A 230,686-nucleotide genomic window follows, 5' to 3' on the forward strand; every position below is an offset into this window, starting at 1 on the left:
CACAGCTTGTAATCAGCCGTATCAGCATTACCTACTGGCTGTACGCCAACAGCAATCAGATCTTCGGCAAATGTCCATTCCAGTACAACGACACGTTTAGCCGGTTGATCCAGCTTCACTTCACCATGATCATCCGTAACGGTAACCGGTCCAGCCGTATTTTCCGTTGTTGCAGTTGTCGGCTGATTCTCTTGTGCCGAATTGCCTGCTGTTCCACAACCCGCTAGCACCAGCGTAAACGCCAGTGGCAGCATGAAATAACCCCATTTTTTATTCATCGTGTTCTCCCCTGTATGTAACTTTATTAAGATAATGATAATCATTATCAATAATGGATTATGAAGTGAATAAGGTACTTTGTCAATGCAAATCGCTAAAATCATCTGCATAGTTCGTTGCACAATCTTCTCTACCAGGTAATCTGCTCTACTACTATAATCTCTTACATATAAAATAAAACGACGCTATGAAGTCAGCGTCGTCCTTTTCCGCCTTTACCTGTACGCAGCAATGCCTGTAACGGTTCTGACTGCTGCTCTTCCTGTTCCCAAGGTGATGTAAGAAAATCAGCTTCGCTCTCGATCAGATCCATCGCTTCATCGTAGCGTCCTGCTTTGAAGCAGCGAATGACGAACAACAGATCATCCCGTCCTAGCAGTTTCACTTCATTCACGCCTGCCAATGTCTGACACGAACTGGTAAATCGCTCAGCGGACGTCAGCACCAACGAGCGCTCCGCCTGATAATAGCGCATCGATCCATACACTTCCTGCACTGCATCCAGCCCAATCGCCTGACTTGCCTGATAACGCTTTGCCTGTAACACATTGCGCACACCAAGCCGATCGGTAAATACAAGGTCTGCGCCGTAATCGCTACTATCCTTTGTTTTGTACGCATCGTCATATCCCAATTCGCTAAATAACCGGTGCAAATAACGTTCAAATTCCCAGCCTTCCATCTCATCAATATCAGCAATCGTAATCCGGCGTGGGTCCAGCCGCAGACGACGCAACCGCGCCACATGACGACGAATCGCACGTATGATCCAGACGATCATTAGTAGCAATACAACAACCGCCGCTACTATGATCCAGATCGGTTGTTCCTTCCATAAATGCGCTGCCTGCTCCATCATATATGTATTCCTTTCTTCGGACTGCTCTTGTAGTCGGAGTCTGACTGTTCTCATGATCGGAGTAACTATACCAGATAACGGCGAAACCGCACAGCCTGTCCTTGCTCCTGAACCTGCGATCGTTTCAGACAAAAGCGTCCGGTTCCCACCGTCCAAATGCGACAGCCTACCGAACGCCTTTGCTCTATGTTCCGAATCTATGTGTGGAGCAAGCTGAATAAACGGATGACTAGCGCGTTCCAGATGAGATACTACCCAACACGCCGTGCTCCTGCCAGTATTCTACAGCAAACTCTGCGGCATACTCTGGCAGCTCTCCCGCTAGTAAACGATCATTGTACCGCCGCAATGCCCGCATCGCACGCTGGAACAATGGCACCGCATAATGCAGCGCAGCTTCACCAGTATAATTTAGCGGCAATCGGCGTCCATGATCTTCATCCGCTTTGTAGCCGATCTGCACACTTTGCGAGCCGTCCGCCTGATTGCAGATCGTATAGAAGTAATTCTCATGATGCTTCATGCCGTACTCATCTTCATACTGACGACCGATTCGTAACAACGGCGTTTGCGGTTCACCGTTAAACAATGCCCCCGGCTGCCGAAACGCGATAAATAGCGGACCTAGCCACAATCCATGCCGCTGCTCATCATAGAAATCATCATACGGCTCTGCCAGCGGTAGAGCCAGCAATTCGCGGATCTGTTCTGGCTGAATGAGATTACGCGCAAACTCATAATTGGATACCGATTGCAGCAGTGTCATCCATCCCTCGTCTGCAAGTCGGTGGAACACGCTTGGCGCTCCCTGATTCAGCGTATGCCAATCCGTATCTGCCCCGTCCAGATAGCGGAATTTACGCGATACTTGCCACAGATAAGCGGAATTGCCAGACAACAATCCCGGTAAAATATTCCGCTGCTGCTCCACTGGCTCACTACGAAGCAAGACAGCCTGTCGTCCGCGATTCTGAATATAGATACTTTGGAAGCACCCTTCCATCCCTTCGTCTCCATACGCGACCCCGCGTACGAACAACTCATCCGTCCAGAATTCATAACAAGGTGCCGTATCTTCAGGATGACGCATACCGAGCAGCGAAGCATCTGTAACGCGCCGCATATTGACAGGATTCACATCCGTATTTTCAAATAATAACGGAATAACGGGGATGACTGGCAATCGAACTCGCTCCAATTGCAATACCGATTCCCCTTGTAATAGCAAAGTCATGATCCGAGCACGATCCAGATGGGGCTGATCGCCATCCTGATCCTGCACACAAGTGACGTCAAACGCGGACAGCCGATTGACACCGTCCCAAGGCGTAACAGGCTCTAGATCGCGCCAACAGGCGCTACACTGCACATTGCCACGGACATTCATTGTATAGTTATCCGTATGCAGCAGCAGACCGGTAGACAGTTCCCCATCAACGGTCAGGCTGCCTTGACCATCACCCCAGAACCATTGCTCCGCCATCATATTTCCGGTTACATACACTTCCTGACCGCCAATTAGCATATACGGCGTATATAGATTACCAAGCACAATCAATCCACCCGCTCGCTGTGTATGCTCATTGGCAATCAGACGCTGAACGGTCAAATCTCCATCTACGAATAATACAGGTGGATGATGCGCTGCTCCTGCTAGGTGCTCGTCTATCGGATCATCGGACAACCAACCGGCGGTATGCGGATCATCCAGATTGAGTACATCCAGTTCCAGATGACCGTCATAATATAAAATCGTCTGCTCATCAACAGCTTCAGGTTGTCTGTTATTCCACCAGACAATCTGACGTTCAGCCGGTAGCTTGTGCTTAATATCCGCAAATGTCAGCTTTGCATAGGATCCGGTCTTCATTGAAATGTCCTCCTCTATATACATAGGCTGTATGGAGTTCTGGCTGTATGCCGGTAAGATGACGATCATGTCTAAACAACAGTTCTATCTGTCATATTGCAATCGTTATACAGTACTCTTACCCTGAATGATACCTTTTGTTCTCATTGTAAAATAGCATTTTTATAATCTCAACAATGAACTGACAGCGGAAGTCAATAGTTGCACCGACAAATGCTAAGTAGCTAATTTCCAATTTCTATTCATTTTTCCGATTTACGTCCGATATAGGTGAAGTCGATATGATGCAATGGAAGCAACGTACATAGTCATCACCGTACAGACCGCTTTTCCACCAAGCTATACCTGTAGCTATATCAGAATGAGTAAGTAGAGAAGGGAAGATTATTCATGATCAATCGCAATACCGAAATCATCTGGCAGCGGAACAAGCTGATCAGCTATATGCTGTGGGCAATTACTGTTATCAGCGCCGCCATCACTCTCCTGATCCCTGCCCTGTGGATATCCACGCTGGTCTCCATCGTTGTAACCGGCATCATCACCGGTATGAATGTTGCCAAAAAAGGCATTCATATCATTCCTTGGGTTGTGACTATCGCCATCATTGCAAGCGGAATTTATGTCAATATCGAATCGATCAGCACGATGCAAGGATTGCTCATCGTGTCTCCTTTGCTGCTGTATCCAACCAGCCGCTACTACAACATTGCATTCACTACATTACTTGCATACTTTATCCTGCATATTGTGATTGCACCTGCTGCCAGCACACCACTACTACTGACTGACATCATTAATATCAGTATGTTCATCGTAACTGGCATTATTTTCATTACTGTATCTCGCGTCAATCGTAATCTGTTTCAAGCTAGCGAAGATCGTTTGGTTGAGATCGCTCAATCCCAAACTCGTATGGAGCAGATCATGCAGCAAGTACGCCAATCGGTACATGGTCTGGCACGCTTCACCGAACAATTGAAGCAAAAAGTTAACGAAACTGGCACCATCACGTCCGAAGTGACCGCAGGCTTCAATCAAGTCGCTCGCAGTGTAGAATTACAAGCAAACAATGTGTATGAAATTTCCGAATCGTTATCTGTATCCGATCGTCATATTCAGGATGTAGCTGCGTATTCGTATCAAATGAAAGAATTGTCCGACACGATGACATCCAGCACCGAATCTGGCAGTCAACGGATGGAGCAATTGAATGGTCAAATGGGACAGCTGCACGACATGATGAACGAAGCAACAACCGATATGCAGAAATTCAACGAAGAAAGTCAATCGATGAGCGCGATGCTAAGCAGCATCTCCGATATCGCTCGCCAGACCAATCTGCTGGCATTGAATGCTGCTATTGAATCTGCGCGCGCTGGCGAACATGGTAAAGGCTTCGCTGTCGTTGCAGATGAAGTGCGTAAGCTCGCCGAAAGTTCCGGTCAATCCGCTACCGATATCGCCGCCATCCTGACTCGTTTGCAAGCACGTACACGCGATCTGAATGAGCGTTTTGACGGTATTCAGGCGTCGTTACAAGAAGGGCGTGCATCCGTTCAATCGGCTGCTGACGTATTCCGTAACGTGAACAATAGCTCCCAGCAAGTGTTGAGCCAAGCGTCCGACATTGAGAGTAGTTCTACAACGATGAAGGATTCCTCTGCGCGCGTCGTACACGAAGTGACTGAGATCTCTAGCATGACCCAACAATCCAGCGCTGCTGCCGAAGAGATTCTGGCGAGTATGGAGCAACAGCAGCAGTTGACCCAGCATATGGTGAATAGCTTTGCCGAATTGGAAGTGTTGTTCCAAGGGTTAAATGAGCTGGTATTGGATGATGAATTATCGTCAGCGGAGAATATCGCAGATTCTACAAACGTAGCTACAAATGGTACCCATGCACCTGCTAACATTACACCAAGCAATGCCAACGTTTCTTTGCAAAAGAAAGATACCAGCGTAGACCAACAAGCAAGCTAATGCTATTAAGCTACAATCCGTAGATCAGAGTATGCAATATGCAAGCTGCAAGCTGACTGCTTGAATGGATGGATGGAACATGATTTCGATAGTGGCAGTGCTTGTATTTTCATAAAGCGATCTACGTCTGTGTTCCCAAATTATTCGCAATTACAATACGCAGCATACTATATCGAAGCAATGCAAAAGGAGCGCATATCCCATTAAGGGGTATCCGCTCCTTTTCTCATATATACATACTCATACCGTTAACTGCTAACTGCTAACTGCTAACTGCTAACTGCTAACTGCTAACTGCTAACTGCTAACTGCTAACTGCTAACTGCTAACTGCTAACTGCTAACTGCTAACTGCTAACTGCTAACTGCTAACTGCTAAACTATGGTAATGCTTATAGTCATTTGGAATCAATAGAACGATGCACCTGCGCCAAAAATTTATCTACATATCCATAAAACAACTCCGGCTCACTCAAATGCACATTATGGTCGCTAGTCGTCATCTCATACGTCAGTGCATGAGGAACCAAAGTCGTCATCTTCTCCCACTCCTCATCCGGCAACGATTCACTGTCTTTCGCGCGAATGAGCAGAGTCGGACAATCCAACTGCGATAGAATATGATACCAGCTCACATTGTGAAGAATATTTGCTGCCATCGCTTGCCGACTGAACAAAAAGGTTACACCTTCCTCCGTCTCCACCAGACTTTTCATAAAATACTGACAGCTAATTTCCGTATCCTGCGTCGCCCGCAAATACTGCTCTGCTTCCGTCCGACTGGCAAAAGGCAAAGGCCAATCCGCCGTCACCGGATCGACGTCCGGCAACTGCTCTAGTGAAATCTCCACCCGCACATCCGGTCCAAACGCCGCTTTGTCCAGAATTCCCAGCGCCAGCACTTGCTCTGGATATGTCGTCGTCAAATAAGCCGCCACCTGTCCGCCCAACGAATGCCCGATGACGATTGCAGCCGAGATATGTAGCGCCAGCAGCAATTGATGCGCATCTTCCGCCAGTTCCTCCGCTGTGTACCGTCCCAGCGGCTTATCACTCAGCCCATGCCCCCGATGATCCTGCGCAATGATGCGGTAATCTTCGCCATAACGCTGCATAAACTCCGTCCATGTCTCCGCTCTGCCGTATCGTCCATGCAAACACAGAATGACTGGCTTCCCTTCTGTATGTGTGTCCAGATAAAATAACTTCACCTGCTGTAGCTGTATTGTATGTCTCTGTACGCGAACCATATGTATCCTCCTTGAATTGCATATATCTTCAAACAAAAATGCCAGACAGACACACGCCTGCTGACACACATTTGCTGTCTGCTCAACTAGTATATCATGCCCGTGCAAAAGCAATAAAATCTAACGTCCTAACTTGAATTATCTACCACATTTCCACCCTACATGATTCATCCATATTACACAGTTCATCTGCCGCAACCCTTTCTGCTATAATATGGGCTAGATCTAACAAACGAATGTATTGACTATGAACCACCATCTGAAAGGAGCCACTTCCATGTCTAATACCGTATCCATCAAATGGCTGCTCGCCCGCCTGTACGAACCCGATCTCGTCGTCGCCGATTGCCGCTTCTGGCTAAACGACGCACAGGCTGGTCGCCAAAAATATAACGAAGAACATATCCCGCGCGCCATTTATTTCGATCTGAAAGAAGACCTTTCTTCCCCAATTAGCACTCACGGTGGAAGCCATCCCATGCCAGAAGCGGAACACATCGCCAAAACATTAGGACGCGCCGGGCTGAGCCAAGACGACCGTATCGTGATTTATGATGATAACAATGGGATGTATGCTGCCCGTTTGTGGTGGACGCTGACCTATCTCGGTCATACACAGGTTTACATATTGGAGCAGGACTTTAGCGCTTGGAAAAAAGCAGGTTTCCCAGTTACAGATGAACAACCGATCGTCGTACCCAAAACCTTTGAAGCTCGTCCGCAAGAGGGTTTGCTGGTAGATATTGACTACGTCCGTCCGTTATCGCAAAGATTATCTGGTCAAACGCAAGGGAAGGATACGAATACTGAACATGCTGGGAATACGCAAATTGGCAATGCTGATACAGCTGCTTCCACCGTATTGATCGACTCCCGCGCACGCAACCGCTACTTGGGATTGGAAGAGACGATGTACAGCAAAGCCGGACATATTCCGGGTGCTGTGAATTTCTTCTGGCAGGATGTACTGACGGAAACGGGTAGTTTGAAATCGAAGGAACAGCTGGAAGAGCATTTTGCTGGGCTGGATAAAAAAGCGGAGATTATTGTATATTGTGGGTCTGGGGTATCGGCTTGCCCGAATATACTGGCGCTGAAGCAGGTTGGGTTTGAGAATGTGAAGTTGTATACAGGTAGTTGGAGCGATTGGATTAGTTATGAAGAGAATCCGATTGCGACTGGGGAAGAAAGTATAGGTTAGTTTAGAGCTGGAAAGCCCGCGTCTATCGCGGGCTTCTTGGTTTCAAGGTGATTTGGGAGAATATGAAGTATAGAAGATAAGTTTGGCTACCGTCCAACGTTTCAATATCCATGAAGTTAATAAGAGATCAATACAAAACTGAAGTTTTTCAAAAAATAAATATAAAATATCACTATAGTAAACAGTGTAAGGGTGGCATCTTAAAGTTTTATTTAACCTTTCTGAAACGAAGATGTACTATTTTCTCATTTGTCTTTTCTAATCTTAATTCTTCTCTTAGACTATCTCTCAGGTTTGTTATTAAGGGTTGAATATCTGTTACGCCATTATCTTGTAATTGTTTTGAGATTTCTTTTGCCATTTTAATTTGTTGATTATTTCCAATAACTGCCACGATTACTGTAATAGAATTTCTAAGTATTTCAATTAATAAATCCATAAAACACTCTTCCTATTTTAAAGCTATTTTAACTAAAGTTCCTTTATTTACAATACAGCACATATTAGATTCCTAATAAAAATAAGACCTCAGATGAATGTAGGTAATATAAAAATCATTTCACATGACGGTATTACCTGCTTATATACTACATAAATAGAAACACATTTTCTTTAATTTCTACCTTGATTACAATAAGGTATCCCTTCTCCCATGATCAATTTCCGTAATCCATTTTCATAATAAGGCATTAACTCTTCTGCTTGCTCAATGTCTAACCAAGCAATTTCCGCAATCTCATCTGCTCTAACTAGTTCTTCATTGCCTCCAACAACCTTACCTTTAAATGTAATAAATAATGCGTGTTCTTGCTTTTCCAGAAATACACGTTCTTGAATTGCTACGATTCCATCTACTTTAATATCCAATCCTGTTTCTTCTTTTGCTTCTCGGATAGCTGCCTGATCCAGAGATTCATTCTTCTCAACCGCTCCGCCTGGCAATGACCAGCGATTACCGGCTGGATCGATATTGCAAACAGCTAATACTTTAGATTGTGTAGAATTGGTAATTAGGGAATAGACGACATTGACTCTGATCATTTAGTTTCGACTCCTTTGATTTCTAGTAATTATAGTACGAAGAATTCAGGCTTTTTTATAACTGCATGAGTAGTTCTGTGTTCTACAATCATACGCTAAAATAAACTACGTCTACTACATAAGAATATACCTACACACAATAATTTACACTCAATCACCTCGCTCCCCATCCTCACAGTTTCAACCGCCTATTACCGGGTAAGGAACATCTAACCGTATCTTCTCACTATCTACTACGTGTTAGATGCGGTTTTCTGATATTATCCATTCTCATTCATTCCAACCTATATATAATAAAAAGTTTATATACCGAGAGGAGTCAATTCATGAACGTTCAACGGGCACTTATTTCAGGTGCGAGTATTGCCGGGCTTAGTACTGCATTTTGGCTAAGTAAAGTAGGCTGGGAGATTACGATTATTGAACGGGCGCGTACGTTTCGTGACGGTGGGCAGAATGTGGATGTACGTGGGATTGCACGCGATGTTTTGAAGCAAATGGGGTTGGAAGAGCAGGTTCGGAAGCAAACAACTACCGAGAAAGGTACCGCCTTTGTAAACGAAAAAGGTCAGGTTGTCGGTGCTTTTCCGGTAGAGGATTCGGATGGTATGACAGCAGAGCTAGAGATTCTGCGGGGCGATCTGGCGCGTATCGTACTGGAAGCTCTTCCGCCGAGTGTGGATATTCGTTATGGCGACTGGATTGAGCATGTGATCCATCATGACGAGCAGGTTGAGGTTCAGCTGCATTCGGGGCAAACGGAACGCTACGACTTGCTCATTATTGCGGAAGGTGTTCGTTCCAAAACCCGGGATATGTTATTCGGAGACGTTATCTCTCGACGCGAACTTGGGCTGAATATTGCGTACGGGACGATTGAACGGACAAACGAAGACGATCATTGGTGGCGCTGGTATACGTCTACAGGCGGTCGCCAGATTTCCCTTCGCCCGGATAATCGGGGAACGATTCGTGCGATGCTGGCGTTCAAAGATCGCGGCAACAATCTTGCCGCCATGTCTTCTGAAGAAGCTCGCGCTGCATTGCGAGATATTTTTGCCGGAGCAGGCTGGCAGGATGAGCGAGTGATCCACGGATTCGCCACATCGCAGGATGTTTATTTTGATTATTTAACTCAGATTATGATGTCGTCTTGGTCAAAAGGCAGAGTGTGCGTTACCGGCGACGCTGCATGGTGCGTAACTCCGATCGGTGGCGGCGGTTCTTCGCTAGCATTGATTGGCGGATATGTTCTGGCAGCGTTCTTATCACAGGGTACATCTGGCGAATCCACAGACATTCAAGATTGTCTCAACAAGTATGAACAATGGATGCGTCCAATTATTGATAAAGCGCAGCATTTGCCGCCAGGAGCACCGGATTTCTTTTACCCGCAGACCAAGCTGGGAGTTGGGACGATGCAGACGTTTATCCGAATCGCCAGCTTCGGTCCGTTTCGTAAGCTTGCTTCGCGCATCGGTCATGTCGCGCGTACCAAGCAGCAACTTCCCGAGATACGCATCGTTCAACATACACCGTGAATCAATACGCGTACTTGGTTAGCATGTAGCAATGTCAGATGGACAGGTTCAGCTGAGGGCATAAGTAGTGACTATGCATTCAACGTAACACACCTCTGATTAAATGATATTTGACCGATCTCAAAAAACAATCTCCCCGGTATGAGAAAGGAATGACATTGGTCTTCCATTTTCGTATCGGGGAGATTGTTTGTGTTGTTGGGACATTAGATTATGGTACGTTTGCTTGTGTACCAAGATGCTCACGATGCTTATATCGCCGTCCTTACCATTTCAACAGAGAGATTATTATACAAATCTCTTATTATTGAACAGATGGCATAGACTTGTACTCTCTTTGCCATCCTTTTCCTAATCAAGACTTCGTATCGTCTTCGTGCATATCCTTCATCACCTGATCTCGATACTGCTGCCATTTTTGGAAGCCTTTTTCTGGATGATCGGCAAAATCGATAATTCCTTCGCCGTCATCAATTAGCGTCCATCCTGTTTCCTCGTTGATGATCCTTAGTACTTCGATAGCATCATCGTCACCTCTAATATGCAGCATGATACTATCAATCTCTTCCTCCGATCCGATGTTAAATTCAATAAAATAATGCTCACGCTCCAACGTTCCCCAGGCAGAATCTCTAAAATCTCCATCTGGAAATAGCGATCGGAGTCTGTCGATCACGGTATGCTTGCTTCCCAAAGGTATCACTTGATCTTCCGTGATCTCTTCAATGTCCGTAATTTCTCCAGTGATATGTAAAATCATGACGTCCCAACTCATAACGTTGTCATCCTTTCTATATGATTCCTGCGCATCAGATATTGTCTAATACAACCGAAATGGATATGACCGTCAGCTCATATGTAGAGTAGATCCATCATTACAGATCAACTTCCACATTCCCCTATCTTCAACCCGCCAGCAATACAGCTGCGATAAAAATCAACTGAATGATCGTTCTCACCAGTAAACCTGTAACTGGCTTACCACCGATTGTCAGTTTCTTTTTCGCTGCAAACACATTGGCAGGGAACATGGCAATCAACAGCACAGCCAAGCCGATCGAAGCTGCTCTGGAAGTAGCATCGAACAGAATGCCAATCGCTCCGGCAATTTCGAGCACACCCGTAATCGTTATGATCCAATCCGGTCTCGGAAATGCAGGCGGAACCATACGAATCATATCGGAACGCTTGCTGCCCCAATGTGTAGACGCCCCCAACAAAAACATGACGGCAACGGCTGCCTGAAGCGAATGTTGCCATTCCTGAAAATGAGAAATACCAACTATGCCTAGACCTTCGAATACGATGAATGATACGATTAACGCGTAAAAGGCAATCATATATATCTCCTTTCGTTTGTGTAGTAGGGATGAGTCTATATTTTTGTTGTTCGTTATGATGAGAATAATGTACATAGTCCATTTTAAAGGGGGTCATTCATCAACAGACTTCGACGTATTGGAAATAAAAGTGGTTATGTTATGTGCAAGTCCATTGCTTATTCAATATACATATTTACTTGTTAACCCCCAATAATCGTAATCATATTTGTCAGGATGAAGTAAAAGCTCTTTGGATCGTATGACCCAATCTTTCAATTGTCTCGATTTCGCTCGACTTTCTAATTTATTCAATGAATCAGAAAGCCTGCTCATTTGCTCAACATCTCCAGAACTTACTATATCTCCAGTAAAAACATAAAGGCAGCTAAGAAAAAATTGAATATGCTTACAATCCGGATCATCTACAAAGCCACAAATCATCGGTATGTTCTCAAACTCATTCACTGCCAGTTCCCAATCCTGATCTGGGATTTTCTCTTTGCTATATGCCCATCTTCTAATATCTTCAGGAGTCGGATTCCAGATATGATTCGAATCTCTAAACACAATCTCATCTCCTTACAGCTCAATGATTATTAATGCAATTACATATTCTACAATAATATACTACTAGCAATTGATCTTAAAATGCTGGATCAGGATCGCTGCTGCCTCGCGCGCGTGCACAGCAGACTGTGGATCAGATTGCAGCATATACGTCGTAATTGCTCCTTCTACTAACAAATACAATGCACTTGCTAGCGCTTCTGGTTGCTTGTAATCCGATTGCTCCACTAGCTGCTCGATATACTCACGTAAAATTATTTTATACCGCCGGGTCGCCTCAAAATACGGATGACTGCGATCCAGATATTCCGATGCCGTCTTAATAAACGCACACCCAGTAAAGCCCGGCGCCGCAAACCATTCACCCAGCACATCATACACCGCGAGCAAACGCTCCTGCGGCGTATTGCCCTTTTGCTCTACTGAAGACTGAAACCAATCTCTCCACTGCTCATCCTGTCGTTCCAGATACGCCAACACCAGCTTATCCTTGGACGAAAAGTGGTTGTATAACGTCATCTTCGCAACTTGCGATTCCGTAACCACCTGATCGACCCCAGTCGCACGAATACCCTGTTTATTAAAAAGATCTGACGCCACGCGCAAAATCTGTTCTTTTTTGCTTTTATTAACCATCTAACAATCTCCATTCCATGTGCACTTGCATTAATTTATTTTCAACATATACAGACCTGTATACTTATACTAAAGCTGTACGACTAGAATTGCAAATAAAGCACCAAATAAAAACACTTGAAACTATACAGACCTGTATGTATAATTCAAAACGAACAGAATCCTGCAGGTTCTATTTCATATCCTACGATGAGGTGATTGATATGAACGTCCAACACAAGATTGCTGTTGTGCAAGGGTTGAACTTATTTTACCGAGAAGCAGGCAACCGGAATAACCCAACTATTTTACTGCTTCATGGGTTTCCGTCCTCTTCTCATATGTATCGCAATCTAATACTGCAACTGGAAGATGATTACCATATAATCGCTCCTGACTATCCGGGCTTTGGCAATAGCGACCAACCGTCCATGACGGAATTTGATTATACATTTGAAGGGATTGCTGAGTTGGTCAATGCTTTTGTGGAGCAATTGAATCTGAAGCAATATAGCCTCTATGTGCATGACTATGGCGCTCCAGTCGGCTACCGATTAGCGGTTATGCATCCCGAACGTGTACAAGCCATCATCACCCAAAATGGGAATGCGTACGAGATTGGATTAGAGTCGGCATGGGCGCCGATTCAGGCATTTTGGCAAAACCCGGACGATGCTGCTGTTCGTCAAGGTGTAGTGGACCTGTTATCGATTGCGATAACGAAGCTGCAATACGTCAATGGCACACGCAATCCGCAGAGCATCAGCCCGGACAATTGGAACAACGACCAGATTCATCTGGATCGCGAAGGCAATCAGGAGATTCAGCTTGCGCTCTATTATGATTATCAGAACAACCTCAAGCAGTATCCGACATGGCATGAATATTTCCGTGAGTATCAGCCGCCTGTATTAGTCGCATGGGGCAAAAATGATATGTTTTTTGGTGTCAAAGGGGCGCTTGCGTATATGGATGATCTGGAAGACGTGGATGTGCATCTGTTGAATACCGGGCATTTTCCGTTGGAAGAAGATTTGGATATCAGCGTGTCGTTGATTCGTGATTTTCTGAAGCGGCGGTTGTGGACAGTGTGATTTTATAATATTCAGACAGATTTATTTGAAATAACGTTGTCTGCACTGGCTTTGTTTATACAGTGTTGATTTTTTACTTTGAGCCTTTATTCATAGCTGTGATTTTACTCGGTTCCCTATACATGCATAAATAAAAGCAAGCAGCGCTAAGCATATCGGCAGTGCTGCTTACTCTTATTTCCTATGCAATACTCCAAACTCAACGCCTTTAATCTGGTGACTCCAGCGAAATTGGTTGTGGATTTAGTGATACCCATTCTACAGCCAGTTGGCATAATCTCGCTGGTCCCTCCGTGCTGTCTCCATCATGAAGTTGTTTTGCCAAAGCTTCTGCCTCTTTCAGTAAGGCATCGCTTAATGGTGTTTCCAGACTAAAATTGCGCAGCATTTTGCGGAATTGGTTATCCCAATTCACTTCGCCATTATCCAAAATCTCATGCGAGACTTTGCCGATAATTCGGATCACTTCGCTTGAACCGTAGACGCGGAACCAGAAGATGAAATAAGTACATTCCATAGCTCATCACGCTGCGCCTGCCAACCGTGTGTAGATATCAGGATCTGCGATACACTATCATGTATCTTACGCTGTTGAATCGGTACAAGCTCGAATAGCTTATAGAGATGTGCAAGCCCTTCATCCGTTTCTTGGATATATTCTTTGTTAAATCGTTCTCGATGAAATTCAAAATGAGTACCGATATATTTAATATCGTCTTTCGTGTTCGGCGTTTTTGCAGCTCCTACTTCCAGCAATAGATCAGCAATCTTCGCCGTCTCTGCAATATCGATATTGGAGCATGTTGCCAAAGCCTTTTCCAGCGGAGTCTGATGCTGATTGTTTTGCGCATGGATATTGACGCCTTTGGCAATCCAATCAATGCATGAACAGCAGCAGACTTATGTGAACCAACAGCAGTGAATAACGGAGTCTCGTTCTGATAATCCACTGCTTCCATATCTGCACCCTACTCCACCAACCAACGAATCAATTCTTCCAGCACATTGTAAAAACTCAGTGCAGTTATTTTACTGTAGCCACCTCGCGCATCATATTCACATATGGTAAACACTTCTTTCAATGCGAACAGATCGCGACCATATTAGTGCTGTGTTGCTCTATTTTATAGAATGGAAGTATATTCATAGATCAGCAGTTTATGACTACGCTCTTCGTCGATGTAAATATATTTAATAAGATTGCAGTGGATTTTATTCCTAATAATCAAATGCAATCAAAGTATTAAAATATGCACTATAGCAGATTATTTCTATAGTTCATAACCTATATTTAGTATTGATAAATTAAATCATTCGTTATTTTCTTTCTTAAACTTTTCTACGTCAGAAACTAATTCTTTAAATAATCGATCTATTGCGATATATAAAATGACTGCTGAACTAATGAATATATATTCAAACGTAATTTTTCCAGATCCGTCTAGATATTGATTAAATTTTTCATATACTTCAAAAAAAACATAAAAAATAATAAGAGAATAAATTATAAATCTTCTCATGAAAATATTCTCGTATTTATTGAAAGTAATTTCTAAAATAATATTTTTTCCATACAAGTTTTACATACACCCAAATATTAGAATAAATAGGTAAAAATAAAAGCGTAATGAAGTAAAATTTATCTTCCCAATGAAAAATAGAAATTAAATATAAAGAGAGATATAAAGGAACTAGTAACAAAAATATGTGTGCTAACTGTTCAAGAAATAATATGAACCTTTTTGCAAGATAGCTTTTCCAAATTTGCCTGTGGGTTATCCAACCAATAATCCCTACAGTAACTGGTACACTATGTCTCCTTCTAAATTCATGATAAGCACTCGTTTCAATAATGATTAATATTATAAAAACAAAAAAGTATATTAGTAATGTTGAAGATATTTCGCCAGAAAAAGCACCTAAGTTGATACTTAAAACCAAAAACGAAATCATCAAAACAAAGAAAAATAGTTCAAGAATATACAACCAGTAAGTAGACTTTAATCTTTTTGCGATAGATACACCTAATGATTCACATATTGGTAAAACAATTTTCATAAATATATATGTAAATAATATACTTAATATCGAAATTGCACCTATAATTATTCCAATAACAATTAAATTTTTAGTCATATCGCTATCTTCCCATTCATATCAATTTTATTTTTATAAAACTTAAACTTTATCTGTGAGATATATTTTTGTTTTAAGGAAATTGCTGCATCATATTTGGTATCTCAAATATCCGGGTGTTTTATTCGTACTTGGTCAGTAAAGTATTGTTCTATCCTTGCAAGTTCCCGATGTACTTCCAATCGATTCAATTTTTGTTCGCCGCCCTCTTTTACATTCAAGTATCGAACCCAGAGATCGCTGTCGATATATACATCAACAATCTCTTCATAGCTGTATACAAACTCACTATCTTCCTTTCTTATTAGTAATCCTGAGTACAGTTGCAGCAATTTGTTCAAATGTGCATCCATGGTTTTAAATAGTGTATACATTTCTATAAAAGGTACTCTTCTCATGTTGGAAATATCCCTCACACCTACATATTCATATGCACTGACTTTGTCCAACAGCTCATGCTTATATTCCCCAAAATTAGACTGTGCTTGACGAAGAGAAAGATGGTTAGCTCCCCCTTCAAAATCTGCATCATAATACTGTAAATCATCATCTTCCCAATAACAAATATTACAAATAAAAAAGGACCCCGGCGGTTCTTCGTCAAGGGTTCTATATCCATAACAGGGACAGATATACATCATGTTAAACCAACTCCTTATTCAAAAACTTGCCGCAATTCAACCTGACCTTCGCCATTCCCCTGCGGATCTGGCATTTTCTTCGCCCATTGAATGGCTTCATCTTTGGATGATACATCGATAAGAATGAAGCCAGCTACGGTATTGTAAGGATCAGTAAAGGGGCCTTCGCTAATCACGGGGTTGCCACCTGTTTCAGGATAAGACAAACGAATGGCGTTAGAGCTGGGATGAAGTCCTTTTGCCATTACACGTACACCTGCATCCTTCAATTCCTGATTATACCGGTTCATGGCTTCCATCAGCTCTGGACTTGGGAGATGTCCGGCTTCTGAATTTGCCGAAGCTTTAACGATGATCATAAACAACATCTTGATTCCTCCTTTATGTTTAAGTTCGCTTTTTGTGAGAGCGTCTATTTATGATTTAACCTCGATATTAGATGTTGATTACACTAAGGCTTTTGACTCCAAGGTGTTAATGTGCCAACCAGATGATAATTAGAGTCTCCCATGATTCCTTCCATCACTCCACTGGCAATTTCGGTATTGGTCAACCAGCGCGAGCCCGTAGGTTCGATCACGAAGCCAAGCTGAATTTGATAATATGCGTAGTTCTCCGTCTGGTTGATACTCTGCACGTACTTCTCCACATTCGCGCCACTACCCAGCACATGAAATAGCTTCCACTTCTTACTACTCCTTTGCTTTATTTCGCTATCCAACATATGAATGATTGGTTGCCCATTGCCATGAATCCATGCCACTACCAGATCATAGCTACCGTTTGCAGTTATGGATTGCTTTATTGCGTTTCTAAATTCGATTTCGTTGCTGTAGTCGACTGGAATGGAAGTGATATTGGGCTTCAAGTCGGACAACTGCTTCAGCTTCGTTACATTTCTGCCAATGATCGATACAAAATAATCTTGATCCGCAAGCCATAATGAGGTTTGCGCCAGCATTCCTGATCCGCCGATAACGAGTGCGTGCTTCATCACTGTTCTCCTTTCATCCATTACAAGTAATGTTTCAAATCCATCAAATCATAAATGATCCCGTCATGCTCAAAATCAGCTTTATCATAACGATTACACTTCCAAATCCCTTTCATTCCTACACGTCTACTCGCCATCACATCGTTAACAGGGTGATCGCCAACATATATTGCTTCACAAGCCTCTATCTCCAAACGTTCAAGCGCCCTTTTAAAAATAGAAACATCTGGCTTTCTGATTCCTTCAAGTTCAGATACCATAATAAATTCAAAATAATGACGAATACCAAGGGATTCTACATTGCCCAGTTGAAAATCACTAAATCCATTCGTAATCATGCCAAGCTTGATTTTTTGGGAAATAATATGCTCTAACAACTCTGTAAGATGAGGAAATGGGATGCAATGATTTTTAAAGTTTTCTATGTAATCGGCTAATAGTTCGTCTGCGCTAATGTTCCAGATCTGATATTCCTCAATAAGAGAAGCGTACACGATATCTTTCCACATATAACCCTTGTTGTCCAGCTGAATAAAGCGAGCAACATATTCGTCTTTATCAATGAAATGGAGTACGTCTAGTCGATCATACTGATCTCTAATAAAGCTCTCCAAAGAAAGATCGCGATCCAACAGTGTTCCATCTAAATCAAAAATAACTGCTTTGATCAACGCGCCACTCCTTTGTTCATGTGATTAACGTTTATTGTAAATGTTTCGTAGAAGCAAACTGGTCAATCGAGAATGTATTGCCATCATAACTTAACTTCGTAATAGAACATTCGGATACGAGCTGGCTCTGCTGCAAAATAAAATCAGATCTGAGTTTATTCAATATAGACTCGGGAAAAAAGTTAGTAAGATAATCGGTAATTAGCCCCCCATGCGTAATCATCACAATATTACTACTCTTGGGATATTGATCAATTAATGCCATCAACAATAAAAACAGCCGTTCTCCAGCCTCATGAGCGGAATCACCTATCGGCGGTATATAATGAGGTTCCATCGTGCATCGATCCCACATCTCAACAAATTCTTGAAACGTCTGTTCCGGCAAATCTCCCCAATTCACACGCTCTCGCAGACGCTGGTCTACTTGAACTGCCACACCAGTTACCTGTGATATATAGGAAGCTGTAGAAATAGCTCTTTGTAGAGGACTTGAGATAAGCGCCGTTATCGGCACATGATCAAAATATTGCGCTGTCTTCTGTGCCTGACTAATACCTTCTATTGTAATATCCACATTCCCTACAGCCTTTTCCTTTACGGCATGACGAACTAGAAAGAATTGCATAGTCATCATTCTTCTCCTTTGACTATATGAGAATTAAATACTTAAAATATGTACGGTATATTTATACTAGGTGTTTTACGATGTACTGTGTTTCAAATAGCCAAATCTTCACTTTCTTTGATACTTAAATACTCAATATCAGTACAATAAAAATGTATAGCTGCATCCTCATAATCTTCGATCTCATATTTCATTGGATGATAACCATATTTTGTTACATCCTTAATATTAAAACCACTTATGTATGTCAGAATTGCTCTAGACTCAAAATTCAAAGATTCTACACCCGAAAATCGTATACATAACTCATAAGTTATTTCATTTTCTTTAAGCAAAAATGTCACATCAAGTGTAGAAATCGGCTCGAAATATTTGTTGTGAATAATGCGCAAATGAAAATCTGAAATCCATTTTAGTCTATGAATTGCAAAATGACCGATAATAGATTGTATTTCTTCGATCTTCTTGATCATTTTTAAATACTCTCCCTAAAAAACAAATTTTATATATATGATCATTTGCTATTGAGCACTGGCATGTCACAGTGATTGAATATCTAATACACTTCAACCATTTTTTATTATTGCTAGCTCAGTCTATTATTGCATTGGTAATATGTCTAAGTTCAGCAAGATCTTGTCTGAGACTTTCAGCCACCTCGGTCATGTGATGGCGAGTAAAAACGAATGTACTCTGCGTTTTCAGTTGAGGATCTTCAAAAGGAATTTGCTCTGTACGCCAAGTGATATTTTGTCCTTCATGAATGACTTCAACATAATATCCGCCGCAACCAAAAATGCCGCATGAGCATGTGAACAATGGATAGATGCCCGGACGAAGCAACGTATTGAAAAATTCCTCCACAACCAGTATTTCGTCATGAGCTAATTTATTGCCATTTATGTATACAAGTAACTTCCAATCAACAACGGAAACCATCTTCCCTTTTACTTTACTTATGTTTCTGTAGACCCTTTTTTTCTCTACTTGCAGCTCAATAGATAATGTATCGTAGTGTAAATGGTCATTTTGCTTTTCAGGGAATGGATCTCGTTTACAATATTTAAAGTCCATTATTAAATCTCCATTCTTTGTTTACTGTCATGATAGCGTAGCGTGTTTGATCTTTTTCGCCATACGTTTCCATCATATTGTCCAGCAAGGATTGTTTAAACTCAGCAATCAAATAAGGTACTTTTTCGGTAACTTCAATGTTCACCCTTCCTATCATTGCTTGTTCTTACAGAAGATTCAAAAAAGAGATTGGCTGACTTATTGAACAGCATACATACAGTTATGAAAAGATACAGGATTCTTGGAATGACGTAATCTGCATATATAACGATAGCCGACACACACCATCCAACAACAAGCAGACGACCGATGTTCTTTCCTTTCCATACCAACATGCCTCCAATCAGCAAAGCCAAGCTTCCGGCATACATAATAACGAAGTTGACCCATCTGGGCAGTTCATAAAACATAGTTGCTGTAATAGCAAGACCGTTACGTAAAACAATAGAATACGACACAAGATTGGCAAAGCCGATAAGAATAAGCAAAACAGAAATGATATTTACTGATAAAGGTCTTTTGGTCAAAGATTACACATCCTATACTAGTTTGAACTATTGACGCGCAAATGATGGATTATGTTGCTAAACTGCTTATTTCATGCCTGAACATGAAACCTTTTCTATTCAAGATAGTCATATGGTAAAGTATACCGAGTAGAGGCCGATATATAGGATGGGCAGTAAGTTCGTGTTACGAAGCTCATTTTATAACGAAAAAGGATGTGCATATTTTTATGAATTTGCAAAAATGGATGTTATCAGCAGCTTTTATCGTAGTATTATCCGGCTGTGGAAATAGTAAGGAAGTAGACAGCAACCAGCAAGATACATATTCCTCTTCTGCACCAACCGTGCAAAGTAGTACCGATGCAGCTTCAACAGAAACGGATGATGTAGCAGCCAACAGTGGCAACGCTTCTGAATTATCCACTAAGGAAAAAGAAGATATTCGACTGTATTTGCAACAATACTATGCAGGCATCAACTATATAGGACAAGAAATGAGTAAAGCAGGGGATGTCGAAAACTTGCCCTCGGATGCGACCAATGAAGAGATTATAGCTTATTTTCAGACACATAATAACAATATAAATGATCAATTGCAAAAGCTTCAATCTATGAAATTTCCGCAAATCAATAACGAAGATATACGTACGGAAGTAGAAAGTATTCGCGATCGTGGTTGGTATTTTGCTAGTACAGGTAGAGATGTAGTGTCAAAAAGTATCGAATATATGCAATCAGATGACGAATCTCTTTATGAGCAGACTCAGGAACTCGTTAACGAAATGGCTACCACTTTGGCTCTGCTTCAAAAACAAATGGAACAATTGAATCTCAAACTTCAATAATACGAATACGACTCTGATTATATGTTCTGGATTGTAGAAGTGAACCAACGTCTTTTTCACTTTAAAACTTGATTATTAGCATATGAGAAGCCCGTACAAAACGGGCTTTTTATCATTGTATCTTACTGGGACTGATTTACATGGCTCTGTTCAATGACATGTTTAACATTACACTCTCATTCCTCTTCTAATTTCAATCCAGCTTATACGTATACGTATGAGTCGAATGATCCGAAGCAAATGTGTAGCGGAATGACAACGTACCGTTATCGTTTTTTACGAATGTAATGATACTGTCTTCGCTTGGATATGCGAATCGGTCGGCGGCGGCTTGGATGAGGAACTGTTTTTCTTTTGCTGGTAGATTCAGTACTTCGTGCAGATAGACGGGTTTGTTCGTTTCTCGGTTATACACAATCAGATGCTGGGTTTCGTATTCGCGGACGATTAGGAATGGAGCTTCGGCGTGTTCGACCAGATAGTTATATGCTGGATTTAATGGAGCAGCCCAATGGTAGGATGCCGTCTGTTGACCTGTTGGTGTGACAAAGTCGGTTTGTTTGCCATTGGTCAGTACATAGTCACCATTGCTCGTATCGATACTGGTGTCCTTGAAGTCGCCGACAATAGATAAAACGCTTTGTTTTACGATCATGTTCTTGGCTGCGATGAAGCGTTCTGTTGTACGGATGCGGTTGTTGACGCCGACAGCTTCTATGGCTTTGATATACGCGGATGACTCTGACAGCTTCTTCACTTCAAAGTCGGTGGAATAGTACAGATCGATGTTCACTTTACCGATGAGGTTGCCACGCTTCTGACCAATCGCTTGGTATACATGCTTGGTATCGCGGTTGATCCAGTAGGTGAGATTGTGATCCATGCCCATCACATACAAGGAAGGCAGAGTAATGATTCGATTAGGCGAATCCCAAGATACAGTCTGCTTTAAGGCGCTGGCGATGAATTTTAGTGGGAGATAGGTAGCTCCATTGATGATCTGAGCGGGTACGTCAAGACGGACTATTTTGCCATCTACCGCAGCGGTTTGGCTGCCGATGGTCAGTTGAATGGTATGTTCGGCTCCATATAGCGAAACGGTTTGGTTGGTAGCATTCCAGAAAGTACGCAGACTGGCATGTTGACTAAGTTCACGAATCGGTAGCAGTACTCTTCCGTCTTTGATATAAACAGGATTGGTGAGTGTAACACGGTAACGATCGCCGCCGGAATCGATACTTGCTTCTTTTATACTGACTGTACTACTTGCTTGGGCAGAAGATGGTAGTGTACTGCAAGTCAGGCATAGGCTTGTCACGATCGTCAAAGCTGTAATCCATTTACGCATATTGGGCAACCTCCTAATTTATGTATGTATAATTGATGACGGTTATATGTTTGAAAAGGTTTCATTGTAAGCAAAATATGAAAAAATGCTCCCACAGTTTTGCGAGAGCATCGGTGGATATAGGCAGTACATCATTGACGATTCATTTCATGTAATTACGAGATGGTCTAGCACAATCTGGGCCGATTCTTGCGTACTATATCGCATACTATCTCTATGCTCGTATCCGATTATTTCTGTTCCACTACAGGAGAAGATTGCAAAATATACCGTATATAATCGGCTGCACTCTGCTCCACCTGCTCATCTGTTGCCTGAAACGAAGCTCCGAAAAATGCGAAATACGGCAGTTCAATAGCTCCGACATGATGCAGACTTGCTTTGAACGGAGCGATAAGCTGCTCTACTGTAAACGAAACGGAACCATCTGGTAGGTAGCTAGTCTGTGTATTTCCAATGGACATGGACAGCCCGAATGATTTGCCTTGTAAACGATCGCCTGTCGATCCATATGCCCAGCCGTAGGCGAACACGTCGTCCATCCATTTTTTCAGTAACGGTGGATAGCTGTACCAGTATAATGGAAATTGTAAAATCACCGTATCGTATTGCTCCAGCAAGCGCTGTTCTCGTTCTACATCGATCTGCCAATCCGGATATTCAGTATATAATTCGTGCACCGTTATCTCTTGTGGATGCTGTAACAATTCTTGCTGCCAGCGGCGATTGACACGCGATACCTCCAGATTCGGATGTGCGAGAATTACTAATGTTTGTGTCATATCCTGTACTCCTTTCCTATCTCTCTATAGGATTTATAGTGTATGCATCTTCCTGTACTTCGGAATATCCCTATTATGCTACTGTCCATTCAAGATGAAAATACACACAATGAAGTAAGATACTTACCTGAAAGTGTGTACTGGACGGTAGCTATCTGCTATGCCAGAATAAAGGTTTACGATGATATCATTCTTTGCAATGAATAGAAGTTCATCCGTCCATTCCTAAAGTGAAATCTATCTGTTCCATGCATCCATACAAGCATATATTGGCAAATTACAATGAAGAGGAATGAGATCATGAAACAATATAATCTAGGCATTGAAGCCACATTGGAAATCATCGGTGGTAAATGGAAAGCGCTGATTATCTGCCTGCTCATCACTGGTGTTAAACGTACTGGACAACTGGAACGCAGCATCACTGGCATTTCACAAAAAGTACTGATCCAGCAACTACGCGAACTGGAACGCGATGGTCTGGTAGAACGCAAGGTGTATGACCAAATGCCGCCACGCGTTGAATACAGTCTGACTCCATATGGTGTCACTGCCAATCGTATTGTGGAAGTGATGTGCGCGTGGGGAACGGAAAATATCCATATGCGCCAGCAAGCAGGTGAAGAGATTGAATTATTGGAAAACGAGCCAGAGGCATCCTATGCGCCAGTGTCCAAGTAGTACAATCGGTCGTTTGTAGAAGTGCCCTATTCTCCCATGATTGACACTCTGCCTGTCCGGGTAAATGCAGTACGAGCAGGATTGAGAATGATCAACGAACAGGAGGATAACGACATGCTAGGGAAAAAGACCATTTTCATCACAGGTGCAGGAACCGGACTCGGAAAAGGCGCTGCCATCGGGCTTGCACAAAAAGGACACCGCGTTATTGCTACCGTTGAAACGATCTCTCAGGTTCCACCATTGCAAGACTATGCCAAGGAACAAGGTTTAACGATCGATGTATTCAAGCTGGATGTGAATAATCCGCTGGATCGCGCTCAGGTGGATAAATACGATATCGACGTATTTGTTGCCAATGCTGCGATTGGACAGGGCGGACCGCTAGCTGAATTGCCAGTAGAGAATCTACGCCAGATTTTTGAAACAAATGTATTCAGTTCGTTGGAGCTGGTACAGCTCGTTGCCAAGCAGATGGTTGCGAAGAAAAAAGGCAAAATTATCTTTATCAGCTCCATTGCAGGTCTGAGTGTAACGCCTTATCTCGGTCCCTATTGCGCATCCAAGCATGCGGTGGAAGCAATTGCACAGGCGCTCAAGGACGAATTGGCTGAATTTAATGTGCAGGTGGCTACGATCAATCCGGGTCCTTTCAAAACTGGATTCAACGATATGATGTTTGCCGAAAAAGAAAAATGGTACGACGAAAAGACCAATTTTACCAAACGTGCCGATCTGCTCAAGGGCGAGAAGTTGCTTGCCCAGCAATTTGATCCACAAGATATGATTGAGAAAATGGTCGAAATCATTGATGCCAAGCACCATCCATTCCGCAATGTGTACCCAGAAGCTTCCGAGCAGCAGGTGAAGGAATATCAAGCCAAGCTGTGGGAAGAACAGGTGTAATGAGCGAAGACGGATGTTTGTAAGTAAATCGAACGGATTGTAAATAAGTAGTGCCTTTTCGCATATTTCCTTGAACTAAAGGAACTGGCGAAAAGGCACTGTTTTGTTTTATGGCGTCAGTATAGATGATTAGATATTCAATTCATCCCAGCTGTAAATGACATAGCCTAATTGCAGTACAAATAACAATAAGTAAAGTCCGTTTATGATAAAACAATATTTTAGATTTTTGGATGTTAATAGATACTTTTCTGTGGATATTGTTTTGTCATGCTTTCTCTCCTCCAACTCTTCTTTCATTCTCAAAAAGATACGAAGTTCCAATATACCAAGTACAATCCATAGTAATGTGTATAGCATACATAATGCATTGGCTCCCGATAATAGTATGCCTATTCCTACATCTGTCGTGCGAGACAACTTAAAACACAAATGAACAACAACCGTCATTGAAAATAATCCTATCCCAATCCATCCTAATATGGGTTTGTTGTAGTAAACCATGAGTTGCTCTCCTATTCACTTAAACATCAACATATAGAGCCACATTAGCTTATGATGTCCAATTAACTTTTTGGGGATATCTTGCATATTATGAATAGTAAATCCGTAAAAATATAAATTTTCTCTATCGTACAACTGATATGTACCGTCCATCGGAATTTCGTTTCTAAATTTATACAATGCTACGACGTACTCTTCTTCCTGATTGTAGCCGTCATACTGAAGATACGATCTGTCTAAATTGCCGATATGTTGAATAGCTTGAACTGCTTCTTTTGCTTGTTGAACGACCGATATACCTGAGTCTTGCGGATACATCTTAATCGTAATCGCCGTTGTAATAATAATAGTCAAAGTAACTTTGGTAATCACGAACCACCTTTTCCGATACGTGATTAACATTGCTAGTCCAACAATAAAAATATTTATTAAAAATGTAAATGGAACCGTTACAATTCTTCCCAAGCCCGTATACGGGAAAAATTTGATCAATAACATCGTTGTTAAGATCGTTGGCATCAATAGAAACAAAAATCGTAAAAATCGGCGAAACTCTTTTAACTCGTCCATTCTATTCCCTCCCTAATTTTTTCTGTTGACATGAACCATGGTTTAAGTCCTATCATGAAGCTATCGATATCGAAAGTATACTGCAACCACCTGGAGGCCTTCAGATGAACTATGTATCCATTGGCGAAGCGGCGGCTCATTTTGATTTGCCAGAATCGACGCTGCGCTTTTATGAGAAAAAGGGATTGCTGCCGCTTGTAGAGCGCGATGCAGCCGGACGTCGCTTGTATTCGGAGCATCAAATGATGCTGCTCAAGATTATCATTTATCTCAAACATACGCATATGCCGATTCGTACTATTCGACAGTATGTAGATTGGGTCATTGAGGGTAATCATACTATACCGCAACGTTTGGACATGATGCAGCAACACAAGCAGGCGGTATTGGACGAAATCTCGTTTATGCACGAAGCGCTAGACGCGATGGACTCCAAAATCACACGTTATCAAAAACAACTGCAATCCCAAACAGAATCCCCAACGACGATGTAAATCAAACACAGAAAAGAGGTATTCTTTTATGAAGCTGAGTGGAAATACGATTGTGATCACAGGTGGAAGCGCCGGTATTGGACTGGCTTTTGCGGAACGATTTTTGCGTGCGGGTAATACGGTTATTATTTGTGGACGGCGCGAGCAAGCACTTGCGGAAGCCAAAGAACGGTTTCCTGAGCTAATTACCCGTGTGAGCGATCTGGATGTGGAAGCCGAGCGCATCGCGCTATTTGACTGGGTGACAACTACCTATCCTGATGTGAATGTGCTGGTGAACAATGCTGGAATTCAGCAACGGTTCCATGTACTTCGCTCCGATGCCAAGACGAACTGGAGCGAATTCAATCGCGAGATTACGACGAATATCGAAGCGCCGTTTCATCTGGCGATGCTGTTTGCACCTTATTTTGCCAAACAATCGTCGGCTGCGATTCTGAATGTGACGTCCGGGCTGGCATTTACGCCGTTCGCTATCGCTCCTATCTATTCCGCTACCAAAGCAGCGCTGCATTCGTTCACGATGAGTCTGCGCCATCAATTGAGCGATACGTCGGTCGAGGTGATCGAGATCGCCCCACCTGCGGTCAATACCGATCTCGGTGGCGCTGGTTTGCATACACATGGCGAGCCGCTTAACGATTTTGCAGATGGCATCTTTGAAGGGTTGGAAGCGGGACAGCTGGAAGTTGGCTACGGTACATCGGTGAGTCGTATGCGCATGTCGCGGGATGATATTGACCGATACACCGATGAGATGTATCAGTCGACCAAGCATATGTTTGAACAATAATACGGGTACGTTGGCTATTCTGTTTCGCTTTTGTTCCTTTTATGTGTGGATCTATACGTGTGAGTCTAACATAGCAGTACTACAAACACTCGTCAGCATGCTGGCGAGTGTTTGTCATTGCTAACGCAATACACATAGCGGCAATTAGACGATAACAGATGATGTAGACAGCTGCTTCAGAAATGTATGCAATTGCTGCGAATTACGGATCGTGATGATCTGCTTGTCCCCTTCAACTTTGCGTAATCTTTCCAATGTTTGTAGGCGACTTCGTTTGCGATAATTCCATATCCATTTGATAAATGCCCAATCGATCTTTTCATTACAGCCTGCGTTCATATCAGGACGGCTTTTGCCATGATATTGAATACGGCGTTTGATAACTCGGTACAGACAAAGCCAGCGCGGCATATCCAGATAGATAATCGTGTCTGCATGCTGGATACGAATATCCATCGTACGACCATAATTGCCATCGATAATCCAACAATCTGCCTGTGCGAATGCTTCCACCTGTCTGTCCCACTCCTCATCCTCGGTCGCCTGCCAGTTCGCTTGCCAGAAATGCGCATCCATATGGATAACTGGAATGTGCAACGTCTCATGAAGTTTTCTCGATAATGTTGATTTGCCAGCACCGGAACAGCCGATGATCATAATTTTCTGCATGGTAGATGAGCTTTGCATTGATATTCCTCCTCTATATCGTATGTAATACATCTTCTTCTGCCTGCACACAACATATTGCCAGGATGCCCAGTAAATGAGTGAAAAATTCTCTAACACAACTTTTTTGCTAAATTATTCTTGACTCTCCCCTTATGTGGAGGGTTTATCATACTCACATTACCAAGTAAACTCATCAGAATTAACAGATAAGTTGTTTCATTGTATTCATTCGCTGGCGTCATGTCAGCATACAGGGGGAACCAAGATGAATGTTATTTCTAAACGTCTCAGTCTGGGCATCACCGGCGCACTGTCATTATTACTAGTACTGAGTGGGTGCTCATCATCAACAACAGCATCCGGGGAGAGCGCAAGTAGCGGGCAATTAGAGAAAACGACCGTCATTCTCGATTGGACACCGAATACGAATCATACCGGATTATATGTCGCACTCGACCAAGGCTATTACAAAGAAGCGGGCTTGGATGTGGATATTATTCAACCTTCTGACGGTACAACAGCCACTCTGGTTGCAGCGGGACAGGGAGATTTTGGAGTCAGTTATCAGGAAGATGTGACTTACGCGCTGACGAACGACGATCCATTGCCGATCAAGGCGGTGGCAGCGCTCATTCAGCACAATACCTCTGGCTTTGCTTCACCAGCAGACAAAGGTATTAAAACCGTCAAAGACTTTGAAGGCAAATTGTATGGCGGCTGGGGTACACCGTCTGAAGAAGCAGTAATCAAAGCGGTGATGAGCAAGAACGGCGCCGATTTTAGCAAGGTCAAGCTGGTCAATCTTGGGGATGACGACTTCTTCGCCGCCACGCAGAACAATGTAGATTTCGCCTGGATCTTCGAAGGCTGGACAGGTATTCAAGCCAAATTGAAGCATATCGAGCTGAATTACATCCCAGTTCGTGATCTTGATCCGGCGCTCGATTATTATACACCACTATTGATCTCCGGCACGAAGACGATTCAGGCCAACCCGGAAAAAGTACGTAAATTCCTGCAAGCTACAGCTCGCGGCTATCAATATGCGATTGAGCATCCAGAGGAAAGCGCCAATATTTTGCTAAAATATGCACCGGAAATTGATAAAAACTTGGCGATCGACAGTCAGAAATATCTGGCAGACAAATACATCGACGATGCACCACGCTGGGGCGAGATGAAGGATGAAGTCTGGAACCGTTATACGAATTTCTTGAAATCAAATGGCTTGATTACAAAAGACTTGCCTGCTGATCAGGCGTATACGAACGAATTTTTGCCACAAACTTAACGTTGACGAAGCAGATGAACTTCTATATCTATCGCCAAAAGTTACGAATTTCCCGCTTTCTCTTTTCTATTATTTTGATTCATAAGGAGTCTATCGCTATGACGAAACGTATCCGGGTTATTTTGGAATATTTTTATCCGTGGACAAATTCTGCTGGATTTTATTACGCCCGCGAACAGGGCTGGTATGCAGATGCCGGGCTGGATGTGGAGCTCATTTCTGCCGATCCAGGGCGTGGTGATACGCTCTCCTATCTGGATCGCGGTGAAGCGGATTATGGCATCTTTCCAGGCAATCGCCTGCTGGTACTGCGAGAACGACAGCCTTCCGTCCAAGCGATTGCAGCGATCAATCATCGGGCAATGGAAACGATCCAAACGGTCAAACAAACCGGCATTGTACGTCCGCGTGATCTGAGCGGTCGCCGGGTTGCACTCAATCCGACACCACGCGGGCTGGCAATGGTTCGTCATCTGGTGACAGCCGACGGCGGCGACCCCGATCAGATTGAATGGGTGAACAGCGGCGTACGGGAATGGACAGCTGAAGATATTGCTGCGGGTGAAGCGGATGCGACGTTTGGCAGCTACTGGGCGTGGGAGATTCAGATGGATTCGCTCATTCCGGCAGAGCAACGGTTGATCTGGCCCGTCGATGAAATCGGTGCTCCTTCGTATCATAGCTATCAGCTCGGTACAACATCGGCTAAAGTTGCGGCTGATCCGGATGAGATTCGTACCTTTCTGTCCGTAACTGCGCGAGGGTTTCAGGCAGTTGCTGCGGATCCATCGCTGGCGGTAGGCATTTATGAGCAGATTTTGCCTTACTTTCCTGCGAAACTAATTCATCGTTCCTTGCCGCTCATTGCGGCTACGTGGCTGCATGATGGGCAATGGGGATACCAGCGCGCGCAATGGATCAAGTCATATTCGCACTGGCTGGCGAGTCATGGCATTTTGCAGCATCCTGAGCGCTGGCGCGACTCCTATACGAATGAATTTCTGACACAGGGGGAATCGTCATGAGCAATGAGCTGGATACTGGCTTTGCCCACGGAATGGGCGTAGAACCGGCGCTTCGTGACTGGCAGACTATTACGCTGACGGAAGCGGAACAGTTAATCGATCGCTATCCACAGCTCGGCAAGCTGCACAAGCTATCTTGGCATAGCCCGCGCCCCTTTTCCAGTGCAGCGATTGCTGTGACAGATGACGGGTCGGTATTTATAAAACGGCATCATGTATCGGTACGAGATGTACGGGGGATGCTGGAGGAGCATCATTTGATTCAGCATCTTCATGCTCATGGTGCGGCGGTACACCCGGTATGGGCAGATGTAAATGGGCAAACTGCGCATGCAATTGGGCAATGGACGTATGAACTGCAACCACTCGCGGTCGGTGAAGACTGGTATCGGGATGATGTATCGTGGACGCCGTTTCACCATGTGTCTCATGCGTTTGAAGCTGGACGCGCGCTTGCTTCGCTGCATCTGGCGGCAGAAGGGTATGATGCACCTGCGCGTCAGCCGCGTCCGCTCATTTCCAGCTTTGGTATCTTTGCCTCGATTGATCCGGCGGCGCGATTGGATCGCTATATTGCCCAGCGTCCAGCGTTGGCACGTTATCTGAATGGTCGCAGCTGGCAGCAAGATATTTTGCTTCCTTTATTTCCTTTTCACCGTCAGCTATATCCGCTGCTATCTTCGCTTCCACCGCTGTGGACGCACAATGATCTGCATGGCTCCAATATGCTATGGAGCGGGTCAGGCAGCGATGTGCGCGTAACTGCCATACTGGACTTTGGATTGGCAGATCGCACGAATGCGATGTATGATCTCGCAACGACAATAGAGCGCAATACGATTGAATGGTTACGGATGGATCATCCAGGGGACAACGGCATTGTCCATTATCAGCAGCTAGATGCGTTGTTGCAGGGATATCATGAAGTGCGTCCGCTTAGTGAGGCTGAGCGCAAAGCATTGCCACTAATGCTACCGCTCGTGCATGCAGAATATGCGTTATCGGAGATTGATTATTTTGAAGGGATTGTTCATTCACAACAGAATGCTGATCTCGCGTATGAGGAATTCCTGCTGGGACATGCGCACTGGTTTCATCATCAGGATGGTCGGGATGTGCTGGATTATATTCACGCTTCGCTTCAGAAGCTACCAATTTCACATTGACGTCAGTAAGCAAGTTTGCTATCTTGATTCTAATTCATATTAAATTCATCAGAATAGTATATTTATAAATCAAAGGCGTGATCATATGCTTCAATCATCGTTACGGCGTACAGACCGGATCTATCCGCTGGCTGCTGTTATTGTTCTTATTGGTCTATGGCAGGCGATTGTATCGCTCGCACATATTCCGGCTTATGTGTTGCCTTCCCCGCTAGATGTAGTACGAGCGTTAGGTTCCGATTTGGGTCTGATTGCTGATCACACCAAAGTAACATTGCTCGAAGCGGTGATTGGATTCTCGCTGTCGATTGTGCTGGCATTTCTACTCAGCATTGTTATGGATAGCTTTGCACCTGTACAAAAATCATTGTATCCGATTCTGATCATCTCGCAGACAGTTCCCATTATCGCGCTCACACCGCTCATGATCGTCTGGTTCGGCTTTGGTATATTGAGCAAAGTATTGGTCATTATTCTGGTGTGCTTTTTCCCGATTGCGGTCAGTTTGGCAGACGGCTTTCGCAAAGTGGATCAGGATTATCTGAATCTGTTCCGTTCGCTTGGCGCATCGCGAATACAGGTATTTCTGCATTTAAAATTACCTGCGGCGGCAGTGAACTTTTTTTCCGGCTTAAAAATTGCTGCTACGTACACGATCATGGCAGCAGTGATCGCCGAATGGCAAGGCGGCATGCAGGGCATCGGTGTCTATATGGTTCGCGCCAAAAAGGCATATGCGCTGGATAAAGTATTCGCCTCAATCGTCGTTATCGTCATCGTTAGCATGCTGATCATCTATCTGATTGAATATATTTCGAAAAAAGTTACGCATTGGAAATAAACCATCCAAGTAAGCTACACATAACTAGCACTAGGCATCAAAGGAGCTGATCTTCATGTCCACCATCCTCTCCCCATCTTCCACGTTAGACACGGATACATTGATTCAGCTCAGTGGAACGGGCAAGCGATACGGCAATACCGAGATTATCCGCGACATCGATCTGTACGTTCGTCGCGGCGAGCTGGTCACTGTACTGGGACCAAGCGGTTGCGGGAAAAGTACGATTTTCAACCTGATTGCTGGACTGATTCAACCAGACGCCGGGCAAGTTCAGGTGCAAAGTCAAATCGGCTATATGCAGCAAAAAGACCTGCTGCTACCATGGAAAACGGTCATCGACAACATCGCATTACCTCTGCGATTAAGCGGCGTCTCCAAAAAGGACAGTCGCCAGCGGGCAGCAGAATATATCGATCTAATGGGGCTGCGCGGATACGAGTCCCAGTATCCGTATCGATTGTCTGGTGGGATGAAGCAGCGGGCTAGCTTTTTGCGTACGTTTCTGACGTCACAGGACATGATGCTGTTGGATGAGCCATTTGGTGCGCTTGATTCTATCACTCGTAGTAAGCTACAACGCTGGCTATTAGAGATGAAAGACAATCTGAATCTATCGATTCTGCTCATTACGCACGACATTGACGAAGCGCTGCTGCTGTCTGATCGGCTGTATGTGATGTCCTCACGTCCGGGGCGAATTGTAGAAGAACTGGGCTTGCCCATGCTGCGAGAAGATAAGGCACAGCGGTTGGTCTCAGGCGAATTGTTGGAGATCAAGGAGCACATTTTGTCCTTGCTTTAGGTTGTTTTCGGTTTCACTTTGCGTTGATGTTCGGTGAAACTCGGTGGTAACTCGAACTCTATAGTTTCCATACAACAGATGTACCGGAAAGGAGCGACCGGCATGGAATTGGAATTTTTGACGATTGGAGAAGTGTCCAAGCTATGCAATATTCCCGTAAAAACACTGCGTTATTACGATGAAATTGGTCTGCTGCGACCGGATCGGATTTCGAATGAAAGTCATTACCGTTATTACTCCAAACAAAGCGCGCTCAAAATCCCATTGATCAAGTACTACAAGCAGCTTGGCTTCAAGCTCGATGATATTAAGGAGCTGATCCAAGAGCTGGATATCGGCATTTTGAGCAACTTTTTCCAAAAAGAACTGACTTCGGTCGAGGAACAAATGGATGCGCTACGCAAAAAGCATTTTGCGATTACGGAATGGAGAAAGCTGCTACAGGATGGTGAAGCGTATCTGACGCAACCGGGTGCAACCGGACGAATCGATCTGCGCACCATTCCGGTATACAAGACCGTGCATTTTCGCTATCGCTTGGAAGATGGGCAAAAGCATGAGGAAATGCTGTACAGCAACTCCTTTGTAGAACTGTGCCAGCGTAGTGATGTGTTCGCGTATGGACCATTTATGCTGCATTTTGACCATTTGCAGGAGCGGATGGATGGTAACTTCCGCGAGGTGGATTGTTATACGTCGGTGATTGAGGATGATCAACCAGGCGTGCATACGCAGGTGATTGGCGGCTTTCAGGCAATTACGACGGTGCACAAAGGTGGATATGGTCAGATCGGTGAAACGTATGGACGACTGCTAGACTGGGCGGAACGGCATAACTTTGCATTGCGTGGATCGGCGTATGAGCGTAATATTATCGATCCGTGGAGCACGCGTGTGCCAGAGCATTATGTAACCGAGCTGATCGTACCGATTCGGTCGCTGGGAGCTTGAAGGATTGCTGGAAAGGAGCATGATTTCGTATGTCTTATTTAATTTCAGTGCAAGAAGCGCTACAGCAATGGGAACTTCAACAAGCTGTGTTTCTGGATGCGCGGTTTATATTTGGCGATATCGAAGCAGGTAAAGCTGCGTATGCACATAGTCATATTCCGGGCGCAATGTATTTTGACCTGAATGACGATCTGTCTGGTCCTATTCTGGAGCATGGTGGTCGACATCCGCTGCCAGATGAACAGGTATTTGCACACAAACTGGGACAGGCAGGAATTGATGCTTCCACACCAGTCATTGTGTACGATGATCAGCATGGCGCTGTAGCGGCACGGCTCTGGTGGATGCTGCATTATTACGGGCATGATCAGGTGAAGCTGCTAGACGCGGGATTTGCCGGGTGGGTTCAGGCTGGCGGAACAGTTACAAGTGAGCCTTCTGTTGCGATTGCGCGTTCATTTCTACCACAACTTCGTCGTGAACTGGTCATCGATGTATATGAAATTTCCAGTCGTCTAGGTGAAGATGGATTGCTGCTCATAGACTCGCGGACACACGGAAGTTACACAGCCGAGACGCCAACCAAATACGCAAGAAATGGTCATATTCCCGGAGCTGTGAATTATTTCTGGGAGCACGGTGTGACGGAACATGGAGTCTTCGGTGATGCAACGCTACAACGGGATCGATTGGTTGATTTGCCAGTGGATCGCGAATATGCCGTGTATTGCAACGCTGGTGTGACGGCGTGTCCAAATGTGCTGGCTTTGCTGGAAGCAGGGTATAAGCATGTTCGACTATATGTAGGCAGCTGGGGCGATTGGATTAGCTATGAAGATGCGCCAGTTGCAACAGGCACGAGTTAATCATCGGACAATATTGAATAGAAATCAGCATCAAATATAGCGTCCGATTCCCGTACTGGTTGAATCGGACGCTATTTTGCTTGTTGTTCTTAAAGAAACAACGTGATGATGTACTTAACGATCTGCGTAGTCCTATTTCTGAGACTGGTAATCAACCCAACCATCCACATGCTTTTTATAAAAGATTTTCTTACCAGACGCCGTTTGCATATAAGGCAGGAACTGATACGTGTCATAGATACCACCGCCCATTTGCTGCTTGGTCATTTTGTCCTTTTGCAAAACTGCTTCCACATCGGTCACATCTATGCCCAGATAAGCAGCAACCTCCTGCTCATTCATCACGTCTTTTTGCACATTCGATTGTGTCGTTTCCGTCTGCTCACTCTCACTCACCGTTCCCATACTGGCAGACTTACTCAACATGTAAAAGCCGCTGATGATCGATAAGCCTATAATGATCGAGCAGATTATCGCGATGACTGCTGCGTATTGCTTATTCATCTCAAAACCTCCTTGGCACAAAACAATCTACATACCCACCTTACTCCAAGCTTCCGTTATATTTCGCACAAGCAAGCTCCCATTCTTCCAGAGACAGCTTATCCGTCACCTGCTTCATCTGTTCTGGCACCTCTACAAAGCACATAAATTCCAGACTATTGCCGTCCGGGTCTTCAAAATAAACAGAAGCATTCCCCTGATCCGGTCTGACAAAAGGATCGATCGTACTTCGATCACGAAAAGGAACGGGTTGAATATCCAATGCTCTCAACCACTGTACACTTTCTTTTAGCTGATCATAACTGACGCGAAAAGCGATATGTCGTAGCGATGGATGATACGGTGTAGCATACTCCCCGCCTTCCCATAATCCGAGCCAACTCTTTTCTTTTTCAATCCAGAAAAATATAGTATCTTCACTTTCCCAAGCCAGCTCCAAACCGAGTTTGGCATAAAATTCAATCGATTGCGCCAGATTACTAACCGGCAAATGAGCTTCATATAGTCCCAAAATCATCTGTTCTGTACTCTCCTTTTCCTCTCATTTCTCCAGCCAATGCCTTCCTACACTTGTATCATTTTACCAATTCTTACCGATATCGTCATCCTTGCTATCTAAATCGTCGCAATTCCCTTCTTCTGTCAAGGATTTGACAAAATTTCAAACCATAACGTGATACTGTATGGTACAGATGTGTTTATGTTATACTTGTAAGCACTACTTTATGGAAGGAGGCAACAGACTTGGGAAGGCGTTAGCGATTTCTACTGATTTCTCCGTTCCTGTATATTGTCTCCTTCATACGGACTTTTTACGTAATAGGCGATTATGTACTAGAATAACTGCACCGTCGGATGTGCGTACTTTTGTAATCGCACAGGGCTAACATTAATATTGGCATCACAATCTACAATATCAGCACAGTATCGATTTTCATCTTGTTATGCTACTGCTTTACTATTTCTATTGTGGAGGTGAATCCCTCGCACGAGGGAAATCATTGGACCTAACAACGATAATCAATTTGTTTATTCTGGTTGTCCTATTGGCATTAACCGCGTTCTTTGTCGCTTCGGAGTTTGCTGTCGTCAAGGTACGGGCATCCCGGCTTGACCAGTTGATTCAAGAAGGCAATAAAAAAGCAATCATCGCCAAAAAAGTTGCCCATGATCTGGATTACTATCTGTCTGCCTGTCAGCTCGGTATTACGGTGACCGCACTCGGACTCGGTGCCATCGGTAAACCAGCGGTAGAGATGCTGCTGTATCCGGTATTCGACTTTTTCAACATTTCGGCTGCCGCAGCCTCTGTCGCTTCGTATGCGATTGCCTTTTTCCTCGTTACGTTCTTGCACGTCGTTGTCGGCGAAATGGCACCGAAGACGCTGGCAATTCAGTTTGCGGAGAAAATGACATTACTGCTTGCGAGTCCGCTTTACTGGTTCGGACGGATTATGTATCCGCTCATCTGGGCATTGAACGGAACATCGCGCGTATTGCTGCGTGCCTTTGGCGTGAAGCCTGCTGGACATGAACAGGTATATTCAGAAGACGAATTGAAGATTATTATGACGCAAAGTTACGAAGGCGGCGAGATTAACGAAACCAAGCTGTCGTATATGGAAAATGTCTTTTCCTTTGACGAGCGTGTAGCGCGTGATATTATGATTCCGCGTACCCAGATGGTCACCTTGGATCGCGATCTGGATTACAGCGAGATTGTCAGCATTCTGGACGAGCATTATTACACCCGTTATCCAGTCACATCGGATGAGAACAAAGACCAGATTATCGGGATGATCAATGCGAAGAAGATGCTACCGCATATTATTAACGGCACAACTGCCAAGCTGGATCAATTTATTCGTCCGATTCCATTCATTTCGGAATCAATGCCAATTCAGCAAGCGATGCTACGCATGCAGCAGAAACGGGTTCATATGGCGCTCGTTGTCGATGAATACGGCGGTACTGCCGGTTTGCTGACGATGGAGGATGTGCTAGAGGAATTGGTCGGTGAGATTCGCGACGAATTTGATGCTGATGAGGTGAACGATATTCGGCAGACTGGCGAAGGGCAGTATCTGATCAACGGACGCGTGCTGTTGGATGATCTGGAACGCCGCTTTGGTATTGCTTTTGACGATCGGTACGATACCGATACAATTGGTGGCTGGATTTTGCATCATAAAGGGACGGATATTGGCGAAGGCGAGCGTCTGGAACAGGCAGAGCGTGTCTGGACAGTCGCGGAAAAAGACGATATGCAGATCAAATGGGTATCGTTGAATTACAGTGAAGTACCACTTGAAACCTAAGATGCACGTTGCTCATACAACATCATTCATATGGAGGTGAATCCCTCACACGAGGGAAATCATTGGACGGAACTATTGGCTTAAATCTATTTCTGGTCGCGGTATTTATCGGTCTTACTGCCTTTTTCGTCGGAGCGGAATTTGCGATTTTGAAAGTACGGATGTCCCGTCTGGATCAATTGATCGCAGATGGCAACAAAAAAGCAGTCATGGCAAAAAAAGTCGCCACTGACCTTGATTATTATCTCTCTGCCTGTCAGCTCGGTATTACGATTACTGCGCTCGTACTCGGTGCGCTCGGTGAACCAACGGTAGAACGGATGCTGCATCCGGTATTTGAACGATTTGCAGTACCAGAAGCGATCTCGACTGTATTGTCGTACGGTATCGCACTAGCAGTGATTACGTTCCTGCACGTTGTACTTGGTGAGCTGGCACCGAAGACACTGGCGATTCAATTTGCTGAGAAAATGACCTTGTTGCTCGCCCCTTCTCTGTATCGCTTTGGTCGTCTGATGGCGCCGATTATCCGCTTGTTGAACGGCTCGGCTACTTTGCTGCTACGTTTGTTCGGCGTCAAGCCTGCTGGTCATGATACCGTTCACTCAGAGGAAGAATTGAAATGGTTGGTTGAGCAAAGCTTTGAGAGTGGTGAGATCAACCAGACGGAACAGACGTATTTGCAAAATATTTTTGCATTTGACGACCGCACCTTGAGCGAGATTATGATTCCTGCGGATCAGATGATCACCATTGCAGAACAGCTGCCACAAGCCGATCTAATCGCTCGGCTCAGTCAGTACGAATATACGCGTTATCCCGTCACCGCTGCCGCAGATGATACCCGGCTGATCGGCTTTATCCATAGCAAGGAAGTGCTGACCGCGATTGCAGCCGGACGTTCTGGCGAATTGTCTGGATTCATGCACGCCCTTCCTACCTTTGCCGAGACTGCTTCGCTGAGGGAAGTACTGCTGAGCATGCAGCAAAACCGCGTGCATATGGCTGCTATTACCGGCACCGGCGGACAGACGGTCGGACTGGTCACCATGGAAGATATTCTGGAAGAGATCGTCGGCGATATTCGCGATGAAGCAGATGATATCAAAGCTCCGCTCGCTTCTATGTAAAACAACTAAATACACAACGACACCGGATTCGTCCCTACGGCGGATTCGGTGTTTTTTGTTGCCTATACATAATCAGAAGATAATAAAGTATCATTTCGGCAAACAAATTGTTACTTTTCCCATCTTCTTCTGGATCACGATTATGTCTACAATAGTAAGGATATGGAAATAAATTTCATACACAAAGGTGGAATCATGATGGCTTCCAACAACAAATTATCGTATACATGCGGTGCATTACTGGCAGCCAGCCTGCTTGGTGCCGGATGTATCGCTCCAGGATCTGCACATGCAGCGACGACCAATTCATCCGTTTCTTCGGTTGCGAGTACAAGTTCTACATCTTCCTCTTCATCCAATACAGCAAGCACAACGACAAACAGCTCACCCGCAAATGCAGTAGCAACGACTGCTACGTCTGCAACTGCGTCCAGCAATGGATTACAGCCGCAAAAAGCGTGGGCTTCCGACAATCTACTGACCACATCGGCACTAGTCGCAGATGCATCGCAATCCGTAATGGCAGACACGTATGTCGTACCTGCCAAGAAGCTGGTCTATGTACATATCTCACAGCTCATTCAGAATACGGGCGCTGCCAAGACGCAATATAGCTGGGTTGTGGATAGCCTCAAGGCGTTGGATCAGAATACAGGTAAAGTAAAATGGACGTACACATTCCACGAATCCGCAGGTCCCTACACTCTCTACAGTCTGGCAAAATTCACTGCTTCCGGTACGGCGTACGTGTTTCAATCCTTTTCCGATAATACGTACCGTCTCTACTCTATCAACAGTTCTGGCGAGCTAAACTGGATTCGTTCTCTACCACGTCAGGGTGATGGTGATATCGTCGATTTTGAAGTCATGCAGGATGGTTCTATCGTGGCGGCGGTTCAGCATGATTACAATAGCAAAGGCATCTACACGACCGACTTGCTCCGTTTTCAAGCAGGCGGCAAGCTGCTGAATCGTACGTCTGTACAAGGGCAAGTACTGGGTATCCAGCAAAATCGTATCCTGTTCAATGCCAGTCCACTCGTGAAGGACAAATCAGGAATCTGGGGCAATCCATACAGTCCACAAATCGCTGTGTATGATCTCAGTCTCAAAAAGACGTTTGCTTATAAACTACCGAAAAATGCCTATGTGTTCAGTGAATCGAATGCCGGTCAACTGGTGATGCCAGACGGCTCTGTCGTCATTCGCGCGGAAGCGACCAGCACTCAGGATAAATTGTATGGCTTCTCTCCAACTGGCACATTGCTATGGGGACGATTGATTCCGGTAGACGCATTTGTACAGCCTGCCGGTTCGGGTTACGCCACATATAGTCCATCTACGATGACTCTTGATCTATATTCATTCAAAGGCAAAATCGCCACTCACAGCTTCAACGAACTGGCAGATGAGACAACCGATCTAACGACCAATGTAAATGGTAATCTGATGCTCAATCTGGCACAACGTACGTATGTAATAAATCCACAAACACTCAATGTCGCACTCTCATTCGCTACAGATCGCGATTGGATCGATCCTTTTGTAAAAAGCTATGCTGATCGCGCCGTATACACAACGCTCAACGATGGCAAAGTGTATCGCTGGAACTTGAAATAATGTGAATAGAATATAACAAAGACCAGCATTCCCGGTCTGCATAAGCAGATGAAGAATGCTGGTTTTTCTCATCTAGTCGAGATCATGCGTTCCAGTAATTCTAACACTAGCGGAAACTCGGTAAATCCATCATGATCCAGAAAATGCCCGCCATGCTCCAATTCATGTAATTCCGCCTGCGCATGCTCAGCAAAGTGACGACTGAACACCACAGGCACGATGTCATCATCTGCGGCGGCAACTACAACACGCTGCGGAATAGCGGCAATTAACGGCTCATACTGAACGGGAATCTGCACAAATTCATCCAATTGCGGCAAAGTGTACAGCGACTCGTCAAACCCGGAAACAAGCAGCACTCCACCCAGTTGTACTGGTGCAATCGCCAATTGCTCCTGCATATAGAGTAGTGTAGTGATGCAGCCCAGACTGTGACCAACAATATAAGTGTGGCGATCCGGTGTGCCAATGCGTGCATATACCTGCTCTAACCAATCGGCGGCTATCGGTTGATTCGGATCAGGCATCTCAATCACTTCTACCGCAATACCTTTAGCCGATAACTGCTCTTTGAGCCATGGAAACCAATTGTCATGAACGGAAGCGGTATACCCGTGGATAATATACACTCTATTCTCGGACAAGATATTATCTTGATTGGAAGAAGCTACAGTCATAGTTTTCGTCTCCTTTGATGTTATTTTTTAATGATGTTACCATATAAAATAAACTTTATAAAGTATACTTATTAATTATTTTATACATGTTAATAAACGATATACAGGTTCCATTTTTATCATTTCGTATTGACTATTGCATTATTGATTGTTGACTGTGCACATGCAAAGCACGTTATACCTTACATGGCATGTTCAAAATTTAACTGTGCAAATTATAAATTATTTTTATGAGCGTTGATGAAATAAACGATTGGCACATTCAAAGTACGCTATCTATAATGATGTAAAGCTAACTTGAAGCTTACATGAATCCATACAAAAAGGAGTACGAGAAGCATGAGTAAACTGATACAAGACCATACATCAACGACAGAAACATACATACAATCCATTTATGATACCGTGATCAAACGTAATCCGGGCGAGCAGGAATTTCATCAGGCAGTGAACGAATTTCTGGAAAGTATGGCGCCGGTAATCGAGCAGCACCCTGAATATCGCCAGCATGCCGTGCTGGAGCGACTGCTAGAACCAGAGCGATTGGTGTCCTTCCGTGTACCTTGGGTGGACGATCATGGGCAAGTGCAGGTCAATCGAGGATTCCGAGTCCAGTTTAACAGTACACTCGGTCCTTACAAAGGCGGACTTCGTTTTCACGAGACGGTCAACAGCAGCATTATCAAATTTCTCGGCTTTGAGCAGATTTTCAAAAATGCCTTAACCGGGCAGCCGATCGGCGGTGGCAAAGGCGGCTCTGACTTTGATCCGAAAGGCAAATCAGATATGGAAATTATGCGGTTCTGCCAAAGCTTCATGACGGAACTATACAAATATATCGGCTCCGACGTCGATGTACCTGCCGGGGATATCGGGGTTGGCGGACGTGAGATCGGATATTTGTTCGGTCAGTACAAACGGATTCGCGGCGGCAATGAACCGGGCATTTTAACTGGAAAAGGTATTGGTTATGGCGGTAGTCTGGCACGTACAGAAGCGACAGGATACGGCTGTATTTACTTCCTACAGGAACTACTCTCTTCGCGCGGATTACATCTGCAAGGACGCCGTACCGTTGTATCAGGCAGCGGCAATGTATCGATTTTTGCTATGGAAAAGGCGCAAGAACTGGGCGCTATTGTAGTCGCATGTAGCGATTCTGGCGGTTACATCGTCGATCCTAATGGCATCAAGCTAGATACGGTGAAACAGATCAAACTGGTTGAAGGTGGACGTATCCGCGATTATGTAACACACCATCCTGAAGCTTCGTATCACTACGGCAGTACAGACATCTGGAGCGTGCCATGCGAGATTGCCCTTCCCTGTGCTACGCAAAATGAACTGGATGCTGCCGCCGCTCGTCGTCTGATCGGCAACGGTCTGATCGCAATCGCAGAAGGTGCCAATATGCCAAGCACGCTCGATGCGGTACATCTGCTGCTGGATAACGATATTTTATTCGGTCCTGCCAAAGCTGCCAATGCGGGCGGTGTTGCCGTATCCGCACTGGAAATGGCGCAAAATAGCATGCGTCTGTCTTGGAGCTTTGACGAAGTGGATGACAAGTTAAAACAGATCATGCAGCATATTTACCGCGATAGCGTCCAAGCAGCGAAAACATATGGCTTTGAGGGCAATCTGGTTGCTGGCGCAAATATCGCTGGTTTCCGCCGAGTAGCAGAAGCTATGCTACAGCAGGGAATCATTTAACGTACATTCCATTGGTATTCACTATTTCACTATTCGCTACGCAGATATCGATGAGCAGATAGACTGGATTCACGGACGATCAGGCGCGGTTCAAACTCAACACGTTCATAGGGCAAGGCTTCGGTGGACTGGATTCGCTTGAGCAGCAATTCAGCCGCCAACCGCCCGACTTCGGCACCCATAATCGACACTGAGCTAATCTGTGGCGTCGTAATTGTCGTCCATAGATTGTTATCAATACCGACAATTGCAACATCCTCTGGCACATTGACACCTAGCTCCTTGAAGCGATTTACAATGCCAATCGCTACCATATCGTTGACGGCATAGATCGCATCCGGCATATGCTTGAGGTTATAAAAGTAATCTGCTGCCTGACGACCGGTATCAAAGTTGAAATCTTCACCAAAATATACTAACGATGTATCAACCTGCGGCAGTGCCTGCTCATATGCTAAATATCGTTCTTCAATCTTATCCTTTGGCGCTCCAGCATAAGCGATTCGTGTACGTCCGATTTGCAGCAGATGTTCCATGACGAGTCGTCCTTCCGGGCGCGCCATGCCTACAATGTCTGCTTTCAGATCAGGGCTGAGCTTTTTGCTGTAATTGATCACCGAGATCGGCAGACTCGATTGATTTATCAGCTGCTCCAGCGTTTTCGGATATGCGAGCGGCATCATGACGAGCCCGTCCACATGCAGCTTTTTCACCTCGCGCAGCGTTTCCAGCTCCAATCTTGCGTTACCTAGCATATTAATCTGTACAACCCGATATCCGTGTTGCTTGGCGGCTTGTTCGACCGACCAAGCGATATCGGGAATAATCGCATTGCGAATATCTGGTACAGCCAGTGCAATCTGACGCGTTTGACGAATTTTCAGACTTTGCGCAGATGTATTGGGGACAAAGCCCATCTCTTCCACGATGTGTAGAATGCGTTGCCTTGTTTTGGCGCTAATGCCTTCGCTATTGTTGAGTGCGCGCGATACGGTAGCAATACCAACGCCAGCCTGTTTTGCAACATCCTCAATCGTTACCTTTTTCCTGTCAGCCATATGAATGCCCCTTCATAATCGGAAATGTTTCCAATCTAAATTCAAATATTCATGTTTTGCATCCATTATATCATATTCCAAATGTACCCAGCTGCATTGGTAATCAGCTAGCTTGTATTCCTTACATTATACTTGTATCCATTTCCATTTGAAAATTCAACTTGTAAATATACGAAAATGTGCGAAAAAGCTTTCTATCAACCTTTTCATTATATTTTAACTATTTAGTTACTAAACTGATAGGTGGTGTATTTCTTAAAATAATATGAAGATGTTGGTATATCGTTTTTGCGTTTCTATCTTAATCCTTACTATCTATTACCGAGATCGGTTTGACATTATGACGGAATTATGACATTATTTATTTCGGAAACGTTTCCTATAAAACTTTAAAATTGTAGTTGTTGATAGCATCTTCAGCGATGATTTGGCGCTGTCCCAACCAAACTCCAAGCATATAGCAACAGAACACATACTTTTATGAACACGCCTGAACAAGCGTTTGAACCTGCTATTTCAACAGTGCACACATTCCAATGACAGACTTACAGGGAGATGACTTTAATGCAAGCTTTAAGATGGCATGGTGTAAAAGATTTACGTGTAGAACAGATCGAAGAACCCGCATCCCAAAAAGGGAAAGTGAAAATCAAAATCCAATGGTGCGGTATTTGCGGTAGTGACCTGCATGAGTACGCGGCAGGCCCTATCTTTATCCCGCAAGGTGCTAAGCATCCACTCACTCAGGAAGAAGCACCCGTTGTAATGGGTCACGAATTTTCCGGTGAAGTAGTTGAAGTTGGCGAAGGTGTTACTCGTATTCAGGCTGGCGACCGTGTCGTAGTCGAGCCTATTTTTGCATGCGGTGAATGTGCTGCCTGTCGTCAGGGCAAATACAATCTGTGCGAAAAAATGGGTTTCCTCGGTCTTGCTGGCGGCGGTGGCGGATTCTCCGAATATGTTGTTGCGGATGAGCATATGGTTCACAAAATTCCAGACAGCGTATCGTATGAGCAAGGCGCACTGGTTGAGCCTTCCGCAGTTGCACTGTATGCAGTTCGCCAAAGCCAATTCAAAGTCGGCGACCGTGCCGTTGTGTTCGGTGCTGGCCCGATCGGACTGCTCGTGATCGAAGCGCTAAAAGCTTCCGGCGCTGCCGAAATCTACGCAGTCGAATTGTCCGAAGAACGTCGCAAAACAGCAGAATCGCTCGGCGCGATCGGTCTGAACCCGGCGGACGGCGATGTCGTGCAAGAAATCCACCGTCTGACGGAAGGTGGCGCAGATGTTGCGTATGAAGTTACCGGTGTACCCGTTGTACTGACACAAGCGATTGAATCGACCAAACTGAGCGGTCAGATTATGATCGTCAGCATTTTTGAAAAAGAAGCACCGATTCATCCGAACCGTATCGTAATGCAAGAGCGCAATATCGCCGGTATTATCGGATACCGCGACGTATTCCCAGCTGTTATCAGCCTGATGAGCCAGGGCTACTTCGCTCCTGATAAACTCGTTACGAAACGTATTGCACTTGGCGACATTATGGAACAAGGCTTTGAGGCACTGCTGAAAGAGAAAAATCAGGTGAAAATCCTCGTTTCGCCAAATCTGTAAATATATTTGCGCTTTACAAAAAGAATGATTATGATACATTGTACTGAAGTCCGTTTCATGCGGGCTTCTTTTTTTATATGTATATGCGTCCATAATAAAATGCAAAAGAAAGTCGGGATGATGGACATGAGTATCAAAGTTAAAAATGTAAGAAATACAGCTACAAAAATATCATTACTTCATGCTTTTATCCAGTTAATGAATGAGAAGCCATTCGAGAAAATTTCAATCTATGATATTACTTCCTTGGCACAAGTGAACCGTTCAACATTTTATGCCCATTTTGATGATAAATACGAACTTTTTGAATATATGATCGGAGATAGTGCTACCTCTGTAATAGAGCATCATACCAACAATCTCGCTAACCTTGATCATGAATGCATATATCAACTTGTTGTTGCGGTTTGTGAATATTATATTCAACCACAAGAACAATGCAAACGAGATCATCTGATTTTTAACGCCATGCTACAGCAACATATGCTGGATGCTTTGCAGTCGTTTTTACAACAAAAACTTACAGATGTTTATTCATTGGATGAACAACAATTTTATGTGCCTTTATATGCCAGTATGATTCATGAAGCAGCATATTTAGCCGTAAACGGTCAAATCCAATATGATCATCAAAATATTGCAGATCGCCTTACGCGCTTGATTCTACCTCATGTATCAGAATCTATCGAACACGAAGCAAGGTGATTTTCTTTATAGCAACAGTTCAGCAATATTGATGGTTGTTACACAAGGATAGTGAACTTTATACTTTATGCTAACATATGTTGCTTTAACAAAATGTTTGTAATTACAAACGTCCTAACATCCATGTTGCATCAGAGGAGTGAAGTCGCAATGGAACCATTATCCAAACAAATAACCAATGCTGAAATACAAAATACAGACGTACTGGTGATCGGAAGCGGTCTTGCAGGAATGGGAGCTGCTATCGAAGCTGTTAAGCATAATGCAAAAGTCATCTTACTAGAAAAACTTGATCATCCTGGTGGAACATCTGCCCTTTCCGCTGGTAGTTTTTATGCAGCTGACACTGCAATCCAACAAAAACATCAAATTACTGATAATTCCGAACAATTTTTTGATGATTGGATGAAATTGGCTACTCAAGCAAATGACGAATATGTAGACGCCGAGCTTGTACGTTATATTACCGAGCATTCTGCTGAAAATTTGCAATGGCTTATTGAACATGGAGTCCATATCACTGATAAAATCAAACCTTCTGGCAAGTATGAAGGTAGAACGACGCCACGCATCCATTATGCCAAGAGTGGTAAAGAGATGATGAGCAGTATATTTGATTCACTATCTGCATTGAATATACCAGTCTATTTCAATACACGTGTCACAACATTAATTCAAAACAATCAGTCTATTATAGGTGTGAAGGCAATCCATACTAGCGGAGAAGAGATACAGATTCATGCCTCATCGGTTATTATCGCCTCGGGAGGTTTTTCAGGTAATCCAGAGATGATGGCTCAGTATTACCCTCAATATAAACGATATGAGAATGCTTCCGTCAACGTTGGAGATTCGATCAAAATGGCAGAAGCTGTACAAGCAGATATTATTGTCAAAAATGCTGCTCAAATTTTCCATACATTGCCTACCGATTTTGGGATTGGCTTTTCAGCACCGGAAGGAGTGTATATTACTCCTGATGGACAGCGTTATGTCGATGAGAACGAATATTTCTTCACACGTACTCGTAAATTAAATGATACAGGTTTTGGTGACACACATCTGCTCGTCCCTGCTCCACTTTATGCTAGACACAGCAAAGGGATTGATCAAGCCATTGCTGAAGGAATGGCTTTTCGTACTGATACTATAGAAGAATTAGCGATTCAACTTGATGTGCAACCCAACGTATTACAGTCAACGATAGAGCAGTACAATGCTTATGCACGGGCAGGATATGATAGCGATTTTCATAAACCGTCGGAATATCTTTATGCACTGGAAGCTCCTTATATTGGACTTATGATGACTGGTTTTATTAACGATACTTTTACCAGCATACGTATTAATAAGCATGCACAAGTTATTGATCAAAGTGGTCATGTCATGAAAGGGCTATATGCAGCTGGCGGGGCTGCCTCTTCACAAACGCTTAATCAGGAATATATTGGTAGTGGCGCTTCTCTATTGAATGGACTAACTTTTGGAAGAGTAGCAGGTCGACATGCGGCTATAAGCATCATTCAGTCTTCGATATAATGAAGCGGCATTTTGTTTGTCGATTATATAAGAACATTTAACATTCAAATAGCCTGTAGATGTCGATCCTAGAGCAATCTCGGCATATACAGGCTATTGTATTTATTGTTGTTTGATTAGAGTAGCAAATTGTCCAAAGTGATCGGCAACTTTACGTACATTGCCTTCTAACAGCTGCTGTGCTTCCTCCGGGCTGTCCGCCTCGGCTTCCGCATCTTCACGTACCATCGCTTCTTCATGCTCAAGCAGCAATACTGCCGGTTCTGCCGGATTGTAGCGGTAATCGAGCAAATAATTGTTCCCACTGCTCATACTCCATGCAATCGGAATGATCCGCTGGGGATCGGGATTCACATCGTTTACCATTGCCTGGTTATTTGCAATAAACTGACCATCCAACGCTGAAAAGTGAATTTCCCAATCCGTCTGTCCACCTTCCTCGGTAAACTGGTACGCTTGATCGCCGCTTTGACGAACAAACGCCAAATAATCCAAAGGAAAACAGATACTATAATGCTGCTCAATCTCATCGATATGATGTTCGGTTTCACTCACTTCACTACTGCTAACTGTATTGCTGTTAATGATGTCTGTCTGCCGTTTCTGCTGTGCCTGTTCATCCTGATATTGCTCTAGCACGAGTTCCCATGCTTCGCGAATCGATATCGGTGATTTGTAGCTATTCTGGCCCCCACCCTCTTTCGTCCAGAGCGGCGGATAGTAAGACAATACACGATCCGCACCCAGTTGAGACGATTCACTTTGCCAGCCTTCCCAACGGAACGTATCGTAAAATTGCTGCAAATCGCCTACGGCTAACCAGTTGATAAATCCGGAATATGCCAGCTCGGTCGATTCCCATTCCAACGTATCCGGTGCAAAATAATAAATATGCCCGGTCTGCCCAAAACGCCCGGTATCCAGCGCAAAAAAGCCACCTGCCGCATCATATGCCACAGTTAGCATACCCGGAATCTCCGTAATTACCGGCTGCTCATGCAGTCCATTCCATGAACGCAAGCTACCATAAATCCCCGGCGCACCTGATCCAAGAAGCTTGATCCAACCATGATCGACTAGCACACCACCTGTTTCATATGCGATGGCTCCTAGATACGAACGGGTGCTAATCTGTAGACGCTCCAATGTCTGTCTGCTTTCTCCGCGATCAACAGGTAAAATCATATATGTATGGCGACCGCCTGTGAACAGTTGCATCAGTTCATCCCAGGCATGATTCTCATGGTCAATCAATTGATCCGCAGATAATGAGTGCATAGGTCTAACCCCTTTATGATTGATTTAATTAGGAACTGATGATGCCATAGGATACGACAAAATGTATAGAGATACTTGTGCTTACAGTATAACAGATGGGTAGAAGCCAGAGCCAATCGAACATAGATAGGCAAACTTGCTTTCATTTACTGCTTCTAACAGAGAGGTTCCTTTTTGATCATCCTTTGTTTGAACCGCTGAGGTGGAATGCTACAATATATGAAGAAGGATATGAGATCGCATTTCCAAATAGTGAAATGGTGATGTGTACATCTTGTAGCGACTACCTATACATACAGAGAGGAATGAATATGATGGAACAGCATTGGACATTGGAGCAAGCGACTGCTGCATTTGTACGTCAGCATCAGGATTATAACGCATTGTATGGATTATTTGCCGGAAATGGCTTCGTCGAAGCAGGGAAGACGCTGGATATTGCAGTGGATGAACGGATTCCGCTGTCGCCGGAGCTGCAATATGTATACTCGCATTATGAGATTATGGACCCGTCAGCAGAAGGTTCGCTCAAGCTAAAAAATGCAGCGGTATTGATCGGCGATGGCATTTTGCTCTGTTTCGCCGCACCAGATTATCTGGATCGGTTGCAGTTGGGACATCGCTGGATTGGTGATGTGAATGCGCCGCAGGAATCGGAGCAATGGGCACCGCAGCATGTAGTGATTGCTACCTACAACGATGATCCGATTATTGCAGATACGTCAGCAGAAGGCACACCTGTTTATGTATCATTTGAAGGTGGCGATGCAGAACTGGCAGCGAAGTCTCTGGCAGATTTTTTCGCGGCATTGACGTTGCTGATTGAAGCCGCAACCATGCTGGGCGGCGAGATTCAGGATGAAGAAACCTATGAGGTCAAAGATATCTATCTCAAGCTAGTAGAGCCAAAGTTGAATGAATTACTAGGCGAAGAAGCGACGAATCACCTGCTGGTCTACTTGTCGCTGCGCTGGTAACAACAACAGAATCAATACAGAATCTATGCTGGTGCACGTTCATGTCGATTCTTTTGAGGAAAAGAGGGCTTGTTCATGATCTATGTCGCTTTGTTACGTGGTATTAATGTAGGCGGAAACAACAAGATCAACATGAAGCAGTTACAAGTTGCTTTTGAAGATGCTGGTATGACTCAGGTGACAACGTATATCAATTCCGGCAATATTATTTTTGCCAGTGAACAACTGCCTCATACCGAGTTGGCGGTACGATTGGAGCGAGCGATTCAAACGGATTTTGGATTGAAGATTCCAGTAATGGTGCGCAGTCTGCCAGAGATGACTGCTGTGATCGACGCATTACCAGAGACATGGACGAACGACGACAGTATGAAAAGTGATGTGCTGTTTCTCTGGGACGAGATTGATGATCGTTCGATATTGGAGCAATTGCCCCTCAAACCGGATATGGGCACGGTACATTATATTTCCGGCGCTGTTCTCGTGTCCGTTCCACGCGAAAACGTAGTGCGCAGCGGCATGAACAAGCTGGTAGGTTCGAGATTGTACCGCTACATGACGGTGCGCAATGTGAATACGACGCGGCAGATTTTCCGTTTGATGCAGGCCGCTGATGAGCACAAGCTGTAACAGTAATCGTTTGCCAACAAGCAGCATCGCAGACATGTGTGATCTTGAACAAAACGAACGGCTCCTAGACCAGCGACGCAATTCAAAAAGCGATACCACTTGCTCAAATGGTATCGCTTTTTAGCAAAGACAATCTATTATACATACAATCATTCCTCAATCCAGTTCATCACCCCGACTGCATAGTTCCCATAGCGAGTCTGCGACATGCTGCGCATCGCTATAATCCAGATTTCCTGAATCTGCTAACAAAATTGGGTATTCTCCATTCACCAGATCACTACGCATATCAAATAGATAATGCCTGCCGCCGCCATTCATCCCAAACGACAGCGCACCCGGCATATAATGCAGTACTTCGTACACCAGATTCATCTCCCGCAATTCGTCCATTCTGAAAAACTGAAACATACGTTCACCTGTCTGATACTCGCCACCATTCGCCCATCCCAGCAAGTTGAGATAATTGTCTGGTAGTGGCTTTTGCGGAAATGTCCATTGCGCTGCATCGAGCGGTTTATACTGACTGTATAGCGGAGAATGCGTCGGAAATGGATTGCGTTGCTGATCCTTTACCAGCTGTATTTCTTCATCACGCAACGCTATATTCCAATGACGGGCAAAGGTGTGCAATTGCTCATCATCCGCTCCCGGATTAACAGATACTATTTGATCAAATACAGTATTCCAGTCCATACAGCTCTCTCCGATCTTTTACATTCTGTGTTCTGTGTTCTGTGTTCTGTGTTCTGTGTTCTGTGTTCTGTGTTCTGTGTTCTGTGTTCTGTGTTCTGTGTTCTGTGTTCTGTGTTCTGTGTTGCAATGATGTTCCTTATTCGATTACCATGCAAATTTACTATATTAGTCATCATAAATTATTACATTCCATGCGCTTTTAAAAAACGACAGAGTTCACCGCTGTTCTGGAACTTTGCAGCAGAGCTTCGTACAGTTCGCCGGAATATCGTTCGTATTCGGCTTCTTTGCCATGCGCATATGCCATCCCCGGCGTGCTATCGTTCCACGATCCCATGCCACCGAACACCCAGCTCTTGTATACAGCATTCAGCAAGCGCCATGCTTCGGCACTGTATACAGGTGGCAATTCAAACGCATATTTGGCAGTTTCCTGACTGCTACCATCCAACAATTGCAATGCAGGATCAAAAAAGTTTTGTTTCCAAAATGCTTCTCCGATCTGTTCAGCTAGTGTACCTACCTGTTCTAATACCGTTCGTAATTGCAACGTCACATCCGCAAGCGGCACAAACGCATGACCAGCCTGCTGACTGCCGCTGTACGGATATGCACAGTAGGTCACTTGCCAGCTAGAACGAGTCGGATGTCGATCCAGCTTCCATTCCGGTATCCAGATCATATGCCCAGTAGTTGCTAGCGTAGCGATGCCATGCCTTGCACCGCCGCCTGCAAATCCACTGCTTTGCCATGACGAAGTCGAGGGATTGTCCGCTGTATGAACAAGCATTAGCCGCTGATACTTCTGATTACGAAGCTGCTCCAGCCATGCACTCCAGGTCAGTAGCTGATCTTCACTACAAAAACGTACGATCAATCTGTCCGTTTGCTCCAATTCTTTACTGGCAGCATCGTTGGCATTGATCAGGTACCCATTTCCAAGTGCGGTAATGAGCAGCATCTGATGCAGTTCCCCATTCATCTCTTCAACCCCCGATATCCAAAATAATGTGCCACGGTCTGTTGATCATACCCATCCTGCCCCTGCCAAATTGCCATCGACATAAAATCATTATCATGACCGCGACCGATACGCGGCAGATCTGTCGTCTGCAATATACCGGCATAACCGAGTATTTCCATTACCTTATCACGTTCACCCTTGTTGGAAGGCAGAAGATCTTTCCAGCGCTTTTCCAATTTACGCGCACTTTCTCCTGGCTCGCATTGATTCACAGCATCTAGCATTTTCCGAAATAAATCCACATCCTGCTCTGTCGCTTCCACTGGTTGCTCTCGGCTAAACAACTCCAGATCCATCCAGCAATATAATAACCAGTCTAACCGGACACCACCCCATTTAATCCGTTCAAAATTCAGTACATTCAGATCTTCGTTCACCAATTCTTCGCTAGACATTAATCCCTGATGATTGCAATCCCCGCAACTGCTCGTAAGAGGATGTACACTTTTACGTTGTTCATACGTATGCAGCGGCAGATTCACCGTCAATGCCCAACTGGATAACGCACTGCGCAGATGCGTTTTCCGCGTTGATAAACTATGTAAAAAAGCTTCGCTAACTTGTTGCTGTGTGATCTGCTGGTGCAGTTTATGCAATCGCTGGATCAGCTCGTCATGTGTGATTGTGATGGGATCGAACATAACACCCTGACTGCGCGCATATTCAAAATCCGGTCCGGCAAATACTCGCACGCCTGGCTTCCAGCCAGCGGAGCTCCAAAAGGTTTTCATCAGAATCTGTTTGGCTTTTTTGTCCATGCTATTCCTGCCTTTCTGATCGATTGGATCATTATGATGCTGTGTTTGCTGCTCGTCTCGCTTCTGTTCATTCAACGATAGTTACTCCCTATACAGTTTACACCATTCTTTTCATCAATGAAAAAAGCCTTCCCGTTTAGCACTGCTTGCTATACGCCGATGCGTAGCAAAAGACAGCAACTGTACAGAAAGGCTTCGTTCATACTTAGTAGCAGATAGTCAGGATAAAAATCGCATTCCCAATTCCACCGTGATTACTTCACCGTAATAATAACACGCTGATAATGCTTGAGCGTATGTGCGCCATCATCCTGCACTTCGGCGATCATGTGGATCGTATCACCGGATTTGGCATCCTTCGGCACTTGGAATTTGACGGTAGCGGTATTGCTATTTTTCAGACCGATTGTATTACGTTTCTCGCCTTCCACCACTGGGCGATGGATGCCGAGCAGCAGATCGCCAGCCATTTGTTTCTCCTCTGCGGCAGGCGCTACGCTAGAATCGTTATACGTATCCGCTTCAAAATAACGCCACCATTTGTACGTCAGTTTGTCGCCATCCGGGTCTTTGCCTACGGCATGCAGGGTAATATATTGTCCCGGTTTCGCAGTCAGATTCAGACCTTCTTTGACCGTCAATGTTGGATTATGGTTAGCATCTTTGTAGCTGGTTGCGATTGCCCAATCTGCACGAGCAGCAAAGTCACTCTGGATATCGTCAAACCAGCGCATCAGCGAATATTCGGCTTCATAGCGGTTAGTGTACACATCGTAATCGAGTACATTGTTGCGATACAGCTTGTCATTCACTTTGCCAAAGCGTCCGCCCCAACCGCCATAGCTTGGGTCTTCATTGCTACGCAGACCGTTGTTGATCAGGTAGAAGAAGGATGGGGAATCTCCTTCAGAAATGAAATCGTACTGATCGTATTGCGGATTGTTTTTCAAATAATCGGCACTGCCGCGTTGTTCTTCTGCCAGCTCGCCGTCGATCATTTTGCCATCACCCATGAGCGCATACAGTGCCAATAATGGACCATGATCATGCTGAATGTTATCGTAATTCCACATGCCGTGCAGCTTGCTGTTCACCGCTTCAGTATGATATTTCCATGCGTAGGCAAAATGCCAGAAGTTCGACTGGTCATTGATAATGCGGATATTCGGCCAGCTCTTGGCGATATAATCATTGTAGCTGTCATCCTGATCAAGAATGATGTACAGTACAAGTTTGTCGTTGATTTTCTTCTGGATGGCTGCCCATTGATCGGTGCCTTTGTATTGCTCTTCAATCGATTTTAACGCACGAGCTGTCGTATTGGTGCCGCCCCATGTTTGCACATACAGATCGCGTTTATCATTGTCGAGGAACAGCTTTTTGAGGAATTCCGAGCCTTCGGTTACTTTGTCCATCTCACCTTTGTAGGAGATGTTACCGATCTTGGTCACGCTGCGAATATAGTCTGGTGTTGGATAACCGTCGGCTTGTTTGCTCAGGTTCGGATATGCTTTTGCATACGCATCGGTCATGTTGCTCAGCCACTCCGTACCTGTCCAGCGATACGGCTCAATGCCTTTATCTGGATCGCCAGCATAATGATACACCGAGCTGGTCAGCACGATACCTGCCAGATCCATTTCGTTGGAATACAGTAGAAAACGCAGCATCGAGTTCATATCATCCACTTCACCATCGTTTGTAATGACGGTTCTGGCTTTACTTTCCTGCTGCTTGTTCTGCGCGGCGGTGGAAGCTTTGACATTGCTGGCGGTTTTGCTGTCTGCTGCCATTGCCTGTCCACCCATACCGCCAATCAGCAGCACGCACAGATTAACAGATAACAGCGCTCTGATCCATTTGCTTTTTCCCATTTGAATCTACCCCTTTTCCCTGTGATCAATTCCAACCGGATGATGAGCATGTCCCTATGCAAACCGCCTGTTCGCTTCGTCTCCATCCCCTGAGACGAAAAAAACCTGGCTACAGCCATATCCCGAGCACGGAATATCGCTATAACCAGGTTTTGCCTGCATGACCAGTCACAATCCTGATGAATACGGTATCATAGTTTTTTTACAATGTAAACGCTTAATAAATGTTGGAGAAGGGAAATAAATCTAGTAATGCTTCTATTTTCTAATTTCTATCCTATTCACTCCATCCTAAACAAGCAGACTTGAGCTATATGAATGATGTCATCCTATGAAGTTCATTCCTTTTATAGCAAGCGTTAAGCAAAAATTGACCTGCACTTAACGTGCCGTTAACACTACAGGGCTATGCTGAAATGGATATCTTCTTAACATGCTACTGCATACACATCAAGCAGATATAGTTATCATTTCACATCAATTTATGCAATCAAAGGATGGTTAGTCATATGGGAATTCATGCTTACTTTCGCTCGCTGGATGATCTGGAACGGATTATTCGCTGTCCTGGCAAATTCAAATTTGAGCAGCACAGTGTATCCGCTCACTCATGGAAAGTCGTTCAATACGCCAAAACGCTTGCCGATATCGAAGAAACACACGGTGTCGTGATCGATTGGAAAAAGTTATACGAAATTACTAGCAGCCATGACTATGGCGAAATTTTTATCGGCGATATCAAAACTCCGGTTAAGCACTCCTCACTAGAACTGCGTTCTCTGCTGCAAAAGGTGGAAGAAGGCATGATTGAGCATTTTATCGATGAGAATATTCCAGAAGACTTCAAAAGCATCTTCCGCCGCCAACTACACGAAGGCAAAGATCATTCCACCGAAGGACTCATTCTCGAGGTTGCTGATAAAATGGATCAGGTGTACGAAGCCTTTTCCGAATTGCAGCGCGGCAATACCGAGAAAGAATTTATTACGATGTACCGCAGTGCGCTGGTAAAAATCAAAAATATCAAGCTGCATTGTGTCGATTATTTTCTCGATAACATCTTGCCGGATATGGTTCACGAAGGCACATTCTCGACAATCGATATCAAACGCATCACCGAGGAAGCGCTGGCCCAGTAATGGGAACCAGCCTTTTATGATGTAAATCGCGATGAATCATCATGTAAAATAATGTAATTCTCTTCATTTATAAACTGCTTCTGTCGATAGTAAGTATACATGACATATTTAGAGAGCAAGCGGTATACGGAATCATTAAGCAGCTTGTATAGTATTGTTAGAGTTGATCCGTATTCCTATTGCCTCTCATTTCCACAATCGCAGCTTATCCGGTATGCGTGTTCCTGCCTACCGATACATACAGAACTAAGTCTGCTACTCGGGAGGTCGCCATGATGCTCAATCGCCGAAAGTCCCCATTCCGCTATGTATTAAAAGAGCCCGTTTCCTTTGAAATGCAAATCATGCATATTAACGGGCAGATTGTTGATACCAAACCAGTACAGGCACTATTGCTGGATCTCAGCCGTTCCGGTTGCCGTATCTCATTACCGCTGGAAATTCCTGCTCAAAATAATGACGTGCATGTCCGCATCCGTATGTTACTACACGAAGATCCGCTACTGCTGGAAGGTCGATTACAATGGAATCGCACCGATGGCGGACGATATCACTATGGTATTCATTTGGATATGACCTCCTATAATCGCGACCATTTACTGCGCGAATTGCGACTGCTGGCGAGCAAAAACCTGATTGTCATCACCTGATACTCCCTTCCGCACAACCTACCGATGGTTGCTGCGGAATTTTTGTATTCCCATTTGTAATTTTTCAGTAACCGTACCATAATGGGTACGATACATCATAACGTACGAAGGAGAGAACCATATGACTGACAAAACAAAGAAAGTCGCTATTATCACCGGAGGTGGCAGCGGACTTGGATTATACACTGCGCTCAAGCTAGCTGACGCAGGTGTGAATATTACGATTGTAGATATTTCCGAAGCGGCTGGCGCTGCGGCTGTGCAGCAATTGGAAGCGAAAGGCGTCAAAGCTCTGTTCGTGCAAGCCGATGTCAGCCAGCCACAAGACGTCAAACACTATGTAGATCAAACGGTCAGTACCTTCGGTACGATTGATATGTTCTTCAACAACGCTGGTATTTCTGGTCCCGGCACTCGTTTTGCCGATAATACGATTGAACAAATCGAACAGGTCGTCGGCATCAATCTATTGGGCGGATTGTACGGATTAAAATATGTACTGGAAGTAATGCTGCAAAATGGCGGCGGTTCCATCGTCAATACCTCCTCTACCGCAGGTCTGGTCGGTCAAGCAACCGTTGGTTCATACTCCGCTACCAAACATGGCATCATCGGCATCACCAAAACGATTGCTGTGGAATATGCGGCAGAAGGCATCAATGTGAATGCCATTGCGCCCGGTACGACCGAGACGCCAATGGTTAAACAATACCGTCAGGACAATCCAGAAACATTCCAAGCAGTCGAAGCCGCTATTCCACAACGTCGTCTCGGTCAACCAGAGGAAATCGCTGCACTGGTTGCGTTTCTATTGAGTGATGAAGCAAAGTATATTAACGGTGTAGTTGTACCGATTGATGGTGGATTTACAGCGCAGTAAAGGTGTTAGCAGATGAGTAACCAGTAACTGAACAATCTGCGCATCCACCTGATACATCTGATAGTATTTTTTTACTAATAGCAGGCAATAGCAGAAGATTCGAACTGCATTGCATATATCCACAAAAAAGCAGCCCATGGGAATTCCATATCCCATAGGTTGCTTTTTCAACGATCTATACCAATCATGTAAAGACGGATGTATTTATATGGTGGATACAACATACTTATCTAATCCGTACCTGCTGCTTCAACTGCTCATTTTCCCGAAATGCAAGCATAAACCGCGATGGATCATGACGAATCGTATAGGAAAATACCCCTTTACTTGTATGCAGGTAAAACAGTCCCTCACCTGCACCCAATCGGCGGTAAGACATATCAAATACATCCTTTAACGAAAATTCGCGGCGATGCGTGATCAAGCGATCCTCGTACAGCACCATCTCGCGCTCATCAGTCAAATAATGTTGTCCTGTACTGTTCAATTCACGCTCAATTTTGTAATAAGGCTGTACCGCAATCTGCTTCATCCCAATCCCCGCCTCTCGCAAAAATGGAAAAAGGTGCTCCGTACCGGCTATTCGCCGGGCACCATCCTGCCGTTCTACCCTTTTTATCGGCATTCCTACAAGAATGTTAAGGTCTTATTACCCAAAATCGAAGCAATTGGTTCAGCAATCACGGGAGAAATCCACAATTTTACAACGTTACCTACATATTTTCAATGATTAAAGCTCAGCAATCACCATATCCAAATCGATCGCTCTCGCATTGCCAATTCAAGTCGTTTCGCGTGCAATTAGCTCATATTCGAGCCGCTTCGGTTCGATCAACTCACGACCGAGTACTTCCCATAATCGGTAAAAAGCATGCACTGCCTGATCGGCAATTGGGTTGCGAATCGTCGTAATGCCTAGTGTTCGTGCCAGCTCACTATCGTCAAAACCGATAATCGCCAGCTGCCTTGGCACATCAATTCCTTGTCGACGCGCTTCTGCCTGCATGCCCATCGCCACATAATCGTTGGCACATAGCACCGCTTGTGGCATCTCTGGCGCAGCGGCAAGGCGGCGCACCATGTCCTCACCATTGGACACATTGAATACCGAATAATGATACCAATCACGCAGAACCGGCAATCTCTGACTGCTCATAAAATCTTCATACGCTTCGCGCCGACTGCGCGTATTCAAGCTGTCAACGCGTCCAAACATATTGGCAATACGCGTATATCCGCGCGACACAAGATGCTCCAACGCCAGTCGATACCCTTCGCCCTGATCCATCGCAATCGATGGAATCTCATCGTTCCCCATTCGCTGCCATGACACGATAGGACCGTATTCGCAGTATGTTTTCAGCATTTTCGGATCGTTCACACAGGTGATGATCACCAATCCGTCCACCCGCTTGCTGCGCAAATCCTCAAATGCACGCAGTTCACTTTCCTTATCGTCACGGGTTGTATAAATAATCGTCTGGAAGCCATAATCCATCGCAATATCGATAAATCGCTCCAGAAAAGATAGTATAATCTCACTCGTACTCGCCATCACCATACCGATCTGATTTGTTTGTCCGGTGGACAGTGAAACGGCATTGCGATTCGGCACATAATTAAGCTGACGCATAATATCTGTAATTTTCGCTCTAGCTTCATCGCTCACATGGGGCGAATGATTGATTACCCGCGAGATGGTCGCACGCGAATAACCGGATAATTTGATAATCTCATCGAACTTGGACATGTCTGTTCTCCTCTTGCACATGAATAACATCGCATGGCTGGTCTGTCTCTACCCTATATCTTTACAGCACTGGATCGGTTGGAAGTGAGTCTTTTTTCATTTCCAATAACTTACATCAAAATCACGCTTGACATGTAACCCGTTCCAACGATTACGCTTGATAGGCAGTGCTGCTAACAGTGTAGCACAAAAAACAGACAGAAATGGAGTGCTGAACATGAGTAACTCTCAAAATAACGTACCGAATTTCCCGGACGGCTTTCTATGGGGCGGCGCGATTGCAGCCAACCAGGCGGAAGGCGCATTTGATCAGTATGGTAAAGGCTGGTCCACGCAGGACGTAGCACCCAAAGGCGTCATGGGTCCGATTACTGAAACACCAACCGAAGATAATATGAAACTGGTCGGCATCGACTTTTACCATCGTTACAAAGAAGATGTGAAGCTATTCGCCGAAATGGGCTTCAAAGTGTTCCGTACGTCAATCGCGTGGTCGCGTATTTTCCCAAAAGGCGATGAAACCGAGCCGAACGAAGAAGGTCTGCAATTTTATGACGATCTGTTCGATGAATGTCTGAAATATGGCATCCAACCACTGGTTACCCTATCTCACTACGAAACACCGCTGCATCTGTCCAAAGAATACGATGGCTGGGTCAACCGCAAACTTGTTGGTTTCTACGAGCGTTATGCCGAAACTGTATTCCGTCGATACAAAGATAAAGTGAAATACTGGCTGACCTTTAACGAGATCAATTCCATTTTGGAAGCTCCGTTTATGAGCGGCGGTATTTATACTCCGAAGGAAGAGCTGAGCAAGCAAGATCTGTATCAGGCGATTCACCATGAGCTTGTTGCTAGCGCATCCGCAGTCAAATTGTGCCATGAGATCATTCCAGATGCACAAATCGGCTGTATGATTCTCAGCATGCCGACGTATCCACTGACTCCGAACCCGGACGATGTAATCGCAGCGATGGAATCGGAGCACAAAAACTATTTCTTCGGCGATGTTCATGTACGCGGACGCTATCCGGGCTATATGAAACGCTATTTCCGTGAAAAAGGCATTGAGATCAAAATGGAAGCTGGAGACGAAGAAACGCTGCTGCACACCGTTGATTTCGTTTCATTCAGCTACTATGTCAGCATCTGTGAAACTGCCGATCCAGAACAAAAAACTTCGGGACAAGGCAACCTGTTCAGTGGCGTTCCTAACCCGTATTTGCAAGCAAGCGAATGGGGCTGGCAGATCGATCCACAAGGTCTGCGTTATGTACTGAATATGTTCTATGATCGCTACCAGAAACCATTGTTTATCGTAGAAAATGGTCTTGGTGCTGTTGATGAACTGATCACCAATGCAGATGGCGAGAAAACAGTTGAAGATGACTATCGTATTCAATATTTGAATGACCATCTACTGCAAGTGGCTGAAGCTGTTGAGGATGGCGTTGACGTGATGGGCTTTACCTCATGGGGCTGTATCGACGTTGTCAGCGCTTCGTCCGCGCAACTGAAAAAACGCTACGGTTACATTTATGTAGACCGCAATGACGATGGTTCTGGTACGCTGGAACGCTATCGCAAAAAATCATTCCACTGGTACAAAGACGTTATTGCTACTAACGGCAAAAGTCTAAAACGTTAATCCAGCAATATCCAGCAACCGTGTACCAGATATCTAATGATTCAGTAGCCCTATTGTGATACTGACTTGTATATTGCCAAAACACATACGCACGAACCTTCTGTGAATAGCAACGGATGCAGGTTGAAATGATATATATCTGCATCCACGCATAGCGGAACACCCTAACTCTGCTTGCACTTGCCAACTTACGGTTTACGCGTATGCTGCACGGCACATATACTTCGGTTTCCATTTCATATAACATATCGATACAACACAAAAGACGACGCTCCTCATATAAACTGACGGGCGTCGTCTTTGCTGTACTCCTCAAGTCATTTGGGGAGCATTATATTTCGTTTGCGTCACATGTATTTTGAGGAGCATCGTCTTTCGTTTGCTCCTCATGTACTTTGAGGAGCGTCATCTTTCGTTTGCGTCTCATATACTTTGATGAGCATCGTTTTTCGTTTGCTCCTCATGTACTTTGATGAGCATCGTTTTTCGTTTGCTCCTCAAGTAATTTGAGGAGTGTCATCTTTAAATTAGGCATAGTCTAAGTCATTGTAGTATGAATCGGGCTTAGTTTGTAAAAATATGCTGTCCCAGCGTAATGACTGCTGGACGCTTCATACTCCACTCGGATGTAGCGATTCGTGGATTGTAGTAATATAGCGATCCATTCGTTGGATCAACACCACGTAGTGCCTGCTTAGCAGCATTATATGCTGTCTTACTAGGCGTCAGATAATATTGTCCATCCGCCACTGCTGTGAATTGACCGGGCTGCATAACAACGCCCCAGATGGTGCTTGGGAATTCGCCAGATTGCACACGATTTAATACAACTGCGCCTACTGCCACCTGACCTTCAAACGATTCCCCACGCGCTTCACCGTAAATGACATGTGCCAAAATATCCAGTGAATCCTGATCCATTTTGTAACTGCCGCTACGATTAGACGTAGATGTAACTGGCGCACTTGCCGTTACGATACCAGTGCTTTTCACACCCAATTTGGAAAATGTCGCCGGTCCAGCGACACCGTCTGCGCTCAAACCATGAGCACGCTGAAATTGCTTCACTGCATTGGATGTGATGCTTCCGTAATATCCTGTTGTATTTGCATGGAAATATCCTTCTTTGGCGAGCTGACGTTGCAGATCGACTACATTCTGACCGCGCATTCCTTGTTTCAACAGCGAGGCATCAGCAGATTTTGCCATCATGGTTACGCCCATCACGCAGGCGCAGGATACTACAAAAGCGGGTAATTTTCTCATCGTTTGGTACTACCTCCATATTTCAATAATAAAGTTTAGTCATGAATTGATGTCGTAAAATGAAAGGCATATGGAATTCCAAGTTAGCGGAACTGGCTTGTACTCAGATCATACCTGCACAAACATTGTGTAAATAATTACAATCCTATTGAAAGTAATACCGGTGCATATCCGGTTTACGTGGTCTACATTTGTATTATTAATATCGGCAAATCTATTCTCTTTTAACACCATTTGCTTGCTGTGTAACATGCTTCGCACGATATATACGTGCTGTTATGTGCCGCTGTATGGCATTCAACTTCCTACAGCCGTGGTTCTGGATTACGTATGACAATTTTGTAACCAGATAAGTATGCAAATGATGTGCTTATACGTAGCAGTATAGCATAGCCATTTTTATGTCTGCGCCCTGCCATAGACCTAACATTTGCTTGAAAATCAAGCATTTTTTAGCAAATTACACATATTCAGCAATGAAACTGAGACCGTGGCTCCAAATTTAAAGGACTTTTGGTAAGTAACTACTCAGCCCATAAGTTTCATTTTTGTCATTATTCTCAAGCAGTATAGCAGATTTTCGACGAAATGCAAAATTGGCTTACATATTGTCTATGATTCATAGTCTCTGCATAACAAGTTCATCTTACACGATACATGTCTGCATGAAGCACCATTAGCTATTCTAACCTGCTCTACATACATTCGAGATTCATTCTTACAACCAACGTAATTTTTACTGTAAATCCAAGGCACAACATAATAACTTTTAGTACAACAACAATAATCAAAACAACGTACGTATCAGAACTTCCAGTTCATACTGCGTTCAAACTTGCGGTACAACTCCTCTGTGCTGATGGGCATATGATTTTGCAACCACCATTGCAGTACACCAAGCGCACTGCCAATATACGCCTCAATTGCAATCTCCATATCCATTGCATCCATCTCGTTCCATCCCTGAATTTGCTCATCTGCATATCGGATCATGCCTATCTTCATCTCGCTTCGTAGTATGTTACGTAGCGAATCAGGCTCTTCCAGCAACAATTGAGAAAAAAGTTCGTGGTATTGTGTAGCCACCTCACACACTTTCTGAAAATTGCGAGCCGGGTCCAGCTGTCCTGCTTGATTCAACTCTTCATCAGCAATTTGTCGCAGCATTTGAGTAAGAAGATCAAATTTATCCAGAAAATGAACGTAAAATGTCGTGCGGTGAACCATCGCCAGATCGCAAATTTGCTTGACAGTAATCGTTTCAAATGACTCTTTTTTGATCAAATCCATCAATGCCTGATATAGCAATTTACGTGTTCGTTTGACTCGCAGGTCTTCTTTTTCGGATTTATTCACGACACATTCTCCTTTGTGTATAGTTACTCGTCAAATTTGAAATATTATCGGTTGAAGCAACTTATTATACACCATACTATTTAGCTTACAAACATCATTTAACTATACAGGTGTATAAAAAGGAGCGAACCATTATGACTTTGATGAGTAACGATACAAAACTTAACTATACCGAAAAACAACTGCTACAAAATGCCACCGATCTGATTCCATTTCTACAGAGCTATGCCCGTCAGATTGATCAAGAACGTCATATTCCTGATGAAGTGATCACTAAGCTGTCAGACGCCGGGCTATTCAAATTAGGTACACGTAAAATATATGGCGGTCATGAAGTGAGTATTCGCGCTATGGTTGAAATCATCTCCGAAGTTGCCAAAGGAAATGGTTCGGTTGGCTGGGTCGTACAGATCATTAATGGCAACAATTATAATGCTACCTTGTCACTATCTGAGCCTATTTTGGACTCCATCTTTGGTCAACATGAAGAAGTGCGCTTCTGCTCAGTATTACAACCACGCAAAGCGAAGATTCAACAAACCGATGATGGTTACCTGATTGAAGAAGGTTTGTGGGGCTTTGCTTCCGGTTCCAAGCATGCTACTCATGCGCTACTGAACATTAATGATCTGAACAGTCGTACTGATCAGCAGCAGCCGGGTATGATTCTGGCAGTTATACCGATGAATCAGATTGAAATTGTGGATGATTGGTATACGATCAGTCTGAAAGGCTCTGCCAGCAATAGTCTGAAGCTTCATGATGTATTCGTGCCGAATGAATATATTGCCAATACTACGCTAAGCGGTATCGAGATGTCCCAGCAGCCAACAGATAGCATGAATCGATACAGACCTTATGCTCAAGTCATCACTACCATTACGACAGGAATCAGTGCTATTCTCGGTCTGGCAAGAGCTGCGGTTGATTGTTTTGTTCAAAAAGCTCCAACACGCGGGATTACGATGACTGTTCACCCTTCGCAAGCAGCTGTCGGTCATATTCAATATCATGTCGGATTGGCAGCAATGAAGGTAGAATCGGCGCATCTTCATATCAATCGCACGATCGACAATCTGGAAGATCACGTACAGACTCATCGTCCATTCACCGTACAGGAATTTGCCCAGATTCAAACTGATATCGCGTATGCTTCTAAATTGTGCTGGGAAGCAGTCGATCTGCTAGTAGCCGAAAGCGGCGGTAGCTTTATCGCTGAATCGAATCGACTCTCCGAAATTTTCCGCGATATTCGTGGTGGTGCCAATCATGCACTGACTACAGCATCTACTGGTCTGGAGCTGTATGGGCGAATACTGATGGGACAAGCTCCACAACAGATTATGACTTTGGGTATAGCTGCACAGCTTCATGAATTGGTGCCCGCCGGAAATCATAATGAGTAAAATAACAATTATATCTGGCAGCCCCAACACGCATTCACGCTTAAATGGTCTTATCCGCTACGCTCAAGTTCATTTGGAGCAGCAGCAGTGTGAGGTAGATATCATTCATGTAGCTTCTCTGCCTGCTGAACATCTAGTTCACGCACAATTTGATAGTCCAGCCATTATGGGTGCGCATGAACGTGTTGCCCAAGCAGACGGAATCATCATTGCCAGTCCAGTGTACAAAGCAAGTTGTACAGGCGTGTTGAAAAGCTATCTTGATTTGCTGCCACAAAAAGCATTTCGTGACAAAACAATCGCTATCTATTTTGTTGGAGGATCTTCGGCTGCACAATTATCCATCGATTATGCAATGAAGCCCATATTGTCATCAATGGGTGCAAAGCATTTTGCTGCAAACGTGTTTGCATGTGAACATACAATTGAACGTATGGAAAACGATGCTCAACATCAACCAATTGGATTTCGGCTTACACCAGAAATTGAAGAACGATTACATTTGTCCCTACACGATTTATTACATTCTTGCTCATCATTAAAAATTCCATATTAAATATGTCAAAAATACAGCCGAGAATTCTATGATTCTCGGCTGTGTGCTTATTCAAAATCACACTTGTGAGAAACAGAGACCACTCCGTTTTCATGCTACTACCTATAGTTGATTATGTCAGACTGTTTACTTTGGATTCGGCAGTTTGAATATGACGACTGATCTGCTTTTCCCAATCATAAATGTTCTGCCGGGATTTCTGCACGATGGTCATTTGCCGATAAACGACTGTCAGCTGCGCGGCACCTATAATTGCATCGCCCCTTTTCACTGCTGAACGATAGCCTTTGCGTGCAGACGTACGCAGCTTATGCGCAGCGGATATTACTTTGTTTTCAGCTGTAATTTGCTTTTTTAGAACTTGTACTGGCTCTAGCAGATTGCGTACCGTTTGCTTACGCGCTGCTGTCTGTTTGCGGGCGGACGATAGTTCGCACTTTTTGGCACTGATCTCGGTTCTGGCGGTCTGCACCTGTGCCTTCATACGATTGCGTTGAGTAGTTAATAATTCAGCTGTTTTGGTATGTTTGACTTTGCGAGCAGCGGTAATCTGTTGTCCCAGCTCCTTGTACTGTTTAAGCAATGGCGCATGCTTCGACTCTAGCTGCTGGACAGCGGTTTGTAATGACTGGATACGGCTGGTATCAATTGTTTGGATACGTTGTTTGACACTTTTCAGGGATGCATTATTTTGCTTGCGTAGAGCGATAATCTGATCGCTTTGCAGCTCCAATACTTTCTCCAGCGCAGTTACACTATCGTATAACGTATCCATGCCACTTAATGCGCTGGACCATTGGTCTGCCGATGCCGTTTGTGGAACAGCTATCCAGACGCTTAATAGCAGAATAATCAATGCTATCATTGCTGCTTGTTTGTACAGGATTTTGCCGCTATGTATTATACCGTCTCGACTGCTACTTGCACATTTGTACTGGTGTCCATCTGGATATGTATGACTGTTGTTCTGACTATTCCTCTGCTTCAACATTGCTATTCGCTCATAGTTACTGTTTCCACTTGTTTGATTCATCATCCTTGACTCCTTTTATGTATATTGGCATTGCCGTTTCAACTGGACAGACTGCAATCTACTGAAGTTATGCACACAAAAAAGCACCTCCAGAACAGAAATTACTCTGTCCTGCGAGGTGCTTCGCTCGCACAATAATTGAATTGCTTTTACTATAAACGCTCTACTTCCTCTCTGTCAACCAAAAAAGATCATACGTTCGCAATCATACAGTAATTGGATCTCCATACTGTAAAGCCAACTGATAAAGTATAATCTTTTCACCAATTGCACATGAATGCTTTCTGGCAAACATGATACACTGAAAAAGATTATCGTGCATCATTCGTTGCGATATACACTTACTTTTGCCGTTATGAAGGAGAATATACATCAATGAAGCTTGTTTCTTGGAATGTAAACGGTCTGCGTGCCGCTGTCAAAAAAGGATTTAACGAATATTTTACTACTGTAGATGCAGACATTTTCTGTATTCAGGAAACCAAACTGCAAGCAGGACAGATTGAACTAGATCATGGGGATCAATATCGTCAGTATTGGAATTATGCAGTAAAAAAAGGCTATTCCGGCACCGCCGTTTTTACACGAATTGCCCCACTTTCGGTACGCTATGGGATGGAAGAAGATTACGAGGAAGAAGGTCGCATGCTGACGCTGGAATTTGATCATTTTTATCTGATCAATGTGTATACGCCCAATGCGCGCCGCGATCTGCTGCGTCTGCCGTACCGATTGGAATGGGAAGACCGCTTCCGTGCGTATGTGACTCAGCTGGATCTGATCAAGCCAGTCATCATCTGCGGTGATCTGAATGTGGCACATGAGGAAATTGATCTCAAAAATGCTCGCTCCAATATCGGCAATTCCGGATTTACGTACGAAGAACGCGGCAAACTAACGAGCCTGCTACAATCCGGCTTTGTTGATACGTTCCGTTATTTCCACCCAGATCGTACCGACGTGTATAGCTGGTGGTCGTATATGGCAAAGGTGCGTGAGCGCAATATCGGTTGGCGAATCGACTATTTTCTAGCGTCTCAGCGCCTCACTCCGGCACTACGCGATGCGCACATTGATCATCTGATTCTCGGCAGTGATCATTGCCCGATACTGTTAGAGCTGGATGAGCAGCAGTTGGCGAATCCTACAGCAATGGCGAATCTATAAAAGAAGTTACCATCTATACAGATCTATTCAAGCAAATCCAGTCAAGCGAATTTAAGTTTTATGAATAGTACGATCTGTATTATTGAAGTACCTACAGATTACGTTTTGCTAAGAACAACGATAATGAGTAAGCTACGCTATACTATGACCAAAATTTATGATCAAAAAGAACGTCCTATTTCTTGTACAGCTATGCCAAAATGAGTGTGCTTACTGTCCACCGCTCATCTTGCGCAAGCTGTACATCTACATAATCAGGAGGAATCATGCATAACAAAATCATGCTCTCCATTGCGCTCGGATTAAGTGGTATTGCCGTACTTGGCATCATCGGTTTCGTTGGCAGTCTTCTCATCATGATGAGGATGGAACAGCCACTATTCTATATATTCTGCTTTGTTGCTATGCTGATGTTGATCGAAATTTATGTCGTCTTATCTGTCTTCCACACCATCACTACCCATCCATTATTCAAACGTCTACTACTCGGCGGCTTTGCCCTCTGCTTGTTCACAGCTGGTGCTTACAAAATATATTCAATCTATGATGACAGCTTGATTGCTGTAAATACGCAGGATGTCGATCTGAGTGCCTATACTCCATTTACCGAAAACAATCGGCTAGCCACACTCTCGCAACCATCCACCTATCAGTTACAATCGAATGATCTCCTGCCTCAATTGGATGGAGCTACTGCATTGTATCCAGTATATGCTGCTTTTGCACAGGCAGTGTATCCGCAGAAATTGTATGATGCCCACAGTGGCGAAGTGATTAGTCGCGGTACAGGTTCTGCCTATCAACATCTGATTGATGGCGACGTCGATATGATCTTTGCGGCTGCGCCTTCTACGGGTCAGTTACAAGCGGCAGAGAATAGCAGTATCCAGCTCTATTTAACCCCGATCGGACAGGAGGCATTTGTTTTTTTCGTAAATACCGATAACCCGGTGAACAATCTAACTTCTGAACAGGTCAAGCAAATATACAGTGGACAGATTACCAATTGGAAGCAAGTTGGAGGCAACGATGAGACGATCGCTGCCTTTCAACGTCCAGAGGACAGTGGCAGTCAGGCTATGCTTCGCCGCTGGATGGGCGATCAACAGATAATGGAACCGATTCAGCAAAGGATTGCAACCGGAATGGGTGGCATGATGGAACGTGTCGATGACTATCACAATTATAAGAATGCGATTGGCTATTCGTTTCATTATTTTGCTACGGTGATGAATCCAGAGTCGCATATTAAGCTGCTGGCAATTGATAGCGTATACCCGGATGAACAACAGATTGCTAGTGGAAACTATCCACTGATCGCTCCATTTTACGCGGTAACTGCCAGTTACAAATATACCGGACAATTAGAAAATGAACGCGCACACGCCGCAAAGTCGGAAATAACATCTGATCAACCATCTGATGAAATCATATCTGTCGATCCATCTGACATCAATTCATCTTCTGATGAAGCGTTACAATTGCCTCCATTTCCGAAGCTTCGCTCCTCTAATCCGCATCTGGAGCCATTGCTACGCTGGATATTGTCATCACAGGGACAGGAGTTGGTTCGGCAAACAGGCTATTTTCCACTACATAACCAGATTCAGTCCGTACATTGAATTTATCATGTGATAATCATTATCACTTATCTTCATAATCGTGTATACTATTCTTAATGGTCCATGTTCGGAGCGTGCGTCGGTATACATATGGGCTAAACTTATATCATCTGGAGGAATCACATCATGCAACGTCGTACCAAAACAACCGTAGCGGGAACGCTAATCCTGTCTATGGCTCTGCTGACAAGCGCCTGCTCCTCGGCTGCTACAACCGGCAGCAATACCAATGAGTCATCTTCGACTCCGGCTGCAACCCAGACGGAAACTGCGTCTGAGCGTACACTCAAGGATAGTATGGGTCATGAAGTGAAGATTCCTGCTAATCCACAGCGTATTATCGCTTCGTATCTCGAAGACCCACTGGTCGCGCTGGGCGTAACGCCAGCAGCACAATGGTCAATCAAGGGCGGTAGTGTCCAAGATTATTTGCAGGATAAACTAGCAAATGTGCCAACGATCTCTTCTGATCTGCCATTTGAAGCAGTAGCTAGCTTTACACCTGATCTGCTGCTGATGGACAGCGCGGAAATGGTCGAAGGCGATAAATACAACCAATATTCCGCTATTGCCCCAACATATGTCGTCGGTAATGCCGAAAATAACGACTGGCGTGAAGAATTGAAAACGGTCGGCGAAGTGCTGAACAAAAGCACCGAAGCTGACAAAGTGCTGTCCGATTACGATGCAAAAGTAGCCGATGCCAAAACTCAAATCCAGCAAAAAGTCGGCACCAAATCCGCAGCAGCCATCTGGATTAGTGGCAAAAGTGTATTCGTCGTGAATCCGAAGCTATCCAGTGGTGATGTGATGTACAACGATCTAGGCTTCACTGTACCAGATGTAGTCACCCAAGCGTCTGAAGGCAAAACCGCTAACTGGAGTTCTCTCGCACTGGAAAGTCTGTCTACTCTGGATGCAGACTACCTGTTCGTCATTATTCAAGACGGTGCCAAACCAGATGATGGTATCAGCTCCTCCGTTTGGAACAGCATTCCCGCTGTCAAAGCAGGTCATGCCTACACGCTCAGCATGAAGTCCAGCTGGCTGTACACCGGCGCTGTTGCCAACTCCATGATCATTGACGATATTTTGAAAAACGTCGTATCGAAATAAACTCATCACTGTTCCGATAAGGTACAGCAAAATACAGACATACAATATATTCATGATGCAATATGTTGTATACCTGATGCGTCATGCGGTTCAGATAATTACGATCCAATCGCAACAAAAGCTGCCGTTCCCACAACCGATTACACATATGATCTTGATCCAAGATCATATGCTGCACAGGAGTATCAAACTCTCCTATCATTCGGTACGGAAAAGGCAGCTTTTTTGTCATTTCAGCTTTTTATTAGTTCAGCTTTGTTCTGTTTCGGAGTTGTTCATTTCGACTTTGCAACTGATCAATTTACGCGTTCAAAGATCCATTGCTGCACCGTATTGTTCAGATCTGCCCACTGCCGTACATCCGCACCATCAGCGGTGCCGCCATTGGTCACGTCCAGCAGTTTGCCGCTATTGCGGTTCAAAATTTCAAAAAACTGATTGCCGACCAGATTGAATTTCCATTGCTGGCTGGTCGATCCGCTGGAAGTAAACTGAGCGACATTGGCACCATCGTCCTTGCTCGCTCCGGTTACACCTGCTAATCTGCCGCTATGACTCGCACGCAATTGGAAATATCCATCGCTTGTCGGATCAAGCGCCCAGCGTTGATCGCCTGTTCCGTTATATGTCCACTGAATAATATCCGCGCCATCCGCAGTTGAAGCATTCAGCACAGCCAATACTTTGCCACTGTTATTGTTACGAATACGGTAGTAAATGTCCGCCGTTCCTTCACCAGATGGACGAGTAATTGCAGTTCCCGGTGTTACAGGCGAACCGAAGACTGGTGTATCGCCATTCCAATTGATTTTCTGAATACGAGTAGTACGTTGCTCAGCACAGCCTTGACCAGTGCCATCATTGGCATGATAGACGATCCAATCTTCCGTACCATCCGGCGATTTTACAAAGCTGTTATGACCCGGACCGAAGACAGTTGATGTTTTCTGGAATACTGGATTGGCTCCTTTGCTCCAGCTGCTTGCCAGCGACAGATCGGCGCTGGAGCTGGCGCTGAGCATACCTAGCTTATAATCATCCGTCCAGCACCCACTGGCAGAATAGGTAAGATACACACGCGAACCATGCGTCAAAAAGGCTGGCGCTTCATTCACATCACCGCCGACCTTTTCCCAGCTGATCGTCGGACTGGAAATGATCGTCGCTTTGCCTACTAGTGCTGTTGGGCTGCTCATTTTGGCAATAGCGATTTCCTGCGGTTTGCCCGGTGCAATTTGCGACCATGCCATATACAGCTGTCCATTGATGCTCGTTACTGTCTGATCGATCGACCAGTAATCGTTACTGTCATTGACTTTGATCGGTGCAGACCAGCTTCCTTGCAGCGGATTGGCGCTCGTATTGCGAATCGCCCAGATTCGCTGATTGGCATTGTTGCCATCGTTGCTACCTGCTGAGAAATACAAATACCAAGCGCCATTAATATAATTCAGCTCCGGTGCCCAGATATTGTTGGAGTAACAGCTACCACCTGAACAGGTAGCAGTCGGCTTGGTGAAGACGGTTTTGCTTTCCCCGTTGCCGATGCCAGTCAACGTCTTGGAACGGCTAATATCGATTTTGTCCCAGTTACGTGACGTATGCACAAAATAGTAATATCCATCCGTATGCTTCATTACAAACGGATCAGCAGACGAATAAGGAGCAACTGGATTGATAAACGTCGTAGACGCCGCTTGCGCCTGCTGTGGCACGAGTGAGATCAGCATCATAACTGTTAGTAGTAATGCACAACACATGCGCGCCGATACCGGCATACGCTCCAACATGTTTAGCATTGTACGGGAATGACGAGTCTTCTGTGTTTGCTTGATCAATCGAGTTTTTCGCTCATGACCCTGCTTCTTCTTTACCTTCTCATTGTTGTCTGTACCTTGTTGTCCGAATACTATCCAATTCATTATCCTCAACCCCTTTACAAGAATGTTTACGTATTCATGTTTTTGTAACCGTTTTCTTTATTGTAAAAATATTATGCATTTTACACAATATAAGAATAAAGTCGAAACTTTAATAAAAAGGAACTGCAAATGCTTAATCATTTCATATCGTAATACCGAATATTATTGTAGTATAGATATACTGGACTGATTTAAAGCACTACTACTGTATTCGTATTGAGGAGGATTTTAGTTTGAAAGCAACCCCTGAAGCATCATTGCAAAAAAGGCTGCTGCCACGTCATATTACATTTATGGCAATGGGCGGCGTCATCGGAACAGGTATCTTCAAAGGTAGTTCCGAAACGATTGGTCTGGCAGGACCCGGCGTTATCTTCACGTATATTTTTGCCGGTTTGCTGCTGCTCGTCGTAATGGGTGCAATTGCTGAAATGGCAACCGTGTATCCGAACCGTAATATGAAAGATTTTATCTCGCTTGCCTTTGGTCAACGGCTTGCTTTTATCGTCGGCTGGTTGTACTGCTTTATGTGGCTAGCGGTTTGTGTCATTGAAGTTATCGCTGCGGGCAGCTTTCTGCAATTCTGGTTTGCTGATACACCGTTATGGGTGCTCAGTCTCGCGAGTGCCGCCTTTGTGCTGCTTGTTAATACGATGAGCGTAGGCAGATTGGGCGAACTGGAATTCTGGCTCGCCGGTATCAAGATCGCGATGATTATTATCTTTATCATACTCGGTGCTTGTCTGCTGTTTGGTATTATTCCAAGTAGTAACACGCCGTATTTGAGCAACTTTACATCCCATGGTGGATTTTTGCCGAATGGTTGGATGGCTGTCGTGTCTGCGCTCTTGGTCGTCATGTTCTCGTATGGCGGTTCCGAGCTGATCGGTCTGACGCTAACCGAGACACCGGATGCGGACAAAGTACTGCCAAAGATCGTAAAAAGCTTCATCCTGCGTATTATTCTGTTCTATACGTTGCCAATTCTGATCATCTGTGGTCTGATTCCGTGGAATCAACTGAGCGGTCAGGACAGTCCCTTTGTACAGGTACTGACTGCAACTGGGTTGCAGGGAGCAGCGCATATCATTAACTTTATTCTGGTGACAGCAGTGTTGTCAGCGGCGAACTCTGGTATTTATGGAGCGACACGGATGTTACATTCGATGGCGATTAATAACGAAGCACCTGCGTTGCTATCCAAAACATCACGGCGCGGTGTACCTGTGAACAGTTTGATTTTGTGTGCTGTTATTTTGCTGATTGGCGCATGGTTTGCTTATGTTGCACAGGATCAAGTATTTGGTATTCTGATCGCTGTACCGGGATTTGTCGTATTGCTCGTATGGATTAGCATCTGTCTGTCCCAGCTCAAGCTACGCAAGCAGTATCCGGTGGAACCGAAATTCCGCATCTGGGGTTACCCATATATTTCTGGTTTGACTGCTCTGTGTCTGCTTGTTATTGCGGTGCTGTTCTTATTTGATGCTAACAATCGCATTAGTATCGGAGCTTGTATCCTGTTCTTGATCGTGCTGCTGATCAGTTCGTTCTTCAAGTTCCGCGGGAAATCGCAAGCGTAACAACTAGATTCTCATCATAAAATAAAAGCTGTCTGTTTTGCCCTCTGGCATCATAGGCAGCTTTTATTTTGTATAAAAACTTTGAAATACACGCGTTGCCTGCCTGTGCATTCTAGTCCTGATTGTCATGCTGATAAACTGGTATTTATAATAAATTGCTGTACAATGATAGGAATGATACAACATTACCGGAATCGGAATATTGCTATGTCCATTCGGTAATATGAGATTCAGTAAATGATCAATTTCACTTATAGCTGTGGCAGGTGTAACGATAATGGTGGACGCTTATTTTCAACCAATTCTGTATGCTTTTATCGCTTTTCCGCTGGCAGCAGCTTTATTTACGCTGCCTTTTTTGATGTATCAATATCGTCGATATGGCTATATTCATGTCGTACGCGCGATTACGCTATATAGCTGCTTGCTGTATTTGATGAATGCTTACTTTCTGGTGATCCTGCCTTTTCCATCGTCCCGGCACAATGCTGCACTGGCAGGTGGGGATATGCAGCTGGTGCCTTTTCAGTTTGTGAGTGACTTTTTAAAAGAAACCTCTGTCTCGCTGGAGCACCCGACGACCTATATGCACATATTTCGCGAGCGTGCCTTCTGGCAGGTAATGTTTAATATTGTGCTGACTGTGCCATTCGGGATGTTGCTACGCTATTATTTCCATCGCGGCTGGTTGGGTGCAATGTGCTGGTCGTTTCTATTGTCGCTATCGTTTGAAATTACGCAATTGACAGGAATTTATGGCATTTATGATCATGCGTACCGGATCTTTGACGTGGATGATCTGATCTGTAATACCTTTGGCGGCATGATCGGCTTCTTGATTGCTGCATGGATCTCGGAGCATCTGCCCAATGTGCGGCAACTGGATGCGCGTGTTGATCGTTCCAAACGACGGGTAACGTATACAAGGCGCGGGATTGCTTTTCTCATCGACAATATGCTCTGCTCTATGCTGCTATCGATCCTGTCGGCATTGGACATTCCACTTTCGTTCTGGGTAGCGACAGGGTTGTATTTTATGCTGTTAACGTATGCGATGAATGGACTAACACCTGGCAAATGGATCGTACGCATTCGGCTCGTCAGCGATCGTACCAATGAACAGGAGACCAAACGCCGCTTGCCACTACATGCTCTCATCGTGCGCTACGGTTTGCTGTACTGGGGATTTTTCGGATTGGAGCGAGTGCTGAATTTGCCATTTGCACAGAGCTATCCGTCTCGACTAGAAGCGATTGTCTATCTAATCATTCTGTTTGTATTGAATGCTGGCTTCTTCCTCCATCTAGTGACACGCTTTTTCCGTAAAGGTTCCCTGATGTTTTACGAACAATGGAGTCGTACATCGCATCAGATCATGTGGCCAGATACGCTATCAACCGACCCTGAATCTCATGACTAGCGGCTATATTGCTATGCTGAGACTCTTATTCTACGTTCATCTGAAATTATACCGGAAGGCGGTTTTTGCTTGTTATATGTAGTTAAATTTCTGTACAGTTTCATTCTGCCACCGGGTTTGTTTGTCATTTTGCTACTGCTCATGTCGATCTGGCTATGGAAAATTCATGCGACCGCAGCTGGTGTATTGCTCGGTCTGAATGTACTGCTATATCTGTCGATGATTCCACTGATTGCCGATATGCTGATTGGCAGTCTGGAGCACAAATATCCGCAACCACAACAGGCAACCGTACAAACAAGCGGCGATGTCATCGTCGTGCTGGGCGGCGGCGCGACAAGTGGTACGCCGGATATGAACGGTACTGGCAATCTATCTGGTGCGGCGGGAAATCGGCTCATCACAGCAGTACGCCTGTATCGCGAAACGGGATTGCCGATTATTTTCTCCGGTGGTCAAGTATTCTCAGATAGCGGCAATGAAGCGGATATTGCACGTCGCCAACTTATAGCGATGGGCGTACCACAGCAGGATATCATCGCTGAGAATCAATCGCTCAATACCGAACAGAATGCAGCCAATACATCCAAGCTGCTCAAACAGAATCAATGGAGCAAGCCGGTACTCGTTACTTCCGCCATGCATATGGAGCGTTCAGTTATCGAATTTGAACGTGCTGGCTGGAATGTACTGCCGTATCCGACAGATTATTGGACGAGCACACCACGGGCGCTATATGCTAGTAAATTTGCACCATCTGGCAGCTCTATGAATGCATTTAGCTCTGCTTGTAAAGAATATCTCGGTATTCTGGTCGCGAAGTTCAGAATGTAATCGCCGTATATCTCATTATAATTGCCACATATCAATGAAAAAAAGAGAATGTGAACGACATATTCCGCTTCCCGATCCATGCTTCTCAGCGATGGAAAGGAAAATGGAACAGTCGATCCACATTCTCTTTTTGATTGTAGAAGAATCTTATTTGAAGTCAACAATCATATCGAGTGGCAGACGCATCGAAGGATAGCCCTCATTGGCTGCTTTACCCATAGATACGAGCATTACTGGTACATAACGCTCTTTGTCCATACCGTACATTGCAGCGACTTGCTCTTTGTCGTAACCACCGATTGGGTTCGTGTCATAGCCATGTGCACGAGCAACCATCATCAGCTGCATCGCTACCAGACCGCTGTCGATCAGAGCGATATCTTTGCGCGCTTCACGGGAAAGCTGTTCGTAATGACCGAGTGCGAATGGCAGTTGGCGCTCTTTCACTTCAGCTGGCATATAACCCAGTTCCACTGCTTTGTTGAAAATATACTCTGCATTTTGCTCGTGTTGCAGATCGGCAAAGATCGCTACAACCGCTGCGGCAGTTTCCACTTGATGAGCGTTGAATTTTGCGAATGGCAGTAATTGTGCTTTGGCTTCTTCACTTTGAATGACAACGAAGCGCCAAGGTTGCAGGTTGATGGAAGAAGGCGCGCGAGTAGCCTCTGTCAGGATCTCGTTCATTTCCTCGCTGCTGATTTTCACTTCTGGGTCATAACTTTTGATGGAACGACGTTCCAGAGCGATTTTGGCAAAGTCATTGCTTGGTGTTACTGCGTTTGTTGCGTTGTTAGTAGTTGTCATTTGGTTTCTCTCCTTTGATTCTCTATATGGTTTGGTTACGTGTAACTTACATACTTCCGATATTGACGTTGATGCGTTGCAGCATACTGGAGAGTTGCTGTTGTTCGTGTTCATCAAAACCGCTCAGCATCTGCTCTACATATTGCTGACGCTCCTGACGAAACGATATAATCTTCTCCCGTCCTATATCGGTCAACTGTACAAGCGTAATACGATTGTCCTGCGGATTGTTGCGCCGGATGACGATCTGCTCTACCTCTAGTTGCTTCAGATGGCGTGTAATCGCTGCATGATCGATTCCGACCAACTTTTGCAGCGAACTCTGACTAATCTCTTCTGACTGGTAGAGATGACAGAGCAGTTGCAACCGCGAAGCACTAATCCCAGCACACTTTTCAAACGTACAGGATAGCTGGCGTTGAAGTCCCTGTATCTGATAAAATATATCCTCTGACGATGACTGCGACACAAGTCTTCTCCCCTTTCTGTCTGTACGTTGGTGATACGGAATGACGGAAGGATTATTGAAATAATCTGTGACCCATCAATCATTGATGCATCAAATAATATCATAGATTAGATAGGTTTGCAATTAGTGTTGTAAAAATTTAATTGTTAGAAATGTAATTTGAGTTCTAATCCTCACTTGTCGCTTAGACCAATATCAAACGTTTCTTCTGACAATAATGCTTTCCCTGATTGCGCAGCCAAGGTGACAGGATGACCGGCTTGCTGCAATTGATCCTTAAATTGTTGTAAGCTACTATAGTGCGTCCTATCATAAAAGTAGACCGTGAATGAGGCTTGCGTAACCCCATTTTGTTTTAGCATTTCAATCAAATGTTCCACTTTGTGTATGTACTTCATCTTTTCGTTTGGTTGAATAATATAAACCATATTGACATGAGTGTATGATAAATCAACAAGCCCTGTTGTACCTTGTTCAGGACGATCACGATCAAAATCAATAAATGCCCAGCCCGGTGGGTGTACAGATTTTTTTAAAATAGGTTCAATTATTTCTTCCGATTGCTGAGTTGGCTTAATGCTTAGATAATTGTCGATATAATCTTCGGGTTTACTGGCATTTCTACGTACAGAGAATTCTTCAGTCGGATAACGATCCGAAACAGCCGTTATATTATAAAGTGTGTACATCCTGAATTCTTCTTCTAAACCTGTAATCGTAAACGGTTCGTGATACTTAGCCGTCAAATAATCGTCGGTTTCTCGTTTTACTAACTCCAGATCGTAATGCTTGATTACGGGATACATGAATATACTAAAGGCGATGCCTATAAAAATCCATTGCAGCAGTTTTATGTTTTGTATTCTTTTGAAGATTTGCTGAATCCTTCGTTTCATTTCCATTCTCTTCCTCTCACTCTGTAGATTAGTAAGAATGATATTTTATAAATGTTGACTCATACTTTCGATAGCATGAACTTTATTCAAATGAATGTCCATATCATTTATCTGATATTCGCGATATTCATCTATTACAGTTTGCATATCATATGTCTTCATGATGTTTTGAAAAGCTTGATAATTGTTGATATGCCAACGTCAAACATATGTAGCCTAATGTGCACATTTTAGATCTTTTTAGCTTAACATTAAACGTATCGTAGCATGCACCTTATACCATGTAAACTACAAATGATACTAAAAAGTAATATTTTATATTTTCAATTCTATCTACATATTCGATACAGTTTCCCAGTCCTATGTAAGTTTTTGGCAACACTTTATTTACATTAACATATCCATTCAAACGATCGTTACCTCACTTCAAAATTGCTCATTACTTTTATTGATCCTCTTTCCCGTTTACAATAACAATAGACCAAAATCTTATATTGACTCTACACTCAACCCTCATCTACTTCATAGACAAGATTGGGGTAATCCATTATAGTATAAATCCACTATTCAAGCCGGAATGTCAGGAAGGAATCTATTGAAATTATGAAATTGGCAATTGGTATGCGTAATATTAAAACCGCGCTGGCGGTGTTGATCTGCTTGTTGATCTCGAAAGTATTCAATTTGGAGTATCCGTTTTATGCAGTCATCGCGACGATTATTGCGATGGAAAATTCGGTCACGAACTCGTACACAGTCGGCAAAAATCGCGTCATGGGTACGATTGTCGGCGCTGTATTCGGAATGGGGTTTGCACTTATCGATCCGCATAGTGCCATATTCTCGGCGGTCGGAATTGTGGTCGTCATTTATATTTGTAATCTGCTCAAATGGAACAAATCGGTCTCCATTGCCAGTATCGTATTTCTGGCGATTATGCTCAATCTGCGACCGGGTGAGAATCCTTGGTTTTACGGGATGAATCGGGTGCTGGATACACTAATCGGCATTGGGGTAGCGGTGATCATCAACTATCTCGTCTTTCCGCCTAACCATGAGCGCAATATGGAGCAGCGGCGCAAAATTCTGCGTCAGCGGCTGACGGTGCTGTCGCATGAATTGCTCGCTGAAGGCGGTGGTGTACATATCAGTTCGCTAAAAAAGGATATGTCCGAACTGGAAAAGGTGTATGAGATCTATACTTCGGAATTTCATCTGAACAAAAAGAAACGAACAATTATGGATCATCTGGAAGAGGAAATCGATATTTATCACAATACGTATTCCCATATGCGAATGCTGCGACTGCTAACTGATGAACCGCCACAAGCGGTGGAATCGAAGCCACAGGTGGATTTTAAATTTAGTTCCCCTCCTGCTCGCCCTATGACGGTGCATGGTGAGGATTTGCTAATGATTTACCGCTATCATGTACGCTGCATTTTGCAGGATTTAACTCAGCTTGGGTTGATGCTACCTACGAAAATTGCACCGCCGCTGAATTTACGCAAAGAATTGTCTGGCGAGCACAAAAATGTCAATCGAATCAACGATTGAATCATTTTACTAATGTAGGATGAATCATTACAATAGTTCACAGCAGTTTTGGATGGAAGGCACGTTACTGTAGATTTTTTGGAATATTGGAATCTTGTAAGAAGGCAGAGTGATACGGCATTACACTGGCTTCAAAGATAGCACAACAAAAAGCACAATCGTATTCGCAGCGACTTATGCTACGGACGATTGTGCTTTTTCCTATCCAGATACACTTCTCTTCACTCTAACGACTGTCACTGTTACTGTCACTGTCACTGTCACTGTCACTGTCACTGTCACTGTCACTGTCACGAAAAAGTGTATGCTCTACAATTAATTACGGATATCGGCTGCTTTCACCCGTAAAATTTGACCAGCGGACGCTGCTAGTGGCTCGGTATCCGTACCCAGACCAAAGTAGAAATCACCGTTCAACTCTTCCAGTGACTTAGCATACGTGCCTTTTTCAAATTGCAGCAGTTGCGACCAGTTTTTCAAATTACGGGTTTTGTAGACGCGGTTGATATAACTACCGTCACTCTGCTTCGTATACGTTAACACATACAGCACATTGTTGCGCACGATCATATCGGTCGGCAGTGCTTTGGTATCCGGCAACGTAATGCGGCGCGCATCGTCGATGTCTTTGGCGGCGATCAGCGCTTCTGGCATCGTTTGCGCATCGTTATACAGTTCACCAGCAATATACACTAGCTGGTTATTAACGACTACCGTTTTGCTAATGCGATTGTATGGCGTTTTGCCGGGTTCCTGTACGAATTTCATGCCGGGCAGGATATTTTTGCCGTTGATTTTTTGCTGAGTGACTTTCAGGTTTTTGTCAATGGACAGTACATGGGTTTCGTCGCCCCAGATTTGATTGTCTGGCATGATGATGGCGGCGGCGTACAGCTTGCCTTTGAATTGGAAAAACTTGTATGCGCGACTGCCGTAGCCGTCGATTGCTGCCAGTTTGTCCCATGTTTTGCCGTTATCGCTGGAGACCATGACGACAGGCGTCTGTTCAGTACCGACAGCTGCGAACATTTTACCTTGATAATAAGTCAGATCGTAGACGTGCAGCGCATCGGGAATGTTCTGATACTCTGTCCACGATTCACCGTTCAGCTCATAAAAGTTGCCGTATTTCCAGCCCGGAACGATGGAATCGTTACCCGGTATGTAGAGCTTGCCCTTCATAATTTTAAACGTATCAATCTGTTCGTCATCCGTCACTTCGCGTGTCGTTTCTTTACCCGTTTTGGCATCGGTGGAGATGACTTTTTGAGTAACAAATTTGTTAGAGGATGGATCGTAATAAATGACCGGAATCGGACCTGCATTGGGCGAAGGACCGGAGTTACTGCTATTGCCGCTACCTAGATAGATTTTACCGTCAAATACTTGCATATCCCATACGTTACGCGCATATGGTTCGCTTTTAAATGGTTGCCCCAGATTTTCTAGTTTGGACGTGACATCCGACTTGGCTGTTGTTGCTGCTGCGGCTGTCGGTGTGCCGGTATATCCAGATAATGAAGCGCTACCAGCAAGCAGCGCAGCAGATAAACTTATCGTTAATACAGGTTTCATCCAGTTCTTTTGCATATTCATAAACTCATTCCTTCCGTTTGTCGGTGTTATAGCAGACCTGAATTAGTTAATTAAGTATTCCTCCGTTCATCTATTCATATTGACTGTAAAAGGACGCGATAGATCGGCATTTTACTAGTTCACCATCGCCGGTATAGGCGCGGTTTCTACATGCACTATATCATATCTGCTAGTAGGAAGCTAAAATATTCCTACCCTTCCAGCAGAAAAATGACTCGGCGATAGCGTCTAATTTCTGTTTGCTGAATTTTATATATTTATCTACATACACATAAATATATGAAAAAGCCTGCCCTTGAACCCAGGACAGGCTTGCTCTGTCTTGCACTATATGGAAGTAAGCAGAAAGTAAGACGCTCCAACTACTCGCGATGTAGCAATTCTTCCCCGGCAATGCCCGGTTCCGTCATTTGATATGGATCAAGGATGATATTCAGCTCTTCCTCAGTCAATACATTATACAGCAAACACAGTTCGCGTACCGATTTGCCCGTTTGGATCGCTTCGCGGGCAATCCGCGATACGACTTCATAACCAAGATGCGGATTCAGCGCGGTAATGATACCTACACTGCGCTCCACGTACTCGCGGCAACGGTCGACATTCGCCTGAATACCGTCTACACAATGCAAACGGAACACAGTAAAGCCCTGCTTCATGATCTCCAGTGATTGCAGCAGGTTATATACCAGCACTGGCTCCATAACGTTCAGCTCCATTTGACCTGCTTCGGAAGCAAGACAGATCGTATGATCATTCCCAATAACCTGAAATGCAATCTGGTTGACAACTTCGCACATCACAGGATTGACTTTACCCGGCATAATCGATGAACCCGGCTGGCGAGCAGGCAAGCTTAGCTCGTTCAGACCAGCATACGGTCCAGATGCCATAAGACGAATATCATTTGCCACTTTGGACATATTCATCATACAGATCTTCAGTGCGGCGGATACTTCGGTATAGGCATCGGTATTCTGGGTAGCATCAACGAGATGATCTGATGCCGCCAGCGAAAAACCGCTAATATCAGCAAGAATCTCCGCGACCCGCGTAATATAACGACGGTCAGCGTTTAGACCAGTACCGACGGCGGTTGCACCCATATTAATGTGCAACAGATTTTCACGCGTATTTTCCACACGAACGATGTCGCGACCAAGTACACGAGCGTACGACTGGAATTCTTGACCAAGACGAATCGGCACGGCATCTTGTAGATGCGTACGGCCCATTTTGATAACGGTATCGAATTCGTCGGCTTTCACCTGAAATGATTGTTGCAGCTCGCGCATCGCTACGAGCAGCTTCTCGATCATCGACAGGGTAGCAATATGAATGGCAGTTGGAAACGCATCGTTAGTCGACTGCGCCATATTCACATGATTATTCGGGCTGATATTGACATAATCGCCCTTGGAATTGCCCATAATTTCCAATGCACGGTTGGCAATGACTTCGTTGGTATTCATATTAATCGACGTTCCGGCTCCACCTTGAATCGGGTCCACGATAAACTGGTCCATCCAGCGACCTTCCAGAATCTCGTCAGCAGCCTGTACAATCGCTTCCCCTTTTGGTCCGTACAGACGGGACAGTTCCATGTTAGCAAGAGCTGCGCCTTTTTTGACCATTGCCATCGCCCGAATCAGCTCCGGGTGCAGCTTTTGACCGGTGATCGGAAAGTTTTCCACTGCCCGCAGCGTCTGGATGCCATAGTATGCTTCATCAGGAACTTCTTTGGTGCCCAGAAAATCTTTTTCTACTCTCACAACGCATTCCTCCGGCTGTATGGGAGTAGCGAATTTGCAAGCAGTGCGCGTAGGCACGACTGCAAATTTGCTGAATCCCGATTTCGTTTCACAACAACAGTCCTATTATACGACCAGCCTCGCTCCGGTTCCAGTCAAAAGCAAAATTATTCCTATCAGATGACGTCACTTATTACGGCTGTCGCAGCCACATCCCTAGCGACGCAGGCGCTGTATACTCAAATCCGAACTGCGCGTACAACCGATCTGCCGGTACATCGGCGAATAGCGTAGCAATCGCAAGCGGTGGCATATGTTGCTTCAAATACTGTGTAATTTCACCCATGATGGCTTTGCCATATCCTCTGCCCTGATGATCCGGGTGTACCGCAATATCGGTCACCTGAAAGAACAGCCCGCCATCGCCTACCACACGTCCCATACCGATCGCTTTCCCCTGTTCCTCCAGCACTACTGCAAACAGACTGAGTGGTAATCCCTTTTCTGCTCCTTCACGGCTCATCTCGCTCAAGCCCGAAATACTACGCAAATGCAAATACTCATCCATTGAAGGAATACGATGCTGAATGTCCACTGCAATGACCACCTTTTCGGAATAAGATTATGATGTTTTCTATTGCTTGCTCAGTGCTTGAATAGCGCTATTGACGAGATTTTTTTCCTTTTTTGTAACTGCTTTGTCTAGCTCGCCTTCTAGCAATGCCAGTGTATGCCGCAGTTGATCTTGCTCTGGAAAAATAGCCTGTACATCCTCTGCCGTTGACAGCGCGCTAATGACCACCTGACGTTGAACGGTACTGCCGCCAAGCCATTGCCAGATATCCTCAGCCTCCGGTGCAGAGCAGGCAAAAAGGCGATCCCAGCCGTCATACGGATAGCTGACACGTTTGCCCTGCCACATCCACTGCAACACCTCGCGACTATAAAATGGCTTGAGCCAGCTATTGGCGCCATATCCATTCAGACGATTAGATTGCTGAAGCTGCTCCAATGCAGCATATACACGCTGTAACCCTTCCTGCTCAGGCAAACAACAAGCCGTCACATACGCCAGCACTGCCGAATTGATGCGCTGATCTGACGGTGCATTCCACAGCTCACGCACCCAATCCGCCGCCGCAGAACGACAGATGGATGCTGCACACTCCATCAGACTATGGCGCAGATGAACGTCACGCTCCTGCTCAATCCGATTGAGCCATGCCGTCAACACGTCCTGCTCTGAAAATGCTGCAAATGCTTGTTGTAGCGCTGCATCATCGCTATCGTGCATTTCCGCATATCGAATTAAGACGTCCAATTGCGTACGTGCCTGCTCCAGCGTCAAATGCACATAATCGTGCATCCATTGCTGCCAGCGCTGCGCCTGAGGATGATGGATATTCAATCCGCCATGATCGATAAAATGCTCATATTGCCAATGCTCCGCTCCAATGCCATACAACGCCGTAATCCGCTCTAGAAAGGCGGTCAGTGAGCCCGCCAATAGTCGGAATTCACCCGTTTCGTGATCCCAGCTTAATACGGCTGGGCGCTCTACATCACTTAGATCCAGCACCAGACGATCACCATTCCCAGCATGATAAAAGGTCAAGTACCGCCGTTGTTCCGGTGACTCTGCATCTTCTGACCACATTTCCACGAAATCCAGTGCCTCCAGCGACCAACCTACATCGCCAGTCAAGCCAAACGGCACCATCTGTTCAGACGGAACATACCAGATTACCGATACTTCGCTCGCACCAGTCAATAGCAATTCTCTCAATTCTGTCGGTAGTGTTATATCCAGCTGCTGTTCCACCTGTTCCACTTGCTGCAAATCAGCGACTGGTGCGAAGGTTGCCGCCGTATCTACTCCACGCTGCTGCAATTGATCCAGCAAAGTCTGCCATTGTTCACGCCATGTTATAAACGATTGTTGCAATGTCATCATGATCCCTCCATCTTACACATCGACATGAATGATATTGCGTATTACATGCCGTATCTATCCAACATTATTATGTACCAAGCCTTGTCAGTCTATTAATTATACTATGCCCTATCCCGCGACCCAACGTCAAAAAAGCCGCAGTCCAATGACTACGGCTTCCTCTGCTGCCTACCAACAATGATGATCCTACATGATACCGATAATCTTTTACACTTACAGCTTATACTTGCAGTGCGTAGAACGATTCCAGCTGACGAACGACTTCGTCTTGATCATGGTCAATCACCGTTTGATGTTGCGGCATATTGAACAATGCTTGAATCGGCTCTGGGAATTCCTGTTTGATCTGACAGAGCACAATCGCTTCGTCAAATTTGGCAGGATGCGCAGTTGCCAGTGTTACGCACACTTCGTCTTCGCCGTTATGCTGCTCATAAGCGGCAATCCCACAAGCAGTATGCGGATCCAGCAAATAATCATGCTCTGCATGATACTTGCTGATTTCTTCCAGACATTCCTCATTGGAAGCACCATGCGCAGCAAAGTCGCGCTGCACCTGCTCCAGATCGGCACCAGACAGGACGATTTTGCCATCGGTTTGCAGCTGCTGCATGTATGCCGACACTTTGGCTGCATCCTCGTTCAGGAAATAGTACAGATAACGTTCAAAGTTACTCGCCACCTGAATATCCATCGATGGGCTATGCGTACTACGAAAGTCGCCCGGCTTGTACTCGCCTGTTTTTACGAAGCGCTCCAAAATGTTGTTTTCGTTCGTCGCGATGATGAGACGGTTGATCGGCAGTCCCATTTGCTTCGCCAGATAACCGGAGAAAATATTACCAAAGTTACCGGATGGCACACAGATGTTGATCTTACGTCCATTCGCGCCCTCTTGCGCACGGAAGTATGCATAGAAGTAATACACTGTTTGCGCCAAAATGCGTACAAAGTTGATCGAGTTGATGGCCCGCAGATGATGCTGCTTTTTGAATGGCAGGTCGCCGAACAGGTCTTTGATCACTTTTTGACAATCATCAAAGTTACCTTTGACTGACAGATTCAGCACATTGCTATCGTCTACGGTCGTCATTTGCAGCTCTTGCACCTTGCTGACCCGATTGTGCGGATGCAGAATACAGATTTTGATGCCTTCTTTGCCACGTACGCCCTGAATCGCTGCCGCTCCCGTATCACCGGAGGTTGCGCCCAGAATGTGAATTACTTCGCCGTACTTTTGTGACATATAGGAATAGAGTTCACCCATGAATTGCAGCGCTACATCTTTGAACGCAAAGGTAGGGCCATGGAATAGCTCCATAATATACAGGGAATCATCAATGCGACGAACCGGGGCTACTTCTGGATGACGGAAATTCGCATAGCTACGCTCAGCCAATTCACGCAGATCGGCAGCAGGAATCTCATCATTTACATACAGGGCGAATACATTCAGAAACAGATCAACATAGTTCAGCTTGCTCCATTGTTTCAGCGTCTCCGCGGATACAACAGGCACTTGTTCCGGTATCATCAGACCGCCGTCATCGGCAAGCCCCATCAATACGGTATCGATAAATCCTTTTGGCTCCACTTGTCCTCTAGTGCTGATATACTTCATAGTTTTCCCCCAGTTATCTGTAATGTTCATCACTTTCATTCAATATGAAAAATTATTAATTTCTATCATACCCTGTCATGGAGTTGCTTCCAAGCATTAATTTGCTAAAGTTTTATCATTTTCGCATATTTTATCATCATTTGTCGGTTAACTAACTAAATTGAAATGCCGATAATAACCTATGAATAATATTTGAATTCAGAGAGGAAATCGCCAATGTACAAACATCATCATTGGAAAAAAGCAAGTTTTCTTATTCTGTTGGCTGCGATGCTGCTATTAAGCGCATGCTCTTCAGCCACAACCAGCTCTACCGCGCAGGCTGCGAACAGCAGACTGAAAGTAGGTATCGTGTTGTCCGACATCGGGCTGGGCGACCAATCCTTTAGCGATGGCGCATTCAATGGATTGATTCAAGCACGAGACGAAGGCAAAATTAAGTTCGATTACCGCGAAATCTCGGACACAAAAACATACGATGAAGCATTCAAACAGCTAATCGATGGGCACAACGATGTTATCATCGGACTCGGTTATGCGGTGAAGGATAGTTTGGAAACAGCAGCCAAGAGCAATCCGAAGCAGCAGTTTCTGCTGATCGATGAAAAGTCCGATCTCGCGAATGTCGCTTCTATTACTTTTAAAGAGGATGAAGGTAGCTTCCTCGCAGGAGCACTGGCAGCGATGGCAAGCAAAACCGGCGAGCTTGGCTTTATCGGTGGTATGGAAAGCCCACTGCTCCACAAATTCCAGAGCGGATTTGAACAAGGCGCACGAGCGATCAATCCGAATGCGCAGTTTACAATCAATTATACAGGCGACTTCGGTAAACCGGAACTCGGCACTGCCGCTGCCAAAGATATGATCGACAACCATAATACGGATGTGATCTACACGGTAGCTGGTCTGACTGGCGTAGGCGGATTACAGGAAGCGCAGAAGCAAGGCATCTACTCCATCGGTGTAGATAGCGATCAATTCTTCCTCGCCGAAAAATCGGTCATCACATCCATGATCAAAAATATCGATGTTGCCCTGTACAATGCCACTCAAACCTATATCGACAATAACCGTACATTCCCTGAAAAGGATATGGTATTCGGATTGCAGGATGGCGGTGTTGGACTGGCACCGATCCATGTATTTGAATTAACTGATGCACAACAGAAAAAGCTGGATGAATTGAAACAACAGCTCATCTCCGGCGATATCAAAATTCAACTGGATGCATCCTGATTCGACTGATTTCCATTTTCCCAATTACAGGAGGAACCTATGAAATTACAAGGCAAACTGGTACTCAATGCGATCATCTCGTTGGTCGCCTCGCTCGTACTGGTCGGATATATCATTTTCCAACTGCTGAACATCAATTCGCAAAATAGCGACCTTGTTCCGATTATGATGAATGTACAGCAACTGGACAGCGATCTTGTTCAAACCGGGCAAGCACTCAACAACTATTCATTCTCCATTTCCGAAAGTAATAAAGCAATTGTAGAGAAACAGCTGCAAAGTACACAAGCTACCCTAACTGCACTGACATCCGCAGACATCCCGACCGCGGAAGAACAACAATTGCTACAACGGGTTCAGACCAAATTCACTCAACTGACTGATGCCGCTACCAAAGCGATGCAAGCGCAGGACAATGCAGAAGCAAAACGTGAAAGCATCCGTGTAGAAGGTATGCAAAATGACGTGTATGAGCTAAAACTGCTCAGCAAAGCCAACTATGAGAACTATACTTCGGATCTGACATCCAGCATCTCGACGACCGTACAGGTAGCACTGTTTGGTGCCATCATTCTGCTGATTGCAGTTGGTATTTTTAATACCTACACTGCTAGACAGCTTGCTCGCCGTACACAGGTACTCACATCAGCTGCCCAGCGCATTGCTGCTGGTGATCTTACCGTGAAGCTGCCTGTTGCCAAAGGCAAAGATGAACTTGCCGATCTCAATCGTTCCTTCCATCAGATGGTGTCCAATTTGCGCAGTATCGTTGGTTCCATTGGTGAAGCAGGTAACCGTGTAGATGAGCGCGCACGCGATATTGATAGCAGTAATGACCGGATGCAGGATGTCGTTCGTCAAGTCGCGCAATCGGTAGAAGAGCTGGCGATCGGTAGCCAGAAGATCGCTGAAGATCTCGGCGTAACGGTTGAAGTCGTTGACCAGATGCAGAACACCTTCCAGACCAATCTGCAAACGACAGCCGAATCCGCCGCCTATGGCAATGAAGTACTGCAATCGATTCAGCAAGGCAATGAACGGATGCAAGAGCAATTGAAGCTCGTATCTAGCAACCGTGCTGCGATGACTGAATTGCAACAAACCGTTAGCTCCCTAGAGCAAAATGCCGATCAGATTGCCAATATGACAAGACTGGTATCAGATATCGCATCACAAACCAATCTGCTATCCTTAAATGCTTCCATCGAAGCAGCCCGTGCAGGCGAAGCAGGGAAAGGCTTTGCCGTCGTTGCCGGTGAAGTGAAAAAGCTGGCGGATCAATCCGTACAGGCAGCGCGTCAGATCTTCACCGCTGTGGAATCGATCACGTCGGCAGTCGGACATGTGCATACTTCGGTTACTCGCAGCGTCGAATTGTTTGAGCAGCAAGAACAGGCAACTGCTTCTACCAGTGCTTCATTTGCCGAAACTAGCGGTCAGATTCAGCAAATTACCGCTCATATTCACCGTCTGGCAGATGACATGCAAGCATCGCACAAATTAAGCAATCAAGTACAGCAGGCAATCGAGAATATTAGCGCCATCACCGAACAATCCGCAGCAGGCAGCCAAGAGATCACCGCTTCCACTGTCGAACAACGTCACGCCTTCCAGCAATCCAGTGAACAGGTGAAACAATTGCGCCAGATTCGCGAAGAAATGCAGCAAGAATTGGATCGTTTCCAGTTGGACGATACCGCTTCAGCTTCGGAGTTGGATTCAGCCATCGGCGGTAATAACTCAAGCAAAGTGGCTACTCGCAAAACGGCATCAGATACGCTGCATGCAGCCAGCGATGTAGATCAGACCTCTAAGCCAGCTTAATCTCACCACTTTTGGCAAAAGCTCAACCACAAACGCTTGGAAATAATACGCTCTAAACCAAAACCCCGTTTACCAGTCATGTGTGCATGATTGGTAAACGGGGTTTTGATGTACAAAAAATCCAGAATAGGATCGCTGCTCTACCAGCAGTCGGATTCCATTCTGGATCATTTGTAGGTACATAATATTAGTGTTTGATAGCGCGTGTGCCACCGACAGCAGCTTCATTGACAGCGCGTGGCGGGCTTGGAACCGCAGAAGATGCCTGTGAAATATCGCCTTGTGTCTGTGTTGGTACATCGTCCATCGTATGACGATAAGCGAGGAAATAAGCGAGTCCTACAAATACAGAACCGCCCACTACATTGCCCAAAAATACTGGTACAAAGTTCTCCAGATATTGCATCCACGTAATATCTGCTCCGCCAAAGATCGCTGCCGGAATCACAAACATATTGGCTACAACGTGCTGGAATCCGATCGCAACAAACGCCATAATCGGGAACCAAATACCGGCAAATTTGCCGAACGAATCTTTACTGCCATAAGCGAGCCAGACAGCCAGACAAACGAGCCAGTTACAACCGATTGCCGAAATAAATGCTTCGCCGAAGCCTTCACTTACTTTAGCGTGAGCAATCGCTACCGTTTTGGCAAGAAAGTCACCTTCTGTTAATCCAACGACATGTCCAAAAAAGTAAGCAATAGCAATCGCGCCGACAAAGTTAGAGATCAGCACCAGTACCCAATTTTTTACCAATTGTCCAAATCCGATTTTTTTGGAAAATAAAGCGGCTGCCATCGTCATCATATTACCGGTCAACAATTCAGCACCGGCAAGCAACGTTAGCATCAGACCAACCGGGAACACTGCTGCCCCAAAAAAGCCTGCAATGGAACCTAGCTCTTTGGGAGCTGTTCCGATGACACGAATATCTGCGAGAAATCCGAGTGAGATAAAAGCGCCTCCAAGAAATCCCAGAATAAGCACTGTCCATACTGGCATTTTCGACTTTTTCAAGCCAACCTCAGCGGACATTTTCATAATTTCCTGTGGTGTGTAGTAAGACATTGTAAATCCTCCATCCATGTCGTCTTCGTTGTAGTCAAGCGTATGATGTGCAGACATAGACTCGATGTTGTAATTACAGTTCTGGCGCCAGATTGCAATGCAGACAGCGAATCATTACAGCACAAAAAACCTCATGACAAGCCCTCATTATGCTGACATTCTGTTATGAGCCAAACGTACCGAGAGAAAAGGTTCAATTGTCGATTCATTCTCTTACAGTTTTCCTATAAGCGAATCAATCTACGTAGTCAAAATTCCATGCTTAATATCCAAACAATCCCTGAATGAATACCAAACCGGCCTCAGCCGCTTTCTAAGGTTAATTCAGGCTCTATTTTTTGTCAATATTGTGACAGAAAAATAGGAGGCATACGCCTCCTATTTCCTATCCGCCAATATGGGACATTTCTACTTTGCTACCTTTTTCCTTATTAACTGGCTGATTATTCCCACGATCTACTGAATATTGATCATGACGTCCCGTCCAGATTCGGCTTACCTGATCAGCCAGTTGCTCATCTGTCATATCAGAGCGTAGCAGCTGACGCAGATCATGCCCTTTGGTTGCAAACAGACAGGTGTAGAGCTTGCCTTCTGCTGACAATCTAGCACGCGTACAAGAAGAACAAAATGCTTCCGTAACCGAGGAGATGAAGCCTACCTCGCCTTTACCATCTTTGAACCGATAACGAGTAGCCACTTCACCGTCGTAATTCGGTGCCAGCGGTTCTAACGGCCAATGCTGTCCGATGCGATCAAGCAATTCCTGCTTGCTGACCACATGCTGACGATTCCAGCCATTCGTATTTCCAACATCCATATATTCAACCATACGTAAAATATGACCGCGTTCACGGAAATATTCCACCATCGGTACGACAGCATCTTCATTGAATCCTTTTTGCACGACCATATTGACCTTCACCTGCAAACCAGCGTCTGCGGCGGCATCAATACCGTCCAATACCGGCTTAACCCGACTGCGTCCACCATTCATCCGCAGAAACATATCATCTTCCAGACTGTCCAGACTGACCGTAATCCGGTGTAAGCCTGCCGCCTTCAAATCTTTAGCTTTGCGTGCTAACAGACTGCCATTGGTCGTTAACGACAGATCGTCAGCATCTAGTGCAGACAATCGTTCAATAATACTGGGCAAATCTTTGCGCAATAGCGGTTCTCCGCCAGTAATGCGCAGTTTGCGTGTACCAAGCGAGACGAAGATAGCTGCGATTCGTCCAATCTCCTGTTCACTCAATACGCTGTCACTAGGCAGAAATTCATAATCTTTGCCAAAGATTTCTTCCGGCATGCAATACCGGCAACGGAAATTGCAGCGATCGGTAACGGAGATCCGTAAGTCACGCAGTATACGGTTATGCTGATCATAGGTAGTCATCGTCTCTCCTCCAATCTTCGCTTGATGGCGATACTTTATGCTTTTACAACTTTATATAAAAAATAACTATACATAGGCGATAGATAACGGTTTCCCTTTAGAATAGCACAGAGCTTTGATCTCTGTCCGCATATTCCTGTAATCGTTGCGGATGTGTATATACATTGCAGCTACCATTTCGAATAAAACCAACCGTCGTAATGCCCAGATGATCTGCCAGATCCAATGCCAGCTCGGTCGGTGCCGATTTGGACAGAATGATCTCGCAGCCAATTTTGGAAACTTTGGTCAGAATCTCCGAAGAAATACGCCCGCTAAATGCAATGATTTTCCCTTGCAAATTCACCTCGTTGCGCAGGCACCAGCCGTAGATTTTGTCCAGTGCATTGTGGCGACCAATATCGCTGCGCGCCAGCAAAATGCCGTCTGGATCGCATAACGCTGCTGTATGCACACCACCGGTCTGCTGAAACAGATCAGCACTATGCTGCACTTGCTCCATCAGCGCAAAACACTGATCAAATGAGAGCCTGACGTGCACCTCATCCATCCTTTTGGCGGTACGCATATCGTTTACAAATACAAAACCCTGCCGACTTGTTCCGCAGCAGGACGTAATATAACGCTTGGTGAACAGTTGACGATGCTGAGGCTTCCAGCGATCGGTACGCACATGTACATACCCTTCTTCTTCTTGTATCCATAGTTCCTGAATATCGCTATGGCGCCGGATGACACCCTCAGATGTTAAAAAGCCTACAGTCATATCCTCTATATGCTCGGGCGTACAGACAAGCGTAACAAATTCCTCGCCGTTGACCTTGATCGTTACCGGCTGTTCAGAGACAACGATGTCTTGCCGTTCCTCCAGTTGTCCGCGTTCATAGCGGATTACGCTGCGTTGCCGCTGTAATTCCGGCTTCATGCTCATCATCCCTGTTCAATATTTTTTTCAAAGACAAATACCGAAATGGCAAAGTCATCCTCCACTTTAATATCGGTAAACAGATGCTCTAGCTTTGAACCGCACAGTTCTTCCAGTCCATCCGGGATATGCTGTTCGTATAGCCGCTGAACCATCTGCGTGCGTGCACGATGCACCATTTCCTTGCCTTCCTCTGTACTCGCAATAAACTTTTCGGTTGGCGTAAAATTGCCCCACATCTTCGTGATCGCCATATTATCAACAAACGTCGTATGAATGCGTTCTGGTCCTTTGCCAAATGTATCCTTGCGTACTTTGCGTACGATATCGTTAAACGCGGATTCTCTTTTCATGCTTGTTCCCCCTTGATTCTCTGTTACTGATCATACACTTGATCTTCCGAATTTCAAGCCCCCGAATATGCTGAACATATACTCTACAGCGTTCTTTGCTTATTATCGGCTAGTAATGTCATGTTTGAACAACTTGTGTCTTGAATTTCAAAAAAAGAAGCGTATAATGAATTCTGGTCACATTATTGTCAAACCATTCGGATTGATTGGTCAGTATGTCATTGCTGACGGATTACTCCACTTTAAACTTGCTGCTTGTTTTTTGGTACAGGCATCGATTTTAAGGTGGAGTTTTTTTATGTCCTGTTTTGCTACCGATTCTCTATATTTACCCATTCTGCTATAGCACGCGACAACGCTTTGATAGAAAGAGATCTATTCATTGGATCATCAGTATCCGTCGTATATTATCATCTACCAATAAAGGAGTTTCCGCATGAACAATTCGACAATCGTCAAGCTTACGATCAACGGCGAATCCTATGAAGCCCAGCCCGGCATGACCGTGTTGCAGGCGATCAATCTTGCTGACATTCAACATCCCCAAGTATGTTACGTACCCGAAGTTGATCCGATCCAGACCTGCGATACTTGTATCGTGGAGATTGATGGCAAACTCGTTCGTGCCTGTTCCACGCCAGTCACATCCGGCATGAAAGTTCAGACCGATTCACAATCTGCTAAGACTGCCCAGACTGAAGGCATGGATCGGCTGCTGGAAAACCATATGCTATATTGCACCGTTTGCGATAACAACAATGGGAACTGCACGCTGCACAATACCGTCGAAGCGATGGGAATTGAGCATCAGAAATATCCATACAAGCCGAAAGCTCCATCGACTGAAGTTGATATGTCCCACCCTTTTTACCGTTATGATCCGAACCAGTGTATCGCTTGCGGTCAATGTGTAGAGGTATGCCAAAACTTGCAAGTGAACGAAACGCTGTCCATCGACTGGGAAGCCGACCGTCCACGCGTCATTTGGGATGATGGCGTCCAGATTAACGAATCGTCCTGCGTCAGCTGCGGTCAATGTGTAACGATCTGTCCGTGTAACGCCCTGATGGAGAAAACAATGCTTGGTCAAGCCGGTTTCATGTCCGGAATCGGCGAGGAAATGCTCGACCCGATGATTGATCTGATCAAAGAAGTAGAACCGGGCTACAGCGGTATTTTCGCTATTTCCGAAGTGGAAGCAGCTATGCGTGACACCCGTACCCGCAAAACGAAAACCGTCTGCACCTTCTGCGGTGTCGGTTGTTCGTTTGAAGTATGGACAAAAGGACGCGAGATTCTAAAAGTTCAACCTACCCACGATGCACCCGTGAACGCGATCTCTACTTGCGTCAAAGGGAAATTCGGCTGGGACTTCGTAAACAGCGAACAACGTCTGACTACGCCGCTGATCCGTCAGGGCAGCGAATTTGTTGAAGCAACATGGGATGAAGCACTCACTTATGTGGCAGAGCGTATGACCGCTATCCGTCAGGAACATGGTAGTGACAAAATCGGCTTCATCTCTTCCTCCAAAATTACAAACGAGGAAAACTATGTGATTCAGAAGCTGGCACGTCAAGTGTTCGAAACGAACAACGTGGATAACTGCTCCCGCTATTGCCAATCTCCGGCTTCCGATGGTCTGATGTCTACGGTTGGTATCGGTGGTGACGCTGGTTCGATCAAAGACATCGCTGCCGCTGGTCTGGTCATTCTGGTTGGCTGTGCACCTGCCGACGGTCATCCCGTACTGGCAACCCGGATCAAACGTGCCCACAAGCTGCACGGTCAAAAGCTGATCGTTGCCGATCTGCGCAAACATGAGATGGCAGAGCGTGCAGATCTGTTTATCCGTCCGAAGCAAGGTACAGATTTTGTCTGGATCACAGCAATTACGAACTATATGATTCAACAAGGCTGGCATCAGCCGGAATTTATCCAGCAGCATGTTAACCAATATGAAGACTATTTGCAATTGATCGAAACCTATACACTTGCCTATGCCGAAGAAATTACCGGTATCTCACAAGCCGAGCTGATCTCTATCGCCGAAGCAATCCGGGATGCCGACGGCACTGCGATTTGCTGGGGCATGGGTGTAACGCAAAATATCGCCGGTTCGCACACATCCGCAGCGATCTCCAACCTGCTGCTCGCTACTGGTAACTATATGCGTCCAGGTGCTGGCGCTTACCCGCTGCGTGGACACAATAACGTACAAGGTGCCTGCGATATGGGTACACTGCCACCATGGCTGCCGGGCTACCAGCACGTATCGAACGATCTGGCTCGCGCTAAGTTTGAAAAAGCATATGGCGTCTCGATCTCGCCAACACCGGGTAAAGACAATATCGCTATGGTCGATGGTATTGCCCGTGGTGAGATGAAAGCTATGTATTTGGTCGGCGAAGATATGGCGTGGATCGACTCCAACGTCAATCATGTGCACGAAATGCTGTCACAACTGGAATTTTTCGTTGTGCAAGATGTGTTCCTGTCCAAAACGGCACAATTCGCCGATGTGATCCTGCCAGCCGCACCATCGCTGGAAAAAGACGGCACGTTCTCCAATACAGAGCGTCGTGTACAACGTCTGTATCAAGTACTGGAACCGTTGGGCGATTCCAAACCGGACTGGTGGATTACGACCGAACTCGCGAAGAAATTCGGATTTGATTGGGGCTATACGCATCCATCCCAGATTTTCGACGAGATGGCAAGTCTGACACCGTTCTTCTCCCAATGTGACTATGATGTACTGGAAGGCTGGGGCAGCTTCCAATGGGGCGCAGCAGATGGCGCACATACCCCATTGTTGTACACCGACGGCTTCTATTTCCCGGACAAAAAAGCGCGCTTCTCGCTCGTTGATTACGTGCCACCGGTACAATATCCTGCCGAATTCGATCTCACACTGAATAACGGTCGTCTGCTGGAACATTTCCATGAAGGCAATATGACTAACAAATCCCAAGGCATCAATCGCAAGCTGCCGGAAGTATTCGTTGAAGTATCGCCAGAACTGGCAGAAGTACGCGGCATTGAGGATGGTACGCTGGTACGACTGGAATCACCATACGGTGCGATCAAGCTGCGCGCAGTCGTAACCGACCGGGTACGCGGCGAAGAAATCTATGTGCCCATGCACTCTGTCAGCCATGAGACTGCTGTCAATCTGTTGACCGGTTCTGCGGTCGATGTTCGTACCCATACTCCTGCTTACAAGCAAACCAAAGTACGGATGCAGATTCTGAATGTTAAAGGTGTGAATCCATTGCCTGAGATCAACCCCCGCTACAAACAGCGCCACCCACAAAACGGTGTCGAAGTTCAGCGCAAGTGGGATCGTCCAGACTTCGTTCCACTGGTAGATATGTAATGTCGACTTATCCATTATGTATAAAGGAGGGTTCTGCATGGCTGCGCCCATTACAAATATTCGCAAAAAGGTACTAACCGAACAGGAACAGCAGCAACAGGTGATTGATCAGCTGCAAAAACAGCTATCCGAATCCAATGCTGCTTTGGAGCGTTCCTTATCCATCCTGCGCGAATTGGAGAGCAGTGGCATCCTTGGTGCCGCTGAATCCATGATCAAAGCCAAAGCCGAGATTGCCGAGATCGTTCTCGGACAGGTATCGCGCAAAGAGATTACGAATCTGATCAATAACGGCATGGCGGCAGCAGGCGCATTAACCGCGGTTGATCCGGCACAAACATCACAGCTAATGAGCAGTGTACAGGAAGGTCTTAAAGAAGCCGCCAAACCATCGACTGAGAAGGTCGGGCTGCTGTCCATGCTACGTGCTATGAAAGACCCGGATATTCAGCGTGCGCTCGGCTTTGGACTTCGTTTCCTCAAAGGTCTCGGTCATGGTCTAAAAAACGACTCCTCCAAGCACTAAAGTAAAATAGTATACATGCCTCACACGAACTGCTGCATAGCTGCATATATGTTCGATTACAACTAGGTACTGTTGCATTCCATCACGACCCTACACACTTGTATTAAAAAGAATGTATTCCGCTCAACTAGCGATACATGATGCATATCATATTCACTTTGACTATACTCTCAACTATGCCTTGAAGTGAATCATACACGGCAGGAGCTTTATGCTTCTGCCGATTTTTTAATTCTGCTCTATCTTTTCTTGTACTTTGTATTTTGTCTCTCGTTTCCTACCCTTTTCCGAAAAAAAATATATGTAACCGTTACCAATAAATATAGTCATAGTAAAATATATATTTTATACATATTAATTATAGGGTGTTCGATTTTAACAATCATGTGTTATACGTATAGCTAGAATAATTATGAAAATTATTCCATTTGTGTACTCTGTTAATTCATTCTATTATCCACAACGAGGAGGAATAATGATGAACAAAAAGGGAACAGCTTTATTGGTTACTGCTGCATTGACACTTGGCATTAGTACTGGTGCCGTAGCGGCTACCGGATTGCAGCCGATTAAAGCATATTTGAACAGCACCATTGCATTAAAAGTAGGTGGCTCTACCGTACAGGCAAAAGATGCCAGCGGGAAAGTCATGCTGCCGATCACTTACAACGGAACTACATATTTGCCAGTGCGTGCCGTAGGTGACTTGATGGATATTCCGGTAACGTATGATAGTGCCTCTTCATCTGTAAGCATCGGTGGCTCTACAGGCACTTCAACTGGCGGCTCCGGTTCAGGAACAACGCCTGGCGGAAGCGACTCTACTTCATCTGCTAATCAGCAAACACTCAGCGTACTCGGCACCACTGTTCTCGGCACATCCATTCTCCACACCAAAGACCCTGCCGATACCGTATACAATGGCAAAGATTACAAAGATGTATATTTGAATAAAGAACCTCAGTCCTACACCGATTTCCAAATCATGACCAATAATAAATATTCCAAATTACACTTAGAATTGGGAGTGTTGAACGGAAATCAACAAATCGATATTAAAGATTTGGACGGCATATCGCTTAAAAAGGTATCGTTATCTTCTACTCAAGGAATTCAATCCGTTGATGTTGATGTAAGTGGCACGAAAGCGATCTTTGTACAAATTACAGATTACGATAAAGGTTCCGTACTGTTTGTTCCGTTAACTACATCCTATCTCGTTCGCTCTTGATACATGTTGCTTCGTCTCCCCTTCTCTTCTACCTTGCATAATTGTTAGTAAAGAGGCAAAACAATCCGCAATAAAACATAGAAAACGCAAAAAAAGCTGACGTTCAGGGGAGGACGTCAGCTTTTTATGTGAACGGTTATGCTGCATTTGGCAGATGTAGCGTAACCAGGGGTTTTTGGCCGATCTTGAACATACAGGCTTGATGGGATATAAGACGAATATTTGTTACGTTCTTATTTTTGCGGAATAGTCAGTTGAGTTCCAGCAGGCAGCAGGTTGTTGGCAGCAACCAGCTCATCTACAGTGATACCATATTGAGCAGCGATTTCGGCAAGGCTGACACCTTGTGGAACGACAACAGTGATACCGTCTTTGGTAGTTGTTGTAGTGGATTCAGTAGTTGTAGGCGAGTTAGCAGGTTGTTCTTGTGTTGTTGTGCTATCTTCTTGTGTACCGAACAGACGGTTGAATTCAGCAGCTTGTGCTTCTTGGAATGCTTTGTTATCAGCCATACGTTCTTCTTTGTCTTTACGTTTGTCAGCAGCAGATTGATCGTTTGTTGCAGCGTATGCGTGGCTACCTCCAACTGGAACAGCTACGGCTACGGCACCTAGACTTGCGGCTAAAGCAGTGGACATCAGGATTTTGCTAAATTTTGTACTCATGGTAAAATCTCCTCTTCATCATTTATATTTTGTAATTAGCTTTCGATAGGTTATTTATAACCACTTCGTAACTTTATGAATCAAATATACCACTAATTAAAGAAGATTGCAATACTATCTAAAGATATTTTTATTATATTTTGTAAAATCAATTCCTGATATATAGTTAACCAACCTACATATATTCTAAACCTCTTTTTAGAACTTTTCAAAGTTTGTTAGTAACCAATTACTTATCGTTGAAGATGTTGAATCGTTATGGCTATTCCGTCTTTATACGAAGTGCGCGGAATGTCTCCTACATATTGCTCATATTTACGACCACTAAGCAGCAATGGCTTCTCGGTCAAATACAGCATCTCCACAATCTCCTTCATCACAGGTACAAATGTGCCTAGCAGTCTCAACGACCATTTGCCTAGCGGAATCACAGGCTTGTTGCCTTGAGCTGCGGCTTCTCTTGCCAGATCGATCAGTGCCTTGCCATGGATTGGTCCAGCTGATGGAATATGCCAGTTCTGTCCATACGCCTGTTCACGACATGCTAGCTCTACAATCATCTGTGCCGCATCTGGCAAATATACATATTCACGCGCTATATGCGTATTGCCGATAAAGATGGCAGTTTTCCCATTTGCAATAGATTGCAATGTCGAGAACAAATACGTTGCTTGATTCGCAGATGGACCATAATAGTCGGGTAAACGCACAATCATCGCTTGCAGCGATTGCCAGCGGGCATGAAAAATAGATTGCTCCAGCGCTAGCTTGGTGCGACCTTTGACAGTAGGCGGATGTTTGGGATAATTCTCATCAATCGGTTCGTTACCAGAACGAATACTATATGGATAAATGCCATCCACCACAACAACTTTGATGCCCATCTTCTCGGCTGCCTGCAATACCGATAGCGCTAACGGCAGTTGGCGATCATTCATTTCATGATACGGAACAGCAGCACATTGAAATATAACCTCCACTCCCTTTGCTGCCGCTTGCACATCCTCTGTTTGAAAAACATCACCTGTGTAATGCTGTAGCAATGCGGGATGCCCTAGCTCAGTAGACAACTGCTCTAGCTTGGCAGATGAGCGTCCAAAAGCAGTAACAGCAATATTGCGGCGTAACAGCTCTTCTACAATTACTCTCCCTGTTCCACCAGTTGCACCGAGCACAAGCGCGGATGAAATAGGTTGGTAGAGATAGCGCTGTGACTCATACGAGTGATGATCATTCGATTGCTGCTGTTGCTCCTGTATATCTGTTGAACGAGATGGTGACGACATTGGATCATACATGTTCATAGTAATCGCTCCTTCATAGAATAGAATTGGTAAACCTGATTGCCAGATGACGGATTGCATACACTCAGATGATGCATTGTACAAAATAAACAAGGAGATATATTTGTGAGTAATTGATCAATTACAAAAAGTCAAAAAAATATTTCCTTTGTCCATACACTGTTAAACATACTTTTTATAGATGCAGTTCTTCATCCATCCGATACCTATCATTCGACTTACTATCATTCGACCTGAGCAATATCATTCGATAGGCAGATACTATTTTCTCTACATCGCTTGTTCTTATAATGTTTCCAGCTTCTCATTTATAATTGTTTGTTCCATGTTTGTTCCATAATCGTTCGTTTTATATAAATCCAAATCAAAATAGATCGAAATGAAAAATCGCCTTTCCAAAGTTAGCGTCGAACGATATTATGGCAAGCTATATTATCTCACAGTCGATATCCTCTGCATGTAACTGTTCCCTGACAGGATCAATGAAATATAGAAATATGGGGCTATTCATATTCATAAATGTAACCATATAAATGTAACCATCTATAGCTCATTCATCCTGTCAGGATATCTGCAAAATCATTGGTGTGTACGCAGCTCACTTTGCATCAATTCAGGAAGATCCAGCGACATAGAAATATTGCATAGCATACCGCGTGCTAAAAAGATCAAGGTACGATCATATGGATGTTCAATGCCCGCATCGGTAAATGCCTGTACTACCACCTGATGTACTTCGCGGAAATTACGCTGCATCACTTCATGGACGGCAGGCTCCTGGATCGTTTGCGCTTGCATTTGCAGTACAATCTCATTACGATGCTCCTGCATAATACGAGCGTACGCTTCTACCAGTTCTTGCTCTAGCTGTTCTGGTGCAGTTGCACGAATAATGTGCCCGAATGCTTCCTTGATCCGCACCCATGATGCTTCCAATGCGCCGATCAATAACGATTCCTTCGTCGAGAAAAAGCGGAACACATACGGCTGCGAGATTTCGGCTCGTTCAGCTACTTGTGCTGTCGTAGCGCGATAATACCCCGTTTCAGCAAACACTTCAATCGCAGCAGCAACAATCTCATTACGCCGATTGATTGAGGTCGCACTCACTTTTTTCATGCTGAACCTCCAGTTAATTTTTAGTGATTGATCAATTACTAAAATCAATATAAATCATCTTGCAGCAGATAGCAAGAGCTTTTAGCCAATATATCGCTTCTATTGGTTAATTATGATTCTTGCTAAACCATCAGCAGGTCATAACGTTTATCGATATTCCCCTACTCCCCTGCTCCATCTGCCTTCCCAGATGCCAGCCAACGCAAAAAATGCTACAATAAGCAGGTATGTATACGATTGATTATCGATAAGCATGGATAAGAAAGCGAGGACTATAGATTATGATTATCAAACCAAGAACCCGCGGTTTTATTTGTACTACTGCGCATCCAGATGGATGTGCACGCCAGGTGCAGGAACAGATTGAATATGTACAATCCCAACCTGCTGTCAAAGGTCCACGCAATGTGCTCGTTATCGGCGCATCGACTGGTTACGGTCTGTCGGCACGTATTGTAGCTGCTTTTGGTGCAGGCGCTAACACCATTGGTGTATACCGTGATGGCGCTTCGGTCAAAGGACGCACAGCATCAGCAGGCTGGTACAATTCCGCTGCCTTCGAACAGGCAGCACAGGATGCAGGACTGAAATCGTTCAGCGTGATCGGCGATGCGTTTACCAATGAGTTAAAAGCCGATACGATTGAAGCGATCCGCGCGGAATTTGGTAAAGTTGATATGGTGATTTACAGTGTAGCTGCGCCACGTCGTACTGATCCGAATACAGGCGAGACGTTTACATCTGTATTGAAGCCTATTGGTGAGACATACACGAACAAAACTGTAAACTTCCATACTGGCGATGTTACCGAGATCAGCATTGAGCCTGCATCACAGGAAGAAATCGATGCAACAATACGCGTAATGGGCGGCGATGACTGGAAATCGTGGATTGATCAGTTACATGCAGCCGATGTACTGACAGATGATGTTGTTACGGTCGCTTTTTCTTATATCGGTTCCGATATTACACAGGCGATCTATCGTCAAGGTTCAATCGGTCAGGCGAAGAATCATCTGGAAGACACTGCTCGCAGCATGAATGAGCAGCTTGGTGCCAAAGGCGGTCAAGCGTATGTAGCTGTATGCAAAGCACTTGTAACCCAATCCAGCTCCGCTATTCCAGTTGTCCCGCTGTACATGTCTGCACTGTACAAAGTAATGAAAGAAAAAGACGTGCATGAAGGCTGTATTGAGCAAATGTACCGCATGTTTGCCGAACGCCTCTATATCGAAGGCGAGACACCAGTCGATGACAAAGACCGTCTGCGTCTGGACGATTGGGAAATGCGTGAGGATGTGCAAGCAGAAGTGGCAAAGATCTGGGACGCACTGCGTACTGAAAATGTGTACGAGCTGACCGATCTGGAAGGCTTCCGCAAAGAGTTCTTCCAACTGTTTGGCTTTGAGACAGACGGCGTCGATTATGAAGCCGATACTGAGCCAGATGTACAGATTGCTCATACTCGCTAAGCTGATACGTATTTCATATTTTACAAAACAAAGAAACAGGCACCGTATGATGTAGGTGCTTGTTTCTTTGTTTTACGACTATTATTTTATTGTTGAAACGATCGATGCGACATGCACGGTGCACACAGTAAAGCTGTTATATGAGTCACTACATTGCTACATCTATAGATGGAACAATGATAACGAATGGGTTATTCCGCTACTTTGAATCGATGTACCAGTGTTTGCAGTTCGGTTGCCAGCGTCGTCAAGGAAGCGGCAGAGTGCAGAATCTCTTCGCTCGATGCGAGCTGTTGTTCAGTTGCGGCAGCAATCTCTTCGGTGCTACCCGAGATGTCGCGAGTGCCTGCATTGACTTCTTGCAGCATAAGCGACGAATCGGTAAAGTCCCGGTTCATCTGGACAGCATTGTCAGCAATCTGACGAGTTTGATCGGAAATCTGTTCAGCTGCGGTAACGATCTGACGGAATTGCTGCACGGTTGTACCTGTTAGCTCCGTACCGGTTTGAACTTCTTCTTTGACCATTTGGATATACGATTGTGCAGATTGCGTTTCGGTCTGGATACGTACGACCAGTTCTTTGATCTGACTCGCGGCATCGGCAGATTGTTCTGCCAGCTTACGCACTTCGTCAGCGACAACGGCAAAACCGGAACCATGCTCACCAGCACGCGCTGCTTCGATCGCGGCATTCAGTGCGAGCAGATTCGTCTGGGTCGCAATTTGATTGATTAATGTAGTCATTGTGTCGATCTGAGCAGCATGACTTGCGAGTGTATCGACACTTTGATCGGTTTGCAGTACGGAATGATGGATTGATGTCATTTGCTGACCAACCTTGCTGATCGACTGCTCCCCCGATTCTGCCTGATCACGCATACTGCGCGAGAAGTCTGCCATGGAAGTCGTATTCGTAGAAATCGCACTGAGTTTATCCAGAGACGTTTGCAGAGCAGCAGTATTGCGTTCCAGCTGCCGGGTTTGATATCCAGCTTTGTCTGCAATGACCTGCATGGACTCAGCAACTTGACCGGAGGTCGCTTTGGATTGACCAGCACTGGCAGAAAATTGCTCAGCAGACGCAGCAACCATCTCTGACGATGCACCAATCTGGCTAACGATATCGCGCAACGAAGCGACAAAACGGTTAAAGCTATTTGCCAGTGCGCCAAACTCATCTTTTTGCCGAATATCGATGCGGCGTGTTAGATCGGCTTCGCCTTCGGCAATTGCATTCATTTGCGTATTCAACAAATGCAGTGGCTTCAGAATCGACCGCAGCAGCAGAATGCCAAGTACGATACCTGCCAGTGAAGTGACCGCGATAACAGCTAGTAAAATAAAGTTGCGCTGGTGAGCCTGTTCATCAGCAGCCTGCTTCAACTGCTGTACTTCGGTTTGCAGCAAGCTAACTACGTTATCAACAGCTGGACTCAGCACCTGCTTGCGCAAAGTACGTTCTTCACCAAAATGCACACCTTCAGCTGCATTCAGGTCAGTCGTACGCAGCGATAGCATTTTCGTATTCAGATCAAGAATCTTGGTGAAGGTAGAGTCAATCGTTTGAATATCGGTTGTATACGGAGTGGATGCAGACGATTGTTGCACAAGGGTCTGCGTCGATTGAATTTCCTTGATTTTCTTTTGCATGCCTTCTACATAGTCGGCATCACCGGTAAGCAGATAACCACGCTCATCGTTGGACAGACCCGCAAGCAGAAATTCAAGCTGTTTCATATTTTGTTGCAGTTCCATTTTGTCCTGCAACAGATTACTTTGCTGGATAGATTGACTGATCGTAACGACAGACAAAGCACCGGTGCCGATAATAGCGCCGACAAGGATAACTAGAATGGCGATAAGTTTTGTTCTAACTTTCATGAAGTGATGCCTCCGATGGAAAACTTATGAATGAGTAGCATCCATATTTATCGGACATTTTACGTGATAGTTTAGCGACTTTATTAAATTTTACACAGCGTTAAACAAACTTCGATTCACCATCCAGATGATGGAAAAAACAGCGGATATGGAGCGTATTTTTGCATGTTCACGCACATCTTTTTCCTTTGATTTTACACAGCGTTTACAATTGAACAACGAAAAGTGGAAGCCTTCTAAAAGCGCAGCTGTATAGGGAAGATTGATCAACGATAGGATGAGTTGGAACATAGAGAGGTTCAAAAAATTGTAACTTTAATCGTCTCCATGCCGCGGAATTTTACGTTATATTTGAATAGTCACAATTAAAACCATTTTCATTATATGTTGCGGGTTCGCCTGCCGAAGGAGCTATGAAGAATGGGAAATATGCTCAAAACGCTACGTGTGGTCGGTCATGTGGAAGCGGTCTCTTATTTGCTGCTTGTTCTGATTGCAATGCCGCTCAAGTATTTTGCCAATATGCCGTTAGCCGTTACATATGTGGGCATGATTCACGGTGTTCTGTTTGTTGCTTATGTGGCTGCTATTCTGCTGACACTGATTCTGCGCAAACTGAACATCAAGCAAGCTATTCTGGGGCTAATCGCTTCGGTGCTGCCATTCGGACCGTTCGTATTCGATCGGTATCTGGATCGCCAGCAAGCTGCTGACGTGTCACAAACCGAGATTCAAAAAGGATAATGTATATACCTGAAAGCCCCTGCCCGGAATATAACTGGATCGGGGCTTTTTGGTCATGATAGAGGAGCAATGTTGTTCTCGTATCATCCCTCTAGTAATCCTGTATTCAGGTATTGTCAATCTGGGAAGGAAGCTATACACTTCAAGGATGTCTATTGTGAATCGGAGAAGAATCCTAACGTGAAACGAAACTCTGCACTGTCTATGAATGAAGCATCTGCTTCCTCTGCATTGCAACAATTGCTGCAACCGTTACGGCAATCGAAAGCCTTTTTGTACTTATGGCTTGGTCAATTGATTGCGGTACTGGGCAGCTCTGTGACGATGATTATTTTGCCGATTGTGATCTATAATCTGACTGGTTCAGCAACCCTAATGGGGCTTGCCATGACGATCTATATGTTGCCTAATGTGATCGTCCTGCCGATATCGGGCTGGATTGTAGATCGAACCGACCGCATTCGGCTCGTACTATTCACCAATACGGTACGCTTCGTACTGATGATGACAGTAGCGATTCTAATCTTTACCGGTCATCTGTCGATGCCTCTGTTGTATGTAGCGCTGGCGTTATACGGGCTAATGGATGGTATCTTCAATCCTGCTTACGCCGCGTTACGAGCGGAGATATTTACCCCGGATATTCGTAATGCTGCCAATGCGCTGAGTCAGATGAGCATTCAAGGTGTACGGTTGCTCGGACCAGCGGTGGGCGGATTGATCATTACTTTTGCTTCGGCAGGAAGTGGATTTGCACTGGATTCGCTAACGTATCTGCTGTCGCTGATTTGTTTTCTTTTACTGAGCAAGCACTTTGTATCGGCACATCGGCAAAAGCTTACTGCTGCAACAATCACGCCCACTCACTCGTCAAACACCAAGGTAAGCAATTGGGCGACGATCAAGATGGATTTCTCGGAAGGCTTCCGCATTCTAATGGGACAACAGTGGTTATGGATTACAATCGTGATCTTCTCACTGCTGAATATTTGTTATCAGGGTATTATTGTCGTCTTGATCCCTTGGCTATTCAAGGCTCATTATGGGTTAACACCGGTCATTTATGGTCTGGCAATGGCTGGCGTTGGTGCCGGAGCAGTACTTGCGGCGATAGTGTTCGGTTCGCGTAGCCGCTGGCATCGACGTGGTTGGATTGGTTACGGTGGCGCACTGCTGAGCGGTGTTGCGTTATTGCTGCTGACTGTCGTGTCTTCACCGCCGCTATTGATCGGCGTCATGGTATTGGAAGGGTTCGGTATGATGATGTTTGCACTTGTGTGGGAGACGAGCTTACAGGAACTAGTGCCAACGGAGAGCTTCGGTCGTGTGGTGAGTCTGGATATGCTTGGTTCGTTTGCCTTGTTGCCAGTCGGGTATTTGCTTGTTGGATGGCTGGCTGATCATATGGGCGGTATCTGGACGATTACGCTATTCGGTAGTGCGGGGATTGCTTTGCTGATTATCGGATTATGTATACCGGGAATTCGACGGTTTGACTAATCCATCAGGAATGACAGGCAATAAAAAAGAAGCATCATCTCGCAGAATCCGCTTCTTGTGTTTGATCTTTTGCAGTTTTTCCTGTTTGCCAGGTTTGATTCGGGTGTGTTGGGACATCTCGGCATAGGCTTTATTCGTTTTGCGTTCTAAGCTTGGCGCCAGTTGTCCGCTGCGCTGTGCTTTGCGTATTGCTTTTTGCGTTGTGGTACGTGCCATGGGCAGTATACCCTCCATTTCATGAGATAAGTTAGGAATGCTAAGGTAAAGGCAGGCTGTACATATGATATTGTCATCCTGCTTTACTTTGAATAGTTTACCACAGTTTATCGTACGACTCCAATCAAAAACGGATGTTAACGTTGCTAATAACGAACAGTATGTGATGATTTTTCACGTATCGTTCGTTATTTTTTTGTATCATGATTCAATTTTTGCATTGTGGATTGTGCATTGTATTAAAAGATGACAAATTCACTGTTATACGCCGAAATGAAATGTTATAAAAAGCTACATGAGATTCAAATTGCTCAAATGGCTCTCAGCGATGAGACTATTGTTTACATCAAAACGATTTTACTACTTTGTTTGTTGTTGTGATCATACTCTATATTGCCTATACGGCAGTATTATTTACAGCATAAACGGCATTCTGGGTGGCAATGATTGTGTCTGTACTGGCAGTTCATTTTGAAGGAGGTTTATTATGTCATTTTTCAAATCCCTGTTTTTCCAGATTATCGTAGCGGTGGCGATCGGTATCGGAGTCGGTCTGATCTGGCCGAACGTTGGCGAAATGCTACAACCGCTTGGAACCGGATTTATCAAACTGATCAAAATGCTAATTGCTCCACTGATCTTCGTCGTTGTTGTTGCTGGTATCGCCAAAGCTGGCGATCTGAAGGCGGTTGGTCGAATTGGTCTGAAAGCGATCCTCTGGTTTGAACTGGCAACAACTGTTGCTCTTGTGCTCGGTCTTGTTGCTGCAAAATGGCTACGCCCAGGTGCAGGTATGAATATTGATCCAGCTAGCCTCGATCCGAATGCCGTTGCTGCCAAAACTGGCGGTGCTGAACTGCCTCATACCGTTGATTTTATTTTGAATATCATTCCGACTAGTGCGGTCGATGCGTTTGCTCAAAATGCACTGCTGCAAGTATTACTGCTAGCGTGTCTATTCGGTACAGCACTGGCTGCCAGTGAAGGTGCGCTCAAGCAAAATGTACTGACACTGGTCGATCAGATTATGGAACTAATCTTCCGCGTAATCGGTTATATTATGAAACTCGCTCCACTCGGCGCATTTGGCGCTATTGCTTATACGGTTGGCGCATATGGCGCAGCTACACTTGCATCGTACGGAATGCTGATTATCGCCTGTTATGCCTCAGCGCTGTTGTTCCTCGTCGTGCTTGGACTGGCTGCATGGTGGATCACTGGTATGAATCTGCTACAATTCGTACGCTACACTCGCTCTGAAGTGATGTTGGCAATCGGTACAGCATCGTCGGAAGTCGTCATGCCGCGTATGATGGACAAGCTGACACGCGCTGGTTGTAACCGCGCTGTCGTTGGACTAGTCGTGCCTACTGGTTATTCATTCAATCTAGATGGCGCGTCGATCTATCTGTCGCTTGCTACGGTATTTCTAGCACAGTCAGTCGGTATTGAACTGACGCTCGTACAGGAGCTAACTATTCTGGCTGTCCTGATGCTTAGCTCCAAAGGTATGGCTGGCGTACCGGGTTCTGCTTTTCTGGCATTGTCCGCTACGGCTGCGGCATTGAACGCTTTCCCGGTTGCAGTTGTTGCGTTATTACTTGGCGCTGATCGGTTTATGGATACGATGCGCGTATTCACGAACCTGATGGGAAATTGCGTAGCCGCCTTTGTGGTCGCCAAATGGGAAGGTATGCTGGATACGACACGCATGAAAGCGGTGCTGTCCGGTCAAATCAGCGAAGATGAACTGGATGCAGAAGAAGCACAATCCCAACAAAATAGTGAAAAAGGAATGTTGACTCCTGCTACTGGTGCAGCACCTGTATATCACGGTACCAATATGAACAAGCCCAAAACGGCATACGATCAATCTTGAGCTGATCGAAACGAAAAATCTGCTATTCCCCGCATATGATGCTGGGGAATAGCAGATTTTGTTTATGTTGCTTACAGATCGATTGTACGTCCTTCTTCTTGCGAGCGGAATGCCGCTAGAATCACATTCAGCGATTTGCGTCCTTCTTCGCCGGAGATCGTTGGCGCTACATTGTTCGTGATCGAACCGATAAACTCGTCTACGATGCCACTAGTTACCTGTTTCTCGTTAGTAGCGATCTCGCCCACTTGATAACGCTCTACCGTTCCATCTCTCAGCTCGACGATCACCTGATCGACCGGATCGGTTCCGATCTTCATCACGCCATTCTCGCACCATAGCACTGTACCATTGTCTTCGCCGCGGTATGAAGTCCAGCTGGCAACGAGCGAGCCAATCGCGCCGCTACCCATACGCAGCAAGCAGATGGCATTGTCATCTACATCAGTATCCTTTTTATCCAGCGTGCCGATAAAAGCGCTCACGCTCACCACTTCATCATCCAGCAACCAGCGGATCATATCGGATTTATGTACACCCAGATCGCCCATCGCGCCCATCGCTGCTTCACCTTTGCGGAAGAACCAGCTGTTCTTGCCATCAATACTCCAGCCTTCCGGTCCACCGTGACCGAATGCGGTACGGAATGTAAGCACACGTCCCAGATACCCTTGTTTTAATATTTGTTTAGCTTTTACATGCGGAGGCATCAGGCGCTGATTATGCGCGACCATCAGAAATACATTATTTTTCTCAGCAGCAGCGATCATTTGCTGCGCTTCCTCGTCAGAGATTGCCATTGGCTTCTCCACCAGTACGTGTGCACCGGCATTGGCAGCCGCAATCGCAACTTCGGCGTGCAGCCCATTCGGTGTGCATACGCTTACAGCATCGAACCCACCAGCCGCCAGCAACTCCTTGTAATCACTATATGCTTTTGCATTATACAAATCAGCATAACCCTGTGCGCGTTCAACAACCGGATCAGCAAAAGCGACCAGTTCCACATCTGAGTTTACTGCATATTCTGGAATATGGCGGCGTTCTGAAATGCTACCGCAACCTACTACTGCTACTCTAACTTTCCCCATACATCCCATTCCTCCCAATGATTGAGTTGATCTAATTGTTGTGTTCAACAGTTATATTAACGAAAAAGCGGGCAATTATCCAGCTTTTGTACCGTATTGGAACACAAAAATTGTCACGCTTACATAGTGATTAACCAACTTTGTTTAAGCAAACAACAATATATGGGTATAAATACACAGACGCCTTCCATATGTCGGCTGAACAGACTCAAAATTTCGGCAAACCATATAAACATTTTATTGAAATATTCAAGTAAACACATGGGAGGAAGAATGGAATTGGGATAAAAAAGTGGCAACAATCGTCTACATGTCTGCCACTTTCATTCCATGTATTCATTATATTCTTATTGCACAAAAAAATCGCTTCATTTCATCTATAACACGCGCAGGCTGATCTTCCTGTACAAAATGCCCTGCATTCGGAATCCGTGTACATGTCGCACCGGGAATTTGCTCTGACAGCAGCATTGACTGTGCAGCAGGCAGCCATTGATCCTGTTCTCCCCACACGATGTGAACAGGTATCGAGATCGCTGGCAGCAGAGGGACAAATTCATCTGTATAGATTTGATCAAACTGAGCGATTTGGTTAAAAAAGGCGGCTCTTCCTACATCCCCTTGCCACGGCTTCATATATTCATCCAGCACCTCCTGCCGAGGATTACACATAGCCGTCTCTATATAAGCACGAATCATAGGTTCAGCCATATGCTGTGGAATTTGCCGAAACACATGATGATATTCGCGTACTAGCTGCGCAAACGGCGTTCCCCATCCCGGCATTGCCACCGCATCCAACAACATCAATTTACGAAAAGGAATCTGATGTAGCAAATGAACCCGTAACGCAACTGCCCCACCAAAATCATGCGCGGCTACTAGCGGTTCCTGTATTTCCAATTCTCGTATCATATCCACACATAGCTGTGCCTGAACAGCGAGATGTACGTCATCATCGATCGCTTTATCCGATTCACCGTAACCAAGCATATCGTACAGATACACGCAAAAATATTGCCCCAGTTCAGCAGCAATCTGCCGCCAAATATAAGAATAGGCAGGTGTTCCGTGCAGCAAGAGTAACGGTTGCCCTTTACCAATTCGATGCACAGCAATTTGGTATGCTCCTATCCTTCTATACTGTGTATCCATTTTCGGCACATCCGCATCCTTGGCAGCATTGCGATCATCATTCCATTCAAGTGTCATCACAGATCACTCCTTCGTTTGTATATAAATAATCTCTGCAATTCACTATACGATTCATTCAAATATAAATAAAATGAATATTAATGATACTTATCATCACGTTTTATAATACAAAGGGTATACCGACCAAAGGAGGGCTTATATGAACATCGATGATCTTCATGTATTTACTTATGTTGCTCGTCTGGGCAGTATTAGCGATACAGCCACTGCATTACATCTGTCTCAACCGGCTGTGACACAGATCGTGCGCAGATTGGAAAATCAGCTAGGTCTGACGTTATTTGTCCGTTCACGTCAGGGCACTACACTGACAACTGCGGGTGAGTCGTTATTTCGAGAAGCTCAGTTGGTATTGGAGCAATATAAGAAATTTCAGAAACAAGCCGCCTATATGGCGGGTCATCCGGCACGTCATGTTACGATTGCGACGTATCCGTCTGTCGTCAGTAATCAGCTGGCTAGTTGGATGGAAACGATGGATGAGCATCAACGATTACAACATGTTCAACAGTACAACTTGACGATACGTGAAGGCAGTTATGATGAAGTACACCAATGGGCATTGTCCGGTAGCGCTCAATTGATCATTACGGCTGAACAGCAACGTATTCAGGGCTTTCATGCCACTTCATTATTGGAAGACGAATATGTATTGGTCTGTTCTCGTGCTATTCCTGCTCCTATTGCACTTGAGGATCTGTCGCAATATCGATTTGTGATGCCGTTGTCGGGATGCAAGGAATGGATTGCCCCTTATGTAAGACACCAGGGATTACGGATTCAACAAGTAATGGAAGTCGAAACTATTCATAGCACGCTTGCGATGACCAAAGCGCTTGAAGGCATCACGATCCTTCCTGCAAATAGCCTTTCAGAAGATTGGCGACGTTATTTCTATACACAAGCTTTACCGGATTCCATTCGCCGTTCTTTGCTCATTCAGTGGGCACCGCAACATCATAGCGATCCACTGCTCATGCAGCTGGTAGACCAATTGCATACGTTTGCTACTACCTCTTATACATCCATATAATAAAGAGCACCTTTATAGTCAAAAGTGCTCTTTATTATGGAATGTGTAGCGTGCATTAGATGCTTGCTATACCTATCGTTATGTTAAATATCTTCTCCACTGATCCGATTCATAAATTGCTGTCCGCGTGCGGTTTGTGGATTGTTGATCACCTGTTGTGGTGGACCTTGCTCGATGATAACGCCGTTATCCATCAGGATCACATGATCTGCTACATCAGCAGCGAACTTCATTTCATGGGTGACGATCACCATAGTACGCCCTTCCAGTGCCAGCTGCTTGATAACGCGTAATACTTCGCCGACCAGCTCGGGGTCAAGCGCCGAAGTCGGCTCATCGAATAATAATACATCCGGTTCCATCGCCATCGCGCGAGCAATCCCTACACGCTGCTGCTGACCGCCAGACAGCTGATGCGGGTAATAGCCGCCACGCTCACCAAGCCCCACTTTGTTCAGCAATTCCTGAGCGGTCTGGCGCGCTTTGGCTTTGTCTTTTTTCTGGACAATGACTGGGCCTTCCATAATATTCTCGATGACCGTTTTATGTGGAAACAGATTATACGATTGGAATACCATACCGGTACGTTTACGCAGCTCGGTTACATTACGATTGCTTAATTTGCGTCCGGGTTGAAACTCCAATTGCCGGTCGCTCAGCTTCAACGTCCCTTGATCCGGCATCTCCAGCAAATTCATACAACGCAGCAGCGTCGTTTTGCCAGAGCCCGAAGGACCGATGACAACAAGCACTTTTCCTTTTTCCAGATCTACATCGATTCCCTTGAGTACTTCAAGTGAGCCGAAGGCTTTGTGCAGATTGCGTATTTCTAGCATCATGGAGTTTGCCTCCTTACGATCTATAAGAATATATTACGAAATTGAATGCAGGTATGCCTGATTAACTAGCAGATGAGCGAGCAAGTCGTTTCTCTAATTGATTTTGCAACGCTGATAATATAGTCGTAAAAATAAGATAAATGACTGCCGCCTCAGAATAGACTAGCAAATATTCATACGTAGTTGCTACAATTTGCTCAGACGTACGATACAATTCTACATAGGTGACTGCTCCTGCAAGTGAGGTATCTTTGACCAGACTGATAAAAGAGTTTGCTAGCGGTGGAACAGATACTCTTGCTGCTTGCGGCAAAATGACACGACGCAATGCTTCTGTACGCGTCATACCAATCGAATAAGCCGCTTCCCATTGCCCTTTTGGAATAGACTCGATGGCTGCTCGGACAATCTCAGAACCATATGCACCGACACTCAGTGAGAAGCCGATCAATGCCGCAGTAAACGGATTAAATTCGATCCCAATCGAAGGCAATCCGTAGAAAATGATTGCCAACTGTACTAGCAACGGTGTTCCGCGAATGATCCATACATAAAAGCGTGCAATCTGACGCAACACACCAAACGAAGATAAACGTGCTAGCGCAGTCAGAACAGCCAGAATCAAACCAAGCGCAAATGAGAAGATCGTTAGCGGCATGGTGAATTTCAGCCCTGCTTCCAGCATGGGCCAGAATGAATCAATAAGAATTTGAATTTGACGATCTGTCATGACTGGACCTCCATTTTCAACATATTCAATATAAAAACCAATATCTTGATGCCTAATCAGGTCACCAAGATATTGGTTTACAGCTTTCATGTGTACGTTTGATTATTTGGAAACATCTTCACCGAAATATTTCTCGGAGATTTTCAAATACGTCCCATCATCCTTCATGTCTTTCAGTGCTTTGTTTACAGCCGCTACCAGATCATCGCTACCTTTATTGAAGATTGCACCGCTTTGCGAAGCATCTGCTTCTTCAGCAACGATTTTGATCGGCAAATCAGGTTGTTGTTTTTTCAGATCAAGGAAGGATAAGTTGTCGTTGATCGTTGCGTCTGCACGACCGGAACTCAGCAGTCCGATTGCCTGATTGAATCCATCCACCGATACTAGCTCAGCACCGTTCTCTTGAGCGATTTTGCCCAGATTACTTGTCAAAGATTGAGCCGATTTTTTGCCTTTCAGATCAGCGAAAGATTTGATATCTGTATTGCTTTCGGATACGATCAGCACAGCTTTGGAAGAGATATACGAATCGGAGAACAGGTATTTCTCCTGACGCTCTGGTGTAATACCTACTTCGTTAAAGACTGTATCAAAACGTTTGGAATCCAGACCACCAATCATGCTGTCCCATTTGGTTTCGATGAATTCTGGCTCTACGCCCAGACGTTTGCTCACTTCTGTTGCGATGTCCACGTCAAAGCCAGTCAATTTGCCTGCTTCGTCATGGTATGTGAATGGCGCATAAGTGCCTTCTGTACCGATACGCAGTTTGCCGCTTGCTTTTACCGATTCCAGTGTAGCTGCACCGGAAGATGATGTAGTGCTCTCGTTGCTGGTAGCCGCCTCATTCGAACCGCTGCCAGTTGTTGCTGTATTCGAGCTGTTACCGCACGCTGCAATGACCAGCATAGTCAGAATCAGCATCAGTGTTAACGAACCCCATTTTTTCATTGTGTAGGACTCCCCTTTGTTGTAGGTTGTTTGGATCGGTAGTCGATAACCGTCATACTCGTTTAATACACCATTCCAGGCATTCGAAATCAGGACGAATCGGAATCACCCGCCCGTTGTACGCATTCCCTTGGGTATTGGCTCGTTTATATTGATTACGGTCTGCCGTCAAAGTCCAGTGATGGACTGCCTCGTCTTTTTTGTAAAATGGCTTCCATCCGGTACATCCGTTTTGTTCACCTGGTCTCAAAAAATAACGAACTGCAAATTGAATAGTACACTGTCTGTCATGCTACGTCAACTGTTTTTCCGATACATTTAGTAGGTATTGAAATTTTCTCATGAAACATTCATTTTATATCCATAATTTATGCTATTTCCTTCTATTGCGGGTATATACACAAGAGTATATGCATAGCTTCGTATGTACTTGTATCTATGATGCGTCGCAATAAGAACTATCGTAAAAAGGAGGTGATCGCATGCTAACCCTTGTAACACTGGAGCATATTTTCAGAGTAGTAATTGCCGGGCTTTGCGGAGTATTGGTTGGCTACGAACGACGGAGTCGACATAAGGAAGCGGGAATTCGTACACATTTTATCGTGGCAGTTGGTGCATCACTGATGATGGTTATTTCCAAATATGGCTTTACTGATATGGAAAACTGGAGCAATGTCTCACTTGATCCGTCCCGGGTTGCCGCCCAGATCGTAAGTGGTGTCGGATTTCTTGGAGCAGGTACGATCTTTATGAACAAGCAAAAGGTCAAAGGATTGACAACCGCAGCTGGCATCTGGGCTACTGCTGGTGTCGGTATGGCGATTGGCGCTGGTATGTACTGGATAGGTATTGGGGTGACTTTACTCATTCTGCTCGTTCAATTTGCAATGCATGGACGTGGCGCGCCAGTATTAGCAGCACATTCGCATCAGCTACATGTACGATTAGTGAATCATACCGATCCAGTGGAAAATTTGCTTGATGTATTAGAAGAAAATGAAGTACATGTGATCAAGCTATATTCGCAAACAACCGAACCGACGCAAAACAACCCAGATATTCACGATTCTCATATTCAGTCAGAAATTGAGTTGCGGATGGAGATCAAATTCCCAGCTTCTCTGAAAACGTCAGACATTTTGCTTCTTTTGCAATCCCAGCCCGATGTACGCATGATCAATCTGGAATAGTTGAATCGTATGCACGTATTGAACAAAGCACAAAAGACTCCACATCCATTATCCAGATTGGAGTCTTTTGTGCTTTGTTACCATCATAATGAATTAGCATAGGATCAAAACGAAATAATGAGCTGTATTGCCTTGATCTATCTGTCTGTTAGCTTTTTATTTGCCGCTTGGTTTGCCTTTGTCGATATCTTGCAGCATTTGAATCTGATTCAAGTGATTGAGGATGTACAAATATTGCTCCGATTTCTTACCACCGTTGTATATCAGCTCGTCGATGTTGCGATTTTGTTTACCAGACAGATCGGCGATATTGGAGATGTTGCGCGCGATATCGTTAATGCTTTTCAACTGAGACGATTTGACGATGCCGAGCTGACGATTCACTTCTGCCTCAGCGTTCATTACACTTTCAAAGCTTTCGGTCGAGCGCTGCATCGTATCGGCTGCATTTTTGACGATATCTTTGCCTTTGTCTGATTCCAGACGGATCGACTCCATGATTTTGCTCATATCACCCAGCAGATCGAGAATGTCGGTGGCGCTTTTTTTGGTCGTATCGGATAGGGTTTTGATCTCGCCTGCAACGACGGCAAAGCCTTTCCCCGCTTCTCCCGCTCGTGCCGCCTCAATAGAAGCGTTAAGCGACAACAGATTGGTCTGGGTCGCAATATTGGTAATCGTACTGGCAAACTGGTTAATCTCGGCGTATTTCTTTTCAATCGCGGTAAATACAGATACAAAATTCTCGAACACCGCGGACACATCGCCCATATGACCTGCTGACGTGCTGACCAGCTGCTGGGTATGCGTAATAGTCTGCTGGGAGATCTCAATACTGTTGCCGACTTCATTAATAATGCTCTCGGTTTCACGATCCAGCTCATGCAGTACATTTTCGATGCTTTTGATCTCGGTCGTCGTTTCGTTCAACGAAGCCGCTGCCTGCTGAAATCCGTACGTAATATTGCCTTCTTCATTCAACAGTAGCTTAATATTTTTCTCCACTTCATCGGTCAGCAGATATACATAAGGCAGTGTATTCGGCTTGACCTGCTCCTCCGCCTGCGCTTGCACAACTTGTGGTACCGTTTCTGCTTGCTTTCCTTTAAATATGCTCTTCAGCATGCTGTTCCTCCTATTCAAATGCCAACAGCACCATCGTCTGATTGAAATGTTTATTATGAATCTGTTCGCCATAGCTGATAAAGCCCGCCTGATTTTTGCACACACTCAGCAGCTTATCGTCCAGACTTTTCCATGTATTCTCGCTTTTGAATTTCAGACTGCGCAAAATACAATGCAGCGAAAAAATAAAGTTCGGTGCGAACGCTAACCGATTCAACGTATCCTGAAAACATTCCTGAATATCCGACGGTTGCAGTACATCCATAAACGTATTCGGTGCCACTTGCGCATAAAAGGTAATCGAGCGATCTGGATTCACCTTCATCGGTGAAGTGATATACGTATCCTGCTTGATCACCTTGCCAAGCGGATAATTCATAAATGCTTGCTCCAGCTGGCTCTCCGGGATACCAAGCGCTTCAGCATAGGCTTCGGTCGCCGGACGATTGTTGAAGCTATATACGATACGCTTGAGCGGATCGGCATCTGTGACAAGCAAACGCTGCTTAGTGGAGAAATATAGATTCTCTTTGACTAGCTGCGTACGCTTTGGATAGTCAAAATACATCGCAACCCCGTGTACGCGCTTGCCCCCCATATAAATTGCCGTTTCCTGAAACTTCACATAGTCGCCTGAACTACCACCAATCACCTTAAAATCATCTTTAATAAAGAATAGCGTCGTCATGACACCTTCCTCTTGCGCTGATAGACCATCGTACAAAATAAACATAAACGCATTGGGATTGTGACGGACTTTGTTGTAACCCGCCTGCAACTCATGAATGCTCAAAATCGCTGGTGATTGAATCTCAATCGCCTGTGCCAAGGAAGTCGGATACGCGAATCCGCTGATGACGCCTTCGCGGAATCCTTCCGACGTATACTCACCTGCCGTGGAGCAGAGTACAGTATGAGCAGTAGCAACCGCACTCAGTTCCTTAACCTTCTCCACACCGGCAAACAGTACAATACCGGTAGCTGGATTCGCCTGTATATATTCTTTCGCTTGAATCGTACTCGTAAAATATAATGACTGCATGGGTTTCTCCCCTTGTTGTAATGTGAATGTGGTCATGCCCGTGCAACGATAGGCATTCCATGCTTGATACTTTGACTGCATAACATTTGAAGTAACTAAGTTAGAGGAATACAAAAAGATATGTGATTTAATCATCGGTTTTCTACACGACAAACTTTAGGTATAATGCGCATTGTTCCGCTATTTTCCGCCAAAATATTACATTTATACTTTTATTCCCACTCATTCTCTTAATCTAACAATCATCGACCTTCGCAAAATATAGCTCGGATACAAATAAATCTGCTGACTCTCGCTATTCTTATATGCACTGCAATATTGTCTGATATGCCGTATTTTGGAAGCCTGTTAAAATAAGATGCAAGAGAGCATTACATAATCGGCAACCTACATAGTTCATAGTTTCGATTGCACCGGCTTTGTATGCTACGCATGTGGAAGACACGCAGCTACTTATTTCCATCCAACGTCTTCTCGTTTCCTGAGCCGTGACTATCGAAGAACAGACCATTTTGCCGGAGCATTATGTAATCGCTTTCAAATAAAAAGCCAGAGGTGGATGTACAGTGAAATTGTTAACCGCAAACCGTACGATGACGCAAAAGCTTCGCCGTTTCAGCACCCTGCTTGCCCTGACTCTGTTGCTGCAAACGCTGGGCAGTCTACTGATTCCGGCACAGGAGGTGTCCGCAGCACCCGTGACTATTACGAACGGCATTCAATTCAAAGATACAAGTGGCAATATCGTGCATGCCCACGGCGGCGGCATGATCAAAGTCAGTGGCTACTACTACTGGTTCGGCGAGAACCGCAATACGAACGGCACATTCAAAGCCGTATCCGTCTATCGCTCCGCCGATCTGAAAAATTGGGAGTTCCGCAACAATGTGCTGACTAGCAGCTCCGCTTCCGAACTGAATGTATCCAATATCGAACGTCCAAAAGTCATCTATAACAGCTCCACCAAAAAATACGTACTATGGATGCACAAAGAAAACGGCTCGGATTATGGCGAAGCTCGTGTCGCTGTTGCCACATCCGATACCGTAGACGGTAACTATGCGTATCAAGGTAGCTTCCGTCCACTTGGCTACGATTCCCGCGATATGACCGTATATAACGACAACGGCACCGCCTACCTGATCTCTGCTACACGCGTTAATGCCGACCTGAATATTTACAAATTAACACCTGATTTCTTGGGCGTCGATTCACTTGTCACCACATTGTGGACAGGGCAATACCGCGAAGCCCCTGCTATGTTCAAAAAAGACGGCGTCTACTTCCTGATCACCTCCGGCGCAACGGGCTGGAATCCGAATCAGGCAAAATACGCAACCGCTAGTAGCATTACCGGTACATGGAGCGGCTTGAGCAACTTCGCCGATAGCACGACCTACGGCTCGCAATCTGCATACGTCGTACCGGTAGAAGGATCGCAAACGACATCGTATCTGTATATGGGCGATCGCTGGGCAGGCGCGTGGAGCGGTCCCGTTCAGGATTCCAAATACGTCTGGCTGCCGCTGAGCTTCCCAAGCGCTACCAGTCTGGCAATGAACTGGTACGGCAGTATTACCGTGGATACCGCGACTGGTACCATTACCGGCAATAACATTACTGACAGCTGGGATGCTAGCGCCTCTTATCAGATCATCAGCCGCAAAAGCAACAAATTACTCGGCGTAATTGGCGACGCAACCGCCAACGGCACCGACCTCGAACAACGCGCCAGCGGTGGAGCTGCTAGCCAACAATGGCAAATCACCGACGCAGGCGGCGGATATTATAAAATCATCAACCGCACTACAGGCAAACTCATCGGAGTAGAGAGTGGCAACACTGCTGACGGCGCTGTTATTGAACAATGGACAGATGGTGGTTGGACAAGTCAACAATGGCAACTCGTAAGCGTCGGTGGCGGGTATTACAAACTCAAAAACCGTGCGACTGGTAAGCTGATTGATATTTCGGATCAATCCACTGCGGATGGAGCAAAAGCGATTCAGTGGACGGATAATGGCGGCACGAATCAGCATTTTCAGATTGTGAAGGTGAATTGAAAGGGAGAAACGAAGCAAGCACTTGGGTGGTATTGAATAAGCAACCAAGTTCAATCTAAATGAAAAAACCAAAGCCTACTTGCTATGAGAACTTAGCAGGGGCTTTGGTTTTTTGTTTATTGGAGTGGTTATGTCTGAACGGATGTAGTGAGTGTAGTTATTTGCATGGGAGAATTTTTGGATGTAATCAGCCAGGATCGTTTTTGTGATTGCGTTCCATGAGCAACGACCATTCTTTTAGGATATTCATCAGTTCGGGATATTCGTTGAATTCGCTTTTTTTATTGATCTGATTTGCAAGCGTCAAACATTTAGAAAGATATCGAACTCCCTCAGCATATCTCTCTTGCTTAAAATGATATATGGCAAGATGACGATAGAGTGTTTCCAGCTTACCCAGTACTGCAGAGCGATTGTAATAATTTCCTTCAATAGCCTCATCATTCTCGAATTTTATAATAATGTCTAAAAACTCATCAAAAATACTTTGAATTGGAATATTATGACCATCTTCCACCTTAAACAATGTAATAAAACCATTTAATATTTCACCCGGATTCAGCTTTAAAAACTGGATATATTCAGGAATTTTATCAGTTTGACCCATTAATACACGAAGAGTCAAATCGTTAGCATAAGCAAATGTTTTAAATTTTTCAACTTCAAGTCGCCCTATATCGTCCAATCCCTCAAACCAACTCAAATCAGCGTATTTGGGTGGAAATTCAAGAGCTTGCTTATAATTGCCCATCTCTTCTAAAGAAGTGCCTCTACTTAAATAACTCTGTCCATAGTAAACAACTAAATGTCTTTGTAAATTTAAAACTGGCGAGCCATCTTTTTTCATTTTCATATGAAGTCGCTGATTGTAAACTTCTAAGACGAGTTCGTTTAATTCATCTGCATATTTCCCAATTTTTTCATAATCATGATGATTAAAATATATATTGATTAGTTCAAGCAAAGCATCCAACTTATAATCTACAGGTAGCTCATCTCGATAGTTTTCAAACTGTATAGCTGCTCTAATATTACTATCAAAGTCGGTATATTTTAACTGTAGTTGAAAAATTCGATATCGACTAATAGCCAGATTCTCGTTATGCCGGTACTTTTCATTTTTAATTACATACTCATAAAATGGAATTAGCGCAGAAGGAGACTTATCGAAAATCCATGATTCAGCTAATTCGAAAACAAAAGTCGTTTGATTACTTTGCTCCATCAAATGGTCTAAAATTCGCTCGATTTTAGAAATGAATTCAAGCTCCACACATCTTTTCAACAATGGCTTTAGTTTTCTCCAATGTGGGGTGAATTCTGCAAAATATTCTTCTATGTAGCTATCATAGAAATAGCCTTCTTCATAACCTAGAGCTTTTGTAATTTTATCTAGTTGTATGACGGAGGGCAGTTTGGGCTTGTAATGATTAAAAATAGAACTTAGAGTACCTCTGTTAATTCCGGTCATTTGGCTGAGTTTGTTTAAGTTAAGTTGTTTCTCTTTGAATTCTTGCTCAATTATTGTATGAAAATATTTTATCTTCGTTACTCCTCTCTATATAAACTATGTTTTACGCGTCTTTCCAAAAGCAATAATAACGAATACAAAAATAGATGAAAGATTCATTAAATACAGAATCTTTCATCTATTTTAAATTACTAAATTTCAGCTTGTTAAAATATTACCCCCCTGGTCCATGTCCAAAAGCCGTCAATCTATAACCTGTTTTAGTTTCAGATATGACAGAAGAACTTGAAATAAGAAAAGTGCTATTGATCACTGAAATTAAAGATAGGATCAAGATCAATTTTTTCAATACTTAGCACCTCCTTCATGAATGAATGATACATCTCAAGCTGACTTTTTAAAGCATGCTCTTTATTAACTTCAAACAGAGCAGCACATACCATGAAATTATTTTTGCTATTAACCTTCATGCTCAACTGCAAGCTTGTTAATAAACTTTCAATAGCTTCATTATAATCATGCTTCTTAAAGAAATAAACAGCAAGTTTTTTGTGTAATTCGATATAACGATCAATGCTAAATATATAGTCATAGTATCGAGTATTCAAACTATTTTCAGTATCAATTTCCCAAATATCTTTAGTGAATTTCTCCAATATATTACTTACATCAAATCCATATATATTAGCAGCTTCAACAATACTCAAAAGCCCTGGCAATATTTCCATTGAATTGTTTTGTAAAAATTCAACGTAATCCATTAACATATTTTGATGCCCCATGAGAACATGCAAATTTAATATATTCGCTTCAGCAAAACAATTAAATTTTTCCACTTCTTTAAGTCCGGTATTATCAAGCCCTTCAAACCAGCTTAAATCTTGGTAATTCGATATAATTGTTATTGCTTCTTCATATTTTTTCTGTTCTTCCAAAGATACACTTCTCATAACAAAACTCTGCCCGTAATAAACAACCAGATGGCGCTCAGTTTGTAATCCTCGTTCTCCATCTCTATTTTCACGCATATGCACACGATTCTCATAAGCCATCGTTGCTAGCTCGCGCAATTCATCTGCGAAAAACTCTACCTTCTCCCACATATGTTGGTTAAAATAAATATTCGCCAACTTCAACAAACCATCTAATCTGAACCCAATCGGCAGTTCATTCCGATATGGTTCAAAGGCGATGGCAGCGCGCAGATTGTTCTCAAAGTTCTCGCTCTGGTTCAATCGGAAAATACGATAGTGACTCACAGCAAGCCGTTCCGCATGACGATAACGCTCATGAATAATGACACACTGGTACAGTGGCAGCAGCTGTTCACGATAGCCTTCTTCATACCACTCTTCCGCCGCGTCAAAAATAGCACCGGTCTGGTTGGAATCTTCCAGCACGCGGTCCAGTACCTGCTGAATCATGTGATCTTTGCCCAATTGTAAGCAACGGTACAGAAAATTTTTGAGCCTTCTCCAATGCGGGACTTCCCGGTCAAAGCATTCTTTCAGATACAGTTCATACAGCCAGCCCTGCTCGTAACCGAGCGCTTCTGCCATTTTGTCCATTTGCGGGATGGACGGCATTTTGGATGGATTGCCGTTCAGGATCAGGCTCAGGGTGCCACGGTTCATACCGGAAATCTGGCTGAACTGGCTCAGGTTATATCCTTTGCTCTGAATTTCCTGTTCCACAATGGAACGAATGTTGAGGGCTTTGGGCATGACGTAATCTCTCCTAACTTAGCCGGATACACTTGGACCGGTTGTCTTGGTATTGTGCAACGAAGCGGGAACGTACTGCATTGCATATGTAGATTGTACACATTCTATTTTCCTCAACGATAATAAAACCATCCTGTAGATGGCTAACATGTTCCATACTTAATTAATATAACACTATTTTTGAGAATCATTCAAAGAAAAGTAATGTCACTTTGTTATAAAGATTCTGTAACTTTGTAGATCCGCTTATATCTTTTGTATGCAAACGTCTTCATGATTTACCATAAATCGGTGCATTTCTAAGGATTTCTTCCAGTTTAAATCATGTTGTCTTTAATGCTCATTCCCAATGTAAGGCAACATGCTGTCCCTTGCATGCTATATTCTACTCCGTCCGGTCCGACGGTCAATGTCGAAATGCCTTCATTGTTTACGCTTTTGCCCGGCTTGTACAGCTTCTCTTCGTATACGTCAAAGCTTCCTATCATCGCCTATTTATTATGTTTTGTTACCTCAGACTATTGCTGCTGAATCGCTTTATAACTAATCCATTGCTGATTGTACTCATTCAGTGTTTGATCCAGTTGCTGCGATTTCAGCAGTACACGGTGGTCCGAGAATCCGAATTGCTCCACCAGATTATGCAGTTCTTGACGTTCCTGCTCGATTCGCTGCAGACATCCGATCATATCCACTTTCATCCCTTCCTTAATTGTAAATTATTTCTTTTTTATTATCATAGCGCTGGTTTATATTTATCTTGAATTGCCATTTGATGAATCACACATAAAATTTATACAGCTCATCGTATCATTCATATATTTAAAATACTGGCAATATTAGTTATATCGGTGTTAAGTGTTGGAGATGTAGTAGCTGACTGAATTTTCATTTCGTTAAATTGAATTTGATTCAATCGAACCATTCGTATTTACGCAACCGCATCACGCGTATTGCTATAAATAAGGCATATGTACTTAGGAATTGTCATTTTTTGCAGACTGATATATTTGAAATTACATATGAGCTATAGATAAGAAATTAGCTTTTTGGAGGGGTGCAAAAGTAGAGTTTGCAAGTGAAATACGTTACTCATTGAACAGAAATACTTATATCCAACAAAGAGATGCCTATCTAAAAAAAGAACGATCTATACACAAAAACCGCTATTACTCAATGAGCAATAACGGTTTTCATAGTTCATTTGTATCCTCAATTTTCACTCTATCTCATATCTCGCTATCACAGCTAAACTGGTTGTATACCAACCTTGATTATCTCCGATGCAGACAGAGAAAAGAATTAGCGCAATTACTCAGTTACTGTGCCGTATACGAGTGTTGGTGCATCGGCATGATCGGCGATGCGGATGCTGTCATACAGTTTCGCTTTTACATCGTCTACATTTTCGCGGTTAGCATGGATCGTTACGAGCGATTCACCAGCTTTGACGGTATCGCCAACTTTTTTGTTCAGCATCAGACCTACTGCCAGATCGATCTCGGATTCTTTGGTTGCGCGACCTGCGCCTAGCAGCATCGCTGCGGTACCGATCTCGTCAGCGACAAGTTCAGCTACAACGCCGTCTTGTTTGGCTGGCAGTTCGATATGGAATTGTGCTTGTGGCAAGCGTTCTGGATGATCGACAACTGAAGCATCGCCGCCTTGACTAGACAGGAACAGTTTGAATTTCTCCAGCGCTTTACCGTTCTCAATTACTTCTTGCAGTTTTACTTTGGCATCTTCCAGTGAATCTGCTTTGCCCGCCAGATATACCATCTGGCTACCCAGTTCGTAACACAGTTCTTCCAGATCTTTGGGACCTTGACCTTTGAGTGTGTCGATTGCTTCTTGAATCTCCAGCGAGTTACCGATTGCCAGACCAAGAGGTTGGCTCATATCGGAGATAACTGCCATCGTTTTACGACCGACATTGTTACCGATGCTTACCATAGCATGTGCCAGTTCTTTGGCTGCTTCTGGTGTTTTCATAAATGCGCCTGCACCGGTTTTTACGTCCAGTACGATGGCATCTGCGCCGGCAGCGATCTTTTTGCTCATGATGGAGCTGGCGATCAGCGGAATGGAGTTTACGGTTGCGGTTACGTCACGCAGCGCATACAGCTTTTTGTCGGCTGGAGTCAGGTTGCCGCTTTGACCGATAACAGCGATTTTGTTTTCGTTTACCAGCTTGATGAACTCGTCTTTGGTAATTTCAACGTGGAAGCCTTCCACGGATTCCAGCTTGTCCACGGTGCCGCCTGTATGACCCAGACCACGACCGGACATTTTGGCAACTGGAATATCCAAAGCTGCTACAAGCGGAGCGAGTACAAGTGTCGTCGTATCGCCTACACCGCCAGTGGAGTGCTTGTCGACTTTGACGCCTTCGATTGCGGACAGATCAATTGTTTCGCCGGAGTTGACCATTGCCATTGTCAGATCAGCACGTTCCCGGTCGGTCATATCTTTGAAGAAGGTCGCCATTGCAAATGCGCTCACTTGATAATCTGGAATATCGCCTTCGGTGTATCCTTGAATAATAAAGTTGATTTCTTCGGTGCTCAGTTCTTTGCCATCACGTTTTTTCTCAATCAGGTCTACCATTCTCATACAGATCATCTCCTATTTTAAAATTAACACAAACCTAACATCAGAATCATCGAAAGAAAAGCATTCGACAGACGATGCGACACTGTCTCTGCACTTTGCCAGATTGATTCTGTTGGCAGAGTACGAATGCGAATTGTATCGTCTGTCGTTATGCTGTTCTATAAGATGCTTGTCACTGCATAACTACCCAGATAGGTATCTATATCCAATGAAGCGCATCCTGTATCAATCTACAGATTACAGCGAGATTGCTGCGTCCAGTGCGACTTCCATCATCTCGTTGAAAGTCGTTTGACGCTCTTCGGATGTCGTTTCTTCACCAGTTAGCAGGTGATCACTAACAGTCAGAATTGTCAGTGCGTTCACACCGAATTTGGCAGCAAGTGTGTACAGTGCACTAGTTTCCATCTCTACACCCAGTACGCCGTATTCCATCAGACGACCAGTAATCGTTTTGTCATCGCGATAGAACGAATCAGAGCTAAAAATGTTGCCGACATGCAGGTTCAGACCTTTTTCCACACCACGATCATAAGCAGCTTTTAGCAGTGGGAAGCTGGCAACTGGTGCGAACGTGTAATTGCCGAAAATGTGATTGTTCATGCTGGAATCGGTACTTGCTGCTTGTGCCAAAATGACATCACGTACATGCACATGCTCCTGCATACCGCCACATGTACCGACACGGATCAGGTTTTTGACGCCGTACTCGCTGATCAGCTCGTTCACGTAGATACTGATCGATGGCAGGCCCATACCAGTTCCTTGTACGGAAATGCGTTGCCCTTTGTACGTACCGGTAAAGCCGAGCATACCGCGCACTTCGTTATAACAGGTTACATCTTCCAGATACGTATCGGCGATGTACTTGGCACGCAGCGGATCGCCGGGCAGCAGGATCGTTTCGGCGATATCGCCGGGTTTGGCTCCAATATGAACGCTCATTGTGTATAACCTCCAAAAGTAATGGATGCCCTGAATGAACAGGGCATCTACATATTCAATATGATTTTATAAGCAAACATGTCATTTGCTATATTATTTCAGGTCAGACAGGAAGCTTGTACCGTACTCTGGCTTCTTCACATCAAAGTTCTCAGCTACCGTTGCAGCGATATCGGCAAAGGTAGTACGTAGTGGCAATTCTTTGCCGCCATCTTTGAAGCGTTTGGAGTAAGCGATCAGCGGCACATATTCGCGGGTATGATCGGTTCCGATGTAGGTAGGATCATTCCCGTGATCCGCTGTAATGAGCAGCAGATCATTTTCGTCCATGTTATCGAATACTTCTGGCAGACGTGCATCGTACTCTTCCAGCGCATCCGCATATCCTTTCGGATCGCGGCGGTGTCCGAACAGTGCGTCAAAGTCGACCAGATTCAGGAAGCTCAGTCCGTGGAATGGCTTGCCCGCTACCTTCACCAGTTGATCCATACCGTCCATATTGGACTTGGTACGAATCGATTCCGTTACACCTTCGCCATCGTAAATGTCAGCGATTTTCCCGATTGCGATTACGTCCAGACCTGCATCTTGCAGCGCGTTCATCGTTGTGGGACCGAACGGCTTCAAGGCGTAGTCGTGACGATTGGATGTACGGGTGAATTTGCCCGGTTCGCCAACGAATGGACGTGCAATGATGCGCCCCAGCATGTAGGGATCATCCAGTGTGATCTCGCGACAGAATTCACAGATTTCGTACAATTCCTTGAGTGGCACGATCTCTTCATGAGCAGCGATCTGCAACACAGAATCGGCGGATGTGTAGATGATCAGTGCGCCGGTATTCACATGCTCCTCACCTAACTCATCAATGATCTCGGTGCCGCTTGCCGGTTTGTTTCCGATAACTTTGCGTCCTGTTTTCTCCTCAATGCGCTGAATCAGCTCATCCGGGAATCCGTCTGGGAATACGCGGAACGGGGTATCGATATACAGACCCATGATCTCCCAGTGACCAGTCATCGTGTCCTTGCCGCGGGAAGCCTCCTGCATTTTGGTATAATACCCAAGCGGTTGATCCGCTACCGGTATACCTTGAATTTCGCGAATATTGGACAGTCCGAGTTTTGCCATATTCGGCATGTTCAGACCGCCGTTCTCGCGGGCAATATGCCCGAATGTATCAACGTTCACATCGCCGAACTCTGCTGCATCTGGTGCTTCACCGATGCCGACAGAGTCCATAACGATCAAATGTACGCGTTTGAATGGTGTCATGATAATTGTGCTCCTTTCCGTTATGAACAGCGTGATTTCTGCAAACAGTGCAAAAACCTATTTTACAACAGATCGGGGGTGCTTGAAAATAACAGCTTTCTCTATTGCCCTTTTGCCGACTGTGCCGATTGTATTACAGGAACAAACCAGCAATCGTTGCGGACAATACGCTGACCAATGTTGCACCGTACAGCAGCTTCAGACCAAACTTCGCAACTTCGTTCCCTTTTTTCTCATGCAGACCTTTGACCGCACCGGAGATAATACCGATGGATGAGAAATTGGCAAACGATACGAGGAAGACGGATACGATACCGATAGCGCGTGCGCTCAGTTCTTTGTGATCGCCCAGTTGCAACATAGCTACAAACTCATTAGAAACCAGCTTGGTTGCCATCAGACTACCCGCAGTAACTGCGTCTGCCCACGGCACACCCATTACAAATGCTAGTGGTGCAAAGATGTAACCGAGTATTTCTTGGAATGTGATGCCGAAGATCAGATCGAACAGACCATTAATCATAGCGATCAATGCGACAAAACCAATCAGCATGGCAGCAACAACGATCGCAACTTTGAAGCCGTCCATGATGTATTCGCCCAGCATTTCGAAGAAGGTTTGTTTCTCTTCTTCCTGTACTTCCAGTATATCCTCTTCCGCTGTTACACGGTACGGATTGATGATGGAAGCGATAATGAAACCACCGAACAGATTAAGTACTAGTGCTGTAACAACATAACGTGGTTGTAGCATGGACATATATGAGCCAACAATGGACATAGAAACGGTAGACATCGCGGATGCACACAATGTGTACAAACGGTGCTTCGGCAACAGACCAATTTGTTTTTTGACGGAAATGAATACTTCGGACTGACCGAGAATCGCGGATGCAACCGCATTGTACGATTCCAGCTTGCCCATGCCATTAATCTTGCTCAATACAAGACCAATATAGCGAATAACGAATGGCAAGATTTTAAAATATTGCAGAATACCAATCAGTGCCGAGATAAATACGATTGGCATCAGAACATTGAAAAAGAACGGAGTTTGGATTTGACCATTTACTTCTTTAAATACAAAATTACCAAAGACAAAGTTTGTTCCTTCAGCTGCATAGCCGAGCAAATGCTCAAATATAGCCGAGAATCCGCCAATCAGTGTTGCGCCAGCGGTAGTATATAGCAGCACAAATGTCAAAACAATCTGCAAAACTACCATTGTAATCAGTGGACGGTAACGGATATTTTTGCGGTCATTACTAGCGATATAAGCCAGACCGAAGACAACCAGAATACCGATAATAGCGATAATATACTTCATGCGTAATTAGCTCCTGTTCTATGTTGTCGCTTCTGCCGGTCATCGGTTGCATCATGGCAACCCTTTTCCCGTTCAAGCAACAGTAAAAATAATCATGAAAACTTTCTCTCTCATTCATAAAGCGCTTACAATATCGATTGAAAAACAATGGTTATGACATCCAGCTTTTTAAAAACGGTGCTTGGCACCGTCTCAGCCTTTATCCATATCCTTCGCTTGGAAATATCCCGGCAAAATCTCCCCGATACTCCACTCGCTCACATCGCCATGCAGATTCGTTAAATAAATGCGTGTATTCTCATCGCTGAATTCAGCAATTACCTGACGACATGCGCCACATGGTGAAACCGGTCCATCCGTGTCCGCTACAATCGCAATCGCTTGAATCTTGCGTACACCTTCAGAAGCTGCTTTGAAAATAGCAGTACGTTCCGCACAATTGGTCAGTCCGTAGGACGCGTTCTCAATGTTGGCTCCGCCGTACACTTTGCCATCTTCGGACAATAGGGCAGCACCTACTTGGAAATGAGAATACGGTACATACGCATGGTTGCGCGCTTCAATTGCCGCTTGAATCAGTTGTTCTTTCATACATTCCACGGCCTTTCCGGGTAGATTCGTTCCTGTTGTTACTTTCACTGTCCGAGCAGTGCTCCGGTCTGCATTACACAGACCGGATATTGTAAAGTTGCATTAATAGGAAGAAGTGGACTGGCCGCCTTCCATGATTTTCACGCCGGAGCTTGCGCCAATACGCGTTGCACCTGCGGCTACCATGGCATTCAGATCTTCTTCACTGCGTACGCCGCCAGAAGCTTTGACGCCGATGTTAGGGCCAACCGTTTTGCGCATCAGAGCTACGTCTTCCGGTGTTGCGCCGCCAGTGGAGAAACCAGTAGATGTTTTCACAAAATCAGTACCTGCTTTGACAGACAATTCGGAAGCGCGTACTTTCTCCTCGTCGGTTAACAGAGACGTTTCGATGATTACTTTAACCAGCGCTTTGCCTTTGGCTGCGTCTACAACTGCACGGATATCGCGTTCAACCAGCTCGTTGTTGCCATCTTTGAGCACGCCGATATTGATGACCATATCGACTTCCGTTGCACCGTTAGCAATCGCGTTAGCTGCTTCAAAAGCTTTCACTTCCGGCGTATTCGCTCCCAGAGGGAAACCAATTACTGTACATACATCCACGCCTGTACCTTGCAGTTGTTCTGCACAGAAAGACACCCATGTTGGGTTTACGCATACCGATGCAAACTGGTATTTCTTCGCTTCGGCAACCAGCTTGGCAACTTCTGCCTGCGTCGCATCCGCTTTCAACAGCGTATGATCGATCAGTTTTGCCACATTCATCTATTATCGCTCCTTTGATATTCAATCATGCCACACTTTGTGTTATTCCCCTGGTCGTGTATATTGTCCAAACAATCGGTCGAACGTAACACTATGAGTCAGGGTATGACTGCCTGTAGAATCATCATAGCACCCGTTTGAACAAATGTAAAACTGTTTTTGAAATTATGTTCAGTGAGGTGCATACAGGAAAAATGGGGCAAACGATTGTTATGATAGCACAGATATTGAGGAATAGCACGTGAAGATTTTGTGGTAGGGGGAAATGGGGAGACTATTGATGGATTAATGGGTATAGCATGCGAATATTTGAATAGCTATAATTCTGCATTCCATTATAGAGCAACTAAAGTCTTCGGCAAATTGTAGTTTAAATATTCGATGAAGCATATGTGCTATATGATCGATATCAAACAAGTTATCATGTTTACTAATTTCATTGATCAACATGGCAATCTCAAACTCATATTCATCTTCTACCAACGGATAAATACCGATTGGATTCCATTGATTAATGATTGTAGTGATGTTGTGATTGTGCTCCATTTGCCTTATGCTCCTTTCTTACTATATGAATTGCTCCTTATTATACAATCACTTCAACACCAGAATTCTGCATCAAATCAATCAATTGTAAGAATTCTTTAATAAAAGGATCTTGTAGGGTCTTATTTTTATTTGGAGCATGTAAGATTTGCAATGTAAAAGGCACAACCGTTCCAAAACCACCATACAAACAATCTTTCAGACTATCCAAACCTATTCCATAATAACCAGCAGGTCCATTCAAACATTCACCCAACAGTAAGAAGAAAGAAACTCTATCCCGTACATGATGCATATCAAGCTTAAAAGAGTGTGGCTCTTTGCTTTCATAGATCAATTTATCAGTATGTAGATCATTATATGAAGAGTGATATCTGACCAATTTCAACCACATTTCTCTCCGATGCTGAGAAAATGTCAACCACATACCGGAAGATATACGACGATCATCTCTGAGCAAATCCCACATATCCAACTCTTCCATACATATTTCTTCGTTCATAACCGTATCTATCATCCATTCCTGCTTACCAAGATCGCGCCACTTTGTGCGTTGTTGCAAATGAACAAAGTATTCCCCAATCTTATTACCAGTATAGTTTAAAATGCCTAAGCGTATATTTCCAATTATAGAAGAAGCTTTATATGCACAAGGCATCCACTGAATATCGCTAAGCATGAACTGGTACTCGTCGTCCTCTTCCCCGTTGACAATCGACCAGCAATTAAAATATGCCAATATGGTTTCGTCATCGTCATGTATGATGCTAAATCGTGGCGTTCTGTGTTGGTTCAACTATGTTCCTCCTTATCAATATCAATCAGCTTCATCATCATAAACGTAGATTATTCCATACGCTTCATCTGTATATGTAGCTAATTTGTATACCAGATGGATCGGCTCAAGTTCATCTGCTACTTGGCGATTTTTAAAGCCGGTTAGCCAAATATGATATTGACCATTAATTGCTTGAATTTGGACAACATCCAAATGTTCTTGCAGATATTCGATATACTCCTGAACCTCACGCATCATGTTTACTTGCTGCTCATACCCAAGATTAGTCAGACCTTTTGGATGAACAACTGCTCAGCCATGATACTGATACATGCTCATTCCTCCTACATTCGTCATCACCTTTGACGGTTTATCTGGACAGTTTATTCTTCTTGATCATTTTAAAGTTTAACGTCTTTTTTGAGTGCTTCTAAATCATAGTAAGGATTGCAGATATGATTGCCTACTTCTTCAATAGCTGCTGTAATCTCGTCATATGTTTCTTTGTCCATTTGTACATTGCTCTCAACAAACTGTGTAAAAAGGTTAAAGCAATTCTCCAAACCCAGATTAATAACAATGGATAAGATGATATCTACATTGTGATACATCTCAATATTTAATATAGAGCATAGGATCTGATCTATCGTATTCCTGATTTCTGTATCCAACAGCTGATATGTCATAACCTGCCGATCGGTCAATTCCATAATGATTTCTAGAAACTGATTCTCGTTGTTGGATTGATTTTGGAAATCTTGAATGGCTTGATTGAATAGGTTCTCCAAAGTCTCGGCAGATAACCTGTCAGGCATTTTCATTAATTCTTGTAGATTCAAATAGACTCTCCTTTCTTAGTAAAAGGCACATAATCAATGTTTTGATTCATACGCTATAATTTTGTAGCCCTTTGCATATAAACCAACCAAACGATTCTTACTGAAAAGGTACATCAGATTATTTGCCGTAATTTCCAAATCGATTACGCTTTGTGTATCTAGCCAAATAATAAATTGATTCTCAGCTACTTCTACTACTACATTCTCATATTCGTATTCAAGGTCTTGAAAATAGGGATGACCTTTTTGTTTGCTAGTATGATTCCTTTTCCACAGAATATGTTCAGATAGTTGTAGAGGATAGATGAGTTCAATTTCTCCTAGCACACCTGTTGCAGTTAGCCATACGCACGCGCCCATACTTAATCTATAAGGGATACATTCATCTGACATATATTCTGTTATAACATTGAACGTTTGAACTTCGGGTATATATGAACAGACGGATTGAGAGATGGATTTGCTATTTTCAAGGGAGATACATTTTAGATTCATTTAGCTACTCCATTCTATAATTGAATTAAATATATACAAGGCATTGTGTTTCCTCAAAATTACTCATCCGTTTATTTCCGCAATCATTAGTCCTTCTATGTAGTTCTCTAATTGGGAAAGTCTAAGCCATGACGGTTCATTATCTCGCATCGTATAGAATCTTAAAGTGACCTCTTCTCCATCTGTAGAAAGCACAATTGTAATTTTTTTGTTAGAACCATAGTTTGTATACAGTACGGAAGTCCAAGCTTCCATTACTTTTATTCCTATGCCTAATATAGAATCATGATCTCAGCTTGTATTTAGTAGATCATTGAAATGAATATGATTGTACATTGCTTCAAGCGCTGTTCGATCTGGACAAGATGTACTTGGAACAAAATTCTGTGGCAAATCGATACTTTCTTTTTGTTTCAAAAGAACACAATTATCCCATTCTACAAACCGAGGAAATACAAGAAAGTCTATTGTGGACAAATCAGCTATGTTTTGTTGCTTGTAATCCATTTTCATAGAGGCTAGATACTGTTTCATTTTAATGTTAGAATACTCCTGTCTATTGAATGAGTTCTTATTTCAAATTCAAGCCAATCAATTTTGCATTCTCACAATGACTTTCTTATTTGTCCATTCAATACAAATCGAATCTTTCACATGCGTCATGTCAAATTCTTCAGATAAATCATCTAATTATTGCTGACTTACATATAAAGTAAGTACCTGGATATGTCTATTAGATTGACTTAATAGCATACTGATCTTTTTTAAGAGCTTAACGGTATTTGTATTCACTGTACATTCTACTAGCATTCCACAATCTTCATTTTTTATGTAGAACTCTGTATCTAATATTGCTTTCAAGTCATAATAATCTGGTATTATGCTCCACATCATTTCTACAAATTCTATAATAAAAGATTCGACTTCTTCACTATTCATTCGCTTTCTAGCATCTTCATACGGAGTAGTATCCATCCAGCCGATCATTTGCTCATAAGTCATGTTATCTACGATCAAACCTGGAATCATTTCTTCTTTGTTCATGAACAGCCATTTTTTCCTTACTTCTTCTTTAATATTTGACACGATAATTCCCTCCTACTTTAGAAGCTTTGGTATTTATCAATCTTTCTTTCAATAGTTTAACTACATCATGTTTGGCAAGTTTATTGCTATTTAATCCATTTTATACGTTTTAATGAAGTGTAACAAATGTCTACTATCAATGTGAACAGTAAAAGAAAAATAACGAACGTTAAGCAAAAAAACATACTTTTAATCATCTAAACAAAAGAAGCCTTCCATCACAATGAATGGAAAGCTTCTTTGTATTTCATAACCTACCCTTAACATGCACTCAAAAAGCAAACCATTCCCTCACTCTGCCAACAACGCCTGCGCTGTAAACTGATCCGTTACCAGAATATTCGCATATCTGCCCACCAGTGCCGCGCGGATTGCATCGATCTTGCGCTGTCCGCCAGCTACTAGAATTGACTTCTCCTTCTTGCGCAAATCTGGCAGATCAATGCCTACCGTACGGTCATTGATCGCGGGACTACATATCTCTCCACTAGCATCAAAGAAGCGTGAGCAAATATCCCCAGCCCCCGTACGTTGCAGCAGCTTCTGCTCTTCCGCGTTAAAATAACCCAACTGAAACAGCAGCGCATCCTGCTTCACTGTACCTACGGTAAACATCGCGATATTCGCCTGCCGCCCTAGTTCGATAATCCGCTGAATGTGTCGATCCTCTTCCACCATCCGTTTCACTTCAATGCTGTCGAAGATCACCGGCAATGGCAAATAACGCGCACTCGTATGAAATGCTTCCGCAAACAGGTTCACCGTTTCAGCAGCATATGTATTAATGTGCGAATGACTAACGCCGCCCTTCAGCTGTACAACCTCCACCCCGCGCACCTGCTTCTGCTCCAGTTGCCGTGCTACAGAATACATCGTCCGCCCCCATGTGACGCCGATGATGTCGCTATCCTGCACCGTCTCATGCAAATAGTCTGCTGCACGCTTGCTGATATGCTTCTGAATTTCTTTGTATTCATTGACCGGTGCATAACATACATGAACGGTCTCCAACGAAAACTGTTGGCGCAATTGCTCTCCCAGTGCATCCAAATCTTCCAGCGGGTCCACGATCTCAATCCGAACATATCCCTTTTCCTTTGCCTGTTGAAGTAAGCGCGAAACAGTTGGGCGGGAGACGCCGAGTTTCGTAGCGATCTCTTGCTGGCTATAGTCCGATAGGTAGTACAATCTGGCAGCTTCAACGCTAAGGCGCTGCTTGTCATTATCCATGCTGTTCATCCCACATCTCCATTAATATTGGGATGGTGCCATGCCGACATTCTCCCTTGTTATGATGATTATACATTTTTCCGATTCAAAATACGATGATATGACATTTTCGATCGCAACGAAACTATGAAATTTTTGGTAATAAAATGTTAAAAACGTTTTTTTTACCTAAAATAGGGTATTGGTTGTGTAGGCTTCAAAATGATGTACATATGCTTTCTTTATGTGCGGAGCCATATTCTCAAAACTACTGGAGGTATGATTATGTTTACACGTCTTGACCAGATTTTGATCCAAATTCCCGATGTGGACCGTCCTGACCCTGATGCAGCAGCAGCGGTGCAAGAACTGCTAGGCGGCAAATTTGGCGAAATGTCGACTCTGAACAATTATCTTTTCCAGTCGTTTAACTTCCGTAATAAGTCCAAGCTAAAACCGTTCTATGATCTCGTTACGAGCATCACGGCGGAGGAACTTGGACATGTGGAACTTGTGGCGCATGGCATCAACAAGATCCAAGCAGGTTCCACCACGTACAAAGAACCAGATGACACGCCGCTCGGTTCGGTCAAAAATGTACGTCTCAGTTATCCGTATCTTGCCGGTGCGCAAGGTGCGATGCCGCGTGATTCGATGGGACGCCCTTGGACAGGCGACAATGTATTTAACAGCGGCAACTTAGTCGAAGACTTGCTGCACAACTTCTTCTTAGAGTGCGGCGCCAGAACGCATAAGATGAAGGTATACGAAATGACGGATCATCCAGCAGCTCGCGAAGTGGTCGGCTTCCTGCTCGTACGTGGCGGCGTCCATGTGGTCGCTTATGCAAAAGCGCTCGAAATTGCTACTGGTGTTGACGTAACCAAACTCGTACCCGTGCCGTCATTGAGCAACAAGTCATTTAATGAAGCGCGCAAATATGAGGAAAAAGGTGTGCATACCCGTCTGTACACACACAGTACGGAAGATTTCAAAGCGATTGGCGAGATCTGGAAAGGCACGCATCCAGAGGACGGTCAGCCGCTTGAGGTCATTCATGGATTCCCTGAAGGCGTTCCTGTACCGGAATATCCAGAAGTGGAAGAAGAATTTGCTCCGGGTATTTCCAAAGAAGATTTTGCTGCGATTGCCAAACGTCTGAAACAAAGCGGAAACGTGCATTAAGTTGCTTTGATTCCGTATTCCATTCGTTTAAGCGCTTAGAGCCATACTCAAATGAATGTACAGCCTATTCATTGTTTGATGATGTTTATTTCGATCTTTTATTGTATGTAATCATTGTGAATGTATCAAACGTTCTTGCACAAATGGTTCGTGTTCATAACGACGAACACGAACCATTTTTTATCCAATTTCAACGTCATAACGCTAACAACAAAAGCCATCTATTTATTAAATTTTTAGCATAATGTTTAAATTGGTTGTAGCTGGTTAAGTAATAAACGACGACGGATTGTTGAATATTTTTCCTACTCTGCCGGAACGTATAATATGGCCATCGGGTATGCGTAGCAAATATATTCAACTCTCATATACTTACTTAATTTACTTATAATTTCAGGAGGCGAATGATATGTTAGGATGGTTATGGGCATTGATTATCGGAGGTATTATTGGTTGGTTAGCAGGTTTGATCGTGGGACGCGATATTCCTGGTGGCGTAATCGGTAACATTATCGCCGGTTTCATCGGTGGCTGGCTGGGCGGCAAATTGCTCGGTTCTTGGGGACCTGAGGTTGGCGGATTCTATCTGATTCCAGCCATTATCGGTGCAGTCATTCTTGTATTCATCGTTAGTCTGGTTATGCGTTCGATGCGCAGAACCCGTAGCTAATTGTAGAATACGAAATTGTACACAATATACACGGAACATTGAGATGATTCCTACTTCTAATCACAGCACAATCATCGACTTGTTCTTTATAAGAAACCCTGCTTCCTCGTGAGGCAGGGTTTTTGTTTGTGCTCATTCGCTCATTTTTCTACTTCCTTTACTCTATTTCAGTTGGTCTATTTTGTGTATTCTGTGTTGTTTGATCTATGATGTTTATTCTCCTTTTCAATATATTTCAATATCTATTTGGTCGCTCGGCTGTTAGACGGGTAATAGAAGTACAGAGAGAGTAAACCAGCGATACTGTAGCTACAACATGAAGTCTTATAAGAACAACATTGTTACACAACACACAACTATACAGAGATAAAGGATGGGATGTATGAATTTGAATTGGATCTGGGATTGGGCAGTACAGTGGTATTACAATATACGCTGGATCGACTTGCTAGTATCTTTTGTAATTCTGGCATTGTTTCTAGGCTTTCGTAAACTATTTACGCGTTATCTGTTTGCCTTTGTAATTGGACGCTTCAAGAATCATCCAGCGTTGATCCGCTGGGCGCAAGCATTCGAGAAGCCGCTTCAGTACTTTTTCATTCTGATCGGCACGTATTTATCCTTGCGTTATTTTATGCATGAGCAATGGAGCTTTGTTGTCGATGTGAACCGGATCTATCGCAGCATTAGCGTCGCGCTGCTTGGCTGGGGATTGTACAATGTGTCTGCCTCCTCTTCCCTACTACTGGAAGGCGCAGGCAAACGATTCGGACTGGATGCATCCAGCATGATTATTCCCTTTTTGTCCAAAGTGATCCGCTTTATCGTAATCCTGCTCGTAATTACGATTGTCGGCGCGGAGTGGGGATTCAGCATTAACGGCGTTGTTGCAGGTATGGGGTTGGGCAGTCTCGCCATCGCGCTCGCTGCTCAGGAATCGCTTAGTAACATTATCGCTGGTATTATTATTATTTTGGAAAAGCCATTCTCCAGAGGCGACTGGATCTCTACACCGGATATTGAGGGCATTGTTGAAGATATTACCTTCCGCAGCTCGAAGATCCGCACCTTTACCGATGCGTTAGTTATCGTTCCTAATTCCAAGCTGGCTGCCTCCGCGATTACAAACGGCAGTCAGATGGGCAAACGTAAAATCTTCTTCAATATCAAAGTATCGCTATACACGTCAGGCGATCGCATTGAGAAGGTCGTTGCCCGTTTGACCGAGTATCTGGAACATGACGAATCGATTGCACCAGGTAGTGTAATGGTTAAGTTTAATGAATTTTATGAGAGTAGTCTTGGCATTATGGTGCAGTGTTTTACCAAGTCTCCAGCATGGGGCGATAATCTGGTATATCGTCAGCAGCTGAATCTGCATGTGATGCAAGTATTAGAGGAAGAAGGCGTGAAGCTGGCATTCCCAACACAGCGTGTACTTGTGCAAGAACCGGAACTGGAAGCGCGCAAAGCATAATCTAATCGAATAGCGGTCATAAAAATAGCCAGTCTGCGCTTTGAGAAATATGCGCAGACTGGCTATTTTCACACCATCTTCCTATAGGAGCAGGTGATCCGTTCCTACGTGTACAGACGTATATCTTTATAGAAACATTGGTATTTGAAAAAGTCATCTCTGTGTAGCAACAATTAATCGTTCTCTGCTGGATTCAGTGGTAGCCATTCTAGCACACGCTGAATTTTGTTGTCCCAGTAGCCCCACTCATGCTTACCCGGCTCCTCTTCGTACGTTAGTTCCAATCCTAGCTTGTTCACATGATCCCGAAAGCGCACATTGCCATCATATAAGAAATCTTCAGTACCACAGCACTGATATAGTGCTGGAACGTAGTCAGTCTTCCCATCCGCCAATTGTTCCGCCAAATAAAAGAGATCGTTTACTGTACCTTTGGACTGTTGCAATGAACCAAAGATTCGCTGAATCTCACCTAATGATGTCGGGTCCTTCTCTCGCGTATTGAACATGAATTCCAGCTCCGTAACCCCAGATAGACTGGCAGCTGCTGCATACCGCTCTGGCTTGCTCATACCGAGCTTCAACGCACCATATCCACCCATAGACAGACCCGCAACAAAACGATCCTCCCGACGCGTAGACAGCGGGAAGAACGATTCTGCTAACTGTGGCAGTTCTTCGGATACAAACGTATAATACTGTCCACCCTGCTCCATATCAGTATAAAAGCTGCGATGTGCATTCGGCATCACGACTGCCAATCCATATGCCGCCGCATAGCGCTCAATCGATGTACGACGCAACCAGATCGAATGATCATCTGATAGCCCATGCAGCAAGTATAGCGTTGGATGCTTACCATCCCCCGCCTTCCCTTCCATACCAATCTGGGTACGGGTTTGCTGGGGCAAAATCACCGTCATCGATGTCGATAAACCAAGTACATCAGAATAAAAGTCGCATTGAATCAGTGCCATTCTATAGCCTCCTCTGCTCTATTCCTTTTCATCATAATAAAAAAGGACCCCTGTCTGCAAAGACAGTTGCCCGTTATGTAAGCTTCGGCTCCCAATAGGAATCTCATATTGGAATCATTATATGATATGGTCGTACTATCGCTGAGCAACGTTCCGCTCGTTCTCATGCGTGATTCACAGATCAATACCTGTTACTAAAATAGATAACCGTCATTCCATTGCTTACCGATCAATGAGTGATTAGCGTCTACGGGAAGTTGTAATCCCAGTGCTACCTGCCATTTGTGCGTTCAGCAGTTCTTGGAAACTTTGACCGTTGCCACCTGCATCCGTCTTCGCTGCCGTTACTGTTGCTTGTGGTCTGAATTGTTGATGATTGTATGGTGTCATTTGATATACGCTCAAGTTGATATTCATCTTCATTCACGCTCCTTATTTTGTGATGTAATGTGATCGTGTTCGATGTATGTTTTGCTTCCTAGGAATTCCTATGTCGACTTCCTACACATGTAATTAAGTTAATATAGTTATACCCCCAAATCTTCCTATTGAAAATACCTAAAATACATATTCTGGAGTTTTTTCTATAAATGAATCGATAGACCCGGTTTGTCGAATTTATTTTGACTTTTTCGCATACTTTTTGTCGACAAAAACTAGGATCATATACCCTACATTTGTCGACAATTACGAAAAAAGGGCATATGTCGCAAGACTGATTCATATTTACATGTTTTTAAATTAAAAGTATCATTAGTGCAACCTTCTTTTTCACAGACGCGTCAGAAGGAGTAGGAAGGATCACATTTAGGAGTAGGAAAGGGGATTATTCATGAAGCATACATGGACAGCCGTAGCTGCTGCTTCCGTACTAACGTTCGCATTAAGTACGCAGGCGTTCGCAGCAAGCAGTAACTTTACCGACCTTACTAATGTAGAGGGCAAGGACAAAATTGAGTCTCTACAGGAACGTGGTTATATTAGTGGAGTGACAGCGACACAGTTCAAACCGAATCAGACGATCACCTCCTCGCAAGGTGTACAATTGCTCGTCAACAGCTTCAAACTCAGTCTAGACGATTACAAATTTATCAAAGCACCAGAAGCCAGCGATTCCTATACCAAAGTGAAAGATAACGTCTGGTACTCAGACGCGTTCATCATTGCTGCGGTCAATGGACTGGAAGTGCCACGTGCGATTGAACCGTCCGGCAAACTGACGCGTGAACAATTTACTAACTTCACAGTCGCTGCTATGCAAAAAGCTGGTAATCTGCCGCAGATCAACGTTGAGCCAGTAACAATCAAGGATGAGAGCAAAATCACTGCCGCTTATCAAGGCGCGATTCAACGTTCGCTCGCATGGAATATTACCGAGTTGGACAGCAGTGGTAACTTCGATCCGACGCAGCCGATTACTCGCGCTGAAGCAGCGGTAATGATCTATAATGCGCTACAATATTTGCAGGAACATCCAGAGCTGAGCAATCCAACGACTGACAATACCAGCATGACTCCGTCAGACGATGCAGTTGAGGGCGAAAGTTAACAATAACTATAATAGTACGTAGAGGTTCATGCTGTAGTGTACGGAACACATGGCGTATATGTATGTACATCATGCATCACTTGATATCATTCATACCTTTGCATCACAAACCAAAGACCTTGCTTTTGGAACAGGGACGTCAATCTTCTCTGATCCATTGGCAAGGTCTTTTATGATGGTAGATTCCATTTCAATACTACGTGTCTGTTGCTGTTTTCGCTGCTATGAATGCTTCCCATTCTTCGCGTAGCAGCCCCATTCGAATCGAATCGTAGTACACTCCCTCATAGAGACGGCATTTGCGGAGTCGCGCTTCCATTGTCATGCCCAGCTTGTAGCCGATCTGCACCATTCGCTCATTGCCAGACCATGTTGTGTATCCTACACGTACAAGTGGCATAATTGTAAACAAATGTCTGATCCACAACGTGAATGCAATCGTGCCATAGCCGCCATTCCAGTACGCCGGATCGAAAATAACAATGCCCATCTCCAGCCACCACGACGGTTGATGCTCCCAATAATAGCTAACCATTCCGACTACATTCCCATCGACTTCAATGACCCAGCGAGCATCATTATCGATCCAGCTTTCCTGCTCGCGCTCTATAAATTGCTCATACGTGAGTGGCACATGCTCATAATAAGGAGCATCCCACTTTTTCCATTCTGGTGCGACGTCTTCGTAAGCAAGTCGCCATAGCGTTTCCGCATCAATCTGTACTGCCGGACGAATCTTGACTACGCCTTCTTGATACGATGTTGCTTCTTCCATCTGATCATCTCCATATTGTATGATTCGCTCAACGGAGATAGTGTTCAAACCAGCCGGTAATCTGCTGCAACCGCTGGATACGCAACTGCGGATGCCCGGAACGAGACAGTTCATGATTGGCTTCCGGGAAGCGTACAAGACGCGTTGTGACACCAAGACGCTTCAATGCCGTAAACCACTGCTCCGCCTGTTCAATCGGACAACGCAAATCCTTTTCCCCATGCAGGATAAGAATCGGCGTCTTCACATTCCCTGCGTACGCAAGTGGCGAATGCTTCCATAGCTGCTCCAGCTTGTCCCACGGATTGCCGCCAATCTGATCCTCCGTAAAATAAAATCCGATATCACTCACTCCATAAAATGAAATCCAGTTGCTAATCGAACGCTGCGTCACTGCTGCCTTGAAGCGATCCGTCTGACCGACAATCCAGTTGGTCATGAATCCGCCATAGCTACCGCCTGTTACCCCGATGCGCTGGGGATCAATCCAATCTGTATGCTCCAACATATAATCGGCCACAGTCATCAGATCACGATAATCGCCACCACCATAATCCCCCCGGCATGCATTTACAAAGGTCTGCCCATACCCATGACTACCACGTGGATTGGTGAATATGACCGCATATCCTTGCGAACACAGCAATTGGAATTCCAGTACAAATGTAAATCCGTACATCATATGCGGACCACCATGAATCTCTAGCACAGCAGGTACTTTGTGATCGGCGCTATACTCCACATCTACCGGTGGCATAAGCCATGCCTGTAGCGGATGCCCATCTACCGAAGTCAAATGCAGCTCCTGCGGTGTACTGAGCAACAATTCCGCCAGCAATGCATCGTTGGCATGTGTCAATTGCGTTTCTGTCCCTGTTGCCGGATCAGCTAGAAACAATTCCCCGGGTTGCAATGGAGAAGCAGATACAATTGCGAATGTCCCATTATGCAGCGGGGTAAAATAATGAATATTGCGCTGTCCATCCAGCAATACAGTATGACCGGAACCATCTGCTGCCAGTTGCAGCAACTGCACTGTGCCTTCCGCTGAACTTTGCACATAAATGTGCTTGCTATCCTTGCTGTATATCGGTCGCGCATTGGCGCCGATACCAGTATCGCCAACCAATACATTCGTTATCATTAGCTCTGCATCATCGCATAGACAGGTGATGCTACTATCGTGCAATGACAACCCATACAGTCGCAACAAAGTCGCATTGTGATACGACTCATCACTGGCGATAAAAGCAATCTGCTTGCCATCTGGCGACCAGGATAGCGAAGCCAGCTCGTATTGATTGTTTGTCCAACATGTCAATCCACTGCCATCTATCCGAATGCTATACAGATCGCTCGTCAGGGCAAAATCAGGATCGGCTTCGTCGTCCGCAGGCATATGTGCGGCAAATGCAATCTGTTGTCCGTCATGTGACCAGACCGCAGCATGCACATCGTAAGCACCGGACGTGATCCATTGCCCTTTTCCAGTTTCCACATGATAAACGTACAAATGCTCACGTCGTCCGTTCCACAATCCGCCACTGTCCGATTTGTATGTAATCCGGTCGACGATCAGTGCTTCCAGCTTATCGTTATCATCGGCTTGCTTGGAATGATCGGTCGTCTCCTCTGTATCCTGTTCCTGTTCAGCCGTCAGCAGTAGATGATTGCCATCTGGCGACCATTGGAATGCACTTACGCCTTCTAGCAATGAGGTTGCTACCGTCGCTTCACCACCATTTGCCGGGATGATCCATACCTGTGTCTTCTTATCGTGTAATCGCAAAAAAGCGATCCGTTGCCCATCTGGCGACCAAGCTGGTGCGCGGTCACTTGATCCTGCTGTAAATTGGCGTTCGTCACTGCCATCTGCTTGCATGATTCGCAATTGCAGATCATATCCGGTACGCTTCTCATTCACCTGACGACTCACGTATACAATCCGTTGCCCGGTAGGGTCAGCAACCGGTTCTTGGATCCAGCGAAAACGGTATAAGTCCTCTGCTTGTACTTTATGTTGTTTGCCCATCATCATCCGCCTCCTCATCGGGTGAACAATTCGTACGTTCTTTCCATTTTCACCCATACTGCACATAGTAGCCCACCTGACGTCATTACGCAATGTGCGACATGATGGCAAATCAACATGCAAAAGCCCCGGTTGTTATACCGAGGCTGAGGTAAGACAAGGATAGAGGGATAGAGGGATGGAGTCACATTTCTCGCTTGTGTCTGTGTCTGTGTCTGTTTCTGTGTCTGTGTCTGTGTCTGTGTCTGTGTCTGTGTCTGTGTCTGTGTCTGTGTCTGTGTCTGTGTCTGTGTCTGTGTCTGTGTCTGTGTCTGTGTCTGTGTCTGTGTCTGTGTCTGTGTCTAAGTGTACGCGATTAAATGAGTACTTTGCGAATCTTTACTTGGCGTTCTTTGGACAGATCGATGAATTGTTCACCTGTCTGCACGAGCGGACGGAACATATCGGTCTGATTGGCAAGGATAATCACGCCGTTCTGACCGTTATCCAATTCGACGCGTTTGCCAACCAGATTGGGCGACATGTGATAGATCAGCGCTTGTACCGGTTTCTCATGCAGTTTGGAGAAGCCAAGTTCGTAAATATTTTGCAAAATACTAACTAGCCCCTCTTTGCTACCATCTTCGTTCACAGCCGCCATATTAATAAACTCATCCGCAACGGACACGATTCGAGTGTAAGCATGAATGCCATTTTTGTATAATCGCTGTGGATAACCGGTGCCATCGCCGCGTTCATGATGCTGCAATGCGACCAGTGCGGTCGGTTTATCGCCTAGAGATTCCATGATCAGATCGTAGCCATACTGAGTATGCATACGATATTCTTTCATCTCCGATGCGTTCATGCTGTCCTTACCGCCACGAATAATAGAAGGCAGACGGCTTTTACCGATATCATGCAAATAACCAGCACGGCTAATACGATAACATTCAGCCTCCGTATGACCAAGCCAACCGGCGATGTAATAGCTGAGCAAGCCGACTTTGAGTGAATGGCTGTAAATATGATCATCCTCTGCTTCCAGCATCAGCAGCAAGGATACGACATCCTTTTTTCCATCCAGATCAAGCAATAATGGTTCCAGCAGTTGCCCGGTCAGATCGCCGCTGAACTTGCCCCGTGTTAACGATTCCAGAAAAATGGATTGATACGTTTGCAGCGATAGCTCTACGTTCTTTTTCAATTGGGTAGGTAGACCGATCAGATCCGGGACAGCAAGCGCGCTTGGATCATCCAGCGATTTGGACGTTGCCGCCGTTTCCACATCGATATAATCGAGTTGGTGACGCGTCAACAGCGTAATATCTTCCGCTGTTAGCAGTGTACCTTGCTTGAGCAGCGGGACACCAGAATGGTTAAATGCATCTGCGCCAAGCCGGTCTCCCTGTTTTATATCATCAATATGTATTAACAAAATAATCCCTCCAGCAAATGAGTATATTCGACAGCATAAGATGCAGAATGAACAGTAAATATGTAACATTACAGCATATTTTGACATATTTTAAGTATTAATGTTATCGGTAAATGATTGCTACTTTATTATAGAACTTCTTGCTCAATCCTGAGATATAGCGCATTCACGTTTGTGCAGGCAGGCATGTAGTAACTATCTCTTTTGGACTAGAATAGACTAGACTTGTGGTTACAGCTGTTTCATAGAGGCTGCTATCTGAATGGAGAATATCACAAAACAAGGCGCAAATGAAGCCAAACTAGCTGCTTCATTTGCGCCTTGTTGATCTATCGTGCTTATTCACCAATGAACTGAATGCGTTTCTCAGCATCCGGGTCTTGTACTAATTCAATGATACGGTTGAATACAAGTGTATTACGCTCATGACGATTATAATCCGTCCATGGAATTTCCAGAGTAGTCGGAATAGCAGTATGCGCAAATGTCGCCCATGCGCGCTGCATCTGTGTTGCCATATTCAACGTTTGCTCATCCAGTTCAACACCCATATGCTGAAGTAGAAGCTGATTGTTAAATACAAATGGAATCTCACTCGCATGAGTTGCCGTATTAAAAAATTGATGCCCTGACTGATTCCAGTCAAACCGATACATCCATACATCACCATGCTCCAATTGCGCTTCCGCATATTGAATGGCGCTGCGCCAGAAAAACAGATCGGTCATAATCTGTGCTTGACCTTCGGCAGTCATGGGATACTGCTCAATCAATGGAGCTGCATTCAAACCGGTCATCGATTCTAGTACTCCGGCAATTTGCGGCTTGCTCATCAACTCAGATGAAATATGCACAAACATCGATCCTTCATCCATATTGGTACCGATAATTAGGGGGATTCCTTTGGCTGCCCCATTGCGAATCGCTTGTAGTGGTTCTATAGGTAACGTTGATTCATGCAGCACAGGTTGGAACGGCATCGATAATGCTCCCGCGCCACTTCGCACCTGTTCGCCAGCGCTTAATAGCTGCTCCGTCGAAGCCTGATACAGTACAGACGTATCACCGTGACTACCACCCAGACTGGCAATCAGGTGCTCAGTAACAGTACGGGATACGTCAGGCGTAGTAAACTGAGATGCTCCACTTTGCAAAATGGCGGCGCGGAACAATCCCTTGGATGCAGGCATTGCCAGCAATGCTGCAATACTCATCGCTCCGGCAGATTCACCAAAAATCGTTACTCGATCTGGATCACCGCCAAATGCAGCAATATTGTCTTGCACCCATTGTAGTGCGGCAATCTGATCCTGTAAGCCGAGGTTCGCAGATTCCGATTGTCCATGATGAGACAAATCGAGAAATCCGAATACACCAAGTCGATAATTGATAGTAACAACAATAACTTCGCTGTTCAGCACAAATGAAGTACCATCGTAAAATGGCAAACTACCTGCACCGTTCATAAAAGCTCCGCCATGAATCCAAACCATTACGGGTAGTGGAGTCTCCCGAGCGGGACCGTCGGCTGCCCATATATTCAAATACAAACAATCTTCCGATTTGACCGGACGCATCCCATCGGGATATGAATTTTCCAGCTCGCTATCCGACTGAGGGCTAACAGGTCCAAAACGTGTTGCATCGCGCGCGCCTTCCCATGCTTGTAATGGTTGGGGCGGCTGGAAGCGTAAATCGCCTACCGGTGGCTGGGCATAAGGAATGCCGCGCCAGATGACTGTGCCATTCTCGCGCACACCTTGAACTTCTCCGTATACTGTAGAAATGAGTGTATTTTCCATGACTATTCTTCATCCTTCCGGTTCGTAATACTAAAGTGTATATTCTCATTTAAACATATGGGGACGTAGTGCCACAATTTTCGCAATGTAGTGCTGTATCTCTTTTGCAAAAGATGACAGTTGGTGTGATATACTGGCAAGGAATGCAGTCAGGGACGGATGATTGATATAGAAAAGTGAAGATGCCCATTAGACTATACCTGTATACATCATATACCCGATATTGAAGGTAGCGGTATCTTCATTCTTTCTATGCACATGCTATGTACGTGCCCTGTGCTGCTTACCTTTGTGACAGAGGAGAGTTCGTAATGAGTGTGAGACAGGCACAACCTAGCGATGTGCATGAGGTGATTCCACTGTTATTATCCGCCATTGGCGATATCGGACAAATGCTAGCTGGTACAACCGATCATGCGCAGATGCTAGATACGTTAGGACAATTTTTTACCCAATCTGGTAATCGACTTAGTTATGAAAACGTCTATGTGCTGGAGCGAGAACATCAGATTGCTGGATTCTTCCTAGCTTATCACGGTCATGATATTGCAGCGTTGGATGCACCGATTATTGCGCAATTACGTGAAAAAGGACGGTCCGGTGATGAGGTTGTTCCAGAAGCACGACCAAATGAGTATTATCTAGATTCGATTGCTGTCAGTCCCAATTATCAAGGTCAGGGCATCGGTACGTTGCTGATTGCCGAATTTGAGCAGATTGCACGTCAATTGAACCATGAACGACTGCTGCTCATTGTCGATCTAGACAATGTACGTGCCAGAGCGCTGTACGAGCGATTGGGTTATACGGAAGATGGATCTATCGAGATCAGTAGTCATCTGTATGATCGAATGATCAAACTCCTTACATGATCAAACAACCGGATGCCGCGTGGTGTCTGGTTGTTTTGTTTAGGCTATCGTTCGCAGGTTTAACGGATATTAGGTTATATTTCCAAATTCAACCTGTGATAAGGAGAAACGTTCATGGCATTCCGAAACTGGCGAGAATCCGTCATCTATCAGTTATATCCGCAAAGCTTCAAAGATGGGAATGGTGATGGCTGGGGAGATTTGCAAGGTATACTGGATCAGGTAGATTATCTGATAGAACTGGGTACCGATATGATCTGGCTCGGTCCAATCTATGATTCACCGCTAGTCGATAACGGCTATGATATCCGAGATTATCAGCGTATTCATCCACGTTATGGAACGATGGATGATTTTCAACAATTGTTAAAGCGGTTACATGAAAATGATATCCGACTCATTATGGATCTGGTCATTAATCATACATCGGATGAACACACATGGTTTCAGGAATCGCGCAGCAGCAAAGACAATCCTTACCGGGAGTATTACATATGGCGTTCGCCTGGCACGGATGGTGGGGAACCGAATAACTGGCGTTCCTTTCTTGGTGAGTCCGCGTGGACGTATGACGAGCAGACGGGCGAATATTATTTGCATCTGTTTGACCGCAAGCAGCCCGATCTGAATTGGGAACATCCACCATTGCGTGAAGAACTGTATAAAATGATTCGCTGGTGGCTCGATCAGGGCATTGACGGCTTTCGACTGGATGCGATCAATATGATCTCCAAGCATCCCGATCTGCCGGATGCACCAGAGGATGCTGCCCATCCACTCGGTCAACAATTTTACAAAAACGGTCCGCGCATTCATGAGTTTCTGCATGAACTGCATGAGCAGACATTCGCCCATTATGATCATATCGTGACACTCGGTGAAGCGCCGTCCGTTACGATGGAAGAAGTGCTGAAGTATACATTGCCAGAACGCGGAGAGATGGATATGGTGCTGGCGATGGATATGATGCGCATTGGCAAAGATCCCAAGCATCCGTGGCGTAGCCGTGACTGGTCGATAAACGAATTGAAGGAATCAGTATTAAAATGGCATGAAGGTGTGCATGGGCGCGGCGCGTATGCGGTTTATTTGAGCACCCATGATCATCCGCGCATGTTGCCGGATATAATCGGTGCGGGAGACCATTATGATCAGGCTGCCAAGCTGGTAGCAACCTTTTTGCATACGATTCCGGGTATTCCACTGATCTATCAGGGAGAAGAATTAGGGCTGCCCAATACGATCTATTCGAGCATCGACGATTATCGGGATGCTGGTACGCTTGGTTATTATGAACATGCTGTAGCAGATGGCGAATCGGAAACGGAAGTGCTGGAGCATATTCACAAACGCAGTCGCGACGGTGCAAGAGCGCCGATACCGTGGAATTGCGCGCTGCCGCAGGCGGGCTTTAGCGAAGTGGAGCCTTGGATTCCGGTTACGCCGGAAGAACAGCTTCACGGTCGGTGTGTGAACGATCAGATGACGCATCCCGATTCGGTGCTGTACTACTATCGCCAGTTGATTCAGCTACGCCGTATGAATCCCATTGTCATCTATGGCTCGCTAACGATGCTGCTGCCGCAGCATGAGCAGATTATGGCGTATGTACGGGAATGGGAAGAAGAACGCTGGCTAGTGATGCTGAATTTTGCAGATGAGGATGTATCTATCGATTGGAGTGCGGAGCAGATTGACGATACACAGCAGATGATCAAACTACACGGCAACTATCCAAAATTCTCACGACCGACAAATCGTGAGGATGAGCATGATCTGTCGGAGTTGAAAGAATTGCGTCCGTATGAAGCGCTAATATATCGAATGCAATCGGTATCGCTGTAAATGTAGAAGCTATACAACAGCAAAGGCTTGCTGACCGATAACTGGATCGGACTCAGCAAGCCTTTTGGAAATGATTCAAGCAGATTTGGTACAGTCTGAATGTAGACTGAAGAATCGGCTGTTTATAACAGTTTCGCCATGGTGTAATCGGTAATTACGTAGCCCGATTTCTGATACACATGTACTGCGCGATCATTGTGTCCGAACACATGCAGACCGATACGCTGTACTTGCTGTTGACGCATCTCTTGCTCCAACGCCTGCATTGTTTGTTGACCATAGCCTTGATTCTGGAATGCTTCATAAATCAAAATATCATAAATAAAAGCTAGTTTACCCGCAGGCGCATCATCCACATTCACCCATAGATGACCCAGCGGCTCGTCGCTAGAACCTTGACGATACATATGGTAAATATATGCTCCTTGCGTCTCCAAGCCTTGTGGCAAATAACGCTGAAACGACTGCTCTGCTAGTTCAGGCGCCTCTTCCTTACTCCAATCGCCAGATTGAATTTTCTCAGCGGCATAGTCATGCATCGATAATTCACGAAAAGCTACAAACTGTTGGGTATTCATCGGGACTAGTTCAATCATAAAACGACAACTCCTCTGAAAATATGTACGACTATTATATTGTAACCCTTCTACTGTTATTATTCTAATATTGTTGATCACGTTTATTGTTGATCACGTTCATGAGATTCATCGCAACATGCAAATAACCGGCATATCCCTATAGGAATGCCGGTCGTGTAGAGCAGATAGCACAGCAGCAAAACTGTTCGTGATACGCTTCGTTCTTCTTTTACCTATTACAGATCGTGATCATGATGCTCTGGTTCTGGTGGGATGCGTTTCTCTAGCATCCGTTGCTGGAATTCGCTAATATCCTCATAGTCCTCAGCGAATTTGCGGGAGATGCGAATATAGATCGGTAGCAATTCGCGATAAATCGCAGCATGATCCTTATACGGACGATGCTCATACGTCGTACCGATCATGCTCGATACCGCATCCAGCGTGTCAATACGCTTCAGTGCATACAGACCGAGTACGGCTGCGCCCAGACAGGAGCTTTCGATACTTTCCGGCACGATGACCGGTTGGTCGAAGATGTCCGCCATCATTTGCCGCCACAGCTCGGAACGGGCGAACCCGCCAGTAGCGTGGATTTTCTGCGGTACACCGATCTGCTCCTCAATCGCCAGCATCACCGTATACAGATTGAACAGCACGCCTTCCAGCGCGGCACGGATCATATGCTCTTTTTTGTGATGCAATGCCAGCCCGAAGAATGAACCGCGTGCATCTGGGTTCCAGAGCGGCGCACGCTCGCCGGATAGATACGGATGGAACAGTAGTCCGTCTGCACCGGGGTCTACCTTTTCAGCGATTCGAGTCAGCACTTCGTACGCGCTCAGACCGAGACGCTTCGCTGTCTCTACCTCAGAAGCGGCAAACTCATCCTTGATCCAGCGGAAAATAATGCCGCCATTGTTGACCGGACCGCCGATGACCCATTTATCCTCTGTTAATGCGTAGCAGAAAAAGCGTCCTTTCGGATCGGTGACTGGCTTCTCGGTTACAGTGCGGATGGCGCCGCTCGTCCCGATTGTTACTGCCACAACACCCGGATCAATCGCACCTACACCGAGATTGGACAATACGCCATCGCTCGCACCAAGTACAAATGGCACCGAAGTGCTCAAGCCCATCTCATTCGCATACGTTTCATGCAATCCGTTCATGATCTGTGTGGTCGGTACGAGCTTGGACAGACGATCGCGTGTGATGCCAGCAACCGTCAGTGCTTCCTCGTCCCAGTCCAGCTTTTCCAGATTCAGCAGCCCGGTTGCCGACGCCATCGAATGGTCAGCGACATATTCACCAAACAGCTTCAAAAATACATATTCTTTCATCGAAATATATTTATGTGCGGCATCTGCCACATCTTTTTTCTCATGCGTAATCCACATAATCTTCGTTAGCGGAGACATCGGGTGAATCGGTGTACCGGTTCGCATGTAGATCTCGTGACCTTTGGGATCATCTTTTAACTGCCGCCAGTACTTGGCGCTACGGTTGTCCGCCCACGTAATACACTGAGTCAGCGGCTTACCTTCCTTATCGACAACGAGCAAACTGTGCATCGCCGCACTGAACGATACGCATAGAATATCGTCAGTGGATTTGCCGCTCTTGTCCATCACCTGACGTACGGAATCGATGACCGCACGGAACAGCTGATCCGGGTCTTGCTCCGCCACTGCTGGTACCGGAGTATGCAGCGGATATTCTACACTGCCTTGGGAAACGATTTCCCCACTTTCTTCAAACAATACTGCCTTCGTGCTAGTTGTGCCCATATCGACGCCTATCATGAATTTTCCGGTACTCATCGTGTCAACCTACTTTCGCTCATAATATCAGTCCTATCTATCATCCCACAATTACACTTAAAAGCAAAATGATCGCAAATGCAAACAACGACAGAATCGTCTCCATTACCGTCCACGATTTGAGCGTCTGCGGTACAGTCATATTGAAAAATTCCTTAACCATCCAGAAGCCCGCATCGTTCACATGTGAGAGAATAAGCGAGCCTGCACCTGTTGCCAATACGACCAGTTCTACATTTGCACCCGGCGTTAATGTCAGTACCGGCGCTACAATCCCTGCTGCCGTTGTCATCGCTACCGTTGCCGAACCCGTCGCAACGCGGATCAATGCTGAGACAAGAAAGGCAAACACGATCACATTCACATGCGCCGATGTCGCTACACTCGCAATCGCATCGCCTACACCACTATCGATCAGCACCTGCTTGAATGCCCCACCACCACCGATAATCAGAATGATCGAAGCGGTCGGTGCCAGACATTCACTGGCAAATTTGGATATTTGCTCTTTGTTGAATCCTTGCCCGAAGCCAAGTGAGAAAAAGGCAAACACGGTCGCGATAAACATCGCTACCACCTCATTACCGACAAAGCGGAAAAATACCGCAACACCGCTCGTACTATCCGGTGCAGCAATCTCTACAATCGAGCCGGACAGCATCAGGATGACTGGCATTAGAATCGTCAACAACGTAAGCCCGAATCCCGGCAGCTTACGATCCGGTTGATCCAGCGGACTGGACGAGAACTGCTTGGACAATCCTTCTGGTGGCTGGACGACAATCCGGTTGCCGATATATGTACCAAATAACGGTCCGGCAACAATCGCGGTCGGAATACCGACAATGAGCGCGTACACAATCGTCGTACCGATGTTTGCGCTGAACGCATCAATCGCAATCATCGGCGCTGGATGCGGCGGCAACAGACCATGCACGGTCGATAATCCCGCCAACATCGGAATCCCAACTTTGAGCAACGAGATATTTGTTTTGCGGATGACCGTAAACAATATCGGAATCAGCAAAATAATACCCACCTCAAAAAAGACAGGCATACCGACGATAAGCCCGACCAAGAGCATCGCCCATGGAACGCGCTTTTCGCCAAAGCGGTCGATGAGCGTAGTCGCAATCTGCTCGGCGCCACCGGATTCCGCCATCATTTTACCGAGCATCGTCCCTAGTCCGATCACAATCGCAATCGAACCGAGCGTCCCGCCTAATCCGCTTTGCACCGAATCCACTACATCGAGTGGCTTCATGCCGATAACCAATCCCAAAAATAGGGACGCGAATAGCAGCACGACAAATGGATTCCATTTATACCGTGCGATCATAACGATCAGTATCGCAATTGCCACCAGCGCCCAGATCAGCAGGGTCACCTGATGGCTCAGTCCAAAAATTGAGTACATTGCGGATGTTCCTCCTGTTCCAATGAAATAACATACCCTTTGTCATTATGGAGCATGTCATAAACGTCATAATAACCTTTTGCTTATTACCCGAATCATCATCAAATGTAAACGGAAGAACTGCACGTATAGACGTATTTATGCATGGTATCGTTTACATTCCCACTTGTCATACGATAGTCATTGACTAATTCCAAGTAAGTTAATAAGATTAATGAAACACTATTTATATTGGATACATACTATTCGTCATTTACCCAAAACTACTTTCACGGGAGGAACGTCATTGATTGAATTGGTGAACCTGAATAAGCGTTATCAACTGCAAGGCAAGGTCATTGATGCTGTGCAGGATGTGAATGTGCACATCCATCAGGGCGATATCTATGGCATCGTTGGCTATAGCGGTGCAGGCAAAAGCTCCTTGCTACGCTGTATCAATCTGCTTGAACGCCCAACATCCGGTCAGGTGCTGGTCGGCGGCGTGGATCTAACCCGTCTGCCCAAGGAGCGCTTACGTCTCGCCCGGCAAAAAATCGGCATGATCTTTCAACATTTCAACCTGATCACCAGCAAAACGGTGGCTGGCAACATCGCCTTCAATCTAAAAGCTGGCGGCTGGCCGAGCAGCAAAATTCCCGGTAGAGTCAAAGAATTGCTAGAACTGGTCGGATTGCAAGACCGTCATCAGCAATATCCGGCGCAATTGAGCGGTGGGCAAAAGCAGCGTGTCGGTATTGCCCGTGCGCTTGCGAACAATCCAACGGTACTGCTGTGCGACGAGGCAACATCCGCACTTGATCCCAAAACGACGGAATCGATCTTGCAGTTATTGCTAGAGATCAATCGCAAGCTGAATTTGACCATTGTGCTGATTACGCACGAAATGGAAGTCGTCAAGGACATCTGCAATCGAGTTGCCGTTATGCAAGACGGACGTATCATCGAGGAAGGTGCAACGTATTCCATCTTCGCCGATCCGGTACATTCGCTAACTCGCGACTTTATCGCACGAGTGCTGGACTTCAAACTGCCACAACGATTGCTGGATGAAAGTCGCGGTACGATTGTACGCATTCTATTCCGCGATTCACGCGCCGAGGAAGCCGTTGTCTCGGATGTATTGCAAGCATGCCGAATTAAGGGCAATATCCTGCATGGCAAAATCGAATATATTCAGGAGCAGCCGCTCGGCTTCTTCATTATGGAGATCATTGGAGCGGCAGAAGAACAAGAACGCGCCATTGCAATGTTGCAGGATCGGACTGCTGGTGTGGAGGTGATCCAGCATGGATACATGGCTTGATATGATTCCCGATATGATCAAAGCCTTCAACCAGACATTATTCATGGTCGGCGTCTCGTTATCAATTGCGATCATCATCGGCATTCCGCTTGGTGTATTGCTATTCATTAGCGATCGTGGTCTGTTCTGGCGTAGTCGCTGGGTTGGACAAATTCTCGGACTGATCTCCAATATTGTACGTTCGATTCCATTTGTCATTTTGCTTGTATTGTTGCTACCCGTGACACAGGAGATTGTTGGCAAAACGATCGGTCCCGGCGCTGCATCTGTGCCTTTATCAGTTGCTGCAATTCCATTTTTCGCGCGACTAGTAGAAAGTTCTATGCGTGAGATTAGCAGCGGTGTGATCGAATCAGCGATTGCTGCGGGTGCCAAGCCGTGGCTCATTATTACTGGTGTCCTGTTGCCCGAATCGCTGCCCGGTATCATCTCCGGTCTTACGATGACTGCCATCAGTCTACTTGGCTTCTCAGCTATGGCAGGCATTGTCGGTGGTGGTGGGATTGGCGATCTGGCGATTCGCTTTGGGTACTATCGCTACGATAATCAAGTCATGTTCACTACGGTGATCATTCTGATCGTCATGGTGCAGCTGATCCAATTCATCGGCGATACCGCTGCCCGCAAAGTAAGCAAACGATAAATCCATCATTTTATAATAATAAGGAGTGTTTTCTAATGAAAAAATGGGCAACTCTACTCGTTCTCCTCACTGTATTCGGTATACTGGCTGCCGCCTGTGGCAACTCATCTGAGCAAACGACAAGCGAAGGGGCTGCTGGCGGAGAATCCAAACAGATCAATATTGGCGCTACTACTGGTCCTTACAGCGATATGATTACCAAAGCGATCAAGCCAATATTGGAAAAGAAAGGCTACACGGTCGAAGTGACCGAATTCAACGATTATGTACAGCCGAATCAAGCACTTGCCAACGGCTCAATTGATGCCAATCTGTTTCAGCATCGTCTGTATTTGGAGCAGTTTACGAAGGACAACAATCTGGAGTTAAGCCCGCTGATCACCGTCCCTACTGCGCCGCTTGGCATCTATTCCAGCAAATACAAATCGATCGACGAGATTGCAGATGGCAGCACCGTCGCTCTTGCAAACGATCCAACAAATCTCGGACGCGCCCTGCTGCTATTGCAAGACAACAAGCTGCTAGAAGTGAATAAGGATATGCAATCGTCCACCGCTTCGGAAAAAGACGTATCGGCGAATCCAAAAAATCTGGTGTTGCAACCGCTCGAAGCTGCCCAATTACCACGTACACTGCAAAGTGTCGATGTAGACGTCATTCCCGGCAACTTCGCTTTGTCCGCAGGCATAGATCTGAACTCCGCCTTGCAGCTGGAAAATATGGATGAGCAATATCGCAATCTCATCGCCGTCCGCACCGCCGATGTTGATTCCACACTGGCAAAAGACCTGAAAGAAGCGGTTCAATCTGCTGAATTTGAACAAATCATCGATTCTGATTTTCAAGGATTCTCCAAACCGGAATGGATGCAAACGCGCTAACCAGAAGTTCCAACCGCAGCATAACGATAGGATTGATACATTTGTGCGTTCTTCAGCACCATTCCCAACCAATGATTCTGTCTAACAAAATCACATGATGATCGCAAAGGGAATACGGTATATTCTAATAGTCCATATAGCTTTGCAAGGCGTAACAAAAAAGCACGAGCTACACAGGATTGTTTCTGTGCAGCTCGTGCTTTTTATTCGAAAGTCGTTGTATGATTATTGTGGTAGGATCATCAATCACGCTTTTTCTTTGTAGCAAGTAATGATTGACAGCATCATCAATAAGAACTGAATCCGTTGAAGATCAAGTGCTTGATCTTAACGTCCTTTCACTGAGCGTTCGGTCTGCGGATTCATACTCAGTGTATGATGTGCCAGACCGTCACTCAATCCGCGCCAGCTTGCCAGCAACACCGAACACTGCATATGATCAAACACCGTCCGCAAAATCATCGTCCCGGCGACAATGATGTCGGCACGATCAGCAGCCAGATCGAATTGCTGAATTCGCTCTTCTACGCTCAGTCCAGCGAGCGCATCTGCATAATAACGGATCTTCTCCGCTTCAATCGTGTACGGGTCGCCCGCAGGCTTGAGCTGCTGCTGACGTTCACGTTCCATCCGTGCCAGCGCCCGAATCCCACCGCCCAATCCGATCAGCGGCAGACGACGGTGTTCCGCTGTCCACGGATATGGCTCCAATAACCCGGCGATCTTGTGTTGCAGCTGCTCCCGAGATGATTCAGACCAGCGCTCGCGACCGCCATTTTGGATCGTCATATTGACCGCTCCGCAAGGCAGGGACGTACTGTGCAGCAATTCTTCTCCTTTAAAATAAGAGATCTCTGTACTGCCACCACCGATATCAACGATAAACCCTTCCTGCACATGCGATGGCAGCGATCGGGTGACGCCGAGGAACCCGTAATACGCTTCCTCTTCACCGGTCAGAATCTGCACGCTAATGCCCGTTTCGCGTTCCCAGGTCGCTGTAATCTCCTGCGTATTGGGCGACTGGCGTACCGCTGCTGTCGCAACAGCACGAATCTGATCAGCGCGATTAGCGGCACAAATCTCCTTAAACCGATTCAGTACAGGAATCACCGTCCAGATATCATCTTCGCTCAGATTCCCATGTTCATCCCGGCGTACACCAAGACGTACCGTTTCCTTCGCTTTGTGAACCATCCGACATACCCGATCATTCCCTGCTTCATAAATGATCAGACGGATGGAGTTCGAGCCAATGTCTATGATTCCGAGCCGGTTACGATGATCGCTCATTGTATCCTCGCCATGCACGCATCCTTGATTTCAAACATCGCCATTAACGAGTTCCTCCCTACATTGCGTTTATCGTACCAAACGCTTGATTGTTATGATTTTATCAGGAACAGACAGTGATTTCCACAAGTAATCCATTTTTCACAATCGTTTATGGAAAAGTTTGGTTTTTCGTGTGGACAGACGGACAACAATGCCAAACAGCGGTGCCTTCTTCCGCCACACCGCTGTCCGACATCTTACTATTTAACCGGTCGATTCCACTTCAAATTGCAGATCGCCACTTTTGATAACAACTTTCATCGAATCCTGCTTGGTATCTACGAAAATGTAGCGGTCGGTATCAATATCCTTAGCCTGCCAATCCTTGAGCCGGATAATAAAACCGATATTCGTCTCGTCCGGCGCAACCGGAATACGAGCAATCGCACGTCCATGTTCCACCCGGTCAAAGTCAACCTGACGGTGACCGAGTACAGAACCCCATACCCACAAATTCCAGCCGCGATAATCCTGATTCGGACGCTCGTATTCCACTTCAATGCTACGTGGTACGAACGGTGCAACTTCAAGATACCATTGTGCCGTCGCACGACCACATGTAACGGTAATTTTCGTTTTACCTGCCGAGATGCCACGTACGACACCATCCTTGTTCACACGAGCAATCCGTTTATCGCTAGAATTCCAAGTTATTTTCGGTCGAGCAATCGGGCGTCCGTATTGATCAAGCACATCCGCTTTCAGACGCATACGTTTGCCCGCATACACCTGATGCTCTCCCTGCAAATTGACCATATGCGGGACAAGCGTCTCTACATGCAGCAGCAGACAACTTTCCACATCGCCACAGGACACACAAATCGTCGTATTGCCTTCCCGCAGTGCCGTCATGCGTCCATCCGCCCGAACTTGAACAACCTGATCGTTGGCAGATTGGAACCGTACCCGCTCCGCTGTGTATACACGTCCGCGCTGATCACGCGTAATTACATGCAGTTGCAGCTTTTCACCCGGTTCCATAATACTTGGCGTATAATCCCACTCCAGACTTGCTGGAATCGGCTTATATTGATCTTGCTCATCGAACAATACCATCATCGACAATGGCGCTACTGCCACTTCGCCTGACAGTACAGAAGCGAGTGGCTTGATACCAGCAGTACGCTCATTGACGACCACCTGCCACTGACGGCTAATTTGCGGCAACGTTACGTTTTGTTCTGTTGTAGCCGCATTATAGATCACGATAATGTGCCGCCATTTATCACCGTTCGCGTATTCGCCCAGTTGGAACATGACGATCTGGTTGTCGCGGCGCAGTGCTTTTAAGTGCTGCTCCACATCTTTGCGCTCATTCATGCGAAATGCCGGATGATGCAGACGCAATTGGATCAGACCGCGATAATAATGAAATACATCGCCAAAGATATGCTTATTTTCCCAGCGGATCATATTAATCTCGTCGGAACTACGATAACTGTTATGATCTCCATATTTGGAACGCAACAACTCATCACCGGCATGGATAAATGGAATCCCCTGACTCGTTAACACGATACCATTTGCAAGCAGTGAGCGGCGCACCCAATCATGCTCCATTACACGACTATAATCGAGCGTGCCATAAGGCTTTGCCTGTTCTACCGCTTCATGCACAGGTGTACCATCTGCCACCCGACCATCTATCATATGCAAAAACGACAACTGCTGCTCTGCTCCGTTTACACGTACGATTTTGTCCCATAGATTCAAGTTATCATGCGCAGTGACATAGTTGATGCTCTCGCCCGGACGATCTGTAAAATCGCCAATCGAGCCATACACCCCCTGCACAATCTCGCCTTCCTTGCCAAATTCACCAGTGACAAATCCTCTGGAATCGTCATCACTGCCGCCTTTGATCGCACTACGGAAATTATCGTTAAACAGCGCAAACCCATTGCTGCGTTGTGCACCTTTTAGCGTTTGCTGTGGTAATGGCGACCAGCCACCTGTCCACGGCTCACCGTAGATCAGAATATACGGATCAACATCCCGACGCAGTTCCTTTGTAAACTGGATCACCGTTTCCGTATCGATCAGACCCATCAGGTCGAAACGGAAGCCGTCCAGATGATACTCATTCGCCCAATAGCGCAGCGAATCTTTAATATATTTGCGCACCATAGGACGCTCGGTTGCAATCTCATTGCCCACACCGGAGCCGTTGGTCAGCTGCCCGCGCTCATCCGTCCGGTAAAAGTAACCTGGAACCAGTCGTTCAAACGGACCATCCTCTACAGAAAACGTATGATTGTACACGACGTCCATGACGACGCGCATACCTTCGCCGTGCAGTGCCTGTACCATCTTTTTGAACTCGCGAATACGAGATATCGGATCAGACGGATCGGTTGCATACGAGCCTTCTGGCACATTATAATGCTGCGGATCATAGCCCCAATTGTATTTCACTTGATCGCTGTCTGGATCATCCACCGTCAACTCGTTGACCGTTTGAAAATCAGCAAGCGGCAGCAAATGGACATGCGTCACACCAAGATCACGCAAATGGTCAATGCCCACACTATTGCCATATTCATCCGTCAATCCAGTTTCGGTAAACGCCAGAAACTTGCCTTTATGCTGCATCGGTGCCTGTGGATCGCTGGAAAAGTCACGTAAATGCAGTTCATAAATTACCGCATCCGTTACACTTGCCATCGGTGGACGAATATCGTTGTCCCAGCCTTCTGGATCGGTAGAGCGCAGATCGATAATAGCGGTACGTCGACCGTTCGCCGATACAGCACGCGCATACGGATCGACACTGTACTCCACGGTGCCGTCATGAAACTCGGCGCGGTACATGTAGTATTCTCCTGCCAGATCACGGTTGACATGAACTTCCCACACGCCGCCTTCCTCTGACTGCATGGACAGAATATGCCCGCCTTCATGATCATGTACCAGACCTTCTTCGTCATACTCGCCAGGATCATCATACAATACCAGATCGACGCGTATTGCATCAGGTGTCCACACTTTGAAGATACTCACGGCAGGGGTATACTGTAACCCCAGATCATCGATATCATAAAAATAGTCTGTTGCAATATCCAAACTTCGCGTAAGCGAATGATTCATTTTATCGAGCATTATCTTCACCACCATTTCCATACATGATCATTGCATAATGCCTATGTTCCTTATCCATTGCTTGCACGGGACTTGCCTTGCAGAGTGTAGGGTATGGAGCAGCAGCGACCATTTTATATTGCCTGTTACTTTGCAGCTGGTGCAATATCGTAACAGGAATCTTATGTTACTAACTACTTACTTAGAGTATCGGAAAATTTGTCGGATATTTGTAGGTTATGTCACCTGCACATTTGTGCAAATATAGGTCGGGGGCGGGATATTCATGAAGTGGATTACGCGGATGAAGGTATCGCCCATTGTGCAATCGTTAGCACAAATAACTGTATCAATCACAACAGCGACGGTCATTACTTCTAATTATTTCTAATTTACTTCTGGATGGTACGATCATTTCGTCAAAATCAACAGTTTGACGGTTGAATCAAGTAGCCCAACGATGTTAAAAAAAAGCAGCCGCGAATAGCGGTAGCGGCTGCGACACTTATTCCTTTACGTCGTACGCATCACTGGGCAGTCAATACCAGTGGTCCATCCGCTGTGATCGCAATCGTATGTTCATATTGCGCCGAACATTTGCCGTCAGCAGTGCGAGCTGTCCATCCATCTTCATCAATCGTCATTCGGTAGGTGCCTTCATTGATCATTGGTTCAATCGTGAACACCATTCCTTCTTTTAACCGCTGCCCTTTCCCCGGTAAACCGATATGGGCAAAACTTGGCGACTCATGCAGATTGCGCCCGATGCCATGACCGAGCAGATCGCGTACGACGCCATAACCATGACTCTCGGCGTGCTGCTGAATAACAGAAGTCACATCCCCCAGTCGATTGCCGACTACCGCCTGCTGAATACCAAGCTCCAGACATTCCAGCGTCACCCTCATTAGCTGCTCAGCTGACGGGGATACTTGTCCTACAGCATAGCACCAAGCGGAATCGCCTAGCCAGCCGCCGTATTCGGCAACGATGTCGATTTTGACCACATCGCCTTCTTCCAACCGCCGTCGATCGGGGAATCCGTGTGCGATCACATCATTGACGGAAGCACACGTTTCATATTGAAATCCGTTATACCCGTTCGTAAACTGCTTGCCGCCAAGCTTGGTAATATGCTTTTTCACAAATTCATTGATCTCTAGTGTTGTGATGCCCGGTGATATCATCTGTGCAATATGACGATGGCAATCTGCTACAATCTGGCTAGCAGTCTTCATGTCTTCAATTTCTGACGGTGTTTTTAAAATAATCATCAGTGGAAACTTCCTCTCTTGATGTATGTAAGACAGCATCTGGACGTGTTATCCGCTGTGTAGATGCGGATGGATCGGATGATAGCTTCGGACGAAGATCAGAATACGGGTAAGCCGCTCCATGCTTGCTGTATGTATTATAGTAAACCTTGTGTGCGTATTCAGCAACTTTGAAATGGTAAAACGCGCTCCTTATAGACAGAACTGAATTGCCTATTTTATGAAACGATAGCTTCGATGCAGCGTATCATCATTCATGCTCATATGCAAATACAGTCATGATACCAAAGGAGACGATACGTATGCGTCGATTGATCAACATCGGAAAATGGATTCTGTTTACACCGCTCATTCTAATTGCCGGGTTATTACAACTTGAAGATCTAGTTCTACTGTTCAAAGACCAGAGACGGGATCAACAACTACACAATGACTCAATGTACCATCGTATCGAAGGCATTCGGAATTAACGACGGCATTCGAAGTTGATATCGTTCATAATAACTGTGCGATATACAAATTTCGTTCGTTAATACGTTGTGATACCGTTTAACACCATGCTTCAGATATATTTTTTATGTAATTACATAAAAAGCCTGTCCTTTGCAGCTACACAGTTTCGCCAACAGGCGTTTACTGCATCGTTGCATCGGACAGGCTTTTTTATTGTTGATTTTTCGTGTTACGAAGGTGCTTGTACCAGCTGATCCAAAAAAGGACTATTCCTATTCGTCTCTATGGAATTTCGATCCATATGAGAAAGTCGTCACTCATTTGACCATACGATCACTTCGCTGCAACCTGCGATTTACTCCCCTAGACGCTTACCAAGAATCGCCAGATGTCGGTCTTCTCCATCCAAAATAGCAACACGTGGCAAATGACCCCAATCTTCAAATCCGAATTTGCGCAGCAGATTCAGACTTGGATCATTATGGGCAAATACGAAGCCGAGCAAGGTATGAATATGCAGCGCCGGTGCCTGCTGGATTGCGTAACTAACCAGCTTGCTGCCAATGCCTTTCCCTTTAAAATCCTCATGTACATACACACTCAGCTCTACCGTGCCATTATAAGCCGGTCGACCGTAAAACGTCTGCAAACTCGCCCAGCCAGCAATCCGTCCACTCTGCCATAATGCCCATAATGGACGACGCTCTGGCTGGTGTTCGTCAAACCATGCCTGACGGCTCTCGACCGTCACCGGTTCTGTATCCGCAGTCGCCAGACGACCGGGAATCGAAGAATTGTAAATGTCCACAATTGCTGCCAGATCTTCCTGACGTGCAATCTTGATCTCATATGCTACCGTTTCGCTCATCTCTCTACCTCACCTCAACAAAATTCTCTCTTTTGTATGATTCTAGTTGAGCATGCTACTGCTTGTAAATACGAATGGGACAATCCCTCTGCGATGACGATTTTGCCCAATCATCATGCTATGACATCAACGTATAAACGTGTTTCGTACGCGTACCGAACGTGAGAAATACAAATTCCACAGCAATGTAATAACAGCTGTCCAGATCATGCTACTCACCATGCTAACCGTTGGCGGCACGATGAAAAAGGTAAGTACAACGAGTGCCAGATTAATCAAAAGATACAAGCGTGCCATACGCGGGAACGAGCGTTTGCGCGTATACAGCAGCACGAGCAGAATGATTAACAACACCAATTTGATGCCTGCTGCCACCAGCTCAAAGCTAGACAACGACTGCAAATTTGTATCGTATACCGACAAGGCACGGTTCACTTCAGCTTGCATATCTGCCGGGAAAATATCCGGGTTGGCTGCGATAAACATAATAAATATGTAGGCGGGAATGGTGACAAAGGAAACGAATAGTCCCCAGTACATATACACCTGAAAAACAGCCATCCAACCGCCAAGTCCGACAAGCGGTGGACGATTATAATCCGGTGGTTGTTGTCCCGGACGTGGTTCATTCGGTTGCCCGTTAAATGGTGGCTGCCCGGGATCGTTAGGATTGGGTGGAAAATTGTTGTTCATTGGTTCTATTTCCTTTCTAGTTCTAATCTGTTCCCAGACCGTACAAGACGGCTGATCGCGGTCGCTACTCGGCTTGATTTTGAAGGTGTAATGATCCGGCTGCGAATCCGATGATACACTGCCAAATGATGAGCATAAGCACGCAAATCCCGCTTTCTCCAGTCTACCATAGCCAGCGTCAGAATAGTATTTTATCCTACATGACCGCGTGCACTTCCCTTTCCTGTTACGTTTGGCTAAGCCCGGTCTGCCTTTCACTCCATGCCCATAGACGTAACGCTTGCTGTCTATCCGATGCTCTGGATTGAAGGGTCATCACTTTTTTACGATAAAAATACTGACCGGTTTGCCCTGCAACTGATGGATCCGTTGCTAGAAATATAGCTGTCTCTGCTCCCTGCTCTGGCGTTTGAAAAAACGGTGTATGTGCTAGTGCAGAGAGCAAGCGTTTGCCAAAGCCAGTATCCCGATCCACACCGATACTCGTTGCAACCGCTCCGGGATGTAGACTATTGACGGTGACGGATGTGTCTTTTAACCGCTCTGCCAGCACAGAGGTAAAATACAGATTCGCCAGCTTGGATTGCGAATAGGCGCTGACCACATTGTACCCATCCTGCAAATACGGATCATCCCAGTGGATTTTGCCGATTTTGTAGGCGTTGGAGCTGACGACTATGATGCGAGCTGCCTTTGCCTGTTGAAGGGCATCCAGCAGTAGAGAAGTCAGCAAAAAGTGTCCCAAATGATTGACTCCGATCGACATCTCGAAGCCATCTGCTGTTTCCTTGCGAGTAGGATGAACGACCCCAGCATTGTTCAGCAGGACATCGAGATGGTCATATTGTTTGTAAAATTCAGCCGCAAACTCACGAATATTATCCAGTGAACCGAGGTCGCACGTCATCAGTGTGAGCTGATCGGAACCACTCTCATGCTTCGCTTGCTCCAGCGCTTGCTGTCCACGCTTCAGATTGCGACATGCCATAATGATATGGTGTCCTTGCTTCGCCAGAGCGATGCTGGAAGCTAGTCCCATACCGGAATTGGCGCCGGTGATGAGAATGGTTTTGCGATCGGTAGCGGTGTTAGCTGTGTTAGTGGTGTTAATATTTGCAGAATGAGTCATACGGTTGCTCCCCTCGATATGAAAGTGAAATGCAGATTGTTTTCGTTTACTGTACGTTTATTTCGTTGTTTTGAACTGTCGCATGTTGAACATTCTTGTATCTCATTGGCACATGTGTATTTTATTAGCGTATGTTTATGTCTATGTCATTAGTACATGCTCATATCTCATACGAATATATTTTATATTATGCAACCTTATATTTTAAGTAAACGTAAAGGAGTTCAGCAACGCATATGGAATAGGTATAGTATGGAATAATAAGGAATATGGAAAACGACAAAAAGCACGTAAAAAAGCCGTCGCCCTGTTCTGTAACGAACAAGACAACGGCATGTACTCACAAACAATATAAGGTATATTCCTCTTTTCACCACTATACATTCTTCTCATCCATATTCCATCGATCTTCGCTAGGAAATATGAATATTGGGGCATATTAATCCTGAGCGTGCGCACCATAAGCAGCTGCATCCAGTAGCTTGGACAGAGCAGCATCCAGATCGCCGTCCACCTTCAATTCCAGCATCCAGCCACGACCGTATGGATCGGTATTGACCAGTTCTGGCTCGGTTTCCAGATCGGGATTCAGGCGACTAACAACACCAGCTACCGGACAAAACAGATCGGATACCGTTTTGACCGATTCGATTGTGCCTACGACTTCATTCTCGCTCACATTGCGACCGTCTTCTGGCAATTCCACAAATACAATATCACCCAGCTGATGCTGGGCAAAGTCCGTAATACCAATCCGTACTGTATCATCGCCAATACGCTCTACCCACTCGTGTTCCTCACTGTACAACAGCTGATCCTTGATTTCGCTCATGATTATGCTCCTCCGGTTCCATGTCGTGATTGCATTTTGCTCAATGCCACAAGAGTATAGTAAGGAAGTTGGCACTGTCAAGAGGCTTGACATCGTTTACTCAATCAAGTATTAATATAATAAACATACAATTTTAACGTTTCTAGTGTTGAATGTTCGGAAATACATAACATCATATGTGAGCGGATGAACGTACAGGGAGAGACTGCCACACCGATGGCAGCGCCGAAGGAGTAAGCCGGAAACGGTGAATCTCTCAGGTATCAGGGACCTGTACCGGACGCAACTCTGGAGAGCATCCGGTGCTAATCAACGATAAGTGCACAGCGGATCACCCAAGGGGAAACTTGTTTTGAGCCATTCTGAATGATCGGCAGACATTATATGCTGGTAAGAATGTTCAGCGAGGTAACTCTCAGGTACCAAGGACAGGGAGAAAAGGGAATGAAGTACCGGATATATGCCGGTTTCTTTCCCTTCTCTTCCTGTCTTTTTTGTGCTTGTATACCGTTTCACCGCTCAAAATACTATTTCGAGGTGAATCCACATGACTGAATTGAAACGAACACCGCTTTTCCCGCTGTATCAACAATCTGGTTCCCCGCGCTGTATCGATTTTGGCGGCTGGGAACTGCCGGTACAATTTTACGGTATCCAAAAAGAACATGAAGCTGTACGCGAACGAGCTGGTTTATTCGACGTTTCCCATATGGGTGAAGTGATCATCAGTGGCGCTGGCGCACTCCGTTATCTACAGCATATGCTGACCAACGATGTTTCCCGTTTGCAGGATGCACAGGCGCAGTACACACTGATGTGCTATGACAATGGCGGCGTTGTGGATGATCTACTCGTTTACCGGATCGGTGAGGAGCATTATATGCTCGTGCTGAACGCATCGAATATCGATAAAGATATCGCATGGCTGCGCCAGCATTTGCCAGAAGGTGTGCAGTTGAAGGACATTTCGGAGCAAACGGCATTGATCGCTCTGCAAGGACCGCATGCGTCCGCCATTCTATCCAAAGCAGCTGGCAGTGATGTATACGCTGAATTGCCCGGCTTTTCCTTTGTACCGGAAGCGAAGTTGTTCGATGTGGAAGTGATCGTCTCCCGCACAGGCTATACGGGTGAAGATGGATACGAGATCTATACACCGGCTGCACAGGCAGATGTAATCTGGAGCAAGCTGTTGGAGATTGGTGAGGAAGATGGATTGATTCCATGCGGACTTGGTGCGCGTGATACACTGCGTTTTGAAGCGAAGCTGCCGCTGTATGGGCAAGAGCTGTCGGCGGACATTACGCCGCTGGAAGCAGGGCTTGGTTTCTTCGTGAAGCTGGATAAGGGTGATTTTATCGGACGCGACGTACTCGCTGGGCAAAAGGAACACGGTGCTCCACGCAAAATGGTCGGCATTGAGCTGATCGACCGTGGCATTCCGCGCTCACATTATCCGGTGTACCGCGATGGTCGGCAGATTGGCGAAGTGACTACCGGCACACAATCGCCGACATTGAAGCGCAATCTGGGCTTGGCACTGATCGAAGCGGATAGCGCCGCACTCGGTACGCCGGTCGAAGTCGAGATTCGCGGCAAGCTGTTGAAGGCAGAAGTCGTGAAGGCTCCTTTTTACAAACGTCAACCGGTGAACGTATAACACATTATATGATGCAACTGTAGCTGATGCTCCATGCTGCTGATGTTCATTGTTAGCTGATGTTCATTGTTATATGTGGTGTTTGCAGCTTCATAATTAGCATGACCGTATAGACAAGATCACAGCTACGAGCAGGTTCTCATTCACGGACAAATTTACTGTTACCTATCGTTCTAAATAGACGCATACGCTTGCAATCACAACGAAATGTACGGCTAGATGCTCAATAGACAACAAAATCTGGCAACTTCTCTTCTGCGATATTGCACGTCACGCAAGTCCACACTAACCGGTAGCTACGCTGCCGAAAGGAGTACAGCTTATGAAATCCCATCGTTATATCCCGATGACGCCACAAAATGAGCAGGACATGTTAGCCGTTGTCGGCGCTTCTTCCATTGAGGAATTGTTCAAGGACATTCCAGCTTCTGTTCGTTATGAAGGTACACTGCCGATGTCCGGTATGCTGGACGAATATGCGCTAACCCGTCATCTGTCTACACTGGCAGGACGCAATGCGGATACAGATCGCTATACAAGCTTTCTTGGTGCGGGCATTTACGATCATCATATTCCTTCCGTCATCAATCATGTGATTTCTCGCTCGGAATTTTATACGGCATATACTCCATATCAACCGGAGATCAGTCAGGGTGAATTGCAGGCGATATTTGAATTTCAATCGTATATTTGCGAATTGACCGGTATGGCAGTTGCGAATGCCAGTATGTATGACGGTGCGACCGCACTGGCAGAAGCCGCTTCGCTAGCAGCCTCTGCTACCCGCCGCAGTAAGATTGTCGCCTTCTCCACCATTCATCCCGAATCCCGCGCTGTTGTGAACAGTTATGCACGCGGACTCAATCTGGATGTGGTCGAAGTAGCTTATGGCGATGGCATTACCGACATCAGTGCACTGGAAGAAGTGCTGGATGATCAGACAGCGGCTGTACTGGTGCAATCGCCGAACTTCTTCGGTGGCATCGAGGGCATTCAAGCAGCTGCCGATCTCGCACATCAACATGGCGCACTGCTCGTCGTCAGCACCAACCCGATCTCACTCGGTCTACTGGAAGCACCGGGTAAATTAGGTGCGGATATCGTCGTCGGCGATGCACAGCCGCTCGGTATCTCGATGTCACTCGGCGGTCCAACATGTGGATTCTTCGCCGTTTCGCAAGCACAGATGCGCCGTATGCCAGGTCGTATCGTCGGTCAAACGACGGATCGCAACGGGAAACGTGGCTTCGTACTGACACTGCAAACACGCGAACAGCATATTCGCCGTGACAAAGCGACATCCAACATTTGCTCCAATCAGGCACTGCTCGCCTTGTCCGCTTCCGTTTATATGTCCGTGATGGGCAAACAGGGGATGCAGGATGTCGCTAATCTGAATGTACAAAAGGCTCATTACGCCGCACAACAGCTAGCACAAATCACAGGTTGCTCGCTGGCGTTCCAGTCTCCATTTTTCAATGAATTCGTACTGAAATTACCGCAAGCTACAAGCGCATCGCAGGTCAATGCCAAGCTGCTGGATAAAGGCTATATCGGTGGGTACGATCTCGGTCTGAGTTACCCGGAATTGTCTGGGCATATGCTGTTCGCCGTTACAGAAAAGCGCACCAAAGCCGAAATGGATCAACTGGCTATCGAATTGGAGGCATCGCTATGACAAACGAAACGTTACCAACCAGCATTCAGCCTATCGGAGAATCTACACCTGCGGTTGCATCGACCGAAATACAAGGCGATATTGTCAAAGAAAAAGCCCTCATTTTCGAATTGAGCCAGCCGGGTCGTATTGGTTATTCGCTGCCAGAATGCGATGTACCACAGGTGGATGTGAGCACCCTCATTCCACAGGACATGCTGCGCAGTGAAGCCGCCGCCCTGCCAGAAGTGTACGAAGTCGACGTGATCCGCCACTATACCGAGCTGTCCCGCTTGAACTTCGGCGTGGATAATGGCTTCTACCCACTCGGTTCGTGTACGATGAAATACAATCCCAAAGTAAACGAAGATGTAGCACGCTATGCTGGATTCGCCAAAATCCATCCGTACCAACCAGAACAAAGCATTCAAGGTGCATTGGAACTGCTGCACACGCTGCAAAACGATCTAGCTGCACTGACCGGAATGGATGCTGTCACCCTGCAACCAGCTGCCGGAGCACATGGCGAATGGACAGGTCTGATGATGATCCGTGCCTATCATGAGAAGCGCGGCGAGCATCGCACCAAAGTAATCGTACCGGATTCTTCGCACGGTACGAACCCTGCCAGCGCAACGGTTGCCGGTTTCCAAACGATAACAATCCCGTCCAACGAACGCGGGCTGGTCGATCTGGACGCACTGCGTGCTGCTGTCGGTTCCGACACCGCTGCACTCATGCTGACTAACCCGAATACACTCGGTCTGTTCGAAGAACAAATTACCGAGATCGCACAGGTTGTGCACGAAGCTGGCGGACTGCTGTATTATGATGGCGCTAACTCCAATGCGATCATGGGCATCGCCCGTCCGGGTGATATGGGCTTCGACGTTGTCCATCTTAACCTGCACAAAACGATGAGCACCCCACATGGCGGCGGTGGTCCCGGCTCCGGTCCGGTTGGCGTAAAAAACAAATTATTGCCATTCCTGCCTGAGCCAGTCGTAGAACAACAACAAGACGGAACGTACACGCTACGTTCTGGCTCCCCAGATTCCATCGGTCGTGTCAAAGCATACTACGGTAACTTCGGCATTCTCATTCGCGCTTATACCTACATCCGTAGCTATGGACCCGAAGGACTGCGCCGTGTATCGGAATGTGCCGTACTGAACGCCAACTATATGATGCATCGTCTGAAAGACCACTACATCATGCCATACGACAATGTGTGCAAACACGAATTCGTTATGTCTGGTAAAGGTCTAAAACAATACGGCGTACGCACACTGGATGTCGCCAAACGACTACTCGATTTTGGCTACCACCCACCAACCGTCTACTTCCCGTTGAATGTAGAAGAATGCATCATGATCGAACCGACCGAAACCGAAAGCAAAGAAACACTTGATGCCTTCATCGACACCATGATCCGCATCGCAAACGAAGCCAAAGAAACACCAGAGCTGGTACTGAATGCACCATACAGTACCCCAGTCAGTCGTCTCGACGAAGCAACCGCTGCTCGCAAACCAGTACTCAACTGCGCATGTAGCTGATCACCAACTACAACCGCTCATATTTCCAAAAAAGGAGCATACCATCGCGGTACGCTCCTTTTTCTGATATTACCCGAAAATCTTCACCTGCATTACCTGCATTACCTGCATTACCTGCATTACCTGCATTACCTGCATTACCTGCATTACCTGCATCAAGTATGCTCTCATCTCTCCCAATACAATACAATACATAAATATTCCAATATCTATATTTGAAATCGAAACATACCATACGCAATAGGAAAACGAAGTTACGTATCGAATAATCATAACAGCTACATATCTACTTATGAAAAGAGGCGTCTTATGAGCAAATTCGGATTATTCGGCAAATTTACAGTACAGGAAGGTCAGCGCGATCACATGGTCGATATTCTACTTGATGCTGCGAAATCAATGGAGCAGTTGCAGGAATGCGAGCTTTATACCGTCAGCATTGCCGAAAATGAACCCGATTGTATTTACGTTTACGAAGTATGGAGCAACCAAGACGCGCATCAGGCATCGTTAACTTTAGAGTCAACACAGACACTAATCCAAAAAGCTAAACCAATCATTACGGGAATGGAACGCATATCCACCCTCCACCCCATCGGCGGTAAAGGCTTAACTTGATAAGAGTATTGTACTGCTTTTAGTGCTTCCACCATTTATCTGTTGCACAAATCCCCAAATATCAATACTTTTCACCCTACACCAATTTTCATTTCTCTAATCCCATTTTTATCATGTACCTTAAATACACCATTACCACATCGTTCACCATGCACATTACCAAATTACACATCATCAAAGCAGTCGCTATACAACATAACAGTTGCTACTTGCACAGAGCGGAGGAAAAGGAATTGTCCAAAAGGTCGACCTTTAAGCCTGTAGATTCACCGACTTATCCCATTCCAGAATCTACAGGCTTAACCGGAGACCGTTGGACAATCCTTTTCCGCAGCGGCTTCCCCAAAACAACGTCCCCACGACGACAGCAATGACAGCAACGACAGCAATGACAGAAAAAAAGCTAATACTCCGAATCATCAGAGTATCAGCTTCATGGGATTGTTGGACAAACAATAAAAAGTCTTTGTAAAACGAATTCCACTCACATCATGCCGCACAAAGCTGCACCACATGCAAAATGAAAATCAATCTTACGCCTGAATCGCGTTTACCAGCTCAACCACTTCTTCGGCTGTTTGCATATCGAGTGCTTTGGTAGCCAGCTCTTGCATCTCAGCTTTGGACAGTTTAGCGATCTGACTGCGTGCAGGCAGGATCGAGCTTGCGCTCATGCTGAACTCATCAAGTCCCAGACCGAGCAGCAGTGGAATTGCAGTTGCATCCCCTGCCATCTCGCCACACATACCAGCCCATTTGCCTTCTTTGTGTGCTGCATCGATTACCATTTTCACCAGTCGCAGAATGGACGGGTTGTATGGTTGATACAGATAGGAGACGCGTTCGTTCATGCGGTCAGCTGCCATTGTGTACTGGATCAGATCGTTCGTACCGATACTGAAGAAGTCCACTTCTTTGGCAAATTGGTCAGCCAGAACAGCTGTCGATGGAATCTCAACCATGATACCGAGTTGGATATTGTCGGAAACGGCAATACCTTCAGCAACCAGTTTGTCTTTCTCTTCAACCAGAACCGCTTTCGCTTGACGGAATTCGCCCAGTGTCGCGATCATTGGGAACATGATACGCAGTTCACCGAATACGCTTGCTCTGAGCAGCGCACGCAGTTGCGTACGGAAAATGTCCTGACGATCCAGACAAAGACGAATCGCACGGAAGCCGAGGAACGGATTCATTTCTTTTGGCAGAATCAGATACGGCAACTCTTTGTCGCCACCGATGTCCAATGTGCGGACAACGACTGGTTTGCCTTCCATGCGTTCCAGTACGGTTTTGTACGCGTTAAATTGCACATCTTCCGAAGGCAGTTCGTCGCGACCCATGTACAGGAACTCGGTACGATACAGACCTACCGCTTCGCCGCCGTTATCAATAACGCCAGCTACGTCGTTTGGTGTACCGATGTTGGCAGCCAGCTCAACGTGAACACCGTCTTTGGACACAGTGGTTTCATCGCGCAGTTTGCGCCATTCTGCTACTTGTGCTTCGTACGCTTCACGTTTTGCACGATAATCTGCCAATACAGTCTCATCCGGGTTTACGATAACGTTCCCTTCAAGACCGTCGACGATAACGATATCGCCGTTTTGTACGACTTCCATAACTTCCTTTGTACCTACAACCGCTGGAATCTCCAGAGAGCGTGCCATGATTGCAGAGTGGGAAGTACGTCCGCCAATATTGGTAGTAAACCCTTTTACATAGTTACGATCCAATTGTGCTGTATCCGAAGGCGTCAGATCTTCAGCAATAATAACGACTTCTTCGCGGATTTCCGCAGGACTTTGGAAATTCACGCCCATCAGGTGGTTGATCACGCGTTTGGTTACGTCACGCATGTCTGCTGCACGTTCCTGAAGGTAAGCACTCTTCATGTTTTCGAACATCGTCACGAATTGCGATGCAACTTCGTTCAATGCGAATTCTGCATTCACCATATCGCTGGTGATCTTGTCTTTGACCGGATCAATCAGCTCAGGGTCACTCAGAATCAGCAGGTGAGATTGGAAAATCTCGGCTTTCTTTTCGCCCATTTCTTGCAGGGTACGTTCTTTGATCGCCTCAAGTTCGCCCTGAGATTTGGTCAGAGCGTCTTGCAGTTTAGCCAGTTCGGCATCGGTGTCACTTACGGAGCGCTTAGTGATTTCGTACTCAGGATGCTCCAGACGGAATGCTTTGGCAATGGCGATGCCCGAAGACGCCGCAATTCCCAAAATATTAGCCATTGATTTCGCCTAGCCCTTCGTTCACCATAACATCAGTCAAAGCTTTCAGAGCAGCTTCTTCTTCAGCGCCAGTAGTGGACAGAACGATAACGTCGCCTTGTTCAAGACCTAGGGACAGAACGCCCAGGATGGATTTCAGGGTTACTTTTTTACCTTTCGCTTCAGCAAAAGATTCAGTAGAAGCAAATTTGTTAGCAGCAGTTACCAGAGCTGTTGCCGGGCGTGCGTGGATACCATCTTCATCAACGATTTTAAAGGATTTTTCCATTATAGAGTCACTCGCTTTCTTGTAATTTGGGGTTTTGTTAGATAGATGTAAATCATCAAGCCATCCACTCTATTGTACAGCATAATAACGCTGGATGCACCTTCTGCCAAAAAAAATTTCGACTTTTTTCAGCAACAGCCAACAATTTCCGGTAATTTTTAGGCAAATTCATGAACGAATCATTGAAATGCTACAGATCACCAAAAAATGCTTTCATTCCGTAATGATTGCAAACTATAGGCGAAGCTCGTGAGAGCCGCCTATAGTTTGTTAGGAATGCTGTTCAACGGTAAGCTTCCTGTTGTTCAGCTGCATAGATGTGGATATTCAATTCATGATGCTGCCTGTTTACATGAAACGGTGCTGCATGACATGCGGATTTACTTAATGGAGATAATGTCGCCTTCTCCGCCTTTGACCGTACCGGATTTGTTCAATGTAACGGTCGCGCCTTCCGGCAGGTTCGAGAAGATCACCGGCGTGATGATCGATGGTGCATTGGCTTTGACATACTCCAGATCCACTTCTAGGATCGGTTGGCCTGCCATCACATCGTCGCCTTCGGCAACGAGGACATTGAAGCCCTGTCCTTTCAGTTTCACTGTATTCACGCCAACGTGTACAAGAATTTCTTTGCCCGTTTCGGACATGATGCCGATGGCATGCTTGCTCGGGAACACGTTGAATACTTTACCGTTAACTGGAGAAGCAATCGTACCGTTGGACGGCAGAATCGCGAAACCGTCACCGGTCATTTTTTGCGAGAAGACAGGATCAGGTACTTCGGTAATGCTCAACAGTTCGCCGTCTGCTGGAGCAACGATCATTTCCTCAGCCATGATGTTCACTTGCTCTTCGGCTGTGCCTTTGACAGGTTCATTGTCTACGCTTGGTGGTGTAGCTCTTGGTGTACGACCCGCAATGATGTCCTGCATTTGCGATTTGATCGTATCGGAACGTGTACCGAATATAGCCTGGATATTATTACCCACTTCCAGGACACCGGACGCGCCCAGTGCTTTCAATTGACCTTTATCCACGTTTTTCGGTTCTTTGACCTGAATACGCAGACGAGTAATACATGCATCCAGACTCGAAATGTTCTGTTGTCCGCCAAAAGCGTCCAGAATTTTGCCTGGCAATTCATCTTGTGTAGCTGCGCCAGTGCTGGAACCTTCTTCGCTAGCTACGGTATCTTCGCGACCCGGTGTTTTCAGGTTGAATTTGCGGATAGCAAAGCGGAAACCGAAGTAGTAAATAACGGCAAGAACCAGACCAACGATGATTACGTACCACCATGGTGTACGGTTCGGAATCACACCGAACAGAATGAAGTCAATCAGACCGCCGGAGAACGTCATACCAATTTTGACACCCAGCAATTGCATGGTCATGAAGGACAGACCTGCGAAGATTGCGTGGATACCGAACAGTACAGGAGCAACGAACAGGAACGAGAATTCCAGTGGCTCGGTAATACCTGTCAGGAACGAAGTCAGTGCTGCGGAAGCCATAATACCGGCAACGTATTTTTTATGTTCCGGTCTGGATTCGTGATAGATTGCCAGTGCTGCGGCAGGCAGACCGAACATCATGAACGGGAATTTACCAACCATGAATGTACCAGCTGTGAACGGAACGCCATCACGCAGCTGAGCCATAAAGATGTTTTGGTCACCACGTACCAGTTGACCTGCTTTGTTAACATATTCGCCAAATTCAAACCAGAACGGCGAGTAGAAGATATGATGCAAACCGAATGGAATCAGGGAACGCTCAATCACACCAAAGATAAAGGCGGACAGTGTAGGGTTCGCATCAACCATGTTGTGAGATACGGTGTTCAGGAACGATTGAACCGGTGGCCAGATCACGATCATAACCAGACCGAGAATCAGGGAACCGACAGCCGTCATAATCGGAACGAAACGTTTACCGGCAAAGAAGCCGAGATACGAAGGCAATTCGATTTTGAAGAAACGCTTGTACATAGCTGCTGCTAGAATACCGACGATAATACCGCCGAATACACCCGTTTGTAGCGTTGGAATACCGAGTACAGAAGCAACGGAGAAATCCTGTTTGCCTACTTGATCGGCAGTAACGCCCATCGCTGTACCCATTGTAACGTTCATGATCAGGTAACCGATAATTGCGGCAAGACCCGCAACACCTTCACCACCGGCAAGACCGACGGCAACCCCGACCGCGAATAATAATGATAAGTTACTGAATACGATTTGACCGGAGTTCATCATAACTTCGGCAGTGATTTGAATCCACTTTGCATTCAGTGCAGGTATATACTGCAAAAAGTCTGGATTCACCAGCATGTTACCGATACCGAGCAGCAAACCTGCCGCAGGCAGAATCGCTACTGGCAACATCAACGCTCTACCGACTTTTTGCAAAACGCCAAACAGACGTCTAAACAATACAGCCACTTCCCCTCAAGAATATAGTAAAATAAGTATTTTCTGCCAATATAATGCGATTTTACTCTCCATCTTGTATTGACCCAGATGGAGAACTCTTCAAACCTCTGTCGCCGCTTTTATTGCCGTCGTCAGAACGGTATATTCCGAGCATCCCAATCATCGCATGATCGTGGCATTCTTCTCTCGAATTTCGGGCAAACATGCAAAAAAGGCATGAGCGAACAACGCACCTGTAAAATAAAACCCCAGCCCATCAGGAGGATCATACTCTCTCCCTGGATATGATGTCTTACTTTGCAGATACTTTGTAAACTCATGCCTGATCGAATCAGTAACACGTTGTATCCGTTATTCAATTGAAGATTACGTTCTGAATTATAGCATTGACCTTTCGAACGTGCAAGCCTTTTCATTAAAAAAGTTACTCATTTTTCTCAACGAACCGTTGCAGATGCATCGTCAGGTAACTGACTTCAGCGGCATATACCGGACGACGCAGCCGTCTTTCCATCATTTTGGTCAATTTCCATGCGAGCGAATATACTTCTGGGTATTCCAACTTCAGCATTTCTTCCAGTCGATGGGTCGCTGCTACCTTCTCCCCACGACGAATACGCTCGATTGCAAACCGCAGATGGGTCAGCAGACGCGAATAATCAAGGCTGTCACCGGTAATATTCAAATCAAGCGCATCCTCTACAACCTTCACCATATCGGCGATCAGACGGGAATGCGACTTGATCTCGGTAATATGCTGGTCAGTCAATGCGCTATAAATATGCAGCGCTACAAAACCGATCTCATCTTCTTCCAACGTTACGCCCAGCTTGTTATGAATCATCTCCAACGCATGCTGTGCCAATCGATATTCAGCCGGATACATCTCCCGCGTTTCATACAAAAAAGGATTCTGCACGGTCATGCCTTGCTCCGCACGCTTGATCGCAAACGCGATATGATCGGTTAATGCAATATGGATATGCTCGTTGAGCGGAGTTTTGCTTTCTTTATTAATATAATGAATAATCTCGTTGATTACTTCGATAATACGTTCATCAATCTGCACAGCGAGTTGCTTGTATTGCTCCTGCTCCTGCTGATTGGTCAAAATAAACATCTTCTCTACGACGTCCAGTGGGATGATATCATGCGACTTACGGTTGAAGCCGATTCCCTTGCCGATCACCACAACCTCTTCGTACTGGGGATGGTCTGCGATGATTACGTTGTTATTCAGTACTTTAGCCACCTGTAGGCTGCTCACATTTGCACCCCTTTTACTATCGCCTTATCCCGACTAAGTTATCAAAAAAACACTGTTCCGTCAATAACAAACGCCCATCGGCGCGGTGATGCAAAGAGGCGATCAGACCTCTCCGGTGAGAGAATCCGACCGCCTTTTGCCATGGCATGCTATGTTGTATAGACCTACAGTTATCCCTTATTCGGATTTGATGGCAGTGTCATTTGATTCGGATAATGGCTGTTCGATGATGCGATTGCGTTCACCCATGCCGATGTTGCGGGCAGTCAGCTCGTCGGGTAACAGTTCCAACACCGTTGCTGCGTCGTTCTGCGCATGAACAGGCTGCTTGTCAGTAGACTTCGCTGCGGCTGCTTGTCCGGTAAAGCCTTTGATCATCTCTTCCAGATCCAGACCAGACACACTACGCAGCATTTCCGGCGCGGTTGCCATCAGCTCCGTTACATAATTGCTGACACGGGTAGCACCCCCGCCTTCGCCTTTGCCGGTATCGACGACAGTCAGCTTGTCAATGCCGCTGATTGGCTCGGCGATTTTGCCTGCCAGCTCTGGTAGCATTTTGGCGACGATATCTAGGATGGCGGCTTGACCGTAGTTTTCGAAAGCTTCTGCCAATTTTTGCTTCGCATCAGCTTCGGCAAGACCGCGTAAACGAATGACTTCGGCTTCCGCTGTACCTTTGGCACGTTCGGCATCAGCGATGGCAAGACCAGCAAGACGCTGCTGCTCTGCCGATGCTTTGGCTTCGGTTTCGATGGAGTACTGATGGGCTTCTGCCTGACGCATTTGACGAGCTTTGTCTGCCTGCGCTGCTTGTTCGACAGCGAAGCGATCGGCTTCGGCTTTTTTCTTCACTTCGGCGTCATATTGTTTCTCACGAACGGTAATTTCACGTTCTTGCAAGTCAATCTGACGCTCCTTGCGTACGAGTTCAATACGCATTTGCTCTTCCATCATAATCTGCTTCGCTTTTGCTTCCTGAATATGATATGCCTGATCCGCTTCGGCTTTGGCGGTATCCTGTTCTTTTTTGAAGGCAGCGATTTTTAGTTCTTTTTCTTTCTCGGCTTCGGCTACGTTCGTATCGCGCAGCAATTCGGCTTTTTGTCCTTCTTGCTCGGCGCGTGCTTTTTGGATACGTGAGTCACGTACTGCTTCGGCTTCGGCAATATCGGCATCCCGTTTTACAGCAGCAATCCGTGGTTTACCTAGCGCTTCCAGATATCCATGCTTGTCGCGTACGTCTTTGATAGTAAAAGAGACGATCTGTAAGCCCATCTTTTTCAAATCACGGGCAGCGACGCTCTGTACCTCCTGTGCAAAACGGTCACGGTTCCGATATACTTCCTCAACAGTCATCGAACCTAGAATCGAGCGTAGATGCCCTTCCAGTACTTCCTGCGCTTCGCTCTGTAGCGCCTGAATCGGCTTGCCCATGAATTGTTCAGCAGCAGTAGCTACGTCTTCTACAGAGCTGCCGATTTTGATAATTGCTACGCCATCTGCTAGCACTGGTACACCTTGTTCCGTGTATACTTCCGGTGTGCTCACATCCAGCTTATGTGACAGTAACGATAGAAATTCAGACTTCTGAAAAATCGGCCAAATAAACGCACCGCCACCACGTACAATCTTGATTTTGCGTCCATCCCCATCATCAGAAATGTTACGACTGCCGAGAAACGAGCCCGTCACCACCATCGCTTCATCAGTGCTGACTGTTTTGTAACGCGCCCAGAAGGTAACACCAAGTACGAGTAATACAACGACAACAACGACTGGGATCAAAATCAATTCATTCCACATATTCATACTCTCCCCTTTGATTGAATATCGAATATCGCCATTTCGTTTGAGACGAACCTATCTGTATGAAGCTCTGTATGAATCGTATACCTATTTTCTTAGCTGACGATCTTGTTCAACCGTTACCTAGTTCTTGGTTACGTATCTACCTGCGGATATTGTGTATTTCTTTCTATTGAAAAGAATCATCCTACTAACTCGGAGCGAGCATCGACTGACGTTCAAATTCAGCGACAGCCAGCACGCCTTCCGACTCCTCGACAATGACGACGCGCACACCTGCGGCAATGGCACAGCGGTCAAAGCTTGACGCGATATGTACCGTGTTGCCACCCGCAACAACAATCATCACTTCTCCGTATCCGACCTCTGGCACCGGGATCGTTATTTCTCCAATTCGTCCAACCATCTCGCGGATAGAGTAGCCAGTCGATACTTCGCTATGTTCCATCGGTTTGACATAAGCAAAAAAGACAAGCAGTGCACCTGCTACCGCAGCTGCCAGCGATCCGGTCAGCACAATTCCGGTGGACAATCCCGTATACCGATCCAGCAAAATCCCAGCACCACCAAACACCGTTACCATACCAGCAAGCACAACAGGTTTAAACAGATCCAGTCCCGGCAATTCCAATCCGCCGAATACATCACCCAGCCAGTCACCAAAAATCAGACTGAATAACGCATACACTGTACCAATGATGAGACACGTCCAATAGAGCGTTTCCATAACGTTGCCTCCTTTCCGCCTTCCGCCGCTATCCGGTGGAGCCGATATGGATATGTACGAAAAGCATCAATCGGTTGAAAAGATGTCAAAACAACTAATTTCAAACATGAGTTTGCGGCAATAGCCGCTAGAAATGGCGATATACCTATAATTACGTATATACACCCTACAGGTTTCAATTTTTTACAATTATGTTAGCGAAGTGGAATATGTATGATTGTTGTTGTGCATAACCGATTATGTTCATCACAGCTGATTTTTCTATTTTCGAACAGATTGCAAGCAATGTTCTCAAACACCATTCAGCAATGCCTTCGGTAATGTATCGCAAGGTTGCTCAACTGTGATCAGAGCAAAAAAGCCTGCTTCCATTCAACGGAAACAGGCTTGGCTTGATATCGTAAAATTGTATTCGTATATCTAGTATCAGTAAAACTTACAGTGACATGCGATAGATTTCGCGTACGTCTTCGGCTTTCAGTTTGGCAAAGTTACCGAACGATGGGCCGAATTTGAGAGTTTTCTCTACCATTACATCGATTTGGCTATCGTCGATGTCATAGTCTGCCAGACGGCTTGGTGCGTCGATGGAGTTCCAGAAATCACGCAGCGCTTGGATTCCTTCTTCGCCTATTTGCTCATCCGATTTGCCGGATGGATCGACGTGGAATACGTTGACTGCCAGTTTGGCAAAACGAGCCGGATTCACATGCAGGTTGTGTTTCATCCAGTTCGGGAACAGAATCGCCAGACCGCCACCGTGTGGAATATCGTATACGGCAGAAACGGCGTGCTCAATGTTATGCGTTGCCCAGTCACCAGTCACGCCCATGCTCAGTACGCCATTCAGCGCCATCGTACCGGAGTACATAATGGTAGAGCGCAGTTCAAAGTTTTCCAGATCGTTCACGAGCTGTGGACCTGCTTCGATAACAGCGCGCAGTACGGATTCGCAAGAACCGTCCTGTACTGGTGTGTTTTCTTCTGGATGGAAGTACGTCTCCAGTACGTGGGACATCATATCCACGATTCCGTATACGGTTTGGTCTTTAGGCAGAGAATACGTGAATTCTGGATCAAGGATCGAGAACGCCGGGAATGAGTATGCGCTGCCCCAGCCCAGTTTCTCTTGCGTTTCCGCATTCGTGATTACGGAGCCAGAGTTCATTTCGGAACCAGTCGCCGCAATTGTTAGAATCACACCGAGTGGCAATGCGTCTTGAGCAGCTGCTTTGCGCTCGATGATCTCCCATACGTCGCCATCGTATTTCGCGCCAACGATGATCGCTTTGGCACAGTCGATCACGCTACCGCCACCAACAGCCAGTACGAGGTCGATTCCGTTATCTTTACACAGCTCAACGCCTTTACGTACTGTGCTCAGACGCGGGTTTGGCTCTACGCCTGCCAGTTCGGTTACATTGGCGCCGGCTTGGCTTAATTGCGCCAAGACCTGATCGTACAGACCGGAGCGCTTAATGCTGCCACCGCCATAAACGAGCAGTACATTTTTACCGTATTTAGAGATTTCTCTTTGCAGTGTTTGCAGTTGGCCTTTGCCAAAGATCAATCGTGTTGGATTATAAAATTCAAAAGATTTCATATCGGAAAATCCTCCCTTGATTCGTTACGCAATCATTACCCAATCATTGCGATAAGTTAGTTACGGTTCTGTAGCCCTTTACAATTATATACCTTTGTCGCACAAAAACAAAATTGCCTAGCTATTCTCCGCCTGATTCCATTCGTCATGCTGCTATGGAGTTTGTCATAATGCTATAGAGAATGGTAGCCAAGTAGCAAGAAATGGGAACTCATTGGCTGATACTTTTATATCAAAGGCTGATACCTCTGTATCAAACGAGGTGCGGGTAACAGAACTACTCTGTATACTTGTAAACTTCGCATTTCATTTCAAACAATTATATTGTGATAAATTGATGAACGACATGCAAATGAACAATAGCAAATTGGCAATTGTTGAAAACGCAAAAAGCCAATCTCTGGTTATGTTGGGGGACCAGCGATCAGCATTTTGCGTTTTGCTTTGTTTTTACTTTTAGTTTTTCATTTGGCACTCTGCTTTATTCTTGCTTTTGACTGAATAGTCCCACGAACATGGTTGCTGGTATACAGCACCTTTGGGGAACGTTTCTGTGCAAAAGTAATACCCATGCGTTACTAGTTCATTCTTACGTTACGCCTGTACATAACCTGCACTTTGCACAAAGCGGCGGAATGCTGCGCGTCCGGCATCGTCTTTTTTGTACACGCCGGCATGCTCCAGAATCTCGGCAAATTTACGACCGACCTCGTCTTGAATGGTCCATGTTGCCTGCTCATGTGTCAGTTCGGTGCCGTATTGCTCAATCATCTGTTCCACCCATGGCAAATGCAGGTGCAGTGCATGATCCGGCTGACTGCGGATAATCTCTAGTAATGCGGCATCGCCAGCCAGAACCGAACCGATCTGATCCAGTTCTTCTTTTAGACGCCCCGGCAAAATCGCCAGACCCATCACTTCGATCAAGCCGATATTCTCGCGCTTAATATGGTGCATCTCAGGATGCGGATGGAAAATGCCATCCGGGTACTGTTCGCTGGTACGATTGTTGCGCAACACCAGATCCATCTCATACTGCTCCCCGCGACGACGCACAATCGGCGTTACTGTATTGTGCCGTACTGGATTCCCTTGGCTGTCCGGTGTAGACGACAAAATGTCGACTTCGGCATCGCTGTAACCTTTCCACGCTTCATAGATTTCATCCGCCGCATCCAGCAGCAGACTATCATTGTACGCACGCAGACGGATGACCGACATCGGCCAGTTGACCAGCTCCAGCGTAATATCTTCACGTTTCGTGTGACGATATACTTCTTCGACTGCTGCCTTTTCAATAGGGAACGTATGACGTCCACCTTGGAAATGGTCATGAGTCAGAATCGAACCGCCAACAATCGGCAGATCCGCGTTGGAACCGAGGAAGTAATGCGGGAACTCCTCAACAAAATCAAGCAAACGACGGAACGTTTGTCGCGTTAGCTGCATTGGCACATGATCGTGGTGGAACACGATACAATGCTCGTTGTAATACACATACGGCGAATATTGCAGGAACCATGCTTCTCCACTCAGCATGAGCGGTACAACACGCAGATTCTGGCGTGCCGGGTGATTGATGCGTCCAGCGTAGCCAACATTTTCGCGACATAATTGGCATTTCGGATACGAAGGCGGCGGCAGTAGCTTCGCTTGTGCGATCTCTGCCGATGTTTTCTCCGGTTTGGACAGGTTGATCGTCATCTCCATATCGCCATACGTCGTCGGCTGTTTCCAGTAAACGTTCTTGGCAACACGATCCATACGGATATAGTTGGAGTGAATCGACAACTGGTAAAACTGGTCAGTCGCTGCTTCGATCCCTTCACGATCCAATGTATCGAAGAAATCCGACGTCACTTCGGACGGACGCGCCATCAGCATGCCCATGATCTCTGCATCCATCAGATCACGGTACGTATCGGTATTTTCCTTGAGCATATCAATGCTAAACGCATAATCGATCAGCGTATCGATCAATAGTTGCGGTTCTGCTGCGGCTTCGCCCTGATCGACGCTTGCCAGCAGTGGCACGTTGGCATCATACGGCTCATCAAATCGGAATTTGCTCAGCAGCAGATTGCGAGCGTAATCGAGATCTGCCAGCTTAATCAGCTGTTTATCAAAGGCGAATGTGACCAGCTCGTCAATCGCCAGTAATGCACTATTCTGTTCTGGAGTACGCTCGGTATTATTCATGATCACCATATCCCTGTGGTTTGGATTCATGCCATTGCCATGCACTGGCGATAATATCTTCCAGACGATCGCGCGTTGGTGTCCAGCCGAGTACGGAGCGTGCTTTGGCAGATGATGCGACCAGTACTGCCGGGTCACCGCTACGGCGCGGTTCGATCACAGCCGGGATGTCGCGTCCGGTTACTTGTTTGGCAGTCTCGATTACTTGTTTCACTGAGAAGCCCTGTCCGTTACCAAGATTGAATACGTTGCTATCTCCTCCACCTGCGAGGTATTCGACAGCTTTGACATGGGCATCTGCGAGATCGCTGACGTGGATATAGTCGCGTACGCAAGTGCCATCTTCGGTTGGATAGTCATCGCCGAATACGGAGATGTGCTGACGTTGACCGAGTGCAGTTTGCAGAACTAGTGGAACGAGATGCGATTCTGGACGATGATCTTCGCCGATTTTGCCGCTAGCGTGTGCGCCAGCTGCGTTAAAATAGCGCAGAGCTACATAGCGGATGCTGTGTACTTTATCAAACCACGACATCATGCGCTCCATCACCAGCTTCGTTTCGCCGTATACGTTCGCTGGCTCGGTGCGGTCAGTTTCTTCGATTGGAACTTTGTCCGGTTCGCCATACGTTGCTGCGGTAGAAGAGAAGACGATGTTGCTAACGCCTGCTTTTTGCATTTCTTCCAGTAGACACATCGCGCCGTATACGTTGTTGTCGTAGTATTTGGACGGATTCTGCATACTTTCACCAACGAGTGAGCTGGCGGCAAAGTGGATAACAGCAGTGATGTTATTTTCGCTAAAAATGGTTGCCAGCAGTTCTTTGTCACGCAGGTCGCCTTCATATAACTTGCCGCCCAGCAATGCTTCGCGATGTCCAGTCAGGAAATTGTCGATTACAACGACCTCTTCCCCACGCTCTAACAATTCTGCTACTGTATGTGATCCGATATATCCTGCTCCACCTGTTACCAAAATAGCCATTTGTAATTCCTCCCGATCTGTATTGTATAGATGATATTACCTGTATCTGTTCTTATTTCCACTCGGTCACGCCATCGCCTGCGGAGCAAACGTAGAAGTCTGCCTTTAGCCCGGTACGTGTTTCGTATGCTTTTCCGACTTCTTGCAGGAACAGCTCGACATGATCTTCATGCACGAGCGAGACCGTGCAACCACCGAAGCCTGCGCCAGTCATACGTGAGCCGATTGTGCCAGCGATCAGGCGCGCTTCCTCTACCATCACATCCAGCTCTTCACAGCTCACTTCGTACAGATCACGCAGCGAGTCATGTGACTCGTTCATCAGCTGCCCGAAGCGTTGCAGATCATCCTGCTCGAGCGCTTCAACCGATAACAATACACGGGCATTCTCCTCAACGACATGACGGGCGCGGTTGCGAACGATCTTGTCCTCGATCTGTTCTTCCAGCAAATTGTACTGCTCTGGTGTGAGCTGAGATAGATAGTTCAATTGGTCGACATGCGGCTGTAATGTGGTCAGTGCAGCTTCACATTGTGAGCGGCGTTCATTGTACTTGGAATCGACCAGCCCGCGGCGCTTGTTCGTATTGCCGATCACGATGCGGTAATGACCCGTGTTGAAGGGCACATGCTTGTATTCCAGTGTATCGCACATGAGCAGAATCGCATGATCCTTTAACCCGTTAGCGACAGCAAACTGATCCATAATGCCACAGTTCACGCCGACAAACTCATTCTCTGCACGCTGCGATAGAACAGCAATTTCGACAGTGTCAATGTGACCTTTCTCCATCGTTAGCAGTCCGTAGGCGGTGACGACTTCAATCGAAGCCGAAGAAGAAAGACCGGAGCCGTTCGGAATGTTGCCGAAGAATAACAGATCATATCCACCGCTAAGTGGAGTGCCCTTTTCCTTCAAAACGGTAATGACACCAAGCGGGTAATCCATCCATTCCTTCGTTGTGCCAATCCCGATCTCGGGTAGAGCAAATTCGCCTTCCAGCTCTGGGAAATTGATCGAAGCCAGTCGAATGATACGATCATCATTGGCACGAATTGCCAGTGCTGTGCCGAATTCCAATGCTGCCGGAAGCACATAGCCACCGTTATAATCAATATGTTCGCCAATCAGGTTTACGCGACCCGGTGCATGAAAGACATGAATATCGCCGTTCACACCGTATTTATCCGTAAATGCCTGCTTCATCTGTTCCTGATTCATCGGTTGATTCCACCTTGTTTCATAAATTCGGTTTGCTGTCAGCCCTGCGCTGTTATGATACCAGTATAGCTTGAAAGCGCTATGAAGCGTAATGAACAGATGTGTTGTTTATATGGATAAATGTGACTTCAAGATTGTATAATTATACTGTAGCAATATGACGCGTGTATGAACAAAAGATAAAGCGAGCATTAAATTTGCAGCAAATGAGTACAAGCACGCACATTGTATGATGCACAGGAGGTAGTGATTCATGTTAGATAAAACGTATCAGGTAGCACCAAATCCTATTTTTCATGATCAAGGTACATTATATGTGCTATTTACGGGCGAGAGTCAGACGCCTTCGTCGCATCGACTGGGACCTAAGATTTATGATTATTATCTGTATCATTATGTGGCTGCTGGACGCGGGCAATTCATTACCGAGGATCATACGTATAAGCTGAATGCAGGTGATTCATTTCTCATTCATCCGGGTCAATTGGTCAGCTATGTATCAGATCGGCAGCAGCCTTGGCATTATCACTGGGTTGCTTTTGCCGGTCAACAGGCAGATGAGCTGGTCAAGCAGGCAGGCTTCAGCGCTAGCTCACCAGTCGCTCGAACCGCTCCACTCCATGAGCAGAACGGCAGTCATATTCGCCAGCATTTGCAGCAGATGCTACAAGCCTTTTATACGCAAAAAGATAGCTCTGATCTGGCTTCGCTTGGCTATCTGCACCTGATTATGGCAGAAGCTGGAGAGCTGCTGACGCGTGAAGCAGCGCTGCCCGGTGCAGAATCGATTACCCGGCGTACGGTTAAGCAGATGATCCACTACATGTCCAGCCAGTACGCACATCCGGTATCGATTGAGGATATGTGCAGTAGTATCGGCTACAACCGAGCGTATCTGTCACGTATTTTTAAAAAAGAGACAGGCATGACGCCAGTGACGTATTTGCTCAAGCTGCGAATTGATAAAGCGCGTCAGCTGCTACGTGAACGACCCGAGTTGTCTACTCAGCAGATCGCGGCATCCGTTGGGTTGACGGATGCGCTATACTTTTCCAAGCAATTTCGGCGCTTTTATGATGTATCGCCCAGTCAGTACCGCTCGTCCATTCAGCCTCCAGAGGTACAGGAATAGACGAGCGCAACAGTAAATTGGGAATGAGTTTCCATTTATTTAGAATAACGTTTCCAAGCTACTCAGCGGATGTTGCTGGAATGCTTTCCAGTTTGTCAGCGGTTCTAAGGTCAAATGCTCCTCATCGTAGCAAGCAATCTTGCGTGATCCGGCGTGCCAGACAATATGAAGATGACTATAATTATCCACTACAGATGACAGACGCAGTAATTTTGTTCGTCCAAATTTGAATGCAATCGTATCCATCAGCTGGAAAAAATCGATATAACGTATCCCATATTCATTGTTTTCCGGCAATTCCAATCGCTGGGGTTGTTGTTCCAACCATTGCTGCAAATCCGCTGGTAACTTATACGGAAGCAGCGAATGATGTTTATTGCTTTTATCGTGAAATTCGGGCGGTTCCAGTTGCTTGATACGTTCTGCTAGTTCATGATGATCACCTGTACGTGCAATCGTGTATGCACGTTCACCGCTCTTTTCGGTTATTGTGACGTCTGCACCTTGATCTAGTAAATAATGAGCCATCTTCACATCGCCATTACGTACGGCGACCGTTAGCGGGGTTGCCTTGTATGGATAGACTTGATCGGCTTCGTTGTAATTGATGTCCACGCCTTGATTTAGCAAATAATCTACTATTTTCATATCATGCTTCTGTACAGCAGTTCGGAGCGTTTCGCCTGCATGCTTAACAATATCGAGACCGAGTTCCTGCAACAATGGAATATGCTGACCGCCACCGTAGTATGCTTCCTGATATGCTCCTGATTTGACGTTATTGTACAGATCGAGTCGTGCGCCAGATTCATACAAATAACGAATGTCCTGTTCACTAGCATACCGGACGGCTATGAGCATGGCTGGGTTATGGATCGTATTCAATTCTGCTCCACGCTCTACTAAAAAACGTATGATATTGCTTTGTTCAGTAACAATTGCTAAGTGAAGCGGTACTAGCGATGTATATGTTCCTAATTGGATTGGCGCATTGAGATCATGTCCGTTGTCTAGCAACGTTATGACCTGCTCTGCTTGCCCTTCATAAATGGCAAGTGCCAACTCAGGCAAATGCTCGTAATTACCTTGATCTTGTATGCGATACATGAATGCTTCGCTCCTTTGCAACGTATGTAATTTTGCTGTGTCACTGTTTTGCATCTATCTTTTATTGTCTGCTTTGGATATGAAAATTGCAACTTAACGCGAAAGGTATCAACTCAATACGAAAAACACGATCACGCATACATCCAAGATAGCAAAAGCTTGGTACACAATCGAAATAGTTTGCTGCGCTATCGAAACAGTCTGCTGCGCTATCGAAACAGTCTGCTGCGCTATCGAAACAGTCTGCTGCGCTATCGAAACAGTCTGCTGCGCTATCGAAACAGTCTGCTGCGCTATCGAAACAGTCTGCTGCGCTATCGAAACAGTCTGCTGCGCTATCGAAAAAAAGACTCCGCCAAGTTGGCGAAGCCTTTTCCGTATCAAATACGCTGATCCATCAATCTCACCGTGTCGAACGTTCACGTATTATTGCTCGTGATGCTCGCTATCAGTTTTGAGAATCGTCTCGATGCGTTGCAATTCCTCATCCGAGAAGTCCAGATTGTCCAGTGCTTTGATGTTTTCTTCGATTTGCGATACGCGACTGGCGCCGATCAAAGCGGAGGTGACTTTGCCACCGCGCAGAACCCATGCCAGCGACATTTGTGCCAGACTTTGACCGCGCGAAGCTGCTACCTGATTGAGCGCTGTTACTTTGCGAATCGTTTGCGGAGTGATCTGGTCTTTGCCCAAAAATACCGAGGAACCAGCAGCACGGGAGTCTTCCGGCACACCGTTCAGGTATTTGCTTGTCAGCACGCCCTGCTCCAATGGACAGAAAGCGATACTGCCTGCACCCGCAGTGTCCAGCTCATCCTGCAATCCATTCTCAATCCAGCGATCCAGCAAGGAATAACGCGGCTGGTGAATGGTCAGCGGTGTACCGAGCTGCTTGAGAATGCTGACCGCTTCGCGCGTTTGCTCGGCGGAATAGCTGGAAATGCCGACATATAACGCTTTGCCGGAACGCACGATATGATCCAGCGCCATCATTGTTTCTTCCAATGGCGTTTCCGGGTCGAATCGATGAGAGTAGAAAATATCAACATATTCCAATCCCATCCGCTTCAGACTCTGATCCAGACTGGAAATCAGGTTTTTGCGGGAACCCCATTCGCCGTATGGTCCCGGCCACATGTAATACCCAGCTTTGGTCGAGATAACGAGTTCATCGCGGTATGGCGCCAGATCTTGCTTCAGCACCTGACCGAATGTTTCCTCTGCCGATCCCGGTGGTGGACCATAGTTATTCGCCAGATCGAAGTGAGTGATACCCAGATCAAACGAACGGGTCAACATTTCACGCGAATTGGACAGTGTATTGACACCGCCAAAGTTATGCCACAAGCCGAGCGAAATCGCTGGCAGTTTTAATCCCGATCGTCCAAGACGGTTGTATTTCATTTTGTCATAGCGTTGTTCCGAAGCTACATAGACCACAATCATCCCAACCCTTCTGCTAAATAAAGTCGTTGCCTTGCATATCCTCACAAATCATAACGGAAGCGTTATCAATATGCAATCCTATTTCTACAGCTGTTGTATTGGCTCATTGTTTGAGGTTGTGTGTCGTTATGAAAGGCGCTGTTGTCGGATTTGTTGCAGTACATTGCCCATCGACTCAGTAATGATCAGATCCGCATGACGATCATGCGACGTTGCCGATGCATTCAGCAACACAGTATGATTTCCCCGGAAATACGTGACAAAGCCTGCTGCCGGATATACCGTGAGTGACGTACCGCCAATGATCAGCAAATCCGCCTGTGCAATCGCCGCTACCGCTTCGCTAATCACATCGGAATTCAGCGATTCCCCATACAATACGACATCTGGGCGAATCACACCGTTATCAAGTGGACAGCGTGGTACGCCTTCCTGTGCAAGCACATCCTCTAGCGTATAGCTCTTGCGACATGTTGTACAGAAATTGCGGTATACCGAACCGTGCAGCTCCAACACATTGCGACTGCCTGCCTTCTGATGCAAGCCGTCAATATTTTGCGTAATGACCGCGCTAAGTTTGCCTTCTTGCTCCAATTCTGCGAGCAGATGATGCACTGGATTAGGCGATGCATCTGGATGCAGCAGCTTGCCTCGATAAAAGTCAAAAAACAACTCCGGCTCCCGATCAAAAAACGGACGACTCAGCATCTCCTCTGGTGAGTATCCACGCTGTCCATTTTCCTGATACAAGCCCGTTGCCGAACGAAAGTCGGGAATGCCACTCTCTGTCGATGTACCTGCGCCACCAAAAAAGACGATTCGTTCTGATTCATGTATCCATTGTGCCAGCTGATTGATTGTATCCATATCTTATCCCTCCTGAGTATGTCATTTTGTATACGTGTATCATTGCCGTTGCTTACTATGCGCATCGTTGCTACAGCATGCTCTGTGAACAATCTTCTTGCACCTGTACAATTCCAGCGTTGCCCCACATCCAAAAACAAAAGGCAGCGTTTCTGTGCACCGTATCGACGATGGGAAACGCTGCCTGCTGTTGTGACGGTCTGATGATCAAGGATGGCGATTCATCACTTGGACGATGTTTTATCGTTTGCTTTATCAATGTCCTGCATCCAACTCAGCAGTGCATTTACAGTCTGTTTGAGTTGCTCATCAGCTGTAATCTGGGCAGGGCCATCTCCCTTTTGTTCACCGTAGCTACCAAATTGAGCATGATTTCCAGCTGGAATGTTGTAATATACAGCTGTTGCTGGCAGCAATTCGCGAGCAGCCTGATATTTGCTTATATCCAATACTTTATCACTGGATGCGGTAATTGAAATGACTGGCAAACCACTGTTCCCTAGACTCCCTTTTTCATCCGGATACGAAGCTAGGAAAAAGACGCCTGAGATCTGATCTACATGGCTGGCTGCATATCGTGAAGCGAAGACGCCACCAAGTGAATGACCACCGATAATGAATTTCTGATTCGGATTGCTATCCACTACAGCCTGTGCCGCATCGGGCTTGAAGAAAGCAAAGTTAAATGGCATTTTCATAATATAAACGGAATGTCCATTTTTAGCCAACCGCTGTGCTACCAGACTGTACGCCTCTGGCTTCACGCGTGCACCCGGATAGAAAATGACGCTGTCTCCTGTCGGCTTGGCTGCGGCAAACTCAATCCAGTTATCCGAATTATGTACCGTTATGCCTTCTTCCGTCGCGTTGATCGCCTGCTGTGCCTCTGTTGTTGGTTGATACGGAGTCAGCACATACCATGCGGCTGCACCACATGCAATCACTAGTACAATCAACACAGCCAGCAAAATTTTGCCGATTGTGCGAATACGACTGCCACCGCGCCTTGCCCCGCTATATCCTCCGAGATAATTGTTACGCTTGCGTCTAAACATCATGCTCTCCTTCCATTGCTGTTTCTTCAGAGCGATCGCGTCAGACCACTTCCTACAAAGGAAGAATTGTCGCTTGACCACCTGCTATCCATACTCCTGCTTCCGCATATACGTTGCGTCAACATGGACAGTGAAACCACATCGTAAAAATGAATATTGCACCTGCACACTTCGCATACGTAGCAGCGTTGTGCGATGCAAAACAGCCTGTCTCCCTGGCAGGACAACAGGCTGCTCGTATGTGTAGTATACCACTTTCGATATATCGGAAGAAACTTTCCCTTGCAAAACCGTGCAAAATCATCTTTTCCAAGCTGCACCACATTATGCCACGATGACACAGTTGATCATCTGATCAGTCATCATTTTGCAATGGAACATCGTATGCTTCTCCATGCGCTTCAACCAATGTGTGTCAGCCCGCTAATCCAGTGAAAAGTTTAGCTTTGCTTGGCTTCACGGTATACTTTCATATATTGCTCCGCTTTTTGACGCACTAGACTCAGATCGCCTGTTTTGAGCGCATCGGTCGTGAGATCTGAACCGATACCGACGGCAACCGCGCCACCTTTGATCCATTCGCCCAGATTGTCCAGCGAGACGCCGCCAGTTGGCATAAAGTTAGCTTGTGGCATTGGACCTTTCAGCGTCTTAATAATGGACGGTTGATATAGATTGCCCGGGAACAACTTCACAATGTCTACGCCAAGCTCTAGCGCATGCTGCACGCCTTCCAGTGTCGTAACACCCGGCAGAACAGGAATACGATACAGATTACAGATTTTCACCGTATCTGGATTGAGCGATGGTCCTACGACAAACTCGGCACCCGCCATAATGGCTGCACGCGCGGTTTGCGGCTCCAATACAGTGCCTGCGCCGATAATGGCAAATTTATCAGCACTTTCCGATTTCCAGCTGTAAATACGGCTTAATTTCTCAATCGCTTGCAGTGCGCCCGGTACAGTAAGTGTTACTTCGATGACTTTGATACCACCAGCGATCGCTTGCTCTGCCATTTTGAACACTTGATCGGCGGAATCCCCGCGCAGTACTGCAACTACTCCGTTATCGATTATTTTTTGTAGTATTTGTAGTTTTTTCATATATATACTCCTTTGATCATTTTGAAATTTTTTACAATATTAACGTGAACAAAATGAAATGAAAGACAGTATTTATTTGTGAAAATATAGACTGGGTATGATCCTGTCGGACATGTATTTCGTTTCTCTATAGAGGATTCATACTCAAAATATTATTTGTACTTTTCACATAGTTTAAGGATCTATTTCATACTGTCATCTAGTAAAGTCGCATCAAGCTTTGTGCAACCTTGCTTCCTATCCCGTCAACGCTCAATATGCACTTTGTTATCCAGCTTTGCTTCCACCTGTGCATGGGTAGGGAGTGCTTCCCAGTCACCCACCGCTTGAATAACCATCGAGCCGTTCAGATTGCCCAGTCGTACTGCTTCTTCATTGGAATAGCCGCGTAGCAATCCGGTAATAAATCCGGCGCAAAATCCATCTCCAGCACCGACTGTATCCAGCACATGCTCTGCCTTGAAATACGGCACTTCCAGCGTGCGCTCCGGTTCCACTACATACGTCAGATCAGGACCACCTTTGACGATGCTAACGGCTTTCAATTGACGTAAACGGTCAAAGATCTGGTTCTGATCTTCCGTCTCATACAGCAACGCCAGCTCATCTAATCCCGGTAAAAAGTAATCACAGCGCTCTGCCAATCCTAGCAGTACCGGACGCGCTTCCTCTAGCGTCCACAATTTCAATCGCAGATTCGGATCAAAGCATACGGTCACACCTGCTTCAGTAGCAATATCCATCGCCCGGCGCACTGTATCCAGACCCGAACGACTAATCGCCGCGGTAATACCAGTCACATGCAAAATACGCGCTCCGGCAATATACGGTTCATCCAGATGTTCCGGTTTCATATGGCTGGCTGCCGATAAACGGCGGTAATAATGGACAGATGCTTTGCCAGATACATTTTCGCGTAACATCAGACCCGTCGGCTCGCCATCTGCCAGCTGTGAACGTGACACATCGACGCCTTCGCCGCGAAGCGCCTTTTGAATCATAATGCCAAGTGGATCATTGCCAAGTCGACCACACCAGCCGACCGAATGCCCTAGGCGGGCAATACCAATCGCTAGATTACTTTCAGCCCCACCGAATGATTTGCGCAGCTGGGCTGCATACTCCAGACCTCGTGAATCCTCGGCAGTCAACAAACCCATAGATTCACCAAAGGTGACGACTTCCGGATATCCTGTCTGATTGTTCATCGTTTATCCTCCCGATTCCAACATTTGCGGTACAAGCGTATGTAACAGTTACACTGTTTATTTTCGCAACCGCTTTCTTTATTGTCAATGATACGAATTCATCGCCATCCTTATAATGTAAAGGAAAGAGGTAATATTCGTTGTGAATTCAATCACAACACTGATATATTGCTTTTATATTGCCTTTTTTCACTAAAAAATCAATGCCAGGTGGATAAATTAGGCAATTTTCGTTTCAGTCGATACCTACCGGGTAATTAATGAGCAACTACATGTAGTTGGTAACACGTTAACCGTTTATTAATCTGACAGGAGTGATATTGTTATGGCAAACAACAAGAGCAATGGCAAAATGACCCGCGAAGAAGCCGGGCGTATGGGCGGACAAGCCACATCCCGTAAACATAGCAAAGAATTCTACCAGCAGATCGGTAAAAAAGGCGGACAAGCTACGTCCCGTAATCATGACAAAGATTTTTATCAGGAAATTGGACGCAAAGGCGGCGAAGCAACATCGGAAACGCATGATCGCGACTTTTATAAAGAGATTGGACGTAAAGGTGGCAGTAAATAATGTACGCCGATATGGCATCGGCATGTTTGATTACAGCCCCGTCAGGTAATGTCATTGTGGCGCTTACCTGTTCGCAGACGCAGTCGGTTTGCTTTAATCGATAGTATTCATTGTTCACATGGTAAGCCGCCTGTTCTGCAACGCCAGCTTCACACCCTTTTTATAGCGTGTGGCGTTGGCGTTGTTTATGTCTGCTGACCATTTGATTATAACCACTGGTTCATTTTTCACCATGTGTAAAATATAGGGAAATCATTGATGCGATAATCAAAATGATTCGCAGACCGCTTTGTGTGATGCACAAAAAAGGTCTGCTTTTTTGTGTTCTTTTTCTCCGTAATTTACATAATATAAGCTGGCAAAAAGCTGACACATATGATAGACTCTATTAAAAACTTTTGTGTAATATCAGCTTGTTTACACTTGCTTTGCACATATTGGTCCGTATGGGTTCATGACATAATGTATGTTTTCATCCTTTCCGTATGTTCATCCGCTGTATTATGCACTGCTTTTTCAGCTTCTCACTTTGGTATTCAAACGCGCTAAAGTAAAAAAGCTACTATTATATATTTGGGGGGAAACCGACACCATGGCAGTTAACACAAAACAGAAAATGCGTTCGGACATGATCAAAAAAGGATTCGATCGCGCACCGCACCGTAGTCTGCTCCGTGCAGCAGGCGTGAAGGAAGAAGATTTTGGCAAGCCATTTATCGCTGTATGTAACTCTTACATCGACATCGTTCCGGGTCATGTGCATCTGCAGGAGTTCGGTAAAATCGTTAAAGAAGCCATCCGTGAAGCAGGCGGCGTGCCGTTTGAATTTAATACGATTGGCGTGGACGACGGCATCGCTATGGGACATATCGGTATGCGTTATTCCCTGCCAAGCCGCGAGATCATTGCGGATTCTCTGGAAACCGTCGTATCGGCACACTGGTTTGACGGTATGGTCTGCATCCCGAACTGTGACAAAATCACACCAGGTATGATGATGGGCGCACTGCGCGTTAATATCCCGACTGTATTCGTTAGTGGCGGACCGATGAAGGCTGGTAAAGACAGCACAGGTCGTTCGATCTCTCTGACATCCGTATTTGAAGGCGTTGGTGCGTATCAAGCGGGTAAAATCGATGATAAGAGCCTGCTGGAACTTGAACAATTTGGTTGTCCAACCTGTGGATCGTGTTCCGGTATGTTTACGGCGAACTCCATGAACTGTCTGGCTGAAGCACTCGGTCTGGCGCTGCCAGGTAACGGTACGATTCTGGCTGTATCGCCAGAACGTCGCGATTTCGTTCGTCAATCGGCTACCCAGCTAATGGAACTGATCAAACTGGATCTGAAACCACGCGATATCGTAACGGAAAAAGCGATCGACAATGCGTTTGCACTCGATATGGCAATGGGCGGCTCCACCAATACGGTTCTGCACACATTGGCACTGGCGCACGAAGCTGAGATTGAGTATCCAATCGACCGCATCAACGAAGTCGCTAACCGTGTACCGCATCTGGCGAAACTGGCTCCTGCTTCTGACTGGCATATCGAGGATGTGCATCTGGCAGGCGGCGTGAGTGCTGTATTGAACGAACTGCTCAAAAAACCGGGCGCTCTGCATGATGATTGTATTACCGTAACTGGTAAAACATTGCGTGAGAACGTAGAAGGTCAAGAAATCCAAAATCATGAAGTCATTCATGCTCTGGAAAATCCACACTCCGAACGCGGCGGTCTGGCTGTACTGTTCGGTAACCTTGCTCCAGAAGGCTCGATCATCAAAGTCGGCGCGGTTGATGCTTCAGTTGGCGGGTACCACAAAGGTCCTGCAATCTGCTTCGACTCCCAGGATGATGCGCTGTACGGTATCGCTAACGGTCACGTCAAAGAAGGTCATGTTGTCGTTATCCGTTATGAAGGTCCAAAAGGTGGACCGGGTATGCCGGAAATGCTGGCTCCTACTTCGCAAATCGTCGGTATGGGTCTCGGCGCCAAAGTCGGCCTGTTGACAGACGGTCGTTTCTCCGGTGCATCCCGCGGGATCAGTATCGGTCACGTATCGCCGGAAGCAGCCGAAGGCGGTCCCATCGCTTTTGTACATGATGGCGATATCATCGAGCTGAATCTGAACGAACGTAAAATTACGCTGCATGTTAGCGACGAGGAACTGGAAGAACGTCGTAAAACCGAATGGAAAGAGTTCGAGCCAAAAGTAAAAACAGGCTACCTCGCTCGTTACTCCAAACTCGTAACCAATGCCAGCATGGGCGGTATCATGAAAATCTAATCTTCCAGCTTGGAAGAACAGATATAGCAATACGCTTATCCGCTGTACGACAAACCTGATGTAACATCAACATCGGATTGGGTTTGCACTACGCAAAACAAAAGCGAGTCACCGTATACATAGATACGGTGACTCGCTTTTTTGTATACAGGAAACCGATCACATGCACTATGTGTATTCCTCTGTTAACACGCGATCATTCTTTGTCATGATACGATATAGGTACGCAAGAGTCTGTGCTGTTGGACGGAACGGCAGGATTGTCTACAGATACACCGCTCACATTCGCTACCGCCATAATCGATGTAGCTGTTGGCAATTCTAGTTCGCTATGTACTGATTGCGTTCCCTCGGCATACCGATTCAGAAATATATCAGTCGGGCAAAGCATAATCTTCGGCACAAGCTGACTAGACTGTTCTTTGAGACGCATACTGCCAGATGGATGCATCACCGCCATTAGCAATTTGAGATACAATCGTGTGCTCCAGGAAAATAAGCCTCGTGGTAGATCATGAATTGTGAAGCCGAACTTTTCCGGTCCACGATTAATCATACTAACACCATACAGCGCTTTGGCATGCTGCAATTCTGGTTGCTGTTGAATGCAAGTAGCAAGTCGGGGGAAATCTTTTTTCGCTGTCTGTATGAGCAGAATCGCCAGTTGCATCATGGAACGCGAACGAGAAGACAAACTGACTAACTGTTGGTTATCCAAGTGCAGTTCTATAATGAGATCGCCTTTGCATAGCATACGATCATCGTCCAGCTTCAATGGCTGTCCTTGATAAGCACGCAGCCGATAATGAAATAAACTATCCCTATCTGAGCGTTGCAGCTGGAATCCCCAGCGAAATATCCGTTCCCAGCCTAGCCAGATGTTAATCAATACCCGTTTCCATGGAGAGATGAGCGTTCCAATTGGTGCTCTACGATTGCTTGCAGTCTGGCGATCATCCCATTCGGACTGGTTTCGTATATGTCTGGACATATAGTTGCTCCCTTCCATCAGTTCTCCAATCGTTACGGATTGTAAATGACGCTGCTGCGCTTCCTGCAACACCAGTTCTAGTGCTAACAGCATCTCCGCTGGCGCGTCATCATCCGCTCCCCAGGTGTTGCCACAGTCGTGCAATAGCATGATCTCGCCGCCTCTGAGCTTGCGCAGCATGCGTGCGGACAACCGTTGATGACCAACCCGCTTACGCCAGTCGCCGAACAACGAAGACCAGAGTACAATATCGTAATGATTATGTTTGGATAAATCGGACTGATTGACGATCCCCCATGGTGGACGATAGTAGACCGGATGCACACCCGTAATCTGATGAATCACCTGCTGCGTCAGTTGGATTTGCCGCCGCACTGCTGCTGGTGACATGAACCAATTGGCTTTATGATTATAATTATGAATGCCGATCTGATGCCCTTCCTCATGAATCCGGCGCAGTATATCTGGATGCTGTTCTGCATGTCGCCCTACAACAAAGAAAGTCGCGCGGCCATTGTACTTTTGGAGCAAATCTAGCAATAACGGTGTATACACTGGATCAGGACCATCGTCAAACGTAAGCGCAAACTGTGTATCACTCTCTCCCCGACGAAAGACGCGATAGCCGAACATCCGGCTAACCAGACCGGGAATAAACGCGTAAAATGAACCTATGTACAGCAGCCACAAAAATAATTGTTCCATAACTAGCTCCTTTCGGCACCATATCCAGCTTGGAATTGTAGAAAAGGCTCCATTGCGGTTAGCAGGCGATTGGAATTCATATCGGTTGACAATATGCTTGTGTCGTAGAATCATGCTGCGGTCTGATTGGCTTTTGTACCAATTGCCTCTATACTATTTTAGCATACTGCGGAATGTCAGTTGTAACAGTAGACTTTACAATTGCGTATATTCACTACATGACGCGCTTAGATTATCGTAAAAAGGAGTTTTCATCGTTATGTTGCCTTTGTACAAAAAATATTGGCGAACCGCATTTGATATTGCGATCGTCGTATTGACTGTGTATCTTGTTTTATTGCTATCTAGCTGGCTATATCGGATTGCTGCACCAGTATTTCTATCGGTGTTGATTTTTGCGATTATTGAACCGTTTGCGATGTTTTTGAATCGACGCGGATTGCCCAAAATGGCAAGCTCTGCGATTGCTGTTCTGGTATTTGTTCTGATTATTCTTGGTGCGCTATTTGGCGCGGGACTTGTATTCGTATCTCAGATTAGTCAGGTAACGGACGATCTACCAGGATATGCGTCCATCGTGCAGCAGCATTTTGCAAGCTTTACCGTCTTTTTACAGGATAAGCTAAATGCGTTGCCACCTAATCTAACAGAGCAGATTAACGAATATTTTGCTACGTTTACCGCGGGCTTGGCGGTATGGGGCAAATCCCTGTTCAATATCGCGATCGGTTGGCTTGGCACCTTCTCGTCTTTTATCGGCAGCTTTGCAGTTGGCATCATTCTGGCATTCTTCCTGAGTGCTGAGATTAATCTGTGGCGAAGAATTGCTCATGAGAAAACGCCAAATACGATCAAAAAAGCTGTCTTCTTCCTGAAAAATCACGTTTTTTTCGCAATCGGTGCTTATTTAAAAGCACAGCTGATTATGGTGTCGCTGACCTTCGTACTTGTATATATCGGACTACTGATCTTGCAAGTAGATCATGCGTTTTCACTGGCGATTTTGAGTGCGGTATTCGATATTTTGCCGTTACTGGGAATCCCGGTTATTTTCATTCCTTGGATCATTTACTTGTTTATCGTCGGACAAACCGGGCTTGGTATTGGACTCACCGTGCTGCTGATTGTCGTCATGCTAACGCGCCAGCTGCTGGAGCCCAAAATAACCGGAAATTCGATCGGCATCACCTCCGCCTATCTGATGCTGTCGGCGATGATTATCTCACTATCAATCTTCGGCGTTGCTGGGCTAGTGCTCTCGCCGATTCTGATTATTTTACTCAAAGAATTATTTGTACAGGGATACTTGCAGCGCTGGATTACGTTACCAAAAGAAGAATTTGAGCCGATGGGACGTGAAGGTACAGTCGCAAACGCAAATGATGGAAGTGAAGAACCTACATTTTCAGCAGAACCAGCACCGCCTGATGATGAGTTAAAATGATGATGTAGAACGCGAATATTATCACTCATACTCATACTCATACTCATACTCATACTCATACTCATACTCATACTCATACTCATACTCATACTCATACTCATACTCATACTCATACTCAACAATTATGTTATGATCCAGTCTGTCAAGCAAACACAAAAAGGGCGCTTCCTTCATCGGAAAGCGTCCTTTTGTTTGTATTGAACATGTCTATCGTCTTTGAACGAAGTTCATTGTATGCCATGATACTACTGTGTACTGGGCTATCCTACATGGTATTACCATTTTTATAAAATAGACATTCCAGCTTTTTTGCTTACGCTTCTTTTCCAAGATGAGGCTTAGTATCATCATCTTGCGTTGCAAGTGGGGATGACAGATCGGTCTGTTCTTTTTCAGAAGTATGATCGCTACCTGCTGCCTGTTGTACTTCTGACGGTTCCGAAGTTGTCGTGGCTTCTGACAGGTCATCCGTAGAAGTCTGTTCGGTTTCATCAATCGTGAAGCGGGCTATCGTTTCTTTGAGACCAACCGAGACGGTTTCCAGTTGACTGGATAACGTAACGAGTTGACCGCTGACATTTTGCTGTTCGCTGCTGAGAGAAGCAACTTCCTGCGACGTTGCCGATGATTGCTCCGCTACTGCGCTCACGTTGCTCATTGCTTCACTCATCGACTGCTGCACATTGCTCAGTTCGGAGATCGATTGCGTTGCTGAACCAAGCTTGTTCACAAACTCCTGCATCTGCTCCTGTACCGTTTCAAAAATTCCTGTCGTCTCCTGCACAGCTTCCGTTTGCTGACGGAATAGCGGATATGCTTCATTCAGCACACGTACCGTTTCATCCATTTCCTTCTGGATGTTGGTAGTGATCTCGCCAACCATGAGAATCGATTGACGCGACTGCTCTGCCAGATTACGAACTTCGTCAGCAACGACCATAAAGCCTTTACCAGCTGCGCCTGCGCGTGCAGCCTCAATCGTCGCATTCAGAGACAGAATATTCGTCTGCTTCGTAATGTTCTGCATCGCATCCAGCACTTGCTGTACAGAGGATGTGCTTTCTTTTAGTGAATCAATACGGGTATTCAGGGAACGAATCATATCTTCGGTCACTTTGGTTTTGCCGAGCAAGCTATCCATATGGCGAACGCCAGTTTCACTTGCCTGCTCTACCTGTTGGGCGGATACTTCCATTTGTTTGTTGGCATCTACCACTTTGCCCATACGGTCATTCATCGTCTCCGTCAATTCAGTACCGCGCTCCGCTTCCAGTGCCAGACTACCTGCACCGTTGGCAATCTCCTCCGTCGCAACCGCGATTTCCTTAGCAGATACGGCGGTTTGACGCGATGCTTGACTGAGCGTAGATGCTGTATCCAGCACATGTTGCGCAGAGTCATTCGTCTGCTTGACGAGATTCGTAATATTTTCCATCATCGTATTAAATGCCGTGGATAGCTGTCCAATCTCATCGAATGACTTGTGCTGCATACGCACATTCAGTACACCTTCCGAACCTTGATGCATGAGCAATTGCAGCTTATGCAGTGGACGACCGATCATACGAATGATCAGCAAACCGATTAGAATGGCAATAATCCCGAAGATCGCTGCCATAATCCATGTTAATGTCAGAATCGGGCTTGCACTAGCAACTAGTACCTGTACCGGCACCGTTCCAATCAGCTTCCAATCCACCGTACTGAGTACAGAATAAGCGACTAGGATTGGCTGTGTTCCTTGACTGTTCTGGAAACGTCCATTGCCATCTTTGATCTGATCGATAAACGATAACTGAGATGGTTCTGTGACCATATTTTCGACTGTAGAAGCGATCACCGTATTCGATGGTCCGCCTACAAGATCGATATTGCCGCCATCTCCCAGATTCAAATTATCGATCTGATCGTTCAGCCATTTGCTATTGATGCTCATGACGAATACGAACGAATCGGTACTGCTGGAAATGCGCATCGCGCGTGCGTAGGTGAAGTTTTTGTTTGTTCCTTCTGTTTTGGCAGTTGGCACCCACTGCATGACACTGTCATTATTCGCCAGTGACTGATACCAATCTGTTTTACGAACGTCCTCTACATTCGGAATTCCTGTGCCTGCGCTAATGATACTTAGCGATTGATCCATAGGCACGAGATAGATCGCTTCGACCGAATCAGTAGAATTCAGCTGATTTTGCAGATTTTCGCTGATCGAATTGATCGTCTGATATTTATCATATTCAGATTGTCCGGCACGCGACAGGGCTGCCAGATCACTTTGCATTGTCGGATCGAAGAATACTTGAACAGATGTATTAACCAACTGACTTAGCATGACGTCCAGCTTTTCTCCTGTCTGGATGATCGTCTGTTCATTGCTGATCGCTGCATTTTCCTGAATAACACTTTTGGCACGTACATACGAGAACGTACCCAGCAGCACGACGCAGACCATAATCGCGATAAAAAACATCAAAAATAGTTTAACCCCAACCGATTTGGACGGATTAAAACTGCGCCAATTACGCGCCGCTGCTACCGATGCTTGACCAGCATGTTTGAAACGGTTACGAGATCGGACGGCTGATTTGGATGACTTTGCTGGTTTTACTGATTTTGGTGTTGGATCCGATGTGGTATCGTCCAGATGATGATCCGAACTGAGCGATACATCCGCCGTCTGCGGCTGATCCTGCGAGATCGCCTGTTCTTGATTGTGGCTTCGCCCTTTGAACCACTTATGTAAAGCTTGCTGCGATGGCGCCTGTTGCCGAGGTTTCTTGCGTTTCCCCTTTGGCTCTTGCTTGTCTTCCCCCGATGTTTTCAGTAACTGTTTCGATAATTTTGCTGGCTTGCGATTGGTCTTGTCTGGCTTTTGCCATAACCCCATACTTTTCACCCACCATTTTCAAATTCATGAACCTGTTCCCGGATTTCGGCTATATTGTTTGTATCATCTGCATCCTATACTCTGGTTGGAGTTCTATAGTTACAGTTCTGCTTCCATTATCGGTGATTATCCAGTAAAAATGAACCCCTTTTTCCAAATAATTAAGGTCTTTTCGCCTATTATGTATGAAAAACCTAACATTATATCTACATTTATTTATTTTGATATCGCTATCATTATTATGCAAGTGGGTAATATGTCATGTTCTGTTACATATTCATATTAAGAAAGGGGCAAATGACAACCGGTTCACGCATTATTCCGGTATCATTTGCCCCTACTATTTGATTTATCCCTTGGCTGATCGATAGCTATAATCTTAAACAGCAGCGGCTGTTTTGGCTTGTTTTGCTACTTTTACGTTCTTTTTGCGCATCATATCAAAATAGCGAACCGGTTGATCCACCTTCATTTTGATTTTTTGCAAAGGGTGACGTGCTGCATCCAGTTCATTGCCCTCTTCATCCCAGATCATACCGACCTGTTGCTTGAAGAACGTATTGTCTGGTCCGAAAAATTCAATTTCCTGTCCCGGTTTAAAATGGTTGCGCTGCTGAATGGTCGCCATGCCTGTAGCAGCATCATAATCCAGCACCAGACCAGCAAAGTCATACGGTACCGCTTTATCTTCCGGCTCGTAAATATGATCCTCTTCGTCCGGTGTATCGTAGAAGAACCCTGTATTAAGCGGACGGTTCGCCGCTTTGTTCAGCTCTTCCAGCCATTCCGGCTTCAGTACATAGTGATCAGGATCAGCCATATAGGAGTCGATTGCCTGACGGTAAGCATTAACGACAGTTGCCACATAGTGGATCGACTTCATCCGTCCTTCAATCTTGAAGCTGTCAATCCCCACTTCGATCAGATCAGGAATTGCTTCCAGCATGCACAGATCCTTTGATCCCATAGAGAATGGGTTATCGCCTTCATTGTATAATGGCAGCTGATTGTCGCCTAGCGAGAACGGTTCCGGCGCCTGCTTGTCCATCATCTCTTCCTCGGACATCCAGCGAGATTGCGGACGAGCATCCTCAAACAGATCGTACTTCCAGCGGCAGGACTGGCAACAGCCACCACGGTTGGAGTCGCGGTCAGTAAAGTGGTTTGACAATACGCAGCGTCCTGAGAACGATGAGCACATCGCACCGTGGATAAACGACTCGATCTCTACATCGACATGTTTCTTGATCTCCGCGATCTCTTCCAGACTTGTTTCACGACCGAGTACGACGCGCGGTAAGCCTTGTTCTTTCCAGAATTTTACCGCCTGCCAGTTCAGCGTCGATTGCTGGGTGCTCAGATGCACTTCCAGCCTCGGTGCGCAGCGTAAGGCGACTTCAATGATAGTCGGATCTGCTACGATGATCGCGGAGATGCCGACGTCTTCCAGATTGCGCAAGTATTCTTCGATACCATCTACATCTTCATCATGAGCATAAATGTTAGTCGCTACAAACACTTTGGCACCATAACGATTGGCAAATTGTACGCCTTCCCGCATCTCTTCAAAACTGAAGTTATCTGCGTTGGACCGAAGACCGTATTTCTGCCCGCCAATATAGACGGCGTCTGCGCCATAGTGAATAGCGAATTTCAGCTTTTCCAGATTACCAGCAGGCGCAAGCAGCTCAGGCTTGTCCAGACGGTATCGTTTACCGAAATGGATTGGTTTTGCTGTATTCATTGGAGATCTTCCCCCTCGATCATATTGCTTGAACATTGTTGAATATGACTTATGCGAATATAACTCTTACGATCTTTATTCCAGATCGTGCATAGTTTTAACAGTACATTTAGCATCTGCTAATATAACATTCCTTTTAAAATACCTGTTCCTTATAAAAGAAGCCAAACGCCAACTCGCGTTCCGGGTCTTGCAAGGCGCGAACCTCATCCAACCATTCTTCCTCATACTCGTATTCATCCGTATTGTGTGCGTAAGCGTCGATTGCTTGGCGATACGCGCGCACAACCGCTTCGTTGTACTCCAGCGATTTCAGTATGCCTTCGATCTTGAAGCTATGCACGCCCGCTTCCATCAACAGATGCAAATCTTCCAAAATGCAAATGTCCTCAGAGCTCATAATATGCGTCCCATTTCCGTCTTCATAGATCGGGAATTTCTCATCCCGGCGCTCTGCCTCAATCAGGAACAAGCCGCGATTCAAGCCAAGATCGCCATCCACCTCGCGCCCCTGATGTGCCATATAGCTCTGCACGAGTTGACGTTTGGAGTGATAAATATTAGTCATCCCATGTACCTGTACCTGAGCCTCTACCTTGATCTTATCCATCATCCCGGTAATCTCATCCATATTCAGCTCACGCGCCAGCACAGCTCGTGTAGCGCCCTTACTGCCCCAATAGTTCGCAGTGGATGAACTGGTCGATGTCATCTCAGCATTCCAGTGCAGCTTCAGCTCCGGCGCCCGCTCACGCACGGTTGTCAGCACTGCTGGATCGCCAAACTCAATTCCGTCCACACCTAGATCGCGCAGCTCTTCAATATAAACAGACAAACCGTGCAGTAGCTCATTGGTCATTAGATTGTTGACCGCTGCATATACCTTTTTGCCATGCTCATGACTGTAAGCTACCGCTTCGCCAATCTGCTGCACGTTCATGCTTCCGGGTAATCGCATACCATATCGTTCTTCGCCAACGAGAAAAGCGTCAGCGCCCGCTTCCGCCAGACGGCGCAGTTCCTCTAACGAGGATACCGTCACCAGCAGTTCAGGTTTGTTACTCATTGTCCAGCACCTCCCAGCCTTCCGGCTGTTATTTACATATTCGCATTCGTTCGTACAGCATTGCTCCGCTTACTTCCGATGATAGCACGATATCTATCATACAGGATAAACGGAGCAGATTTGAAGCACATTTGTGTGCATGTGAAGACATTTTCCCTGCACGCCCAAAAGCAGGCACGCATCATGCAGCGATATCGCCTGCTTGATGGTGCCCGCCTTATTTGTGGCGTTAGGAAACAATCAGTTACAGCCTATCTGTGTTTACATACAATGCGATAATGGTGTCTACAGGTTTATTACAAATTGGAGCTTGCGGTACTTTACTCAGTCCCTGTTGTTCCTGACGCATCTGTACCTGTCGTTCCATCTACAGTGCCTGTACCTTCTGTACTTTCATTATCGGTACTCTGTCCTGATCCAGCAGCGCTAGTTGCATTGCTAGTCTCAATATTCTTCTGATGCTCAGCATACGTTTTGGCAAACAGATGTCCGCCAGAGCCGTCTTTTTTGGTCACATAATACAGATATTCTGATGTTTTCGGTTCCAGTGCCGCTTTGATCGATTCAATGCCCGGATTAGCAATTGGACCCGGCGGCAGACCGTCATTCAGATAAGTGTTATATGGACTGTCGATTTTCAGATCGGAATACAGCAGACGTTGCTTTTGCTTGCCTAGTGCATACTGGACAGTAGCATCAATTTGGAGACGCATCTTTTGCTTGATCCGGTTGTCGATCACACCTGCCACCTCAGCACGCTCTGCTGGTACGACAACTTCGCGCTCAATCAGCGACGCTTCGGTCAGCAATTGGTGTAGATTCATGCCGCGTGTTTTCAACTTACTATCCAGATCGCTAATAGATGCCAAATTCGTACGCATGCCTGCCAGCATGTTAGCGATCACATCTTCTTCCGTACTTTCAATTGGCAAATCATACGTTGCCGGGAACAGATATCCTTCTAGCGGATGCAAAATACCATTGCCAGTTGGTACATTCCATTCGCGTGCCTGTTTGAACTGAGATGGATCATCTACCAGTTTCATAAACTTGTCGCGATCCACAAAGCCAGCTTCACTCAGCTTGTCCGCAATTTGAGTAACGGTATATCCTTCTGGAATCGTAAATTTCATCGTTTTCGGTACGACTACATCGGCGTTATTCAGCTTGGTAACAATCTGCTCATACGTCATGCCTGGCGTAAATTCATAATTGCCTGCTTTGAATTGATTGCCTTCATTTTTCCAGCGCAGATACCATTTGAACGCTTGCGCACTGCGAATAATACCGTTATTTTGCAGCTCTTGAGCTAACGATGTCGTGGACGTGCCTTGCTCCAGTGTATACGCTACCGGTTGTTCGGAAGCTGCTGTCGGCTGCATCGCCTTCCAGCCGTAAATCCCTGCCGCTGCGGCAGCTATGATGACAATGACTACGATAATTGCAAATGTCCTGACCACTTTACGCAATAGATATAACATCTCCTTTGACAGTCAAAAAGAGCGGAAAGATTCCCGCTCTTCTCAGAAAGTACATGACCGCAGCAGCAATGCCTGCTGTATACAGATCCGTGATTAATCTTCAAACGGTAAAGTCAACTCATCATACAATTCCGCTACATCTTCCCATTCATCGTCATCATCAATCGTAACCAGCTCTGGCTTTTCACCTGAACCATCCACAATTTTCAAAATTTCGACTTCCGTTTCCGGCAGTGCTGTATCTTTTTGCAATACAGCATACGCACCGGTCTCCGCCTCAAATTCGCTGATCAAACGATAAACAACGGTCTCGCCGTCTTCATCGGTTAACTCAATAAGTACACCGTAGGCTTCCAGCAGTCTGGACGATAACTTGACATTACTCGCAGAAAGATCACTCATGGGCTTATTCACCATCCAATTCAGCTACTAATGTATTGAAGGTTTCTTCGACGATCTGCCACTCGTCTTCGTCTTCAATAATGTACAGCTTCAAATCGTCGCCTTCTTCTTCATATCGGAACGCATATACTTCATCGGTATCGTCCTCTGTGGCTTCCATAGGCACGACCATCATATATTTGGCTTCCGAACCATCAACCTCGAATTTCATGATGACTTCAAATTCCTCTTCGTTACCTTCATCATCAGGAATATAAATAATTTCCGGTTCGTCCTCAAGCAAATTTTGATCTTTAGCCATATTAACCACCCTCACCTTTTACTTTTAGAATCCAAGTAATTTTGTAAAATCAAGCTTGCGGCCATTTTATCCACGACCTGCTTGCGTTTCTTGCGGCTTACATCAGCCTCAATCAATGTGCGCTCGGCTGACATCGTTGTAAGCCGTTCATCCCAAAGGTGAACAGGCAGCTGCACAGATTCCCGAAGATGTTCTGCAAATTCGATACATAGTTGACCACGGGGACCAACACTTCCGTTCATGTTCTTGGGGAGTCCAACCACGAGCTCGCTGATCTCATGTTCCTTGACCAATTCCGCAATACGTTCCAGTACTTCGGGATTGCGCTGCCGGTCAATAACCTCCAGTCCCTGAGCGGTCCAACCGAACGCATCGCTTACCGCAATACCAATCCGGCGGTCTCCGTAATCGAGGCCCAATATTTTCATGATGTGTACGCTCCGTCTCTACCGATGACTGGCCAGGTAGGAACGGACCAGTTCTTCAATTAATTCGTCCCGCTCTTTTTTACCGATCATACTACGCGCATTGTTATGCCGAGGAATATAAGCGGGGTCCCCGGAAATGAGGTAACCAACAATCTGGTTGATCGGGTTGTACTCCTTCTCCACCAATGCATCATACACGGTGAGCAGTATTTCTTGTGAGGAGCTTTCGTGCTCGTCACCTTTGACACTAAACTTCATAGTTTTGTCCATGGAGTCCACTCGCTGACACCTCGCTTTTTCGGAAAGTGATGGAACACACGCTTCCTCAAAATGGAATCCCCTGATGTTCATGTTGATTCTCTCTCATCATAACACATCAAGGGATATACAAGGAATATTTACGTTAAAACTAATCGAAAAGTTACAGAATTTTAAAGTATATTGCAGAATAATGTAAGCGATCCACATTCTTGCTTGCGTGCTTGATTATGCTTCTTGTGTATCCTGCTGTTGTGCGTTATACAGAAGCGACGTGTTTCTTAGCGGCTTCCAGCGCTTCGTTCAGCTTGGACGCGTCTTTACCGCCAGCTTGCGCCATATCGGGACGACCACCACCGCCGCCGCCACAGATGGCTGCAACTTCTTTGACCAGTTTACCAGCGTGCAATCCGCGGTCGATGCCGGACTTCGGTACTACAACGACAAAGTTTACTTTATCTTCGATTGCTGCGCCCAGTACAAGAACTGCTTCCGGCAGTTTGCCTTTCAGTTCATCTGCCAGACCGCGCAGTGCATCCATGCTAGGTGCGTTCACTGCGGTTGCCAGCAATTGCGTACTGCCTACCGTTTCCACTTGATCGGTCAATTGACCAGCTTCGATCAGACTCAGCTTGCTTTGCAGCGATTCGTTTTCACGACCGAGATCGCGTACTTGCTGGTTCAGCGCTTCGATGCGTTTCGGCACATCGTGTACATTCGATTTCAGTTGACCAGCTGCTTGTTTGAGCAGATCAAGCTGACTGTCGAGGAACATATAAGCCAGACGTCCAGTTACCGCTTCGATCCGGCGTACACCGGAGCCGATGCCGCTTTCGGACAAAATTTTGAATAAACCTATACGCGAAGTGTTATCTACATGGCAACCGCCACACAGCTCGATGCTATAATCGCCGATTTTGACTACGCGCACGATATCGCCGTATTTCTCGCCGAACAATGCCATTGCGCCCATTGCTTTGGCTTCGTCGATTGCTGCATAGTTGATCTCCACATCGAGAGCTTTCCAGATTTCCTGGTTTACGCGGCGTTCGATATCGACGATCTCTTCTGGTGTTACGCTGCTAAAGTGGGAAAAGTCAAAGCGCAGACGCTCGGCTTCCACGAGTGAACCTGCCTGATTGGCATGGTTACCCAACACTTCTTTGAGCGCTTTGTGCATCAGGTGAGTCGCAGTATGGTTTTTGATAATATCGTTGCGGTTCGGCTCGTCGACCTGTGCGGTGACGGTATCGCCCACATGCAGCTCACCGGAGCTGATATTTACGATATGCACAGATTGACCGCGGGGTGCTTTGAACAGCGTTTCTACCGATGCTTCGACTTTGTCGCTGCTGAGCAGACCGAGGTCGCTCACCTGACCGCCGCTCTCTGCGTAGAATGGAGTCACGTCAAGAATGACTTGTGCCGTTTGACCAGCGCCAGCGCTTTGTACAAACGCGTCGTCGACGATAATAGCTGCGACAGTCGATTGAACATTCAGCTGCTCATAACCGATAAATTCGCTCTTCGCTTCCAGTTCGGACAGTACGCCGCCCTGTACTTTCATACTACCGCTGTCCTGACGGGCTGCACGCGCACGATCACGCTGCTCCTGCATCGCTGCATCAAAGCCTTCACGATCCACAGTCAGATCGTTTTCCAGTGCATAATCTTCTGTCAGGTCAAATGGGAAACCGTATGTGTCATACAGCTTGAACGCATCTGCACCGCTAATTGCATTTTTCCCTTGTGCTTTGGCTTGTTGCGCCAGCTCACCGAGAATATTCAGACCATCGGATAGCGTTTCGTGGAAACGCTCCTCCTCAGTACGGATAATTTTCTCAATATAATCTTGTTGCTCTACGACAGTTGGGTAGTATACGCCCATCACATCGCCTACAGTTTTGACAAGGCTGAACAGGAATGGTTTGTCCAGACCGATTACTTTTCCGTAACGAACGGCACGACGCAGCAGACGACGGATTACATAACCGCGTCCTTCGTTCGATGGCAGTACGCCATCGCCTACAGCGAATGTCACGGTACGGATATGGTCAGCAATGACTTTCAGCGCCACATCGGTTTCGTTGTTTTGTTTGTAAGTGACACCAGCGATACGCGCGGTTTCCTGAATCATTGGTTGGAACAGGTCGGTGTCAAAGTTGGAATCTACATCCTGCAAGATGGATGTGAAGCGCTCCAGACCAGCACCGGTATCAATGTTTTTGTTCGGAAGCGGCGTATAGCTACCATCTTTGTTATGGTTAAACTGGGAAAATACGAGGTTCCATACTTCCAGGAAGCGCTCGTTTTCGCCGCCTGCATACATTTCTGGATCGTTCGGATCAAGCGCGCCGTAAGCATCGCCACGATCATAAAAAATCTCAGTACATGGTCCACATGGACCTTCGCCGATGTCCCAGAAGTTATCTTCCAGCTTGATGATGCGCTCCGCAGGCAGACCGATTTTCTCATTCCACAACTTGAACGCTTCTTCATCTTCCGGGTATACGGTAACAGACAGACGCTCTGGATCGAAGCCGATCCATTCTTTGCCAGTCAGGAATTCCCATGCCCATGTGATCGCTTCTTCTTTAAAGTAGTCACCGATCGAGAAGTTACCCAGCATCTCAAAGAATGTATGGTGACGGCGCGTTTTGCCGACATTCTCGATATCGTTAGTACGAATACATTTTTGCGAGTTGGTGATACGCGGATTGTCCGGTTGCACCCGTCCGTCGAAATACGCTTTCAGCGGTGCCATACCAGCGTTGATCCACAGCAGAGATGGATCGTTAATCGGTACGAGCGGCGCGCTGGGTTCTACTTTATGCCCTTTGCTCTCAAAAAAAGCGAGCCATTTGGAACGAATTTCACTTGCTTTCATAAATAGCGAGCCTCCTTAGATATAGCGTCTACATCATAGACGCGGGAATTCGATGCGTAACATGTACACAGTGCGCATGATAACAGCAGTCTCATACTGCTTATCCCATAAAATCAACGCATATGGAATCTGTACCTGTAATGACTTGAAATCTAAAAAAACGCCCCTGCTCATAGATCAGGGACGGTATTCTTGTATTTCCTACAGCGGCTTCTCCCTGCACCTCTTCTTTGATTATGCATATGTCCAGCAAGAGCTGAACCGTAAAAAAAGAGGTATGCACAGATACCCATTTCCGCCGCAATGATGCCTGCTGCGCGGAATTTCACGATTTTCAACAACCTATACCAGTATATCCAGCGTATTCGGCTCTGTCAATGACAGCAGACATGGATACAAGCGGTATGAGAGCGTTACCGTTTCTAGGAAAAAGAAAGGTTGCCACTTGCTATACATCTTGCGCCAGATCACGTCGATCCGCCGAGATATCATCCTTTTGGTGAAGCTGACTATCGATATGTTAGATGCCAAAAAACCGCGACTCGACAACATACGTGTTTCGTATGCGATCGGCCGCGGCGATGTTCAGTCATGAGCTGCATGCTACCATGGTATGTATGGAATTACGACTGTCCAGCATTAATGCCCCGACCACTTTCGCTATTGCGTTATGCATGGATTATGAGGATAAAGCAATGGATGCCGCCGCTACAGGCTGCTCTACGAACAAATCGTCCAGCGAGCTGAGCGTACCGTCCTCTTCCACCTGGTATACAGACATTTTGCCGTTATTTACAGTCAATTCAATAAAACAGCCCCAACAATAAAATTGATGCGAGCCAATCTTGCCGATATCTTTGGAACTACAGTTTGGACATTTCATTCCGCGCTCACCCTATCCGTCTACGAGTTTGGGCAGCTGGCTTGCTGTACGACATCCTATAGTAAGATGCTCATGCCACAGGTATACGCGGCACGGACGCACGTCTAATGTAGAAGCGCGTCCGCAGCATATTCCGTTCGGCCGCTGCTGTGCCAGCTACAGTTTACAGACATTCCTCCAGCCGCTGTCCGCTGGCAATCGGCGCCATTATGGCGCTTTCACCAAACGCAACTTGCGTACTAATCGGAAGCCATTTTCTTCCGCCAATCAGATCGGAGATAAAACCGTCGCTAATTTCGATCCCGGTAATGCTTTTACCCAGTTCAGGATTAAAGTAAACATCGGACACATAGCCGAGGATTGCTCCGTCACCGGTAAGGACAGGCAATTCTTTTACCTTGCTATCCCCAATTAAAAATGTATGCTGAATATCGTCAGCCGCCGTCTGGCGAACTGCCTGTTGATTGCGAATCATAATGGCATCATTGCCATAGCTCACAATATCCTCCCATTTCACCGTACGGACTTGGATCGAGAACAGACCTTTGCCTTCCAGCTCGAATCCGTAGACTGACCAATCTTCCGTAATGATAAAATCGTGGATCTTGCCCAGCTGCTTGCCGTCTTCCACATCAAATACAGCGAGTCCTATCATGCTCTGTACTTTTAACACTTTCAGGACCTCCTCAGCGCACATTTTGCGCGGGTACGGAAACCGGAACATGATCGTGTCCGGAGATGGCAACGCCCGACATCTATCCTCCCTTATTCACCATACAGGGGAGTCCTTAACATCATTTACGTATCCGTTGTAAAATGGTTGCAATTTTCTGTGCAGTTTGTTCAATTTCTTGTGTAGTATTACCCAGTCCAAAGCTAAAACGAATCGCCGATTGCTGCACATTTTGCGGTAAATTCATCGCTTGTAATACATGTGATAATTCCAGCGATCCCGAGGTGCATGCGGAACCGCTTGCCGCAGCAATCTGCTCCATATCGAGATTCATCAGCATCGTTTCGCTAGTCGTTCCCGGGAAGCTCACATTGAGAATATGCGGCAGCGATTGCTCCAGCGGCGTATTGATCACAAAAGCATCCCTTCCTGCCTGTTCTTCCAGCTGCTCGAGAAAATATCCACGCAGTGCTGCCAGCTCGCTATTACGTTGCTCCAGCTTGTCTGTCGCCAGCTCTATCGCCTTACCAAAGCCAGCGATTCCGGCGAGATTTTCTGTACCGGCACGGCGCTTGCGCTCCTGCAAACCACCGTGCAGCAGCGGCTCCAGCTTCGTTCCCTGACGTACATACAATGCACCGATCCCTTGCGGACCATTGATCTTATGACTGGAAAAGCTGATCAGATCGACCGGCAGCTCGTGACAGTTGATGCTGACACCACCGAGCGCCTGCACTGCGTCGGTATGAAACAGGATGTTATGCTCACGCGCCAGTTGTCCTATTTCCACAATCGGCTGTAAGGTACCCACTTCATTATTGCCAAACATGATGCTGATCAGAATCGTATCCGGGCGAATGGCAGCGCGCAGATCGTCGAGCGATACGCGACCGCTCTCATTCACTGGCAAATAGGTAATCTCATAACCACGCTTCTCCAGCACTTCGCACGCATGCAGCACTGCATGATGTTCAATCTGCGATGTAATAATATGACGTCCCTGTTCCTTCAGCGCTTCCGCTGCGCCGAACAATGCCATATTGTCGCTTTCCGTTCCACCTGCTGTAAACACCAGTTCATTCGGATGGCAGCCGATTCGCGATGAGATCAGATCGCGCGCTTGACTGACGATCCGCTTGGCAGCACGTCCAAAGGCGTGCACGCTGGACGCATTGCCATGTGTGCCGGTCATTACATTCAACATTTGTTGTGCCACTTCCGGGTGTACCGGTGTGGAAGCAGCATGATCAAGATAGATTGGAGTCATTTCATTTCACCCTGTCTTTCCTTCTATATTGTAAAGTTTCTGCAAAAGAAGCTTCTATATCAAATTAACGAATCGTCAACGAATATAAGTCTCTATCCGTAACATCGTGGATTATTGCTTGTGTAGTCAGCCATCTTCTATAGTATAAGTCGATACGATACCCTATGCCAGACATAGCAAAAAGCGGAAGAATGCGCAGCGCGATGGCGACGGTTCTTCCGCTTGTTCTGATTGTGTGATCGCATTGTGCTAGCTGTCATATACAGCAACGTATATGAAGCAGCGATGAGGATCAGATATAGAACATGTAATTGTCTTCCGCACCTTCGTCCTGATAGCTGATCAGGTCTTTGAGGGTGGTGGAATCGATCACGCTGGCGATAGCGTCGCGGATTTGCATCCACAGATGACGCTTGGCTGCCACGTCCTCATCGGTAAAATCAACGACCGACACCGGTCCTTCCAGCACGCGGATCACTTCGCCTGCGGTAATCTGCTCTGGCTCACGGGACAGGATATAACCGCCATATGCGCCGCGGATACTTTTCACCAATCCAGCGTTACGTAGCGGAGCAATTAGCTGCTCCAAATAATGCTCAGACAGCTGGTTTCGTTCAGCAATACTTTTTAGGGAAGTTGGACCTTCGCCAAAACGCGAAGCCAGCTCCATCATAATCGTCAGACCGTAACGTCCTTTAGTTGAAATTTTCATAGTGTGCACCTCGTCTCTAATATGACCAAACGCATGAAATATTGCCGCTTTATTAGTTGTTGATTTATTTCACAAACCCAATTATAATTAGCAGTTGCACATCAGCGATGTATTCTCAATAATTCACTGTATTCCGATCATTTTTCTATCTTATCGTAACACAGATGAATAGCGTTTGGGAAATGGAATTGCTAGTTGTAGCAAAATTGTAATGATTGGTGAGTGGGATGCCACCTGCTGCACCACCGGCACTTCAATCCGGTTCAATATTAAACGGGGATGTGATATGCAAATGGCAAAAGCAATTTCAGAAACACGTGTAGTCGTCGGGATGTCCGGCGGCGTAGATTCTTCGGTTACAGCACTGCTGCTCAAGCAACAGGGGTATGATGTAATCGGTATTTTCATGAAAAACTGGGATGATACCGACGAGTTCGGCAATTGTACCGCCGAGGACGATGCGGAAGATGTACGCCGCGTCTGCGAACAGATCGGTATTCCTTATTATACGGTCAATTTTGAAAAGGAATATTTCGACAAAGTCTTCTCTTACTTTCTGGAAGAATACAAAAACGGACGCACACCAAATCCAGATGTAATGTGTAACCGCGAGATCAAATTCGGTGAATTCCTGAACAAAGCGCTGGATCTGGGCGCGGATTATGTAGCAACCGGTCATTATGCACGCGTTGTCGATCAGGATGGAACGCTCACTCTGCTGCGCGGCGTTGATAACAACAAAGACCAAACGTATTTCCTGAACGCGCTCAATCAGCAGCAGCTGTCCAAAGCGATGTTCCCGATCGGTCATCTGCCGAAGCCGGAAGTACGCCGAATCGCGGCGGAGCATGATCTATATACTGCTAAGAAAAAAGACAGCACCGGCGTTTGCTTTATTGGAGAGCGCAATTTCCGCGAGTTCCTGAGCAACTATCTGCCTGCCAAATCCGGCAATATGGTTGATATTGCAACCGGCGAAGTGAAAGGTCGTCACGACGGTCTGATGTACTACACGCTAGGTCAGCGTCAAGGTCTTGGCATCGGCGGCTCTGGCAATGGACAACCGTGGTTCGTGGCTGACAAGGATCTGGAGCAAAATATTTTGTACGTCGTACAGGGGGATGCACATCCGAGTATGTACTCGACCGGGCTGGTCGCATCCGGTATCAACTGGATCAATGGCAATACACCAGCGGTCGGTACAATCGTAACATGCACCGCCAAATTCCGTTATCGTCAACCGGATCAAGGCGTTACACTTACTTGGCAGGAAGATGGCAATGTACATGTACAATTTGATGTACAGCAAAAAGCGATCACACCGGGACAGGCAGTTGTCTTTTACGATGGTGATGTTTGTCTGGGCGGCGGCACAATTGAAGTGGCGGAAAAAGTTCCTTATGAGGCGCTGGTGTAAGAACAGACTAGATATGATTGTAACTACTTCGCAGATTATCCACTCTACCTTCCGTTTTGCGATTCGTCTTGTTGACGTATTCGCAAACGGAAGGTTTTTTGGCTTACCAGCACTATTCTTCTTTTGCCATCAGGCAAATGGTATACTAAAAGAAAAAACGGAGGCTGCCGTATGAAAGCGAAACTAGAAGATGTTGCCCGACTCGCTGGCGTCTCGCCGACGACGGTATCGCGTATGATGAACAACCGAGGTTATGTAAGTGAAGCAACCAAAACCAAAGTACGCAGCGCGATGGAAGAATTGAACTATTTTCCTAACGATATTGCGCGCTCGCTATTCAATAAACGTACTCATCTGATCGGACTGATCCTACCAACGACAGCCAATCCGTTTTTTGGTGAGTTGACGTTTCATATCGAGAATCTGTGTGCGGCGCATGGGTTAAAGGTGCTGTTATGTAACAGCTTGAATCGAATCGACAAAGAAGAACAATATGCCGAGATGCTGATGCGTAATCAGGTGGATGGCATCATTGTCGGCACGCATAATCGTGGAATTTTGAATTATAAAAGAGCCAATCTCGCAGTGGTTGCCATTGACCGCTATTTGTCGGACACGATTCCGGTCGTTAGTTCTGACAACTATGAGGGTGGACGGTTAGCAACGCAGCGGCTAATTGATCGGGGCTGTCAGCACATTGTGCATTTTAACGGACCTGCGGAGTTGGAAACGCCTGCACAACTGCGCCGCAAAGCATTTGAAGATGTGATGCAGCAACATGGATTGCCACATTATACGTATGAGATTGAATTGCCGCTGGATCGTGATGATCAGCTGACGTTCATTCGCCGTGCCTTTGACGAGCATCCAGAAATGGATGGTATATTTGCAAGTAATGATATGATTGCGGCTTCGGTTCTGTATGAAGCAGGTGTACGCGGTATCCGTATTCCGCATGATCTGAAATTGGTCGGTTATGACGGCACCAATGTGATCTCCTCTGCTATCCCACAACTGACTACGATTCGTCAGCCCATTGAAGAGATTGCGCGTACCGCGATCGACGTATTACTACGCGAAATCGATGGTGAATTTGATGAAGCGGAGCGGCAGACGATTTTGCCAGTCCAGCTGTATGATGGTTCAACGGCTTAGATCATCATTCTATACAGGTTTCATCCGCAATGTAGCGCCTTCAATGAAGGCGTTTTTTTATTGAATGCTAGGCTTTGATTGGACGATGGACTACTAAGTGATGGATGTTTATTGAGCGATAGATGTTCGCCCAGCGATCCATTCCTATGAAGCTCTATAGAATCGTAGCTGCTCATTCATTTGTTTATTTGTTTATTCGCTTGTTCGTTCATTTGCTCATTCGTTCGTTTGTATGTTGTATGAAATGAGGCATGATTATTTTATGTCATCCGGTTGACATATGAAACCGGTTGACATACAATTCATTCAAGAAAGCACTTACATGAATGAAGGAGCGAGCGATATGCCTGTATCAAAAAGCCTGTACTGGAAGCTGAGTCTGTACTTTTTCTTCTTTTTCGTATGCTGGTCGTCCAGTTACTCCCTGTTCTCCATCTGGCTGGGACAGGAGATGAAACTGACAGGAGCACAAACGGGTCTGATCTTCTCTGTAAACGCTATCTTTGCACTATGTGCGCAACCATTGTACGGATACATTTCTGATAAGATCGGATTACGGCGCAATATTCTACTGTTTATTAGTTTGCTGCTCGTGTTTACCGGACCGTTCTTCGTGTTTGTATACGCTCCATTATTGCAGGTCAATGTATGGCTGGGCGCGATTGTGGGCGGGCTATTTCTGAGCGTGGGTTTTCTTGCCGGGGTTGGGGCAATTGAAACGTATGTGGAAAAGATCAGCCGCAAGTACGGGTTTGAGTATGGGCGCTCGCGGATGTGGGGTTCGCTCGGTTGGGCGGCAGCGACATTCTTCGCTGGACAGCTATTTAATCTGAATCCCAATATTAACTTTTGGATCTCATCCCTTTCGGCGGTCATTCTGGTTGGTATTATCCTGTCAGTACGCATCCAAGTAACGGAAACAGAACTAGAAAAAGCAGCTTCCGTCACACTCAAAGATATTGGCAATCTGTTCACGATGCGTCCGTTCTGGTATTTCATGCTGTATGTGATCGGCGTTGCCTGTGTATACGGGGTATATGATCAGCAGTTTCCGATCTATTACTCGTCATTATTTCCTTCTCACGCTATCGGTAATCAAGTGTACGGGTATCTGAATTCATTTCAAGTATTTCTCGAAGCTGGCATGATGTTCCTGGCACCATTCATCGTGAACAAGTTGGGCGCGAAGAAATCGCTGATTCTCGCCGGGTTGTTGATGGCACTACGTATTATTGGCTCTGGATTGGTATTCGAGCCGATTGGCATCTCAGCAGTCAAGCTGATTCACGCACTGGAATTACCGATCATGCTAATTGCTACTTTCAAATATCTAGCAGCGCATTTTGATAATCGCCTCTCTTCCATTCTGTATCTGGTCGGCTTCCAATTTGCTTCGCAGGTCGGTCAGGCAGTACTATCGCCAATCGCCGGGTCGTTGTATGACGATATCGGTTTCCGGTATACGTATCTGGTGATGGGCGCGCTAGTTTTATTGTTCACGCTGATCTCAATCTTCACCCTGTTTAACGACAAAAATAAAACACCACAGCTTAACGGGCAATTGGAGCCACAGCAGCAATTAACGTAACGTTCGAGTTCGATGTTGAATAGCGGCTCCAAATGATTCCCATCACCTTACCATTTACATCGTTCGATAGCTTAGTGGCTCTGTGGCTCTGTAGTTCTGTACTTTCTTACTTTCAGAGTTTCAGAGTTTCAGAGTTTCAACGAATGTAAACATCACCATTCTCACCGATTCCATACATTCAAGGAGGAACATCTATGTCTACACTTCATTCTATTCAACACGCCGCGCAGGCACTTCAGCTTGCCAGGGAACATATCAATCCGCAATATCGTCTCGGTTATCATATTGCCGCTCCTGCGAACTGGATCAACGATCCGAACGGCATGGTGCAATTTAACGGCGAATATCATGTCTTTTATCAGCATCATCCATACGATGAGAATTGGGGTCCGATGCACTGGGGACATGTAAAAAGTAAAGACCTCGTTCATTGGGAGCATTGTCCGATTGCGCTCGCGCCGGGAGATGATTGCGACAGAGACGGCTGCTTTTCCGGTAGTGCAGTGGATAACGATGGTGAATTGACCTTGATCTACACTGGGCATCATTATACGGATCGCGCCCAAGACCTGTTCACACAAAATCAGAATATTGCGGTTAGTCGCGATGGTATTCATTTTGACAAATGCGGTGTGAATCCGGTGATCGCCGAGCCGCCAGCAGATAGCGCTCATCATTTTCGTGATCCGAAAGTATGGAAACATGAGGATACATGGTATATGGTGCTGGGCAATGCGACGCAGGATGGGCATGGACGTGTCATTCGATATCATTCGCCGGATTTGCGGAATTGGACGTATGATGGTGTGCTTGCAGCAAGCGACGGAACGCTTGGCTTTATGTGGGAATGCCCAGACTTTTTCGAATTGGATGGACGATATGTGCTGTTATGCTCGCCGCAGGGCATAGAACGTGAGGAAGATCGTTATCTGAATCTGTTTCAGACCGGATATCTGATCGGTGATTACGATTATGCGAACAATGATTTTCAGCATGGTGAATTTCGGGAGATGGATCATGGGCATGACTTTTATGCCGTGCAGACGCTGCTGGATGATAAAGGTCGACGTATTGCCATTGGCTGGATGGATATGTGGGAGTCGAATATGCCGACCAAGCAGCATGGCTGGGCAGGTGCACTTACGTTACCACGCGTGCTACGTCTGAATGAAGCCGGGCAGCTGCTGATGAATCCAGTGGAAGAAACAGCATTGCTGCGCCGCGAGTTCTTCTCATTGGGTGAGGCTAATGCAGTGAATACGACTACTCTAGTGGATGCATCTGTCCCGACGGATGAAGGCTTTACGGTGGAACATAGTTATAAGGTGGATATGAAGAAATCACTGCTGGAAATTTGTACTGTTTTCGATTTGAGCCAGAGTAGCGCGGAGCAGGTTGGCTTGACGCTGCATAGTGATGCGGGGGATCAAACGATCATTACCTACGATGTCGCGGCTGGCAAGCTGACGTTGGATGCTTCTCAATCCGGTAAACCGCAAGATGGCGTTCGAACAGCACCTTTGCAGCATGAGGGACAGCTGACGCTGCGTATCTTCGTAGATCGTTCGTCTATTGAAATCTTTGCCAATGATGGACTGGCAACATTGACGAGTCGTATATACCCGACAGGCACGATGGCAAGTCTGGAGCTTACAACAGTGGGTGGCAATGCAGTCGTGCAGGAATGGACTTGCTGGTCGCTTAACGATGTGTGGCATGGGCAACAAGCACAGGCATAATGAATAGATCATGACTGAATAGTAATCAGTAATCGCTAATTAACCACAATCAAAAGACCCTTCACCTCTACCTTACTTAAAGGCAATGAGGATGAAAGGTCTTTTCGAGTTGTAGACAGGTTCATTTCTAGGTTCTTAGCTTGATTTTGTAAATGAGTTTGTAGCAGTATCTAGACTTTCTTTTACCATAACTGATGTCCCAGCCATATCCCGACCCCAGAAAGTCCGATACCGAAAATATACGATAATCCCAGATAGCAGATCAGCGTATTGTGCTTCTCCTTCAGCCGCAACTCCATATTTTCCAACTTGAATGTGGAAAAGGTCGTAAAGCTCCCCATAAAGCCAGTCCCGATCAACAGCTGCATGTGGTTATTGGCTCCACTAGCAATCAACAATCCTAGTAAAAACGAACCAAGCAAATTAATCAAAAACGTACCGAGTGGAAATTCTTTTGACCAGATTTTTTTCATCCAATTGGAAAACAGAAAGCGTGCCAGTACGCCAAAGATTGCACCCAATGCTACCAGTCCGATATTAATGAGCATGTGGCTGTGCCTCCTTTCGATCCAACCAGCGCTGACTCAGGTAAAAGCCAAGTCTGGTCGCCAGCAAACCGCCGAACAGACTTGCGCCGATGTATAGCATTGCCAGTACATACATCTGCTGTTCCAACAGTTGTATACTTTCCAGACTGAAGGTTGAGAAGGTCGTAAATGAACCGACAAAACCTGTTCCAACTGCCGTTACCAATACAGGAGATATGCGCGGTAACCGCGCAATATATTTCATAATGACCGCTAGCAGAAAACAACCGATCAGGTTGATCAGTAGTGTAGCGAATGGAAACCCATGATTGGGAATCCATACACTGAGCAAATATCGGCAAATCGCCCCGAGTACACCAAAAACAGCAAGAAGTACATATACCATCCAATCCACATCCTTTATGAAAAGTAACTGATACGTATGAGCTGCATCTATCTATACACAATAAAACTCCTACCCGAAAAAACACAGAGCATCTGTGCTTTAAGCAGGTAGGAGTCATTAGCTGAGATCAGCGGTTGATGGCGAACTCCATCGCCCATTACATGTTATAAGTTGTATCTATCATACTGGAATATGCGGCATGTGTAAATATATATACAATACTTATAGATCAGTCTATAGATGAGAAAATAGACGAAACGATTAACTCAACAGACAAGGCACTTTGGGAACTATGAATGCGAATTGCCGCGTCGTCGCTCCTGATTGAGCTTGATCTTCGACTCATTGCCCTGCTCGGTCGCTTTGTAGAACACGCGCCCTGACAGATGTTTTGGCAAATACTCTTGCTGTACATAATGATTCGGAAAATTGTGCGGATACTGGTAGCCTCCATGCCCTAGCTTCTCGGCACCTTTGTAATGCGTATCGCGCAAATGCAGCGGCACCTCCGCCGACTTGATCTCATCAATCGCAGCCATCGCGCTCGAAATAGCAGTATACACCGCGTTAGACTTCGGACTTTCCACTGCAAACAAAATCGCCTGCGCGATATTCAACTTCGCTTCCGGCCAGCCGTTCGTTCGATATGCATCCAGCGCGCCGAGTGCCTGCACCATCGCTTGTGGATTGGCAAGCCCGATATCCTCACTGCTAGCGGCAATCAGTCGACGGATAAAGGTCATCGGGTCCATACCAAGCTTCTCCACCGCATAGAAAAACCAGAATAGCGCCGCATCACTGGAACCGCGAATACTTTTGTGAAATGCGGACAACACATCGTACTGTGTCGATTCATCCGCCCGGACGGTTGGACGACGGATTGATTCTTCTGCCACCTCCACCGTCAGATAAACGGTGCCATCCGATTGCGGTGGGGTGGTCAATGCTGCCAATTCCAGCGCATTCAGCGCACGGCGAATATCCCCATTTGCCATTGACGCGATATGCTCCAACGCTGGTTCATCCACCTGTAATTCCATAAAGCCCAATCCTTTATCTGTATCCTCCAATGCGCGCCGCATCGCGATCAGCGAATGCTCCTTGTTAAGCGGCTGCAATTGAAACAGCGTCGAACGACTCATCAAGGCACCATTCACATAATGAAACGGATTCTCCGTCGTCGCCCCAATAAAGATAATCGTTCCCTTTTCCACTGCTGGCAACAGCGCATCCTGACGGGAGCTGTTAAACCGATGTACCTCGTCCAGAAACAAAATCGTTTTCGTGCCATATAGTGATTTATTGTTATGAGCGCGCTCAATGACCTCGCGCACTTCTTTGACAGTAGCATCAACGGCGTTCAGCCGCACAAACTCGCCCTGTGTATGTTTGGAAATGATATGAGCAAGCGTCGTCTTCCCGCATCCGGGTGGCCCGTAGAGGATAATCGACGATACCTGATCCGCCTCAATGGCACGACGCAGCAACTTGCCGGAACCAACGATATCTTCCTGTCCGATATATTCATCCAACGACTGTGGACGCATCCGATCGGCAAGCACACCCATGCTGTCTGGCGCATCATTCTGTTGTTCATTAAAGGAGAACAAATCCATATCATCACATCCTTGCATATTCATCAATATATAACTAAAATCTATTATATTTTGATGAATAATTTAAAATAAATATAAAAATTTAGGAAACTCTTAAATAAAGAGCTTCCTACCTTAGAAAATATTTAAATCACCAATATACTTTTTTGTAATTCTAAGAAAAATTTACAAGTTTAATCTTATTAAAATTAGGAATTTGAGTTTGCTTACTGAAAAAAATAAATTCTGAAGCTTTAGATCTTTTAGATAAACTATAATTCAAAGCATATTCATAGCCGTTTACAGTAGTATACATTTGCTTTATTTCCTCGCAAATATCATATGTTACAATCCATTTATGATCATCTAAAGCATTTATTGCTTTTGAAAGGAGCAAATGATCTTCGTGATTATAAAAATTTGTATATAACTCTGGACCCTTTTTATAATATGGTGGGTCAAAAAAAGTGAATATATTTTTACCTTCAGTATTATTATGATTATTCAAATATAATTCTATAAGTTCTAAAGCATCTAAATTATGAAGTTTAATTCTTTCTTTTTCAGTAGCTATTTTTGTTATTTTTTTTATTAGGTTAAATTTATTAAATCTACAATCTAACTTATATTTTCCAGTTTGATTCTTCCCTCCTATTGGTCCAGCATTTATAATCCCAGAATGATTAGTTCTATTCAAAAAAAAAGTAGAATACCCTATCTCTAAAATGTTGTGGTTGCTAAAATTATTTTGTACATTTTTTTGATTATGCCATTCTTCTAGGGAAATAGGAGTATCTTGAATGAGCTTAATAAAATCCTCTGTATTATATAATAGAGAATACCACATATAGTATATTGCTTTATCATAGTCATTAATCACAATATTTTTGACTATATCATCTAATAATAAGCTGATAGCAACACCAGCGCCACCAGAGAAAGGTTCTATATAAGTCGGTTTATCATCAAAATTCAACTCTATAATATCCTTCACGTAACTCGCAAGTTGTGTTTTCCCTCCAGGATAACGTAGAGGACTTTTAGTAGTGGACAAACGAAACCCTCCTTTTTATTACAACTAAAATGGCCTTAGCCCTAAATTCGTTGCTACATACGTCAAAGACTTCTTGAGATTATCGATATAAGAATCTACTAGGTCTGGATTTTCTTTTGCCCAATAGACTATGGGATTATTCTTTTTTAGAGTCCAATGTGATTGCTCTTCTTTAAACCACATTTTCCAAACATCCCGTTCGTGTTTTTTGTAATATGGAGAACCAGAGCTTTTACAACTTGCATTTCTGAATTCTCCATCTAGTATTTCTTTGATTACTACGTTATGTGAATTTGAAGTCAAAATTGTCTTCTTATAAAATGAATCGCATTTTTTCCAAAATGAGCAATTTTCAGAATGCAAATATTCGTATATTAACTTTTCAGGAGGCGACTTATTTATTGAAGGTAATAATACAATATTTCTTGTTGATTTGATTTTCAATTTATCAACATCGCCATCTAATAATATACAAGCATAATGACAAAATTCAGGTATATTAGCTTTATTTAGAGTAAGATATTGCTCACATCCTAATGAAACATCTATGATTTCAGTACGTTTTTTAATATAAGCTGGCGTAAGGTATTTATAAAAAAAACTGGCTTCCTTATCCTCAAAATAGAGTCTAATTTTCTCTTCTTTTTCTTTTGCACGAATTTCTTCGTGTAAATCTTGCCATATAGTCAATCTAGATTCATTATCAAGAACATTTATAGTCGAATCATTTTCCTTTTTCAAAGATATAATTTTTAGATCTCCTGGATAAGGTGGTAGATCAGATTTTGCACTTTCTATTTTAGCAGACACTATATCTATTAGATACGTTGAATGCGAAGTCACAAAAACTTGCAAGTCCAAATCATTAGCTTGAGATAATAAAACTTCTAGTAACTGTTTTTGAGCTCCTGGATATAAAGTAGCATCTACTTCATCAATTAAAAGAATTCCACCTGTATATTCTTGGTAAGATTGTTTTAGCCTTTTAAAAGAAAGTAAGGCCCCTAATATTTGCCCCACATTATCTTCCCCAGCAGAAATCATGTTTATGCTTCTATTAGAAGGGATAAAACTTAGTGTATTTTTATCTTTATCATTTGTACCTTGTAAGTCTCCATCATAGTGATGTAATAAAATTTGATCATACAATCTTTTTATATATTTTTGTTCAGATTCAGTTAAGTTTAAATCCATATCGAATCCGTCTGTAAGAACGATAGGAAACACACGACTCAATCCCAAATAAACAACAGGAAAAGTTTCATTAGAAGATCTCTGATCTTTTTCTCCTTTCTTTGGTGCAGGTAAATTGGGCTTTCTCGTTACTAATCGTGGATTTAACCTATCACTATAATTATTACTTTCAATTTTTAGATCTATTGAAAGACGACTCGTTTTGTTGTAAAAATTAATGAGTGCATGTTCTTCTCCGCGTGCATCAATTTCACTTAACTTGAAATGTTGATCAACCTTGGATTCAAAATTTTTATTGTATATAGTTTTGATTTTTTGGATTTTTTGCAACATTTCTTTTTTTGTTTCTGCTTCTTTTTGGTTAGCTTGAGTTAAAGAATATCCCAATACCGTTTGCGAATTAAAAGAAAACGGCTGAGCAATCATTCCTAAAATTGTAGATTTAGCTGTACCATTTTTTCCAGTTAGTAATGTTAACCTTCTTCCAGGTATAAATTCTATTTCTTTTATTGCTCTAAAATTAGAAATTTTTATAGATTTAATCAAAGATGATTTCATTATATGTACCTCCATAGTCGATTATTTCAAATTTTCCCATATTATTTTGTTATTTTAGTTCATTATCACTAGTCTAGTAAAGTCTAAAGTCTTATAAAATCAAAAGGGTTCTATTTATAATTAAATAGAACCCTTTTGATCGTTATATTTCTACATAATCCGGCAGATCATCACCATGCAGCAGCCACAGTTCATGCAAGGCACGCGTGCAGCCAACATACAACAGTCTCGCATCCCACGGATCGTTACGATAATGCTGCACGTCTACATCCGTCAGCATAACCGCGTCGAACTCCAATCCTTTGGATAGATACACTGGCAAAATAGAATGCCCGCCCTGATACGTCGCTTTACCGCCGTCGATCAGATTCAGCTCCACCCCAGCGGCAGTCAGCTGTTCATGCAGTTCTCTTGCTTCATGCAGCGTACGTGTTAGAATCGCGCTAGTGCGGAAATTCTTCGCCTGCAATTCTTGCCAGCGAGCGAGGATGATATCGACGCGCTTGTCATTCGGGCATTCCAGCATACGCACCGGATCGCCACTACGGAATACCGGCACGGCGGTAATGCCATTACGTACCCCATGCTCCAAGATGATATTCGCAAACTCAATAATCTCCATCGTCGAGCGGTAACTTCGAGTCAATGGGAAATAGTCCGTCTGCTCCTGCGGGAACAGCGTGCTCATCTCCTCCCACGCATGTACCCCGCGATAGGCGTGAATGCCCTGCGACAGATCACCTAGAATCGTAAACGAACCGCCACGCACGTACAGATTCAACAGCGCTACATGAAAAGGCGAGAAGTCCTGCGCTTCGTCAATCACCACATGGTCAAAGCGCCGGTTGCCGTCCATCTCGTTCAGCAGCGTATGAATGTAAATCAATGCAGGCAAATCCTCATCGCGGAAACGATCTTTTTTCAGCTCGACTGATACCGCTTTGAGCATACCATCTGGCAGCTTGCTCCAGAGAGGTTCCAGTTGTTCGGCGACAAGTGTACTTTTACTTGCTTTGAATAGCTGCTTGTACAACGCCAGCGGCTCGTATTTAGGCCATTTGTTAGCGTATGACTTTTCGCGCTGGGTCGCTTTCTTTTTGCGTTCGTTACGGATACTTTCGGATGGTGCCTTTTTCAAACGCATTTCTACCCAGCGATGTACACGCGCCAGCACACGCTCTTTGCGTTTGGCAAGCGGATATGGACGGTATTCGACGTTATACCATTCCAGAATCTCTTCCCGCTTCAGCACCGCGCCATCCCATGGGCTAAAATCCATGTCCGGTACGGCTACTTGCTCTAACAGCTCAACATATCGTTCCAATAGTTGCATAAAGGCAAGCGAGCCTTTGTAGCGTGAAGGTGTACCGTCATGCACATCCGGTCGATCCGACGTTTCAAACCATTGCTCATACGTTTCGGATGTTGGCACTAGCTTCAGGTCGCTTTCTAGCAATTGCTGTGCCCAGTCGGCAAATGTACTTTGCTGAATATCGCCCACACCCAGCTCCGGTAGCACCTCCGAGATATAATCGAGAAACATATTGTTCGGTGCAAAAATAATCATTTTCTCCGCGGATACCTGCTCCTGATACTGGTACAGCAGGAAGGCGAGTCGATGCAGCGCAACAGTCGTTTTTCCACTACCTGCGACGCCCTGAATGATGAGCGCGGTATTCTTGACTGCCCGGATGATCCGATCCTGCTCCGCCTGAATCGTGGACACGATGTCGCGCAGCTTATTATCCTTATTCTCACCCAAACGATACACGAGAAACTCATCCGTCACCACTGGCTCGGCACTATGACGATCATACGTATCGGCAAGCCGTTCCAGTTCGCGCTGACGAATCACCAGATTTCGTTTTAAATATACAAGCCCCTGTACTAGCCCTTCCGGCGCTTCATACTCCGCGATCTCCTCGCCGCCGGTAAACGAGTAAAACAGACTGGCAACCGGTGCCCGCCAGTCTACAACGAGCGGTTGCTCATCAATCTCCGATTTGCCAACTCCAACCTTGCCGATATATAGCGGACGACGTTCGCCATCCTCTCCCTCAGCAAAATCAAGCCGACCAAAATAAGGTTCCCGTGCGCTCTTTGCCAGCGTCTGGCGCTGCTGCTCCCGTCCGGCCTCCAATACCTGCTCGGTAAAATCATGTCCGGTATAGACCGGAATGCCGGTTAACCGTTGAAGCTGTGTATCCACCTCATCCAGCGTGAGCCGCAGTTTCGCCTGCTCTTCTTGATAGGCACTTTGAAAATCCTTGTCCATTTCAGTTGCCTCCTAAGAAATCTATAGTATCCCCGTCCGGCAAATAACAAGCAAAAAGCACACACAGCGCCGCCTCCATGCCAATCGGCAGGAGCAGAACCAGGTGTACTCTTTTCAAGTTCGCGCTTTGATTATGGTTTTCGCCATGTTTTATCCATGCATCGTAGTCGTATGCACTCCGGAACAAAGGATGTTCAGTGTATCATAAAGAGATGGGGAATGCTACTATACTTCAAAATAAGGAATTCATCATGAATACGATATCCGATTAAATACGTAGGAATAAGCGCGAACCCCAAGCTCACATCAAAACCCTGGGCGGTTTGCGCTCCTTGCTACGACTGGGTTTTGAGCATTTTGCTTGTGTTTGATTGTCTTTTTGGGTACTCTAAAAAAGAGGTTCGCGATTTTGGCAGTATTTTTCCTTGTGTAGCAAGGGCTGATGGTCCCCACAGTCGCACTCCGCGCGAGTGCGTGGATTGAAAGAT

General features: G+C 45.5%; 206 protein-coding genes, 1 pseudogene and 2 riboswitches (1 of these 209 cut by a window edge). Of the genes and pseudogenes, 72 read left to right on the plus strand and 135 right to left on the minus strand.

What is annotated here, in order from left to right; translation table 11 throughout:
- The 3 genes from ACDE64_RS16895 to ACDE64_RS16905 all read right to left on the minus strand — a co-directional run.
- Nucleotides 1–278: the beginning of an ABC transporter substrate-binding protein gene (locus ACDE64_RS16895; RefSeq protein WP_411347592.1), read on the minus strand. It extends 715 nt beyond the left edge of the window; only the first 278 of its 993 coding nucleotides appear in the window; it begins with the start codon at nucleotides 276–278; the stop codon falls past the left edge of the window.
- 194 nt (nucleotides 279–472) lie between these two features.
- A complete protein-coding gene (locus ACDE64_RS16900; RefSeq protein WP_411347593.1) occupies nucleotides 473–1,138 on the minus strand; it encodes a restriction endonuclease in 666 nt (221 codons plus the stop codon).
- Between the two features lie 229 nt (nucleotides 1,139–1,367).
- Entirely contained in the window at nucleotides 1,368–3,008 is a 1,641-nt protein-coding gene (locus ACDE64_RS16905; protein WP_411347594.1) for a hypothetical protein, read from the minus strand.
- Between the two features lie 390 nt (nucleotides 3,009–3,398).
- On the opposite strand from ACDE64_RS16905, the gene ACDE64_RS16910 reads away from it, so the two are divergent.
- Entirely contained in the window at nucleotides 3,399–4,991 is a 1,593-nt protein-coding gene (locus ACDE64_RS16910) for a methyl-accepting chemotaxis protein (RefSeq protein ID WP_411347595.1), read from the plus strand.
- A 397-nt stretch (nucleotides 4,992–5,388) separates the two neighbouring features.
- Here the strand turns inward: ACDE64_RS16910 and ACDE64_RS16915 are convergent, their stop codons facing one another.
- Nucleotides 5,389–6,240: an alpha/beta fold hydrolase gene (locus ACDE64_RS16915; RefSeq protein WP_411347596.1), complete on the minus strand. Its 852-nt coding sequence runs from the start codon at nucleotides 6,238–6,240 to the stop codon at nucleotides 5,389–5,391.
- Nucleotides 6,241–6,517: 277 nt separating this feature from the next.
- Here ACDE64_RS16915 and ACDE64_RS16920 point away from each other — a divergent pair, with 277 nt between their 5' ends.
- The gene (locus ACDE64_RS16920; protein WP_411347597.1) at nucleotides 6,518–7,441 is read left to right on the plus strand and encodes a sulfurtransferase; all 924 of its coding nucleotides are present in this window, start codon (nucleotides 6,518–6,520) and stop codon (nucleotides 7,439–7,441) included.
- Nucleotides 7,442–7,649: 208 nt separating this feature from the next.
- Here the strand turns inward: ACDE64_RS16920 and ACDE64_RS16925 are convergent, their stop codons facing one another.
- A complete protein-coding gene (locus tag ACDE64_RS16925) occupies nucleotides 7,650–7,880 on the minus strand; it encodes a hypothetical protein (protein WP_411347598.1) in 231 nt (76 codons plus the stop codon).
- Between the two features lie 173 nt (nucleotides 7,881–8,053).
- Nucleotides 8,054–8,482, minus strand: a complete 429-nt coding sequence (locus tag ACDE64_RS16930) for an NUDIX hydrolase (protein ID WP_411347599.1) — start codon at nucleotides 8,480–8,482, stop codon at nucleotides 8,054–8,056.
- Between the two features lie 326 nt (nucleotides 8,483–8,808).
- On the opposite strand from ACDE64_RS16930, the gene ACDE64_RS16935 reads away from it, so the two are divergent.
- Nucleotides 8,809–10,023 (plus strand): FAD-dependent monooxygenase, encoded by a 1,215-nt coding sequence (locus ACDE64_RS16935; protein ID WP_411343279.1) that lies wholly within the window; start codon nucleotides 8,809–8,811, stop codon nucleotides 10,021–10,023.
- 355 nt (nucleotides 10,024–10,378) lie between these two features.
- Here the strand turns inward: ACDE64_RS16935 and ACDE64_RS16940 are convergent, their stop codons facing one another.
- The 4 genes from ACDE64_RS16940 to ACDE64_RS16955 form a co-directional block, all read right to left on the minus strand.
- The gene (locus tag ACDE64_RS16940; protein ID WP_411347600.1) at nucleotides 10,379–10,798 is read right to left on the minus strand and encodes a hypothetical protein; all 420 of its coding nucleotides are present in this window, start codon (nucleotides 10,796–10,798) and stop codon (nucleotides 10,379–10,381) included.
- 130 nt (nucleotides 10,799–10,928) lie between these two features.
- Nucleotides 10,929–11,363 carry a DoxX family protein gene (locus ACDE64_RS16945; protein WP_411347601.1) on the minus strand — a complete coding sequence of 145 codons (435 nt, stop codon included), beginning with the start codon at nucleotides 11,361–11,363 and terminating at the stop codon, nucleotides 10,929–10,931.
- Nucleotides 11,364–11,525: 162 nt separating this feature from the next.
- A complete protein-coding gene (locus ACDE64_RS16950; RefSeq protein ID WP_411347602.1) occupies nucleotides 11,526–11,912 on the minus strand; it encodes a hypothetical protein in 387 nt (128 codons plus the stop codon).
- 63 nt (nucleotides 11,913–11,975) lie between these two features.
- Complete coding sequence (locus tag ACDE64_RS16955) at nucleotides 11,976–12,548, minus strand: TetR/AcrR family transcriptional regulator (RefSeq protein WP_411347603.1); 573 nt, start codon at nucleotides 12,546–12,548, stop codon at nucleotides 11,976–11,978.
- A gap of 203 nt (nucleotides 12,549–12,751) precedes the next feature.
- Here ACDE64_RS16955 and ACDE64_RS16960 point away from each other — a divergent pair, with 203 nt between their 5' ends.
- Entirely contained in the window at nucleotides 12,752–13,621 is an 870-nt protein-coding gene (locus ACDE64_RS16960) for an alpha/beta fold hydrolase (RefSeq protein ID WP_411347604.1), read from the plus strand.
- A gap of 208 nt (nucleotides 13,622–13,829) precedes the next feature.
- Here ACDE64_RS16960 and ACDE64_RS16965 read toward each other — a convergent pair whose 3' ends face one another.
- From ACDE64_RS16965 to ACDE64_RS17020, 12 genes and pseudogenes are all read right to left on the minus strand, one after another.
- Complete coding sequence (locus tag ACDE64_RS16965) at nucleotides 13,830–14,087, minus strand: hypothetical protein (protein WP_411347605.1); 258 nt, start codon at nucleotides 14,085–14,087, stop codon at nucleotides 13,830–13,832.
- On the minus strand, nucleotides 14,084–14,431 hold the full coding sequence (locus tag ACDE64_RS16970) for a hypothetical protein (RefSeq protein WP_411347606.1): 348 nt from the start codon (nucleotides 14,429–14,431) through the stop codon (nucleotides 14,084–14,086). Before ACDE64_RS16970 ends, ACDE64_RS16965 begins: the two co-directional genes overlap by 4 nt.
- A gap of 726 nt (nucleotides 14,432–15,157) precedes the next feature.
- Nucleotides 15,158–15,757 carry a hypothetical protein gene (locus ACDE64_RS16975; protein WP_411347607.1) on the minus strand — a complete coding sequence of 200 codons (600 nt, stop codon included), beginning with the start codon at nucleotides 15,755–15,757 and terminating at the stop codon, nucleotides 15,158–15,160.
- Between the two features lie 470 nt (nucleotides 15,758–16,227).
- Nucleotides 16,228–16,398: pseudogene (locus ACDE64_RS16980) on the minus strand (CPCC family cysteine-rich protein); the annotation flags it as partial.
- A 14-nt stretch (nucleotides 16,399–16,412) separates the two neighbouring features.
- Nucleotides 16,413–16,766, minus strand: a complete 354-nt coding sequence (locus ACDE64_RS16985) for a YciI family protein (RefSeq protein ID WP_411347608.1) — start codon at nucleotides 16,764–16,766, stop codon at nucleotides 16,413–16,415.
- An 83-nt stretch (nucleotides 16,767–16,849) separates the two neighbouring features.
- Entirely contained in the window at nucleotides 16,850–17,392 is a 543-nt protein-coding gene (locus tag ACDE64_RS16990; RefSeq protein WP_411347609.1) for a short-chain dehydrogenase, read from the minus strand.
- A gap of 20 nt (nucleotides 17,393–17,412) precedes the next feature.
- Nucleotides 17,413–18,063 carry an HAD family hydrolase gene (locus tag ACDE64_RS16995; RefSeq protein WP_411347610.1) on the minus strand — a complete coding sequence of 217 codons (651 nt, stop codon included), beginning with the start codon at nucleotides 18,061–18,063 and terminating at the stop codon, nucleotides 17,413–17,415.
- A gap of 31 nt (nucleotides 18,064–18,094) precedes the next feature.
- Complete coding sequence (locus tag ACDE64_RS17000) at nucleotides 18,095–18,700, minus strand: histidine phosphatase family protein (protein ID WP_411347611.1); 606 nt, start codon at nucleotides 18,698–18,700, stop codon at nucleotides 18,095–18,097.
- 83 nt (nucleotides 18,701–18,783) lie between these two features.
- Nucleotides 18,784–19,164, minus strand: coding sequence for a hypothetical protein (locus tag ACDE64_RS17005; RefSeq protein WP_411347612.1), 381 nt, complete (start codon nucleotides 19,162–19,164; stop codon nucleotides 18,784–18,786).
- A gap of 118 nt (nucleotides 19,165–19,282) precedes the next feature.
- Complete coding sequence (locus ACDE64_RS17010; RefSeq protein WP_411347613.1) at nucleotides 19,283–19,765, minus strand: hypothetical protein; 483 nt, start codon at nucleotides 19,763–19,765, stop codon at nucleotides 19,283–19,285.
- Nucleotides 19,755–19,910: a hypothetical protein gene (locus ACDE64_RS17015; protein WP_411347614.1), complete on the minus strand. Its 156-nt coding sequence runs from the start codon at nucleotides 19,908–19,910 to the stop codon at nucleotides 19,755–19,757. Before ACDE64_RS17015 ends, ACDE64_RS17010 begins: the two co-directional genes overlap by 11 nt.
- Entirely contained in the window at nucleotides 19,900–20,292 is a 393-nt protein-coding gene (locus tag ACDE64_RS17020) for a hypothetical protein (RefSeq protein ID WP_411347615.1), read from the minus strand. Before ACDE64_RS17020 ends, ACDE64_RS17015 begins: the two co-directional genes overlap by 11 nt.
- 209 nt (nucleotides 20,293–20,501) lie before the next feature.
- Between ACDE64_RS17020 and ACDE64_RS17025 the strand changes: the two genes are divergently transcribed.
- A complete protein-coding gene (locus tag ACDE64_RS17025; RefSeq protein ID WP_411347616.1) occupies nucleotides 20,502–21,119 on the plus strand; it encodes a hypothetical protein in 618 nt (205 codons plus the stop codon).
- A 193-nt stretch (nucleotides 21,120–21,312) separates the two neighbouring features.
- On the opposite strand, the gene ACDE64_RS17030 is transcribed toward ACDE64_RS17025, so the two are convergent.
- Together ACDE64_RS17030 and ACDE64_RS17035 are read right to left on the minus strand one after the other, a co-directional pair.
- On the minus strand, nucleotides 21,313–22,467 hold the full coding sequence (locus tag ACDE64_RS17030; protein ID WP_411347617.1) for a copper amine oxidase N-terminal domain-containing protein: 1,155 nt from the start codon (nucleotides 22,465–22,467) through the stop codon (nucleotides 21,313–21,315).
- A gap of 230 nt (nucleotides 22,468–22,697) precedes the next feature.
- Complete coding sequence (locus ACDE64_RS17035) at nucleotides 22,698–23,249, minus strand: NAD(P)H-dependent oxidoreductase (protein ID WP_411347618.1); 552 nt, start codon at nucleotides 23,247–23,249, stop codon at nucleotides 22,698–22,700.
- A gap of 300 nt (nucleotides 23,250–23,549) precedes the next feature.
- Between ACDE64_RS17035 and ACDE64_RS17040 the strand changes: the two genes are divergently transcribed.
- Together ACDE64_RS17040 and ACDE64_RS17045 are read left to right on the plus strand one after the other, a co-directional pair.
- Complete coding sequence (locus tag ACDE64_RS17040) at nucleotides 23,550–23,930, plus strand: winged helix-turn-helix transcriptional regulator (RefSeq protein ID WP_411347619.1); 381 nt, start codon at nucleotides 23,550–23,552, stop codon at nucleotides 23,928–23,930.
- 114 nt (nucleotides 23,931–24,044) lie between these two features.
- Nucleotides 24,045–24,836 carry an SDR family oxidoreductase gene (locus tag ACDE64_RS17045; RefSeq protein ID WP_411343298.1) on the plus strand — a complete coding sequence of 264 codons (792 nt, stop codon included), beginning with the start codon at nucleotides 24,045–24,047 and terminating at the stop codon, nucleotides 24,834–24,836.
- A gap of 129 nt (nucleotides 24,837–24,965) precedes the next feature.
- Here the strand turns inward: ACDE64_RS17045 and ACDE64_RS17050 are convergent, their stop codons facing one another.
- Together ACDE64_RS17050 and ACDE64_RS17055 are read right to left on the minus strand one after the other, a co-directional pair.
- Complete coding sequence (locus ACDE64_RS17050) at nucleotides 24,966–25,340, minus strand: hypothetical protein (RefSeq protein WP_411347620.1); 375 nt, start codon at nucleotides 25,338–25,340, stop codon at nucleotides 24,966–24,968.
- Between the two features lie 15 nt (nucleotides 25,341–25,355).
- Nucleotides 25,356–25,910 (minus strand): hypothetical protein, encoded by a 555-nt coding sequence (locus ACDE64_RS17055; protein ID WP_411347621.1) that lies wholly within the window; start codon nucleotides 25,908–25,910, stop codon nucleotides 25,356–25,358.
- A gap of 104 nt (nucleotides 25,911–26,014) precedes the next feature.
- Here ACDE64_RS17055 and ACDE64_RS17060 point away from each other — a divergent pair, with 104 nt between their 5' ends.
- Together ACDE64_RS17060 and ACDE64_RS17065 are read left to right on the plus strand one after the other, a co-directional pair.
- On the plus strand, nucleotides 26,015–26,404 hold the full coding sequence (locus tag ACDE64_RS17060; protein WP_411347622.1) for a MerR family transcriptional regulator: 390 nt from the start codon (nucleotides 26,015–26,017) through the stop codon (nucleotides 26,402–26,404).
- 28 nt (nucleotides 26,405–26,432) lie between these two features.
- Entirely contained in the window at nucleotides 26,433–27,197 is a 765-nt protein-coding gene (locus tag ACDE64_RS17065) for an SDR family oxidoreductase (RefSeq protein WP_411347623.1), read from the plus strand.
- Nucleotides 27,198–27,341: 144 nt separating this feature from the next.
- Here ACDE64_RS17065 and ACDE64_RS17070 read toward each other — a convergent pair whose 3' ends face one another.
- Entirely contained in the window at nucleotides 27,342–27,884 is a 543-nt protein-coding gene (locus tag ACDE64_RS17070; protein ID WP_411347624.1) for a DNA topology modulation protein, read from the minus strand.
- A gap of 247 nt (nucleotides 27,885–28,131) precedes the next feature.
- Between ACDE64_RS17070 and ACDE64_RS17075 the strand changes: the two genes are divergently transcribed.
- The 7 genes from ACDE64_RS17075 (at nucleotide 28,132) to ACDE64_RS17105 (ending at nucleotide 34,811) form a co-directional block, all read left to right on the plus strand.
- Nucleotides 28,132–29,157, plus strand: coding sequence for an ABC transporter substrate-binding protein (locus ACDE64_RS17075; protein WP_411347626.1), 1,026 nt, complete (start codon nucleotides 28,132–28,134; stop codon nucleotides 29,155–29,157).
- Nucleotides 29,158–29,255: 98 nt separating this feature from the next.
- A complete protein-coding gene (locus tag ACDE64_RS17080) occupies nucleotides 29,256–30,182 on the plus strand; it encodes an ABC transporter substrate-binding protein (RefSeq protein WP_411347627.1) in 927 nt (308 codons plus the stop codon).
- Nucleotides 30,179–31,348 carry a phosphotransferase enzyme family protein gene (locus ACDE64_RS17085; RefSeq protein WP_411347628.1) on the plus strand — a complete coding sequence of 390 codons (1,170 nt, stop codon included), beginning with the start codon at nucleotides 30,179–30,181 and terminating at the stop codon, nucleotides 31,346–31,348. Before ACDE64_RS17080 ends, ACDE64_RS17085 begins: the two co-directional genes overlap by 4 nt.
- Nucleotides 31,349–31,433: 85 nt before the next feature.
- Nucleotides 31,434–32,189: an ABC transporter permease gene (locus ACDE64_RS17090; protein WP_411343306.1), complete on the plus strand. Its 756-nt coding sequence runs from the start codon at nucleotides 31,434–31,436 to the stop codon at nucleotides 32,187–32,189.
- A gap of 55 nt (nucleotides 32,190–32,244) precedes the next feature.
- Entirely contained in the window at nucleotides 32,245–32,994 is a 750-nt protein-coding gene (locus ACDE64_RS17095) for an ABC transporter ATP-binding protein (RefSeq protein ID WP_411347629.1), read from the plus strand.
- Between the two features lie 102 nt (nucleotides 32,995–33,096).
- Nucleotides 33,097–33,945: a MerR family transcriptional regulator gene (locus ACDE64_RS17100; RefSeq protein ID WP_411347630.1), complete on the plus strand. Its 849-nt coding sequence runs from the start codon at nucleotides 33,097–33,099 to the stop codon at nucleotides 33,943–33,945.
- A gap of 29 nt (nucleotides 33,946–33,974) precedes the next feature.
- Nucleotides 33,975–34,811 (plus strand): sulfurtransferase, encoded by an 837-nt coding sequence (locus ACDE64_RS17105; RefSeq protein ID WP_411347631.1) that lies wholly within the window; start codon nucleotides 33,975–33,977, stop codon nucleotides 34,809–34,811.
- Nucleotides 34,812–34,943: 132 nt separating this feature from the next.
- Here ACDE64_RS17105 and ACDE64_RS17110 read toward each other — a convergent pair whose 3' ends face one another.
- Both ACDE64_RS17110 and ACDE64_RS17115 read right to left on the minus strand, forming a co-directional pair.
- Entirely contained in the window at nucleotides 34,944–35,315 is a 372-nt protein-coding gene (locus tag ACDE64_RS17110; protein ID WP_411347632.1) for a hypothetical protein, read from the minus strand.
- Between the two features lie 40 nt (nucleotides 35,316–35,355).
- A complete protein-coding gene (locus ACDE64_RS17115; protein WP_411347633.1) occupies nucleotides 35,356–35,832 on the minus strand; it encodes a VOC family protein in 477 nt (158 codons plus the stop codon).
- A gap of 484 nt (nucleotides 35,833–36,316) precedes the next feature.
- Between ACDE64_RS17115 and ACDE64_RS17120 the strand changes: the two genes are divergently transcribed.
- The 3 genes from ACDE64_RS17120 to ACDE64_RS17130 all read left to right on the plus strand — a co-directional run bounded on the left by ACDE64_RS17120 (nucleotide 36,317) and on the right by ACDE64_RS17130 (nucleotide 40,383).
- Nucleotides 36,317–37,633 carry a hemolysin family protein gene (locus ACDE64_RS17120; RefSeq protein ID WP_411347634.1) on the plus strand — a complete coding sequence of 439 codons (1,317 nt, stop codon included), beginning with the start codon at nucleotides 36,317–36,319 and terminating at the stop codon, nucleotides 37,631–37,633.
- Nucleotides 37,634–37,695: 62 nt separating this feature from the next.
- Complete coding sequence (locus ACDE64_RS17125) at nucleotides 37,696–38,763, plus strand: hemolysin family protein (protein ID WP_411347636.1); 1,068 nt, start codon at nucleotides 37,696–37,698, stop codon at nucleotides 38,761–38,763.
- A gap of 195 nt (nucleotides 38,764–38,958) precedes the next feature.
- The gene (locus tag ACDE64_RS17130; RefSeq protein ID WP_411347637.1) at nucleotides 38,959–40,383 is read left to right on the plus strand and encodes a hypothetical protein; all 1,425 of its coding nucleotides are present in this window, start codon (nucleotides 38,959–38,961) and stop codon (nucleotides 40,381–40,383) included.
- 68 nt (nucleotides 40,384–40,451) lie between these two features.
- On the opposite strand, the gene ACDE64_RS17135 is transcribed toward ACDE64_RS17130, so the two are convergent.
- Nucleotides 40,452–41,060, minus strand: coding sequence for an RBBP9/YdeN family alpha/beta hydrolase (locus tag ACDE64_RS17135; RefSeq protein ID WP_411347638.1), 609 nt, complete (start codon nucleotides 41,058–41,060; stop codon nucleotides 40,452–40,454).
- Between the two features lie 339 nt (nucleotides 41,061–41,399).
- Between ACDE64_RS17135 and gdhA the strand changes: the two genes are divergently transcribed.
- Complete coding sequence (gene gdhA, locus ACDE64_RS17140; protein WP_411347639.1) at nucleotides 41,400–42,773, plus strand: NADP-specific glutamate dehydrogenase; 1,374 nt, start codon at nucleotides 41,400–41,402, stop codon at nucleotides 42,771–42,773.
- A gap of 29 nt (nucleotides 42,774–42,802) precedes the next feature.
- Here the strand turns inward: gdhA and ACDE64_RS17145 are convergent, their stop codons facing one another.
- The gene (locus tag ACDE64_RS17145; protein ID WP_411347640.1) at nucleotides 42,803–43,831 is read right to left on the minus strand and encodes a LacI family DNA-binding transcriptional regulator; all 1,029 of its coding nucleotides are present in this window, start codon (nucleotides 43,829–43,831) and stop codon (nucleotides 42,803–42,805) included.
- A gap of 564 nt (nucleotides 43,832–44,395) precedes the next feature.
- On the opposite strand from ACDE64_RS17145, the gene ACDE64_RS17150 reads away from it, so the two are divergent.
- The 3 genes from ACDE64_RS17150 to ACDE64_RS17160 all read left to right on the plus strand — a co-directional run bounded on the left by ACDE64_RS17150 (nucleotide 44,396) and on the right by ACDE64_RS17160 (nucleotide 47,692).
- On the plus strand, nucleotides 44,396–45,448 hold the full coding sequence (locus tag ACDE64_RS17150; protein ID WP_411343320.1) for a 2,3-butanediol dehydrogenase: 1,053 nt from the start codon (nucleotides 44,396–44,398) through the stop codon (nucleotides 45,446–45,448).
- A 126-nt stretch (nucleotides 45,449–45,574) separates the two neighbouring features.
- Nucleotides 45,575–46,153 (plus strand): TetR/AcrR family transcriptional regulator, encoded by a 579-nt coding sequence (locus ACDE64_RS17155; protein WP_411347641.1) that lies wholly within the window; start codon nucleotides 45,575–45,577, stop codon nucleotides 46,151–46,153.
- A 150-nt stretch (nucleotides 46,154–46,303) separates the two neighbouring features.
- Nucleotides 46,304–47,692, plus strand: coding sequence for an FAD-dependent oxidoreductase (locus ACDE64_RS17160; RefSeq protein WP_411347642.1), 1,389 nt, complete (start codon nucleotides 46,304–46,306; stop codon nucleotides 47,690–47,692).
- 102 nt (nucleotides 47,693–47,794) lie between these two features.
- Here ACDE64_RS17160 and ACDE64_RS17165 read toward each other — a convergent pair whose 3' ends face one another.
- A complete protein-coding gene (locus ACDE64_RS17165; protein ID WP_411347643.1) occupies nucleotides 47,795–48,970 on the minus strand; it encodes a DUF2625 family protein in 1,176 nt (391 codons plus the stop codon).
- Between the two features lie 311 nt (nucleotides 48,971–49,281).
- Here ACDE64_RS17165 and ACDE64_RS17170 point away from each other — a divergent pair, with 311 nt between their 5' ends.
- Nucleotides 49,282–49,947 carry a hypothetical protein gene (locus ACDE64_RS17170; RefSeq protein ID WP_411347644.1) on the plus strand — a complete coding sequence of 222 codons (666 nt, stop codon included), beginning with the start codon at nucleotides 49,282–49,284 and terminating at the stop codon, nucleotides 49,945–49,947.
- Nucleotides 49,948–50,022: 75 nt separating this feature from the next.
- Entirely contained in the window at nucleotides 50,023–50,577 is a 555-nt protein-coding gene (locus ACDE64_RS17175) for a DUF1697 domain-containing protein (protein ID WP_411347645.1), read from the plus strand.
- A gap of 156 nt (nucleotides 50,578–50,733) precedes the next feature.
- Here the strand turns inward: ACDE64_RS17175 and ACDE64_RS17180 are convergent, their stop codons facing one another.
- From ACDE64_RS17180 to ACDE64_RS17195, 4 genes are all read right to left on the minus strand, one after another.
- Nucleotides 50,734–51,273, minus strand: a complete 540-nt coding sequence (locus ACDE64_RS17180) for an SMI1/KNR4 family protein (protein ID WP_411347646.1) — start codon at nucleotides 51,271–51,273, stop codon at nucleotides 50,734–50,736.
- A gap of 199 nt (nucleotides 51,274–51,472) precedes the next feature.
- Nucleotides 51,473–52,255, minus strand: a complete 783-nt coding sequence (locus ACDE64_RS17185) for a hypothetical protein (RefSeq protein ID WP_411347647.1) — start codon at nucleotides 52,253–52,255, stop codon at nucleotides 51,473–51,475.
- Complete coding sequence (locus ACDE64_RS17190; RefSeq protein WP_411350325.1) at nucleotides 52,252–53,055, minus strand: hypothetical protein; 804 nt, start codon at nucleotides 53,053–53,055, stop codon at nucleotides 52,252–52,254. Before ACDE64_RS17190 ends, ACDE64_RS17185 begins: the two co-directional genes overlap by 4 nt.
- A gap of 254 nt (nucleotides 53,056–53,309) precedes the next feature.
- Nucleotides 53,310–54,929: a nucleoside hydrolase-like domain-containing protein gene (locus ACDE64_RS17195; protein WP_411347648.1), complete on the minus strand. Its 1,620-nt coding sequence runs from the start codon at nucleotides 54,927–54,929 to the stop codon at nucleotides 53,310–53,312.
- 509 nt (nucleotides 54,930–55,438) lie between these two features.
- On the opposite strand from ACDE64_RS17195, the gene ACDE64_RS17200 reads away from it, so the two are divergent.
- From ACDE64_RS17200 to ACDE64_RS17210, 3 genes are all read left to right on the plus strand, one after another.
- On the plus strand, nucleotides 55,439–56,068 hold the full coding sequence (locus ACDE64_RS17200) for a YfbR-like 5'-deoxynucleotidase (protein WP_411347649.1): 630 nt from the start codon (nucleotides 55,439–55,441) through the stop codon (nucleotides 56,066–56,068).
- 272 nt (nucleotides 56,069–56,340) lie between these two features.
- On the plus strand, nucleotides 56,341–56,718 hold the full coding sequence (locus ACDE64_RS17205) for a PilZ domain-containing protein (RefSeq protein WP_411343327.1): 378 nt from the start codon (nucleotides 56,341–56,343) through the stop codon (nucleotides 56,716–56,718).
- 121 nt (nucleotides 56,719–56,839) lie between these two features.
- Nucleotides 56,840–57,598 (plus strand): SDR family NAD(P)-dependent oxidoreductase, encoded by a 759-nt coding sequence (locus tag ACDE64_RS17210; protein WP_411347650.1) that lies wholly within the window; start codon nucleotides 56,840–56,842, stop codon nucleotides 57,596–57,598.
- Between the two features lie 226 nt (nucleotides 57,599–57,824).
- On the opposite strand, the gene ACDE64_RS17215 is transcribed toward ACDE64_RS17210, so the two are convergent.
- The gene (locus ACDE64_RS17215) at nucleotides 57,825–58,130 is read right to left on the minus strand and encodes a hypothetical protein (protein WP_411343329.1); all 306 of its coding nucleotides are present in this window, start codon (nucleotides 58,128–58,130) and stop codon (nucleotides 57,825–57,827) included.
- Between the two features lie 249 nt (nucleotides 58,131–58,379).
- On the minus strand, nucleotides 58,380–59,348 hold the full coding sequence (locus ACDE64_RS17220) for a LacI family DNA-binding transcriptional regulator (RefSeq protein WP_411347651.1): 969 nt from the start codon (nucleotides 59,346–59,348) through the stop codon (nucleotides 58,380–58,382).
- Between the two features lie 217 nt (nucleotides 59,349–59,565).
- On the opposite strand from ACDE64_RS17220, the gene ACDE64_RS17225 reads away from it, so the two are divergent.
- Nucleotides 59,566–60,999: a glycoside hydrolase family 1 protein gene (locus ACDE64_RS17225; RefSeq protein WP_411343331.1), complete on the plus strand. Its 1,434-nt coding sequence runs from the start codon at nucleotides 59,566–59,568 to the stop codon at nucleotides 60,997–60,999.
- Nucleotides 61,000–61,563: 564 nt separating this feature from the next.
- Here the strand turns inward: ACDE64_RS17225 and ACDE64_RS17230 are convergent.
- Together ACDE64_RS17230 and ACDE64_RS17235 are read right to left on the minus strand one after the other, a co-directional pair.
- The gene (locus tag ACDE64_RS17230; RefSeq protein ID WP_411343332.1) at nucleotides 61,564–62,265 is read right to left on the minus strand and encodes a cell wall hydrolase; all 702 of its coding nucleotides are present in this window, start codon (nucleotides 62,263–62,265) and stop codon (nucleotides 61,564–61,566) included.
- 804 nt (nucleotides 62,266–63,069) lie between these two features.
- A complete protein-coding gene (locus ACDE64_RS17235) occupies nucleotides 63,070–63,621 on the minus strand; it encodes a TetR/AcrR family transcriptional regulator (RefSeq protein WP_411343333.1) in 552 nt (183 codons plus the stop codon).
- Between the two features lie 134 nt (nucleotides 63,622–63,755).
- Here ACDE64_RS17235 and ACDE64_RS17240 point away from each other — a divergent pair, with 134 nt between their 5' ends.
- Together ACDE64_RS17240 and ssuE are read left to right on the plus strand one after the other, a co-directional pair.
- Entirely contained in the window at nucleotides 63,756–65,027 is a 1,272-nt protein-coding gene (locus tag ACDE64_RS17240) for an acyl-CoA dehydrogenase family protein (protein ID WP_411347652.1), read from the plus strand.
- Nucleotides 65,020–65,583: an NADPH-dependent FMN reductase gene (gene ssuE, locus ACDE64_RS17245; RefSeq protein ID WP_411347653.1), complete on the plus strand. Its 564-nt coding sequence runs from the start codon at nucleotides 65,020–65,022 to the stop codon at nucleotides 65,581–65,583. Before ACDE64_RS17240 ends, ssuE begins: the two co-directional genes overlap by 8 nt.
- Before the next feature lie 112 nt (nucleotides 65,584–65,695).
- Here ssuE and ACDE64_RS17250 read toward each other — a convergent pair whose 3' ends face one another.
- The gene (locus ACDE64_RS17250; protein WP_411347654.1) at nucleotides 65,696–66,619 is read right to left on the minus strand and encodes a hypothetical protein; all 924 of its coding nucleotides are present in this window, start codon (nucleotides 66,617–66,619) and stop codon (nucleotides 65,696–65,698) included.
- 372 nt (nucleotides 66,620–66,991) lie between these two features.
- On the opposite strand from ACDE64_RS17250, the gene ACDE64_RS17255 reads away from it, so the two are divergent.
- From ACDE64_RS17255 to ACDE64_RS17265, 3 genes are all read left to right on the plus strand, one after another.
- The gene (locus ACDE64_RS17255; protein WP_411347655.1) at nucleotides 66,992–67,783 is read left to right on the plus strand and encodes an exodeoxyribonuclease III; all 792 of its coding nucleotides are present in this window, start codon (nucleotides 66,992–66,994) and stop codon (nucleotides 67,781–67,783) included.
- 266 nt (nucleotides 67,784–68,049) lie between these two features.
- Nucleotides 68,050–69,405: a PstS family phosphate ABC transporter substrate-binding protein gene (locus ACDE64_RS17260; protein WP_411347656.1), complete on the plus strand. Its 1,356-nt coding sequence runs from the start codon at nucleotides 68,050–68,052 to the stop codon at nucleotides 69,403–69,405.
- A 126-nt stretch (nucleotides 69,406–69,531) separates the two neighbouring features.
- Nucleotides 69,532–70,521 carry an ABC transporter substrate-binding protein gene (locus ACDE64_RS17265; protein WP_411347657.1) on the plus strand — a complete coding sequence of 330 codons (990 nt, stop codon included), beginning with the start codon at nucleotides 69,532–69,534 and terminating at the stop codon, nucleotides 70,519–70,521.
- A gap of 296 nt (nucleotides 70,522–70,817) precedes the next feature.
- On the opposite strand, the gene ACDE64_RS17270 is transcribed toward ACDE64_RS17265, so the two are convergent.
- Nucleotides 70,818–72,443: a family 43 glycosylhydrolase gene (locus tag ACDE64_RS17270; protein WP_411343340.1), complete on the minus strand. Its 1,626-nt coding sequence runs from the start codon at nucleotides 72,441–72,443 to the stop codon at nucleotides 70,818–70,820.
- 233 nt (nucleotides 72,444–72,676) lie between these two features.
- On the opposite strand from ACDE64_RS17270, the gene ACDE64_RS17275 reads away from it, so the two are divergent.
- The 3 genes from ACDE64_RS17275 (at nucleotide 72,677) to ACDE64_RS17285 (ending at nucleotide 76,280) form a co-directional block, all read left to right on the plus strand.
- A complete protein-coding gene (locus ACDE64_RS17275; protein WP_411347658.1) occupies nucleotides 72,677–74,026 on the plus strand; it encodes an amino acid permease in 1,350 nt (449 codons plus the stop codon).
- Nucleotides 74,027–74,303: 277 nt separating this feature from the next.
- Nucleotides 74,304–75,446 carry a VanZ family protein gene (locus tag ACDE64_RS17280; protein WP_411347659.1) on the plus strand — a complete coding sequence of 381 codons (1,143 nt, stop codon included), beginning with the start codon at nucleotides 74,304–74,306 and terminating at the stop codon, nucleotides 75,444–75,446.
- 69 nt (nucleotides 75,447–75,515) lie between these two features.
- A complete protein-coding gene (locus tag ACDE64_RS17285) occupies nucleotides 75,516–76,280 on the plus strand; it encodes a YdcF family protein (RefSeq protein WP_411347660.1) in 765 nt (254 codons plus the stop codon).
- Between the two features lie 147 nt (nucleotides 76,281–76,427).
- Here ACDE64_RS17285 and ACDE64_RS17290 read toward each other — a convergent pair whose 3' ends face one another.
- From ACDE64_RS17290 to ACDE64_RS17300, 3 genes are all read right to left on the minus strand, one after another.
- On the minus strand, nucleotides 76,428–77,087 hold the full coding sequence (locus ACDE64_RS17290; protein ID WP_411347661.1) for a nitroreductase family protein: 660 nt from the start codon (nucleotides 77,085–77,087) through the stop codon (nucleotides 76,428–76,430).
- A gap of 46 nt (nucleotides 77,088–77,133) precedes the next feature.
- A complete protein-coding gene (locus ACDE64_RS17295; RefSeq protein ID WP_411347662.1) occupies nucleotides 77,134–77,556 on the minus strand; it encodes a MarR family winged helix-turn-helix transcriptional regulator in 423 nt (140 codons plus the stop codon).
- A gap of 173 nt (nucleotides 77,557–77,729) precedes the next feature.
- Nucleotides 77,730–78,458 (minus strand): hypothetical protein, encoded by a 729-nt coding sequence (locus ACDE64_RS17300; RefSeq protein WP_411347663.1) that lies wholly within the window; start codon nucleotides 78,456–78,458, stop codon nucleotides 77,730–77,732.
- A gap of 597 nt (nucleotides 78,459–79,055) precedes the next feature.
- Here ACDE64_RS17300 and ACDE64_RS17305 point away from each other — a divergent pair.
- Nucleotides 79,056–80,009 (plus strand): FUSC family protein, encoded by a 954-nt coding sequence (locus tag ACDE64_RS17305; RefSeq protein WP_411347664.1) that lies wholly within the window; start codon nucleotides 79,056–79,058, stop codon nucleotides 80,007–80,009.
- Between the two features lie 315 nt (nucleotides 80,010–80,324).
- Here the strand turns inward: ACDE64_RS17305 and ACDE64_RS17310 are convergent, their stop codons facing one another.
- The 5 genes from ACDE64_RS17310 to thrC form a co-directional block, all read right to left on the minus strand.
- Nucleotides 80,325–81,605, minus strand: coding sequence for a hypothetical protein (locus ACDE64_RS17310; protein WP_411347665.1), 1,281 nt, complete (start codon nucleotides 81,603–81,605; stop codon nucleotides 80,325–80,327).
- Nucleotides 81,606–81,967: 362 nt separating this feature from the next.
- Complete coding sequence (gene aspA, locus ACDE64_RS17315) at nucleotides 81,968–83,377, minus strand: aspartate ammonia-lyase (RefSeq protein WP_411343349.1); 1,410 nt, start codon at nucleotides 83,375–83,377, stop codon at nucleotides 81,968–81,970.
- Between the two features lie 172 nt (nucleotides 83,378–83,549).
- On the minus strand, nucleotides 83,550–83,951 hold the full coding sequence (locus ACDE64_RS17320; RefSeq protein ID WP_411343350.1) for a GNAT family N-acetyltransferase: 402 nt from the start codon (nucleotides 83,949–83,951) through the stop codon (nucleotides 83,550–83,552).
- 39 nt (nucleotides 83,952–83,990) lie between these two features.
- Nucleotides 83,991–85,310, minus strand: a complete 1,320-nt coding sequence (locus tag ACDE64_RS17325) for an SMI1/KNR4 family protein (RefSeq protein ID WP_411347666.1) — start codon at nucleotides 85,308–85,310, stop codon at nucleotides 83,991–83,993.
- A 220-nt stretch (nucleotides 85,311–85,530) separates the two neighbouring features.
- On the minus strand, nucleotides 85,531–86,931 hold the full coding sequence (gene thrC, locus ACDE64_RS17330; protein ID WP_411347667.1) for a threonine synthase: 1,401 nt from the start codon (nucleotides 86,929–86,931) through the stop codon (nucleotides 85,531–85,533).
- Nucleotides 86,932–87,147: 216 nt separating this feature from the next.
- Between thrC and ACDE64_RS17335 the strand changes: the two genes are divergently transcribed.
- Nucleotides 87,148–88,167 (plus strand): BMP family lipoprotein, encoded by a 1,020-nt coding sequence (locus ACDE64_RS17335; protein ID WP_411343353.1) that lies wholly within the window; start codon nucleotides 87,148–87,150, stop codon nucleotides 88,165–88,167.
- 39 nt (nucleotides 88,168–88,206) lie between these two features.
- Entirely contained in the window at nucleotides 88,207–89,991 is a 1,785-nt protein-coding gene (locus ACDE64_RS17340; protein ID WP_411347668.1) for a methyl-accepting chemotaxis protein, read from the plus strand.
- A 187-nt stretch (nucleotides 89,992–90,178) separates the two neighbouring features.
- Here ACDE64_RS17340 and ACDE64_RS17345 read toward each other — a convergent pair whose 3' ends face one another.
- From ACDE64_RS17345 to ACDE64_RS17360, 4 genes are all read right to left on the minus strand, one after another.
- The gene (locus tag ACDE64_RS17345) at nucleotides 90,179–91,063 is read right to left on the minus strand and encodes a formate/nitrite transporter family protein (protein ID WP_411347669.1); all 885 of its coding nucleotides are present in this window, start codon (nucleotides 91,061–91,063) and stop codon (nucleotides 90,179–90,181) included.
- A 385-nt stretch (nucleotides 91,064–91,448) separates the two neighbouring features.
- The gene (gene moaA / locus ACDE64_RS17350; RefSeq protein ID WP_411343356.1) at nucleotides 91,449–92,462 is read right to left on the minus strand and encodes a GTP 3',8-cyclase MoaA; all 1,014 of its coding nucleotides are present in this window, start codon (nucleotides 92,460–92,462) and stop codon (nucleotides 91,449–91,451) included.
- 97 nt (nucleotides 92,463–92,559) lie between these two features.
- Entirely contained in the window at nucleotides 92,560–93,387 is an 828-nt protein-coding gene (gene fdhD, locus ACDE64_RS17355) for a formate dehydrogenase accessory sulfurtransferase FdhD (protein WP_411347670.1), read from the minus strand.
- Nucleotides 93,388–93,392: 5 nt separating this feature from the next.
- Nucleotides 93,393–93,740 (minus strand): DUF2294 domain-containing protein, encoded by a 348-nt coding sequence (locus ACDE64_RS17360; protein ID WP_411343358.1) that lies wholly within the window; start codon nucleotides 93,738–93,740, stop codon nucleotides 93,393–93,395.
- A 436-nt stretch (nucleotides 93,741–94,176) separates the two neighbouring features.
- Here ACDE64_RS17360 and fdhF point away from each other — a divergent pair, with 436 nt between their 5' ends.
- The 3 genes from fdhF to ACDE64_RS17375 all read left to right on the plus strand — a co-directional run bounded on the left by fdhF (nucleotide 94,177) and on the right by ACDE64_RS17375 (nucleotide 98,876).
- Nucleotides 94,177–97,119: a formate dehydrogenase subunit alpha gene (fdhF, locus tag ACDE64_RS17365; protein WP_411347671.1), complete on the plus strand. Its 2,943-nt coding sequence runs from the start codon at nucleotides 94,177–94,179 to the stop codon at nucleotides 97,117–97,119.
- A gap of 37 nt (nucleotides 97,120–97,156) precedes the next feature.
- Nucleotides 97,157–97,645 carry a DUF1641 domain-containing protein gene (locus tag ACDE64_RS17370; RefSeq protein ID WP_411347672.1) on the plus strand — a complete coding sequence of 163 codons (489 nt, stop codon included), beginning with the start codon at nucleotides 97,157–97,159 and terminating at the stop codon, nucleotides 97,643–97,645.
- Between the two features lie 475 nt (nucleotides 97,646–98,120).
- A complete protein-coding gene (locus tag ACDE64_RS17375; protein WP_411347673.1) occupies nucleotides 98,121–98,876 on the plus strand; it encodes a hypothetical protein in 756 nt (251 codons plus the stop codon).
- 233 nt (nucleotides 98,877–99,109) lie between these two features.
- Here ACDE64_RS17375 and ACDE64_RS17380 read toward each other — a convergent pair whose 3' ends face one another.
- From ACDE64_RS17380 to ACDE64_RS17390, 3 genes are all read right to left on the minus strand, one after another.
- Nucleotides 99,110–99,541, minus strand: a complete 432-nt coding sequence (locus tag ACDE64_RS17380; RefSeq protein WP_411347674.1) for a LysM peptidoglycan-binding domain-containing protein — start codon at nucleotides 99,539–99,541, stop codon at nucleotides 99,110–99,112.
- 233 nt (nucleotides 99,542–99,774) lie between these two features.
- Nucleotides 99,775–100,845 carry an SDR family NAD(P)-dependent oxidoreductase gene (locus tag ACDE64_RS17385; protein WP_411347675.1) on the minus strand — a complete coding sequence of 357 codons (1,071 nt, stop codon included), beginning with the start codon at nucleotides 100,843–100,845 and terminating at the stop codon, nucleotides 99,775–99,777.
- A 579-nt stretch (nucleotides 100,846–101,424) separates the two neighbouring features.
- Nucleotides 101,425–101,964 (minus strand): TetR/AcrR family transcriptional regulator, encoded by a 540-nt coding sequence (locus ACDE64_RS17390; RefSeq protein WP_411347676.1) that lies wholly within the window; start codon nucleotides 101,962–101,964, stop codon nucleotides 101,425–101,427.
- Nucleotides 101,965–102,245: 281 nt separating this feature from the next.
- Between ACDE64_RS17390 and fabV the strand changes: the two genes are divergently transcribed.
- On the plus strand, nucleotides 102,246–103,436 hold the full coding sequence (gene fabV, locus ACDE64_RS17395) for an enoyl-ACP reductase FabV (RefSeq protein ID WP_411347677.1): 1,191 nt from the start codon (nucleotides 102,246–102,248) through the stop codon (nucleotides 103,434–103,436).
- 191 nt (nucleotides 103,437–103,627) lie between these two features.
- Here fabV and ACDE64_RS17400 read toward each other — a convergent pair whose 3' ends face one another.
- Entirely contained in the window at nucleotides 103,628–105,319 is a 1,692-nt protein-coding gene (locus tag ACDE64_RS17400) for a methyl-accepting chemotaxis protein (protein WP_411347678.1), read from the minus strand.
- Between the two features lie 420 nt (nucleotides 105,320–105,739).
- Here ACDE64_RS17400 and ACDE64_RS17405 point away from each other — a divergent pair, with 420 nt between their 5' ends.
- Both ACDE64_RS17405 and ACDE64_RS17410 read left to right on the plus strand, forming a co-directional pair.
- Nucleotides 105,740–106,063 (plus strand): DUF3817 domain-containing protein, encoded by a 324-nt coding sequence (locus ACDE64_RS17405; RefSeq protein WP_411347679.1) that lies wholly within the window; start codon nucleotides 105,740–105,742, stop codon nucleotides 106,061–106,063.
- A 204-nt stretch (nucleotides 106,064–106,267) separates the two neighbouring features.
- The gene (locus tag ACDE64_RS17410) at nucleotides 106,268–107,563 is read left to right on the plus strand and encodes an MFS transporter (RefSeq protein ID WP_411350326.1); all 1,296 of its coding nucleotides are present in this window, start codon (nucleotides 106,268–106,270) and stop codon (nucleotides 107,561–107,563) included.
- Here the strand turns inward: ACDE64_RS17410 and ACDE64_RS17415 are convergent.
- Nucleotides 107,531–107,779, minus strand: coding sequence for a hypothetical protein (locus ACDE64_RS17415; protein ID WP_411347680.1), 249 nt, complete (start codon nucleotides 107,777–107,779; stop codon nucleotides 107,531–107,533). The two genes, ACDE64_RS17410 and ACDE64_RS17415, sit on opposite strands and share 33 nt — an antisense overlap.
- 487 nt (nucleotides 107,780–108,266) lie before the next feature.
- Between ACDE64_RS17415 and dctA the strand changes: the two genes are divergently transcribed.
- On the plus strand, nucleotides 108,267–109,658 hold the full coding sequence (gene dctA, locus ACDE64_RS17420) for a C4-dicarboxylate transporter DctA (RefSeq protein WP_411347681.1): 1,392 nt from the start codon (nucleotides 108,267–108,269) through the stop codon (nucleotides 109,656–109,658).
- A 71-nt stretch (nucleotides 109,659–109,729) separates the two neighbouring features.
- On the opposite strand, the gene ACDE64_RS17425 is transcribed toward dctA, so the two are convergent.
- On the minus strand, nucleotides 109,730–110,749 hold the full coding sequence (locus ACDE64_RS17425; RefSeq protein WP_411347682.1) for a Gfo/Idh/MocA family protein: 1,020 nt from the start codon (nucleotides 110,747–110,749) through the stop codon (nucleotides 109,730–109,732).
- A 339-nt stretch (nucleotides 110,750–111,088) separates the two neighbouring features.
- Nucleotides 111,089–111,961 carry an alpha/beta fold hydrolase gene (locus tag ACDE64_RS17430; RefSeq protein ID WP_411347683.1) on the minus strand — a complete coding sequence of 291 codons (873 nt, stop codon included), beginning with the start codon at nucleotides 111,959–111,961 and terminating at the stop codon, nucleotides 111,089–111,091.
- A 142-nt stretch (nucleotides 111,962–112,103) separates the two neighbouring features.
- On the opposite strand from ACDE64_RS17430, the gene ACDE64_RS17435 reads away from it, so the two are divergent.
- Nucleotides 112,104–112,997, plus strand: a complete 894-nt coding sequence (locus tag ACDE64_RS17435) for a LysR family transcriptional regulator (RefSeq protein ID WP_411347684.1) — start codon at nucleotides 112,104–112,106, stop codon at nucleotides 112,995–112,997.
- A gap of 83 nt (nucleotides 112,998–113,080) precedes the next feature.
- On the opposite strand, the gene ACDE64_RS17440 is transcribed toward ACDE64_RS17435, so the two are convergent.
- The 3 genes from ACDE64_RS17440 to ACDE64_RS17450 form a co-directional block, all read right to left on the minus strand.
- Nucleotides 113,081–113,833: an amino acid ABC transporter ATP-binding protein gene (locus tag ACDE64_RS17440; protein WP_411346829.1), complete on the minus strand. Its 753-nt coding sequence runs from the start codon at nucleotides 113,831–113,833 to the stop codon at nucleotides 113,081–113,083.
- Nucleotides 113,834–113,897: 64 nt separating this feature from the next.
- The gene (locus ACDE64_RS17445; RefSeq protein ID WP_411347685.1) at nucleotides 113,898–114,566 is read right to left on the minus strand and encodes an amino acid ABC transporter permease; all 669 of its coding nucleotides are present in this window, start codon (nucleotides 114,564–114,566) and stop codon (nucleotides 113,898–113,900) included.
- Nucleotides 114,567–114,668: 102 nt separating this feature from the next.
- The gene (locus ACDE64_RS17450; RefSeq protein ID WP_411347686.1) at nucleotides 114,669–115,520 is read right to left on the minus strand and encodes an amino acid ABC transporter substrate-binding protein; all 852 of its coding nucleotides are present in this window, start codon (nucleotides 115,518–115,520) and stop codon (nucleotides 114,669–114,671) included.
- Nucleotides 115,521–116,002: 482 nt separating this feature from the next.
- Here ACDE64_RS17450 and ACDE64_RS17455 point away from each other — a divergent pair, with 482 nt between their 5' ends.
- Nucleotides 116,003–116,713, plus strand: coding sequence for an MgtC/SapB family protein (locus tag ACDE64_RS17455; protein ID WP_411343375.1), 711 nt, complete (start codon nucleotides 116,003–116,005; stop codon nucleotides 116,711–116,713).
- Nucleotides 116,714–116,869: 156 nt separating this feature from the next.
- Here the strand turns inward: ACDE64_RS17455 and ACDE64_RS17460 are convergent, their stop codons facing one another.
- Together ACDE64_RS17460 and ACDE64_RS17465 are read right to left on the minus strand one after the other, a co-directional pair.
- Nucleotides 116,870–117,838 (minus strand): methyl-accepting chemotaxis protein, encoded by a 969-nt coding sequence (locus tag ACDE64_RS17460; RefSeq protein ID WP_411347687.1) that lies wholly within the window; start codon nucleotides 117,836–117,838, stop codon nucleotides 116,870–116,872.
- Nucleotides 117,839–117,848: 10 nt separating this feature from the next.
- Nucleotides 117,849–118,880, minus strand: a complete 1,032-nt coding sequence (locus tag ACDE64_RS17465; RefSeq protein WP_411347688.1) for an FIST signal transduction protein — start codon at nucleotides 118,878–118,880, stop codon at nucleotides 117,849–117,851.
- Between the two features lie 593 nt (nucleotides 118,881–119,473).
- Here ACDE64_RS17465 and ACDE64_RS17470 point away from each other — a divergent pair.
- Nucleotides 119,474–120,943 carry an RICIN domain-containing protein gene (locus ACDE64_RS17470; RefSeq protein ID WP_411350327.1) on the plus strand — a complete coding sequence of 490 codons (1,470 nt, stop codon included), beginning with the start codon at nucleotides 119,474–119,476 and terminating at the stop codon, nucleotides 120,941–120,943.
- Nucleotides 120,944–121,130: 187 nt separating this feature from the next.
- Here ACDE64_RS17470 and ACDE64_RS17475 read toward each other — a convergent pair whose 3' ends face one another.
- The 16 genes from ACDE64_RS17475 to ACDE64_RS17550 form a co-directional block, all read right to left on the minus strand.
- Nucleotides 121,131–122,414 (minus strand): DNA-binding protein, encoded by a 1,284-nt coding sequence (locus ACDE64_RS17475; protein ID WP_411347689.1) that lies wholly within the window; start codon nucleotides 122,412–122,414, stop codon nucleotides 121,131–121,133.
- Between the two features lie 302 nt (nucleotides 122,415–122,716).
- Complete coding sequence (locus ACDE64_RS17480; RefSeq protein ID WP_411347690.1) at nucleotides 122,717–124,138, minus strand: helix-turn-helix domain-containing protein; 1,422 nt, start codon at nucleotides 124,136–124,138, stop codon at nucleotides 122,717–122,719.
- A gap of 518 nt (nucleotides 124,139–124,656) precedes the next feature.
- The gene (locus ACDE64_RS17485) at nucleotides 124,657–124,827 is read right to left on the minus strand and encodes a Spo0E family sporulation regulatory protein-aspartic acid phosphatase (RefSeq protein ID WP_411343380.1); all 171 of its coding nucleotides are present in this window, start codon (nucleotides 124,825–124,827) and stop codon (nucleotides 124,657–124,659) included.
- 622 nt (nucleotides 124,828–125,449) lie between these two features.
- On the minus strand, nucleotides 125,450–126,751 hold the full coding sequence (locus ACDE64_RS17490; protein ID WP_411343381.1) for a pyrimidine-nucleoside phosphorylase: 1,302 nt from the start codon (nucleotides 126,749–126,751) through the stop codon (nucleotides 125,450–125,452).
- 237 nt (nucleotides 126,752–126,988) lie between these two features.
- On the minus strand, nucleotides 126,989–127,696 hold the full coding sequence (gene deoD / locus ACDE64_RS17495; protein WP_411343382.1) for a purine-nucleoside phosphorylase: 708 nt from the start codon (nucleotides 127,694–127,696) through the stop codon (nucleotides 126,989–126,991).
- A gap of 93 nt (nucleotides 127,697–127,789) precedes the next feature.
- Entirely contained in the window at nucleotides 127,790–128,974 is a 1,185-nt protein-coding gene (gene deoB, locus ACDE64_RS17500) for a phosphopentomutase (RefSeq protein WP_411350328.1), read from the minus strand.
- 130 nt (nucleotides 128,975–129,104) lie between these two features.
- Nucleotides 129,105–130,298, minus strand: a complete 1,194-nt coding sequence (locus tag ACDE64_RS17505; protein WP_411343383.1) for a NupC/NupG family nucleoside CNT transporter — start codon at nucleotides 130,296–130,298, stop codon at nucleotides 129,105–129,107.
- A gap of 192 nt (nucleotides 130,299–130,490) precedes the next feature.
- Nucleotides 130,491–130,898, minus strand: a complete 408-nt coding sequence (locus ACDE64_RS17510) for a cytidine deaminase (protein ID WP_411346832.1) — start codon at nucleotides 130,896–130,898, stop codon at nucleotides 130,491–130,493.
- A gap of 93 nt (nucleotides 130,899–130,991) precedes the next feature.
- Nucleotides 130,992–131,657, minus strand: a complete 666-nt coding sequence (gene deoC / locus ACDE64_RS17515) for a deoxyribose-phosphate aldolase (protein ID WP_411347691.1) — start codon at nucleotides 131,655–131,657, stop codon at nucleotides 130,992–130,994.
- A gap of 285 nt (nucleotides 131,658–131,942) precedes the next feature.
- Nucleotides 131,943–132,203 carry a DUF1871 family protein gene (locus ACDE64_RS17520; protein WP_411347692.1) on the minus strand — a complete coding sequence of 87 codons (261 nt, stop codon included), beginning with the start codon at nucleotides 132,201–132,203 and terminating at the stop codon, nucleotides 131,943–131,945.
- A 40-nt stretch (nucleotides 132,204–132,243) separates the two neighbouring features.
- Nucleotides 132,244–132,999: a hypothetical protein gene (locus ACDE64_RS17525; RefSeq protein ID WP_411347693.1), complete on the minus strand. Its 756-nt coding sequence runs from the start codon at nucleotides 132,997–132,999 to the stop codon at nucleotides 132,244–132,246.
- 21 nt (nucleotides 133,000–133,020) lie between these two features.
- Nucleotides 133,021–133,239 carry an Imm7 family immunity protein gene (locus ACDE64_RS17530; RefSeq protein ID WP_411347694.1) on the minus strand — a complete coding sequence of 73 codons (219 nt, stop codon included), beginning with the start codon at nucleotides 133,237–133,239 and terminating at the stop codon, nucleotides 133,021–133,023.
- 143 nt (nucleotides 133,240–133,382) lie between these two features.
- Nucleotides 133,383–133,820, minus strand: a complete 438-nt coding sequence (locus tag ACDE64_RS17535) for a hypothetical protein (RefSeq protein ID WP_411347695.1) — start codon at nucleotides 133,818–133,820, stop codon at nucleotides 133,383–133,385.
- A 33-nt stretch (nucleotides 133,821–133,853) separates the two neighbouring features.
- Nucleotides 133,854–134,315, minus strand: a complete 462-nt coding sequence (locus ACDE64_RS17540; protein WP_411347696.1) for a hypothetical protein — start codon at nucleotides 134,313–134,315, stop codon at nucleotides 133,854–133,856.
- Nucleotides 134,316–135,005: 690 nt separating this feature from the next.
- Nucleotides 135,006–135,401: a hypothetical protein gene (locus tag ACDE64_RS17545; protein ID WP_411347697.1), complete on the minus strand. Its 396-nt coding sequence runs from the start codon at nucleotides 135,399–135,401 to the stop codon at nucleotides 135,006–135,008.
- Nucleotides 135,402–135,692: 291 nt separating this feature from the next.
- A complete protein-coding gene (locus ACDE64_RS17550; protein ID WP_411350329.1) occupies nucleotides 135,693–136,631 on the minus strand; it encodes a sugar-binding transcriptional regulator in 939 nt (312 codons plus the stop codon).
- A gap of 264 nt (nucleotides 136,632–136,895) precedes the next feature.
- Here ACDE64_RS17550 and ACDE64_RS17555 point away from each other — a divergent pair, with 264 nt between their 5' ends.
- The 3 genes from ACDE64_RS17555 to ACDE64_RS17565 all read left to right on the plus strand — a co-directional run bounded on the left by ACDE64_RS17555 (nucleotide 136,896) and on the right by ACDE64_RS17565 (nucleotide 139,942).
- Nucleotides 136,896–137,795, plus strand: coding sequence for a manganese catalase family protein (locus ACDE64_RS17555; protein ID WP_411343406.1), 900 nt, complete (start codon nucleotides 136,896–136,898; stop codon nucleotides 137,793–137,795).
- A 409-nt stretch (nucleotides 137,796–138,204) separates the two neighbouring features.
- The gene (locus ACDE64_RS17560; RefSeq protein ID WP_411343407.1) at nucleotides 138,205–138,465 is read left to right on the plus strand and encodes a GlsB/YeaQ/YmgE family stress response membrane protein; all 261 of its coding nucleotides are present in this window, start codon (nucleotides 138,205–138,207) and stop codon (nucleotides 138,463–138,465) included.
- A gap of 382 nt (nucleotides 138,466–138,847) precedes the next feature.
- Nucleotides 138,848–139,942 (plus strand): mechanosensitive ion channel family protein, encoded by a 1,095-nt coding sequence (locus ACDE64_RS17565; protein WP_411343408.1) that lies wholly within the window; start codon nucleotides 138,848–138,850, stop codon nucleotides 139,940–139,942.
- Nucleotides 139,943–140,115: 173 nt separating this feature from the next.
- Here ACDE64_RS17565 and ACDE64_RS17570 read toward each other — a convergent pair whose 3' ends face one another.
- Complete coding sequence (locus ACDE64_RS17570) at nucleotides 140,116–140,919, minus strand: alpha/beta hydrolase (RefSeq protein WP_411347698.1); 804 nt, start codon at nucleotides 140,917–140,919, stop codon at nucleotides 140,116–140,118.
- 240 nt (nucleotides 140,920–141,159) lie between these two features.
- Nucleotides 141,160–141,336: a hypothetical protein gene (locus tag ACDE64_RS17575; RefSeq protein ID WP_411343410.1), complete on the minus strand. Its 177-nt coding sequence runs from the start codon at nucleotides 141,334–141,336 to the stop codon at nucleotides 141,160–141,162.
- Nucleotides 141,337–141,751: 415 nt separating this feature from the next.
- Here ACDE64_RS17575 and ACDE64_RS17580 point away from each other — a divergent pair, with 415 nt between their 5' ends.
- Nucleotides 141,752–142,468 (plus strand): S-layer homology domain-containing protein, encoded by a 717-nt coding sequence (locus ACDE64_RS17580; protein WP_411347699.1) that lies wholly within the window; start codon nucleotides 141,752–141,754, stop codon nucleotides 142,466–142,468.
- Nucleotides 142,469–142,664: 196 nt separating this feature from the next.
- On the opposite strand, the gene ACDE64_RS17585 is transcribed toward ACDE64_RS17580, so the two are convergent.
- The 4 genes from ACDE64_RS17585 to ACDE64_RS17600 all read right to left on the minus strand — a co-directional run bounded on the left by ACDE64_RS17585 (nucleotide 142,665) and on the right by ACDE64_RS17600 (nucleotide 148,494).
- On the minus strand, nucleotides 142,665–143,243 hold the full coding sequence (locus ACDE64_RS17585) for a GNAT family N-acetyltransferase (RefSeq protein WP_411347700.1): 579 nt from the start codon (nucleotides 143,241–143,243) through the stop codon (nucleotides 142,665–142,667).
- A 28-nt stretch (nucleotides 143,244–143,271) separates the two neighbouring features.
- Nucleotides 143,272–145,281, minus strand: coding sequence for a S9 family peptidase (locus ACDE64_RS17590; protein ID WP_411347701.1), 2,010 nt, complete (start codon nucleotides 145,279–145,281; stop codon nucleotides 143,272–143,274).
- 349 nt (nucleotides 145,282–145,630) lie between these two features.
- Nucleotides 145,631–146,692 (minus strand): HD-GYP domain-containing protein, encoded by a 1,062-nt coding sequence (locus ACDE64_RS17595; RefSeq protein ID WP_411347702.1) that lies wholly within the window; start codon nucleotides 146,690–146,692, stop codon nucleotides 145,631–145,633.
- A gap of 338 nt (nucleotides 146,693–147,030) precedes the next feature.
- Nucleotides 147,031–148,494, minus strand: a complete 1,464-nt coding sequence (locus ACDE64_RS17600) for a carboxylesterase/lipase family protein (RefSeq protein WP_411347703.1) — start codon at nucleotides 148,492–148,494, stop codon at nucleotides 147,031–147,033.
- 311 nt (nucleotides 148,495–148,805) lie between these two features.
- On the opposite strand from ACDE64_RS17600, the gene ACDE64_RS17605 reads away from it, so the two are divergent.
- Entirely contained in the window at nucleotides 148,806–149,366 is a 561-nt protein-coding gene (locus ACDE64_RS17605) for a GNAT family N-acetyltransferase (protein WP_411347704.1), read from the plus strand.
- Nucleotides 149,367–149,480: 114 nt separating this feature from the next.
- A complete protein-coding gene (locus ACDE64_RS17610; RefSeq protein WP_411347705.1) occupies nucleotides 149,481–151,211 on the plus strand; it encodes a glycoside hydrolase family 13 protein in 1,731 nt (576 codons plus the stop codon).
- A 122-nt stretch (nucleotides 151,212–151,333) separates the two neighbouring features.
- Here the strand turns inward: ACDE64_RS17610 and ACDE64_RS17615 are convergent, their stop codons facing one another.
- The 3 genes from ACDE64_RS17615 to ACDE64_RS17625 all read right to left on the minus strand — a co-directional run bounded on the left by ACDE64_RS17615 (nucleotide 151,334) and on the right by ACDE64_RS17625 (nucleotide 155,029).
- Nucleotides 151,334–151,807: a GNAT family N-acetyltransferase gene (locus ACDE64_RS17615; RefSeq protein WP_411347706.1), complete on the minus strand. Its 474-nt coding sequence runs from the start codon at nucleotides 151,805–151,807 to the stop codon at nucleotides 151,334–151,336.
- Nucleotides 151,808–152,025: 218 nt separating this feature from the next.
- The gene (gene gntK, locus ACDE64_RS17620; protein WP_411347707.1) at nucleotides 152,026–153,612 is read right to left on the minus strand and encodes a gluconokinase; all 1,587 of its coding nucleotides are present in this window, start codon (nucleotides 153,610–153,612) and stop codon (nucleotides 152,026–152,028) included.
- Nucleotides 153,613–153,652: 40 nt separating this feature from the next.
- Nucleotides 153,653–155,029 (minus strand): GntP family permease, encoded by a 1,377-nt coding sequence (locus ACDE64_RS17625; protein WP_411347708.1) that lies wholly within the window; start codon nucleotides 155,027–155,029, stop codon nucleotides 153,653–153,655.
- Between the two features lie 286 nt (nucleotides 155,030–155,315).
- Between ACDE64_RS17625 and ACDE64_RS17630 the strand changes: the two genes are divergently transcribed.
- Genes ACDE64_RS17630 through ACDE64_RS17640 form a run of 3 tightly spaced genes read left to right on the plus strand, consistent with a single transcriptional unit; the run spans nucleotide 155,316 to nucleotide 157,859 of the window.
- A complete protein-coding gene (locus ACDE64_RS17630) occupies nucleotides 155,316–156,335 on the plus strand; it encodes a methionine ABC transporter ATP-binding protein (RefSeq protein WP_411347709.1) in 1,020 nt (339 codons plus the stop codon).
- A complete protein-coding gene (locus ACDE64_RS17635; protein ID WP_411347710.1) occupies nucleotides 156,319–156,978 on the plus strand; it encodes a methionine ABC transporter permease in 660 nt (219 codons plus the stop codon). Before ACDE64_RS17630 ends, ACDE64_RS17635 begins: the two co-directional genes overlap by 17 nt.
- A gap of 35 nt (nucleotides 156,979–157,013) precedes the next feature.
- A complete protein-coding gene (locus ACDE64_RS17640; RefSeq protein WP_411347712.1) occupies nucleotides 157,014–157,859 on the plus strand; it encodes a MetQ/NlpA family ABC transporter substrate-binding protein in 846 nt (281 codons plus the stop codon).
- A gap of 327 nt (nucleotides 157,860–158,186) precedes the next feature.
- On the opposite strand, the gene ACDE64_RS17645 is transcribed toward ACDE64_RS17640, so the two are convergent.
- The 3 genes from ACDE64_RS17645 to map form a co-directional block, all read right to left on the minus strand.
- Nucleotides 158,187–159,152 carry a hypothetical protein gene (locus ACDE64_RS17645; RefSeq protein ID WP_411347713.1) on the minus strand — a complete coding sequence of 322 codons (966 nt, stop codon included), beginning with the start codon at nucleotides 159,150–159,152 and terminating at the stop codon, nucleotides 158,187–158,189.
- A 246-nt stretch (nucleotides 159,153–159,398) separates the two neighbouring features.
- Nucleotides 159,399–162,293, minus strand: a complete 2,895-nt coding sequence (gene pulA, locus ACDE64_RS17650; RefSeq protein WP_411347714.1) for a type I pullulanase — start codon at nucleotides 162,291–162,293, stop codon at nucleotides 159,399–159,401.
- Nucleotides 162,294–162,799: 506 nt separating this feature from the next.
- Nucleotides 162,800–163,546, minus strand: coding sequence for a type I methionyl aminopeptidase (map, locus tag ACDE64_RS17655; protein WP_411347715.1), 747 nt, complete (start codon nucleotides 163,544–163,546; stop codon nucleotides 162,800–162,802).
- A 302-nt stretch (nucleotides 163,547–163,848) separates the two neighbouring features.
- Here map and ACDE64_RS17660 point away from each other — a divergent pair, with 302 nt between their 5' ends.
- Nucleotides 163,849–164,016, plus strand: coding sequence for a hypothetical protein (locus tag ACDE64_RS17660; protein WP_411347716.1), 168 nt, complete (start codon nucleotides 163,849–163,851; stop codon nucleotides 164,014–164,016).
- A 338-nt stretch (nucleotides 164,017–164,354) separates the two neighbouring features.
- Here the strand turns inward: ACDE64_RS17660 and ACDE64_RS17665 are convergent, their stop codons facing one another.
- From ACDE64_RS17665 to gcvH, 4 genes are all read right to left on the minus strand, one after another.
- Nucleotides 164,355–164,867, minus strand: coding sequence for a GNAT family N-acetyltransferase (locus ACDE64_RS17665; RefSeq protein WP_411347717.1), 513 nt, complete (start codon nucleotides 164,865–164,867; stop codon nucleotides 164,355–164,357).
- 126 nt (nucleotides 164,868–164,993) lie between these two features.
- Nucleotides 164,994–165,560, minus strand: coding sequence for a DUF2569 family protein (locus tag ACDE64_RS17670; RefSeq protein ID WP_411347718.1), 567 nt, complete (start codon nucleotides 165,558–165,560; stop codon nucleotides 164,994–164,996).
- Between the two features lie 226 nt (nucleotides 165,561–165,786).
- Nucleotides 165,787–166,689, minus strand: coding sequence for an SDR family oxidoreductase (locus ACDE64_RS17675; RefSeq protein WP_411347719.1), 903 nt, complete (start codon nucleotides 166,687–166,689; stop codon nucleotides 165,787–165,789).
- A 439-nt stretch (nucleotides 166,690–167,128) separates the two neighbouring features.
- Nucleotides 167,129–167,521 carry a glycine cleavage system protein GcvH gene (gene gcvH / locus ACDE64_RS17680; protein WP_411343430.1) on the minus strand — a complete coding sequence of 131 codons (393 nt, stop codon included), beginning with the start codon at nucleotides 167,519–167,521 and terminating at the stop codon, nucleotides 167,129–167,131.
- A gap of 186 nt (nucleotides 167,522–167,707) precedes the next feature.
- Nucleotides 167,708–167,804: riboswitch (glycine riboswitch) on the plus strand.
- Nucleotides 167,805–168,068: 264 nt separating this feature from the next.
- On the opposite strand from gcvH, the gene gcvT reads away from it, so the two are divergent.
- From gcvT to ACDE64_RS17700, 4 genes are all read left to right on the plus strand, one after another.
- Nucleotides 168,069–169,181 carry a glycine cleavage system aminomethyltransferase GcvT gene (gene gcvT, locus ACDE64_RS17685; RefSeq protein ID WP_411347720.1) on the plus strand — a complete coding sequence of 371 codons (1,113 nt, stop codon included), beginning with the start codon at nucleotides 168,069–168,071 and terminating at the stop codon, nucleotides 169,179–169,181.
- Nucleotides 169,182–169,503: 322 nt separating this feature from the next.
- Nucleotides 169,504–170,859 (plus strand): aminomethyl-transferring glycine dehydrogenase subunit GcvPA, encoded by a 1,356-nt coding sequence (gene gcvPA / locus ACDE64_RS17690; protein WP_411347721.1) that lies wholly within the window; start codon nucleotides 169,504–169,506, stop codon nucleotides 170,857–170,859.
- A gap of 80 nt (nucleotides 170,860–170,939) precedes the next feature.
- Nucleotides 170,940–172,397 (plus strand): aminomethyl-transferring glycine dehydrogenase subunit GcvPB, encoded by a 1,458-nt coding sequence (gcvPB, locus tag ACDE64_RS17695; RefSeq protein ID WP_411350330.1) that lies wholly within the window; start codon nucleotides 170,940–170,942, stop codon nucleotides 172,395–172,397.
- 309 nt (nucleotides 172,398–172,706) lie between these two features.
- Nucleotides 172,707–173,015 (plus strand): putative quinol monooxygenase, encoded by a 309-nt coding sequence (locus tag ACDE64_RS17700; protein ID WP_411347722.1) that lies wholly within the window; start codon nucleotides 172,707–172,709, stop codon nucleotides 173,013–173,015.
- A 533-nt stretch (nucleotides 173,016–173,548) separates the two neighbouring features.
- Here the strand turns inward: ACDE64_RS17700 and ptsP are convergent.
- The 10 genes from ptsP to ACDE64_RS17750 all read right to left on the minus strand — a co-directional run bounded on the left by ptsP (nucleotide 173,549) and on the right by ACDE64_RS17750 (nucleotide 187,776).
- The gene (gene ptsP / locus ACDE64_RS17705; RefSeq protein WP_411347723.1) at nucleotides 173,549–175,261 is read right to left on the minus strand and encodes a phosphoenolpyruvate--protein phosphotransferase; all 1,713 of its coding nucleotides are present in this window, start codon (nucleotides 175,259–175,261) and stop codon (nucleotides 173,549–173,551) included.
- The gene (locus ACDE64_RS17710; RefSeq protein ID WP_367060826.1) at nucleotides 175,254–175,529 is read right to left on the minus strand and encodes an HPr family phosphocarrier protein; all 276 of its coding nucleotides are present in this window, start codon (nucleotides 175,527–175,529) and stop codon (nucleotides 175,254–175,256) included. Before ACDE64_RS17710 ends, ptsP begins: the two co-directional genes overlap by 8 nt.
- A gap of 380 nt (nucleotides 175,530–175,909) precedes the next feature.
- The gene (ptsG, locus tag ACDE64_RS17715) at nucleotides 175,910–177,964 is read right to left on the minus strand and encodes a glucose-specific PTS transporter subunit IIBC (RefSeq protein WP_411343435.1); all 2,055 of its coding nucleotides are present in this window, start codon (nucleotides 177,962–177,964) and stop codon (nucleotides 175,910–175,912) included.
- A gap of 424 nt (nucleotides 177,965–178,388) precedes the next feature.
- Entirely contained in the window at nucleotides 178,389–179,231 is an 843-nt protein-coding gene (glcT, locus tag ACDE64_RS17720; RefSeq protein ID WP_411347724.1) for a glucose PTS transporter transcription antiterminator GlcT, read from the minus strand.
- A gap of 177 nt (nucleotides 179,232–179,408) precedes the next feature.
- The gene (locus ACDE64_RS17725) at nucleotides 179,409–181,043 is read right to left on the minus strand and encodes an SPFH domain-containing protein (protein ID WP_411347725.1); all 1,635 of its coding nucleotides are present in this window, start codon (nucleotides 181,041–181,043) and stop codon (nucleotides 179,409–179,411) included.
- A 187-nt stretch (nucleotides 181,044–181,230) separates the two neighbouring features.
- Nucleotides 181,231–181,767: a protease gene (locus tag ACDE64_RS17730; RefSeq protein WP_411343438.1), complete on the minus strand. Its 537-nt coding sequence runs from the start codon at nucleotides 181,765–181,767 to the stop codon at nucleotides 181,231–181,233.
- A 436-nt stretch (nucleotides 181,768–182,203) separates the two neighbouring features.
- A complete protein-coding gene (locus ACDE64_RS17735) occupies nucleotides 182,204–183,370 on the minus strand; it encodes an iron-containing alcohol dehydrogenase (RefSeq protein ID WP_411347726.1) in 1,167 nt (388 codons plus the stop codon).
- 594 nt (nucleotides 183,371–183,964) lie between these two features.
- Entirely contained in the window at nucleotides 183,965–185,569 is a 1,605-nt protein-coding gene (locus tag ACDE64_RS17740) for a UDP-glucose--hexose-1-phosphate uridylyltransferase (RefSeq protein WP_411347727.1), read from the minus strand.
- Nucleotides 185,562–186,554 carry a UDP-glucose 4-epimerase GalE gene (galE, locus tag ACDE64_RS17745; protein ID WP_411343441.1) on the minus strand — a complete coding sequence of 331 codons (993 nt, stop codon included), beginning with the start codon at nucleotides 186,552–186,554 and terminating at the stop codon, nucleotides 185,562–185,564. The genes ACDE64_RS17740 and galE overlap by 8 nt, the downstream gene beginning before the upstream one ends.
- 52 nt (nucleotides 186,555–186,606) lie before the next feature.
- Nucleotides 186,607–187,776 carry a galactokinase gene (locus ACDE64_RS17750; protein WP_411347728.1) on the minus strand — a complete coding sequence of 390 codons (1,170 nt, stop codon included), beginning with the start codon at nucleotides 187,774–187,776 and terminating at the stop codon, nucleotides 186,607–186,609.
- 253 nt (nucleotides 187,777–188,029) lie between these two features.
- On the opposite strand from ACDE64_RS17750, the gene ACDE64_RS17755 reads away from it, so the two are divergent.
- Entirely contained in the window at nucleotides 188,030–188,908 is an 879-nt protein-coding gene (locus ACDE64_RS17755) for a helix-turn-helix domain-containing protein (protein WP_411347729.1), read from the plus strand.
- A gap of 39 nt (nucleotides 188,909–188,947) precedes the next feature.
- Here ACDE64_RS17755 and ACDE64_RS17760 read toward each other — a convergent pair whose 3' ends face one another.
- The 7 genes from ACDE64_RS17760 to ACDE64_RS17790 all read right to left on the minus strand — a co-directional run bounded on the left by ACDE64_RS17760 (nucleotide 188,948) and on the right by ACDE64_RS17790 (nucleotide 195,697).
- Nucleotides 188,948–190,015 (minus strand): ankyrin repeat domain-containing protein, encoded by a 1,068-nt coding sequence (locus ACDE64_RS17760; protein ID WP_411347730.1) that lies wholly within the window; start codon nucleotides 190,013–190,015, stop codon nucleotides 188,948–188,950.
- 61 nt (nucleotides 190,016–190,076) lie between these two features.
- Complete coding sequence (locus tag ACDE64_RS17765) at nucleotides 190,077–190,409, minus strand: hypothetical protein (RefSeq protein ID WP_411350331.1); 333 nt, start codon at nucleotides 190,407–190,409, stop codon at nucleotides 190,077–190,079.
- 32 nt (nucleotides 190,410–190,441) lie between these two features.
- Nucleotides 190,442–191,455, minus strand: coding sequence for an L-glyceraldehyde 3-phosphate reductase (gene mgrA, locus ACDE64_RS17770; protein ID WP_411350332.1), 1,014 nt, complete (start codon nucleotides 191,453–191,455; stop codon nucleotides 190,442–190,444).
- 132 nt (nucleotides 191,456–191,587) lie between these two features.
- Nucleotides 191,588–192,328, minus strand: a complete 741-nt coding sequence (locus ACDE64_RS17775) for an NAD-dependent protein deacylase (RefSeq protein ID WP_411343445.1) — start codon at nucleotides 192,326–192,328, stop codon at nucleotides 191,588–191,590.
- A 224-nt stretch (nucleotides 192,329–192,552) separates the two neighbouring features.
- Complete coding sequence (locus ACDE64_RS17780; protein ID WP_411347731.1) at nucleotides 192,553–193,386, minus strand: alpha/beta fold hydrolase; 834 nt, start codon at nucleotides 193,384–193,386, stop codon at nucleotides 192,553–192,555.
- Between the two features lie 437 nt (nucleotides 193,387–193,823).
- Entirely contained in the window at nucleotides 193,824–194,489 is a 666-nt protein-coding gene (locus tag ACDE64_RS17785) for a bifunctional 2-keto-4-hydroxyglutarate aldolase/2-keto-3-deoxy-6-phosphogluconate aldolase (protein WP_411343447.1), read from the minus strand.
- A 245-nt stretch (nucleotides 194,490–194,734) separates the two neighbouring features.
- Nucleotides 194,735–195,697 (minus strand): sugar kinase, encoded by a 963-nt coding sequence (locus ACDE64_RS17790; RefSeq protein WP_411347732.1) that lies wholly within the window; start codon nucleotides 195,695–195,697, stop codon nucleotides 194,735–194,737.
- A 325-nt stretch (nucleotides 195,698–196,022) separates the two neighbouring features.
- Here ACDE64_RS17790 and ACDE64_RS17795 point away from each other — a divergent pair, with 325 nt between their 5' ends.
- Complete coding sequence (locus tag ACDE64_RS17795; RefSeq protein ID WP_411343449.1) at nucleotides 196,023–196,271, plus strand: KGG domain-containing protein; 249 nt, start codon at nucleotides 196,023–196,025, stop codon at nucleotides 196,269–196,271.
- Nucleotides 196,272–196,887: 616 nt separating this feature from the next.
- Nucleotides 196,888–198,561 (plus strand): dihydroxy-acid dehydratase, encoded by a 1,674-nt coding sequence (gene ilvD, locus ACDE64_RS17800; protein ID WP_411350333.1) that lies wholly within the window; start codon nucleotides 196,888–196,890, stop codon nucleotides 198,559–198,561.
- A 196-nt stretch (nucleotides 198,562–198,757) separates the two neighbouring features.
- Here the strand turns inward: ilvD and ACDE64_RS17805 are convergent, their stop codons facing one another.
- Nucleotides 198,758–200,257, minus strand: a complete 1,500-nt coding sequence (locus tag ACDE64_RS17805; RefSeq protein WP_411347733.1) for a polysaccharide deacetylase family protein — start codon at nucleotides 200,255–200,257, stop codon at nucleotides 198,758–198,760.
- Nucleotides 200,258–200,516: 259 nt separating this feature from the next.
- On the opposite strand from ACDE64_RS17805, the gene ACDE64_RS17810 reads away from it, so the two are divergent.
- On the plus strand, nucleotides 200,517–201,701 hold the full coding sequence (locus tag ACDE64_RS17810; RefSeq protein WP_411347734.1) for an AI-2E family transporter: 1,185 nt from the start codon (nucleotides 200,517–200,519) through the stop codon (nucleotides 201,699–201,701).
- A 313-nt stretch (nucleotides 201,702–202,014) separates the two neighbouring features.
- Here the strand turns inward: ACDE64_RS17810 and ACDE64_RS17815 are convergent, their stop codons facing one another.
- The 13 genes from ACDE64_RS17815 to cymR form a co-directional block, all read right to left on the minus strand.
- A complete protein-coding gene (locus ACDE64_RS17815) occupies nucleotides 202,015–204,588 on the minus strand; it encodes a methyl-accepting chemotaxis protein (RefSeq protein ID WP_411347735.1) in 2,574 nt (857 codons plus the stop codon).
- Nucleotides 204,589–204,967: 379 nt separating this feature from the next.
- Entirely contained in the window at nucleotides 204,968–206,332 is a 1,365-nt protein-coding gene (locus ACDE64_RS17820) for a peptidase U32 family protein (protein ID WP_411347736.1), read from the minus strand.
- A 136-nt stretch (nucleotides 206,333–206,468) separates the two neighbouring features.
- Nucleotides 206,469–207,398 (minus strand): peptidase U32 family protein, encoded by a 930-nt coding sequence (locus tag ACDE64_RS17825; RefSeq protein WP_411347737.1) that lies wholly within the window; start codon nucleotides 207,396–207,398, stop codon nucleotides 206,469–206,471.
- 320 nt (nucleotides 207,399–207,718) lie between these two features.
- Complete coding sequence (gene mltG, locus ACDE64_RS17830; RefSeq protein WP_411347738.1) at nucleotides 207,719–208,867, minus strand: endolytic transglycosylase MltG; 1,149 nt, start codon at nucleotides 208,865–208,867, stop codon at nucleotides 207,719–207,721.
- 105 nt (nucleotides 208,868–208,972) lie between these two features.
- A complete protein-coding gene (locus ACDE64_RS17835; RefSeq protein WP_411343455.1) occupies nucleotides 208,973–209,281 on the minus strand; it encodes a DUF1292 domain-containing protein in 309 nt (102 codons plus the stop codon).
- A gap of 4 nt (nucleotides 209,282–209,285) precedes the next feature.
- On the minus strand, nucleotides 209,286–209,582 hold the full coding sequence (locus tag ACDE64_RS17840; RefSeq protein WP_411343456.1) for a DUF1292 domain-containing protein: 297 nt from the start codon (nucleotides 209,580–209,582) through the stop codon (nucleotides 209,286–209,288).
- Nucleotides 209,583–209,593: 11 nt separating this feature from the next.
- Nucleotides 209,594–210,010 carry a Holliday junction resolvase RuvX gene (gene ruvX, locus ACDE64_RS17845; protein ID WP_411343457.1) on the minus strand — a complete coding sequence of 139 codons (417 nt, stop codon included), beginning with the start codon at nucleotides 210,008–210,010 and terminating at the stop codon, nucleotides 209,594–209,596.
- Nucleotides 210,011–210,028: 18 nt separating this feature from the next.
- A complete protein-coding gene (locus tag ACDE64_RS17850; protein ID WP_411346839.1) occupies nucleotides 210,029–210,289 on the minus strand; it encodes an IreB family regulatory phosphoprotein in 261 nt (86 codons plus the stop codon).
- Between the two features lie 238 nt (nucleotides 210,290–210,527).
- The gene (gene alaS, locus ACDE64_RS17855) at nucleotides 210,528–213,155 is read right to left on the minus strand and encodes an alanine--tRNA ligase (protein ID WP_411347739.1); all 2,628 of its coding nucleotides are present in this window, start codon (nucleotides 213,153–213,155) and stop codon (nucleotides 210,528–210,530) included.
- A gap of 679 nt (nucleotides 213,156–213,834) precedes the next feature.
- Nucleotides 213,835–214,038: a hypothetical protein gene (locus ACDE64_RS17860; RefSeq protein ID WP_411343459.1), complete on the minus strand. Its 204-nt coding sequence runs from the start codon at nucleotides 214,036–214,038 to the stop codon at nucleotides 213,835–213,837.
- Nucleotides 214,039–214,201: 163 nt separating this feature from the next.
- Nucleotides 214,202–214,693, minus strand: coding sequence for a PRC-barrel domain-containing protein (locus tag ACDE64_RS17865; RefSeq protein WP_411350334.1), 492 nt, complete (start codon nucleotides 214,691–214,693; stop codon nucleotides 214,202–214,204).
- A 139-nt stretch (nucleotides 214,694–214,832) separates the two neighbouring features.
- The gene (locus ACDE64_RS17870) at nucleotides 214,833–215,978 is read right to left on the minus strand and encodes a cysteine desulfurase family protein (RefSeq protein ID WP_411347740.1); all 1,146 of its coding nucleotides are present in this window, start codon (nucleotides 215,976–215,978) and stop codon (nucleotides 214,833–214,835) included.
- A gap of 292 nt (nucleotides 215,979–216,270) precedes the next feature.
- Nucleotides 216,271–216,690 (minus strand): cysteine metabolism transcriptional regulator CymR, encoded by a 420-nt coding sequence (cymR, locus tag ACDE64_RS17875; RefSeq protein ID WP_367060908.1) that lies wholly within the window; start codon nucleotides 216,688–216,690, stop codon nucleotides 216,271–216,273.
- Between the two features lie 292 nt (nucleotides 216,691–216,982).
- Between cymR and mnmA the strand changes: the two genes are divergently transcribed.
- From mnmA to ACDE64_RS17895, 4 genes are all read left to right on the plus strand, one after another.
- Nucleotides 216,983–218,107, plus strand: a complete 1,125-nt coding sequence (mnmA, locus tag ACDE64_RS17880) for a tRNA 2-thiouridine(34) synthase MnmA (protein ID WP_411347741.1) — start codon at nucleotides 216,983–216,985, stop codon at nucleotides 218,105–218,107.
- A 171-nt stretch (nucleotides 218,108–218,278) separates the two neighbouring features.
- Nucleotides 218,279–219,262, plus strand: a complete 984-nt coding sequence (locus ACDE64_RS17885; protein WP_411347742.1) for a LacI family DNA-binding transcriptional regulator — start codon at nucleotides 218,279–218,281, stop codon at nucleotides 219,260–219,262.
- A gap of 343 nt (nucleotides 219,263–219,605) precedes the next feature.
- Entirely contained in the window at nucleotides 219,606–220,850 is a 1,245-nt protein-coding gene (locus ACDE64_RS17890; protein WP_411343463.1) for an MFS transporter, read from the plus strand.
- 194 nt (nucleotides 220,851–221,044) lie between these two features.
- Nucleotides 221,045–222,589: a glycoside hydrolase family 32 protein gene (locus ACDE64_RS17895; protein WP_411347743.1), complete on the plus strand. Its 1,545-nt coding sequence runs from the start codon at nucleotides 221,045–221,047 to the stop codon at nucleotides 222,587–222,589.
- 182 nt (nucleotides 222,590–222,771) lie between these two features.
- Here ACDE64_RS17895 and crcB (ACDE64_RS17900) read toward each other — a convergent pair whose 3' ends face one another.
- The 6 genes from crcB (ACDE64_RS17900) to ACDE64_RS17925 all read right to left on the minus strand — a co-directional run bounded on the left by crcB (ACDE64_RS17900) (nucleotide 222,772) and on the right by ACDE64_RS17925 (nucleotide 230,198).
- On the minus strand, nucleotides 222,772–223,137 hold the full coding sequence (gene crcB / locus ACDE64_RS17900; RefSeq protein ID WP_411343465.1) for a fluoride efflux transporter CrcB: 366 nt from the start codon (nucleotides 223,135–223,137) through the stop codon (nucleotides 222,772–222,774).
- The gene (gene crcB / locus ACDE64_RS17905) at nucleotides 223,127–223,522 is read right to left on the minus strand and encodes a fluoride efflux transporter CrcB (RefSeq protein ID WP_411347744.1); all 396 of its coding nucleotides are present in this window, start codon (nucleotides 223,520–223,522) and stop codon (nucleotides 223,127–223,129) included. Before crcB (ACDE64_RS17905) ends, crcB (ACDE64_RS17900) begins: the two co-directional genes overlap by 11 nt.
- Before the next feature lie 101 nt (nucleotides 223,523–223,623).
- A riboswitch (Fluoride riboswitch) is annotated at nucleotides 223,624–223,686 on the minus strand.
- 126 nt (nucleotides 223,687–223,812) lie between these two features.
- Nucleotides 223,813–225,138 carry a replication-associated recombination protein A gene (locus ACDE64_RS17910; protein ID WP_411347745.1) on the minus strand — a complete coding sequence of 442 codons (1,326 nt, stop codon included), beginning with the start codon at nucleotides 225,136–225,138 and terminating at the stop codon, nucleotides 223,813–223,815.
- A 154-nt stretch (nucleotides 225,139–225,292) separates the two neighbouring features.
- Nucleotides 225,293–226,171: a DNA adenine methylase gene (locus tag ACDE64_RS17915; RefSeq protein ID WP_411347746.1), complete on the minus strand. Its 879-nt coding sequence runs from the start codon at nucleotides 226,169–226,171 to the stop codon at nucleotides 225,293–225,295.
- A 24-nt stretch (nucleotides 226,172–226,195) separates the two neighbouring features.
- A complete protein-coding gene (locus tag ACDE64_RS17920; protein WP_411347747.1) occupies nucleotides 226,196–227,923 on the minus strand; it encodes an AAA family ATPase in 1,728 nt (575 codons plus the stop codon).
- A 142-nt stretch (nucleotides 227,924–228,065) separates the two neighbouring features.
- Nucleotides 228,066–230,198: a HelD family protein gene (locus tag ACDE64_RS17925; RefSeq protein WP_411347748.1), complete on the minus strand. Its 2,133-nt coding sequence runs from the start codon at nucleotides 230,196–230,198 to the stop codon at nucleotides 228,066–228,068.
- Nucleotides 230,199–230,686: the final 488 nt, after the last annotated feature.

It is taken from the genome of Paenibacillus sp. WLX2291, assembly GCF_046603665.1.
Lineage (GTDB): Bacteria > Bacillota > Bacilli > Paenibacillales > Paenibacillaceae > Saccharibacillus.

What these genes read in the sequence shown, in the direction of transcription:
- ACDE64_RS17400 (WP_411347678.1), bottom strand. Translation starts at nt 105,319, where the DNA reads ATGAAAGTTAGAACAAAACTTATCGCCATTCTAGTTATCCTTGTCGGC.
- ACDE64_RS17645 (WP_411347713.1), bottom strand. Translation starts at nt 159,152, where the DNA reads ATGAGCGATCATCGTAACCGGCTCGGAATCATAGACATTGGCTCGAAC.
- ACDE64_RS17825 (WP_411347737.1), bottom strand. Translation starts at nt 207,398, where the DNA reads ATGAGTAACAAACCTGAACTGCTGGTGACGGTATCCTCGTTAGAGGAA.
- ACDE64_RS17220 (WP_411347651.1), bottom strand. Translation starts at nt 59,348, where the DNA reads ATGTCCAAGTTCGATGAGATTATCAAATTATCCGGTTATTCGCGTGCG.
- ACDE64_RS17405 (WP_411347679.1), top strand. Translation starts at nt 105,740, where the DNA reads ATGGGAAATATGCTCAAAACGCTACGTGTGGTCGGTCATGTGGAAGCG.
- ACDE64_RS17465 (WP_411347688.1), bottom strand. Translation starts at nt 118,880, where the DNA reads ATGCAGTCATTATATTTTACGAGTACGATTCAAGCGAAAGAATATATA.
- ACDE64_RS17570 (WP_411347698.1), bottom strand. Translation starts at nt 140,919, where the DNA reads ATGGCACTGATTCAATGCGACTTTTATTCTGATGTACTTGGTTTATCG.
- ACDE64_RS17640 (WP_411347712.1), top strand. Translation starts at nt 157,014, where the DNA reads ATGAAAAAATGGGCAACTCTACTCGTTCTCCTCACTGTATTCGGTATA.
- gcvT (WP_411347720.1), top strand. Translation starts at nt 168,069, where the DNA reads ATGACTGAATTGAAACGAACACCGCTTTTCCCGCTGTATCAACAATCT.
- ACDE64_RS17730 (WP_411343438.1), bottom strand. Translation starts at nt 181,767, where the DNA reads ATGGAAACGCTCTATTGGACGTGTCTCATCATTGGTACAGTGTATGCG.
- ACDE64_RS17425 (WP_411347682.1), bottom strand. Translation starts at nt 110,749, where the DNA reads ATGGGGAAAGTTAGAGTAGCAGTAGTAGGTTGCGGTAGCATTTCAGAA.
- ACDE64_RS17000 (WP_411347611.1), bottom strand. Translation starts at nt 18,700, where the DNA reads ATGATGACTATGCAATTCTTTCTAGTTCGTCATGCCGTAAAGGAAAAG.
- ACDE64_RS17660 (WP_411347716.1), top strand. Translation starts at nt 163,849, where the DNA reads ATGCGTCGATTGATCAACATCGGAAAATGGATTCTGTTTACACCGCTC.
- ACDE64_RS16930 (WP_411347599.1), bottom strand. Translation starts at nt 8,482, where the DNA reads ATGATCAGAGTCAATGTCGTCTATTCCCTAATTACCAATTCTACACAA.
- ACDE64_RS17450 (WP_411347686.1), bottom strand. Translation starts at nt 115,520, where the DNA reads ATGAAAAAATGGGGTTCGTTAACACTGATGCTGATTCTGACTATGCTG.
- ACDE64_RS17055 (WP_411347621.1), bottom strand. Translation starts at nt 25,910, where the DNA reads ATGGACGAGTTAAAAGAGTTTCGCCGATTTTTACGATTTTTGTTTCTA.
- ACDE64_RS17840 (WP_411343456.1), bottom strand. Translation starts at nt 209,582, where the DNA reads ATGGCTAAAGATCAAAATTTGCTTGAGGACGAACCGGAAATTATTTAT.
- ACDE64_RS17820 (WP_411347736.1), bottom strand. Translation starts at nt 206,332, where the DNA reads ATGAATACAGCAAAACCAATCCATTTCGGTAAACGATACCGTCTGGAC.
- ACDE64_RS17475 (WP_411347689.1), bottom strand. Translation starts at nt 122,414, where the DNA reads ATGACCGGAATTAACAGAGGTACTCTAAGTTCTATTTTTAATCATTAC.
- ACDE64_RS16935 (WP_411343279.1), top strand. Translation starts at nt 8,809, where the DNA reads ATGAACGTTCAACGGGCACTTATTTCAGGTGCGAGTATTGCCGGGCTT.
- ACDE64_RS17135 (WP_411347638.1), bottom strand. Translation starts at nt 41,060, where the DNA reads ATGACTGTAGCTTCTTCCAATCAAGATAATATCTTGTCCGAGAATAGA.
- ACDE64_RS17205 (WP_411343327.1), top strand. Translation starts at nt 56,341, where the DNA reads ATGATGCTCAATCGCCGAAAGTCCCCATTCCGCTATGTATTAAAAGAG.
- ACDE64_RS17325 (WP_411347666.1), bottom strand. Translation starts at nt 85,310, where the DNA reads ATGATGACATTGCAACAATCGTTTATAACATGGCGTGAACAATGGCAG.
- ACDE64_RS16925 (WP_411347598.1), bottom strand. Translation starts at nt 7,880, where the DNA reads ATGGATTTATTAATTGAAATACTTAGAAATTCTATTACAGTAATCGTG.
- ACDE64_RS17790 (WP_411347732.1), bottom strand. Translation starts at nt 195,697, where the DNA reads ATGAACAATCAGACAGGATATCCGGAAGTCGTCACCTTTGGTGAATCT.
- ACDE64_RS17810 (WP_411347734.1), top strand. Translation starts at nt 200,517, where the DNA reads ATGTTGCCTTTGTACAAAAAATATTGGCGAACCGCATTTGATATTGCG.
- ACDE64_RS17175 (WP_411347645.1), top strand. Translation starts at nt 50,023, where the DNA reads ATGATCTATGTCGCTTTGTTACGTGGTATTAATGTAGGCGGAAACAAC.
- map (WP_411347715.1), bottom strand. Translation starts at nt 163,546, where the DNA reads ATGATTATTTTAAAAACACCGTCAGAAATTGAAGACATGAAGACTGCT.
- ACDE64_RS17160 (WP_411347642.1), top strand. Translation starts at nt 46,304, where the DNA reads ATGGAACCATTATCCAAACAAATAACCAATGCTGAAATACAAAATACA.
- ACDE64_RS17750 (WP_411347728.1), bottom strand. Translation starts at nt 187,776, where the DNA reads ATGAATCAGGAACAGATGAAGCAGGCATTTACGGATAAATACGGTGTG.
- ACDE64_RS17080 (WP_411347627.1), top strand. Translation starts at nt 29,256, where the DNA reads ATGACGAAACGTATCCGGGTTATTTTGGAATATTTTTATCCGTGGACA.
- ACDE64_RS17910 (WP_411347745.1), bottom strand. Translation starts at nt 225,138, where the DNA reads ATGGATTTGTTCTCCTTTAATGAACAACAGAATGATGCGCCAGACAGC.
- ACDE64_RS17375 (WP_411347673.1), top strand. Translation starts at nt 98,121, where the DNA reads ATGATGAACAAAAAGGGAACAGCTTTATTGGTTACTGCTGCATTGACA.
- ACDE64_RS17075 (WP_411347626.1), top strand. Translation starts at nt 28,132, where the DNA reads ATGAATGTTATTTCTAAACGTCTCAGTCTGGGCATCACCGGCGCACTG.
- ACDE64_RS16985 (WP_411347608.1), bottom strand. Translation starts at nt 16,766, where the DNA reads ATGTTGTTTATGATCATCGTTAAAGCTTCGGCAAATTCAGAAGCCGGA.
- ACDE64_RS17540 (WP_411347696.1), bottom strand. Translation starts at nt 134,315, where the DNA reads ATGAATCTAAAATGTATCTCCCTTGAAAATAGCAAATCCATCTCTCAA.
- ACDE64_RS17195 (WP_411347648.1), bottom strand. Translation starts at nt 54,929, where the DNA reads ATGGGAAAAAGCAAATGGATCAGAGCGCTGTTATCTGTTAATCTGTGC.
- deoD (WP_411343382.1), bottom strand. Translation starts at nt 127,696, where the DNA reads ATGAGCGTTCATATTGGAGCCAAACCCGGCGATATCGCCGAAACGATC.
- ACDE64_RS17805 (WP_411347733.1), bottom strand. Translation starts at nt 200,257, where the DNA reads ATGGAACAATTATTTTTGTGGCTGCTGTACATAGGTTCATTTTACGCG.
- ACDE64_RS17255 (WP_411347655.1), top strand. Translation starts at nt 66,992, where the DNA reads ATGAAGCTTGTTTCTTGGAATGTAAACGGTCTGCGTGCCGCTGTCAAA.
- ACDE64_RS17700 (WP_411347722.1), top strand. Translation starts at nt 172,707, where the DNA reads ATGAGCAAATTCGGATTATTCGGCAAATTTACAGTACAGGAAGGTCAG.
- ACDE64_RS17100 (WP_411347630.1), top strand. Translation starts at nt 33,097, where the DNA reads ATGGAATTGGAATTTTTGACGATTGGAGAAGTGTCCAAGCTATGCAAT.
- ACDE64_RS17860 (WP_411343459.1), bottom strand. Translation starts at nt 214,038, where the DNA reads ATGAAATGTCCAAACTGTAGTTCCAAAGATATCGGCAAGATTGGCTCG.
- ACDE64_RS17575 (WP_411343410.1), bottom strand. Translation starts at nt 141,336, where the DNA reads ATGAATATCAACTTGAGCGTATATCAAATGACACCATACAATCATCAA.
- ACDE64_RS17210 (WP_411347650.1), top strand. Translation starts at nt 56,840, where the DNA reads ATGACTGACAAAACAAAGAAAGTCGCTATTATCACCGGAGGTGGCAGC.
- ACDE64_RS17560 (WP_411343407.1), top strand. Translation starts at nt 138,205, where the DNA reads ATGTTAGGATGGTTATGGGCATTGATTATCGGAGGTATTATTGGTTGG.
- ACDE64_RS17565 (WP_411343408.1), top strand. Translation starts at nt 138,848, where the DNA reads ATGAATTTGAATTGGATCTGGGATTGGGCAGTACAGTGGTATTACAAT.
- ACDE64_RS17110 (WP_411347632.1), bottom strand. Translation starts at nt 35,315, where the DNA reads ATGAATAAGCAATACGCAGCAGTCATCGCGATAATCTGCTCGATCATT.
- ACDE64_RS17670 (WP_411347718.1), bottom strand. Translation starts at nt 165,560, where the DNA reads ATGAACAACAATTTTCCACCCAATCCTAACGATCCCGGGCAGCCACCA.
- ACDE64_RS17270 (WP_411343340.1), bottom strand. Translation starts at nt 72,443, where the DNA reads ATGAATTGGATAGTATTCGGACAACAAGGTACAGACAACAATGAGAAG.
- ACDE64_RS16905 (WP_411347594.1), bottom strand. Translation starts at nt 3,008, where the DNA reads ATGAAGACCGGATCCTATGCAAAGCTGACATTTGCGGATATTAAGCAC.
- ACDE64_RS17385 (WP_411347675.1), bottom strand. Translation starts at nt 100,845, where the DNA reads ATGAACATGTATGATCCAATGTCGTCACCATCTCGTTCAACAGATATA.
- dctA (WP_411347681.1), top strand. Translation starts at nt 108,267, where the DNA reads ATGTCATTTTTCAAATCCCTGTTTTTCCAGATTATCGTAGCGGTGGCG.
- ACDE64_RS17550 (WP_411350329.1), bottom strand. Translation starts at nt 136,631, where the DNA reads ATGGATAATGACAAGCAGCGCCTTAGCGTTGAAGCTGCCAGATTGTAC.
- ACDE64_RS17115 (WP_411347633.1), bottom strand. Translation starts at nt 35,832, where the DNA reads ATGATTTTGGGACTATATGAAGCTCATTTGCCGGTTAGTAATCTGGCG.
- ACDE64_RS16900 (WP_411347593.1), bottom strand. Translation starts at nt 1,138, where the DNA reads ATGATGGAGCAGGCAGCGCATTTATGGAAGGAACAACCGATCTGGATC.
- fdhF (WP_411347671.1), top strand. Translation starts at nt 94,177, where the DNA reads ATGAACAATTCGACAATCGTCAAGCTTACGATCAACGGCGAATCCTAT.
- ilvD (WP_411350333.1), top strand. Translation starts at nt 196,888, where the DNA reads ATGCGTTCGGACATGATCAAAAAAGGATTCGATCGCGCACCGCACCGT.
- ACDE64_RS17410 (WP_411350326.1), top strand. Translation starts at nt 106,268, where the DNA reads ATGAATGAAGCATCTGCTTCCTCTGCATTGCAACAATTGCTGCAACCG.
- gdhA (WP_411347639.1), top strand. Translation starts at nt 41,400, where the DNA reads ATGAGTAAACTGATACAAGACCATACATCAACGACAGAAACATACATA.
- ACDE64_RS17735 (WP_411347726.1), bottom strand. Translation starts at nt 183,370, where the DNA reads ATGAAATCTTTTGAATTTTATAATCCAACACGATTGATCTTTGGCAAA.
- ACDE64_RS17920 (WP_411347747.1), bottom strand. Translation starts at nt 227,923, where the DNA reads ATGAAATCATCTTTGATTAAATCTATAAAAATTTCTAATTTTAGAGCA.
- ACDE64_RS17145 (WP_411347640.1), bottom strand. Translation starts at nt 43,831, where the DNA reads ATGGCTGACAGGAAAAAGGTAACGATTGAGGATGTTGCAAAACAGGCT.
- ACDE64_RS17165 (WP_411347643.1), bottom strand. Translation starts at nt 48,970, where the DNA reads ATGCACTCATTATCTGCGGATCAATTGATTGACCATGAGAATCATGCC.
- ACDE64_RS17230 (WP_411343332.1), bottom strand. Translation starts at nt 62,265, where the DNA reads ATGAGAAAATTACCCGCTTTTGTAGTATCCTGCGCCTGCGTGATGGGC.
- ACDE64_RS17870 (WP_411347740.1), bottom strand. Translation starts at nt 215,978, where the DNA reads ATGACTCCAATCTATCTTGATCATGCTGCTTCCACACCGGTACACCCG.
- ACDE64_RS17755 (WP_411347729.1), top strand. Translation starts at nt 188,030, where the DNA reads ATGTTAGATAAAACGTATCAGGTAGCACCAAATCCTATTTTTCATGAT.
- ACDE64_RS17345 (WP_411347669.1), bottom strand. Translation starts at nt 91,063, where the DNA reads ATGTCTTACTACACACCACAGGAAATTATGAAAATGTCCGCTGAGGTT.
- ACDE64_RS17430 (WP_411347683.1), bottom strand. Translation starts at nt 111,961, where the DNA reads ATGACACTTGAATGGAATGATGATCGCAATGCTGCCAAGGATGCGGAT.
- ACDE64_RS17580 (WP_411347699.1), top strand. Translation starts at nt 141,752, where the DNA reads ATGAAGCATACATGGACAGCCGTAGCTGCTGCTTCCGTACTAACGTTC.
- pulA (WP_411347714.1), bottom strand. Translation starts at nt 162,293, where the DNA reads ATGCTCGATAAAATGAATCATTCGCTTACGCGAAGTTTGGATATTGCA.
- ACDE64_RS17010 (WP_411347613.1), bottom strand. Translation starts at nt 19,765, where the DNA reads ATGGACTTTAAATATTGTAAACGAGATCCATTCCCTGAAAAGCAAAAT.
- galE (WP_411343441.1), bottom strand. Translation starts at nt 186,554, where the DNA reads ATGGCTATTTTGGTAACAGGTGGAGCAGGATATATCGGATCACATACA.
- ACDE64_RS17610 (WP_411347705.1), top strand. Translation starts at nt 149,481, where the DNA reads ATGGCATTCCGAAACTGGCGAGAATCCGTCATCTATCAGTTATATCCG.
- ACDE64_RS17555 (WP_411343406.1), top strand. Translation starts at nt 136,896, where the DNA reads ATGTTTACACGTCTTGACCAGATTTTGATCCAAATTCCCGATGTGGAC.
- ACDE64_RS17150 (WP_411343320.1), top strand. Translation starts at nt 44,396, where the DNA reads ATGCAAGCTTTAAGATGGCATGGTGTAAAAGATTTACGTGTAGAACAG.
- ACDE64_RS17470 (WP_411350327.1), top strand. Translation starts at nt 119,474, where the DNA reads ATGACGCAAAAGCTTCGCCGTTTCAGCACCCTGCTTGCCCTGACTCTG.
- ACDE64_RS17780 (WP_411347731.1), bottom strand. Translation starts at nt 193,386, where the DNA reads ATGATGTTTAGACGCAAGCGTAACAATTATCTCGGAGGATATAGCGGG.
- ACDE64_RS16920 (WP_411347597.1), top strand. Translation starts at nt 6,518, where the DNA reads ATGTCTAATACCGTATCCATCAAATGGCTGCTCGCCCGCCTGTACGAA.
- ACDE64_RS17675 (WP_411347719.1), bottom strand. Translation starts at nt 166,689, where the DNA reads ATGACTCATTCTGCAAATATTAACACCACTAACACAGCTAACACCGCT.
- ACDE64_RS17265 (WP_411347657.1), top strand. Translation starts at nt 69,532, where the DNA reads ATGCAACGTCGTACCAAAACAACCGTAGCGGGAACGCTAATCCTGTCT.
- ACDE64_RS17090 (WP_411343306.1), top strand. Translation starts at nt 31,434, where the DNA reads ATGCTTCAATCATCGTTACGGCGTACAGACCGGATCTATCCGCTGGCT.
- ACDE64_RS17155 (WP_411347641.1), top strand. Translation starts at nt 45,575, where the DNA reads ATGAGTATCAAAGTTAAAAATGTAAGAAATACAGCTACAAAAATATCA.
- ACDE64_RS17200 (WP_411347649.1), top strand. Translation starts at nt 55,439, where the DNA reads ATGGGAATTCATGCTTACTTTCGCTCGCTGGATGATCTGGAACGGATT.
- ACDE64_RS17885 (WP_411347742.1), top strand. Translation starts at nt 218,279, where the DNA reads ATGAAAGCGAAACTAGAAGATGTTGCCCGACTCGCTGGCGTCTCGCCG.
- ACDE64_RS17490 (WP_411343381.1), bottom strand. Translation starts at nt 126,751, where the DNA reads ATGAGAATGGTAGACCTGATTGAGAAAAAACGTGATGGCAAAGAACTG.
- crcB (WP_411347744.1), bottom strand. Translation starts at nt 223,522, where the DNA reads ATGGTATATGTACTTCTTGCTGTTTTTGGTGTACTCGGGGCGATTTGC.
- ACDE64_RS17440 (WP_411346829.1), bottom strand. Translation starts at nt 113,833, where the DNA reads ATGCTAGAAATACGCAATCTGCACAAAGCCTTCGGCTCACTTGAAGTA.
- ACDE64_RS17710 (WP_367060826.1), bottom strand. Translation starts at nt 175,529, where the DNA reads ATGGAAAAATCCTTTAAAATCGTTGATGAAGATGGTATCCACGCACGC.
- ACDE64_RS17190 (WP_411350325.1), bottom strand. Translation starts at nt 53,055, where the DNA reads ATGGACAAAAAAGCCAAACAGATTCTGATGAAAACCTTTTGGAGCTCC.
- ACDE64_RS17105 (WP_411347631.1), top strand. Translation starts at nt 33,975, where the DNA reads ATGTCTTATTTAATTTCAGTGCAAGAAGCGCTACAGCAATGGGAACTT.
- ACDE64_RS17305 (WP_411347664.1), top strand. Translation starts at nt 79,056, where the DNA reads ATGAAATTGGCAATTGGTATGCGTAATATTAAAACCGCGCTGGCGGTG.
- ACDE64_RS17390 (WP_411347676.1), bottom strand. Translation starts at nt 101,964, where the DNA reads ATGAAAAAAGTGAGTGCGACCTCAATCAATCGGCGTAATGAGATTGTT.
- ACDE64_RS17460 (WP_411347687.1), bottom strand. Translation starts at nt 117,838, where the DNA reads ATGCTGAAGAGCATATTTAAAGGAAAGCAAGCAGAAACGGTACCACAA.
- ACDE64_RS17455 (WP_411343375.1), top strand. Translation starts at nt 116,003, where the DNA reads ATGCTAACCCTTGTAACACTGGAGCATATTTTCAGAGTAGTAATTGCC.
- ACDE64_RS17520 (WP_411347692.1), bottom strand. Translation starts at nt 132,203, where the DNA reads ATGGAGCACAATCACAACATCACTACAATCATTAATCAATGGAATCCA.
- ACDE64_RS17785 (WP_411343447.1), bottom strand. Translation starts at nt 194,489, where the DNA reads ATGAAAAAACTACAAATACTACAAAAAATAATCGATAACGGAGTAGTT.
- ACDE64_RS17925 (WP_411347748.1), bottom strand. Translation starts at nt 230,198, where the DNA reads ATGGACAAGGATTTTCAAAGTGCCTATCAAGAAGAGCAGGCGAAACTG.
- ACDE64_RS16915 (WP_411347596.1), bottom strand. Translation starts at nt 6,240, where the DNA reads ATGGTTCGCGTACAGAGACATACAATACAGCTACAGCAGGTGAAGTTA.
- ACDE64_RS17050 (WP_411347620.1), bottom strand. Translation starts at nt 25,340, where the DNA reads ATGGTTTACTACAACAAACCCATATTAGGATGGATTGGGATAGGATTA.
- ACDE64_RS17865 (WP_411350334.1), bottom strand. Translation starts at nt 214,693, where the DNA reads ATGATAGGACTCGCTGTATTTGATGTGGAAGACGGCAAGCAGCTGGGC.
- ACDE64_RS17360 (WP_411343358.1), bottom strand. Translation starts at nt 93,740, where the DNA reads ATGAAAAGAGAATCCGCGTTTAACGATATCGTACGCAAAGTACGCAAG.
- ACDE64_RS17775 (WP_411343445.1), bottom strand. Translation starts at nt 192,328, where the DNA reads ATGGATACAATCAATCAGCTGGCACAATGGATACATGAATCAGAACGA.
- ACDE64_RS17240 (WP_411347652.1), top strand. Translation starts at nt 63,756, where the DNA reads ATGACTTTGATGAGTAACGATACAAAACTTAACTATACCGAAAAACAA.
- ACDE64_RS17095 (WP_411347629.1), top strand. Translation starts at nt 32,245, where the DNA reads ATGTCCACCATCCTCTCCCCATCTTCCACGTTAGACACGGATACATTG.
- ACDE64_RS17170 (WP_411347644.1), top strand. Translation starts at nt 49,282, where the DNA reads ATGATGGAACAGCATTGGACATTGGAGCAAGCGACTGCTGCATTTGTA.
- ACDE64_RS17035 (WP_411347618.1), bottom strand. Translation starts at nt 23,249, where the DNA reads ATGACACAAACATTAGTAATTCTCGCACATCCGAATCTGGAGGTATCG.
- thrC (WP_411347667.1), bottom strand. Translation starts at nt 86,931, where the DNA reads ATGAAGTATATCAGCACTAGAGGACAAGTGGAGCCAAAAGGATTTATC.
- ACDE64_RS17005 (WP_411347612.1), bottom strand. Translation starts at nt 19,164, where the DNA reads ATGATCAAGAAGATCGAAGAAATACAATCTATTATCGGTCATTTTGCA.
- ACDE64_RS16955 (WP_411347603.1), bottom strand. Translation starts at nt 12,548, where the DNA reads ATGGTTAATAAAAGCAAAAAAGAACAGATTTTGCGCGTGGCGTCAGAT.
- gcvH (WP_411343430.1), bottom strand. Translation starts at nt 167,521, where the DNA reads ATGAGCGAAATCAAGGATCAGCTGTTGTACAGTGAGGAACACGAGTGG.
- ACDE64_RS17795 (WP_411343449.1), top strand. Translation starts at nt 196,023, where the DNA reads ATGGCAAACAACAAGAGCAATGGCAAAATGACCCGCGAAGAAGCCGGG.
- ACDE64_RS17260 (WP_411347656.1), top strand. Translation starts at nt 68,050, where the DNA reads ATGCATAACAAAATCATGCTCTCCATTGCGCTCGGATTAAGTGGTATT.
- ACDE64_RS17060 (WP_411347622.1), top strand. Translation starts at nt 26,015, where the DNA reads ATGAACTATGTATCCATTGGCGAAGCGGCGGCTCATTTTGATTTGCCA.
- ACDE64_RS17040 (WP_411347619.1), top strand. Translation starts at nt 23,550, where the DNA reads ATGAAACAATATAATCTAGGCATTGAAGCCACATTGGAAATCATCGGT.
- ACDE64_RS17085 (WP_411347628.1), top strand. Translation starts at nt 30,179, where the DNA reads ATGAGCAATGAGCTGGATACTGGCTTTGCCCACGGAATGGGCGTAGAA.
- ACDE64_RS17760 (WP_411347730.1), bottom strand. Translation starts at nt 190,015, where the DNA reads ATGTATCGCATACAAGATCAAGGTAATTACGAGCATTTGCCTGAGTTG.
- ACDE64_RS17280 (WP_411347659.1), top strand. Translation starts at nt 74,304, where the DNA reads ATGGTGGACGCTTATTTTCAACCAATTCTGTATGCTTTTATCGCTTTT.
- ACDE64_RS17045 (WP_411343298.1), top strand. Translation starts at nt 24,045, where the DNA reads ATGCTAGGGAAAAAGACCATTTTCATCACAGGTGCAGGAACCGGACTC.
- alaS (WP_411347739.1), bottom strand. Translation starts at nt 213,155, where the DNA reads ATGAAAGCAAGTGAAATTCGTTCCAAATGGCTCGCTTTTTTTGAGAGC.
- ACDE64_RS17340 (WP_411347668.1), top strand. Translation starts at nt 88,207, where the DNA reads ATGAAATTACAAGGCAAACTGGTACTCAATGCGATCATCTCGTTGGTC.
- ACDE64_RS17740 (WP_411347727.1), bottom strand. Translation starts at nt 185,569, where the DNA reads ATGAATAATACCGAGCGTACTCCAGAACAGAATAGTGCATTACTGGCG.
- ACDE64_RS17070 (WP_411347624.1), bottom strand. Translation starts at nt 27,884, where the DNA reads ATGCAAAGCTCATCTACCATGCAGAAAATTATGATCATCGGCTGTTCC.
- ACDE64_RS17290 (WP_411347661.1), bottom strand. Translation starts at nt 77,087, where the DNA reads ATGACAACTACTAACAACGCAACAAACGCAGTAACACCAAGCAATGAC.
- ACDE64_RS17185 (WP_411347647.1), bottom strand. Translation starts at nt 52,255, where the DNA reads ATGAATGGGGAACTGCATCAGATGCTGCTCATTACCGCACTTGGAAAT.
- ACDE64_RS17890 (WP_411343463.1), top strand. Translation starts at nt 219,606, where the DNA reads ATGCCTGTATCAAAAAGCCTGTACTGGAAGCTGAGTCTGTACTTTTTC.
- ACDE64_RS17335 (WP_411343353.1), top strand. Translation starts at nt 87,148, where the DNA reads ATGTACAAACATCATCATTGGAAAAAAGCAAGTTTTCTTATTCTGTTG.
- ACDE64_RS16960 (WP_411347604.1), top strand. Translation starts at nt 12,752, where the DNA reads ATGAACGTCCAACACAAGATTGCTGTTGTGCAAGGGTTGAACTTATTT.
- ACDE64_RS17065 (WP_411347623.1), top strand. Translation starts at nt 26,433, where the DNA reads ATGAAGCTGAGTGGAAATACGATTGTGATCACAGGTGGAAGCGCCGGT.
- mnmA (WP_411347741.1), top strand. Translation starts at nt 216,983, where the DNA reads ATGGCAAAAGCAATTTCAGAAACACGTGTAGTCGTCGGGATGTCCGGC.
- ACDE64_RS16910 (WP_411347595.1), top strand. Translation starts at nt 3,399, where the DNA reads ATGATCAATCGCAATACCGAAATCATCTGGCAGCGGAACAAGCTGATC.
- ACDE64_RS17310 (WP_411347665.1), bottom strand. Translation starts at nt 81,605, where the DNA reads ATGAATATGCAAAAGAACTGGATGAAACCTGTATTAACGATAAGTTTA.
- ptsP (WP_411347723.1), bottom strand. Translation starts at nt 175,261, where the DNA reads ATGGCTAATATTTTGGGAATTGCGGCGTCTTCGGGCATCGCCATTGCC.
- ACDE64_RS17835 (WP_411343455.1), bottom strand. Translation starts at nt 209,281, where the DNA reads ATGAGTGATCTTTCTGCGAGTAATGTCAAGTTATCGTCCAGACTGCTG.
- ssuE (WP_411347653.1), top strand. Translation starts at nt 65,020, where the DNA reads ATGAGTAAAATAACAATTATATCTGGCAGCCCCAACACGCATTCACGC.
- ACDE64_RS17895 (WP_411347743.1), top strand. Translation starts at nt 221,045, where the DNA reads ATGTCTACACTTCATTCTATTCAACACGCCGCGCAGGCACTTCAGCTT.
- ACDE64_RS17215 (WP_411343329.1), bottom strand. Translation starts at nt 58,130, where the DNA reads ATGAAGCAGATTGCGGTACAGCCTTATTACAAAATTGAGCGTGAATTG.
- ACDE64_RS16990 (WP_411347609.1), bottom strand. Translation starts at nt 17,392, where the DNA reads ATGAAGCACGCACTCGTTATCGGCGGATCAGGAATGCTGGCGCAAACC.
- crcB (WP_411343465.1), bottom strand. Translation starts at nt 223,137, where the DNA reads ATGCTCATTAATATCGGACTGGTAGCATTGGGTGCAATCTTTGGCGTA.
- ACDE64_RS17815 (WP_411347735.1), bottom strand. Translation starts at nt 204,588, where the DNA reads ATGGGGTTATGGCAAAAGCCAGACAAGACCAATCGCAAGCCAGCAAAA.
- ACDE64_RS17130 (WP_411347637.1), top strand. Translation starts at nt 38,959, where the DNA reads ATGATGGCTTCCAACAACAAATTATCGTATACATGCGGTGCATTACTG.
- ACDE64_RS17615 (WP_411347706.1), bottom strand. Translation starts at nt 151,807, where the DNA reads ATGATTGAACTAGTCCCGATGAATACCCAACAGTTTGTAGCTTTTCGT.
- ACDE64_RS17585 (WP_411347700.1), bottom strand. Translation starts at nt 143,243, where the DNA reads ATGGAAGAAGCAACATCGTATCAAGAAGGCGTAGTCAAGATTCGTCCG.
- ACDE64_RS16940 (WP_411347600.1), bottom strand. Translation starts at nt 10,798, where the DNA reads ATGAGTTGGGACGTCATGATTTTACATATCACTGGAGAAATTACGGAC.
- ACDE64_RS17505 (WP_411343383.1), bottom strand. Translation starts at nt 130,298, where the DNA reads ATGAAGTATATTATCGCTATTATCGGTATTCTGGTTGTCTTCGGTCTG.
- ACDE64_RS17435 (WP_411347684.1), top strand. Translation starts at nt 112,104, where the DNA reads ATGAACATCGATGATCTTCATGTATTTACTTATGTTGCTCGTCTGGGC.
- ACDE64_RS17605 (WP_411347704.1), top strand. Translation starts at nt 148,806, where the DNA reads ATGAGTGTGAGACAGGCACAACCTAGCGATGTGCATGAGGTGATTCCA.
- moaA (WP_411343356.1), bottom strand. Translation starts at nt 92,462, where the DNA reads ATGACTACCTATGATCAGCATAACCGTATACTGCGTGACTTACGGATC.
- deoC (WP_411347691.1), bottom strand. Translation starts at nt 131,657, where the DNA reads ATGAATGTGGCAAAACTGATCGATCATACGCTGTTGAAAGCGGATGCG.
- ACDE64_RS17180 (WP_411347646.1), bottom strand. Translation starts at nt 51,273, where the DNA reads ATGGACTGGAATACTGTATTTGATCAAATAGTATCTGTTAATCCGGGA.
- ACDE64_RS16975 (WP_411347607.1), bottom strand. Translation starts at nt 15,757, where the DNA reads ATGACTAAAAATTTAATTGTTATTGGAATAATTATAGGTGCAATTTCG.
- ruvX (WP_411343457.1), bottom strand. Translation starts at nt 210,010, where the DNA reads ATGAAAATATTGGGCCTCGATTACGGAGACCGCCGGATTGGTATTGCG.
- ACDE64_RS17665 (WP_411347717.1), bottom strand. Translation starts at nt 164,867, where the DNA reads ATGAGCGAAACGGTAGCATATGAGATCAAGATTGCACGTCAGGAAGAT.
- ACDE64_RS17250 (WP_411347654.1), bottom strand. Translation starts at nt 66,619, where the DNA reads ATGATGAATCAAACAAGTGGAAACAGTAACTATGAGCGAATAGCAATG.
- ACDE64_RS17370 (WP_411347672.1), top strand. Translation starts at nt 97,157, where the DNA reads ATGGCTGCGCCCATTACAAATATTCGCAAAAAGGTACTAACCGAACAG.
- ACDE64_RS17030 (WP_411347617.1), bottom strand. Translation starts at nt 22,467, where the DNA reads ATGCGTAAATGGATTACAGCTTTGACGATCGTGACAAGCCTATGCCTG.
- ACDE64_RS17445 (WP_411347685.1), bottom strand. Translation starts at nt 114,566, where the DNA reads ATGACAGATCGTCAAATTCAAATTCTTATTGATTCATTCTGGCCCATG.
- ACDE64_RS17725 (WP_411347725.1), bottom strand. Translation starts at nt 181,043, where the DNA reads ATGAATATGTGGAATGAATTGATTTTGATCCCAGTCGTTGTTGTCGTT.
- fabV (WP_411347677.1), top strand. Translation starts at nt 102,246, where the DNA reads ATGATTATCAAACCAAGAACCCGCGGTTTTATTTGTACTACTGCGCAT.
- ACDE64_RS17600 (WP_411347703.1), bottom strand. Translation starts at nt 148,494, where the DNA reads ATGGAAAATACACTCATTTCTACAGTATACGGAGAAGTTCAAGGTGTG.
- gcvPA (WP_411347721.1), top strand. Translation starts at nt 169,504, where the DNA reads ATGAAATCCCATCGTTATATCCCGATGACGCCACAAAATGAGCAGGAC.
- cymR (WP_367060908.1), bottom strand. Translation starts at nt 216,690, where the DNA reads ATGAAAATTTCAACTAAAGGACGTTACGGTCTGACGATTATGATGGAG.
- ACDE64_RS17300 (WP_411347663.1), bottom strand. Translation starts at nt 78,458, where the DNA reads ATGGAAATGAAACGAAGGATTCAGCAAATCTTCAAAAGAATACAAAAC.
- ACDE64_RS17480 (WP_411347690.1), bottom strand. Translation starts at nt 124,138, where the DNA reads ATGCCCAAAGCCCTCAACATTCGTTCCATTGTGGAACAGGAAATTCAG.
- ACDE64_RS17590 (WP_411347701.1), bottom strand. Translation starts at nt 145,281, where the DNA reads ATGATGATGGGCAAACAACATAAAGTACAAGCAGAGGACTTATACCGT.
- ACDE64_RS17025 (WP_411347616.1), top strand. Translation starts at nt 20,502, where the DNA reads ATGAATTTGCAAAAATGGATGTTATCAGCAGCTTTTATCGTAGTATTA.
- fdhD (WP_411347670.1), bottom strand. Translation starts at nt 93,387, where the DNA reads ATGAAGCCGGAATTACAGCGGCAACGCAGCGTAATCCGCTATGAACGC.
- gntK (WP_411347707.1), bottom strand. Translation starts at nt 153,612, where the DNA reads ATGAGTACCGGAAAATTCATGATAGGCGTCGATATGGGCACAACTAGC.
- ACDE64_RS17485 (WP_411343380.1), bottom strand. Translation starts at nt 124,827, where the DNA reads ATGATCGGATGTCTGCAGCGAATCGAGCAGGAACGTCAAGAACTGCAT.
- ACDE64_RS17530 (WP_411347694.1), bottom strand. Translation starts at nt 133,239, where the DNA reads ATGATGCGTGAGGTTCAGGAGTATATCGAATATCTGCAAGAACATTTG.
- ACDE64_RS17415 (WP_411347680.1), bottom strand. Translation starts at nt 107,779, where the DNA reads ATGGCACGTACCACAACGCAAAAAGCAATACGCAAAGCACAGCGCAGC.
- ACDE64_RS17625 (WP_411347708.1), bottom strand. Translation starts at nt 155,029, where the DNA reads ATGTACTCAATTTTTGGACTGAGCCATCAGGTGACCCTGCTGATCTGG.
- ACDE64_RS17635 (WP_411347710.1), top strand. Translation starts at nt 156,319, where the DNA reads ATGGATACATGGCTTGATATGATTCCCGATATGATCAAAGCCTTCAAC.
- ACDE64_RS17380 (WP_411347674.1), bottom strand. Translation starts at nt 99,541, where the DNA reads ATGAGTACAAAATTTAGCAAAATCCTGATGTCCACTGCTTTAGCCGCA.
- ACDE64_RS16945 (WP_411347601.1), bottom strand. Translation starts at nt 11,363, where the DNA reads ATGATTGCCTTTTACGCGTTAATCGTATCATTCATCGTATTCGAAGGT.
- ACDE64_RS17225 (WP_411343331.1), top strand. Translation starts at nt 59,566, where the DNA reads ATGAGTAACTCTCAAAATAACGTACCGAATTTCCCGGACGGCTTTCTA.